This window comes from Pseudanabaena sp. PCC 9330 (assembly GCF_055795045.1).
In genome coordinates this window covers 1-229,178 of record NZ_JAYFES010000120.1, presented here as the reverse complement: position 1 = coordinate 229,178, position 229,178 = coordinate 1, and the positions used below count along the sequence as shown (strand labels likewise).

Sequence of the window (229,178 nt, the reverse complement as noted above, 5' to 3'; positions counted from 1 at the left end):
CCACCTCCTGGTAAGAGCGCAGCCGATAGCCAGGGTCACCGGTCAGACGCTGCGCCAGCGGATTCAGCTGCGCCTTCAAGCTCTGCCACCGCTTTAGCATAACGACCGCCACCTATTGCAAGCCCTACTTTTGCAAGCCCCACGTCCCCCTCTCCCCATCTCCCTAGGCCACTTGATCTAACAGCTGGCGGCGCTTTTGCTCAAACTCTAGTTCAGAAATCAGCCCCTCCTGACGCAGGGTATCTAGCTCCCTGAGGGCGGTACCCAAAGCGTTAATCTGGGCGGGGTTAACCGTATCAACACCAGTGCCGTAGCCCCCCCATCGCAGGGTAAAACTCTCCTTTGACTGGGTTAGCAGCATCACCCCTTCTACAGCAGAGGCCACGCGAGGAATTTGAGTCCAGCTGAGGAGCAAGTAGACAACCCCCCAGACCGGCTGACCCAGATAAAACTTGTGGAATCCTGAAATAGGGCTGATTACGCCAAGCCAGGCCAGCCCAGCCGCTAGCTGGCGATTGCGCTGTGCCGTCCCCTGGGGCTGCCTAACATCCATAGCGTCTGCTGAAGCGTAATAAGCTTAAGGTCAAATCTGTAAGACCAGTATAAGTGGGCCATAAAGAATCGACATGGCTGCGCCGATCGCGGTTTGCTCCGGCCCGTGGTTAGCGACAATTAGAATAGAGTTTGTCCCCCCGACCACATCCTGAATGTCTCACGCTGAGTTCTCTGCTGAATGGGTGCAACGTTTCACCGACCCCTACGCGCTGTTGGGGGTGTCGGTAGCAGCAGACGATCGCCGCATTCTCAAGCGCTACCGCACGGTGGCAAAGCAGCTTCACCCCGATGGCCTGAGCGATGTCTCCACCGCCGATCGGGAGTTTGCCACCCAGGTCTTCCCCAAACTGGTCAATCCGTCTTATCAGCGCATCAAGCAGGAGAAAGGGCGCAGTGAAGTGTTGGCTACCCTGCGCTTTAGAGTACGTCGACTGAGCCGCGAGCAACAGCTTACGCTCGTAGAACAGCAGAGTCAGGAGCTGCTAGCGGTACCCGAGCCCGAGGTCGATGTGTTTTACGAGCACGCGGTCGCTCAGCTCAGCGATCGCCAGTACGACTCCCTAGAAAGCTTTGAAACCTGTACTCGAGAGCTGAGCGAGCTGAACCTGGTCTACCTGCGCCGCAAAATGGGTGACCCGATCATCCGCGAAAAGCGCACCGGGCTGATAGCCACCGCCTCAATGCCCCTCAACGTAGAAACTGGCGTCGACTCGCCCGCCGACGGTAAATCTTCAGGGCTGATGTATGCCGAGCGACACTTTGGTCGCGCCCAGGAATATCTCAAGGGCAAAAACGTTCAAGCTGCCATTCAAGAGCTAAAAGATGCCCTTAAAATTGACCCACACAACAGCAGCTATCACTGCCTGATTGCTCAGGCCTATCTGCTGCAAAAGCTGCCTGGCATGGCAAAGGTACACTTTAAACAAGCTCTACGCCTCAACCCCAACAACGCCGTTGCCCTTAAATATGCCAAGCAGCTCAACGTGACCATGACCGATACGCCCCATTCGGCCCCTCAGTCGCAACCTGTACCCACTGCTGAGAAAACTTCACCCAAGCGATCGCTGTTTGGCGGCCTCTTTTCTAAAGGGCCAAACCGCTAACTCGGGCTCGATTGGCAACACAGCCTACAGCACAGCGGGGCAGCGAATGTAATAAAATCGCAACGCTACCTAATGATCCCCGTCGCGAACCGGAGAGCCCTCGCCCTGTGAATAGCTTTAACGCCAAAACCCACCTCACCGTAGGCGACACTACCTACACCATCTATAGCCTGCCCGCTGCCGCAGCTACCCTGGGCGACATCAGCCGTCTGCCCCTCAGCCTCAAGGTGTTGCTCGAAAACCTGCTGCGCCACGAAGACGGGCGATCGGTAACGGCCGGAGACATCCAGGCGATCGCCGACTGGCTAACAGACAAAACCTCCAATCGCGAGATCGCCTACCGTCCGGCTCGGGTGCTGATGCAAGACTTTACCGGTGTACCCGCCGTGGTCGACCTAGCCGCTATGCGTGACGCCATGGTCAGCCTAGGTGGCGACCCCAACCAGATCAACCCGCTCTCGCCGGTAGATCTGGTGATCGACCACTCGGTGATGGTTGACTCTTTCGGCAGCGCTGACGCCTTTGGCGAAAACGTCGAAAAAGAATTTCAGCGCAACTTTGAGCGCTACGCCTTTTTGCGCTGGGGCCAGAGTGCCTTTGACAACTTTCGCGTCGTACCCCCCGGCACCGGTATTTGCCACCAGGTCAATTTAGAATACCTGGCCCAGGTGGTGTGGACCAAGGATGAAAACGGCGAAACCACCGCCTACCCCGACACCCTAGTGGGCACCGACAGCCACACCACCATGATCAACGGCCTCTCAGTACTGGGCTGGGGGGTGGGCGGCATTGAGGCCGAGGCGGCGATGCTGGGCCAGCCGATCTCTATGCTGATTCCTGAGGTGGTGGGCTTTAAGCTCACCGGGGCGCTGCCCGAGGGGGCTACCGCCACCGACCTGGTGCTCACCGTGGTGCAGATGCTGCGGGCCAAGGGCGTAGTCGGTAAATTCGTTGAGTTTTACGGCGACGGCCTCGACCACCTGAGTCTGGCCGATCGCGCCACCCTTGCCAATATGGCCCCCGAGTACGGTGCCACCTGCGGCTTCTTCCCCATCGATGGCGAAACCATCCGCTATTTAGAGTTCTCAGGCCGTGAGCCAGAGCGCGTGGCCCTAGTCGAAGCCTACGCCAAGGCCCAGGGGCTCTGGCGCGAGGCCAACGCTCCCGATCCCGTTTTCACAGATTCCCTCAGCCTAGACCTGGCCACAGTAGAACCTTCCCTAGCTGGCCCTAAACGCCCCCAAGATCGCGTCACCCTGGCAGCTCTAGCCAACCAGTTCAAGACCTCCGACTTTCCCGGGTTTAGCGGCAAGCCCTACAGCGAAAAGCAGTCTGTGCCCGTAGTCGGTACCGACTACAGCCTCACCGACGGCGACGTGGTGATCGCCGCCATCACCAGCTGCACCAACACCTCCAACCCCTCGGTGATGATCGGGGCTGGCCTGGTAGCGCGCAAAGCCAGGGCCAAGGGCCTCACCGTCAAGCCCTGGGTAAAAACTTCTCTGGCTCCCGGCAGCCAGGTGGTATCTGACTATCTCGAAAAAGCCAACCTCCAGGAAGACCTGGATGCTCTGGGCTTTAATCTAGTGGGCTACGGTTGCACCACCTGCATTGGCAACTCGGGGCCGCTGGCAGCACCCATTGCTAGCGCGATCGAGCAGCACGACCTGGTGGTGGGTGCCGTGCTCTCTGGCAACCGCAACTTTGAGGGCCGGGTGAGCCCCCACACCAAGGCCAACTATCTGGCCTCGCCGCCGCTGGTGGTGGCCTATGCGATCGCCGGTAACCTCGCCATCGACCTCAAGACCGACCCCGTCGGCCAAGATGCTGAGGGTCGCCCCGTCTACCTCAAAGACATCTGGCCCACCAGCGCCGAAATTTTGGAGGTGATGACCGCTGCCCTCACCCCCGATATGTTTCGCAGCCGCTATAGCAACGTCTTTACCGGCACCGCCGACTGGCAAAAAATTGCCACTCCCGAGAGCCAGACCTACACCTGGAGCAACGACAGCACCTACGTGCAAAACCCGCCTTACTTCACCGATATGGCCCCCAGCGTTAACGGTCAGGCCTTTGCCGATGTGATCGGGGCTCGCCCCCTGGCTATTTTGGGCGACAGCATCACCACCGACCACATCTCCCCCGCCGGGGCGATTAAGTCCGACAGCCCGGCGGGCAGCTACCTGGTGGGCAACAATGTGGTCGCCGCCGACTTCAACTCCTACGGCTCTCGCCGGGGCAACCACGAGGTGATGATGCGCGGCACCTTCGCCAACATTCGCCTCAAGAATGAGATGGTGCCAGGTTCTTCGGGGGGCGTGACCAAGTACATGCCCGACGGCACCGACATGTCTATTTATGACGCCTCGATGCAGTACCAGGCTAGCGGCATTCCCCTGATAGTGATCGCAGGCAAAGAGTACGGTACCGGCTCGTCACGCGACTGGGCGGCAAAGGGCACCCGGCTGCTGGGGGTCAAGGCCGTAGTGGCCGAGAGCTTTGAGCGCATCCACCGCTCTAACCTGGTGGGTATGGGGGTGCTACCGCTGCAATTCAAAGATGGGGCGCACCGGGGCCTGCTCTCCCTTGACGGCAGTGAAACCTTTGACCTCACCGGCCTCAGCGGCGGCATTCAGCCCGGCATGACGGTCAACCTCGTCATTCACCGGGTCAGTGGTGACAGTACCACCCTGCCTCTGCTGTGCCGCATCGACACCCTCGATGAGGTAGAGTACTTCCGCAATGGGGGGATTTTGCCCTACGTGCTGCGGCAGTTGCTGGCCGCTTAGCGCTCATCCCCTCCTCGGAGGGGTAGGGGTGGGTCAATTTGGGAGGGGTAAAGGTGCTCCCCTTCTGGGCGGAGCAAGGGTGGGTTCACCCTTCTGGAAGCTTACTTTTCGTCGCTGTTTTGACCCACCCCGCCCTTTTCTACGAAACGCTTCGCGAACGGGCACCCCTCCGAGGAGGGGACAGGTTAGCTTTTCCGCTGCATGGGAGTTCACACGGTTCTATCGGTGTTGCTGGTAGGCGGCGTAGAGGGCTTCGAGAAACGTGTCGGTGGTCATTTCGGTGGGTAGCGTGGCTAGGGCGAGCTGATCTTTGTAGCGGCGGGCCAGCTGATCGCTGACTAGGGCTTTGGCCTTGGGGCTCATGGCCTGACGCCGCTGGAGAAACTCGCGCACGGTGGCAAAGTCGTCAGGCGATAGGCGATTGATATCCACCAGCCCCAGCAGATCAGTGCCGATCGCCTGCGATCGCTCAGACACCTGAATTTCACCGCTGGCTACCGAGTCAGCCTGCACCACCAGGGTACCCGCCAGCCAGTCGCCCAACCGCTTCTCAGTTTTGCTCAGCACAATGCAAAAAAAACCGACGAAGAGACTGTCATCGATGGGGCGCAGCAGCGATCGCAGGGTGGCCTGGGGCAGCCGCTCGGGCTGGCCATCGTCGCGAATGACGCGAATTTTGGCGTAGCGCTTGCCGGGGGTTTGGCCGTACCACCAGGTCTCGAACAGCACAAAGTAGCCAATGTAAAAAAAGAAGGCCAGAACGAGGGCGATCGCTGTCACCCAGAGCTGTATTGTCTCGCTGGGGATGGCCAGCACCGCATCGATCGCCAGCAGTCGCACCAGCAGAAAACTATAGACAATTGCCAACCCCACCAGGCCCGTGCTCAGGCAGAGGTAATCGACGATCAGCGCCACCGCCCGACTGCCCACCCCAGCGAGGACAAACTCTAGCTCTACGCTTTCGGGGGTGCGAATGGTGACGGTGTTGAAGAGGGGCATGGGGGATTGGGATGGAGATGGTGAAATAGTAGAGTGAATTACTCTACTATTTCACCATCTCCCTGGCGTAGCGACAGGTCTAACCCCTCCCGACGGCTGCACAGATCGTAGTAGAGCACGCCCTTGACGGCCTGCCACAGGGGCAGGACGACCGTGCTGCCCAGCAGGCCCAGCAAGACGCTCAGCACCGCAGTCACGGCGTAGACGACATCACCGCCGGGTAAAAACTCTAGCAAAATACTGGGAATGTAGTTGGTCACCGACACAATGGGCAGCTGAATTAAAAACGTGGCCAAAAAGATAACCTGAATGCGTACAATTGCCGCCTGGGTTAGCTCCCAGCTGCGGGTCATGCTGCTGCCAGCATCTCGCCCAGACTCAATCGCCAGCACCACCTCAGAGATAAACAGCCGCGACGCCACCCAAATTATGGCCACCAGCAAAATACCCAGGCCCACCACCGTGCCTAAAATGATGCCCACCACCGTGCCGACGGTCTGATTGATCAAAGCAGAAAAAATGCCCGCCGCCAGCAGACCGATGCCACCGCCCGCCACCAAAGCCCCGAGCGAACCAGCAATGTAGGCGGCTATATAGGCTAGCAGCAGCAAAAAGCCTAACAGCAAAAACTGCCCTAGCTGAGGGGCTACCTGACGGCGAGCTTCCAGAGAGGTCTCTGGCTGGTTGATCAAATCGCGAAACGACAGGCGACCGATCACCCCAGCGAGGACGTAATACTTGGCAGAACCATAGAGCAAGGCCCCAAACCCGATCAGCGCCCCGACTAGCCCCCCGGCGATCGCCCCAACGTCATTGCCAATGGCGGCTCCAGCCCCGGCCAAAAGCGCGATCGCCAAAACCATGCCAAGCACACCCGCGATTAGCCACAGGGTGGCCAACAGAGCCAGCTGCAAAAACGTCTTAAACCGATCTTTGTAAAGTCGCAGAGCCGCGCTGACGACATCACCGGGGTTGAGGGGGCCAAGCTGACTGCCCGGTTGCACAGATGGGTTCATCGTCGCCGACTCCTGGGTGGGTATAAACAAAACGGGGTGAAACCGAGACTCAATACGGTGGGCGTTCTCTTCGAGATTAGCCTACACTTCAGCGTAGAATGCCCATTTTTCGGTCGTCGCTTCATGAATGTTCAGCGTTGGATGGCCCGGCGAGAGGCCAGTTGGCGACAGCTCGAAGCCCTGGTCGCCCAGGCCGAGAAAAAAGGCCTCCGATCGCTCTCGGCTGGCCAGGTGCGACAGATGGCCAGCCTCTATCGCTCTGTCTCCGCCGATCTGGCCAGGGCCAAGGGCCAGGGTGTCGGCCCAGCGGTGCTCAAAGACCTCCAGGGGCTGACCAGCCGCAGCTACAGCCAGATCTACCAGGGCTCGCGCCGCCAGGAGTGGCAGGCCCTGGTGGAGTTTGTTCGCTATGGCTTTCCGGCGGCGGTGCAGCAGAGCTGGGTTTATATTGCGATCGCCACCGCTCTCTTTGCCCTGGGTGGCCTGGTCGGCTGGTGGTTTGCCTGGCGCGACCCCACCTTTCTCACCCTGGTGCTGGGGCAAGAGTTTGTCGAAACGGTCAAAACCAGTCAAGAGCTTTGGACGGTGTCGATCCTCGGGGTCGAACCCGTCGCCTCCAGCGGCATCATGATCAACAACATTGGGGTGGCGCTGCAGGCGCTGGTCGGTGGCGTCACCATGGTGGTGCCCCAGGGGCCAATGATTACGCCGCCGGGGGCATTTACAGTATTTGTGCTGCTGTTCAACGGTGTGATGATTGGTTGTGTGGGGGTGCTGGTAGCCCAGGCCAACCTGGCCTACGACCTGTGGGCCTTTGTCTCACCCCACGGGGCGCTAGAGCTGCCCGCCATTTTTATCGCCGGGGGGGCGGGGCTGCTGCTGGCCCGAGGCATTTTGCTGCCGGGGCCCTACCGCCGCCGCGATGCCCTACGACTCTACGGTCTGCGGGCGGTGCAGCTGCTCTACGGCATCATTCCCCTGCTGGTGATCGCCGGGCTGATCGAGGGGTTTTTCTCTCCCCAAACCTGGATTCCTAACGAGATGAAATACGCCGTGGGTGCGGCCCTGCTAATCGCCCTGGGACAGTACTGCCGCACCCAGCGTCCTGAGCCTCTGGGCACCCGGTCAACCCGATTGGGCTTAGGGCCTGGGCTTCGTTAGGATGTCAAGGTGAGCGGTGCCAGGCTTCCTATGCAACGATTTACCCAGCTTTTTTTAGAGATCGATGCCACTACGTCGCTGAATGAAAAGGTGCGATCGCTCCAAGCCTATTTTCAAACTGCCGACCCTGCCGACAAAGTCTGGGCGCTCTACCTGCTGCTGGGCAAAACCCGCCGCCGCACCGTGACCTCACGGGTGCTGCGAGAGGTCTTCTTACAAATTTCCGACATTCCAGAATGGCTGTTTAAAGACTGCTACGCCCAGGTCGGCGACTCGGCAGAGGTGATCGCCCTGCTGCTGCGAGATGTCGATCTATCGAATCACGTCCCTTGTGAGGGCGCACGGCGGTGCGCCCCTACCCACCCCATCCCCCTGCACCAGTGGATGGAAGCGATCATCCCCCTTTACAAGGCGGTGGAGACCGATGCTGAGCGCAAAGACCTGATCGTCTCCTGGTGGGCGGCGCTGGATAATACCGAGATCTTTGTACTCAACAAAATTCTCACCGGGGCCTTTCGAGTAGGCGCGTCAGAAAAGCTGGTGATCAAAGGGCTCGCCGCCGCCACGGGCCTTTCAGAACCGGTGCTGGCCCACCGGCTGATGGGCGATTTTATCCCCACGGTGGAGTTTTATACCAACCTCACCAGCGAAGTAGCCACGCAAAATGCCCCTAGCCAGCCCTATCCCTTCTTTCTCGCCACCTCCCTAGATGAGGCAAAATTTCAGGCCGAAGACTGCTCTCGTTGGCAGGCCGAGTGGAAGTGGGACGGCATTCGCGCCCAGGTGATCAAACGGGCTGACCAGGTGTTTATCTGGTCGCGGGGAGAAGACCTGGTGACGCCCCAATTTCCTGAAATTGAGGCAATGCTACAAGCCTTTCCCAATGGCATCGCGATGGATGGCGAAATTCTTTGCTGGCAAGATGGCAGACCGCTGTCGTTTAACCATTTGCAAAAACGTCTAGGCCGCAAGAAAGTCAGCAAAAAGGTGATGGAGGAAAGCCCAGTGCACTTCGTGGCCTACGACCTGCTAGAGCACGATGGAGTCGATCTCAGAGACAAGGAACTGGGCGATCGCACGGCCCGCCTCACCACTCTCCTCCAGGCCCATCCCAGCCCCAGTCTGCATCGATCTACTCCGCTCAGCTTCAACTCCTTTGCACAACTACAGCACCTGCGATCAGAGGCTCGCGAACACGGCGCCGAGGGGCTGGTGGTCAAAGCGATCGACAGCCCTTACCTAGTGGGCCGCAAGCGCGGCTACTGGTGGAAGTACAAAGTCGACCCCATGAGCCTCGATGCGGTGCTGATCTACGCCCAGGCAGGCAGCGGCAAGCGCGCCAACCTCTTCACCGACTACACCTTTGCCCTCTGGCAGGGCGACACCCTGGTGCCCTTTGCCAAGGCCTACAGCGGCCTAGACAATGGCGAAATCGACGCCCTAGATAAATGGATTCGCCGCCACACGACGGAGCGGTTTGGGCCAGTGCGATCGGTGGAGCCACTGCACGTCTTTGAAATTGGCTTTGAAGGCATTGCCGCCTCTAGCCGTCACAAATCGGGCATCTCGGTGCGCTTCCCCCGCATTTTGCGCTGGCGTCAAGATAAACCCGTCACCGAAGCTGACACTCTGGAGTCAGCCAAAGCCCTCTTGCTGAGCTTTCAATGATATTCAGTAGACCACCAAGTCCCCACAGCCCACCCTGCGGGAAGCAATCTACACCTCCAGCCCCTCTCCCATGATACTAACCCTTGGCCCGGCTCAGCATTTGACGAATATCGTCGTTGAGTTCGCGAAACACAAAGCGAGGGCTGACTTCGTCGAGCATGTCGACGATGCTCTGGGCCTGGGCCTCGGTCAGATCGCGGTTGCCCGTTATCTGTTCCAGCTTGACTTTGACCACGTGGCTGCGAATCTCGTCTTCTAGGGCACGATTGGCCACCAGATCAGCTACGACCTTGCTCGATCGCGCAAACTGAATAAAGTCCTTATTGATCAAATCGTAGGAAAGCTCGCCCTTTTTGTTGGTGTAGGCCTCGACCACGGCGGCGTACTCGGCACTGTCGACGGTGGCCTCGTCTTCGGGAGCATCGGCCTCTGCCTCTGCCTCAGGCGGTTTACCGCTGAGCTTTACCGCGCCTCGCTTGGAGTAGGGCATACCGTTGGTCAACTCTAGGGCTTCTTTAAAGGCTTCTAGCGGATAGAGCTCTAGGTTGATGTTGGCATTGGGGACAGGGTCGCCGGTACTGCGGCTAAAGGAGGCTAAACCGGGCTGATCGGTGTCGTAGCGCATGACCACCACGCCAGCCTTGCCACCCTTCAGCTTTTGACGATAGGCGGCGGCTTCGATGGTGGTTAGCTCGACAATTTTGGTTCTGATCATAATGCAGTTAGGAATTCAACAGGTGCGGCTAACATTTTGCGGCGTAAATTTGTTCATCGTCGCACAGACCTCTGGCTTACAGCAGGCGCGCCGCCAGCGCGACGACGGTCAAGAGATCTCTACTAGCAATTCAACGGTCTGTAGACTGTTTGCATCATAGACCCTGCCCGCCAATTCTCCTAGGCCTAAGCACGCTGGCCGCACATCAGCCTCTGTTCGGCGGTCACTTGGCCGTATAAGCACTCCAGGGCAGAGATATTGTTGCGCAGGGTGTAGCGCTCTAGCACCCGCTCGCGAGCTTTGCGGCCCAGCAGCTGGGTAATTTCGGGGTGGTCGCGCAAGATGGGCAAAATGGTTTGCAGCTGCGACGAAACCCGCTGGGTATCGAGCACAATGCCCGCCCCATCGGCTAGCACCTCGCCGTCGGCCCCGGCATCGGTAGCAATGCAGGCGGTGCCACAGGCCATGGCCTCTAATAATGACAGCGACAGCCCTTCGACAAAGGAGGGCAAAATAAACCCGTCTGCCCCGCGCAAAATATCGATACGGCGCTGCTCATTGGCTAAATAGCCCAGCCATAGGATATCGTCGTCGTCACCGTAAAACCGCTTGAGAGAAGACTTTAGGGGGCCGCTACCGACGATCGCCAGCTTGCAGTCTGGGCCCATATCGGCCTGGCGCCACCCCCGCAGCAGCGCTTCGACATTCTTCTCGGGTGAAATGCGCCCCTGGTAGACAAAGAGCCGCCGGGCGTAGAGTTCTGTCTTGATCGTCGAAGCACCGGGCGAGTAGCGGATAGTGTCTACCCCATTGGGTATGACCTCTAGGACCACGGGCGGAACCCCCAGCTTGATTAACAGATCGCGCTGCAGATCGGAGAAGACAATGACGCGATCGTAGTTGGCCAGGCAGGGCGCGTAGAGCTGATAGGTAAGATGCTGGGTACCCGAGGTCAGGCTGCGCACCCGGCGGTCAAAGGCGGGGTGAAACGTGGCCACCAGAGGCAGGTTCAACTCGGCGCAAATTTCTGGCAGGCGAAAGTCGAGGGGCGACAGGGTGAGCGAGGCGTGCACCACGTCAGGGCGCAGGCGATCTAAGGCCTCGGCTAAGAGTTTTCCCGATTTAAGAGAAGGAATGGTGAGAATTTGAGACTTGAAGAGGAACGGTAAAGGTACTTCCTCCGATCGCTCAAAATGGCTCTGCTCTGGCAGAGTATCGGGGGCCTGAGCAAAATGCAAAAACGTAACCCGATTGCCTCGCTCCAGAAGAGCGTTGGTGATTTCCCGACCGTAGGTAACATTGCCACAGAAGGGAGTTTTTTTGCCAAGCCACGCAATGTGCATGCTGTCTAGGGTTATCCATTAAACAACCAGAAGCTGCGGCAGCAGGGTGCCGCGATCGCCCAGGTCACAGCACCGGCGCACGCTCCTATTACAGGTAAAAAATAGAGTCTAGCCTGGGGCTTGGGTTTTTCGTAGTGCTGTATCGGCAATATACCAGGTTACAACTCCCCCGATGCCGACGAGTGCCCCCATACCGACAAAAACATTGGCCAAGCCCAGGCGCGCTTCGACCACGCTGGCCAAGGCTAGCGGCAGACTCAGGGCAATGTTAACCAGATTATTTTGTAGGCCAAATACCTTGCCACGCATGGCCTCTGGCGTTTTTTCTTGAATCAGAGTCTGCATCGGAATGCCCACAAAGGCCCCGCCCAGGCCCAACAGAGCAATGAGTGCCATCGAAGCCCACAACTGCTGAGTTGTCCAGGCGAGGGCAACCAGGCAACAGGCCATGCCCAGCGTCCCCCACAGACTCAAAAATCGCTTTGGAAAGCGAGGCCCAAAATTGCCCACTAGCACCGCACCCAGCCCCAGCCCCAGCCCCCCAGCCGCCAGCAAAAAGCCAAACTGCGACGCCTTAATCGCCGGAATCATTTCTGCTAAGCGCACCGCCAGCACCGCCAGGGCCGCAAACACCGACGACAGCAGCACCAGCTGAAGAATAGCGACCCGCACCTGAATCTGCTGACCCAGGTAGCTAAAGCCATCTTTGATATCGGCCCAAAAGTGAGAGAGATCTTCGTGGGGCCTGGACAGGTTTTCGTTGCCAGGGGCCATGGTCATGAGACATAGGCCTGCTACCAGATAGCTGAGCCCGACTAAAATAGCTGGGCCATTATTGGCGATACCCAGGGTCAGCATGAGGCGATCGGCTAGGGCTAGCAGTGGCTCACCCACCGCAAAGCCCACAATCACCGAGGCCATCATGGTGGTGGTATAGAGAGAGTTGGCCGACAGCAGGTCGCCCTCCTCCACAATGAGCGGAATAATTGACTGCTCTGCCGGAGCAAAGAACTGGGTCAGGGTAGAGATTAAAAACGTCACCGTTAGCAAAAGCCAAAAGGCCACCGGCAGCCCCAGCACCGAGCCCCAACCTGCCGTCAGCCAAATACCCAGGGGTAGGGCCATCACTAGGGCACCGCGCAGCAGGTTAGACCACACCAATACCAGACGCTTACGCCAGCGATCGACAAACACCCCGGCCAGCGCCCCAAACAGCACCGCCGGAATAGTAAACGCAATCATCACCATCGCCACCCAACTGCTAATGCTCTGGTCTGGGGTGTCAAACCGGGCGGCAATAATAGCGATCATCAGCACCAGGTAGACCTTATCGGCTAGCTGGGAGAACAGTTGCCCCGCCCACAAAATCAAAAAATTGCGATTTTTAAAGACCGATCCGAACCCGTTTTCTGGGCTGTTTTCTAGTCCGCTTTTTGGATTTGGGGCGGTGAGTGCTGGGTCAGTCTCCGCTCGGCTAGCTCTATCTCCAGGAGCAGCAGGTAAGACATCTAAGCGATTTTGGGTCGGGCTTACCCCAGGCAAGTCGTTTGCCTCAGCCCTAGCGATATCGGTTTCAGCATCAAACTCGCGCAGCATGGGTTAACCAACAGACCGGGGGCTTAATACTCAGCAGTTTAAACGGTAGCAAAACAGACATCAACTAAAGTTGCTGACCGGATGGGGCGTTCAAAATAGTCTTGGGTATATTCTCGCAGAAGTCGCTCAACTCGCGACCACAGTTGCTGGCTTTTGATCGCGACTTCCATTTCGGCAGGCTGCGCCAGGGCTCCCTTGGCCCCTAGCGTCGCCGTCGATAAAATATCAGGCTTGCTCAACTGCTGGAGCAGAGCTACGTCAGTGGCGGTGATCAGCACGGGCCGTTTTTTGCCGTACTGTCCTTGATTCTCATTTATGCGGTTTGCCCCTAGAGGGTTAATCTCAGCGGGCTGGATCAGCCCGCCCGCCTCGTGGCTAAACTCTACGCACCAGGCGGGGTCAAGTAGATCGGGCACTATGTCCAGGCGACTGCGGGTACATTGGTGCACTTCGGGAGCTACCCCAGCCAGGGCGAGTAGGTGGTACAGCCCATGGCATAGGGCAGCTAGCAGCGCTCCAGGAGGTGCCGTTTCGAGTCGCCCGAGGTGTTCTACAAGAACCTGAAAAAGCTCTGTCTGGGGGCTGTCGCTGAGGGCCATGAGCAGCACTACTTCGGCCAGATACTGACTGGCCGTCAGCCGCCCCAGATGCTGGCCCAGCCCCGGAAACCGGCGGACAGTCTCGGCCTGAACCAGCTTGTCGAGGCGCTTGCCTTTGACTACTAAGCAGTCGTTGATGACAAATAGATCGCTGCGCCCACCCAACCGTGACTGGTGCTTGCGCGACCCCGGTGCCACGGCCCGTACTAGACCCACATCGGGGGTGAGAATGGTCAGCAGGCGATCGGTCTCGCCCATGGGTATAGATTTGAGGTTGATGCCGATCGTTTTGTAGGTTTGGCTCATGGGCGCTCAAAAGGCTAGAGCCTTAGCATAGCGCTCTCACTTGCCTTACCCCCAGCCTACAAAATTTGGGAGAGGAATTTCTGGGTGCGATCTTCTTGAGGGTTGCTGAAAAACTCCTGAGGGGTGTTTTCTTCGATCAGGTAGCCGCCATCCATCAGCACCACGCGATCGGCCACCTCGCGGGCAAAGCCCACCTCGTGGGTGACGCACACCATGGTCATGCCCGAGTCAGCCAGACCGCGCATCACATCCAGCACCTCACGCACCATCTCGGGGTCAAGGGCCGAGGTGGGCTCATCAAACAGCATGACTTTGGGCTGCATGGCGAGGGAACGCGCGATCGCAACCCGCTGCTGCTGCCCCCCCGACAGCTGCCCCGGAAACTTGTGGGCCTGCTCTAAAATGCCCACCCGCTCCAGCAGCTGCATGGCCACTTCCTGGGCCTTGGCCTTGGGCCAGCGGCGCACCCAGATGGGGGCCAACGTCACATTTTGCAGCACCGTTAGGTGGGGAAACAGGTTGAACTGCTGAAACACCATACCCACCTCACGGCGGATGGCCTCAATATTTTTTAGGTCGTGGGAGATGGTGATGCCATCCACTTCAATAGAGCCCTTTTGGTAGGGTTCGAGGGCGTTAAAGGTGCGAATAAAGGTCGATTTGCCTGACCCAGACGGCCCCATCACCACCAGCACTTCACCCTTATAGACCGTCATGTTGACGCCCTTGAGCACGTGGAAACCGTTGTCGTACCACTTCTCCACGTCGCGGGCTACAATCACCGGCTCGGTGCTCATGTGGTGGGCAGAGGGTTGCTCCATCTGAAACTGTGTCATGAAAGGGTTCCTCTTAATCGCGCCCCAAGGGCGGCTAACAACTCATTGAATAGATAAAAACGGACAATTTCACCATAGCCAAGCCCGAAAGAGCGGGCCTGCTAGCGCACAGAATAGTGCTATTTTGCCTTAACCCTAGGAGGTTTCGAGATTCAAGACTGTTAACTGTTACACGTAGAGACACACCCCAGGCCATCCCTAATGGTCAGTATTGAGCTTTTCCTCAATTTTGCGGCTAGCCAACGACATGGCATAGCAAAAAAACCAAAAAATAACCGCTAAAAATAGATAGACTTCGGCATAGCGGCCTAGATAGGTCGGGTTGGCCAAAATCGATTTGCCAATTCCCAGCAGCTCCGCCAGACCCACAATTGACAGCAGCGTTGTGTCTTGAAACAGGCTAATAAACTGCCCCACGATCGCCGGAATAGCAATTTTGAGCGCCTGGGGCAGCACGATAAAGCCGAGAGTCATGGGGGTATTTAGCCCCAGGGAGGCAGCCGCCTCATTTTGGCCCCGAGGCACCGCCTGCAACCCTGCCCGCACGTTTTCGGCCAGATAGGCGGCGCTAAACAGAGCCAGGGCGATGATGGCCCGCAGGATGCGATCGGGCCGCGACCCCAGGGGCAAAAACAGCGGAATCATCACCTGGCCCATAAACAGCAGCGCCACCAGAGGCACTCCCCGCACCAGCTCAATATAGGCGGTAGACAGCCAGCGCACTATCGGCAGGGCACTACGACGCCCCAGAGCCAGCAGCAGCCCCAGGGGAAAGCACAGGGCAATACCGCTCACCGCCGTAAACAGGGTCAGCAGCAGACCACCCCATTCATTGGTGGAAACACGGGTCAGCCCTAAACCGCCGCCAATTAGCCACAGCGCCACAAAGTACGACAAAAACCACAGCAGCGACAATACTTTACCCGTGGCCGGAAATTTGCGCCCGATCTGTCGCCCAGCGGCCGCAGCGATCGCCACTAAGGCGACAATAGGCAGTAGCTTTAACGTGCTGGGTCGGGTCGGCGGAAACACCACGATGAAAGCACAAACCACCGCTAGCCCAATCAGCACGCTGCGGCTAAACAGGGTCGAGACATTGCGCCCCAGCACCCCCCACGACAGCCCAGCCAGGCCGCAAACAATCGCCAACAGCGCCCAAATACGCGAGTAGAGCGCTGAGGGAAAGGTGCCAGTCATAAACAGGCCAAAGTTGTTGGGAACCACCCCCCACTGAGCAGTGGTCAAGGCCCACGACATAAGGCGAAAGAGACCCCAGCCAAAGGTCGCCACAATCACTACGGTGAGCAAACTGTTGAACCAGTCGCTAAACAGGTTTTTTTTAGCCCAGGCCACGGGGCCAAGGGCGATCGCATCGGGGCGTGCAGAGGAAAAAGAATCAGGGGTTACCGAGGTCATGGCTTAGCGCTCCTTAAACTGCACAGTCTGGTTGAGCTGGTTCATCACCAGGGTGATAAGCAGACAGAGAATCAGGTAAGTGGCCATCAGCACCACAAACACCTCCACCGGGCGACCGGTCTGGTTGTAGGTGGTGGTTGCGACTGAATACATTTCGGGAAAGGCGATCGCAAAAGCCAGACTAGTATTCTTCGTCAGGTTCATGTACTCACTGTTCATCGGGGGAATGATCACCCGCATGGCCTGGGGAAACACCACCAGCCGCATCACCATGCCCGCATTGAGCCCCAGGGTACGGGCCGCTTCCCACTGCCCCTTAGATACCGACTGAATGCCCGCCCGCACAATCTCAGCCACAAAGGCTGAGGTGTAGAACACCAGAGCAGTCAGGGCCGCCACATACTCCCGTGACAGCCGCAGCCCCCCGGTGACGCCACCGCCCTCCATCCCCGCAGGCATGGTCCAGTTCATGCCGACGGTGATGATCGCCAGCCACACCAGCCCCAGCACCGCCAAAGCAATCGATTGGGCCTGACCACCGACGCCGGTTTCGATGCGAATTTTTGTGCGCCACTGCCAAAGCCAGAGAGCGGCAATCACCGCCCCCACCGTCGCCGCGATGCCCAGCACAGCCAGCACCGCACTGCCCGCCCAAGGAATGTAAACCCCTCGGTTATTTAAGAAAGCCAACCCCAGTACGCTGATCTGGCTTTCGGGGCGAGGCAGTGCACCGTAGATAGCGAAATACCAGAAAAAGAGCTGAAGCAGCAGGGGAATGTTGCGCACCAGCCCCACGTACAGCCGACTGAGCTTGTGCACTAGCCAATTCTTAGAAAAGCTAGCCACCCCGGCCACCACCCCCAGCACCGTAGTCAGGGCAATGCCGCCAGCTACCAGGGTCAGGGTATTGCCCAAGCCCACCATTAGCGCCCGCCAATAGGGATCATTGGGACGGTATTGAATGAGGCTCTCACCAATGCTAAACCCGGCTTGATTTCGCAAAAAATTAAAGCTAAAGGCCCGCCCCTGCTGAAGCAGATTGCGATTTAAGTTGCCGAGAAAAAAACTCAGCAGCGCCAGAACGACAATTAGCGTAATTACCTGAAAGGCAATCTTCCAGAAGCGTTCATCCCGCAGCATCGCCTTTAGCGCAAAGGATTTGCCGCCGCTGTCGTGGGCCATCTGTAGATACCTGGGTTAAGTCAGTGCAAAAGCTTTAAGCAAAATAATCTAAGAGGGATGTCAAGAAAAGTTCAATTTGTTACAAGGATTTATGAAAAAGGCGCAGCGTTGCTGCGCCTTTGCGATTTTAAAGAGCTGCCTAGAGCAGTTAGGTTAACCAACCCCAGTCAGCCACTCCCCTATCTAGCGGAAGGGGGGCGCATACATCAGGCCGCCCTCAGTCCACAGTGCGTTTTGGCCGCGCTCTAGAGCAAACTCAGAGTCAGCACCGACGTTGCGCTCGTAGACTTCGCCGTAGTTACCCACCTGGGTAATTACCTGCACCATAAAGTCATTGGGTAGCCCCATATCGGTACCCAGGGTGCCTTCTTGACCCAGAAAACGGGCAATGTCAGGGTTTTCAGTAGCCTCGAAGGTAGCAATATTCTCAGAGGTAATGCCAAACTCTTCGGCCTGAATCAACCCGTAGGTGACCCATTTGACAACGTCGTACCACGCCGAATCATTGTTGGTGGTTACAGGGCCCAGGGGCTCCTTCGACATCGTGACTTCGAGCAGGGTGTGCTCATCGGGGTTGGGCAGGGTGCTGCGGCGGGCCACGAGTTGCGACTTGTCAGAGGTCATGCCCTCGCAGCGGCCTTCATCGTAGGCGGCGTAGGCGGCATCAGCATCCTGAAACACTACCGGCTCAAAGTCGACGTTGAGCTGACGCATTTGGTCGGTCAGGTTGAGCTCAGTGGTGGTTCCGGTCTCTACACAGATGGCCTTACCGGCAAAATCTTCGAGGTCAACGATGCCGCTGTCTGCACGCACCAACATACCCTGACCGTCGAAGAATGTGGTAGGGGCAAACTCAAGGCCCACACTGGTGTCGCGGCTGATAGTCCAGGTGGTGTTGCGGGAGAGCATATCGACCTCACCCCCAGAAAGGGCGGTAAAGCGCTCGGTAGAGTCAAGACGGCGGTACTCTACAGCTTCAGCATCGCCCAGCACAGCGGCGGCTACAGCCTTGCACACATCTACATCCAGGCCAGAGTAGGTGCCACTCTCGTCTACAAAGCTAAAGCCCGGAATGCCACCATCGACACCACAGATTAGCTGACCACGACTTTTCACAACCTCAAGACGACTCCCGCTGGAGGGAGCAGCGCCGCCCTCCTCGGTAGTTGTGGTTGTGGTTCCGCCACCGCAGGCGGCTAGCGTCAGCCCCAGGGCAGCTGCGAGTAAACCCCACTTGCGCATAAATTAAATCCTCACTCACAAAAAAACATTGCGAAGCTTTGACACTCTAAACCAACCTAGAGTGTTGCACTTGCTTAACACTCCAATGGTTTGAGTTTTCATTTTGTATCACAAAGAACAATCTGTGAGGGGAACCCCTAAAGCCCAAAGGTAAAGACTTTTGTAAAATGGATCCGCTGTTTTTGTTTTTTGCAGGCTGGGCGATCGCAGGCATCTCAGTCATTGCCCGCCGCCGCCGGTTTACCCTCTTCCCCTAGAGCGGCATGGAGAAGAAAAAGCGTAGAGAGCAATCGCCTATTGTATCGATGGCCGAGTCGGCGGGATAGCCGGACTATCTCTCTTCAACCAGATCGCGAATGAGGGGAATCTTAGCGCGAATGTAGTGGTGCAGTTGATCGGTCTCGGCCTGGTTAATGATCTGCTGACCGGCAAATTGATCGAGCAGCCACGACACTAGGCTGTTGTCATCTAGGGTAAGGAGATGGCTGCTCTGGGAGCGTTCTACCAGAGTCCACAGATGCCGCAGAAGATTGGGATTCATAGCAACTGTTAACAATTTCTTTAGATTTATACTAATGCAATGCTTCCCTAGGGCAACTAGGCCGCAAGATTATTAACATTTTGATTGGTTTTAGGTCACTAGGTCACCTGTCTTCAGTGCACCAGAGCAATCTAGCCAGAGGCTGAGGTGCGAGCGGGGAGAATGGCCTCTTCGGAGTCTTTCCAGGCTACAGCCCGGGCTACAGTGCAGATGCCGCCAACGGCAACGCCGCTGCGTCGCAGGGTCTGGGCCGCTGAGTGGGCTGTTGCTCCGGTGGTGAAAATATCGTCAATGAGCCAGACGGTGGTACCTCGCAGGGGCGTGGCCTGGCTCGGATTTAGGGCAAAGGCCTGGGCCAGGTTGCGCTGGCGATCGGCTAGGCCGAGGCTGTGCTGGGCATGGGTGGCCTGCACTCGCTGCAAGCCATGGCTATAGAGCGGTAGCCCCGTGAGGCGGCAAAACCAGCGAGCGATCAGATCAGCCTGGTTAAAGCCTCGCTGTTGCAGTTTGCTCGGGTGCAGGGGAATGGGCACAACTGCCAACGGGCGCAGCGATCGCCTCAGATCTGGAGCCTGATCAAGCCAGATTTGCCCTAGATCAGAGCCCAGGATTTGGGCAATGTCGGTACGACCTTCATATTTGAGCTGGCCAATGAGCTGGCGCAGACTGCCCTCGTAGCGGCCCCAGCTGAGGATAGGTAGGCTCGGCTGACGGCGATCGCAGGGGTGAGTAGCCCGGCACTGACTTACCTGGCGGCGGCAGTTAGCGCAGGGTGCGGTGGGGCTAGATCGCTGGCAGAGGGGACAGCGATCTGCCAAAAACAGCTTGAGTAGCTGCTGCTGCCCCTGGTTGATCAGATGGGCCGGTGACCATTGATGCATGACTGATTGCCCAACTTGACTGCCCGACTCGACTGCCCGACTTGTGGATGACCCACTCGATCCTCCATGTTGCTCAGCTACCCCCTAGTCGCCCCTGTAGAAGGAGCTTGTGGGAGATTGGCCCTTTTGGCATCGGAATGCTGCGATGCAGATGTGGGATGCAACAGGCCCCTGCCCGCGCCACCGCTCGCCCAACTCAGGGGTAGCCTGACTGGGTCTATTGTTAGTCAGAAGACAGCGGTCAGGCGTGGGTAAATCTATCGAATCTAGAGGTTCTATATCGGGCAACCTCTACGGCTATCGTCGCGCAGAGGTTAGGGCCGGTGCCCGAACGGCTTATCGGTGGACGGATAGACGCCGTGGCCCACGAAGGCGAATTGCCACCGCTAAAATCCCCCATTGGATTAGAATTTGTAGGATTATTAAAATTGTGAATAAATTAAGGCCCGGCATTCGATCCGTCAGAGGCATAGCGCCTAGATGGCCAGAGAGAGTCGCTTGACACCAGTTCAGGGCCACAGAGCCGTGGGGCTCCGACATCTACCCCAGTTGGCTCCACCCGACTTTAGTAACAGCTATGTTAAACAACAGCGTAAAACAGCAGTTTAAGCAACGGTGATTTAGCCATCTCCTTCAGTCGTTTCCACCGGAGGGATCGTCCTCTCCTCGCTGCATGACCTGGCTTCAATCTCTGGATAGGCTGACCCTAGCGGATCTGCACACTGTTGGCCCAAAGGTCTATCACCTGGCCATGCTCAACCAGCGAGGGCTACCGGTGCCCCAGGGCTGGGTGCTAGGGGCGGCTGCTTGGCACCAATGTCTCGATCAGATGCCCTGGGCTGAACTGGGGGGCGATCGCCTAGCCGATCTCCAGCAGGGCGATTTTAGGCAATTGCAGCAGACCAGTCAGCAGTGGCAGCAGGCTCTGCAATCGCTGTCTGCCAAGGTGCCGATGGCAGCAGACTGGCAGGCTACCGTTGCCGACGTTGTGCCCACCGCCTGGATGCTGCGCGCCTCCCTGTGGGTCAAGCCATCGACAGCCCCTAGGGCTTGGGCCGGGGGCGGCGGGCTGCTGCCGGCTCTAGTAGAACCCGATCTCGATGCCCTGGCCGAGGTACTGCCGCAGTTTTGGAGCCAGGCGCTGACCGCCCGCTGTTTGAAGGTGTGGCTACCTCACTGCCAGCGCCTACAAGATCTGTGCCTAGCTACGCTGATCATGCCGGTCTACCCAGCGGTGTTGTCGGGCACCTTGACCTTGAGCAATGGCCACGGCACAGTCACCGCAGTGGCGGGCCTGGGTCAAGCCCTCACCCAGGGAGAAGCCATTCCGGCCCGCTGTCAGGTAGACCAGGGCCGGGTAGATGAAGCCGTCTGGCAAAGCGGGTTTCAGGAACGGCTGTACGAGCTGAGCCCTGCGGCCCAGTACCGCAGTCGACAGACCACTATGACGGCGGCGATTAAACTGGTGCAGCGCGATCGCCCAGAGCTGCATGCCCCCCTCGACAGCGCCCAGCTGACCCGATTGTTGACCCTGGGCGAAGCCGCCCGAAAAGCTTTGGCTGCCCCTGGGGTGCGCCTAGAGTGGTTGCTGTATCCGGGCACCAACCCTGCCCTGCCCACTCTGATCATCACCCAGGCTGAACCTTGGCAGCCCATCGCCCCAGATCTACCTGGGCCTGCCCCTGGCCGCAGTCAGCCCCCCCTAGTGCCGATGGTCAGCATCGTCGTCCAGGGCATAGGGGCCTCATCCGGGCGTACGCAAGGGCTGGCCGTAGTCGCGCGGCGGCCTCAAGACCTGCCCCTGCCTCTAGCGCCAGGCTGTATCGTGGTCTTACCCGATCTTCAGCCCGATACTTTTTTGCAGCTAGAGACAGTGGGGGGGCTGGTGATTGAGCAGGGTGGGGCCACCTGCCATGCCGCCATCTTGGCCAGAGAAATGGGCATTCCGGCGGTGGTGGGAGCACCCCAGGCCACTCAGCTCCTCGACAGCGGTATGGTGATCTGGCTCGACGGCGATCGCGGCTTGATCTACGGTCTGAGCCCAGAATCTGCCGCCCAGCCTCAAGTACAGAGGGCGATCGCCAGGCTACAGACCCCTTCAACGGTAGCTGAGCCCCCTTCACCTGAGCAGCGCGATCGCTATCAACGGCTGCGCACCAAGGTAATGGTCAACCTCAGCCAGACTCGACGCTTAGGGGCACTGCCGCTAGAGTCAGTCGCTGGAGTTGGGCTGCTGCGGTCGGAGTGGCTGCTGCTCGACGCCCTAGAGGGCCGCCACCCCTGGGACTGGGTCAACCGAGGCCAGGAGGCCGAACTCCAAGGACGCATTGTGCAACAGTTGGAGCCGATTTTGCAGGCGCTGGGGCCAAAGCCGCTGCGCTATCGAAGCCTAGATCTGCGATCGCACGAGTGGCAAGGGCTAGTCGGCAGCCCCCCGATAGAGCCCAACCCTATGCTGGGCCTGCGGGGCACCCTCAGCTACGACATCGACAGCCGCCTGTTTGAGGTTGAGCTGGCGGCCTTGGCCACCCTCCAGCGGTCGGGGTACACCAACCTACAGCTGATTTTGCCCTTTGTGCGCACCGTCGAAGAAGTGATTGCCTGCCAACCGCTGATTCAGCGGACGGGTCTCACCGACCATAGCGGCTTTGCCCTGTGGATTATGGCGGAGGTGCCCTCGGTGCTGTTTTTGCTGCCTGCCTACGCCCAGGCCGGGGTGCAGGGCATTGCGATCGGCTCTAACGACCTCACCCAGCTGCTGCTGGCGGTCGATCGCGACCAGTCGATCATCGCCAGTGCCTACGACGAGCGCCACCCGGTGGTGCACCTGGCCATGGGGCACCTGGTGCGGGAGGCTAGGCGCTGCGGCCTGCTGTGTTCGATCTGTGGTCAGGCTCCGGTGCGCCACCCGGAGCTGATTGCCGACCTGGTGGCCTGGGGCATCAACTCTATTTCTGTAGAGGCCGCTGCCCTTCCCTTTACCCTGGAGGCGGTGTGGCAGGCGGAGATGGAACAGGGAGGATAGGAAGGGCGCACGGCGGTGCACCCGTACGGGAAGAATTGGCCCCCAGGGGAAGCGGCGATGCCCGATAATAAAACCGTTGTGCAGACAGTTATTCAACCATGGCTCTTCCGACTAATCTCGCTACCCTCGACGGTGCTCCTCTAGAGGCTGAGGCGATCGCTGGCAAAGTTGTGCTCTTCGTCAATGTGGCCAGCAAGTGTGGCCTCACCCCCCAATACAGCGGGCTGGTGGAGCTAGACAAGGCCTACGGCGATCGCGGGCTGGTGATCGTAGGCGTGCCCTGCAACCAATTTGGCCAGCAAGAGCCCGGCAGCCCCGACGAGATCAAAGACTTCACCAAGACCAAGTACGACGTCGACTTTACTCTGCTTGAAAAGCAAGATGTCAACGGCCCCAACCGCAGCCCTCTTTACCAGTTTCTCGTCGGCAGCGGCCCCGACATTGCCTGGAACTTTGGCAAGTTTCTGGTTGGCCGTGATGGCGAAGTGATTGCTCGCTTTGAGCCCCAAACGGCTCCTGACGATGCAGCTCTCAAGGCCGCCATTGAGTCGGCCCTGGGCTAAACGGCCAACAGGTGCAATACGTCTCGCAGCAAGTCTCGATGCATAAGGGCACGGTCAACCCGCGAGGCGATCTGATCGGGGGATAGGGGGTCGCCGTTGGCATAGACTTCCAGCCAGGCTTTAGTGAGCAGCTCTGGGCTGTCTGGCCAACGCTGCCCCGCCCCCTGGGGGTTGAGATCGACCCAGGGCAGGTCGAGGTCGGTCATCAGGTAGCTGACTTTAGGATCGTAGCTCAGCCCAAAGCAGCGGCAGCCCTCGGCGGCGGCCATGATCAGCGCGTGCAGCCGCATACCAATGGTCATCTCCACCCCACGAAACAGCCCCTTGAGCTGACGCGGGTCGCTGAGGGTGTAGATGCGGCTTGGCCCCGGCAGGCGCGGCTGAATGTATTCGGCGATCGCCAGGTCTTTGACGGGCTGAAAGGGCACCAGCAAAAGACAGGTCTGCGTCGCTTTTTGAAAGTCAGCCAGCGCCTGGGTGCACTGGTCAAGGCGGGCTTCGCTGAGCCAGGCATGGGGCCGCAGCGCCACCGCCACCCGAGGCGCAGGCAGATCCCACAGTCCCTCTACGGGGGTGCTGTCTAGAGCCCATACGGGGTCAGGGGCCTGCATCCCCGGCACCTGCCAGCGGGCTAGCCAGGCGGCAGACCCATGATCGCGCACACTGACGCCGTCGCAGTGGCCCAAGGCGTAGCGTCCTAGCCCCTGGCTGAGAGGATGGCTGAGGGGGCCAATACCCTGGGCCCAGGCTATGGTCTTTAGGCCCAGCCACTGGGCGATCGCCAACAGCCCGCCATAGTAAAGCGGGTTTTGCAGGCTAGTGGCGTCTTGCAGCAGACTGCCCCCGCCTAAAATCAGCACATCGGCATTGCGGAGGGCGTTGATCACTGGCCCCAGCGCTTTGCGGGGCACGGCTTCGACGCCGTAGCGCTGGGTCGTTTCAGTCGGGTTGCCCGACAATACCACTGGCGTTACCGAGGCAGGCAGCATTTGCAACAGCGTGGCCAGCAGAGCCTCGTCACCGCCGTTGCCCATGCCGTAGTAGCCACATAAAACCGCCCGCATGCTTACCTACCTCAACCTTGATCACCGGTCTCACGGCTATCCGTATCTCACCGACCTCTCTACAATAGAGGCTGTTGCTCCCGGATGAACCCCATGCATGCCCTCTCCCTACCCACTTGGATGATTCATATCTCAAGCGTGCTGGAGTGGATGGTGGCGATGTGGTTTATCTGGCAGTTTGCGGCGGTTACCCAGCGCCCAGTTTGGCGGTGGCTGGCGATCGGCATGTTTCCTGCGCTGGTGAGCGCTATGGCCGCCTGCACCTGGCACCTGTTTGACAATGCTCCCGGTTTAGCCTGGCTGGTCACTCTGCAAGCCGCCATGACCGTAATTGGCAACGGCACGCTATGCCTAGCGGCCTGGTGGATCTGGCGACAGAGCAGCGCTTCGCCAGCAAACTCCAAATGAGTTTTGAATGTTGAGTCTTGAGTTTTTGCAGTACGCCAAGCATCTATAGCTGTAGCCAATCGGGTTGAGACATTTAGCCCACGCACGTTCACACGTGTGAACGTTCTGAGATCACCTGATGTCCTAACCCTTATGGCTCTGGCAATAACATTCAGAACTCAAAACTCAAAACTTCCTGCCGCCATCCGCCATCCCTTCCCATTCATCCCCCAACCCCATGCTCGATAAAAACACCCTCTTCGCGATGTCCTTGTTCCCCTACCTGGGGTTTTTGTGGTTTTTGACTCGCACCAAAGAGACCCCTCGGCTGGCGCTGATCGGCTTCTATGCGCTGCTGGTGTTTGTGGCGGTGACCATTCCAGCGGGCATCTACGCCAAGGTCGGTCTGCGCGAAGAACTGGCCAATGTGGACTGGCTCCATGGCAGTGCTGAGGCCTTTTTGACCCTGTCGAATATTTTGGTGGTGCTGGGGTTTCGTCAAGCGGTCGTGCAGCGGCAGGCCGGGGTGACCGCAGAGGACGCCGATTAGACAACCGGGTGGAAGGGTGTTTTGAATTCTAATTGTTTAGGTTTGAGGTTTGAATGGGGTCTGCAATTCAAACCTAAACAATCCCTCATGCCAGGGTTACAAACTCCTCAGCGATAGTGGGATGAATCGCGACGGTGGCGTTGAAGTCGGCTTTGGTTGCACCCATGGTGACGGCGATCGCCACTCCCTGCATGATCTCAGCGGCGTGGTCGCCCACCATGTGCGCGCCAAGCACGCGATCGCTCGATTTTTGCACCACCAGCTTGATCAGGGTGTGGGCCTCTCTCTCAGGCAGGCTGTAGTACAGGGGCCGAAAGCGGGTGCAGTAGGTTTGCACGTCATCGCCAAATTTGTTTCTGGCCTTGGCTTCGGTCAGACCCACGGTAGCCACTTCGGGGGTGGTAAACACGGCGGTGGGCACGGTGCTGTAGTCTATCGGGTTGGGGTCGCCACCAAATTCGGCATCGGCCACGGCCCGGCCTGCTCGAATGGCCACCGGAGTCAGACTGACGCGGTGAGTCACATCGCCTACGGCAAAAATATGGGGCACGGTGGTGCGGTAGTGGTTATCGACGGCGATCGCCCCCTGCTTGACCTCGACCCCAGTGTGCTCTAGCCCCAGCCCTTGTAGGTTGGGCGATCGCCCAGTAGCGGCCAGACTCACCCCGTCGCAGCCGATCTGCTCTGCCCCGGTTCGGGTGGTGACCGTAACTATTGGCCCAGCATCAGACTTGGCGATCGCCACCTGGTCAATGCTATCCACAATGCGAATACCCCGCCGCTGCATGGCTCCGTGCAATTCGGTGCGGAGGTCGTCATCAAACCCGTCCAATACTTTTTTGGAACGAATCAGCTGAATCACCTCGGTGCCCAACCCATTGAAGATGCAGGCAAACTCGCTGCCAATATAGCCACCGCCAATAATGACTAGGCGTTTGGGCTGTTGGGTAAGATGAAAAATATCGTCGGAGGTAATCGCCAGATCGATGCCGGAGATGTCGTCAGGCCGGACGGGTTTGCCGCCGACCGCAATGATAATTTTGGCGGCGGTGACGGTGCGATCGCCTACGGTGAGGGTGTGATCATCCACAAACTTGGCCCGGTGGCGAAACACCGCCACCCCCGATTGTTCGAGCATGGCAGCGTAGACGTCGTTGAGGCGACTGACCTCGGCATTGACGGCAGCCATTAGAGCAGACCAGGAAAACTGGCGATCGCCGCTGCCCCAGCCATAGCCCGCTGCGGCCTCAAACTGGTGAGAAAACTGAGCGGCGTAGACCATCAGCTTTTTGGGCACACAGCCCCGGTTGACGCAGGTGCCCCCCAGGCGGCTGGCTTCGGCTAGCCCCACCCGAGCCCCGTGCTCAGAGGCCCGCTTCGCTGCTGCGATTCCTCCAGAGCCACCACCAATTACAAACAGATCAAAGTCGTAGGCCATGCATTTATCCAGCGATTCACCCTCCTAGCATCAATTGGGGGCTACTCAACTGGCATCTTCAGATCGGTACAACCTCAAGGGGCAATCTCAAGGAACCACCGCAAAGGCCATTTGCCAAAACGCGACTTCTAGCTCGGCAACGCGCAGAAAGGCGGCTTCGGCCTGGCGATCAATAGAGGGGCTGGCCGTGGCAAGGGCCGCGTCAGCCTGGGCCGCCAGCAGGTGCACGTAGTCGGTAAAGCCGGGGTTGCCCCAGCGATCGGCAAATTCTGTGTAGGGCGGGGGCATAGGGCCGGGCCGCTGCCAGCCCTGGTTGTAGGCCAACTCGATCGCCCACAGAGCCGTAGCCTGCACCGCGTAGGGCTGTATGGCCAGGCTGGCCATAAACTCGCAGTAGCGCTGGCAGGTGGGCTGGGGCGGGGTAGAGAGCGAGAGCGATCGCTCAGTGGCCTTGACCTCAAACCACAGCAGCTCGTCTTTGAGCGCCCCCAGCCCGGCCAGCAGCCCGTCAATGTGCTCGTCGGGGGCAGCCCCCAGCACCCGCCCCACCATGCGGGTAAAGTCTTTGACAAAGAGATAGTCTTGCACGAGCCAGGTGTTGAACTGGGAGGGGTGCAGGCTACCGTCATGACACCCGGTCAAAAAGGGGTGGGTGGTAGCTTTTTCCCAGGCGATGGGGTGGGCTTGAAGGAGGGCTTGGCAGGTTAGAGACATGGCAGTCCTCTCAGAGGGAGCTAGGGCAGGGAGCGGGCGGTTGACAGTTCACGGCTGACGAATTGCGGTTTCGCCTGGTACCGAACCCCTAGTTGGGCACGATCTCGGTAACGACGCGGCCTCCATCGACCAGAATGGTTTGGTCATTGAGGCGGCCCACGGCGCGGTTGCCATTGAGGTTGACGCTGGGATTGACCTGGCGATAGTTGACTCGCCCTTCGGCGACTATGGTCTCGGTCTCAACGTTCCAGTTGAGGCGATCGCTGGTCAGGCGAGACTGATTAGTTTCCCCCGCCGCCACCACATCCTGGGAGAGAAACACCTCCTGCTGGGCCAGATCCATGCGGCCCTGACGAGCGGTAACGCGAATGTTGCGTTCGGGCTGCACCAGAGTGAGCGGCTGGTTGACGGTAACTTGGTCTTCGGCCACCTGCCAGTCTAGGGCCTCGCTGGTCATATTCAGCGGCAGTTCTAACATTTGCATGGCCACCTGGCCGCGCAGATTAACGATCTGGTCAGCCAGGTTGACGGTGCCCTGCTGGCCAGTGACCACATCGGTGATGGCGTTTTGCTTAAACTGCTCAACCCGCAGGGGCTGGGTGCTGTCGATACGCTCCTCCCGCCAAAACCAAACTAGTTCCTGGGCCTGAAGCTTGAGCCAGGGCTCGGTCTGGGAGTCGGCCACTACCGTATTGGCTACCACATCGCCCACCAGCTCCATGCGGTTTTCGCGGTTAAACACCCGCGCCTCTTGGGCGGCGGCGCGCAGCTGGGGATGGGTGCCGGTGATCTGGTCGCGCATGATCAGCACGTCCTCCTGGGGACGCCACTCCATTTCGTTGCCGCGTAAAATCGACCCATTTTCAACCCCCGTAGCGACGATATTGCCCCGCAGCAAAATCACGCTGCCGTTCTCGCGTACTTCTCCGGTGTCGGCAACGACTTCGTAGATAATCTCGCCATCTTGAAAGAGCTCGCCGTCGGGGCGGGTGATGTAGGCCACCTGCTGATTTGAGCTGTAGGTGACCGTAGCCCCTCGGACACGCCAGAGGGGCTGACCATCGTCGTCGGGCTGCTCTAGGGTGACATCGCGCAGGGTGAGGCCAGGTTCTGGCTCAGCACCCTCAGGAGTAGTGATCTCGCTGGGGCGAGGCCCCCACAGACTATAGCCCGCGATCGCCACCACTGCGATCGCCACACCGCCCACTACCAACCGCCGCCACTGCACCATCGTTACTAACCCCAAACAGCCCTGCGCCCAAACAGCCCTACTCGCTCAGGGCGATGCCTCCATCGGGGGCATCGTCGGCACTCAGGTTAGATAGGGGCCGGTAGGTATAGCTGTGGCTGGGGGTGCTGCTGACCGATCGCGGCAGTTTGCGAATGTCGTCTTTGACGCCTTCGAGATCAATGTAGCGATCGGCCACGTTGATCAGGCTGTCGCTGGTCATCGATCGCAGGCTGACCACCTCTACCCGCGCACCCCGGTAGCTGGCGGCATCGGCGGCATAGGCCAAGTCGCCGTCACCGCTGACGAGTACGGCAGTGTCGTAGTAGTCGACCAGGGCCACCAGATCCACAGCGATCTCCACATCCAGATTGGCCTTCTTCGAACCGTCGGGCAGCTGCACCAGGTCTTTGGCAATCACCCGGTAGCCATTGCGCCGCATCCACAGCAAAAAGCCCTGCTGTTTTTCGTTGGTGCGATCTACCCCAGTGTAGAAAAATGACCGAAACAGCCGCGAACCCGCCGTCAGCTTGACCAGCAGCTTGGTGTAATCGATCTCGATGCCCAGCTGTAGGGCCGCATAAAACAGGTTTGAACCATCGATAAAAATGGCCACCCGCCCGCGATTATCGAGCACCTGCTCGGGGGTAAAAATGGCATCGTCGCCGAGAAGAGAATGAGCGTGAATATCTAACATGGGTTTTTATCAGGGGTTTGAAAGAATTTAAGCTGAGTTTGAAACAGGTTTCAAAGGGGCAATTCAAGGGGACGATTGAAAGGGGCAATGCCGCAACGAAGCAGATCAGGGCGGCACGGCGGCGGTCTCGGGCAACTCCAGCCGCTGAAACACTGGAGCCGCTACCCCCAGAGCCTGACCAGGGGGGAGATAGCCCCAGGCAGACTGCTCGGGATAGCTGAGAACCAGGCCAATAGCCTTGTCGTTGAAATCGGCAGTGAAGCCTAGCTGGGTATAGATTTGGTTGCTAACGCCCGGAATAATCGGTGACAGTAGGTAGGCTGCCTGGCGCACCGACTCCAGCACGGCGTAGAGCACCGCCTCGGTCTCGGCCTGCTGACCCTGTTTATAGAGGCTCCAGGGCGCTTGGTCATCGATAAACTTATTGCTGGCCTGCACCAGGGCCAAAATAGCCTCGCAAGCTCGGCTAAAAGCCATCTGGGTATAGGCCTTGGCTACTGTCTCGGGCAGTGCAGCACCGATCGCCCGCAGAGGGTGGTCAGCCGCAATAGTCGCCGGATCAACCTCGGGCACGCGATCGCCGCAATAGCGCCCGGCCATCTTCAGGGTGCGGTTGAGCAGATTGCCCAGATCGTTGGCCAAATCGGCATTTAACCCATTGACAAAGCGGGTTTCATTAAAGTCGCCGTCTTTGCCAAACTCGATCTCGCGCATAAAGTAGTAGCGCACGGCATCGGAGCCGTACCGCTTGACCAGGGCCACCGGGTCGAGGGTGTTGCCCTGGCTCTTGCCCATTTTTTGCCCGTCTTTGGTCAAAAAGCCGTGGCCATAGACCCGCTCGGGCACCGGCAGCCCCGCCGACATCAGCATGGCCGGCCAGTACACCGCATGAAAGCGCAAAATGTCTTTGCCGATCAGATGGGTATTAACCGGCCACCACTGGGCCGTCGCCGCCTCTAGGCTCGGCGGTTCATCAGAGTCTTGCAGGGCGGTGATGTAGCCCAGCAGCGCGTCAAACCACACGTAGAGGGTATGGCTCGGGTCGGTGGGCACCGGAAAACCCCAGTCGAGGTTGATGCGCGAAATCGAAAAATCTTGCAGCCCCCGCCCTACAAAGCTCAGCACCTCATTGCGGCGCGACTCAGGCTGAATGAAATCGGGGCGATCGCTGTAGAGCTGCTCTAGCTTGCCTTGGTAATTCGACAACTTAAAAAAGTAGTTAGACTCGTCGCGCCACTCCACCGCTTTGTTGGTGTGAATGGGGCAGCGCTGGTCGGCCAGCAGATCGCGCTCTTCTTTAAACTCTTCGCAGGAGACACAGTACCAGCCCTGCTGCTGCCCCTGGTAGATATCGCCCTGATCCCACACCCGCTGAAAGAACTCATTGACGATCACCTGGTGGCGATCGCTGGTGGTGCGAATAAAGCGATCGCAGTCAATATTGAGCAGCTCCCACAAATGCACAAACCCAGCGGCAAACTCGTCGCAGTGGGCCTGGGGCGTTACGCCCCTCTCTTCGGCAGTACGCTGAATCTTTTGGCCATGCTCATCGGTGCCGGTAATCATCAGCACCGGATGGCCCATCAGCCGATAAAACCGGGCCACCACATCGGCGGCAATGGTCGTGTAGGCACTGCCAATGTGGGGCAAACCATTGACGTAGTAAAGGGGGGTCGTAATTGCAAAGCGCGGTTGATCCGCAGAATTTAAAACCATAGAATAAGCGAACTCGCACAGCCAATCTTAGCGGCTGGCCCATTACGTTGAATTACAGCAGACGGGTTGACCGGCCCTAAAGCTCGGCCCAAACTGCCCTTCGAGCACAGCAACGCTCAGAAATGGCCAGCCTAGCTCCACAGCATAGAGGTCTGATTAAACCCTAGGTGACTATATTAAGGTTCCCTGAATAAGCCCCAGAAGATTTAAGTATTCCTACCTTCCGCCTGTGTATAAGGCTTGGCTGTACGAGCTAGGTTTCTAACCTCCAGCCCCTGCAATTCTTGTTCGTACCGGAACTGATACGTCGTCCCCGGTCTCACTCGCTGATCAGTCCCAGCCGATCTGGGGGCCAAAACCGCACTACAGCGCGCCCAATGATATTTTCCTGGGGCACAAACCCCCAAGAATGGCTGTCATAGCTGCTGTTGCGATTGTCGCCCAGCACTAGATAAGACGCTGGAGGCACTTCTTCAGGCCCCCACTGGTAGTCGGGGGGAGCTTTGATATAGGGTTCGGTGAGCACTTCGCCGTTGCGAATGACCTCGCCATCGCGCACTTCGACCACATCGCCTGGCAGGCCGACGATGCGCTTGATAAAGGCATCGCGCCGCTGCCCCGGCGGGGTGAGGCTCTCAGGGGGCCAAAACACCACGATATCGCTGTGGTCAGGGGGGTTGAAGTTGTAGCTGATTTTTTCGATCACCAGGCGATCGTTAATTTGCAGAGTGGGCTCCATCGAGCCCGAGGGAATGTAGCGCGCCTCTGCCACAAAATGCCGAATGCCCAGGGCCAAAATCACGCTCAGCCCAATGGTTTGCAGACCTTCTACCCAGGGGTTAGGCTGGGGAGGTTGCTGTTTCGCTGCGCTCGACTGAAGCGCAGCATCGGCCGGTAGCGAAGACTTATCAGACTGGTCAGTCACAGGTGTATCCCCGGAAATAGAGATAAAAATGGGCTCAAAAGGCCCTGAGGGCGACGCCAAATCAGGATCATACCCGCTGGGTCTGTCCTAGTGTAATCGATCTGTTCTGCAACCATGCGCCTGGGGTAGACAGTTCCCTAGGCCTGGGAGAGAGCCTACCCTGGGCCAGATTTCTAAACTAGGGGGGCCAGTTCCTCAGACCAAAGATTCTTACTTTCGAGCCAGGATTGGCTATAAATGCGCGACTGGTAGCGCGAGCCACTGTCGCACAGCACCGTCGCAATGGTGTGGCCGGGGCCGAGCTGCTGGGCCAGCTTGACCGCCGCTGCCACGTTGATGCCCACCGACCCACCCATAAACAGACCATCTTTGTAGAGCATCTGGTAGATGGTGCGCAGGGCCTCGGGGTCGGCAATTTGAATGGCATCGTCAATGGGCACTCCTTCCATATTGGCGGTGATGCGGCTGTTGCCAATGCCCTCGGTGATGGAGTTGCCCTCAATGGTGACTTCACCAGTTTTGATGTAGCTGTAGAGGCCACTGCCCATGGGGTCGGCCACCACGCAGCGAATAGCAGGGTTTTTCTCTTTAAGAAACATCGCCACGCCAGCGTAGGTGCCGCCAGTGCCCGTTGCCGCCACCCAGCCGTCGACGGTGCCCTCGGTCTGAGCCCAGATCTCAGGGCCGGTGGTTTCGTAGTGGGCCAGACGGTTGGCCAGGTTGTCAAACTGGTTGGCCCAGATGGCGTTGTCGAGGTCAGCGGCAATGCGGCCCGAGAGCTTGACATAGTTGTTAGGGTCGCGGTAAGGCACGGCGGGTACGGTGCGCACCTCGGCCCCCAGGGTGCGCAGCAGGTCGATTTTCTCTTGGGACTGGGTGTCGGGAATGACGATCAGACAGCGGTAGCCCTTGGCATTGCAGATGTGGGCCAGGCCAATGCCGGTGTTGCCTGCGGTGCCCTCGACCACGGTGCCGCCGGGTTTGAGCAGCCCCCTGGCTTCGGCATCTTGAATGATGTAGAGGGCAGCACGGTCTTTGACGGAGCCGCCAGGGTTGAGAAACTCTGCCTTGCCGAGAATGTTGCAGCCGGTGGCCTCGCTCGCGCTGGGAATGCGAATCAGGGGCGTGTTGCCCACCGTGGCGACAAAACCGTTTTTGATATCCATGCCTTTCGTAACCGTTGACAACAGCCTGCTGCGCGGCACCCGGTTCCACTCGCCTAGCCCGCACAGAGCGCCTCTTCATCCTAAGGCGAAACGGCAGGCTTCTCGGCTAGAATCGTTGTGCTCTGGTTGTTTTTTGGTTGCCCTTGGGGAGGGTACTTGGCTGCGATCGCCCCCAATAGAGGATTCTACGCCCGCCCGAGGAAAACCCTTGAGGCGCTGATTTTTGATGTCGACGGCACTCTGGCTGAGACCGAGCGCGATGGCCACCGAGTCGCCTTTAACCAGGCCTTTACAGAATTTGGCCTGCCCTGGCACTGGCCGATAGGCCTCTACGGACAGCTGCTGCGGGTGGCCGGGGGAAAAGAGCGCATTCGCTACTATCTCAACCGCTATCAGGCCAAGTTTCAGGCCGAGGATGTGGATGGCTTGGTGGTCGCTCTACATCAGGCTAAGGCCAAGCACTTTCAAGCCTTGGTCGAGGGCAATGTGATTCCGCTGCGGCCTGGGGTGCGGCGGCTGATTGAGGCAGCTAGAAAAGAGGGCATTAGACTGGCGATCGCCACCACCAGCGCCAAAGACAGCGTCATCCCGCTCCTAGAGCAATTGCTGGGGCCAGGCTCGCCGGGCTGGTTTGAGGTGATCGCCGCTGGCGATATGGTGTCGGCCAAAAAGCCTGCCCCCGATATCTACGAACTGGTCATCCAGACCATGCAGCTCACCCCGGCCACCTGCCTAGTTCTCGAAGACAGTCAGCAGGGGCTAGAGGCCGCGATCGCCGCTGGGCTCCCCACCGTGGTCACCGTCAACGACTACACACGCGACCACAATTTCAAAGGTGCTTGCCTAGTGATCAATCACCTAGGCGAACCCAACCTGCCCTTCGAGGTCATTCAGGGCGATACGGCCCAGGCCTACTATTTCTCCCTCGATCTAGCCCAGGCGCTCCTGCCCTCTCGGCCATAACTTCCGTGGCCGCCCCGGTACGGGCGCACAGCAGTGCGCCCCTTCCCCAACCATTCCATTTACCCCCATTCCCCATGTCCCTCTCCCACCGTCTCTGGCAAGCTAACCAAGACCTCGCCAACGCCTGCCTCGATCATCCCTTTGTGCAGGGCATTGGCGACGGCACCCTACCCAGGGGCAAATTTGCCTACTACGTGGGCCAAGACGCCTTCTTTCTCGAAGCCTTTGCCCGCGCCTATAGCATCGCCGCCGCCAAAGCACCTACCTGGGAGGCATTTCAGGTGTTTCACCAGCTGGCTGACGGCGTGCTAGCCGAGCTCAACCTGCATGGCCGCTACGCTCAGGAGTGGGGGGTAGATTTGGCCCAGGTGGCCCCTGGTGCCGCCACCCGCCGCTACACCGACTTTTTACTCAGCACAGCCTGGAGCCAAACGCCAGGAGAAACGGCGGTAGCCATGGCCCCCTGCATGCGGCTCTACGCCTTTTTGGGCCAGGCCCTGGCCGCCAGCCCCACCCCACCCCATCCCTACAGCCCGTGGATTGAAACCTACAGCAGCGACCAGTTTGAGCCCCTGGCCGCCCAGCTAGAGGCTCTGCTCGATGCTCAGGCGACTGACGGCCCCCCTAGCCAGGCGGCCTACCGCTATGCCATGGACTGTGAGCTAGCTTTCTTTGAAGCGGCCTGGCAGGAGCCAGGAGACTGACCCAAAGGTTGGCGGCGTCGAGTTGAACCCAAAATGAGGATGCCGCTTTTAGACGCATCTTCCTTTAAACGCATCTTACTGGTGGGAGACTTGCTCTAGCGCTGCCCTTTTCTACAAAAGAGGTTGGTTTACGAATTCCTACCAGATCTATTCCTCAGGATAGTTGTGTAAGACAATCGTTCCTACTTTTGGATCGAGGCACCGGGGAATTTAACCTATGAAGCGTCGAGATTTAGTCAAAAACACTGCCTACGGTGCGGCTGGCACCGTTGCCGCCAGTTTAGCCGCCTGCGCCCAGGGGGGTGGCCCCACTGAGGATATCGCCAGCAGCGACGATCTACCCCGCATTGACTGGCAGATGGCCACCAGCTGGCCCGTTGCTCTCGACATCATTTTGGGCGGGGCCACCACCTTTGCCGATCGCATCCGCACCCTGAGCGGCGGCCGCTTCACCATTACCCCCCGCGCTGCTGGCGAGATCGCCCCCCCACTAGAGGTGCTCAACGTGGTCAGCCAGGGGGCGGTGCCCTGTGGCCACACGGCATCGTACTACTACGTGGGCCGCAGCCCGGTGATGGGCTTTGGCTGCGGTGTGCCCTTTGGCCTCACCCCCCAGCAGCAAAACGCCTGGCTCTACGAAGGGGGCGGCTTGGCCAAGCTGCAAGAGTTTTACGCCAGCAAATTTAACGTCATCCAGTTTCCGGCGGGCAATACTGGGGCGCAGATGGGGGGCTGGTTTCGCCGCGAGATCGCCAGCGTCAGCGACCTGGCCGGGCTGAAGATGCGCATACCGGGCCTGGGCGGCCAGGTGATGAGTAGACTCGGCGTCACGGTGCAGACGCTACCAGGGGGCGAAATCTTTCAGGCGCTGCAAACCGGGGCGATCGACGCCGCCGAGTGGGTCGGCCCCTACGACGACGAAAAGCTGGGGCTGAATAAAGTGGCCCAGTTCTACTACTACCCTGGCTGGTGGGAGCCCGGCAGCACCCTGGAGGTGCAGATCAACCTCGACGAGTGGAATAAGCTGCCGGAGGTGTATCAGCAGATGGTGCGCACCGCCGCCTTTGAGGCCAACCTGGAGATGCTGTCGCGCTACGAAACCCGCAACAATGAGGCGCTAGAGCGGCTGATTGCCAGTGGAGTGGAGCTGCGGGGCTTTAGCGATGAAATCATGACCGCTGCCCAGGAGGCCACCTTTGACCTCTACGACGAGTTTGCCGCCAGTGATGCCGACTTTAAGGCGATCTATGACGACTGGCGCGGCTTTCGCGATCGCGTCTACGCCTGGAACAATCTCAACCAAGGGGCCTTTGAGCGCTTCGTCTACAGCAACCTCAAGCCAGGTACCCCAACTGCCTAGGGTTCCCTGGCCCCTAGACTTCGCCCGCTGTGGCGTAGGCCGCTAGCTCCTGCTGGTAGATCTGCTTCTCGGTCTCGTTCAAAAACGAGGCCTTGAAGGAGTTTTCGGCCAGCTGCACCAGGTGGGCCGGGGTGAGCTCCAAGGCCGACTCTACTGCGGCAAAATTTTCGGCCAGGTAGCCGCCAAAATAGGCCGGGTCGTCGGAGTTGACGGTGACGCAGAGGCCCAGATCCATCAGCTGCTTGAGGTTGTGGTGGACCATGGTGTCAAACACGCAGAGCTTGACGTTAGACAGGGGGCACACCGTCAGCGGTATCTGGTGCTCCACCAGGTATTCCACCAGGGCTGGGTCTTCTACACAGCGCACGCCGTGGTCAATGCGCGCCACCTTGAGCAGGCGAATTGCCTCCCAGATGTATTCTGGTGGCCCCTCTTCGCCCGCGTGGGCCACGGTGAGCCAGCCCTCGGCCCGCGCCCGGTCAAACACCGCCTGAAACTTTGACGGCGGATGCCCCAGTTCAGACGAGTCTAGCCCTACGGCGAGAATACTGTCGCCGTAGGGCAGCGCCTGCTCTAGGGTGGCCATGGCGGCCTCGGCGCTGAGGTGGCGCAAAAAGCAGAGAATCAACCCCGCCGAAACCCCCAGCTGAGTCTTGGCATCCAGCAGCGCCTGGGTGATGCCGCTGTGCACGACCTCGAAGGCAATGCCTCGATCGGTGTGGGTCTGGGGGTCAAAGAAAATCTCGGTGTGGCACACCCCCTGGGCGGCGCACCGTTGCAGGTAGGCCCAGGTGAGGTCGTAGAAGTCTGGCTCGGTCTGCAAAACTTGAGCCCCAGCGTAGTAGAGATCTAGAAACGATTGCAGATCTTGGAACTGGTAGGCAGCCCGCACCGCCTCCACCGAGTCGTAGGGCAGGGCAATGCCGTTGCGCTGGGCCAGGGCAAACATCATCTCTGGCTCTAGGGATCCTTCGATGTGGATGTGGAGTTCGGCTTTGGGCAGGGTGACGAGGGGCGATCGCATAGGCTATCTGGGGCTTTAAGCGGTCATTATGGCCCAAGTGGCTGGGGAGGTCTACTGGGCCGATAGCTCTACCAGCCAGCTCACCGTTTCAGGGAACACAATCACCAGCACCAGCACCACCAGCTGAATGGCCATAAACGGCAGCGCCCCCCGGTGAATATCCTCTGTGCTCACCTCCTTAGGGGCCACGCTTTGCAGATAAAACAGTGAGAACCCCACGGGCGGTGAAATAAACGCCGTCTGCAAATTCAGCGCCATCACCACCCCAAACCACACCATGTCCAGCCCCAGGGCCTGGGCGGCGGGCACCAGCAGCGGCATAGCAATAAAGCAAATTTCAATAAATTCTAGAAACACCCCCAGCAAAAAGATAGTGATATTGGCCACCACGATAAAGGTGAGGTAGCCACCGGGCAGGCTCACTAGCAAGTTGGTGATTAGGGTTTTGCCCCCCAGGGCGTCGAACACCAGGCCAAAAAACGACGAGCAGATCAGAATGATCATCACCACCCCGGTGACGATCGCTGTCGAGTGGGCCGCATCCAGCAGCAGCCTGAGGGTGAGGCGACGGTTTAGGGCGGCCAGCCCGCAGGCCCCCACCGCCCCCACCGCCCCCGCCTCGGTGGGCGTAGCCAGACCAAAAAAAATGCTGCCCAGCACCAAGAAAATCAGCACCACGGGCGGCAAAATCGCCTTCACCGTGCGCCTGAGCAGCTCTAGCCCACTGAGCTGTCGCATTTCTAAGGGCAGGGCTGGAGCGGTGCTGGGCTTAACGAAGGCTACGACCAGAACGTACAGGGCATAGCCCCCCGCCAGCAGTAGCCCAGGAATTAACGCCCCCAGGAAGAGATCGCCCACCGATACCCCGATCTGATCGCTCAGCACCACCAGCACCAGACTGGGCGGTATCAGCTGAGCCAGGGTGCCCGAGGCCACGATCGCCCCTGCCGCCAGCTGTTTGTCGTAGCCGTAGCGCAGCATGATTGGCAGCGACAGCAGCCCCATCAAAATTACTGTTGCCGCCACCACCCCAGTGGCCGCAGCCAGCAGCGTGCCCACCAGCACCACCGCCAGAGCCATGCCCCCCCGCAGCGGGCCAAGAACAATGCCCACGGTTTCTAGCAGCTCCTCCGCCAGGCCCGATTTTTCGAGCACCGCCCCCAAAAACACAAAGAAGGGAATTGCCAGCAGGGTGAAGTTTGACATTGTGCCAAACCACAGATTGGGCAACAACAGCAGCCGGGCTGGCTCAAAGGCCCCCACCAGCCAGCCCAGCAGGCCAAACACCAGCCCCGTCCCGGCAAACGAAAAGGCCACCGGGTAGCCACTCAGCAGCAGCACCAAAAAGCCCGCAAACATTGCGATCGCCAACCACTCGTAGCCCATAGCGCTCCCTATTGCGAGACTTGCAGAATTTTGGGGCGAACTCACTCCACTGGCGGTAGCTCAACCTCGGCCACGGGCGACAGCGCCCCCAGGGAATACCCAAACCACACCGCCCAATACTTAATCGCCTGGGAAATGCCCTGCACCAGCAGCAGCCCAAAGGCCACCAGCACCATGCTCTTAATGGGGGCGCGGGGCAGCCCGTTGGCGTCGGGCGACACTTCCCAAGTGCCCCAGGTGCCGTCGGGCAGCAGCCCCCACGATTGCAGTACCGGGTTCACCGTCACCCACAGCCCCAGCACGCAGAAGGGAATCAGCAACAACACCGTGCCCCAGAAGCCAATCATGGCCTTGCGGCGATCGCTCCAGCGCACATCGAGAAAGTCAACCCGCACGTTGGCCCCCTGCTGAAGAATGTAGGGAAAGCTGAGCAAAAAGGTGATGGAAAACAGGTACCACTGCAGCTCGATCAGTCGGTTAGACGACAGCTGCATACCCACAAACCGGCCAATGTAGCGGGCGACAACGTTGTAAAAGCCAGTGGCAATGGTGGCCAGCACCAGCCAGTTCAAAACTGTGCCCAGGGGTCTGATAGCGGCATCAATGGCGATCGCCACCTTGAGTAATCGGCTGACAAAACCAGCATTGCGCACTGGGCAGGCTCCCTATTTAACTCATCAGTCAGGTTGAAATCATGGCTGCCTGATGATACCAAAACCCGTTTTGCTTCAAGGCTTTTATCACAATCTCTCCATTGACAAAATTCATGCCCAAATTCAGTGTGTTGAAATTTTGTGGATGAAGTAAGCTTATCGGCAGGCTACGGGTAACGGTGGCCACAAAACGCAGAATAGCTATACGGTAAGGCCCAATGCAGGCCAGCCCACCACACATGATTTGAAGGTTGAGGAGTAACTCCATGAAAAGCTTAGGGCGTTGGATGGGGAATTTGGCAGGGGCTTCGCTGTTGGCGCTGACGGCTACCGTCGCCGGGTCAGTCCTGGCTCCCGAAGCGGCTGAGGCCCAGGTAGCCTATGGTAGCTATGTGGGCATCGGAGCTGGTGTTGGCGTGACCAACGACGCGGCCACCGGTCAGGGCAGCGGCATGCAAGGGGTGATCGCTGGACGATACCGCCTGCTGCGCTATCCAGTGTCGCTACGGGCTCAGGGCTTTATTTTTGGTGGCGAGTTTGCCTTTGTCCCCACCATCTCCTACGACGTGCCCTTAAGCTGGAACACCGACGTCTATGTAGGGGCGGGTGCTTCCTTTGTGGGTGGCGGCGACAACCCCTCCATTGTGGGTGACAAAACGGCCTTTGTCATTCAGCCCGGTATTGACTATCTGTTCCCCAACAGCAATTTGGTGGCCTTTGGCAACGCTATTTTTGCCTTCGATGCCTACAGCCAGGGCGGCAACATGGCGATCTCCGTTCAGGGTGGCGTCGGCATTCAGTTCTAGAAACTGCGTCACGCTTCCAATCAAGCTCAAAAGCGCCCGTGCAACCCCTAGGTTCACGGGCGCTTTTGTGTAGGGAGGTGTCGAGGCAAAGCGGCAAACCGCAAACCATGAATCCAATACCCTGTTTTCAACCAGGACATATGTATTAAAATCAACTGAACTCACGCAGAGAATTGCCCCATGGAGATGAGTCAGCCGCTGGGATCGGTCATCCAGGGTTCGCTAAGCCAAGGATTGGAGGTGCGACTGCACCCCGATATCTCAGTGGAAGATATGCGGGTGGGCAAGTTTTTGGTGGTGCAGGGGCGGCGATCGCAGTTTTTTTGCATGCTCACCGATGTCACCCTGGGCACCGGCAGCCAGCGCATTTTGGCCAACCCGCCAGAGCCGTCAAACCTGTTTTTGCAGGAAGTTTTGGCCGGGAGCGGCACCTACGGCACGATCAACCTGACGCCAATGCTGATGTTTACGCAGCAGGAGGGGGTGGGGAGTGAGGGGGCAGGAGGGAGGGGAAAGGCCAAGAAGAAAGGGGCCGATAGCAGTTATGGATCGCTGGAGGTGCAGAGCAGTGTCGATGCAGAACTGCTGCCGGTGAAGACGATACCGGCCCACTTTAGCCAGGTGTACGACGCCAGCGATCGCGACTTTCGCATTATTTTCGGCTGGGAAGATGACCCCCATCGGCGCAACTTTGCGATCGGTCAGCCCATCGACATGGAGGTGCCGGTGTGCCTCGATCTCGATCGCTTTGTGGAGCGCAGCAACGGCATCTTTGGCAAGTCAGGCACCGGCAAGTCATTTCTCACCCGGCTGCTGCTAGCAGGGGTGATTCAGCGCCAGGCAGCGGTAAATTTGATTTTTGATATGCACTCCGAGTACGGCTGGGAGGCGGTCAGCGAGGGCAAGCAGTTCAGCACCGTCAAGGGGCTCAGGCAGCTGTTTCCGGGCCAGGTGCAGATGTTTACCCTCGACCCCGAGGCCACCCAGCGGCGGGGCGTGCGCGATGCCCAAGAGCTATTCATCAGCTTTGACCAGATCGATGTCGAAGACCTCAACCTGGTGCGGGGCGAGCTAAATCTATCGGAGGCCAGCCTAGAGAACGCGATCATTCTCCGCAACGAGTTTGGCAAGAGCTGGATCAACCGCCTGTTGACCATGACCAACGAGGAAATTCAAGAATTCTGCGAGACCAAGATGGGTAGCAAGTCTTCCATCATGGCCCTCCAGCGCAAGCTGACGCGGCTGGCCGACATTAAATATATGAAGGCCGCCAGCGGTACCAACTACATCACTCAGATTCTCGCCGCCATTGACGAGGGCAAGCATGTGGTGGTGGAGTTTGGCTCGCAGTCAAACATGCTGGCCTACATGCTGGCCACCAACGTGATCGCCCGGCGCATCCACGCCAGCTACGTCAAAAAAGCCGATCGCTACCTCCAGACCAAAAATGTAGTAGATAGACCTCGCCAGCTGATGATCACCATCGAAGAGGCCCACCGCTTTCTCGACCCAGCCACGGCCCGGCAGACCATCTTTGGCACCATCGCCCGCGAAATGCGGAAGTACTTTGTCACCCTGCTGGTGGTGGATCAGCGGCCCTCGGGCATCGACAACGAGGTGATGTCGCAGATTGGCACCCGCATCACCGCTCTACTTAACGACGAGAAGGACATTGACGCGATTTTCACTGGGGTGTCGGGGGGGCAGAGCCTGCGATCGGTGCTCGCCAAGCTCGACTCTAAGCAGCAGGCGCTGGTGCTGGGCCACGCGGTGCCCATGCCCGTGGTGGTGCGCACCCGTCCCTACGACAGCACCTTCTACGCCCAGGTGGGGGCCACCCCCTGGGAAGAACTCCCCGACGAAGCGGTGTTTAAAGCCTCAGAAATGGCTCGGGCCGATCTGGGCTTTTAGTGCGGGGCTAGCCCCCCTAGGAGCAGTAGAACAGCCCCCGCTATACTTTGGGAACGGCTGAAGTGGCGGACTACACAGTTTCCTCGCCAGAGTCTAGATAGGCTCGGTTATTAGGCAAGCTGGGCCAACCCTTGGGCTGGTGGCACCACTATTTTTTGGGGCGATCCCTATCCTGAGATAGACGTTAGCTTGATCGCCGAGGTGTATTTTTTGACCCTGATGGGCTGCCACCCGATAGGCTAGCGATTAAACTGGGGATAAGCATCTTCCCCTCTTTTGAGGTTAGGACAGATAGACACTATGGCCAATCCACCAGAGCAACCCCTCGATCGCGCGGCTAATTCAGAAATTATCAAGTATTACCAGTCGCACCAGTTGTTTCGCGATCGCTACCGGGTGATCAAAAAAATTGGTCAGGGGGGCTTTGGGGTTACCTACTTGGCCCAAAATGCAACTTTGCCCGGTGAGCCCTACTGCGTCATCAAGCAGCTTTGCCCCAAGTCCACCAACGACCTTTCCCTAGAGCGGGCTAAGGTGCGGTTTCGTCGAGAAGCTCGGGTGCTGGCTAATCTGGGCAGCCATTCCCAGATTCCTCAACTGCTCGACTACTTCACCTCCGGTGACGAGTTTTACCTGGTGCAAGACTACATCCACGGTGAAACCCTGGCCCAGGAGGTGCGGCGGGTGGGGCGTCTCACCGACGCCCAGGTCAGATATTTTCTCAAAGAAATTATTCCTGTAGTGCGGTTTATCCACCGTAACCGGGTGGTTCACCGCGATATCAAGCCGCCAAATATCATTCGCAGTGAGCGCGATCGCCGCCTAGTGCTGATCGACTTTGGGGCTGTACGCGAGTTTTTGTCCGATATTGACGACGAAGCTGGGGGGCAGTCGCCCGCCACTCAGTTTGTGGGCACTCCTGGCTTTGCTCCGCCAGAGCAGCTGGCCCTGCGCCCTTGCTACGCCAGCGACATCTACGCCCTGGGCATGACCTGTCTATACCTGCTCACGGGCCGTACCCCCATCGAGTTTGAGCAAGACCCCCAAACTGGTGTGATTCGCTGGCATCACACCGTCACCGTCAGCCCCCACCTCATGAAGGTGATCGACAAAATGCTGATGCCCGATGCCCAAGATCGCTACCTCTCAATCGACGAACTCGAGCGGGCGCTCGACCTAGAGGCCCACTTCGATACGCTCTCAGACTGCATGAATACTCAATATGCCTCGCCTCAGTCGGTCGAGGCCGAAGCACCACTGCCTCCAGATGGCTATCTGACCCCCATCCAACGAGAGGCCCGAGCGATTCGCAACTGGCGGCTAAAGCGATCGTTTCATCGTGGCCAGCCGGGCCACCGCCCCGCCGGGCCAGTGTCTCTACCCTAATATCCGCCGTATCTGCCTTGCTAGAGCATGATTCACCGGAGTTGCCCAGCCAAGGTATCTGGTTGGGATGATGGCGGGCTGACCTAGACAGGCGTCCTCGGCATTGGCCTGGGCAATAGAGTGAGATAATAGGCCTAGGTCAGGCCTGGAGGGCCATGGTGCCTGAAAGCCCAGCCCCTCGCCTGCCCCTAAACCTGATTGAGAAAGCCCCTATGACCCTAGCTGAGCAGCTCATTCGCATGGCAGAAGACGAGCTGACGGAGTACAGCACCGACGCCCGCAAAATAGAGAAGCTGCGCCGCAAGTTTAGCTTCGCTGTGCCCTATCCCAAGCAGGGGGCAGTGCGGGCAGAGGTGGCGGCCAGCATTCCCAACAATTTTCTCGCCAAGCTGATCGAAGAAAATCGCCAGACCGTGGCGCTCCCCTTTTGGGGCATTGGGGGGCTAGGGCTGCTGTTGGGTATTGCCGGACGGCAGCCGCTTGACTTGATTGCTACCGGTATCGGGTTTTACGTGGCCTTTCAAGTGCAAAAGTGGGGTTGGGAGCTTCAGGCCAAGCGCCTAGTGCTGCAAACCCTGGATGAAATTGACGCCAGCGTAAAAAATCCAGAGCCTGAGATCACGCCCTAGGCCAGCCCTTCGCAGCTATTCTGTCAGGGGCATCTGAAGATTGTCCCGGCAGAATAGCTGCGATCGCCTAGCGCTGCTGTCACCCAATCTGGTGCCCCTGACCAAACTCTGCCCTCCTACTCTTCACAGTTCTGACCGCCATGACCGTCTCGATCGCCAACCAAACCGTTCTCATCACCGGGGCTAGCAGCGGCATTGGTGCCGCCTGCGCACGCTACTTAGCCCCCACCGGAGCCAGGCTGATCTTAGCCGCCCGGCGGTCTGAGCCGCTCCAAGTCCTGGCCGAAACCCTCCAGCAACAGCACCCGGTGGAGGTGCTGCCCCTGGTGCTCGATGTGCGGCACCGAGAGGCGGTTGAGGCGGCGATCGCAGGTTTGCCCGACCCCTGGCAGGCGATCGACATTTTGATCAACAATGCCGGGCTGAGCCGAGGGCTAGACAAGCAGTACGAAGCGCCCATCGAAGACTGGGAAGCCATGATCGACACCAACATCAAGGGGCTGCTCTACGTCACCCGCGCCGTGGTGCCGGGCATGGTGCAGCGGCAGCACGGCCACGTGGTGAATATCGGGTCGATCGCCGGACGGCAGACCTACCCCGGCGGCAGCGTCTACTGCGCCACCAAGGCTGCGGTAAGGTCGCTCTCAGAAGGGCTCAAGCTCGACCTGGTAGGCACCCCAGTCCGCGTTACCAATATCGACCCTGGCCTGGTAGAGACCGAATTTAGCCTGGTGCGCTTTGGCGGCGATGGCGATCGCGCTAAGGGCGTCTACCAAGGCATGACACCACTTACCGGTGACGACATCGCCGACGTAATTTTATTTGCTCTCACCCGCCCGGCCCACGTCAACATCAGCGATCTGCTGCTCATGCCGACCGACCAGTCGTCGGTGTTTCACGTTCACCGCCGCCCCGAGGGCTAGGGGGGCGAGAACGCCCTATATAGCTAGCCTCAAGTAGGGGCATTACAGTGCAATGCCCCTACCAGGTATCGGTTTCAAACCGGGGTTGTGTCAGTCGGGTTGGGTATCAGTGCCAATCTCAGGCAAGCGAACTCTACAGAAAATGGTCGATGGCTACGGCTGAAACTGCTGCGAAGGCCGTGATGGCCAGCCCCGTCAGCGGATTTTGCCCCTGGGCAACAGCAAAGGATGTAATCACGCCAGCCCCAAGGGCCGCGATCGCCACGGAGCCAATCCAGTCTTTTTGTAGGTTATGCATTGGGTGTAAAGGCAGGATATGTAGAGCAATCAGGTCGCAGGGGCCGCAGTAACTGCGTACCCAACCCTAGGGACGGGTTACTTTTCAGACCTAACGCTATCACCCAGACCAAAGCCAAATGAGCAGGCCCCGAGGAACTGATACTAAGCTTAAGGGTCAGTTAAATTTGTTAACATTCGCCCGATCACTCGGTGCGGCGGGTGTTGCCTGCCTTTACCCAGCCCTCTTGGCCGTTAGACACTACCCGCACCTTGACCCAGGCCTGATCGGCGGGTTCTTCGAGCACTACAACAGCTTCATTGACATCCACCCCGCCCACCTGGGGAAACTCAACCCCTGGGCCTTCACGCATGACCAGGCCGATGGGTTGTGCCACCACAGCACTGTAGCTGCCGGGTTCTAGGGCAACGTCAGGGGGAGGCGGCTCAACGGTTGGTGCTGCCTCTGGGGGTGGAGCAACCTGGGCCGCTGGATCGGTCGCTGGCGAAGCCTCAGGCGGTGGGGCCGAAGGCATCTCGTCGCCGTAGAGCGGTATGGGCGGCAGCACCGAGAGGCGGCCCATGAAGTAGCGGGCCGTAGCCACCCCCGCCATCGAGAGCAGCACCAGGGCGATCGCAATGCCCAAAATCAACTTTGACAGGCCGATAAAAAATCCCTTCATGGACGGTAGCGGGCCGGATGATAGGTTTACAGCTTGCTAATGGTACAGCACCCCTGCCCGATCGGCATCGGGCCAGCTAATCGGTCTCGGGGAGCGAGGGGCGCAGCCGCCCGTCGAGGTCGCTGCGGGATGCCATGCGGGCTTTGCCCGCCGCCGCCCAGGCCTGGAGAGCCTCGATTTGATCCTGGGCGGTACGGGCCAGGGGCACCATTTCGCTGGCGGCGGCAAGAATGTCGTCGGTGGTAAAGTCACGGTTTTGGCTAAAGCCCAGGTGCATGGCTTCAACGATCGCCTGCTCGATCTCCGCCCCCGAAAACTCTGGGGTTTCGTAGGCCAGCCGGACAGTGTCAAAACTCTTGAGGGTGTGGGGCCGCAGCCGCGACAGGTGCACCTCAAAGATGGCCTGGCGATCGCCCTGGTTGGGCAAGCCCACAAAAAAGATCTCGTCAAAGCGGCCCCGGCGCAGCATCTCCGGTGGCAGAGTCTGAATGTTGTTGGCAGTAGCCACCACAAACACTGGCGAGGTCTTCTCCGCCATCCAGGTGATGAAGGTGCCAAAGACACGGCTGGCGGTGCCCGCGTCGCCCCGGCCATCGAGCCCACCAAAGGCTTTGTCGATTTCGTCAATCCACAGCACGCAGGGAGCCAGCGCCTCTGCCAGCTGAATCATCTGCCGGGTGCGGGCCTCAGACTCACCCACCAGGCCACCAAACAGCCGCCCCACGTCGAGGCGCAGCAGGGGCAGATGCCAGTGGTGGGCGATCGCCTTGGCGGTCAGCGATTTGCCAGTGCCCTGAATGCCGATCAGCAACAGCCCGCGAGGATGCGGTAGCCCGTACTGGCGAGCTTTTTCTGAAAATGCGGCCCCGCGCTTGAGCAGCCAGTCTTTGAGGTTGTCGAGGCCGCCGATATCGGCAATCTGCTCTCGGGCGGGGCAGTAGTCTAGAATCTGCGTTTGGCGAATACTCTGGCGCTTTTCGTCGAGAATCAGGTCTAGATCGGCGGGGGTAAAGCTGCCGTGATCGGCGATCGCCCGCGCCAGCACCCGTCTGATGCGCTCTAGGGAAAGCCCCTGGCAGGTGCGCACCACCTCATCGAGCATGGCCCCCGGCAGGTCAGCATTGGTGGCCGCCAGCAGTTGCCCCACCGCCTGGCGAATGGCAGCAGCGTTGGGCAGCGTAAACTCTAGCACCGTCACCGTTTCGCCCAGCTCGTCAGGAATCGTGATCTGGGGCGAAAGAATGATCAGGGTCTTGGGCTGGGCGCTGAGGCGACGGGCCAGGTTGCGCAGCTTGCGAGAGATGGCAATGTCGTCGAGAAACCGATGAAAGTCGCGCAGCACAAACACCGCCGGGGCCGTAGCGGGCAGTTTTTCCACTAGCTCTAGGGCCTGTAGGGGGTTGCGCTTGCCAAAGCCCGCGTCATTGAGGTTGCCCTGGTAGCCATCGACAAAATCCCAGGTGTAGAGGGCCCGGTTGCCCTGGGCGGCGGCACAGGCGGCAATGTCAGACTCGGCCCGGTCTTCTTCAGCCGTAGCGATGTAGATAATCGGGTAGCGGGCGCGAATCAGCAGGCCCAAGTCTTCGATAAAGCTCATATCAGCGCAACTCAGTAAGTCCCAAAGACAATTCTGGCAACAAAAATACCGAAGAATTTGGCTTTCTCCCCAGGACGCAGGCCCTGTGCCCTTACATGGGATGATCTTCTTGCCCAGAAATCTCCCAAAATCTCTCTGGCTCCAGCCTATCGGATCTTCTCCCCCTCTACTCTCTGAGCCGGCACCAAAACTGGCCTGCTCGCCCCCGGCTCGGTAGAGTTCTGTAGAATGACAAAGGTAGACACCAATACAGTTGGGGATCCTCTACAGATGGGCGCAGCGGTATCGATTCAAAACCTAAAAAAGTCCTACGGATCGGTGGCGGCGGTGCGCGATGTGTCGCTCACCATTGAGCCCGGCGAAATTTTTGGTCTGCTGGGGCCAAACGGGGCGGGCAAAACCACTACCATTCGCTGTCTCTGCACCCTGGCCACCCCCGACAGCGGCACCCTAGAGGTGATGGGCATCTCGGCGCTCGACCAGCCCCGGCTGGTGCGCCAGTATCTCGGCTATATCGCCCAGGAGGTAGCCCTAGACAAGGTGCTCACCGGGCGCGAACTGCTCCAGCTCCAGGCTGCTATTTACCACATGCCCAGGGCGGTCTCGGGTCGCCGCATTGACCAGATGATCGACCTGCTCGAGCTGGGCGACTGGGCCGACAAAAAGACGGGCACCTACTCGGGAGGCCTGAAAAAACGGCTGGATCTGGCCCTGGGGCTGCTGCACCAGCCCGACCTACTGGTGCTCGACGAGCCCACCGTGGGCCTCGATATTGAGACGCGATCGGCGGTGTGGACGTTTTTGCGGCAGCTGAAGGCGGCGGGCACCACCATTTTGATCACCAGCCACTACCTCGAAGAAGTCGACGCCCTGGCCGATCGCGTGGCCATCATCGACCAGGGCAGGGTCATCGCCTCGGGCACCCCGAGCGATCTAAAAGACAAAATTGGGGGCGATCGCATCACCCTGCGCCTCCGCGAATTTACCCCCGACGACGAAGCTGCCGCAGCTCAGCGCATGCTGGCAGAGCTGCCCTTTGTGCGCGAGGTGATCGTCAACGAGGCCCAGGGCAACTCGCTAAACCTGGTGGTCGATCGTCAGCCCGACGTGCTGCTGACCGTGCAGCAGGCCCTCAAGACTGCCGATCTGCCCGTGTTTGGCATTGCCCAGTCGCGCCCCAGCCTCGACGACGTGTACCTAGCCGCCACGGGCCGCACCCTGATGGATGCCGAACTGGCCGCCGTAGGCCAACGCGATTTAAAGCAAGAGAAAAAGCAAGCGATGAAGGGAGCCTAGACCACCATGAGTACTACCATTCCCACTGCACCCGCTAACGGGGCTGCCCCCAGCCTGCACAATGCCGATCTCAAAGCCTGGAAGGCCGACCTGGTGAAAACCCAGGGGCTGGTCTCGGGAGCCTTTTTGCAAGAGACCCTGGCCATGACCCGGCGGCTGTTTATTCAGCTTCAGCGCCGCCCCACAACGCTGGTGGCGGGGGTGATCCAGCCATTAATCTGGCTAGTGCTGTTTGGGGCGCTGTTTCAGAATGTGCCCGAGGGGTTGTTTGGCGAGAGCCGCAACTACGGCCAGTTTCTAGGGGCGGGCATCATTGTCTTTACGGCCTTTGGCGGGGCGCTGAATGCGGGTCTGCCGGTGATGTTCGATCGCGAGTTTGGCTTTTTGAACCGGTTTTTGGTGGCACCTCTGGCCTCGCGCTACTCGATTGTGGTGGCGTCGGCGCTGTTTATCGCGGCGCTGAGCCTGGTGCAGACGGCAGCGATTCTAGCGCTGAGTGCGGTGCTGGGGGCGGGTCTGCCCAGCCTGCCGGGGCTGCTGCTGGTGCTGTTTATTGTCATGACCCTGGTGCTGGGGGTGACGGCGCTGAGTTTGGGCCTCACCTTTGCTCTGCCGGGCCATATCGAGCTAATCGGCGTGATTTTTGTCACCAACCTGCCGCTGCTGTTCTCTAGCACCGCCCTGGTGCCGCTGGAGTTTATGCCCGGCTGGCTCCAGGTGGTGGCGAGTCTCAACCCGCTGACCTATGCGATCGAGCCCATTCGCTACGTCTATCTGCACCCAATTTGGAGCCTGGGCAGCACCGTGTTACAAACTCCCTTTGCGGCAGTGTCTCTCGGGGCTTGTCTCGGGGTGCTGGTAGTCTTTTGTGGGCTGGCCCTGGCGCTCATTCAGCCGCTGCTGCGTCGCCGGATTGCCTAGGCGTCTCTGATGTTCCACCTAGACAGCTGGCTGGGGCAACATCAGCGATCTCAAGGTTAGCCACTACAATGGATGTATAGAAAGTCTTCTAGGCTGGCTTTTTTGTTTTGTTTATGCCTTTGTTCTTTTGGTGTCAAGGAGTGCTCCGATGAGTTCCCCCCTTCAAATGGTTCGAACCGCAGCTGCTTTGGCTACCCTTGGGTTTCTAGCTCTTGCTCCAAGTGCCCAGGCCCAAACGGCAAGTACTGACCCCACTCAGGCTCCCCGCGTCAATGCCGCCGAGGGGTTTGGCAGTGCTGATACCAATCCCAACAGTTTTGGCGGCGGCATCAACCCCTTCGACTTGATTCACCGGGCCACTCTGCTCAACGGCACCAGCATGGAAGATTTTAACCGCCTACAGCGGGGGCATATCAACACTGAAGCCGCCAACTTTCGCCAGCTTCAGCAGGAGGCTCTACAGCGGCAGCAAGCCCAGCCCCTAGAGCCTGCCGGAGAAGCTGAATAGTTCGGCTAGATTTGCTTAGGTAGAGAGGGTTTCTAGTGCCGAGTATCAGCCTGATGCTCGGCACTAAAGCTTATTTTCTAAAACACATGGCAGCATAGATACTCTCGCCGTTTGGTGTCTGCCCGACGGAACCAATGCTAGGTGCTCAACTGGCTCAAGGCCGTGAGCTAGAATAGGAAGCGGCCTAATTTTCACTGGACATTTCTCATCTGGGGCTGTGGGTTGTGCGATCGCACGGCCTTTTATCTATTTATTTCTTTAGCAGTTCATTTTCTACAGGCGTAGGCACAGCAGTTTGGCCATGGCAAAAATTGTAGTCGGGCTCTCCGGCGGCGTAGACAGTTCAGTAGCGGCGGCCACCCTGCATCAGCAGGGCTATGATGTTGTGGGCCTCACCCTGTGGCTAATGAAAGGCAAGGGTCAGTGCTGTTCTGAGGGCATGGTCGATGCCGCCAAGCTCTGTGATGAGCTGGGCATTCCTTACCACGTGGTTGACAGCCGCGAGGTGTTTGAGCGCGAGATTATCAACTACCTGGTAGAGGGCTACGGCACTGGCATCACACCTTTGCCCTGCTCCCAGTGCAACCGGGCGGTCAAGTTTGGGCCGATGTTGCAGTATGCCAAGGCAGAATTGGGGTGCGATCGCATCGCCACTGGCCACTACGCCCGCATCACCCACAACGATGAAACAGGTCGGTACGAGCTGCGCCGCGCCGTTGACCCCAGCAAAGACCAGTCCTACTTTCTCTACGACCTCACCCAAGAGATTTTGGCCCACTGCGACTTTCCCCTAGGTCATCAGACCAAGGTCGAGACCCGCCGCATTGCCGCCGAGCTGGGTCTGCACACCGCTGCCAAACCCGATAGCCAAGACCTGTGCTTAATCGAGCATCACGGCTCGATGCAGACCTTTTTGGATAAATACCTAGCCCCCAAGCCCGGCGACATTGTCGATACGGCAGGCCGCATTCTCGGCCAGCATACCGGCATTCACCACTACACCATTGGCCAGCGCAAAGGCCTGGGCATTGCTGCCGCCAACCCCCTCTACGTGGTGGGCTTTGACCAGGGCAAAAACCACGTAATTGTGGCCGATCGCAGCGACGCCCATTGGCCCGACTGCACCGTACAGCGGGTCAATTGGGTCTCTATGGTCGCCCCAGCAGAGCCACTGCCCGTGTCAGTACAGATCCGCTACCGCAGCGAGGCGGTAGGCGCGACGCTGATCCCTCTGGAGCCGGAGAACCCGACGGGGCGGGTGAGGCTGGTGTTTGACGAGCCGCAGTTTGGTGTCACCCCCGGCCAGGCTGCCGTGTGGTACGACGGTGACCGAGTGCTGGGCGGCGGGCTGATCGAGACGGCAGTAGAACCCGAGCGGCCTGCTCCCATCCCGGCTATGGTTCATCTGAGCTAAGGAAATCTCTGGAAAAGAAGATACCCCCATGTAGGGGCGCAGGGCCTGCGCCCTTTAAAGGCAGCGAAATCCTTGGAGCTTTTCTTTGTCAGAATTGTCCTTATACGAAGTCCTATCTGTATACGCACAATTTGTAGGTGCATTGCAGTGCAATACGCCCTACCAGGCGATTTTGAATCGTAGGTATGTGATTTGGAATTAATACATCATCGGCAGATCGCCGACTACGTCTAGGCGAGTGAATTTGCCAAGTTCCATGTAGGTTTCGGCCAGGGTGTCAGCAACGGTGGGTGAGATCCAGCCGAGCTGGCGGAGGGTAAAGATGGCGGTGGCATACTTGGCCCGCCGCGCGCCGTCGACCACCTTAATCGAGACGCCCAGCCCCTCACCCACCCGGCCAATGCACTGAATGCCCTCGGCTCCCGACTTACTTACCAGGGCACCGTTGGTCAGCTCCATCAGGGTGGTGTCAAAGCTGTCGGGGCCACCCACCAGGTTGGGGTGGCTGGTCATGGCTCGCACAATGCGCTCCATATCGAGGTTGCTACCCGACGACAGCATGGCAAACAGCACCGCCATCTGGCTGAGTTGCATAAAGTAGGTGGGAGCACCGCAGTCGTCGTGGGCGCAGATAAACTCGTCGGGGGGCATGCCCAGCAGCTCTGAGACGCGGCCCAAAATCAGCTTTTGTACCGGGTGGTTGCGATCGAGATAGCTCTCTAGGGGCCAGTTGCGCTGCTGACAGATCGCCAGCATACCGGCATGTTTGCCCGAGCAGTTGTGCTCTAGAGGGCTTTTTTTGCCCGGTGGGATGGGGCAGCGCAGGGCCGTGGGGTCGAGGTCGGCCTGCCAGAGAATGTGAAACGCCTGACGGGTTTGCTCGATGGTTCCCTGGTGGGAGCCGCACATGATGGCCAGATCGCGATCGTCGAGCCGGTAGCGCTCTAGCGCCCCTGCCGCCGTCACCGCCAGCGCCTGAAAGGGCTTGAGGGCAGAGCGAATAAAGGTGCCCAACTCGCTATTGCCCGCCACCGATAGGGTGCGCCCCCGGTTGTCGCACACGGCCACGTGAGCCAGATGGTTAGACTCTACAATGCCTTCTCGCAGCAGCTGAATCTCTAGCTCTTTAGTTTGGTGCCGACTAACCCGACTGCTGGTCATAGGGAATGCTCTGGAAGGTGAATAGAGTGAGTGAGGCTGGTGAGCCCTCAGGCCCGAGGCCAGGCGATCAGGCCTAGGGCTAATAGCAGCGCAATCACCCCCAGGGTGCGGCGAATGCGGCGCAGCACCGGCTGCACCTGGTAGTCTACGATGAGGCGATCGCGGTTGGATACCTCTTCGGGCTTAACCCAGAGCTGGCCATCGTACCAGCCAGATTCTTCGTAGGGCACCGTGGTTTGTCGCAGCCGTCCACCCACGTGGGCCCAGCCTACATAGAGCTGTAGCAGGGTCAGCATGGGCAGCACGAGCGCCCCCATAGCAGCACTCAGGCCAAAGGTGACTGGATGTTTAGCAGGAACGAAGCTGGCTGCCGCCATTGGCCCTGCCACAGCCCAACCAACCAACCACAAAATGACGACTGGCTTGAGGTAACCGGTCAGATCACGACTGCCCCAGCCATAAAACCAGGACTCTCGCACATCTTGATATTCGTTGATAGGCTGTTGTTCAGCCGGTACCGGACATCGCTGAGGCATTGCCACCGACACTGCGAAAATCTAGCTCTAGCCTAAACGAATTGCCCACCAATAGGAATCATTTAGCAATTTTTGTGGGGCAATTGGGGGGCGATTGACGAGTCTGGAATGGGCTTTGACCTAGAACTGGGAGGGGCTAAAGTGCTGGCCTGAAGGCTGGTAGACAATCTGGTTAGCATGGCCCCAAAAGGCCTCTAGGTCGTAGAAATCTCGGGCTTCGGGCATAAAAATATGGGCAATCACCTCGCCGTAGTCCATGACGATCCAGGTGCCTTCACCCTGCCCCTCGACCCGCAGCGGACGGCGGTGCCAATCGGCTTCAAGGGTGGCTTCGATAGAGCGAGTGATGGCCCGTACCTGCACCGCCGAAAATCCTGTGGCCACTACGAAATAGTCAGCCAGATACGACACATCCCCCACCTGCAAAATTGTGATGTTGCCAGCTTTGCGTTCGTCGGCAGCGGCAGCAATGGCGTAGGCCAGATTGAGAGCGTCTTGGTCTACTGAGGCAGCAGGCGCGGCATCAATGGCATTGGTAACAGCAGCAGGCTGGAGGGGGAAGGACTGGGTCATAAGCAAGGCAGTAGGGGATAGCGGCAAAGTACGCCAGCGATCTCAAGTGAAGGTAGACTCCCTTCTTCGCTGTACATCTATTGTAGGGGATGACCCCGAGGGCATGCAGAGTCGAGATTGGCTCTGGTCATAAACTGTTTCATAGGCAACTCAGTTCATAGGCAGTCCAGTCAGGGCAAAGTTGCAGATCATAAACTGGGAGCAGCGTATATCATTAATCGTCGATTGCACTGTAAGGACTGCTGAGGCGAGGTAGCAGATGGGTTTCTGCCCCTCGGGCACAGATGCCGTATAGCTCGTCTTTTAGTTAGTTCTACCGGGGAATAAGTAACCATGCCTCAACTTACGCAAGGTCTGATTGTTGCTCTCTTAATTGGGCTGCTGCTAGCGGTGATCGTGGGTTATTACCTGCGCCAGGGACAGGTCAATGAGCTAACCGAGGCTCTGCAGCAAAGTCAGCGCCATCAAGACGATTTAGAAGACCAGCATGAGCAGCGGTTGCGCGAGGCCACCGAGCAGCTGCAACGGGACTACGAAGTCCTTCTGGCCGAAAAAATGGAGCAGTATCAGGCTCAGATGGATGCTCAGAGGAGCCAGCTTGAGGCCGAGTATCGATCTCGCCAGGGCCTTGTGGAGGAAGCTTCTCCGGCGGTGGTAGACGGCACGGTCGAGCAACGCATTCGCAAGCAGTACGAAGCCCGGCTCAAAGAGGTGGCGGCTAAGGTACAGCAGGCCTATGAGCAGCACTTGCAGGCCAAGCTGGTAGAGGTGCGATCGCAGATCCAACAAGAGTACGACCAACGTCTGGCCGAGGCACTTCGCGCAGCGATCCCTTCAGAAACCGCCTATTACCAAGACCAGGCCCAACTGACCCAAACGACCAGCAGCGTTGGCCTGGGAGCACTGATGCCCGAATTGTCCACCACCGATGAAAGCGTTGATCTAGCAGCATTAGAAGCTCGTCTTCAAGCGGAGTATGACCAGCGCCTAGCCGAACGCATTGCCGAGTATCAAGACGACATGGCCCAGCGCCTGGCTCAGATGGAGCAAGACTATGAAGCGCGGGTACAGCTCACCGCTACGGCGACCCCGTCCTCAGAGGCGGCATCGATCTCGGTCGAAGAGCTAGAGCTAAACCTGCGACGAGAGCTAGAGGAAGCTCTGCGAGCAGAGTATGAGCAAAAGCTAGCCGAGAAGATCGAGCACTACCAGGATGAGCTGACCCAGCGTACCCAGGAGCTAGCCCAGAGCTACGAAGCCCGTCTGGAGCTCATGCAGGCTAGCGCCCCCAGTGAGAGCCCTCTAGGGGTTGAACCTGAGGAGCTAGATTTAGATCAGGCGATCGCCGCCGCCAACGAGATCGCCCAAGCAGCTGGGGCCACCACGGGTTTGAGCAGCGATCTAGAGATCGACCAGCCCCTAGCACCCGCCCCGACAGACCCTGGCGATCTGGAGTTGGCCGCACTGCTAAATGACGAGCTAGCCAGTGACCCAGGTGATCTAGCCCTAGATGCGAGTTTTGATGCGAGTGCCCTAGACCCGAGTTTTGATGCGAGTGCCCTAGACCCGAGTTTTGATGCCGACCCCCTAGACTCAAGTTTTGGGGCTGGTGCCCTAGATTCGACTTTTGATGCTGACACCATCGATCTAGACGCCCTGCTCAATGCCACACCCCCTGAAGCCACCTCAGACGACCTGCTAGATAGCCTGGACGATATCAGCGACCTCAGCTAACTGCCAAGCCTAGGTGACTTGCCTGCGACGAGGTTTATTGTTTGCACCATAGAACGCAACTCCAGGGTCTTGTACCCAGTCCTGCTTAGAAACTCCCGATTCGGCAGAGTGCATGTCATGCGCCCCTAGAATTTGGCCTTTGGGGAACCAGGATTATGGGATTCAGCTAGCGGGGCAGTTGGATGACACGATAGGACTCTCGCAGGCCATAATGGGTTGAGTTTTGACGGGTTTCTAGCCAGCGACTATGCCCCCCATTGATGACATTCCTCAAGCTGCTCGCGATGTGCCTCTGTACGATGCAGCACCACCATTGTGGCTCCGTCGTACGCAGCGGCTGCGCCGCATTGTTGGATTAGCCCTGTTGGCTCTGGCGGCGGGGGGCATCGTGGCCTGGTACCAAACTGCCCAGTTTTCTTCGACAGAGTTTACTCGGCCCTTTGAGGCCATGGTCAATCGACCGTCTGAGGCAGTCGACGGCACTGGTACTACCCCCACAGATCTCGATCGCGCCGTGCAGCTAGCCCCCTCCAGCCGGGGTCTACTGCTGGGCCATCGCGCCTTTGCTGAGGCTCCAGAAGATGACCTAGTCGCCCTCAGCGCCAATAGCAGCATTCGCCTGCGTAGTGCCGCCGCCGCCGAGTATGAGGCTATGGCCCAAGCCGCTGCCCAGGAAGGCATTCGCCTAGCGCCGCTCTCAGGTTTTCGCTCCCAGGCCGAACAGGAGACGATTTTCTTCAATCTCAAAGCCCAGCGGGGCCAAGACGCCCAAACCCGCGCAGAGGTCAGTGCCCCCCCAGGCTACAGCGAGCACCATACGGGCTACGCCGTTGACGTGGGAGACGGCGACCAGTCGGGCACCCACCTCGATGAAGGCTTTGCTGATACCCGCGCCTACCAGTGGCTAGATGCCAACGCCGTGCGCTACGGCTATGAGCTGTCGTTTCCGCCCGACAACTTTCAGGGGGTGGCGTTTGAGCCCTGGCACTGGCGCTTTGTAGGCGATCGCACCAGCCTAGAGACCTTTTACAGCGAGTAGTCCTTTAGTGGTGGCCTTATCGCAGTGCCACAACTAAAGATTAGGGCTTACGTCGATTGGGTGGAACGAGGCAAAACCCAGCAGTAGTGAGTCTTGCTGGGTTATGCTGTCGCGCCACTCAGCCTATACATTTAGTCTTGGCAGACCACTCGAACAACGGGCGTGTCTCAGAGAAAATGGCCGGTGCTACTGCTGATTACAGGGCCACGACGTAATTTTGCTGGCATCGACCCAGCCAACGAGGCGATTAGTCGTAAAGCTGCTGCCAGGCAAGAAGACCTGAGCGACAGTAGGAATGGTGTCATCACCGTCCCCCCGAAGTACTCCAGTCAAACGCATGGTCGTGCCTGCGCGAATGGTGCCGATGCGGGTGGATGGGTTTTTGTCGAGGTCAGTGTTGTCATACACGGCGACTGAGCCGTTGGCAGGTATAACTCGTCGGCATTCACCAATATAGGCTTGTACCTCAGAGAGATCGTCGTGGGATGTCAACGGGTTTCTAGCGGCTAGAACCGCAAAGAGCGGAGAAAATCCTGTAGCGGCCAGAAAACCGGCAAGACAGCCTGCCGCCAAGTAGCTCGATTGCCTGGTGAAAGAAAGTTTCATGATTTACCTCAGTGTCAACCCTTGGCAGATGGAAAAAGTTCTCCAAATACCTGAAATGTCTAGAGAATTTCTTTGCTTTTAGGGAACAAACACTATGTTAATAATACATATTTTCTCTCTAGACAAAACCGTATTAGGCTCAGGAAGCGTTAATTTTTGAATCTTATGCCGGTGCGATCGCTTTTTAAGCTCTCAATACTTAAGAGTCGTCTTTGGCATCAAAATTCAAGGGACTACTTCTAGCTGCCACTGTCGTTACTGAATAAGGGCAGCAGAAGTTTGCTGTATTGATGTAACTTCAATCTTTAAGGCAAGGCTTCCCGCTTCATGCTTCAAGATTGGCGCTAACGGCCATAATCCAGTCTGGGCAAGAGTATAGCGACTTGAGCATGTCTCCTTAGAGCAAGCTATTCAGCATGGCTGAGGCTAAGCTCGCACCATACTTTCCTTAGCAAAACCAGGCTGCCGATGTAGACAGGTCATAACAAATAGGACTGCTATTTAGATTTACCTAGCAACAGTTCAAATAACTTTACGGAATTTCAAAGAGGTTATTGATACCCTTGTCGGCTGATCTTCCTGTGTCAGTTCTATGTCCCTTGCCTACCGTAATATTCCTCGCCGGCGATCGCTTAGACCGATCAAACTAATAAAGCAGGTTGCTATACCGGGAGCATTGGCTGGATTTGTACTAGGCAGCGTACTGGTTTTTCAATATGTTCACGGTAGGGTAGAACAGGCGATCGCAACAACTTTGAATCGATCGCTTCATCTGGGGCATTGGCGCGGCCTTTCGCATCGGGGGTTATGGTTGGGGCGCACCCACCTGCCCATGGCCGACGGTGAGAGCCTGGCAGGGCAGGTCGAGGCCGTGGTGGTGGGGTTAGACTGGTCGGCTCTGCGGCAGCGGCAGGGCCTGCGGGCGACGGTAACGCTGGTGCAGCCCGATTTTTGGGTAGCCCTTCCCAGCCCAGAGGATAGCCTGCTGACCGGAGACGATGGGCTGAGGGATGGACTGGCCTTCCCCCCCGCCCTCACCGCCCTCTCGACTCTTCAGATCGAAGACGGCAGCTTGACCCTGCGGCCCCGTCTCGCTGAGGACGGCACGATTCGCCCTGGCATTGTCCTAGCTGGGCTCCAGGCCCAGCTGCATCGCCCGACAGGCCAGGCTCCTCTCGCCCTAGATCTGACCGGGCAGATCCAGCAGGGGCGTTTTCAACTCAGCGGCGTGGTGGACTGGGAGGGGCGATCGCTACAGGTCAAGACCCACACCCAGCGCCTTCCCCTAGCCGCATTTAACCCGGTGTTGCCCACCACGATGGCGATCGCGGCGGGCAGTCTTGACAGCGCCCTGACCCTGAGTGCCCCGTTGACCAGCTTGCTGTCGCCCACTGACTGGCAGCTAACGGGGACGGCCATGGTGCGCGACGGCCAGGGGCAGATCAACCAGCTGTCAAAGCCCATTGACCACCTCCAGGGCACTCTCACCTTTGGCGGGCAGCGGGTGAGCCTGACCGACAGTCAGCTGCGCGTTGGCCCCCTGGCGATCGCGGCGACTGGCCGCTTCGATCGCCAAACCGGCTACGACTTTACCGCCCAGGTGGCCCCTATAGCCGGGGCCGATCTAAAGGCGCTGCTGGGCGATCGCATTCCCGTAGACCCGGCTCAGCCGTGGCAGGGTATGGCCCGCATCACCGGCTCAAACCGCGAGGCAATGGTAGATCTACAGCCCAACCCAGCCCTGGCCCCGCCGGGGCACCTGGTGGTGGATCTGGGTCTGCTGGCCTTGACCCTGGGACTGCAAGCTCAGGGGTTGCCCCCCCGCGACTGGGTTGGCCCGATCGAGGGGGCCACCTACCGGTTTGGCGGCGACGGGGCTTGGATCACCCTCACCGACGGCACCGTGGTGCCCCCCCTGTCGGAGGGGGCTTACTACAGCGCTCGCGCCCATCTGGGCACAGCCCTAGACCGCAAGTTTTTCTGGTTTTTGCAGACTAACCCTTACGTCACTGCGATCGCTGCCGATTTGGCCCAGGGCAAGCTCGCCTCCTACCGCCAGGGCGATCGCTTCAACACCGATCGCTTTTTTCGAGACTACTTTGCCCCGGTCTATGCCGAGTCGAGTCGGGTGGCGGGGCTAGACCCAGCAGAGTCGCTGTGGATGCTCGACCATTCCCTGCGCACCCTGCACGATCCGCTGCTGCGCCACCCCGACGCTCGCCCGATTACCAGCGGGGCGGGCCGAGTGGGGTCGTTTTGGGCTGACGAACAGCTGCTGTCGATGGTGCAGCTGCTGGCCCGCCCCCTGCTGGCCCAGCCAGGACTGGTGGGGCAGTGGGCGAGATGGGCAGTGCTGAGGCAGCTCGATGCCTCGACCTCGTTAGCCAGTCGGCAGCTGTCGAGCACGCCGGAGCTGATGTCAAAAATTCCCAATGTCACCGTGGGGGCTGAGGAGGGGGCGATCGCCCTGGCTCTGGGTATGGTGCAGATTCAGGGAGAGGGCATCTACCCCGAGCGGCTGCGATCGCTGGCGGTGGCCATTGAGCAAAACGAGCGCGAAAAACAGGCCCTGAGAGCCACAATTACCGAGCGCATGCAGACCCTGTCGGTGGAACATAAATCGGCCCTGGGCTTTGCCCTAATTGGCTTTAGCGATCGCGACTGGGCTGCCGTGGGCATGGGCCAGCGCCTGTTTCCGGGCGGGGCGGCTCACCTGACCGGCGGCAACAGCTTGTCAGTGATGGTCTCGCGTCAGGAGAAGGCGGGCTACAGTCTGGAGCAGGCCTACCAAAACAGCCGCCTGCTGCTGCTGGAGCTGCTGCACGGGTTTGAGGATGCTGAGGGCGATCGCATTGTGTTTGCCCTGCTCAAAGACCATGCCTTTAGCCCCCGCTTTTGGTCGCTGTTGGCGAAAAAAGAGCCCCGGCTCGCGGGGCAGATGGGGGCGATCGCCGCCGACATGACCGTCTACCGCCAGCTGGCCCAACAGGGGGCCGGTCTGCACGAAGCGTTCTACGCCGCCCTGATCACCGCTGGAGAAGATATCGGCGTCAGCGCCGCCATCAAGCAGGCAGTAGGGTTTCAGGCCCATCTGGCCGGGTTGATCGATCAGGCCTTTTCCCCAACCAACCCCGGCGACCCTCGGTACCAAACCTTTCGGCGCAGCCTGGCCATCTACCTGCGCGAAGCGCCCGATATCTCGGTCTACGGCGGCACCGAGGCATCGCTGCGGGCCTACGCTCAGGAGACCCTCAACGTGCAGGAGCTGATCGCCGTGGATGTCGCCGATGCGCCCCGCCTGCGCGCCCTCGAACGGCTCTACCGATCGGCCCTGACCCACGGGCTGATCACCGAGTGGGATGTGCCCGGCTTTCAGCGCATTTTGCTGACTGGGGCACTGCTGGCGGCGGGGGTAGAGCGGGCTCAGCTGCCTAGTTCGCTTCAGGGGGTAGGCTTTCCCAGCGATCAGTTCCGCCGCGACCTGCTGTTTGCGGTCGGGGTTGAGGGCGTACACCTCGAAGCAACGCGGCTGGGGGTGCAGGCCCACGACTATCGGGTTGGCTTTCAGCCGGTGGCGCTGCCGAGTCGGCGATCGCCTGCGCTCAATGGGGCCGACCCGGCTAGCTGCCCCAACCAAAACTACTTTCGAGCGATCGCCCTGGGGGCCGCCACCGCCTTTGTTTGGGACGATGCCACCCAGCGAGTGGTGCTGCGCCGGGGCAGCACCCGCTGCCCCCTGCCCGACAGCTGGGGCGAGCTATTTTTCCCAGCCCTGTTAGAAACCGTGCCGATTGTGCACTCTGAGGCGGGTCGCGACTACCTACAAACCAAGCTCCAGGAAGCAAAACGGCTAGAGGCAGGCATTTTCTAGCCGGGTACCAGGGCTAAACCCTGCCCTTGCATAAAACAGGACAAAAACCGGCCCTAGCGCACAGGGCCAAAGCGATCGAGGGGCCAAAACCGCCAGCGGGCGCGACCGATGATATTGCCCTGGGGCAGCCCACCCCACACATGGGAGTCGTTGCTGTCGTTGCGGTTGTCGCCCATGACAAACACCTGGCCCTCGGGCACCAGCACCGGGTTCATGGCGTAGGCGGGTGGCTCTAAAATATAGGGCTCTTCCAGGGGCGCGCCGTCGACCACTACCTGGCCCTGGCGCACCTGCACCACCTGGCCGGGCACGCCAATTACCCGCTTAATGAAAGCCTGGCCCGATTCGTAGCCCAGCTGGGTGAGCTGGGGCGGCGGCGCGAAGACGATGACATCGCCCCGCTGGGGCGACTGCCAACGGTAGCTGACCTTTTCTACCAGCAGGCGATCGCCAATATACAGGGTCGGATCCATCGAATTGGAGGGAATGTAGCGGGGCTCAGCGATGAAGACCCGCACGGTGAGGGCGACGATCAGGGCGATCGCCAGCACCCGCAGATTGCCCTGCTGATCAGCCCACAGCGATCGCCACCCCGCCTTAGTCCCCGCCGAGGCCGGGGACTCCCCAACCTCAGCAGGAGCGGGGGATGGAGACTGGGAAGGCTGAGATAACTTTGGATCCATAGAATTAGGCAGTTGGGTATCTGGTAGGAGTCAGGGCTGAGAAATCACTGCCTTTAACCTTACCCGATCGAGGCAGACGCCCCCAGTCCTGGCGATGCCGCCGCAATTCCCCAGACACAACACCCTAGAAGCCAAATTCCAAAACGGCCCCGGTGTTTTCGTTGAACTGCTCATAGCTGGTGACCGCCCGCAGGGTGAACTGGTCGTTGATGCGGTAGCGCACGCTAAACAACGCCGGGGTGACGTTGGTAAACACTTTCTGCACCGACACCGAGATATTGGGCGACAGATTGAACCCCACCTCACCGCCAATGTCAATGGCATTGCCCTGCTGCCCCCCTGGTGGCGAAGCCGAAAACAGCCTCAACTCGGTGCGATCGAGGCCGTTGCCCAGCAGGTTTTGCAGGTTGTTAATCAGGGCTGACCCGGCAAAGGCCAGCAGCCCCTGAAAACCATCGCCGCCGCCAGATACGCTGCCCACAGTAGACTCTAGAGCAGCGAGAAAGCCACCGCTGACTAGGGCAATAATTTCGCTATCCGATCGCGGCGGCGTGCTCGACAGCTCCACATCCTGGAGATTCACCACGCGGCTAGCCCGACCATTGACGCTGGCTCGAATACGCACGGTTTGCACCCCGCCCTGGGTCAGCCCCAGTTGGTCAATCACGGAAGCACTGATCTCATTGCGCGGAAAGGGCGTCGCCACCGCCAGGGTATTGCCCGCCGCCGCGCTGTCGGGCACGATCGCCGACAGGGTGGCCACCAGCAAGGGGTCGATTACCTCATCGAGATCGCTGAACTCAGCGTAGTTTTCGTTACCCGTGAGCCGAAACTCGGTGGTCAGCAAATTAATGCGCCCCGAGGGCAGATTGATACGACCATCGGGCTTGACCGCTGGCACCGTCCCCCGCAGATTGAGGCTGCCCTCAGCCCGCACATCGACGATGCCAGGAATGGCCAGACGAACGTTGTCTGCCAGCACCAGCTTAAAGTCGTTGAGGTCGAGGGGGTTGGGGCTATAGTCGCCCGTCTCTGGGGTAGGGGTAAAGGCAGCCGTGGTCGTGCCGTCTCTTTCGGGGGTTTCTGGCAGCGTCAGCAATCCATCCGACAGCTGAATAGCCCCATCGATGGTCAGGGGCGGCTCAAAAAAGACGCTGCCATCGGCCACCAAATTGCCGTTGACCTGGCCCCGGTAGGTACCCGCAGGGCTGCGCAAGTCGAGGGCAATGTTGTCAAGGCTAAGCCTAAAGCGATCGTCTTGGGGAGGAGAAGTGCCCTCCCCAAGCTCACCGTCAGCGTCGTCATTGGGCTCACCGTTGAGCCAGGGGGTGCTGCTGGGCAAAAACGGCGCGAGCAGCCGCAGTTTGCCCTCAGCCACGACCTCACCGTCGCTAAAGTCGCCACGCAGATCTTGAAAATCAAGCACCAGACCACTGTTGACCACCGTGCGATCGCCCACGGCAAAGTCTAGGTCTGCCACCTCGACCACGCCCCGCAGGTTGGTCAGCGGCTCGGGCAGGCTGCGAGCGCTGATAGTTACCCCCTCTAGGTTGGCAGCCCCGGTCACCGCCAGGGTAGAAACCGCTACCAGGGGCGAGGTATTTTGGGGCCACCGCCCCCGAACCGCCAGATCGAGGCTAGCCGGGCCAGACTCCCAGGCAATGCTCTGGGTAAATAGGTTGACCAAAGCAAAGCCCTCATCCCGCAGGCGCAGGTCGACATTGACCGTGTCGGTAGCTGGGGTTTGGGCGACGCCGGGCAAGATCAGGGGCACGCTGGCCACCAGCACCAGGGGATCGATCTGCTCCTGAATGGCCATGCGGCCCAGCAAATTGAGCCGGGCCTCTTGATAGCCAAAGCTGGCCGCCGCCAGGTCGATAGGGCGACGGTTGATGGTGGCCTCATTCACCGCCAGCTGACCGCGCACCTGAGGCTCGGCCCGGTTGCCGGTGAGGGTGGCCCCAATGTTGATGAGACCGTCGAGGTTGTCGGGCAGCCGCAGGGGCTGGCGGATCGCATTCATCGGCACATCGCTGACCTCAAGGCGCAGGGTGCGCGCTACAGAGTCATCGGGGTTGAGGCTAAACTCGCCGTTGAGGGTGGCCAGGGCCACACCGGCTTCAGTAGTGGACGAAAATTGAGAGAAGTCCGATCGCAGGCTGACCGGGTTGAGCTGGAGCACCGCATCTTGGTAGCTGCCCTGGGCAATGACCTCGTCGATGCGATAGCTATAGCTGTTAGCCTGGCGGGTCGGGTCGCCCCAGCGCCAGTTGTCTCCGGCCAGGTCAAAGGCAATGGCCAGCTCGCTAGAAAGGGGGCCGTTGGCGGTTACCCGACCCGAAAAACTGCCTTCAAACTCCTCCAGGGGTGGGAAGGCGGCGGTATCGGCTTGGGCCGCCAGCAAATCTTGCAGTTCGAGGACTTCGGCCAGGCGGCGCAGCTGGTCGAGCAGACTAGCATTGCGATCGCCCACCTGACTCACCTGCTCTAGAGAGGTCAGGTCTACTTCCCCACTGGGGAACCACGGCGGCGGCTGAAGTAAGTTGGCGCGAAAATCGGCCCGTTCAAAAATCAGCAGGGTTTTGAGAATGTCTTGAATCTGGCCATTTTCGACGGCCAGTTCGCCATTGAGCTGGGGCTCAGCGCCCAGGGTATAGGTACCACTGGCCAGGTAGCGACTCAGCCCCGAGGCCGACTCTAGGGCGACGCCCACCAGCCCCACCACTCCGTCGGCGTAGGTCACCGTGCCCTGCAGCTGGCCGTAGCGAGTTTCCATGGCAATGGGGCGATCGGGAGGCACCGCACCATCCAGCGGGGGAGTCAGGGTCGTGGTGTCAGCGGCGGCGGGTAGAGTAGCCGTCGGCAAACTCAGATACCCCAGGCCCGGATCTTCAATATCAAAGGTAGCTCTCAGGGTCGGCTGGCGCAGGTTGGCGACGACGGTGGCCGAGGTGACGGTGCCGCTGACGGTGCCGAGACCCTGCAAGCCGCTCTGGGGCAGGGTGAGACCTTGCAGCGGTAGGTTGCGGATGGTGGCCGTCAGATCGTCTCCCCGCAGGGAACCGGTGGCCAAAGCACTGGGCCGCCGGACATCGCCAAAATCGCTGACTACCTCGAAATCGAGATCGCGGCTGCCCCCGGCGGTCTCCACGTAGATGCGGTTGTCGCCACTGCCGGTGAGATCGACCGCTAGCGCCCCACCCTGGGCAAAGGTGACCGGGCCGCTGAGGGGCGAGGCAAAGGCCAAACCGCCCGCATTAAATTCCACTAGGGAGGCGTTGCCGTTGAGAGCGAGGGCACCGGGCTGCCCCCGCAGGCGACCATTAAAGAAAGCTAGCCCTGTCAAGGGGATGATCTCTGGCACCGGTAGCGCCGCCAGACTAAACCCATCCACGTTGAGGTTGAGGTCGAGATTGGCGATCGCCAGCCCCCCTGGGCCACCGAAGCTGGGCGTGACAAAGCCGTCGGCCTGCACACCGGCAGTGGTGGCACGCCGCACCAGCACCGACTGGCCATTCCAGGCTAGATCGGCGGTCAAGGGCGATCGCACCTGAGCCAGTTGCGGAGCGCGCCCAGCAGCGGTAGCTAATCCGTCAGACAGCACGGCCTGCCCTTCTCCTCGAATGCCCGCCAGGGTGAGATCGTCGGTGGTGCCTGTGAAGCGAAACTGGCCGCCAGCACTGCCCTGGAGATCGGGGGCAAAGGCCCGCAGTTGCAGGTCTTGCCCCCGCACATCAGCGTTCCACTGTCCCCCGTTAAGGGTGCCCCGGCCAGTGACCAGCCCCCCCGCCACCTGGGCCTGGGCCACGCCGCGCCCCTCGACCCCGCCTAGACCAGTGCCATCGAGTTGACCGGCAAACTGGGCCTCACCGTTGACCACCCCGCCTGCGGTAGCACCCAGCCGATCGAGCTGTAGCCCCACGGCTCGGGCGGTACCTTGCCAGCGGCGATCGCCCAGGGTCAGGGTACCGTCGCCGACCACAGTGCCCCCGGCCACCTGCACAAACGTATCGGTAAAGCGCAGGGCGTTGTCGGCCAGGGCAATGGTGCCCTGGGCCGGATAGGTGCCCATGGGGGCGCGCCAGCGGGCACTGCCGGTCAGCTGCCCCAGCGGGCCGTCGATAGCAACCTCGGTAGATACTGGCCCCAGTGCCAGGGTCTCGGGCAGGCCGTAGGGACGACCCAGAGCATCGGCAGGCAGTTGGTCACCGCGCAGCGACAGCGACAGCTGCCCCGGTTGGCCCAAGCTCAGCAGACCACTGCCGGCGATCGCTCCTCCGGCCTGGGGCAGCACCTGCACCCGGTCAATGGCTAGGTTGCGCCCGCGCAGCGTCGTGTTGGCTTCAACAGTGGCAAAGGCTACTCGATCGACCGTCACCGGCCCCTGGGAAATCAGGTCGGTAGCGATGATGGGCCGATTCAACGGCCCAGTCATGGTGACATTGGCTAAAAAGCTACCCGCCGTGGCTACCGGCAGCGCCACATCAAACAGCTCAGTCACCTGGGCAATGGTAAACGGCTTGACCTGGCCGCTGAAGTCATAGCCGGTGTCAAGGTCTAGGGTGCCGCCCGCCTCGGCGGTCAGCGCCCCAAGGCGAGCCGTAACCGCCTCAAACTCAATTGCCCGGCCCTGAAACCGCACGTCACCCTGAAGGTCTTCGAGGGGTTCGGGAAGCCCCTGGGTAATCAGCGAGGCCTCGTCAACGCGGGCGGTGCCCACAATGCGGGTGGGCACCCCACGGCCACTTTCAATATCAACCTGGCCGCTCACCACGCCCGTAGGAAACTGCACCGGCAGCGGACTGGGCAAGAAGGAGTCGACTAGGGGCAGGATGTCAGTGGCTCTGGCCGCCTCGGTGCGCAGATTAATGTTAGCTCTCAAGCCAGGCCCAGGCACCTCAGTGGCATCGGCACTGGCGCTGGGGGCATCTTGAGGCGGCGGCAACAGCACCGCCCCTTTGAGCTTGAGGCTGCCCCCCTGAATGGAGCTGCCGCTCAGGCTGAGGTCAAGCTGCTGGGCTTCTAGGGGTGCCTCTGGGGCCTCTGATACCTCAACCAGGGCATCGCTGAACTGGAGCTGCCCCTGAAGATCGGCGATCGCCACCTGCACTGGCTCTAGAGCCCCTTCCACGTAGGGCACCATGGTGAGCTGCCCATCGGTAACATAGATGGCGGCAATCCTAGCATCCACAAACGGGTCGCGATCCCGATCGCGATCGGGCAGGTCAATGTCTAGATCAAACCACTGCCGGTCGGCGTTTTGCTCTACGTAGAGGTTGCCCTGTTCGAGGGTGAGGCTGATCGGCAGTTCTCGTCGCCACAGATCTAGCAGACTAAAACGCACCTCGATCGCCTCTAGCGATAGCGTGTCTGGGTCTGTCGGCGTGGGCGGAATTGTCGACGGCCCCAGGCGTACCCCAGACAGACCGACTCGCTCCACCGGCCCTAGCTCTACCGGGCGGCTTAAGGTTTCAGACAGCTGTGCCGACAGCCAAGGGGCAAGGTGATTGCGGCTCCAAACCCAGCCGCCGAGAGCCACCGCTCCGCCCAGCACCAGCCCAGTACCCACCACCAGGCCAGCCGCCAGCCAGCGACGACTGCTGCCACTCCCCGGCTCTAGCTCTTCAGAAGGCTCTGGCTCTTGAGAAGGGGTCATACCCGTTTACCCACCGCTGAACACCAAACAATAGTAATGAACTCCCCCGTTTCTGCATACCACCTGCAAAGAAGCGATTTATTTTTTGCCGGTGGCGGATGGCTGCTCTGAGAGTATCGGTTACTTGACGATGACTGGCTGTAGTTTGTTCGCCCCAGGGTGGAAGTTGCCCGGTAGAGTAGACAGGTAGCGCTATTTACTGAGAATTGGCCATGGTGGTGTACGTGCTGCTATTTAATGCCCGCACCGAAAACGAAGGCATTCACACCCTGCACCTAGAGGGGCAAGACATCGTGCTGATGTTTGAGCACGAAGACGACGCGGTTCGCTACGCCCTGATGCTCGAAGCCCAAGACTTTCCTGAGGCCACGGCAGAGGGCATGGATCAGACCGAGATCGAAGAATTTTGCGAGTCTGCGGGCTACGGCTACCGGCTCGTCCCCGAGGGAGCGCTGGCGGTGCCCCCGGAGCAAAGCCTGGAACAAACTACCTGGGATCCTGACCAGCCTGCTCCAGAGGGTAGAGACGCCTCAGTGGCCAACAATGGGTTTTCCCAGGCGGAGCTCGATCGCATGCGCCAGCAGTTTGAGAAATTGCTCTAGATCACTATGCCTACCCCCCTTGACCCCGCCGATCGCGGCCACCTGCTGACCGAGCAGGCCAACCCCCGCAGCGCCCAGCTCGATCAGCTCAGCGCCCTTGAGCTAGTCGATCTGTTTAACCAAGAAGACCAGCGCACCCTGGCAGCGATCGCCGCTGCCCGAGCCCCCCTCGCCGCCGCCATTGAGGCCACCGCTACTGCCCTGCGCCAGGGCGGGCGGCTGTTTTATATCGGGGCTGGCACCAGCGGTCGCCTGGGGGTGCTCGACGCGGCAGAGTGCCCACCGACCTTTTGCACCCCCCCCGATCTGGTGCAGGGCATTCTCGCTGGGGGGGCGAGCGCCCTGGTCAAAAGCTCTGAGGGTTTAGAGGATATTGCTGAAGATGGGGCGGCGGCGATCGCCGATCGCGACCTGCAACCCCAAGATGTGGTGGTGGGCATTACCGCCGGAGGCACGACGCCCTACGTGCGGGGGGCGATCGCCGCCGCCCGCCAGCGCGGCGCCACCACCGTGTTTATCGCCTGTGTCCCCGCCGACCAGGCCCCCATTGAGGTCGACATCGACATTCGCCTGCCCGTGGGGCCAGAGCTGCTAGCGGGTTCCACCCGACTCAAGGCCGGCACCGTCACCAAAATGGCCCTGAATATTCTCTCAACTGGGGTGATGGTGCGCCTGGGCAAGGTCTACGGCAACCGCATGGTCGATGTGGCCGTAACCAATACCAAACTGCGCGATCGCGCCCTGCGCATGCTCGGCGACCTGACCGGCCTCGACCGCGAAGCCGCCGCTACACTGCTCGATCGCAGCCGTCAGCAGGTCAAAGTCGCTCTGATGATGCACCTGGGCCACCTCGACGTGGCAGCTGCCGAGGCGCGTCTAGCCGATCACCAGGGCCACCTGCGCAATGCCCTCGCCGCCGAAGCTCTACCTCTAGCAAGTCAGACCAAATCCGAGTCACAGGACCCCGATTCCCAAAAGGCCGAGCCGTAGGGGCAAACGGTTGTTTGCCCGGCTGAATCGAGGGTAGCCAAGGAGGATTGGTATCAGAATGTCGTAGACGACAGCTCTGGGTAGGGCGGCTCGCTCCCATCCAACCAGGCGCGATCGAGGCAGGCCCCAAACATCTGAGTGAGAGCAAGATTGGCACCGCACAAGTTGGCCCCCGTCAGGTCGGCACCGCGCAAGTCTGCGCCGCGCAAGTCTGCATGGCGCAGATCGGTATAGCTGAGGTTGGCATTCCTCAGGTTGACTTCGTTCAACAAGCCGCCCTGCAGGTTGGCCAACCGCAGATCGCTACAGCGCAGATCGGCCCCGGTCAGAGTCACCCGACTCAGATCGGCGCGAATGAGCACCGTGCGCGCCAGATCGGCCCCGGCCAAATTGGCCCCAGCCAAATTGGCTCGCCACAGGTTGCAGCCGCCCAGCCGTGCCGATGCCAGGTTGGCCCTGGCCAAATGGGCCGATGCCAGATTTGCCTGACTGAGGTCGATGCCGGGCAGCACCAGGTCGGGCATCCAAGCCTCGTGAAAGTCTAGATGGCGAAAGTCGCGCCGACCGCCGGAGTAGAGACCCAACACCTGGGCGATAGTTGTGATTGCAGCCTGAGTATCCATCAGCCCTATTTCACCCACCTATTACCACCCAACTCATACCTAGTCACCACACCCAAGTCAGCGCAACAGCTAAATTCAAAAACCTGTCGCTCACCGCAAAATTATTGCTTTATGTTGCGAACTTGTAAACAAATGTAACAACTTCTCATGCCGGTGACAACGTCGTGAAGCCATCGGAGCCATCTTGACCGCTAGAATTTTTGAAGTTTCCCGCCCGATTGGGATACAGTTCAGAGGCAGCTCGGCCATAGAACAGCTCGGCCATAGCGCAGTTCGACCATAGAGGGGTCGCCATGTTTTTTCGCCGTCGGTCTAGGGCATCGGGTTCGCGATCGCGCCAGGGGGGCACCCCCTCCAGCCTGCGGCCTCTCCTGCATGTGCTGGGGCCAGAGCAGCATGCCAAAGACTTTAAAGACCCCATTGAGTACAGCTTTCGCGATGCCGATGTGGTGATCTCGCGGGCCGAGCTCGATCTACGCCGGGCTGTCCAGGGGCTGATGGTGCACACCGGCTCGATGGTCAACTCCCTAGAGCTGCTGGCGGCCCTCCAGTTGCCCAGCCATACCGCCGCGCTGATTTGGGCGTCCCGGCTGCTGCTCAAAGAAGCTCTGATAGGCGATCTCTACGCCGACAATGCCGTACGCCGCACCAACCACGATGCCCGCCTGCTCTACCAGGCCATTGCCCAAATCGACCTCGACCCCTGGTACCGCACCATCGTCGAAACGGCCTCGATCACAGCTCTGCCGCCGGGGCGGCAATTTTTGCCGGGCCATCCGGTGGCAGGGCGCTACTATCGCCAGCACCCCCTGCCGGAGCGATCGCAGGTCTACCTGCCCGTAGCCACCTACTTTGCCGATCTCTTCTACGAACGCCGACAGGATCTGATTCGCCTGTTGGTCAACTTGGGAGCCACTCGCATTCAGTTTGAGTCTCTGGCCCAGCCCGGTGCCTGCGAGGTGCTCACCTACCCGCCCAGCCCGGCGATCGGGGGCATCAACCCCGCCGACTACCCCTGGCTGAGCTACGAACCCCAATGGCAGCGGCTAGCCAGCGATCGCCTCAACCATCGCCCCCCCACCCTCAGTTTTGACCTCACCATTGACGTCAACAACCTGATTGCGGCCCAGGTCGCCGCCCTAAAAAACCTGATGGCCCAGCTCGACTCGGTCAAAGTGGTGCACAACGACCAGGTCGATCGCGATTTTTTGCAGCCCCAGCGAGTAACGGCGGTGTTTGGGGAGTGAGGAAAGTGTTGAGCTTTAAGGTTTGAATCAAACGGGAAATTCAAAACTAAGCCATCACAACGCTCCTACTCTATCCCTGCACTCTCGGCGGCAATCTCTGTGTCTGACTGGCTAAACAGCCCAAACATCGGCCCTACCAGGGCCCCAATGGCAAACCCCCCGGCGTGGGCCCAATAGGCAATGCCGCCGCTCTCCATGCCGATCATGGCCGGGGCACCGAGGCTGGCGAAACCGTAAAACGCCTGCTGCACAAACCAAATACCCAGATAAAACAGCGCCGGAATTCTCAGCGGAAGGGGAATCGGCCCTAGGGGCACCAGGGTGAGAATGCGCACCTCAGGGAAGCGAAAAATATAGGCCCCCATCACCCCAGCGATCGCCCCACTGGCTCCCAGGGAAGGAATCTCAGACCCCATGGCAAAAAACCACTGGGCCAGGTTGGCCAGCACCCCGCACAGCAGATAAAACACCAAAAACCGCCCGTGGCCCATCTGATCTTCGACATTGTTGCCAAAGATCCAGAGGTAGAGCATGTTGCCCGCCACGTGCAAAAAGCCGCCGTGGAGAAACTGTCCCGTCACCAGAGTGAGCCATTCCTCGGCGTTGGGCACCGACACCCCCGTCGTCAGGCTGGTAGAAAACTCTTCGGGCACCACCGCCCAGGCGTGAAAAAAGGGGGTCAGCTCAGAGGCGGGCAGGCTAAGCTCATAAATAAACAGAGCGATATTCAGCACAATCAGCCCGTAGGTGACATAAGGGGTGCGCTGACCCGGATTGTAGTCTTTTAGGGGTACCACCGATGACCTCTCTAGCACTCAGGCTCAATCAAACAATGCAAAGCACAGACCTACTATCGCAGAGAGCCTCACAATTGCAAATCTTCCCTTTGATCGACCTTGCCACCGCAAAATAAACGGCCTCGGCCCAGGGCTCAATTTCTTAAACTGTAAGCAGGGTTGATGCTCAGGCAACTAGGGTTGCCCCCTGAGTACCCGCTGACCCGCCGCTGCGCTCTGCCATCACCATGTCTCAATGCTTCACCTCCCGCGCGGGGTTGACAACGTTCCTGGGGTTGGGCCTGGTGCTGACCTGCTGCGTCAACCGCCCGACCTCGACCACGGCTACGCCTTCCTATGGCGGTGTCGCCGATGCTGTGCCCCCGGCTGACCCCTGGTATCTAGCCATAGATGAAGCCAGCCAGGCCGCCCAGATGGCTGCCACCGCTACCACCGCCGCTCAGTGGCACCAGGTGGTCGGTGCCTGGGGGCGATCGGTAGCCCTGCTGCAAGATATTGCCCCCGATGACCCCCGTCAGGGGTTTAGCCAGCGCAAGGCGCGGGAGTACCAGCAAAATCTAGCCCAGGCCCAGCAAAGAGCTGAGCAACAGGGTTTGGCCAGGGTGTTTCCAGCCTTGGGCAGCGATGTGTTAGACGAGCAGGTCAGCTTATATCATGCCTACGTGGCCACCCTGGGGCCGCCGGATGTGTTGATTTTAGGCAGCTCCCGCGCCCTCCAGGGGATAGACCCCCAGGTGTTGCAGCAGGCGCTGGCGGTGCAGGGGTTCCCAGGCCTGCGGGTCTACAATTTCAGCGTCAACGGCGCTACGGCCCAGGTGGTGGGCTTTATCACCCGGCAGCTCTTGGCCCCTGACCTGCACCCCCGCCTGATCATCTGGGCCGAAGGCTCACGCGGCTTCAACAGCGGTCGATTTGACCGCACCTTTGCGGAGATTCTTGCTTCGCCTGGCTATGCGATCGTGCAGGAGGGGGCTAGACTCACCTTACCCCCCCCAGAGGCCGATGGGGCTGCCGAAACCCCTGCCGATGGCGAAACCCCTGCCGATGGCGAAACCCCTGCCGATGGCGAAAAAGCTGACTTTGGCACCGTTGCCCTCACCGCAATCAACTCCCAGGGATTTTTGGCCGTCAACGACCAGTTCAACCCCACCGTTTACTACCGCAGCTTTCCTCGGGTGCGCGGACAGTACGACAACGCCTACCGCCCCTTTCGTCTAGAGGGGGTGCAGACCGTCTCCTTCGAGGCCACCACTCAGTTTCTGCAAACCCAAGATATTCCTCTGGTGTTCGTCAATCTGCCCCTCAGCAACGACTACCTAGACAGCGTGCGCCTGGGCTATGAGCGGCAGTTTCAGCAGTTTTTGCAAACCTGGGCCAGCCAAGACCGGCTGATTCTGATCGATCTGCTCGAAGATTGGCGCTGGCGATCGCACCTGTTTGCCGACCCCAGCCACGTCAACCGCTATGGGGCCCGAGAAATTGCCAGTCAGATCGCCGCCGACCGCCGCATTCCTTGGCCCCAAGCTCCAGCCACCGAGTAGGAACCGTCTACACCGCCAGATGCTGGGTGACGGCCTGCACGATGTGCTGAGTCCAGCGATCGACTAAGCCCCCGTCGATCGCCTCTACCATGACGCGAATCACCGGCTCAGTGCCGGAGGGGCGCACCAGCACTCGGCCCTCGCTGCCCATGGCCCGTTCGGCGGCGTCGATGGCGCTGCGAACAGGGGCGCAGTCTTGCCAGTTGAGACGGCGATCGCGATCGACCACCCGCACATTCTGCAATTTCTGGGGATAGGTTGTGAAGCTGTCATCGACCAGGGCAGCCAGGGATCCACCCAGGCTCTGTACCAGGGTGGCCAGGTGCAGGGCGGTGAGAATGCCGTCACCCGTGAGGCTGTAGTGGTGGCAGAGAATGTGGCCCGACTGCTCGCCGCCGAGCTTTGCGCCCCGGCTCACCATTTCGCTGTAGACATGCTGATCGCCCACCTGGGTGCGTACCAGGGTGCCGCCCAGTTTTTCCCAGGCGCGCTCAAAGCCCAGGTTGGCCATCACCGTCGAGATCAGCGTGTGGTTAGGCAGACGGCCCTGTTCTTGCAGACGCTTGCCCCAGAGGTAGAGAATGTAGTCGCCATCGACCACGCGACCCTGAGCATCGACCGCCATGACGCGATCGGCATCGCCGTCGAAGGCAAAGCCCAAGTCGGCATTGTGAGCCTGGATTGCCGCTTTGATCGGCTCCAAATGAGTCGAGCCGCAGTCTACGTTGATGCGATCGCCATCCGGTGCGCTATGCAGGGCAATCACCTCAGCTCCGGCCTCCAAAAATACCTGTTCGGCCAGGCGCGTGGCCGAGCCCCAGGCCAGATCGAGCACAACTTTCATCCCGGCTAGATCGAGGCCGGGCATGAGGGGCTCATGCAAAAAGCTAGCGTAGCGGTTGACCAGCTCAGGCCGGTAGTAGCACTGGCCCCAGCTCCCCGCAGGGCTGCCGGGTAGATGGCCGCGCAGAGCTGCCTCTATATTCGTTTGCACAGCGCTGCTGAGCTTGGTGCCATCGCCGCCAAAAAACTTGATGCCGTTGTCGGCGGGGGGGTTGTGGCTGGCGGAGATCATAATGCCGCCGAGGGCATGGCATGACTCGGCCAGGTAGGCTACGGCGGGGGTGGGGCAGAGACCAATGTGCCAGACATCGATGCCGGCGGCGGTCAGCCCTGCCGACAGAGCGGTGGCCAGCATCGGCCCTGAGGTGCGCGAGTCTTGACCGAGAATCACCGGCCCATCGCTCAGCCCATCGGCCTGCATGACCTGCCCAGCCCAGTAGCCAATTTCCATTGCCAAGGGGGCAGTCAGCAGATCGCCCGCTTTGCCGCGAATACCGTCGGTGCCAAATAGAGGGCCAGCGGGCAGCGACCACCCGCCGAAGCCCGACGACGCCCGCTGGTGGTTAACGATAATACTCTGATGGCCTGCGGGGACAGTGCCCGGCGGCCTCACTGGAGAACTCACCATGTTAATTTTCCTCACACCTCACACTCACAGTGGAGGATAGCACCTCTGCCTTAGGATGGATCTATCCCTTTGGGCCAGTTCTGTCTACACCATGGCCATCAATCTCCCTAACGAAAGTGCTGATCCCCGCCTCGGGGAAGGCATTGATCTCTTTAACCGGGGCGACTACTACGCCTGCCACGACCAGCTCGAAGCGATCTGGATGGAGGCCAACACCTATGACAAGCCTTTCTACCAGGGGATCTTGCAGATTGCGGTGGGGCTCTATCACCTGGGCAACCACAACTGGCAGGGGGCCAGCATTCTTCTGGGCGAGGGGGTCAACCGGCTGCGCCCCTTTGAGCCCGCCTACGAAAATGTGGATGTAGAGCGGCTGGTGGACTGCGGCTGGGCCTGGCTGACGGCCCTGCACCAAACCGGTCGCGATCGCGTGGCTGAGGTGGCGGCGGCCATTCCCCAAGCCCAGGGCGCACCGACCCGTAAATCTGGCCAGGCAGCCGTGGCGATAGCCGGAGTAGATGGCCCCCTGGCGCTACCGACCCTCTATATATATGCACCAGAACTATATTCGCCAGACACGCATCCGCCGGACAAGCCATTGAGCGATCAGGGCTGAGCGCGATCGCTTAGGTGATCTACGTTAGGCGGGCTAGGTGGTAGGTGCTCTAGGTGGATGTTATGTACTGTCCAGCGTGACAGCCATAGCCACGGCAGAACTGTTGAGACATCCTAAATATCCGTCCCTCCGCTGTACTCTTCTCCCCCTGTATTGGTTACCCCTCAGGGTACCGCTCTAGGCGCGGGGGCTACATGCCATTTTGCCCTGCCAGTTCGCCGCCGGGCAGGGGCAAGTTTTCAGGCGCGATAGCGATCGCCCAGCGGTTTTCTTCGGGCAAAACTCTGCCTTGGGTCTTAGATCAGGTTTGACCGACGCCCAGGCCATCCCTGGTAGGATTGGGTTTGGGCTGCTGGAGTTTGCTTCTGGGAGCGCACTGTGTTTTGGTCTTTTTTTGTCAGTGCAAGCTATGCAAATCTATCTAGACTACAGCGCGACTACCCCACCCCGTCCCGAGGCGATCGCCGCCATGCAGGCCGCTATGGGCGAGCAGTGGGGCAACCCCTCTAGTCTGCACCAGTGGGGCAACCGGGCCGCGACGGTGCTAGAGCGGGCGCGATCGCAGGTAGCCAGCCTGATCAACGCCCCCCTCGATGCCCTGGTGTTTACCGCTGGGGGCACCGAGGCCGACAACCTGGCCCTGCTGGGGGTAGCCCAGCGCTACCGACTACCCCAGCACCTGATTATTTCGTCAGTCGAGCACTCGGCGGTAGAAAAACCCGCCCAACAGCTTGAGGCCCAGGGCTGGCAGGTGACCCGGCTGCCGGTCAATGCCCAAGGCCGGGTAAGCCCGAGCGATCTGCGCCTGGCCCTGCGGGACAATACCGTGCTGGTGTCGATTATCTATGGCCAGAGCGAGGTGGGCACCCTGCAACCGGTGGCAGCCCTGGGGCAGATCGCCCGCGACCACGGGGCGCTGTTTCACACCGACGCGGTGCAGGTGGCGGGGCGGCTGCCCCTCGATGTACAGGCTCTGCCGATAGATCTGCTGTCGATGTCGAGCCACAAGATCTATGGCCCCCAGGGGGCAGGGGCGCTGTACCTGCGCCCTGGTGTCGAGCTGCTGCCCCTGCTGGGGGGAGGCGGGCAAGAGTTTGGCCTGCGATCGGGCACCCAGGCGCTGCCCGCCCTGGCCGGGTTTGGCGTCGCTGCGGCCCTAGCCGCAGATGAAATGCCCGCTGAGACCCTGCGGCTGATCGCCCTGCGCGATCGCCTGTTTGACCAGCTCGCCGATGTACCTGGGCTAGAGCCCACGGGCGATCGCCGCCACCGATTGCCCCACCATGTCAGCTTTTGCGTCACCGCTGCCGACGGCGATCGGGTCAGCGGTCGCACCCTGGTACGCGAGATGAACCTGGCAGGCATTGGCATCAGCGCGGGCTCCGCCTGCCACAGCGGTCAGCTCAGCCCCAGCCCGGTGCTCAAGGCGATGGGCTACAGCGATCGCGCCGCCACCTGCGGCATTCGCCTCACCCTGGGCCACCACACCACCGCCGCCGACATCGACTGGACAGCCATGGTGCTGCGCCAAGTGCTCCACCGCACCCTAGCTCCCCTTGCCCTCACCCCCGTCTAGCCTGTCCCCTATTCCCTCCTCCTTTCCCCCTATGGATTCTGCTGTGACCACTGTTCCAGATAGTCTCGAAGCGGCGATCGCCCAAGCCCGCACCGCCACCCAGGCCGCCATCCAAGCCGGGGTGCCGCGCATGGTGGTAGAGCTGGTCTACTCAGAGCTCAAGGGCATGCCCGTAGCCGAGCAGTTTTACCCCGCCCTGCAAGAGCTGGGCCTCACCTTCAAAATCTACTTTCCCGATGCTGGGGCTGCCGCCCTGGCCCGCCGCGACTGGGGCAACCCCGACTTTGTGGTGCGCGGCATTGGCGAACTCCAGGCCGCCATGGCCCCCGAAGACCAGGCCTACCTGTTTGTCGAGCCTTCTTCTGTGGAGGTCAACCAGGTAGAAGAGATGTGCGCTGAGGCGGGCGATCGCTTTGTGATCATGCTCAACCCCAAGCTAGAAGACGTAGCCACCATTGGCATTGGCTATGCCGGGCGACAGCTGCGCGATCGCTTTCTCAGCACCCTAGAGCCAGTGTATTACCTGCGGCCCCGCGATGGAGCTGTGGTACTGCGCTGCTACCCCCACCCCTGGCAGGTGTGGCAGGAGGGCGAAACCGGCTACCAGCTATTAGCCGAAATGCCCGAAAAACCCTCCGGCGAAACCCTCGATCGCCTCTTGATGGGCGAAGCCGCCAGTGCCGACGGTGCCGCCCCCACCCAAGGTAAACGGGGCGGCTTTCTCAGTGAGCTCCAGAGCTTTTTGCGCGCCCTTACCCAGTAGAGACAACTCTTTCTACCGGTGGCCCAGGTTCATCCCTGGAGATACTGTCCTCGACCCTGGGCTAGGGTTATACTGCCTGCATTACTGAATCCTTCCAGGTTAATGTTGGGGCTACGCCTAGAGCTTTATGGATGAATTGTTGGGGTTTCATCACAAACCCAGGGCTTGGGCTTAAATGGTTCAGGCAGCCTCGTAAACTGGGGGACTAAGCCTTTGGGTCAGACCTCTAATTTTTTAGGTCAGCGACCTGCGGACTGTTTTGACGGAGACGGTAAAGTACAGCAAATCGGTATACAGTCTGAACCGTGAGCGATCGCCACTGACCTAGCCCCAAGCTGACATTGTTCCACGACCGGTGAGTCACCTAGCCCATGCGAATTCTTAAGACCCAGACTCTACGAGGGCCAAACTACTGGAGTATTCGATACCCCAACTTAATTTTGATGCGGCTCGATCTTGAAGATCTCGCCGATCGCCCCTCCGACCAAATTCCTGGGTTCTACGAAGCGCTGGCCGAAACTCTGCCCAGCTTAATCGAGCACTTTTGCTCGCCGGGGCACCGGGGCGGATTTCTCAGCCGCGTGCGCCAGGGCACCTACATGGGCCACATCGTTGAGCACGTGGCCCTAGAGTTGCAGACCATGGCGGGCATGCCCGTAGGCTTTGGCCGCACCCGGGGCGCAGCTGAGTCTGGTGTCTACCAGGTGGTGTTTGAGTACCAAAACGAGCAGGCCGGTCGCTACGCGGCCCGCGCAGCGGTGCGTCTGTGCAACAGCCTGGTCGAAACCGGCCACTATTCTAAAGAAGAGCTAGATCAAGACCTGGCCGACCTCACCGAGTTTCGCCTTGACGCCGCCCTCGGCCCCAGCACCGAGGCCATTGTGCGCGGTGCCGAAACCCAAGACATTCCCTGGATGCAGCTCTCTAGCCGAGCGATGATTCAGCTGGGCTATGGCCGCTACCAGCAGCGGGTACAGGCCACCCTGAGCAGCAAGACCAACATTCTCGCCGTAGAGCTGGCCTGCGACAAAGAGGGCACCAAGCAGATTTTGCGCAACGCTGGGGTGCCGGTGCCTCGGGGTACCGTGATCAACTACCTCGACGAGCTGGAGAATGCGATCGAAGATGTGGGCGGCTACCCCATTGTGATCAAGCCCCTAGATGGCAACCACGGGCGCGGCATCACCATCGACATCAACAACTATCAGACCGCCGAAGAGGCCTACGAGGCCGCTAGAGAGGTCTCTAAAGGCGTCATTGTCGAGCGCTTTTATCGCGGCTGTGACCACCGAGTGCTGGTGATCAACGGGCGGGTGATTGCGGTGGCCGAGCGGGTACCCGCCCACGTGGTCGGCGACGGCAAGTCAACCATCGAGCAGCTGATCGAGATCACCAACCAAGACCCCCGCCGGGGCGTGGGCCACGACAACCTGCTCACCCGCATTGAGGTCGATCGCACCACCTGGCAACTGCTCGACCGCAAGGGCTACACCCTTGAGACAGTGCTGCCTGAAGGCGAGATGTGCTACCTGCGGGCCACCGCCAACCTGAGCACGGGCGGCATCGCCATCGATCGCACCGACGACATTCACCCCGACAATATTTGGGTGGCCCAGCGCATTGCCAAAACCATCGGCCTCGACATCGCTGGCATCGACATCGTCACCACCGATATCTCTAAACCCCTGCGCGAGGTGGATGGCGTAGTGGTCGAGGTCAACGCCGCCCCAGGGCTGCGCATGCACGTGTGCCCCAGCGTGGGCATTGCCCGCAACGTGGCCGAGCCAATTCTCTCGATGCTGTTTCCCCCCGGTTCCCCAACCCGCATTCCGGTGCTGGCGATTACCGGCACCAACGGCAAAACCACCACATCTCGCCTAATTGCCCACATCTTTAAGCAGACCGGGCAGATCGTCGGCTTTACCACCACCGACGGCATCTACATCGGCGACAACATGGTCGAGCCTGGCGACACCACCGGCCCCCAGAGCGCCCAGGTAATTTTGCAAGACCCCACAGTGGAAGTGGCGGTGCTAGAGACGGCTCGGGGCGGCATTTTGCGATCGGGCCTGGCCTTTAAAGACTGTGACATCGGCGTGGTGCTAAATGTCGCCGCCGACCACATGGGCCTGGGCGACATCAACACCCTCGAAGACATGGCCCACCTCAAGAGCGTGGTGGCCGAGACCGTGCGACCCAGCGGCTACGCGGTGCTCAATGCCGACGACCCTCTGGTGGCAGCCATGGCCCAAAAGGTCAAGAGCCAGGTGGCCTACTTCTCGATGGATCCCCATAACGAGCTGGTGCGCAAGCATTCCCAGCAGGGGGGGCTGGCGGCGATCTACGAACAGGGCTACCTGTCGATTCTTAAGGGCGACTGGCTGCTGCGCATTGAGCAGGCCGAAAAGGTGCCCCTGACTATGGGCGGCAAGGCTCCTTTCCAGATTGCCAACTGTCTAGCCGCTAGCCTAGCGGCCTTTGCCCAAGGGGTTGACATGGGCTACATTCGCCAGGGGCTGCACACCTTTGAGGCTTCCAGCGACCAGACCCCTGGGCGCATGAACCTGTTTAACCTGGGCCGCTTTAGTGCCCTGGTAGACTATGCCCACAACCCCGCCAGCTACGAGGCCCTGGGTGGCTTTGTGAAAAACTGGCCAGGCCAGCGCATTGGTGTGGTGGGTGGCCCCGGCGATCGCCGCGACGAAGACTTCATCACCCTGGGCAAGCTGGCCGCCCAGATGTTTGACCAGATTGTAGTTAAAGAAGACGACGACACCCGGGGTCGGCAGCGGGGCGACGCCGCCAAGTGGATCGTCCACGGTCTTGAGGAGGTGCCCGGTGCCCCCAGCTACCAAACCATTCTCGATGAGACCGAGGCGATCAACACGGCCCTAGACAATGCCCCCGACGACAGCCTGGTGGTGATTTTGCCAGAGAGCGTGACCAGGGCGATCGCCCTGATCAAGGCCCGCAACCCCATACCCCAGAGCAAGCCGTCGCTCAACGGTGCCGCCTCTGTGCCCCAGCCCACCGATCAGCTGGCTGAGGTGCGCCCCTAGGGGCGAGGCTTTAGCAAGCTGCACTGGCCCCAGGTCAACCGGGCTCAAAGCGCCAGCGCTGGATAGTCTGTCACATCAAACTCAAAGCAGTGCCGCCCTTCAAGGTGCTGCCACCGGGCGGCGTCGGGGTTCGACGGTTGGTTGCCGAGCCGGTGGGTGCTGCTGTCGGTGTCAAAGGTGGCGCACAGCTCAAAGGTGCGATCGCCCAACCGCTCGTACTCGTAGGGCTGGTTGGTTAGCGGGTCGTTGCGCAGTTCGATCGCATCCAGGGTGGTGGGCAGATCAAAGCTGTCGGTGTCGGTCAGGTAGCGCTCGTGGAGCCGCTGGGCAATGCTGGCCACATCCTGCAATCGCTGGCGATCGGCGGCAATCTCTCGCTGCCGCCCCGGCGTGCCCAGCACCCAGAAGCCAGCGGCAATTGCCAACCCTACCGCCGCAGTGGCCACCGCCGCAAAGGCCCGATCAAAGGACTTGCTGCTAAAACGTTTGCTACTCATGGGCCAAATTTAGAACCTTAGGGGCAGGTTTGCGTCGAATCCAGTCGAAGTAGTACCACAGCACCCCACCGTCGAGTACCAGCACCACCAACACCTTGAGTAAAAAGCGTGGCGTCAGCTCGCCGCGCAAAAAGGAGGTCAAAAAGGCAATCACGGCACCGATGGCGATCAGGGCCGCCAGCAGCAAGGTCAGGTAGGTGAGCCACTTGCGTACCCCTGAAAAGTTTTTTTCTCGGTGAGTGGACAGGTCGCGGTTAATCTGCCGCATCAGCCCCAGGTAGACCGGGTAGGCCACCAGCAGCCGGGCGAGGGAAAAGGCCACCTGCCAGGAGGGATCGCCGTAGGAGTTGTAGTCTCGGCTGAGGCTGTCGGGAATCAGGTGGTCGATGAAGATAAAGGCCATTTCCCCCAGGGCTTGAATCCAAATGCCCAGGGTGACAAAGGCCAGCAGATAAAAGAAGGCATCGCGCGCTAGCTCGCTCGAGGCTCCTCGGGGGGTGGGCAGGGGGCGGCCCAGCAGCCCTTCGTAGACTTCAAAAAAGGCCCGCTCGACTTCCCGCGAGGGCCAGCCGTAGTCGCGCAGCAGTTTGCTGATGAATTCGTCTGATGTGCCGCGATCGCGGGCTAGCAGAATAAATTGCACTAGCTCGCTACGGCTGTCGGGGGGTGGGGGGCTGTCTGTACTCATGGCCCTACGGTAATGCGCTAGGAATAAACTGACTATACCTAGACATCCACCTGTTTAACTGGTCGGCAAAGCCAAAACCGGAGGGCGGTTCAACGGCGTATCCATTTGGTGAGGATGCGGATGGGCTGGTGATGGGGATGCAGCCTTCTGCATCATCATGGGTAACCATCATTGTAACAACAGGGTATTACGGCAATCGCCAGGGGTCCCCTCACCTGTATCCAGGAGTACAATTTAAGTAGATTCCCAGGCAAGCTTGATACATCTCGCTACAACCGTTGTCATGCCCTGCGGCAGGAGGTCGTTATGGCCAAGGCCCATTCCGCTATTCATCACCCGTCCGCTCCCGGCGATGCCGATCGCCCGATCGAGCCCACCGCTCCCCAGACCTTTCCAGCCAGGGTAGAGCACCTAGAGCGCTTTTACGCCGAGCAGCGCCACCGCATGGTCGCCGAGCAGATCAAACCCAGGGGCATTACCAGCCCCTGCGTACTCAACGCCCTGTTGACCGTGCCTCGCCATCGGTTTGTACCCAGCCAGGAGGTGTACCTGGCCTACGAGGACGAACCCCTCCCCCTCAGCCACGACCAGACGATTTCCCAACCCTACATTGTGGCGTTTATGGTCGATGCGGCCACCATCCCAAGCAATGGCAAGGTGCTAGAAATTGGCACAGGTTCTGGCTACCAGGCCGCTGTGTTGGCCCAGCTGGCCGACCAGGTTTACACCGTTGAAATTGTTGACTCTCTGGCCCACCAGGCCCACCAAACCCTGGGTGACCTGGGCTATAGCAATGTGCACGTTCGTCACGGCAATGGCTACTTTGGCTGGGCCGAGCATGCCCCCTACGATGCGATCGTGGTCAGCGCTGCCCCCACCCATGTGCCCTCTGCCCTGATCGATCAGCTGGCCCTGGGGGGCAAGCTGGTGATTCCGGTGGGGCGCTTTAGCCAAACAGTGCTGGTCATCACCAAGCACCTGACGGGCATCACGACGGAATACACCATTCCGGTGCAGTTTGTGCCGATGACCGGCGAAGAGCAGGAGAGGAAGACCTGACTAAGACACCTGAAAAAGCTTGAGGGTTCCCTCTGGCGTGGATTGCTCGCCTGGGCGTTACCGCCGACACGGATCTGCGCCTGGCCCGCTACTTTGATATGCCCCCCGGTTTTGGCTCAGTTTTCGGAGAGACTACAACCTGGATGTCGCCGAGGACGAGAGGGGCGATCACCACAATGTCCCTATACTCCGGTCTTTGGCAAGATGTCCTCGGGTTCAATTCCAACGGTTGTTCGTTCCTATAAATCAGCCACTACCAAACGTATCAACGCCCGGCGCGAGGCAGCGGGCATACCGGTTTGGCAGCGCAACTACTACGACCACATCATTCAAAACGAGCGATCGCTCCAGCACATTCGCCACTACACCACAAACAATCCTCTAACCTGGGCTGACGACCAGCTGCATCCATGCAACCCATCAAAATGGTGATGGGTACCTTAGCTATGGCAACAAACTGGGCCTTGATCGGGGTGATCGCGCACAGGGCAGGCTTTTGGCCCAACAGCACCCTATAGCTAGAGAAGCTTTAACCATCAGCCGATCAAGGCTTATGCTGACGCTGCTTCAAAAATTTGCGAAATCTAGCACCTCCGCGACCAGGTCATCTTCTACCAAACCTCAGTTCGGGATAACGCCGTCCCCTCCCTTGGAGGGGTGCCCGTAGGGCGGGGTGGGTCAAAACTGCTATACCGAGTCATTACCTGCATACGTTGATGTTCCGCCGCTACCCCCGACTGACCCACCCCCACCCCTCCCAGGAGGGGACAGCCTGCCTGCTTTTGCAGAGATTTTTTTATCCCGAACTCAAGTTACCAAATACACCGACGCCACAGGCTGCACACTGTAGGGCCGATCAACTTTTAGATGCAGACAGCTAGCGCTCCTGCTACATAGATCGCTAAGGCGATAAAATCGATCTCGCAGTCTACTCGTCTGTGAGGCATGGCAGGGCATAGTAAATGGGCTAACATCAAGCGCCAAAAAGCGCGAGTCGACGCCGTCAAGGGCAAAATCTTTGCCAAGATGTCGCGAGAAATCATTGTGTCAGCGCGTCTAGGTGGTGACCCGGCGGGCAACTTTCAACTGCGCACGGCGATCGACAAGGCCAAAGCTGCCGGGGTGCCCAACGACAATATCGATCGCGCGATCGCCAAAGGGTCTGGCAATCTCGGTGCCGACGACAACTACGAGGCCATTCGCTACGAGGGCTACGGCCCCGGCGGCATCGCCATCTTGATCGAAGCGCTCACCGACAACCGCAACCGCACCGCCGCCGACCTGCGTGCCGCCTTCAGCAAAAGCAACGGCAACCTGGGCGAAACCGGCTGCGTCGGCTGGATGTTTGACCAAAAAGGCGTGGTCACCATCGCCCACCCCGGCGACGAAGAAGCCCTGCTCGAAGCCGCCATGGAAGTCGGTGCCGAAACCTACGAACTCACCACAGTGCTGGGCCGCCGCGACGAAGAAATGCCCGCCGCCGAGCTATTTTGCGATCCCGCCGATCTAGAAACCCTCGACACTAGCCTCAAGGCCCAGGGGCTAACCGTCCACCAGGCCGAGCTGCGCTGGCTCCCTAGCAATACCGTCACCGTTGACGACCCCGACCAAGCCCGCCTGCTGGTCAAGCTGATGGATGCCCTAGAAGACTTAGACGATGTGCAGTCGGTGACGGCCAACTTTGACATGGCAGAAGAGCTGATGGATGCGATCGCCGCCTAGCCTAGATTATTCACCAACCTGTCAATCAGCCACTGTCACTCCCGTGAAAAATGGCGGGGTGGGTCTCTTATAGTTGTATGGTGTCTCGCAGGTAGCTGCTATGGTTCAAGTCGCACCCCTCACCATGGCCTTTGACGACTTTCTGGCCTGGAAGCCAGGCACGGGTCGTTATGAACTGCACAATGGAGTGGTCGTTGAGATGCAACCTACAGGGCCGCATGAACAGGTGGTAGGTTTGCTAAACCGTAAGCTCAACGCCCTGATCGATCGCGAAGATTTGGCTTACTTCATTCCTAATACTGCCCTGGTACGGCCCCTGGGCTACGATACGGGCTACAAGCCTGACGTGCTGATGTTAGACACAGCGGCTCTAGCCCAAGAGCCGCTTTGGGAGCGTGAGTCTGTGATTACCCTCGCTGACTCGGTCAAGCTCCTAGCTGAAGTGGTCTCGACCAACTGGCCCGACGACTATGCCCGCAAGTTTGAAGACTACGAGGCTATGGGCATCGCCGAATACTGGATCGTTGACTATAAGGGGCTGGGAGGTCGGCGTTACATTGGTACGCCCAAACAGCCCACCATTACCATTTGTACTTGGGTCAATGGTCTTTACGAAACCCGCTTGTTTCGCCGGGGCGAGGCTCTGGTATCTGCCAGTCTGCCTCATCTGGTACTCACGGCAGATGAGGTCTTTCAGGCGGGAGCGTAATACCAAATATTATCTGTATACCCCCGGTTTTTAGGGGCACTGCGCTGCTCCCTACGAGGTCGGTTTCGCATCGGGGTTGTGTAATTTAGGTCTGGTATAAGAGCTGGCTGAGCAAGAAGACACCACCTTTGATCGAGCGCCCATAGCCAATCTAGGGTGAGCACCGCCCACTATAAGAGCAACTATTTTGCAAAAATCGCGATGCGCTGGAGTAGAGCCGATCGCGCCACTCTCGGATCCGGCCCTGGCAGCCTTTGCGTGTGCCGACAGCTTGCTGACGTAAAAAATCACCTAAATTCGATTAAGTATCGAAAAAATACTCAGTACACACTATGAAGTTCTCACTAAGATAGAAGCCTAAGGAGCATATGACCAAAGGCTAGTCGGCTGTCTCTAGCAAGACTCACACTTGGCAAACAATTGTTTCGCAACCCACTGTTTCGCTAGCCAGAGCAGGGGTTAAGCCCCCAGGCTGTGGCTCTCGGCCAGCGATCTTTTGCAGTGTGATCGTTTGATCACATCAGTTGGGTAGCTTAAACATAAACCCTGCTGGCTACGTAGAAACACTCTTGCCTGTCCCAGCTTCTAAAATTGCTTCATAAATTGGCCCATGGAGCACCCCCGTATACCTGTGAGCAGGTCGGCCCTTAGGGGCCAACTGCCCCAGGTTGATTAAAATAGTTGTCGTTGTAAGGCTACTGCCCCCTTATCGAGCCCTACCCCACGCGAGTTTCCAGGTTTTGTAGTTTGGCAAATCGGTCTTAGAACTATGCATCGTCACCCACTGCGACAAGCTTTGCGGCTTCCTAAAGCAGCACTCAAGCGATTGATTACCGGGCTGCTACAGCTGGTGCTGTTGGCCAATCGACCGGCCCGGTTGGCTCGGTCGGGTTTTGTGCTGCCTACCACGGTGCTCATGGTGCTCATGGTGGTGCTCACCGCTACGGCGCTGACCTATCGCTCGTTTACCCGCAGCGATATGGCGATCTCGCAACGAGAGCAGCAGGTGATTTCTAATGCCACCACCCCGGCGATCGACCGCGCCAAAGCCAAACTCGAGTTCATGTTTCAGAACGATCGACGCTTTCCTAGCGGGGTGCCCGCCAGCGACATTCTGTCTGATCTCATGCTGGTGCGCAGAGGCCCCAACGCGTCTAATGGGGTCACCAACCGCGTTCCGCCCCTAGACGGAGCCAACGACCCCTACACGCTGCCTGGCGAAACTCGGGTTGACATCAACCGTGACGGTGTCTTAGACAATGCCTGGCAGTTTACGACCGATATCAACGGCGACGGCGTTGTCGCCCCAACCGAAATCATTGTCTATTCTATTTTGGTTGACGACGCTGGCCCCGGCACGGGCAACGCAGTTCGCGTTGAAGGCCCCGTCAGCCAGGCCAAGGCCAACGCCCTGGTTACCCGTACCGGCCCCTTGGCTACCACTGAGGCCAGCCCAGCCTGTGCTGGTGCCATCGCCGAAGGAGGCTGGCAGGTTGTGCAGCAGGGTACCAACTCCACCCTCCAAAAGAATTTTCAGGTCAATGCCTTTGTTGCGAATGCTAACAACGCCAATCGCACCTTTGAGACCTTAGAGTTTCAACAGTCTCGTACAGCGGCACGGGCCAACAAATGGGGTGCATGGTTTCGCTATGACCTCGATGTATCTCCCGGCCCAGAGTTTAACTGGAACGGTGCTATGCACACCGATGGCAGTCTATTTTCCTTTGCTGCTGGTGATGGCCTCAGATCGCACATGGTCAGCTCCCACAACTCCTGTCTTTACAGCGAAGAAGCCTCCGAAATTTCCGTTGGTGATGGTGTACCAGGGTTTCAGGGCCAGGCTGTCAGAGGCAGCATGCGCGATGACAACACTACCGGTGGTGGTGATACCACCTTCCACGTGTGGAATGGTCGCAACCAAGCCCCTATTATTAACCGCAATCTCACCAACACCACCGACTCGGTCAGAACCACTAACAGCAATAATGCTCGTCCCTCAGACATCGCCATCAACCCCCTGGTGCTGTTTACCCAAGACACCACTCAACACATCAACCCCGCAGCCTGGCAGCGCGACCCCGCTTGGGATAACCCAAATAACGACAACTTTAGACGCCGTGCCCGCATCATCAACGATGCCGTAGCCCGTCCCTTTGTTGACGACTTCTTTCGTGCTGACAACCGCTGGGGGCCAAAACCGCGCTACGACAGCCGCGACACCTCTCTAGACTTGGTGACCCAGCCCGCTGCGATTACCTCGGGTAGCCCCATTGTCGATATCGGCAAGCTAACCGACGAACAAAATGGCTTTGATGGCTATTGGGAGCGGCAGGCCATCAGGTCTGGGCTGCGCCTCATTATGGGTCAGCGCCTAGAACTCGGCAACGTCAACGGCTGGAACTCTAGCCCCGTTGGTGCCGCATTGACCGCCAACAACGGTGGCGACCCCCTTTACCCCGCCAAGGTCACACCCGCTACAGGACGCTACGGAGAATCTCACGAGTACTTACAGCGCAAAGCTCTGCGCGACAATCTAGCCGCCGTTCAGGGGCTCACTGTATATCACTACAGCCGAGATAATGGTCAGTTTCCCGCTGCCTGCATGGCGATGACGGCCCACCCCGGCACCACTCAAACCATTGTTAACAGCCGTACCTTTGGTACTTATGACACAATAGGGTCTCGCAGAGTTAGCTTTCTCACGGGTGAAGGTACCAACGGTTGGGAATTCCAGTTTCCGGCAGCGTTTGATACTGAAATCAAGTTTGCGACTGAAATTGGCAATAACCAACCCCTCGGTATTGCCCTTCGAAACTTGGCCCGTTTTGCTGGCGACCCTCTGGGTGGTTCACCTTCCTTCCAGCCGCCCCTAGATAACAACGTACACCCGGCCCCTTACCTCAACATGTGGGGCGATTTTTCACCCCTGCGGCGCATCTTTGTAGACTATCTTGATGCCTCTCCGGCTGTCACCTACGATGACCTTAGCCCAGCTGACAAAGCCACACTGCATAGTGCGGCCTGCACCGTCAGCCTATTAGCCTACAACATCGATCGCGAAATCGCCGAATACGAAGCCCTCTATGGCTCAAACTTCAGCTCAACCCTGACGAGCATTACTACCCGTACTGGTAACCTCATTCAGACTGTTATTGACTACATGAGTAGTCCTTCAGCTAGCTTGACCGGCCAAGACAGTGCAGCCATTTTGGCTACCCTTACCAGCCGCAACCTTCACCAAGCTGGATGGCTAGCTAAATGTCCTACTTACACTCCGGCTACTTTCACGTCAGCTAACGGTACATCCGCTTGTGGTGTGGCAGCATACTTTGCTTCCTATAGACGTGCAGACTGGGTAGCCATGCTGCCCTACGGCCCTGGAAATATTGACGTTGCCACAGCCACAACGGTGCTAGATGACGTCGCTACCCGAGTAAACCGGCTCAGCCGTCTCATCCGCGATCGCGACTTGGGCTTTAGAAGAGGCCTTGCCGTTAACGATGTCACCTTTACCGCTGCTAAGCGTGTTGATTGGTCGCCAGCGACAGGTTTAACTGAGCTGGTTGGGCCTCAAAGTAATGCCAACCAGTATCAATTTAAGATCGCATGCGACCCCAACATATTTCGCCAGGTTGGCCCTGCTGGTGCTGGGGGCGATCGCAACGTTGCTATTGCTGGTCTAATTGCTTGCAGCGACAGAGTGGACGAGTCTGTTCGCTACCCATCCCTATACTATCTTTTCCCCACGGTTGCCCACGACCACGACGGCACTGACTACCACCAGCAGCCCGATGGGGTGACGTTGCCAGCGGCTACTCAAGAGCCTGAAGAATACATTACCAACCCCTACGTGACGACTGTTAACCCCACAGCGGGCAACCCACCGACGTACCGGATTGTTGGTGCCAATGCTGTCACTGGTATCAGTGCTATTGCTGCTGTCCCACGACCAGCTACTCCTGCTGATTGGACAGTGCCAGCCTCAACCGGCACAGCGCTAACCACAGCCAATATTAACGCCCGTCGCTTTGACATCAATATTCCGGGCGGTGCCATTCAAGTGCCCTTCCTCGACAAGGGTGTCTACAACGGGCGCGAACAGCTCAATGCCCGCGTGCTAGATATCGATCTCGATGCCCTCAGTCAGCGCACTGTGCCTAGCCCTGGCAGCGATCGATGGCTTGCATTCAACCCAGACCGACAGGGCGAGGGCGTCGTCTACGCCTTTAGAGAAGACGCCGTGCGCGAAGACGAAATCGTTCGCCCCAAAAATGCCCTCGGCACTGTCACATCCGACTTCTGTGCCACCCTCAACACAGCAACCCCTAGACGATTTAATATCGAAACCGATGCCAACTGCCGCATGCAGGTAGCGCCAGGAACCACTCCTGTGTTCCAAGACCCACCTCTGACGGCCAAGCGCATCAGCCTCAAGCCCGTAGACTTTGTGGCTGACCCCCAGCGCCGGGTGCATGGCTTTAGGCTCCGTACCGCCAGCGGCAACCCCGCCGACTTGAGCGGCCCCGCCACCCCCAACGGTGCCCCAGGACCTCGCCTCACCGGCATGACCTTTATCAGCGACAACAGCGTCTACATACAGGGCGACTTCAATCTCCATAGCACCACTAACACCAGAGCCAATATTGTCGAAGAGTTCACCACGACTCTCTACAACCAAACCCTTGCCGCCGCCTTTGGCCTACCCTTCTACAACAACCGCACCGCAGCTCAGCTCAACCTCGACACCTTCGCTACCTTTACCCGAGACCACTGGCGACCGGCAGAGATTTTGGCCGATGCCATTACCATTCTCTCGGGCGACTTTAGAGACGGTGCCGTAGAAGATGGGTTTGTGCTAGCTACTCCTGGCGGCAACGGCGGTGGTACCTCTTCCTACATGAACCAAAACCGCCCTACCCTGGCGGCCAACCAGACTAACTGGGTGCGAGAGAGTAGTGGCACTGGTGCCCCTGTGTGGGTCGACCGCAATGGCACCTACTACCGTAGCGCTGCTGGCACTCCCGCCATTCAGCCCTTCTACAGCGTCTACAACACAGACGCCCTCTGGACCAGTTTTACAAGTAATGCATCGCGCGATCGCAATAAGCAAAGTGCGGCTCAAACCTTTGTCAATGCCACCTTCATTAGTGGTTTAGTGCCCCAACGACCCCAGCAAGGTTATGGCGGCCTGCACAACTTTGTCCGTTTCTTAGAAGACTGGGATGGCACACAGCTTCATATAGCCGGGTCGTTTATTCAGCTCAATTTCTCTACCAATGCCACCGGCCCCTTTGAGCACGACGCCTGGCACCCCACCCAAGATCCTGATGGCAACGAGCGGCTGGGCTACTATACCCCCCCGCTGCGCCGCTGGGGCTACGATGTAGCGCTGCTCTACGTGCCACCGGCCCCCGCTGCTCGCCGCTTCGTCAACATCGGTGCCCCCCGCAGCGAGTACTACCGCGAGCTGCCCGCCGATGACCCCTACATCGTCAACCTCCGCTGTGCTAACAGAGGAACTGCTACGGACTTCGTCTTTGACGCCAGTATCCGAGGCACCTGCCCTGCCTAGCAGCTAAGCGTCATGCACCCTCTACCTAGGGGTTGCATGACGCCCTCTCTGGCCCCACACTCCGGCACCTTAAGCTCACCAAGGCCTAGTTTTGACCAAGTATCGGCAACCTGGAGATCTCTAAACTGTGATTACCCATCGGCTCAAACAGTATCTACACACTTCCCCCAACAGCCATGGCCTCACCCTGATTGAGTGTCTGGTTGCCATCATCATGGTCGGGCTGGTGGGCAGCGCCATTGCCCCAGCCCTAGTGATCTCGGTTGCTACTCGGGTACAAAGCCAAAAAGCTGAGCAAGCCCTAGAGCTAGCTCAAACTGAAATCGATAGGGTGCGACTGCTGGTCGAGCGGGGCGAGGCCAACATCAATACCCTACCGGCATCTGTGCCCTTTACCGGTGCCTACAATGCCGACAACAGAGTAGCCCTGGCCCCTGGCCCCGTCTATGGTGCCCCCGTCGCCAGCCCCACCGCCACCCAGACCCGCCTTGCCTCGCTAAATGGCCACGATTTTGCCGTACAGGTTTACCGCACTCCAGGCAGTTTTGTGGGCAGTGTTCCGGTGAGCTTTCAAATGGGCGTGCGCGTGTACGATCGCAACGCGGTAACAACAGGTACCGGCAACCTGTCAGCTCAACCTGCTTCCCTAGGCATGTCGGGCGGCTTAGGAGAGCGCGCTAGTCGCCCTCTGGTGGCTCTCTACACCACCATTACACCTGGCGAAAGCGGTGACTCTTTATGTAGGTACATTCGATACCTCGACAACGCTGCTTCGGTGCCTATAGGCTGTGCCAATTAACTAACAGATTTTAAGTTACTCACCCCTTTGGGAAACCCCAATGTTTAAGAAAACTGTTCAAAACTTAGTCTCAAGGCGATCGCGACCAGCTACGGCAGCACGGCAGAGCGGGTTTACCCTGACTGAGTTACTGATCGCCATTGTGGTGGGGTCGTTGGTCATTGGTAGCCTGCTCTACATTGTTATAGAGCTACTCCAGATCAACCGGCGAGAAGAGGTGCTCACCCAAACCCAGCAAGACATGCGCCGAGCCATTGACTACATCACCCGCGATGCCAGCGAGGCCGTCTATATTTACTCCACCCCCAATGCTGTAGTCGACCAACTCGACAATTTTCCTCGCGACAACACCGAAGTGCCAGTCTTGGCTTTTTGGCGACTTGACCCCCTCGAACCCAATAGCGCCAGCGCCCAAGGATTCTTTCAAAATAACCCGGTTTGTTCTACTGCATTTGCTGGCAATGTGGCCAGAATTAGCGAGTGCAACACCCTAAAAGTGCGCCAGGGCTTCTACACTTTGGTGGTCTATGCTCAGCAGCCCAATGGTGCCAACGATTTTTGGCGCGGCCCCGCCAGAATTGTGCGCTACGAGCTACCAAAATACACTGCGGGCGGGCTGCCTACCATGACTGTCACCCAAGGATATAGAGACCCTACCAGCGCCACCAGCAGCTTTGAAAACTGGACAAAAATTGCTGGACAAACCACACCCCGCAACAGCAACGGTGTCAGTAATCTAGTCGTACTCACCGACTTTATTGATGCTACAGACGCTAGCTTGGGCGCTGAGTCTTGCCCAGCAGGCTACCTCAAAAGCCCTGCCGATGCCAATAACTTTTTTGCTTGCGTACTCACCAATACAACCGGCAGCAATCCTGCCGACCCTGGCTTGGTCTCTGGGCGCAATCAGACGTTAATTTTGTTTTTACGGGGCAATGCGAGCACCCGGGGCTCTGGCATTACTGCTTTATCAGATGCTGGACGCCTGCCGACGCTAAGGTCTGAGGTATTGATTCGAGGCGTCCTAGACAAACAGCCTGGTCTATAGTCTTAGGGGTGATGTTCTACAGGGTTAGCTTGGGTTGATTGTTTATTTTGGGCCACATCATGAAGCACCGACTTACACCAGTCAAAAGCACTGAAGCAGGATTCACCGCTATAGAACTCCTGGTCGTTATCATTATTATCGGTGTGCTGGCTGCGATCGCCGCCCCTAGCTGGCTGGGGTTTCTCAACCGGCAACGGGCCAGCGCCGTGCGCAGCGACCTGGTGGCAACCCTAAGAAACACCCAGCAAGACGCTATTCAGCGGCGACAGTCGCGGCAGGTAAGAGTTCTTACCAACACGGCGACTACCCCACCAACTGTAGAAACTGGCCCTGTAGGTTCTGCTGGTCTACCGCAAATCTTGGCTAATGATGTCAGTAACAGAGGTAGAGTCATTCTCGGGGCCTACAGGTTTCGACCCCAGGCAAACGGCACTCTGATTAGAGACACTACCCCTGTTGATACCATCGCCTTTGACTACCGGGGGCTACCCACTGACAGAGCGAATTTGCCCTTTGTCATCACTATTACCAGTGAGTCTGGTGCTACGCAGTGCGTCATCGTCGCCAGCCTGCTGGGTAGTATAAAAACTGCTGACGGTGCAACTTGCGACAACCCTGCTGTGACTCTCAACTAACAGCCTAAACCCTCAGAGTTGCACTGTCGGCCTATTAAGGTACCCATGATTGACCATTTCAGAGTGCGCGGTAGTCTTGGCTTTGCCCTGATTGCTGCGCACCTTTTTCTTCCTGCCTGTGGAGTTTTAGATCTATCTGGAGGGAGTTTTAACAACCGTGTTGCTGTCGAACCTACTAACGCTGTTGCACTTACTGATGATGGCGCTTGGTGCTGGTTTCAAGATCCTCGTGCTGTTTACATATCAGGAAATAAAAACAGAACCTACTCTGGCTGGATGACCAAAAACGGTCAGCTACAGGTCGGCGCTTACGATCACGATACTGGTCTCACAGAGATTGTCACCATCAAAGAAGACTGGGGCATCAATGACCACAACAACAACTCCTTTCTAGTACTGCCCGACAACCGCGTTATGATATTTTATACTCGCCATAACGAGAGGGGTTTGTTTAGCAAGACAACGCTAAAACCAGAAGATATTACTCAATGGTCTGACGAGGTCACCATTTCAAACGCCGACAGAATTACCTATAGCAATCCGGTCTATCTACGCCAAGAGCAGCGATTTTATGTTTTCTGGCGAGGCGAAAGCTGGAAACCAACATTCTCTACGTCTACCGATGGAGTCACCTGGAGTCCCCCGCAGATACTTGTGCAAGATGAAGGACGTGATGGCTTAGATATACGCCCATACTTAAAAGTAGTTTCCGATGGAGAGTCAGAGATTCATTTTACGTTTACTGATGGTCATCCTAGAGATGAACCAGAAAACTCTGTCTACTATGTCAAATATAGAGATGGAAATTTTCTGAGGGCAGACAACACGCTTGTTAGTACCATTGAAAACTTGCCAATTCGTCATAGTCAGAGTGACGTTGTGTTCGATGGCAATGCTCATGGAGTAAGAGGGTGGGTATGGGATATCGCATTAGATTCTAAGGGCAATCCTGTGATTGCTTATACGCGCCTACCCAAAACGACTGATCATCGCTATCACTATGCCTACTGGAACGGCAGTGCATGGCTCGACCACGAGATTACTCCAGGAGGGGGGTGGTTTCCTCAAACCCAGCTTTTCTCAACAGAAAAAGAACCCCATTATTCCGGGGGCATTGCAATTGACCATGCCAATCCTACCGAAATCTATCTATCAAGAGAAATTGACAAGGTTTTTGAAATTGAAAAATGGGTAACTGATGACTATGGTAAAACCTGGTCCTCGATAGCTGTAACCCAGCAATCTAGCCATAATAATGTGCGTCCAGTCGTACCCAGAGGTCAGACCGCAGACACTGACTATGTTCTCTGGATGAGTGGCAATTACATCCATTACACAGATTATTCCACCGGGATCTTTGTCAACACCTCAGAAAATAAGTAAGCAGACCAAAAACATATATTTTCTAGTGATCGTTGTCTTACTCCAGCATCACATCGAAGAGCAGTTATGAGTTCTCTGACTCTTTTGGGGGAGAAGTTTTAAGCATTATCTGCACTATCTCAATAATTTTATCAAATAGCTCAGGAGCCAGCAGGCGGATCGCAAGGCCATAGGTAATGGCACCTACTAGGGTACCTGCGACAATCAGCCCCAGTGGATGGAGGTAACTGCTTAAACCTTGCCTGACCAAGAAAACAGCGGCGGCCATAATCAGAGAACATACACCTGGGACAATAAAGACTCGAAAATACTTACCCAACTGATCGGGCATAAGTTTGCAAATGGCCCATTGGCCAATAGGAAAAAACAGATAAGCACGAATTACCGTCGCTAGGGCAACAGCAAAAATGCCCCACCGATAGGAAATGGCAAACGCTAAAAAACTCAGCAAAACCTCCAGACTGGTTAGCCAAAACAGCCAGTTAGCCTTGCCCATGGCAATTAAAACCGAGCCCTTAAAGAACGTAATCGAACGCAAAATACCCAGCAGCGCCAGCACCTGCATGAGCGGCACAACCGGGAGCCACTGCTCGCCAAATAAGACCTTCACCAGCTCTGGTGCCAGTACCGCCATGCCCAAAAACGTAGGGGTAGCCAAGGTAATGGTCAACTGAGTTGCCGAGTAAAAAGCGCGCCGAAAGCGCGCCGGGTCTTCTTGCAGACGAGAGAAAGTAGGCAAAGCAACATCCTGACTAGTCCTAATCAAAATTTGGGTCATGGCATTGAGCACCCCATAGGCCACCGTGAAATAGCCCAACTCTGTCGGACCAAAGACATACCCCACCAAAAAATCGTTGGCACGGGTGCTGAAAAAATTCAGGTAATTAACCCCCATGATGTGCATGCCAACCCCAAACAGATCGCGAAAATGCCGCATTGACACCCTCAAGGTCGGTCGCCAATCGCTGTAAAACCACAGCGTCAACATGCCGATAACTTCAGAGACCATCTGCTGACCGACCAAACTCCAGACGCCCCACCCCTGTAAGGCCATGGCAATGCCTACACCACCACCAGCAACGGTGGCAAACAACCATCGCGCCGCGATCAACTTGTACTCAAATCGACGCTCTAAGATCGATTGCTGCAGCTGCCCCAGAGCCGACACCACAAACAAAAGCGAGAAACACCGCAAAATCGGTGTCAACGCTGGCTCCCCAAACAGCTGAGCCACCGGCCCAGCGATACCGATGCCCACCAGAGTCAGACCCAGGCCAATAGCGAGGTTGAACCAAAAAGCAGTATCGAGGTGCTCAGGCTCCAACTCTTGCCGTTGGATGATCGCCTGACCAAACCCCTGGTCTAAAAACAGCCGCATAAAGACTAGAAAAACATTGGCCAGGGCCACTAACCCAAAAGCCTCTGGCGATAACAGCCGCGCCAGCATAAAAAAGATGAGCAATGACCCAATCTGGCTGCCCCAGTTTTGAATGGCAGACCAAACTATGCTGTTAATCGCCTTATGTTTAATGCTCATTAAATATCAAAGCAGTTGCCAGGTCGATAAAAAAGTGTGGCGCTACAGCTTTTCTTATCGATAACTTTTGCCCCTTCAAAGGTGAGCGCTTTAAAGCCATGGCTCTTGGCAAACGCGATCGCCTCTTGGTAGTAGTCTCTTTGTGAGTCATCGAGCAAAATGACGCCCCTAGCCGATAGGGCTGCGATGCTTTGCTTGACACAATTTACCCTATCTCTGCCATCCACTATAACCACATCGTATAAATTGCCAGTAGAGGCGATCGATCGACAGTATTTCCCGTCAACATCGTTTTCTTGAAAGATGAGCGTCACATTTTCGGGAAGCTGTGGCTTGAGAGTATCAAACCAATCTTTGTCAAACTCTACCGAGGCGATCGACTTGACTCGGGAAGCAAAAAATAGGGTGGAGTAACCGCTGCCAAACTCAAACAGCGTCAGGTCTGGGGTGAGGCGTTCTTCAAGCAACCTGGTAGTCGGCACATTCATCCAGGGCACCAAATTACCATCGGCGTCTAAAGGCTTATTTTCCCAAGTACTCCGCATCCAGCCCATGGAGTAAAGAAAAGAGTTTTTATTAGCGATCAATCGTGCGTAGGCCATGTAATACAGAAAAGGCCTTGGAAATAATCGCTTAATTAAATTCTCCATATCCACACTCTTATAATGCTTTTGTGATACTCCAGTCATGGTTGCACTCACCCGTGTATAAGGGTAACCTGACACCACCCGTTCTTACTCAATGCGGACTCTGGGCTCCTGACGATTTTGCGGTTAACTTCAGAGGTGTACAGCGACCCGTGCTACATCCATCTTCTAACAGCCCAGTGTGGGACGGTTTACCACACACTTATAAAGATACAGGGGTGAGCCACTCCCTAGCAGCACTATGCCTTTGTGGCAGAATGGAAATATGTGGGGGAAGGGTAAGTTCCTCAATCCCACTGCGAAAACCTCAACCTTGAAAGTGTACAGATCACTCAGCGTAGCTGACACTGGCTTCTAAAGCAGTAATCAACGGCTAAAACACTTATTAGGCAAAGATCTCAGTTGGCTTGAGCCAATAGGTCTAACGTACTTATCTAGCTTGGCATTCAGACTTTCATCTCCGGTTAACAATCCAGCAGTCTAGTCCATCATTTTTGATATGATACATAAGAATTTTCGGTAATTCATAAATCGGTAGTGAATAGCCAAAGGTGAGATGCCTGCACAATCGCCCAAACAACTCCACTTAAAATACCAAACCAGCCAATGTATTTGGGTTGGTATTGGTCATCACTATGCAAACTTAGTGACTTTGTTGGCAGAAGCAAATTTTTTAGGCAGAACTGCTATTATCCCAAAGTTCACACTGACTGGAATCCACAACAATGGGAAAAGCATAGTTGTTTGTCCTTCTAAATACTTCTCCTTTGCGTCACTGGAGTCAGAAATTCAATTTCTATTTGAAGAGGAATGGAATCAAAAGCTTAAGGATTTTACTCCGACGACAAACAAAGTAGATGAATTCTTTCCAACGCAAGCACTAATGAAGTTGAGCCATGATCTGATCATTCGGGAATCTAGAAATGATGGAGGAATTTTCTCCAGCACCAGAAAATTAAATCCAGAAATTTCGGACAATCTTGACAAAATTCATCTTCTATTGAAGCCTAGTGATGAGGTTTTATCTCTAGCACACCCTATTATTAATGAGTTAAAAAACTTTGATGCAATTCATATTAGAAGAGGTGATATGCTTAAATTCGCCCAAAAAAGATGGTGGATTTATCCGGACTTTGACTATAGAACTCGGCCAGAAGGAATACGGGGTCGAGTTGCCACTTGGATTAAAGATGGCAGGACTGTTTATATCATGACAGATGAGAAAGAGGTTGGTTTTTTCTCACCTCTTGAAGAGTTCTACAAAATTGTTTTTTTCAGTGACTTCCCATCTTTAAAAGCCTTGAAAGACCAAGATAACTATCTGTTATTTTCAGTGGAGAAACTTATCTTCTCTCATGCCAACGTGCAGGTTTCGATGTACAACAGTTTGGTGTCAGGATCAGTGACTTTGAAACACTCACTACTTGACTATGGTAGACATGGTTCAACTTTTTTCTTGTCTCGATTTCCGGACATTATTTGTGAAAACTTTAGAGCTTTAAAATCATGGATAAGGACACTGGTTTCTTAGACAGTGATGAGTGACTAAAGGTTTCTCCTGCGAGGATCTCAGCCGATTTGAACTGAGAAGTCTAGAACACTTATTTAGATTGTCTTTCAGACCTTCATCCTCGGTTACCAGTCCAGCATCCAGCCTCCAAAAAACTGTCTGGGGTATTGATCTGATGTTCTTATCCTTAAATCTTGCCTCCTCTAAAGAAATTAGATAGGCACTGACTCTGAGTATAGCAAATATAAATATTTTTAGACAGAAACTTAGCTTCTATTAGAATTTTTCCCTAAGTTGAGCCAGATTTTCTCTAAAATGCTCAGATAGCGCACATAAAGCACTAGAAAAATAAGTTTTAATCGGTGAGAAAACTTTATTTCCGATCGCCTGAACACGGTGACGATAAAGTCTATGGGTGGATTCAGATCATCAAACAATAGTCTGAAAAACATCTTTTGCCGCTGAATAAACCCACGCTTAGGTTGAACAAACCGGTCAAATACTCCTCCAGACAGCCTTACTGTTCGCATTTGGAGCTCATTTAAGAATCGGCGTGCCGGATGATCTACCTGTACGTCGGGTGCGTAGGTTTGAACAAATCCCGCTTTATATATGCGCTCACCCCATTCTATGTCGCCGGTAGACTTGAGGCTGACATCAAAATTGCCCACACGATCAATGATATGGCGCCATGTCAAAACGTTGGCCGTTGCTCCTCCATGTAAATTCTTTAGCAGATGATCTTGACGAAAAGCGGTTAGACTTTCGTAGAGTTCTACGGTTGTAGGATGATCTGGCTGAGCAAAAAATAAGTTTACTTTGCCAACAACATACCCACATTCAGGTATTTTACATAGGTGAGCAACGCCTAGCTCTAGCCAGTTTTGGTGAGGGATACAGTCTGCGTCTGTAAACGCAATGATCTCGCCCTTTGCCAACGCAATGCCTTTATTGCGTGCAGCGTAAGAGCTTGGCACTGCTTCGTGAGCCAAAACTACATTTTCATAATCTTCTACCAGCTTCCTAACCGCTTCCACGTCGCTAGAGCCATTGTCGACCACAATAACTTCAAACCTAGATCTGTCGTAGGTTTGAAGGTTTAAAGCTTGCAGACATTTTCCTAGCTTATCCCCATCATTGAGCACCGGAATAATGACCGAGGCAAAAGGATTTTTAGACGTTTGAGTCACAGTGAACATCCTAAATGCAGCGCCTTAGCCGTAGGGTGGGAAGTCCACACCATCTCTATATCTGTACCATTCGCTATCCCATTACACCTCTCGCACCTCCTCCGGCACTGGCAGCCGCACCATCACTGGGCTGGCTAGGGTCGGCCCCTCGGTTGACATCTCCAGGTTAGCCCTAGGGTTGGCCAATAGCACCGAGCCATCGGGTTTACCAATTTGCAGATCGGCGATCGCATCTTGGTAAACCCGCTTCTCAATCGCAACCCGATGGTGGGGGCGCAGCTGTGGCCCTAGCATCGGCGGTCGCCACCAGCAGCTGGTCATAAAGCTCCAGTGACTCTAAATACGGATCCATTTCAGGAAACGGCCACGGCATGATTTGCTTCTCCCAGCGATCGCCCCCCAGGGGCGCACAGGCTCCATCTATGCTATCGACAATTTACCTAGGGCAGACATATTGGTCTGCCCCACACATGCCGCCATCCCCACCTGCCCCCATTTTGTGCTACAAAAATTGGGCAAATTCTGCCGAGCGAGGTCACCCTATGAGCGCATCAACCCTACCCCTAGATGGCCAGGTAGCGGTAGTTACAGGGGCCTCGCGAGGCATTGGTCGGGCGATCGCGATCGCCCTGGCGGCTGCCGGTGCCCAGGTGGTGGTCAACTATGCCCAGTCGAGCACCGCCGCTGAGGAAGTGGTGGCCCAAATTGTGGCCGAGGGCGGCCATGCGATCGCACTCCAAGCCGATGTTTCTCAGGCTGACCAAGTCGATGCGTTGATCAACGGCACCGTAGAGCAACTGGGCCGGGTCGATATTTTGGTCAACAATGCTGGCATTACCCGCGACACCCTGCTGCTGCGCATGAAGCCCGAAGACTGGCAGGCGGTGATCGACCTCAACCTGACCGGTGTATTTCTCTGCACCCGCGCTGTGGCCAAGCTCATGCTCAAGCAGCGATCGGGCCGTATTATTAACATTGCCTCGGTGGCAGGGCAGATGGGCAACCCCGGCCAGGCCAACTACAGCGCCGCCAAAGCCGGGGTGATTGGCTTTACCAAAACCGTGGCCAAAGAGCTAGCCAGCCGGGGGGTGACCGCCAACGCCGTTGCCCCCGGCTTCATCGCCACCGACATGACTGGCGATCTGCCCAACACCGACGATATTCTCAAGTACATTCCCCTGGGGCGATTTGGCCAGCCCGAAGACATTGCCGGTATGGTTAGGTTTCTCGCCGCCGACCCAGCCGCAGCCTACATTACCGGCCAGGTGTTTAACGTCGATGGCGGCATGGTGATGGCCTAAACTCAAAATCCCCGCCTCGGAGGGGCAGGGGTGGGTCTACACCGTACAGCTTGCATCGTGCCCCTCCCCTACGCTCGATTCACCGTTCTTAACAACCATAGAGTCGCCGATAGCGAGACAAAGTGGGCCAGCAGAGTATTGGTGTTGGCCTGCACCACAAAAATATCAAACGCTTCGACATACTGATTGATGTTGCCGGGCACAAAGACGGTTCCCCCCTGGGGCTGAGCGAGAGCCTTGCCGAGCAGTGTGCCAATTAGGGCCTGGCTACCAAACAGAGTAATCAGCATACCCGCCATGCTAACGGCAATGCCCAGACGCAGGGCCTGGAGGGCATCTTTGGGGCTAGGCCGTTTGGCGCTATCGCGGCCGCGCAGCCGTCGCCCAATGCGGGTATAGCGAAAGGCCCAAAAGGCGCTAAAGTAAACGGCTATCAACCCCAGGCCAGCAAACAATAGCCCCACGCCAGTGCCAGGGTTGCCCCCCCCGGCCCCCGATCGCGCGGTTAGATTAATGCTGGCAAACAGCAGCACCAGGCTCGAAATAGCTGCTAGCACTATTTGCACCCAAAAGCTGACCCAGCCCACTACCCGAAAGGAGCCTGAAATTCGCCGCACGGCGGGGGGAAGGGTGTAGTCAAAATCTGTAGTCATATTTGTGTTTTAGCCTTGATTTTAACCTGGGGTCAGGGGCTTCTGAATGATACATTTGGGGAAACCGCAGGGGGCGCGAGCATGACAGAGGCGATCGAGCAGGCAAAGACCCGGCTGCAAGAGCTGTGCGATCGCTGGGGGCCAAGGGTTGACTATCTGGCGATTCGCCTAGAGCAGTCGGAGGGCACCGATATTTTGTTGCGGGGGGGTAAAGTCGAGACCCTGAGTGAGGCGATCGCCATCGGTGGCCATGTGCGGGCCTGCTACCGAGGCGGCTGGGGCTTTGCCAGCTTTAACGATCTAGAGAGCCTGGCTCCCTGTGTCGAAGCGGCGGTGCAGGCAGCTCGCCTGGTGGGTGACGATGAAACCGTGCTAGCCCCCATCGATGTGATCCAGGTGACTCGCCGTCTACCCTTCACCGGCAGTGATCCGCGATCGATTCCTTTGGCGCGCAAAAAGGCACTCTGTAGCCACTACGCCGATCTGTTGCAGGGGGGCGATCGCCGTATTGCCACCACCTCTGTGCGCTACGCCGACGTGGCCCAGCGGGTGTTGCTGGCCACCTCCGAAGGCACCCTGATCGACCAGGCCTGGTCAGATATGGAAATGCGCTTTGCCGCCACCGCCCGTAACGGCGACACGGTACAGACTGGCCGCGAGACCACCGGCTCTCGCCAGGCCTACGAAGACCTAGAAAACCTCGACAGCCACGTGCTGGGGGCGACCCAGCGGGCCGTTGATGCCCTCGATCTGCCCCCGGTGCGCGGCGGCACCTACGACGTGGTGATCGACCCCATTCTCACCGGGTTGTTTGTGCACGAGGCCTTTGGCCACCTGTCAGAGGCCGACATGGCCTACGAAAACCCCGACCTGCTGGAGTCGATGAGCATGGGGCGGCGGTTTGGCCCCGAGAGTCTGCAAATTTTCGATGGTGCCGCCCCCCAGGGCCACCGGGGCAGCTACTTCTATGATGACGAAGGCACCCCCGCCACCACCACTCAGCTGATTGAGAATGGGGTCTTAGTCGGGCGACTGCACTCCCGCGAGACGGCAGGCAAACTGGGCGAGCAGCCCACCGGCAATGCCCGCTGCCTCAACTACCACTACTCACCCCTGGTACGCATGACCAACACCTGGATTGAACGCGGCACCACCCCGGTTGGCGACCTGTTTGCCGATATCAAAGAAGGCGTCTACGCCCGCAACTGGCTAGAGGGCATGACCAACGGTGAAATGTTTACCTTTACCGCTGGTGAAGCCTGGATGATTCGCAACGGCAGGCTGGCGGAGCCGGTGCGCGATGTCACCCTGTCGGGCAATGTGTTTCGCACCCTGGCCGACATCGAGGCGATCGGCGACGATTTCTACTGGGATGAGTCGGGGGGCTGCGGCAAGGGCGGTCAAAACGGTCTGCCCGTAGGCTGCGGTGGCCCCAGTCTGCGCATTCGCAATGTAGTGGTGGGGGGCGAGGCCGACGAGGCATATGAGTGATAGCTCGGTAAACCAAAGCCGCATTTTGCGCAATCTGATGCGTCTGATGGATGTGACCTGCGGCTACAGCCTCTACGAAGTGCTGCCCAAGGGAGTGCAGGTGTGGCTACCCGACGAGCATCGAGGTATCTACCCCGACCTGATCGTGGTGGCTGGTGCGCCGCTGCTCTACGATGGCCGAGAAGATAAGGTCATCAACCCCTGCATAATCTTTGAAATTCTCTCAGAGCCGACTTCCGGCCACCCCCCCCAGGTCGATACGCTGCCCGATAGTCAAAGGCTGGCCAAAGGCCAACACAGCGGCATGTTTCGCCGTTGTCGAGGTATTCCCTACCTGCAAGAGTATGTGTTTGTGCACCAGACCGAGGCGCGGGTAGAGCAGTTTTACCGAACTGAGGCCGATCGTTGGGGGCTCACGACCCAGTCTGGCCTCGATCGGGTGGTAGAGCTCACCATCACCAATGCTCGCCTGCCGATGATGGATATCTATGAACGGGTTGACTTTAGCCTGCTGGTTTAACCACGTGGGTCTGCAAATACTGGGTAGCGGCCTCCAGCGGCAGGGGCTGGGCAAATATGTAGCCCTGGGCGGCCTCACAACCCAGCTGAAGCAGCTGATTGAGCTGCCAGTCGGTTTCAACCCCTTCGGCAATACAGTTCATCTCAAGATTGTGGGCGAGGTCAATGATGGCCTGCACGATACCCCTCTGGTTTTGACCCATCTGGTTGACAAAGGAGCGATCGATTTTGAGGGTCTGCACTGAAAATTGGCTGAGATACCGCAGGGAAGAGTAGCCGGTGCCAAAGTCATCAATGCTGAGCTGTATACCTCGGCGTCTAATCTCGGCTAGGGTATGGGCGATACTCTCAGACTGCTCTAACAAGATCCGCTCGGTGATCTCAAATTTGAGATAGTGCCCCTGCACGCCGGTTGCAGCTAGCACTTGATCGACCGTGGCGATAAACTCTGGGTCGCGAAACTGCCGACCTGACACATTTACACTCACCTGAAATGGGTTGGCCAGATGGTTGGCCTCCAGGTGGTGGGCGTCAATCCACTGGCGAATGGCCATGCAGACCTGCCTGAAAATTTGGCTGCCAATGGGTTTGATGAGCCCAGTATCTTCGGCAAGATCGATGAAGTGTCCGGGCATGATCAGCCCCTGCATGGGGTGCTGCCAGCGGGCTAGGGCCTCAAACCCCAGCAGCAACTTGCCGGCCAAAGAGACTATCGGCTGGTAGTAGACGATAAACTCCTGCTGTTGAATGGCCCGGCGCAAGTCGTTTTCGAGGTTGAGCAGGGCGATCGCCTCTTGGTACATCTCTAGGCCAAAAATTTCGTAGCGGTTGCGTCCGGCATCTTTAGCGCGGTAGAGGGCGATATCGACATCTCTAAACACCTCGTCGCTGGTGGTGTAGTGGCTATCGCCCATCAAAATGCCAATGCTGGCAGCGGTAAAGATAATTTTGCCATCGATGGTGATGGGGGTTTCTAGGACAGCTCTGATGCGATCGGCCACCTGAATAATTTCTTTAATGTCGTGAATGCGATCGAGAAAAATGACAAATTCATCGCCACCCCAGCGCGACACCATATCAATATCGCGGATGCAGGTATTTAACAAATTGGCGACCGCTTGCAGCAGTTTGTCGCCGACTAAATGGCCCAGGCTGTCATTAACTGCTTTAAATCGATCTAGGTCGATCATCAGCATGCCAAATTGGTGGGTGCCGTAGCGGTTGCACTGTAGCAGCTCCAGCTCTAGACGCTTGCTTAACCACTCCCGGTTGGGCAGGTCAGTGAGGGGATCGTGCAAGGCATCATGGCGGAGCTTGCTCTCAATTTCAACCCGACGGCTCACATCTCGGGAGCTAGTCACCATGCCAGTGATCTCGTTCGCCTCGTTGATGACGGGTCTGGCTACGGTTTCGACCCAGATGTAGTGATCGTCCTGGCACTTAAACCGATAGCAGCTAGTGATTGACTCTGTTGTTTTAACAGGTGCTTGAAAGCATAGCTGAACACCCTGAATATCGTCGGGGTGGCAGAAGTCTTCTAGCTGTTTGCCAATCAGATCGTCGGGGGAATAACCCAACATCGCCTGGGCCGAGGGGCTGACGTACAAAAGCTGCCCCTGGGTATTGTGAAAGCAGACCAAATCACCCATATTTTCGGTGATCAGGCGATAGCGAATTTCACTGTTGCGCAGGTCTTGCTCGACCCGCTGGCGCACTTGCATCTCGGCCTGAAGTGATTTATTGGTGGCGTCTAGGGCATTGGTGCGCTCTAGCACCTGCTGTTCAAGATCTTGGTTAAACTTTTGCAGCTGCTGCTGAGCCTGGCGGAGGCTAATTTGGGTGTTTACCCGAGCCATGACTTCTACCAGCTTAAAGGGCTTAGTGATGTAGTCAACTCCGCCACTGGAAAAAGCTTTGACCTTGTCTAGGGTCTCGTCTAAGGCACTAATAAAAATAACGGGAATGTCGCGGGTGGCGGCATCTGCCTTGAGGGTCTGGCAAATGGTGTAGCCATCCATGTCGGGCAGCATGATGTCGAGCAAAATCAGATCGATTGGGGTAGATCGGGCGACCGTTAAGGCCATCATGCCAGTCAAAACACCTCGGGTTTCGTAGCCTTGCCCTACTAGCTCCCGCGTCAAGAGATGTACATTGTCGGGAATATCATCGACCACTAGGATCGTCGGTGGCGGGACATGACGTTCACTCATCGTCGCGGCAGGTGAGAAGAATAACTTTGTCAAACTGGAAGTTGACTACCCAGCTTTGTAGAATTTGACGAAGGTCGGCTTGGTCGGGCGGCAGTGCCTCTAACAGATGGAGGAGGGTGGTTTGGTCGGCCTGGGTGGCCGACTTGTGTAGGCGATCGCGCCATGCCTGAGGCATCATATCTAGGCTACCCGCTGGCAACTCTACCGCGACAGGGGCTACAGGCGGGCTCAGCGGCTCAGCATAGATAAACTCTACCCCCAGATGCTGCACTAGTTTGTCTACAATGACGGATTGCTGAAACGGTTTGCGAATAAAGTCGTCGCAGCCGGCGGAGAGCACCAGCGATTTTTCTTCGTCAAAGACGCTGGCGGTGAGGGCAATGATGGCGGTGGCCTGGCCCTGCATCTGGGTCTTGATCTGGCGGGTGGCCTCGTAACCATCCATCACTGGCATGCGCATATCCATCCAGATCAGGTGGGGCTGCCAGGTCTGCCACAGGGCGATCGCCTCTCGACCATTGCAGGCTTCGCGCACCTCAAACCCTAGACTGGTCAAAAACTGTGTCAGCAGCAGCCGATTGCTGGGCTGGTCATCCACCACCAACAGCCGATAGGCGGGCTGGTCGGCAGCCAACCCGAGGGCATGACGGGCCTGGATGAGCGGAGCCAACTGCTCAACCGTGGCCTCTTGCACGGGCACTACCACGCTAAAGGTAGCCCCCTGCCCCAGCTGGCTGCTGACCTCAATGGTGCCACCCATTAGCTTGACAAACTGATCGCTAATGCGCAGCCCCAGCCCAGTGCCCTCATGGCTCGCCCGCCCCGCCTCGGTTTGCAAAAACGCCTGAAATAGCAGCCCTAGCTCCTCAGGGGCAATACCGGGGCCAGAGTCTACCACCTCAAACCATAGCCAGTGGCCCCGATCGGCAGGGTCACCCCGCCTCACCCGCAGGGTGACATGCCCCACCTCGGTAAATTTAATCGCGTTGTTAAGCAGATTCATCAGCACCTGGCGCAGCTTGCGCTCATCGGCCTGAATGAACGGCGGCAGACTGGCCCCTCGCTCCACGGTAAACTTGAGCCCCTTACCGATCGCTCGCGGCGCAAACAGTCCCTCTAGACCAGTCAAAAAGTCGGAGAGGCTAAAGGCCGTTTTGTTGAGCGTCATGCGCCCAGCCTCAATCTTGGCCAAGTCGAGCACATCGTTAATCAGCTCTAGCAGGTGCTCGCCGCTGCTTTTGATCAGATCGAGCTCGGACTGATGGGGCACCAGGGTCGGGTCGCGACGCAGCAGTTCGGTAAAGCCCAAGATGGCGCTGAGGGGCGTGCGTAGCTCGTGGCTCATGTTGGCCAAAAAATCACTCTTAGCCTGGTTGGCCACCTCAGCCTTTTGCTTGGCCTGCTGGAGTTCTTGAAACTTTTGGGTCAGGATGGTGGCCATCTGCTGAAAGTTTTGCACCAGCGATCGCAGCTCCAGCACCGGGCTACTGGGCCATTGGATAACCTGCTGCTCTTGCACCTGGGTGGGCAGGTTGGTGGTCATCACCCCCAGATCTACCAGCGGCCTGACAAACCGGCGGCTAAGCCAGGCGGCGATCGCCAGCGCCAGCCCGGTTACCACCATCAAAATCAGCAAATCTCGGGTGTGCTCTTGCTGCACCTTATGGACCTGGGGCTGGGCCGCCGCCTCAACCACCAGCCGCCACTCTGGGATAGCAGACAGGGGCAACTCTTGCACAAAGCGTGAATTGCGCCAGCGCACGGCGTACACAGGGCTACCGGTGCTCGGCAGCCAGTGGTAAGAGGTTTCGCCCAAAGGCACCATCTGACCGGTTTGGCGCAGGTCAAAGGCTGTGTTCACGGCTCGCTCTGGATCAGTACTGATCACCACCTGGTGGTTTTGGTCAATTAGAGTCACCCGAAAGTTGAGTGCTGTGGCAGTGTCAGTGAGCAGCCTCTGTAACGGAACCAGATCGATTTCACCCCATACTCGGCCCAGCATTTGACCCTGGCTGAGAATGGGCTGGCTCAGCAGAATGCTGCTGCCTGCCTGGGTAGCATCCCCTAAGCGATCGCGCGATACCGAAGGATTGAAACTGTCAGCAGCATTGGCTAAGGGCAGTTGAAAAGGATGATCGGCTCCATGGCCACTGGCGGCCTGGGCGACGATCTCGTTGGCACCGTTGGTCACTGCCAAATGCTGAAAATCAGGAGTCAGCGCTTGAATAGTGGCGATCTGGGCCTGCAGCTGAGTCTGGTTTTGGATAGACAGCGGAGAGCCTGTATTCGCTGCAATCGTCGCCAGAGTTTCTATGGCTCGCCCATGGCGGGCATACCAGATCTCCAGACGGGTAGCCAGGGGCTGAGAAAATAGGTTGAGGTGAACTTGCTCCTCGGTAACGATATCGGCCACTACCCCATGGCTGGCCTGGGCCATCAAAATCAGCGTGGGGAAAAAGGCCGCTGCCACCAGCAGGTTAAACAACGTCTGCTGTAGCGACAGTGCACTGGCGGCCTGGGGCCGCCCCAACCAGCGGTAGATGGGCGTATAGGCGATCAGCAGGCTGGCCACCAACGCATTAAAGATGCCGTTGACCCCCTGCTTAAGCATGATGATCTGGGTTTGATTGGGGTCTACCCCCAGCATCTGCTGGTAAAACAGCCACCCTAGCGGCATGCCGATCAGCACCCAGTAAAGGGCATTAATCAACACCAGGTTGCGTCGATGATGACGAGCATAAAAGCCCGCCACAAACAAAAACTCGGCAGCAAAGATCACAATGGCGTAGGCATGGTTCCAGAGAAAGTAAGTAACACTAGCAGACACGATCGCCGCCGCTGCACCCCACCGTACCCCATAAAAGCTAAGCACAATCCACACGGCGATCGTGCCAAAGAGAAAGTCAATGTGAAAAAAGAATGACCAGCGAAAATAGTTACCCAAAACGCCCAACATCAGTAGGACAATTAATCCCAGGAGACTCTGGCGGTTAACGAGTGATCGAGACTGGGGCGATCGACCATCTAAAGTGTTGTTCATCATCCCTAATTGTTCAAACCGATTATGGGTAGGGGCTCTACCAGTCTTCGCCTAATCATCTACATTCTGCACTCTTAATGCACAAATTTTAGGCAATGCTTACCCTTTGGCCAGTCGAACGTAGCCATCTTATAGACCTAGGGTTCCCAGGCGTGGGTAAAACCCCCATCAACAAAAGAACTTAACCTGCCTACACCGATAAACATCTTCAAGTGAATATTGCTTGAGCCTTAAAAGCATATACCATTACATTTCTCAACCTGTTCGGCCCGTTCCTGCACTCAGGCAATCATTCAAATGTCATAAAAATTATCTCGACAAAGTTCTTATGGCCTCCCAATTATCTAGGCCATAAGCCCTAAGAATAGCGAATGTCTAACGCGACTAAACCCGGCCTAAAACAGATGTTTAAACTGTAAAAAATAATCTTCATTACGCCTATTCGACTTCATTATTTTAACAATTTAAATAGCCAAATTTGGCAGTGCGGGGGCATCTAGAATTACACTTAACACCTTCCCTGAGGTGTTAAGGTCAGTTGTGCCACTGCGGCATGGCAGCAGGGCAATCGGCAGTGCCTCACCCTAATGTGACGCGACTGCTAAGCAGTGGGTAGCAGTCCAAACTTGATCACTTGCCTACCCAGGCAGTAGGGTCAACCGAACCTGTCGGTACAGAAATCGCCGCTTGTGGATTTCGCCTTCTGCGTTGAGAATTGCATAAAATCACTAGCTGAATCACCACTGCACCGCCATGACGACGATTCTGGAACAGGGCAATATCTCGATCCATACCGAGAATATTTTTCCAATCATTAAAAAAGCGCTCTACTCTGAGCACGAGATCTTTCTGCGCGAGCTGGTCTCCAACGCCGTTGACGCTATCAAAAAGCTCTCCATGGTGGCGCGATCGGGCGAATACTCCGGCGATACCAGTAACCCCGAAATCGAAATCAAGTTCGACAAAGACAAGAAAACCCTCAGCATTGCCGACACCGGCATCGGCATGACCGCTGACGAGGTGAAGCAGTACATCAACCAGGTGGCCTTCTCTAGCGCCGAAGAATTTATCACTAAGTACAAAGACAGCGCTGCCGCCGACCCGATCATCGGCCACTTTGGTTTGGGCTTTTACTCATCGTTCATGGTGGCCAGCATCGTTGAGATCGACACCCTCTCCTATAAAGAGGGGGCCGAAGCGGTGCACTGGAGCTGCGACGGCTCGACCCAGTTTGAGCTGAGCGCCTCGGAGCGCAGCACCGTCGGCACCACCATCACCCTCACCCTGATGGAGGGCGAAGAAGAATACCTGGAACCGGCCCGCATTCGGCAGTTGATCAAAACCTACTGCGACTTCATGCCGGTGCCGATCAAGATCGACGGCGAGGTGATCAACAAGCACGAAGCCCCCTGGAAGCAGTCGCCCAGCAGCCTCACCGACGAAGACTATCTAGAGTTCTACCGCTACCTGTATCCCTTCCAGGAAGACCCGCTGCTGTGGATTCACCTGAATACCGACTACCCCTTTGTGGTCAACGGCATTCTCTACTTCCCCAAGCTCAAGCCCGACATCGACATCACTAAGAGCAGCATTAAGCTCTACTGCAACCAGGTCTTCGTCACCGACAACTGCGAAGAGGTGGTGCCCCGCTTTCTGCTGCCCCTGCGCGGCGTGATCGACAGCACCGACATTCCGCTGAACGTCAGCCGGAGCTTTTTGCAGGGCGATCGCACCGTGCGCCGCATCGCCGACTATATCGCCAAGAAAGTCGGCGACAGCCTCAAAGCGCTGTATCGCGACGACCCTGCCAAGTACATCGCCAGCTGGCAAGATCTGGGCAACTTCGTCAAGTTTGGCTCTCTCAACGACGATAAGTTCAAAGAGCAGGTCAAAGACATCCTGATCTTCCGCACCACCGCTAAGCTGGGCGCAGCGGAAGCGCCCAAAGTGGAAGTGCAAACCGACGAAGGCGACGCCTGGTCGGAAGTGTCTGACGCCGCCAAGCCCGCCACCGACGCCAAGGGCAATTTCTACACCACCCTGAGTGAGTACCTGGAGCGCAACAAAGACAAGCACGAAAACCGTGTTTTCTACGCCACTGACGAAGTCTCCCAGGCCACCTACATCGAGCTGTTTAAGAGCCAGGGCCTCGAAGTGCTGTCCATGGATTCGTTCATCGATACCCACTTCATTCCCACCCTAGAGCGGGAGTATTCGGACGTTAAGTTTGTGCGGGTGGATGCCGACCTCGACGACACCCTGCTGGACAAAGAGCAGCAGAGCGAAATCGTCGACCCCGCCACCAACAAAACCCGCGACGACCAGATCAAGGAGATGTTTGAGCAGGCGATCGCCCGCCCCCGCGTCAACGTCAAACCCCAGGCGCTCAAGGGCGAGGGCGCGCCCCCGGCCATGGTGCTGCTGCCCGAAGAAGCCCGCCGCATGCAGGAAACCATGGCAATGATTCAGCAGCAGGAGATGACGTTCCCCGATGACCACGTGCTGATGGTGAACACGGCCCACCCGCTGATTCAAAACCTGTTGGGTCTGAGTCAGAGCACGATCATTGGGGCCGACGGCGGCAGCTCACCCGCTGGCGATATGGCGACGATGATCTGTAACCAGATCTACGACACGGCGCTGATGGCTCAAAAGGGCTTTGATGCCGATGGCATGAAGACCTTTGTGGAGCGGTCTAATACGCTTCTGACCAAATTAACGGAGCGGTAGAACACTCCTTCTGTAGCTAGATCCCAGGGTTCTTGAAGAACCCTGGGATCTCTTTTTTATGAGGAATTTCACTTTGAAAAAAGCTGATCAATCACCTCTTCGCGGCTGGTATCAAAGTGTTCTGCAACATCTCTCAGGATGGCGTTGAGCGTACCAATTTTGATCGGGCTATGGTTGGGTACCGTGATGTGGTGCACTCCGTTTTCCTCAGTAGTCAGGCGCAGATGACTACCGGTTTGGCGATCGATACGGTAACCGAGCTTTGCCAGGGCCTTGGCAAGTTGCTGCCCGGTCAAGTCTCGGGGCAGTCTCATGAGGCAATGACTTCTTCTTTGACAATGTGCAAGCGAATTAGTTTAGGCCGAACGCCTTCGTCAAAGTGGCACTGCACGGCATCTCTTACCATTGCCCGCAGTTCTATGAGATCTTCGGCCTGGGTAAATATAGACTCACCTAAAGCCTGAGCACTATAGCCGCCTTCAGGATCTTCTTCTACAAGAAAAATGATTTCGGTCATTGTCTATGCTTTCTCAAGGTTTGTCAGTGGGTGGGGCTGGGTAAGGTGGAGTGCTTCTTGCTATTAGTGTAGCCGGAGGCCAGGAAACAGAGCCTACCCAGGTTTTTTGGTGGCACTGACTTAGCCGTAGTCAGATAGGCAGTAGCTAGATCCCAGGATTCTTGAAGAATCCTGAGATCTTTTAGCATTTGCAGGCTAGACCTCGGCCATTCTCACTCTTGCTCGAACAGGGTCATGCGTTTGGTTAGTATGCGCATGACTTCGTTGGGGTTTACGGTGGGCAACGATCGCGACCACTCTTCGGGGCGGGCATAGCCCATGCGATACAGGGTAATCACACAACCGTTGACCACAGGGGGAGATCCGATCGCGAGCAGTCGCAAAATGTCGGGTAAGGGCTGGTCTCGCAGATCGATCAGGGGCTGCTGAGGGGCGGGGCCGGGCAGAAAGGCGGCTAGATCTGGGATAAGTAGGCGATCGCTTTGTCTTGTCTCTGGCATCATGGGTTTTAGCTCCATAGTGAGTTGCCCAGTCCTGAAGTTTTCGAGGCCGAAGGACTGGGCTTTAAGTTTGGCAAGGGCGGTACACCAGATAGCGAACCACCACGCCACCACTATCATCGCACGATAGCAATCATCCAGTGAAAGTATCTGCTCCGTGAGGGTGATACTTTCATGGCATGGGCATAGTCAACACCATCGCCGAATTTGCAAAGGCTCAGGGCTGCAAGAATGCTTATGAGTTCTGGAAGATCACAGGTTTGTCGCAGCCAACTGTTTATCGGCTCTATAACAACCCAAATGCTTTTCCCTCTAAGGAAACCCAGGATGCGATCTGTAAGGCCTTTAATGCCCAGCCTGGGGACTTCTTACGTTATGTTCCAGATGGTAATGAGGAGGAATAGAGCTAATGTTAACAGGGTAACACTGCCTTAATTAGAAGGCATGCCAATACTTAGGGATATAGTGGGCACGAGTTGGCACCGTTTGCCCATCATATGGGTGGTGAAGGTGGGGGTCTAAGTTAGACTCCTACTTAAAAAAGAAAAGATATGCTTACTCTTCATTTTCTTAAGAAGTCAACTAAACAATAGTCTCAACGATGCTATGGAACCCACTTTTCAATGGCCTATTCAGTGGCTATTCGGACCAAATACAGAGAAATTAGACGCCATTGATCTAGATGAAAATGGTGAACTTGATGACGCGATGAAAAAATTAGATTGGAAGAAATTATATTATCTTAGAGGATGGGAAAATTCATGCTGGCAAAATTTAGAATACAATATTCCTAATGAGCCTGGAATATATGTTGTAGCTCATGAAGAGGAAAAACCCCCTTTATATGTAGGGATGTCAGAAAATCTAAGGACAAGAATTCTTAACCCAAAGCATCATAAAATTCCAAAAATCTTAGAAATTTATTCTCGAGAGACAGGATTTCCCATACACTATGATCCAAGTCGTGTCGAATACGAAATTATCGTTTTCTGGAAAGTAGTTGAAAAGCCTTATTACAATAGATCCTTAATCAAAACGTTAATTTGGTATGAGGCACTAGCTATTGGTATGCTGTGCCCACTCATGCAAGGCAACATAGAAGATGTAGACCGTCAAGAGTGGTCTATTGGGACAAAATACTTTACCTAACTTCTTGGCTAGAGCCCGTTTTAGATGAGTAATAGTCTGGGTAAAACAAGGTTCAACCTAACGTTTCAAAGCTCCAAAAAAAGTTTTTTAGTCATGCCAAAGTGCCGTTCAGCCTGCGTTTTTCTGCTAAATTATAGGCCTTGATCGCGAATGAAATTTTGATATAGAACTTTCTTATCAATAAAATGTGTAGTCGCCATGGCTCTTGTATTAATACCTGTAGAGCTTAATATAATTACCGATTCTTCTGGATTAAGATATCTTATCAACGACAGAAAAGACAATATCTTTGCTAGCTCTTCAAAGTCCGGATCGGTGTTAGGTTGCTTTGGTATAACAAGATAAAAAGAGAAAGCATTGATGAACACAAATCTAACAATATAGCTTTTAAGCAGTAATCTCGGTATATTTATACGGCCACAGCGTAACATTGCAGGAAAAAGCTGACTTAATATTTTGCCTTGATCTATATTGCCTTCATGTTCAGGCGATGGCTCAGTTATATCTACAAAAATAGCTATATCAATTGGCTCTTGATTGACCCCTAAAATTACTCCAGAAAATTTTTGCAGAACCTCATCTTGATCGCCAGAACATCGAGAAGAATTATAGGAAATCTTTAAGAGCCAACGCGCCAAGAGTCTCCAATCATAGTTGAATTTTATGATTTCATTTTTGTCCGGAAAGTGACAAAAATATGTGTCGTACAGCTTGCAGATATAGTTGTCAAGTAAGGACAATCCTCCATTATTGCAGAAGGTGCAAACATCAGATATCATCAGTTCTCCAGGAAACACCTTCTTGGCTTTTTCAGAGTATCTTGCAACATAGGATGGAGTTTTTTTGATAAGGCACTTTGGCCATATGTGTTCCTTGGTAAGCTTCTTTCTCTTTTCTCCACAATAAGCACAATTTCTTGTCATTATTTAGCTGATATTTTCTAAGGAAAAGAGTTGACTCGAACAAAAACGAAAATCTACTTTAAATGATAAGAAATTAGTAGGTAGTAGGTTGGGCATAAAAGGTGAAGGCCAATACGAAAATCAATTTTGTTGGGCTCTGTGATCGCCTCACCTCACTTAGGGCTACTCATTCTCATGTCAGCTTAATAGGATAGAAACGGCTTCCATGGTCGTGGCTTGTTATACCTGCAAACATTATGGCACTGTTGATTCAGAGGGGCATCTTTCGGCCTCAACCGTGGGTTAAGAGGGTAAGCAACACGTTGCCATCGGGCCAAATCTACCTTTGCGCCGCTGTGGTGCGATCGCACCCATGGGCGATCGCTCAAAAACTTTGAGATAATCACTATATCTCTGGTAAACCCTAGCTGCAGCAAGTTCTCCAACCTGTTCTTCAAGATGACCGATCGCACTTGGCAGAAGGTTACCGGCACCGTAGAGCGCGGTCACGGGGTAGCCTCTGGGACTGCTTTAGATAGCCCGTATTCGGCTAGCACCATTGCAATGCAAACGCCTTTCTTCAAGGCTTTAGGCTTAGATCTGTCAGGCTACTTTACAGGAACCCTCAACATTTCCATTAGTCCCAGCACCTTTCAACTCACCAATCCTGAACTCACCTTTCACCAGGTCGAGTGGACCGATCGCCACCCTCCCGAAGACTTCTCATTCTCTCGCTGCCGAGTTTTATTTCAAGGCTCAACCTACAACAGCTGGATATATTATCCTCACCCAGAGACCAAAAAACGAAATTTTCAGGCTCCATCTACCGTTGAAATTATTGCGCCCAAAATATCCAGAATAGATTACAGCGATCGCGTCGAGCTTGAGTACAATCCCAGGGAAGTCGCCGTCCATTAGCAGCTGCTTTTAATCGTTTCCAGACAGAGAGTAGAAACGCCCCAGCAGCGCTCCGGCACTGGTCTCTTAAGAGGAGATAGCTATCTACAACCCCTGCTGAACAAGGGCTGTAGACAATTAGCCCTAAACCTCTGAACGTGCTTGCTAGGCAAGGCTTCAGCCATCTACCACCTGTTAGCAGACCAGTGCCAATTCACCGGGTCGCCTCTGCTCGTTATAGATCTAAAAGAGAATCGCCGGGTTCTGACAGAACCCGGCGACCTTAAAGCGTTTTCAGAAGACTGTAAGCAGGGAGAGTGCAGCCTCTCATCTACGGAGATTATTTGGGAGACCGCTTACCCCTTGGCTGACACAAGCTGAAAACTCATGCCTGGCGCACCAGACTCAATCTAGCCTCGGGCTTCGGCCCGACGGGGAGCCCGAGGGCTATCACCAGTGCGTCGTCGGGGGCGTTGACGGCGGGCTTTGGTAGGTGCGCCGACGGTTCGCACTCTCGTGGTATCGGACGAAAAAGAGGGCTCGTAGCCCGCTACTACATCCTGGGTGATCGGTTGCTTCAGCATCCGTTCAATGCTGATGAGCAGTGGCAGCTCGTCGTCGCTAATCAGCGAGATGGCGCGGCCTTCATTGCCGGCGCGACCGGTGCGGCCAATGCGGTGTACGTAGTCTTCGGGCACATTGGGCAGCTCAAAGTTGACTACGTAGGGCAGTTGATCAATGTCAATGCCTCGGGAGGCGACATCGGTGGCCACCAGCACCCGCACGCGGCCCTGTTTGAAGTCTTTGAGGGCACGGGCGCGAGCAGCCTGGGTCTTGTTGCCGTGGATGGCGGCAGTTTTGAGGCCATCCTTGGCCAATTGCTCAGCTAGGCGGTTAGCGCCGTGCTTGGTGCGGGTAAACACCAGCACCTGCTGCCAGTTGTGAAAGCCAATGATGTGGGACAGCAATTCCCGCTTGCGGTGGCGATCAACGGGGTGCACCACCTGCTCTACCCGCTCGGCGGTGGTGTTGCGGGGGGCCACCTCGATCTGCACGGGCGACTTTAGCAGGGTGTGGGCCAACTGCTGAATGGGCTTGGAGAAGGTGGCCGAGAACATCAAGGTCTGGCGCTCGTCGGGTAGACGGCCCATGATTTTGCGGATGTCGTGGATGAAGCCCATGTCGAGCATGCGATCGCACTCATCGAGCACCAAAATCTCAACGGCGCTCAGGTCAACGGTGCCCTGGCTAACGTGGTCGAGCAGTCGCCCCGGCGTAGCAATGAGAATATCGACACCCTGGCGCAGTTGACGAGCCTGACCGCCAAAGCTGACGCCGCCGTAGACCATCGCCGCGCGAAAAGGCATGTGCTTGCCATAGGTGATCACACTCTCGCCCACCTGAGCCGCCAGCTCGCGGGTGGGGGTGAGCACTAGGGCACGAGGAATACGCTTGCCCGTGGTTTTAGTCTCTGCCAACCGCTGGAGCAGGGGCAGGGTAAAGCCAGCGGTTTTACCGGTGCCCGTCTGGGCGCTAGCCAAAATATCTTGACCCTGAAGAATCGCAGGGATCGCCTGCGCCTGAATGGGCGTAGGCTCAGTGTAGCCCTGGTCAGAAACAGCGCGAAGTAAACCGGCCGTGAGACCGAGTTGATCAAATGTCATGAAGTTGTAGCTCCGAGTGGTGCCCCTACCCCAAATCAAGTACCTGGGCCCAGTCTAAGAGCAGTGAATGGTTTCAAAAGAATGGCTGGTAAGCAAATTCCGTTGGTCAGCACAGACCGGATGGCCGACGAAACTACATCGTAACAGATAAAATCGACAAGTCTTAGTTTGGCCCTTGGGGCAGCTCATCCCAACGGCGTTTTGTAGTCATCTTTATAGATGCGCCAGTTTATAGATGCGCCAGTGGCAGGGCTAAGCGACCATGTCCCGGAGGTCAGAACTGTCACGGGGCTATCTTGGCCGAGTTCCGTGGCCTCACTCAGCTTTCTAAGGCTACTATCTTTTAGGCTGTAGGGGGGTTTACATTAGTTGATAATTGGTGTGCAGTGTAAGCATTAAGTGCTCTCTGGCAGCTTGTACGTCTCTTCTGTGTGTTTTTGTCTCTAAGTCTGGCTCCAGACAAATAACGAGTTGAGGCATGCCTCCGCCGTGAGGGCTGACACAGCTTTGTCAATAAAGCTAGTACCAACACATATCTCTATAGCTGTCTGAGGTATGACGCGTAAATCCTCTCCACAACCAGACATCAGTCAGACGCAGATCTTAGAGGCGGTAGCCGCAGTCTGCGATGCGGCGGCTCTTGCCCAAGACTTGGAGACCTTTCTACAGCGAGTCGTTGATACCCTACGGCACCTGCTCAAAACCGATCGGGTGGTAATTTACCGCTTTTTGCCTAACGACGACGGGGTGATTGCTGCCGAGTCGGTAGGGGCTCCATGGCAACTCCTGCGAGGTGAGCTGATCTACGATCCCTGCTTTGCTGGCGGTTGGGGCGATCGCTATCGACAAGGGCACGTGGGCATGATCGCAGACGTTGGACAGAGCGATCTAGAACCCTGCTACGCCGACCTGCTCACTCGGCTCCAGGTGCAGGCCAATCTCGTCGTGCCAGTTTTCTCTGGTGCCAATCTCTGGGCACTGCTGATCGCCCACCACTGCGGCAGCCCGCGCCCATGGCACCGCTCAAACCTGAGTTTGCTCCAGCATGTGGCCCGTCAGCTGGGCCAGGGGGTTTATCAAAATGAGCTGCAAGCCCAGATACTAGAGCTGAGGCGGCAGGTAGCCCAGAGGCCGACCGACCATCAGCCGGCACCACTGGTTCAGCTGTTTACCGAGCATGTCGAGCAAATCCTTTTCGTTCGCGACGCTGTTTCAGGGCAGTTTCTCTATATCAGTGCGGCCTACGATCGCATCTGGGGCGAGTCTCGATCGGCTCTCTACGACGATCCGGGTCGATGGCTTGAGCACATCCATCCTGACGATCTAGCTGCGGTGCAAAGCTCTGTGACGCAGCAGTTTGACGGGCAGCCAGTGCAGCGCCAATATCGCATTGTGCGCCCCGACGGCGAGGTGCGTTGGATTCAGGCCCAGGTGCGACCCGTCGAAGATGACCACCAGCAGATCCGCTACCTGGTAGGCTGGGCCGAAGACTGCACCGATCGCAAACAGCTCCAGCTCGATCTTCAGAATGCCGAAGTGACCCTGAGCAACCGGGTCGATCAAGAACAACTGCTGCGCACCCTCACGGCGCGAGTGCGTGAAAGTCTAGATTTAAACACCATCCTAAACGCCACTGTCGCAGGTATTAAAACGGTCTTTAAGGCCGATCGCGCTGTGATCTTTCAAATTTTATCCAACGGCGATCGGCGTATTGTGCAGCAGGCGACTGGGGCAGGCTATAGCTCTATTGTCGAGACCAGCATTCCCCCTGGGCCACTGCCAGACCGCTACCTACAGCAGCTTCGGGCCGGGCAGCCGCTCATCCTCAACAGCATTGCTGCTGACATGTGGCCCCCGACGATCGCCACCTTTTTAGCCGGTTTGCAGGTCAAGTCGGCCCTAGTGGCCCCCATTGTGCATCCCTTCGGGACTGATGAGCCACCAGTGTGGGGCATTTTGGTGGTGCATGCCTGTGGCGCACACCGCCGATGGCAGCCCTTTGAGGCCAACATGCTGCAACACTTTGCCGATCAGCTCACCACAGCCTTACACCAGGCCGAGCTCTACCGTCAGCTGCAAGCTGTCAACCAGGAGCTAGACCGCATCGCCAAAATAGACAGCCTGACCCAGTTGGCCAACCGTCGCTGGCTTGATAACTATCTCGCTCAGGAGTGGCAGCGACTAGCCCGGCAGCGCCAGCCCCTCAGCGTGCTTTTGGCTGATGTTGATTTTTTTAAGCCCTACAACGATACCTACGGCCACGCCGCTGGCGATCAGTGCCTGGCTCAGATTGCCAGCGCCATTCGCGCAGGGGTGCGTCGCCCCGCTGACTTGGCCGCTCGCTACGGCGGCGAAGAGTTTGCCTTGGTACTGCCCAACACCGACGAAGCTGGAGCTATTCGCGTCGTGCAGATGGTGCAGCATCAGCTCAGCCGCTTTGCCATCCCCCACGGAGCGAGCCCCAGTGGGCCGATATTGACCCTCAGCTTTGGCATCGCGACGGCGATACCCACCCCAGTACGCTTGCCAGAGAGTCTGCTCCAGGCCGCCGACCAGGCTCTCTACGCAGCCAAAGCCGATGGCCGCAATCAGTATCGAGTGTTTAGGGGTGAGCTATAAAGTTCTCTGCGGTACTGCCTGTAGAATCGGTTAGGCCATGGGCAGCAACCGGCGCAGCCCAGCCAGATTAAAAAACAAGTGACTGGGGAGAGGCACAGGGCATGGGATACCGGCCAATTTATCTAGACTGCCAGGCCACCACCCCAGTCGACCCACGGGTGGTCGAGGCGATGGTGCCCTTTTTCACCGACCACTTTGGCAACCCTGGCAGCCTTACCCACGCCTACGGCTGGGAGGCCGAGGCGGCGGTGACCCAGTCGCGAGCAGCCCTGGCCGCCGCCATCAACGCCAGCCCTGAAGAGATTATCTTTACCAGCGGGGCCACCGAGGCCAACAACCTGGCGATTAAGGGCGTTGCCGAAGCTTGTTTTAGCCGGGGGCGGCACCTGATCACGGTGCAGACTGAGCACAGCGCCGTGCTCGCCCCCTGCCGGTATCTAGAGTCGCTGGGGTTTGAGGTCACCTATCTGCCGGTGCAGCCCGATGGCCTCATCGATCTAGATCAGCTAGAAAAAGCCTTTCGTGACGATACCGTGCTGGTGTCGGTAATGGCAGCTAACAATGAAATTGGTGTGCTGCAACCCCTAGCCGAGATCGGGGCACGATGCCGCGATCGCAGAGTCTTTTTTCACAGCGACGCCGCCCAGGCGATCGGCAAAATACTCCTCGATGTCGAGGCCATGCCGATCGATCTGCTGTCGCTGACCGCCCACAAGGTCTATGGCCCCAAGGGCATTGGGGCGCTCTACGTGCGACGCCGACCAAGGGTACCATTGGCGGCTCAGATCCACGGCGGTGGGCAAGAGCGGGGGCTGCGATCGGGCACCCTGTATCCGCCGCAGATCGTCGGCTTTGCCAAGGCAGTAGATCTGGGCCTAGGGGAAATGACAGCGGAGGGCGATCGCCTGACAGCCCTCCGACAGCGGCTGTGGCAGGGTTTGCACCCCCTGGGCGGCTTGCACCTCAATGGCCACCCCACCCAGCGCTTACCCGGCAACCTCAATCTCAGCGTCGAAGGCGTCGATGGTCAGGCGTTGCTGCTGGGGCTGCGGAGCACGGTGGCCCTTTCGTCGGGGTCGGCTTGTAGCGCGGCTAGCACTGCACCATCCTTTGTGCTCAAGGCGCTGGGTCGATCAGACGAGCTAGCCTATGCCTCGCTGCGCTTTGGACTGGGGCGCTTCACCACCGAGACTGAGATCGATCAGGTAGTGGACGCGGTGACCGCGACAGTGCAGGCCCTACGCCAGAGGTGATCGGGAGTCTGTTGCCCCTGGGGTCCTAGATGGCTGCCCGATTGCCCCTAGCCCTGGCCTGCGACTAAGGAAAAATAAATCGTGCATAATAGTAGAACTTTGGGGTTAAAAGCACCGGCGATTGACGTGAGTGTTACCAGTGCCTAGTTGCTGTACAACTAGTTCCTGCGCAAGCAGTGTCCTGTATGGTTTCCCCCGCAAACCAATGACAATTGAAAGTTTTCAACTGGGTGACCTGCTGAGGTCGGGCATTGAGCAAGCTCGTCTGGGCTACTTTCAGGCGGCGGCGGAGCAGTTTTCTCGGGCGATCGCCCTCGATCCAACCTGCGCCAAAGCATTTTACAACCGTGGCTGTGCCCACCGCGACCTCGGCAACCTGAGCGCGGCCTTTGATGACTTTTCAACGGCAATAGACCTCGATTCAGCCTTTGTCAACGCCTACATCAATCGAGGCAGTCTAGCTCGAACGCTGGGGCAGCTAACGGCAGCCCTGGGCGATCTCAACCGGGCTATTGCCTTAGCTCCCCATGCGCCTAAGGCCTACGGCAACCGCGGTCGGATCAGGCTTGACCTAGAAGACTATGGTGGTGCGATCGCCGATTTTTCGGTGGCGCTGACTGCTCAGCCCAGCTTTGCCAAGGTTTTGCTGTGGCGCGGGCTGGCCTACCTAAAACAGGGAGCCCATGCTGTTTTGGCCGAGCATCGCCGGGAAGCCTACCAGTTTGCCATCGCCGACTTTACCCAACTGTTGCAGGGTCATCCCCACCATGCCGAGGCCTGCAACTACCGAGCGGTAGCTTACTTTCAGCTGCGCAACTACTACCAGGCCACCCTCGATATCAACCAGGCTCTGATCTGCCAGCCCGACTACGCTGAGGCCTATATTAATCGCGGTATGCTGCGCCACGAGCTGGGCGACTTTCAGGGAGCGATTGACGACTACACCACCGTGCTAGAGCTCAACCCGGCCCTGCAAGATCGATCCTACAATCAGACTCTGGTGGGGCTGGCCCTCGACAGCCCCGATGCCACCCTCAGCGAAGATACGCCGCTCAACCTGCGCTTTCGCCTGGCCGATCTCTACGACAGTCGAGGGCTGCTGCGGGCCCAAGTGGGCGATCAGGAAGGTGCGATCGCTGACTACACCCTGGCCCTGCGATTTAACCCCAGCAGCGGCCGCATTTTGGCCAACCGGGGGCGGGTGTTGAGCCGTCAAGAAGACTACCGGGCGGCAATTGCCGACTTTGACCGCGCCCTCGCCCTCAACCCCGAAGATGCCCTCGCCCACTGCGATCGCGGCTATGCCCTCTATTTTCTCGACGAGTGGGATCTGGCCTTTCACAACTTCAACCGGGCCATTGACCTCAGCCCCGCCCTAGCCGAAGCCTACATTGGTCGAGGCCACACCAGCATTCGCCTAGGACACAGTGCCACCCTGGCCATGGATGATTTTCGCAAGGCTCTAGAGCTGTCTTGGGATGGGCGCAAAGTAGAGCGCCCGCGTCCGCTGTAAGGGCAGACGCAAGTTCTAAACCCAGATTTCCTGGGGCTGTCTTCCCTGAGCTGAGCTACCCCAGGCCTGCCTGCCCAAAATCAGCCTTGGATTGTGCCCTAGCGCTGGTAGCCATCGCGCTAGTCTGGGTACCAAAACATGCCCTTAATGCCCTCAGGGTCAGGCATAAACCCTAACCCCTTGTAAAACTCCACCACCTGAGGGTCGGCAAACAGCGTGACATTGCTAATGTCTTCGCTGCGCAGCTTTTTAATGAGCTGGCGCATGAGCTCTTTGCCCAAGCCCCGGCCCTGAAAATCGGGGTGCACCACCACATCCCAAATGGTGGCGTTAAAGGCATGGTCAGAGGTCGCCCGAGAAAAACCCACCAGACGACGACGAGCGCCCCGCTGCTCCCACATAGTGACGACCAGATAGCTGTGCTGAATCGCCTTTTTGACTTTGCGGATGGGTCGCCTTGCCCAGCCCACAGCATTGCAGAGCTCTTCTAGCTCGTAGAGGTCGAGGTCGCGATCGGTGCTAAACACGATGGTTGCCCCCTCACCTTGCTCCGGTAGGGCCTCTAAAACAGTACCACCCGACATTGCCTCCCCAGATGAGATGCCATCGGATCCGATGAAAAGACTTTTCCAAAAACCCATGCAGGCCCTGTCTGATAACGAAGTGGCACGACGTTCAGGGGGTTAAGCTAGCGTGCTGCAATCCGCGAACAGTCTGCGGTAGCTAGGGCTAAGCTTAGATCTGAACTATATTTCTCTATAGTATATCCCCATAAAAACCCCCTGCCTCTGGCTAACTTCAGATTTGTGCTGGCGGTTCTCACCTGGGGTGGATCACGGCCCTGCCGGGGCGATCGCCTCGAACTGAGAAGCTTTTGGGTGATAATAGATCAGCTTCACCCAAGTCCCAGGAGTAGAGTTTTGCCTGTGGAAAAGCTACAGACCCCGAGCTGAACTGGGGGTATCTTGCTTTAGGGTGTTTCAAGTCGATGCCAGTTCTGAGTACTGTGGCACCAGGCCCTGGGGCAGATATCCCATCCTGGATTAAGACGCCGTTGAGATGCAAACGTCTTAACCAGAGCTCAAGTTGCCGGCAAAAGCTCTCCTCATGTTCGTTTTGGGAATTTTCCCTGACGACAACGATCGCTAAAACCGTTAGGACAGAAGTATATGCCTGACCTTAGGTTTCCCAATGCGGTCAATGCTAACGTTACCTCCATGGAGTTCCACCTTTCCCACCATGGCCGCCGGCTTAAACCCCTCTATGGTTGAGCTGCTTAAACGCTTCAACCGAGCCTTTCCGCAGTTTTATGAGCAGTTTGTCAGCAGCGAAATTCAGCTGCAAAATCTGCGTTTGGCTTACCAACTCTATAAACAAAAAAAAGCCGTTCTCGACATTCGGCCCGAGGGCAGCAAAAGCGTTCTGTACTTTGTCTATCGCAATCAGTCCTTTTTGCTGAGCGATATTTTTGGTGTGCTGGCCGCCTACGGGCTGACCATCCACAACCTCAGTCTCTACGGACAAATTCACCCCCCCATGCTGGTGTTTATCAAGCTGGTGGTATCGCGGGGTGGCAAAACGCTTACCCCCAAGACGACAGAAAATGTCTGTCGGGCTTTGCAAGAAACCCTGGCTGGACGGTTTGAAGTCGAGGAAATGCTAACCGTTGAATTTAATCTCGACGCCGGTCTAGAGCGAGTTGAGACTGAGTTCTACATCGATCCGGTGTTTCACCTACCGGCCCTACTGATCGAAGCCGACAACCAGCCGGGGTTATTTTATAAAGTCATGTACGCCATCTGGCAGGAAGATCTGCTGGTGGTCAATGCGAATCTGTTGGTGTGGCGAGGCCGCACCCGACTTATTCTTTACCTGCTTGGCCCCAACGAAAGCCTAATTCCTGAGTATTTGGGGCAAAAAATTGCCGACGGCATGCGCCATCGCCTGATGAGCTAGGCAGCGGTGCAGTGCCCCTTAACCGATTACCTCTAAGGCGGCTCTGGAGACGCCCTGGGCACCCTGCTGGAGTTGACTGAGACCGAGTGCACCTGGTGCCCTGCTCTGCTCTGGCCACCTACCCGCATCAGATGCTCTAGGCCGTGGTGCCGATGGGAAAAGGCGTCAAGAATGAGAAACCTTTGGGAGAACCTACAAAACAAAAGAGATGCCGACGACTGGCCGTGTTTCGTCTCGGCATCTCTTCTGGTTCGCTCCTCACACAATTTGAATTATAGGATCACCATGGGGGAATGTCACCCCCCAGCAGCCAATTGAATGAACAGTTTTTCTTATGGGTTTTTGTATCGTTGAAAACGGGAGCGCAGCGATCGCCTCAGAATAACCGCCATAGTCAGGATATGGTGCCGTCGACAGTCCGGCAAAGTTTTAGGGTAGACCTGCGATAGACCGGTTGGATAGTCTCCCCAGACGACGACAGCACACAATCGCTAGCAGGGCTACGGGAAATTACGGGTTCTCTGTATTAGTATTGGATGGCCTATGACGGCTTTGGCACCTCTGTTCACTGGAAGTAGCCTGAGCGATCGCGTCCTAGCCTCGGGTCTTGTCCATTGGTCGTGGTCTGTACCGTTTCATCCAGCTGCTGGCTATGCAATCATCTCTTCCCTCTGATAACGCCCGACCATTTTTGACTTGGCAGCGCATTACTGACTGGGCCCACGCCCACTACCGGACAAGGACATTTAACCAAAACGAGCGCATTCCTACCCGTTCTGGGCTGCTCTACCTGGTAGAGCGCGGCGCGGTGCGGTTGGTGGGCTCGGCCCAAGCAGCCGGTGACCAGGAGGCCAGTGAAGCAGATCTAGAGCTTGAGCCAGGCGACGAAGAGACGACCTCCCCCCTATCCATGGGCCTCAGTGAAGAGGCTTTTCTTGGCTTTGTTGGGGCTGGACAACCCTTTGAGATTGTGGCCCAGGCTCCCTTTATGTTGCAGAGTTTTGCCCACGTCGATCAGACCACTGTGATCTGGCTCTACTGGAACGACCTAGACAACTGGCCTCACTTTCGACGCGAGGTGCTCGATGCCTTTCGCTATCAGCACCAGCGCAAGCTGCTGTGGCTCAGCACCCTGGGGCAGCGGCGCACCATCGATCGCCTCCTCGGCTTTCTCACCCTGCTGATCGAGGAGTTTGGCGAGCCCTGCGAGTCAGGGTACTACCTGCCCTGGTCACTGACCCACGCTCAGATTGGCAGCGCCATTGGTTCGACTCGGGTCACGGTCACCCGACTCATGGGCAAGCTACGCCAGCGCCAACTGATCCATATCCACAAAGATGGGCTGATTGCGATTCCCAGCAATCCATCGGCAGTTCAAGATGCCTAGAGCATTGCTCAGGGGGCGCTGAGGTTAAGGGGCTCTGGGGGTGATGAGGCTGGCTTAGCGCCATTTTTCTCGGCAATATTTTTCTCTGAACCCGTGGCCTTAAAGTTAAGGGGCAAGTTTGTAAACTGGGGCAAAATTTCGGTGGTAAACGCAGCGGCTGCCTTAGAGCGGTAGCGGCTGGGGTTAAAAATGACCGACAGGGTGCGGTTGACCACCACCGAATCGATTTTGGCTCGGTGCAGTACGCCCATCTGAAGCTCTTTTTCAATGGCAGAGTTTGATACAAAGGCCACCCCTAGCCCTGACTGTACTGCGGTTTTGATCGCCTCGATGGAGTTGAGCTCCATTTCGATCTTGAGGCGGCGGGTTTCAATTCCGCAGCGGGTGAGCACCTGATCAATCACCTTGCGAATGGTAGATTGCGAGTCTAGGGCAATAAAGTGCAGCTTGTAGAGGTCTTCTCGCTGTACTACGGCCTGACTGGCCAGAGGATGATACATCGGCATAATCAGTGCGAGTTCGTCCTCGGCGTAGGGCACTCTTTCTAAAGAGTCCTGTAATTCGGGAGGAATTTCACCCCCAATAATGGCTAGATCAACTTGGCCATTGGCCACACTCCAGGCAGTTCGACGGGTGGAGTGGACATGCAGCTGCACCGCTACGTCCGCATACTTTTGCCGAAATAGGCCGATCATTCGCGGCAGCAGATAGGTGCCAGTGGTCTGGCTAGCGCCGATAATCAAGGTGCCGCCCTGCAAATTTTGGAGATCTTCGATGGCACGGCAGGTCTCTTGGCACAGGCTGAGAATGCGATCGCCGTAACTCAACAACAAATGCCCAGCCTCAGTGAGCTGAGCTCGCCGCCCGCCCCGGTCAAACAGCGGTACATCTAGCTGGCGCTCTAGGTTTTGTACCTGAAGGCTAACTGCCGGCTGAGAGACATATAGGCTGTCTGCCGCTCGTTTAAAGCTGCCCTCCGCTGCGATGGCCTTGAGAATGCGCAGCTGATCGAGGGTAAAGGGAAGGTCAGACATGGGCATTAACCCTAACGTACGATAATCCTGGGATGCCAACAAACCATGATAGTAATACAGGCCACTCTATACTGATACTGCCGCTCTGATCCTAGGTGGACTAATTGTCCTAGGCCCGGTACTGGACGCAGTCTGTCATCCCTAGATTACTTGGTTCGGGACACTCAACACCAAAATTTAGAACGGAACCCCGCAGGATTTATGAAACGTCAGGTAATCCAGACTGTCCTGAATTTACCCGGCATCTCTGGGATGGCTCTGATTGACGGGCGCAATCGTCCTTTCTTTTTGGGCTCAGACATTAGCCTCAACACCCAGCAGCAAGATGCCCTGGCCCAGGGTATTCAGCAGGTGGTCGAAACGACTCCTGCCCAATTTGAGACCTTTACGTTTCGATTTAGCACCCAGTTGGCCTATATCTATAAGCTCGACCAGGGGTTGATTTTGCTGGTGCTGATCAGAGACCAGATGGCTTTGACCGAGTATCGGGCCGCTATTAACGCGCTCAAGGAAACCCTGGTGGAAGCGCCCCATAACGCAGTGCCAACCTTTCGGCTGCTGGCGGGCTGCGTCACCCTGGGTAGTGCGTCTCTGTCGGTTGAGGCCACAGCGCCAGGAACCGCACCAGGAATCGCACCAGATCGGCCGGGGCCACCGGAAGCAGAGTTGGCTCCGAGCCAGGCTAAGGCTCAGCCCGATGTCGAGGGGGCGATCGCAGCGCTCAACCATCTGAGCGATGGGGCCAGCCAGTACCTGGGCAAAATTATAGTGATCAATACCTGGAAGCAGTCTCGCCCCCCCCACCCCTGGCTAGAGCAGTTTGAGGTGCAAAAAGACGGCCATTTTATTGCCAGGCTCGATGGTCAGACTCTGCTCACTCCAGATCAACACCAAGGGCTTAAAGACTGGGTGGCGGCATTCCTCAGTCGCGGCGGCAAAACCATCCGCAGTTTTCAATCGCTGGTGTGTGAGCAAGCCCTCACGCCCGAGGAGCATACTCTGCTGTTGGGCACTCCCCCGGACTAACCTCCTGACCCGATCTCCCTGGGTCTAAGCTAGCTGGGGAAAATCTGGGGCGATCGCTAGAACTATGGGTCTATGGCTGACCCAGCTTGCTACTATCTTGACTTACACCGATTCCACCTCCACGCACCTAACTATGGCTAAAACTGTTCGTCTAGAGCCCATCGCCCAAGAGACATCTGTTGAGACCAACGGCAATTTACTGTCGGTCTTATTGAACAAAGACCTAGACGTGCTGAGAGAGTGTGGGGGGCGCGGCATGTGCGCCACCTGCCACATCTATGTAGAGTCAGGGATGGAGGCACTGACCCCGATCAACCGCCGAGAGCAACGTACGCTGGAGGTGATTACCTCCTGCAAGCCCAACTCGCGCCTAGCTTGCCAGGCCAGGGTGATTGCTGACGGTGTGGTAGTTGAGCTACCGCCGGGGATGTATGTCAACTCGCTGCAAGACATTGAGGCGCTGATTGGTCGCCGGGCCGATCAAGACCTACTGCACCCAATCACCGGCGAGGTGCTGGTGGAGCAGGGTAAGCTGATCACGCGATCGACCATGGCTCAGCTTGAACGCACCGCCAGCTTTAAAGTGGGCGAGTTCTTTAGCCAGAGCAAAGACCTGTAACCCGGGGCTCGACGAACCCCAGAAAACATCTGTTATGGTAAGGCAAAGCCGTAGTTGCATGTCTTGCTCTCCTATGGACTCTGCCTTTTCCCTCAGTGTGCGCCATCAGCAGGTGCTGCAGGCCACGATTCGTCACTACATTGCCACCGCAGAGCCCGTTGGGTCGCGCGCCCTAGCCCAGGAATATGGCCTCAAGGTGAGTCCGGCTACGGTGCGGAACACCATGGGGCTGCTTGAGAAGTACGGACTGCTGTACCAGCCCCACACCTCAGCGGGGCGCGTGCCTTCTGACTTTGGCTATCGCCTCTACGTCGATCGCCTGATGTCGCCAGCGACTCAGGTGGGGCGGCGGGTCGATGCAGCTCTGTCAGAAGAACTAGACTGGATGGGCCGCAGCCTGGAGTCTTTACTGCGATCGGCCACCCAAATTTTGGCTCAGATCAGCGGCTATTTGACCCTGGTGACGGTGCCCCAATTTAACACCGTGCTGATTCGCCATGTGCAGCTGGTGGCTGTAGAGGGAGGGCAGGTGCTGATGGTGGTGCTGCTTGACTCCTTGGCTACCCAGTCGGTGGTGGTGCAGCTCCCGGCAATGCTGGGAGCCTCTGAGCCGGGGGGTGCCGGTGAACCGGGTCGCCGGGGGTTAGAAATTTTGTCAAACTTTTTGACCCAGCACCTGCGCGGGCGCTCTCTGAGCGATGTGACGACCCTCTGCTGGGACGATCTAGATGCAGAGTTTCAGGACTATGGAGCGCTGTTGGGTAGGGCGCTGGGAGACTTAGCTCAGCGATCGCAGGTGACGGAGACCCCCCAATTTGTGGTCAGCGGGTTAGCAGAGGTGTTGCGCCAGCCCGAGTTTTCTGATGCCCAGCGCATTCAGGCCATTGTAAGGCTGCTGGAGGAAGATCAGTCACAGCTGTGGCCGCTGTTCTATGAAGCGCCATCCGCTGGCGGGGCGGGGCTGAGCGGCGTCGATGTCAAAGTGTGGATTGGCGCTGAGAACCCTCTGGAGCCCATGCAGGGCTGCGCTCTAGTGGTCTCAAATTACACTCGGGGCGACCGAGCAGTTGGCAGCGTAGGGGTGCTGGGGCCAACTCGCATGGTCTATGAGAATGCCGTGGCGGTGGTGCAGGCTGCCGCTGACTACCTCTCCACCGCCCTCAGCGAATAGAGCCGTATCTCTTGGCTACTACCCTTAATTGGGTTTATAAATCCATCGTGATTATCACTGAGCTATTGGCAATTCTCTCGATCGCAGCAGCGACAGGCCTGCGACTGGCTCTGCCGCTGCTGCTGATTGGTCTCATGTCTGGCTCTCAGCTGTGGGCCAACGTGCCACTGCTGTGTCGTCTGCCGCCAACCCTAGTCCTGGGGGTGTTGGCAACCTGGTCGATAGCTGAGCTGATGCTATCTAAGAACCGCTATAGCCAGCGGTTTTTCCAGATTTTGGAGCTGGTGCTCAGCCCCGGAGTTGGAGCGCTGGCGGGCATTGGTGTCGCCAGAACGCTGGGCCTAGATAGCTGGCTTAACTTAGTGGCGGGGATGACTAGCGCCCTGCTGGCTTTGGTGATCCAGCTGTTGCAGGTGGGGCTATTTTTTCGCCCCCAGCGCCCGCCCCTGTGGCTCTTTTTTGTGGTGGACGGGCTGTGCATTGTGCTGGCGGTGTTCGCCTTTGACTCGCCCAATCAGGGGGGTGTGATCGCCCTACTGTTGCTGTGGCTAGGAATTCGCACTTCTTACCTGTGGCGTCGCTGGCCTGGGCGATCGCGCCCTGAGCCCTAGGGTAAACTCATCTTGCTCAGGTTGAGCAAGATGGTTGCTAATTCCTTGCTTTTTGGGCATGGCTGCACGTCCGTCAAATCGCGATTGAGCGACATAGCTCTGTAGCGATCAACACTACCGATACAGTAAATCTAAACGCAAGTTAAGCGCAGATCCCTATGGGCTTTGGGCTGAAGATCTTAAAGAATACCAACAAAGTGAAGGGGGCCACGACCGCTGACCAGCTCTAGCAGCAGAGCCAAGAACCCAACCATAGCCAGCCGCCCATTCCACACCTCGGCCACCGGGGTGAGCCCCCAGGCCGATCGATCTTGGGGGTAAATTTTGACTTTCTTATCGGGGTGCACCACGTCGGAAAAAAGCTGGCGTGGTGCTTCTAGGGCTTCGGTAACCATGTCGGCCATATCGGCGATGAACCGGGGGTGGGTGTTGAGGGCAGGCACCCGGTGGAAGCCATGAATACCGGCGGCTTCGGCGATTTCGCGGTACTCGATGTCGATCTCTTGCAGGGTTTCGATGTGCTCAGAGACAAAGCTGATGGGCACCACTACCAGGTCTTTGACCCCCTGCTGGGCCAGCTGCTCGATCGCATCTTCGGTGTAGGGCTGTAGCCACTCTACCGGGCCGACGCGGCTTTGGTAGGCCAGGGTGTGGGGGTTGGGGCGGTTGAGCGCCTTCATAATCAGCTCGGTACAGTGCTCGATCTCGCGCTGGTAGGGGTCACCGGCTTCTTCGACGTAGCTGACGGGCACCCCGTGGGCGCTAAAGAAAATGTGGGCTTGGTCGGGATGTTCGAGTTTATCAAGCTCCTGGGCAATCAGATCGGCCATGGCCTCACTGTAGCCAGGGCGATCGTACCAGGAGGGCACGGCGGTATAGACAATACGCTGCAGGGCAGGGTCTTCGAGCCAGATGCGCTCTAGGAGCCGAAAGCTGGAGCCACTGGTGCTGATGGAAAACTGCGGATACAGGGGCAGCACAACTAGCTGCTCAATGCCGTCGCGCTTGATCTGGGCCACTGCTTCTTCGGTGAAGGGGTACCAGTAGCGCATGCCGATGTAGATACTGGCTTCGGTGCCTTTGTCGGCCAAGACCTGCTTGAGAGCGGCGCCTTGTTCTTCGGTAATGCGGCGCAGGGGCGAGCCACCGCCAATCTGCCGGTAGTTTTCTTGGGACTGCTTGGCCCGAGAGCTAGAGATTAGCCAGGCCAAAGGGCGCTGCAAGAAGGGAAAGGGCAGGCGAATAATTTCTGGATCGGCAAACAGGTTGAACAGAAAGGGGCGGACATCGTCGGGCTGTTCTGGCCCCCCCAGATTTAGCAATAAGACCCCAACACGACCCATGGCACTGTAGTGGCTCTAAAGTATGTACTTAGTATCTCAATTATTCTACAAGCTGGACGAACGGTTTCCGAAGGTGATGGTTGCTCCTGCTGCTTTAGATGCCGCGATCGCTAAGCTCAATGCCCGCCTCAAGGCGGCCCGTCTTGGGTTGCAGGTAGAGCGACGGGGCGATCGCCTCAGCCTGCGGGGCACCCTGCCCCCTCGCCTCGGCAGCGGCAAAACCCGCCCCCACCAGCAGCGCATTCCCCTCAAGCTACCGGCCACCAACGCCGGGCTCAAGCAGATTGAGCAAGAGGCCAAGGTAATTGCCGCTCAGCTAATCGAGCGGCGGTTTAACTGGGCCGACTATCTGTCTCCAGCAGAGGACACCCCGCCTGAGGAGCCACCCCTAGCCGATCGCATAGCCCGGTTTGAGGCCCACCTGATGGCTCAGCATGGCCCCGATATCGCCGCCTTAGCCAGCCGCAAAACTACCTGGGACAAAGCCTACGCCCCCTACCTGAAACAGCTAGCGGCCCAGGTCGATCGGCAGCCTGGTCAGCCCCTGGCGGCGGCCATCGTGGCCACCCTAGAGGCGCTGCCCCCCCACGCCCGCAGCCGTCAGGTGGCCTGCACAGCGCTAAAGGCCCTTGCCGACTTTGAGGGAGTGGCGCTGCCCGCAAGCATAGAAAAACTGGGGGGCACCTACGGCAGCGGCAAAACCCAGCGGCGGCTGTTGCCCTCCAACGAAGTGATTGTGGAGTGGCACGATCGCATTCCCAACCCGGCCTGGCGCTACGTTTACGGCATCATGGCCACCTACGGTCTGCGCAACCACGAGGTGTTTTTTTGCGACTACCAGGGGCTGCGCAGCGGCGATCCTGAGCATCGCATCACCGTGCTAGAAACCACCAAAACTGGCCTGCATGACGTCTGGCCCTTTTACCCAGAGTGGGTCGATCGCTTTTCCCTGGGCCAGGGCAAACTACCCCCGATCAACACTGACTTAGCAACCACGACCCTGCAGCGGGTAGGTCAGCAGGTGGCAATTCAGTTTAAGCGCTACGGAGTGCCCTTTTCGCCCTACGATCTGCGCCATGCCTGGGCGGTGCGCACCATTCACTTTGGCCTACCCGACACCGTAGCGGCGCGCATGATGGGGCACTCGGTGGCCATGCACACCCGCACCTATCACCGCTGGATTACCCACCGCGATCAGCGCCAGGCGGTGCAATCGGCTCTCGATCGCGGCAGTTGGCAGGCTCCGCTCTAGCTGCTGCCTCTATAACGCTGGTCAGCTATCTGAGGACCCGGATGATCGATTGACCGCTCAGCCGGGGACGGCTAGCTGGCTCGCCATCGCCCCAAAGCTCCTATCAAAACCTCCTCATCTCCGTGGCAATTGCCATGTCACCACCCCGCATAACCTTGGCCCAGGGTGCTAGAGAAACCTTCAACTTAGCGATATGCTAAAAAACGTAACTATAAAGTTCTGACTAAGTTGTTTGGCTGGGTTGAGTGACTGGCTCTGATCGGTTGGGCGATCGCTCTGGGATTGGCCAGGGTCAACCTCGACACCCAAGAATACTATGGCATTGAGGATGGTCGTCACCGATGAAGCTACTCCTTGTCGAAGATGACCTAGCCACTCGAGAACTGCTGGTTTTTCACCTCACAGCGGCTCGCTACACCGTAGAGCAAGCGGCTGACGGCATCATTGCTCAGGAGCTAGCCGCCCTGTGGAACTACGATCTGATCGTGCTAGACGTCAATATTCCCCGGCTAGACGGCCTGAGTCTATGTCGTCAGCTGCGCAGTAAGGGGGTCTCTACCCCGATCTTGATGCTTACCGCCCAGGCCGACGATGAGGACGTGATCACCGGTCTAGATGCGGGGGCCGACGACTACGTCACCAAGCCCTTTGAAGTCTCCCAGGTGCTGGCGCGAATTCGAGCCTTACTGCGACGGGGGGCGCGGGCGACGACGATTCCTTCCTTGGGGTGGGGTCAGCTTTGCCTAGACCCTACCCTGGCCCAGGTCACCTACCGGGGCCAGGTAGTATCGCTGACGCCCAAAGAGTACAGCCTGCTAGAGCTATTTTTGCGCCATCCCCAGCGGGTGTTTAGCCGCAGCACCATTCTGGATCACCTGTGGACTATTGACGACTCGCCCACGGAAGGGGCAGTCACCAACTTAGTGAAGGATCTGCGCAATCGGCTCAAGCGCAGTGGCGTGGTCGAGAACGTGATTCAAACTGTCTATGGGCTGGGCTATCGCCTGAGGGATATCCCCCCTGGCTATGACGGAGCCCAACCCGATGCCCAGTTGCGGTCGATCGCGGCGAGGTCAGACAGTGACGCGATCGCCATCGAGGGCTCAGTGGGTCTGCGGCCTGAGACAGCCTCCTCCCTAGCGGCTCCCTCGGCGGCCCGATCCCTAGAGACCATTGCAGCCCGATTTCAGGCGTCGATTCAGCGACGGCTGGAGGTAGTAGAAGGAGCGGTGCGATCGCTGCAAGCGGGCAATCTGCCCGCTGAGCAGCGGTGCCTCGCCCAGGAGGAAGCCCACCGCCTAGCGGGGGGACTAGGCACCTTTGGCTACGAGGAGGGCTCATCCCTGGCCCGCCAGATTGAACTGTTGCTTGGCGATCGCCCCTTGGCAGTGCACGAGGTCGACCAGCTCTCCCGCTGTTTGCTCGCGCTCAAACAAGCCCTAGCCCTGCCACCGAAAATTCTTGAGCGGCCCGAAACTAGGGCTGAAGCTACCCTGCCGCCACGCCATCGGGGGGTGGCTCTGGCCCTAGAGCCCGATTTGATGACAGGCTTGCAGGGCGTGGCAATTAAGCGGAATTGGCAATTAGACGGCGTCTCCAACCTGCCGACAATGCTACAAAGTTTAGCCCAGGGTGGCTTTGAGGCCGCCGTGCTGACCCTCAACCAGGAAGTATCTCTGGTGGAGAAGCTGGCCCCCCTGCGGGAAATCAAGCATCGCTATCCGCAGCTGCCAGTGCTGGTGCTCACCGGCCATGACAGCCTGGAAGAGCGGGTGCAGGTGGCACGGCTTCAGGGCGATCGCTATCTGGTAGCCCCAGTCACTCCCCAGCAGATATTAGACAGTCTCGACCAGCTGCTGCCCGCCTCCCAAAAGCCAGACTCGCGGGTGATGGTCGTCGATACCGACCCGGTCACCCGCAGTGTCATTACCGATCTCTTAACTCCCTGGGGGCTCCAGGTAGAAGAACTGGGCGACCCTAGCCAGTTTTGGGAAATGCTGCGTCAAACCCAGCCCGACCTGCTGCTGCTAGCTCTGGAGATGCCCACCTTTAGCGGCATTGATCTCTGCCAGGTCGTGCGCCAAGATTCGCGGTTTGGCAACCTGCCGATTTTGATGGTTGCGGCCCACCCCGACACCGTCACCGTGCGCCAGGTGTTTGAGGTCGGTGGCGACGATCTGATCGGCAAGCCCATTGTGGGCCCAGAGCTGGTGACACGGGTGCTGAGCCGCATCGAGCGATCGCGGCTGCGGCAGCAGATCGAGCACATGCGCCACCGCCAGGCCCTGTTTTGGGATCAGCAAGATGCCACCGATCCCCTCACCCAGGTGGCTAACAGTCTGCACTTCGATGCCTTTTTGCAGCAGCAGTGGGAGCGCCACTGCCAAGACCACGCCCCCATTTCTTTGATTTTGTGCGCCCCCGACAACCTGCGTGACTACTACCAGGTCTATGGCCAGCAGGCAGGCGATACCGCCCTGCGCCGCATTGCCCGCACCCTGCACCGCACCGTCAACCCCAACATCGATCTGGTGGCCCGCTGCGGCGACGATAAGTTTGCCATTGTGCTACCCAACACCAACCTCGACGGAGCGCTACGGGTAGTGGCCCGCATACAGCAGGCGGTTACCGACCTGAAGATTCCTCACCCCTCTTCTGAGTCGAGCGACTGTGTTACGCTCAGCCTGGGTATTGGCGGCACCACCCCCACCGTATTAATGGCTAGCGATCACCTCCTCAAGACGGCCGACCAGGCCCTGCAAGATGCCAGAGGGCGGGGTGGCAATACCTTTTGTCTGTATCCCATGTGTAGCTAGCCAGGGCACCAGGGATGAAGTTCTCGCTGCGCAATCTGCTGATCGTGCCGTTCCTGATTCAGGTCATTGGGCTCACAGGAATTGTGGGCTATCTGTCTTACCGCAGTGGAGAGCAAGCGGTCACGGAGATGATCCAGCGCCTGCTAGCCGAAATCAGTCAGCAGACGAATGCTCGGCTGGAGGGCTATCTCCAGGAGGCTCAGTTTGTCACAGACAGCACGGTCTATCTCCTGGAGGCGGGCTATCTATCGAGCGCCGACCTGGTGCCCATGGAGCAATATTTCGCCAAATATTTGCAGCAGTTTCCAGATCTGACCGATCTGGCGATCGCCAACGAGGCGGGGGCTTTTCTCCATGTCATCCGCCAGGCTGACCAGGGTTTTGCCCTACGCGAGCGCTACGTCCGCCAGTCGGATAGCTGGCTGTATCACTACCGCCTGGATGCCGAGGGGCGAAATCCTGTTCCCAGCGACCTGCCTCGCCGTCAGTATGCCCCCCACAGGGCCCCACCAGAAGACCCCTGGTATGCCGCTGCCAAGGCCAATCCTGACGGGCTCTGGCGGCTGGTGGTCAGTCTGGGGCGGGGGTATAACACCCCCGAACTGGTGATGGTACGCTTCAGGCCCTTTTATGCGGCGAACGGGGAAATTGGCGGCGTGACGAGTGCCGGTACTCAATTGGTGACCCTGGGAACCCTGCTACAGGAGTTGGCCGTAGGGGATGGGGGCCAGCTGCTGTTGATCGAACCCAACGGCAATCTGGTGGCGACCTCCACCGGCGAGCAGCCCTTTGACGCCCAGGCCCAATCTGACTATGCCCAAAACGTGTCGGTGCAGCCCCGGCGGTTGACCATTACCCAGAGTCATGATGGCCTGACGCGGGCCGTCGACGCCGCCCTCCAGGCTACCTCCCCTGAGGCTTATGACCTGCGGCAGCCGATTTTTCTGTCGCTGCGCTACGAGACTCAGCAATACTTTGTCAACCTCATTCCCTTAGAAGGCGATCTGGACTGGCGGCTGATTACCGTGGTGCCCGCCGCCGAATTTATGACGGCAATCTATCTGAATCTGGGGCGCACGGCGCTGCTCTGTGCCCTGGCCCTGATGGGTGCGATCGGGCTAGGGCTGTGGACGGCGGAGTACATCACCAGGCCAATTTTTTCGCTGCAGCGGGCAACCCAGGCGTTTACCGATGGCATGGGCGTAGTGCCCCCGACTCAGCCCACCAGAATTGAAGAGGTAGAAGCACTGCGCCAGGGGTTTGACCGCATGGTCGGCCAGCTAGTGGGGTCGTTCCAAAGCCTGAAGGATCGGGAAAATACCCTGGCTACGTTTCTCAACGGGGTGCCGGTGGCCCTCAGCGTTCACGATCAGACTGGTCAGATGCTGTTTCTCAACGCTAAGGGTAAAGAACTGCTGGTCAACGGTATTGCCCTGGCCAATGTCGAGCAGTTGGCGGAGACCTATCGGCTCTATCGAGCCGGTAGCGATGAGCTATACCCCACCGAAGACCTACCGGTGGTACGGGGGCTGCGGGGAGAGACCGCCTACACTGACGACATTGAGGTGGACACGGGCGATCGCCGCATTCCCCTAGAGGTGCACACCATTCCGGTCTTTAATGGCCAGGGCCAGGTGCTCTACTCGATCAACACCTTTCAAGACATTAGCGAACGTCGCCAAACCGAGCGCCTGCGGACTAACTATCAGCAGGAACTCGAACGCCAGGTGGCGACCCAGACCGCTTCCCTGGTGGCCAGTGAGGCGACCAAGCAGGCGTTGATCAACGCTATCCCTGACCTGCTGATGCGGCTGGGGCGTAACGGTCGCCCCAAGGAAGTCTACAACCTGGGAGCGGTCAACTGGATTGGCAATGCCAGCCGCATTCTTGAAACTAGCATGTATGAAAACTTGCCTGAGGCCCTGGCCCAGGAGCGCCAACGCTGTGTCGAGGTGGCCCTGGCCACCGGCACCATTCAACGGCAGGAATACGAGCTGCGTTGGGCTGGCGAGGCGTTCTACGAAGAGGCGCGAATTATTCCAGTGACTGAGGATGAGGTGCTGGTGGTGGTGCGCGACATCAGCGATCGCTACAAGGTCGATCGCCTCAAAGATGAGTTTATCTCTATTGTCAGCCATGAGCTGCGCACCCCCCTCACGGCCATTCGTGGCGGCTTGGGCATTTTGGCGGCTGGGGTGCTCAGCGATCGCCCTGAGAAGGCCCAGCAGATGCTGCACATGGCTCTCGACAACACCGAACGGCTGATTCGCCTGGTCAACGATATTCTTGACCTAGAGCGGCTGACCACGGGCCGAGTCGATCTAGCGCTCAAACCCTGTGCGATTGCGCAGCTGTTTAACCTGGCGGTCAGCGGCGTTGAGGCGCTGGCTCTCGAGGCCAACATTACCATTCAGGTAGATGAGGTGTCGGCCACGGTGTTGGCGGCCCCAGACGCGATCGTGCAAACCCTGGTCAATCTGCTGGGCAACGCCATCAAATTTTCTGACCCCGGTAGTAAAATCTGGCTAACGGCAGCGATCGCCCCCGATCGCCCGAGCAGTGCTGACCACCCCGCCCCCTCGTTCCTGCAAGTGGTGGTCAAAGACCAGGGCCGGGGCATACCCGCCGATCGCCTAGAGCTGATCTTTGAGCGGTTTCAGCAGGTGGATGTGTCTGACTCACGACAAAAAGGCGGTACAGGCCTGGGTCTAGCCATCTGCAAACGTATCGTTGAGCAGCACGGCGGGGAAATCTGGGTAGAGAGCCAGCTGGGCCAGGGCAGCACCTTTTTCTTTACGCTGCCCCTGAAGGACGCATGATCAAGCGCATTTTGGTGATTGATGACGAGCTGGATATTCGCGATGTGGTCTGCCTATCGCTGGAGGAGTTTGGTGGTTGGCAAACCGCCGCAGCGGCATCGGGCCGCGACGGTCTGGCCCAGGCAGTGACGGGCACCTGGGATGCCATTTTGCTCGATGTTTCCATGCCGGATATGGACGGCTTTGCGGTCTATGCTCAGCTCCAGGCTAACCCTATAACTCAAGCAATACCGGTGGTGCTGCTGACGGCAAAGGTGTTGCCCAGCGATCGCGATCGCTTTGCCGACCTGGGGGTGGCCGGAGTGATTGCTAAACCCTTTAACCCTGTCACAGTGTGGCAGCAGGTAGCTCAAATGTTAGGTTGGCCCCATCTATAGGTAAGGTAGCTGGGGTTGCCAAACATGGGTATAGATGAAATATCTAATGGCTCTCGTAGGGGCAAACAGGCGTTTACCCCTACTGGGGATAGGTGGCGATTATTAGGCCTAGGCCGGGGTAATCATCAGCACCAGGGCTTTGCGATCGAGGGCCTGCACCTTGCCAGCATCGCCAATATCTTTCACGATCCGCTCTAGCAGCTCTGCGGCGCGATCGCGGTGCTGGTGCTCGCGCCCCCGCAGGCGCACCAAAAACTTGACCGAGTCTCCCTTCGACAGCCACTCTACCGAGCGCTTGATGCGAAGCTGGTAGTCAGACTCACCCACGTTGGGGCGTAGCTTGACCTCTTTCAAAGACGGCTTAGAGCTCTGCTTTTGCCGCTTACTCTGCTGGTACTGGAGCTTGCCGTAGTCCAAAATTTTGGCCACAGGAGCGTCTTTGCCGTTAGAGACCACCACCAGATCAAGGCCTGCATCCTCGGCTAGGCTGAGCGCTTCGCGAGTATCCATGAGCCCTCGGTTTTGGTTCTCATGGTCGATTAAGAACACCTGAGGCGAGCGAATTTGCCGGTTTACCAGTTGCGTCTTAGAAATAGGTCTTTCCTCTCGTAATTCAACAGTGGGGCCAGACAGCCATCGGCGGAACCGCCGCACTCTGCGCTGGTGAATGCGCTCTCCTAGGCTTACCCTAAACCTGGGTTTGCTCTAAATTGAGAGTGTCGTATTCATAAGGATACCAATAGAATAGCCTAGCTTCCAAGGGTGATATGTGTCGAAATATCCGGTCTTAACAAAACGGTAAATCACCGGGGAAGTAGGGGTTTGATGCCGCTTGGGCATCGCTGTAGATGTTTTAGAAGGAGGCCCATGGCCGCTTATTTTGCTACCGTTGCCCGTGGTCTCGAAGCCCTGGCAGCCACAGAGCTGGAGAGCCTGGGTGCCCAGCGGCTAGAGCCGGGCTTTTGCGGCGTTGCCTTTGAGGGCGACCTGGCCCTGCTGTACCGGGTCAACCTATGGTCGCGGCTGGTCTTTCGGGTGCTGGTGAAGTTAGCTGAGGTGCCCTGCCCCGATGCTGAGGCCCTGTACCAGGGCATTCAAAGTATCGACTGGCGGCCCCACCTCACCCCCGATCGCACCTTTGCAGTAGATGTCACAGGCAAAAACCCCAGCCTTAACCACACCCACTTCACCGCCCTCCAGGTCAAAAATGCCGTGGTTGACCAGCAGCGGCAGCACTGGGGCGATCGCTCCACCATCGACACCCAGCACCCCGAAGTGCGCTTAAATGTCCATGTTCACGACGACAGCGCCACCGTTAGCCTCGATAGCTCTGGGTCAAGTCTGCATCGGCGCGGCTATCGCCCGGCGGTGGGGGCGGCCCCGCTGAAAGAATCCCTGGCGGCAGCCCTGGTCACCCTGACGGGCTGGACGGGAGATGTGCCCTTGATCGACCCTCTGTGTGGATCAGGCACGTTGCCCCTAGAGGCCACCATGATGGCGCTGAAGATCGCCCCAGGGATCTTTCGCGAGGAGTTTGGCTTTCAGACTTGGCCCGACTTTGACAGCGATCTGTGGGATCAGCTGTGGCAAGAGGCAGAAGCCAGCCGTAGGCCAGACCTTGGGGTCTGGGTGGGGGGGTGCGATCGCGACCCCACCATCATTGACCAGGCTCGGCTCAATGCCCAGCGCTGCGACCTGGCTGAGCAGGTCAAATTTTGGGCGGCCGATCTGGCCGATCTAGAGGCCCCCGCCGACAGCGGCTACCTGCTGTGCAACCCCCCCTACGGCGAACGACTGGGGGCTGACGAAGACCTCGGTGCGTTCTACAAATTATTGGGCAATGTGCTGAAGCAGCGCTTTAAGGGCTGGACGGCCTTTGTGCTCAGCGGCAACAAGGAGTTGTCTCGCCACATTGGGCTTAAATCTGCCCAGCGGGTAGCGGTGTCTAACGGTGGCATTCCCTGCCAATGGATGAAGTATGAACTGTACTGAACAAGTGATCGGGCGGCCCGATTACCTATCTAATGCTGCCGTTTTTCAATGCCTTGGCCTGGTTGATCCACAAACTGACCTGGTCGGCGCTGGGGCAGAGATCATTGCGTTGCAGCGTAGCCACGTGCAGCCGCCGCAGCCGCGTGTAAAGGTTCTGGGCCGAGCAATCGGCTAGCTGCTGCACCGACATGATGCCGGCATGGAGCAACAGCCCGTTAGCCTGACACCCGACGGCAGGCACCCGCGCCAGTTCTGACAAAATGACCCACTTGGTGACGTAGCGTAGGGGCACCTGTAGCCGTTTGGCTAGAGCCTGTTGCCGATCAGCAGAGCGCCCATAGCGATAGAGCTGGTCGGTACTGGTCAACCCTAGCTGGGCCAGCCCCTGGGCATGGGCCGAGCTCAGCCCAGGTAATTTGTCTAAAGCGTAGACCGGAGTAGTCATCGGCATGGTTCAGAGGGTTTCACTTACTAAGGTAGCTCGATTGGTCAACATAGCTGCCCTGGGGTGGGGTGCGCAGGGGCCAGAGGCCCTCTGAAGCCGCCAACTTACCCCAGACTTAAGAGTGAGTCAGTACCTCTCTGGCGCAGTCAAACCGAGGCCAAGCCAAGAGCTGTGCCAGTTGAGCAAGAAAGCAGGCTATACTAGTGACGGCCAACAAGCCACGGGATGTAGCGCAGCTTGGTAGCGCGCCTGCTTTGGGAGCAGGATGTCGCAGGTTCAAATCCTGTCATCCCGATTGATGCCGTTGCGGGCAAGGTTTGCCCAGCTCATATTGTTTAGTACCAGACGATTGGTGCTAAGTTTTTGGGTGCCAAATTAAAGTGCTGGCCCTAATTTTTTATGATCAAATTACTGGCACAGTGGCCAGTAATTTAGAGTGTGTGGCTCTGTAATATTGATGGCTAATTACTCCATATTATTGGGGTTATGGCTGCACAGTAGCCATAACCTTATCCACGTCCCTATCCCTGTCCAGTAACCAAATGCCCTATGCTTCCTAGACTCTCTCGTCTGATTCGGCCATTGCCTCTGCTTGCAGCCTTGGTGAGTGGTAGCTTGCTCGGTAGTGGCCTGGCGGTGCCTATGCCTGCCGAGGCCCTCGACGAAGCGGTAATCGTTGACAAGCTGGAGCAGGTGCCGGTCTTTATCATTCTCAATTCTGATGGCCAGCCTCTGACCGCTGCCGCCGAGGTCAACAGTGAGGAGGTGAAGGTGCCAGTGGTGTTTTTAGACGGGGAGGCAGCGACTTCCTTTCTGACCCGAGCGCAGGAAGAAGATCCTAGTGCGGCGATCGCCCTAGTTGACCTCGGCACCCTCTTCCAGGAGACCGTCTTGGATGATGCAGAGCAGACGCCCTTGCTCTATTTGCCCATCGACCAAGAGCGAGAGGCCGCTCTGAGCATTGAGTCAGATTTCCAGGGTGTGCCTCTGTTTATCGCTCGTCAGGGAGAAGATGGCCCCTACTTGACCATCACTCAGGACGGCGAAACTGCACTACCTATGTTTTTCTCCCGCAATGACCTGCAAATTTTGCTAGACCGCTACCGCGAAACCAACGCTGCGGCGAGCAACAACATTGTGGTGCAGGTGCTCTCGCTGGAGTGGCTGCTGGCGGTGATGGCGAGCAACGATGACCCGGCCCTCGATGCCCAGCTGCAACAAGTCCGGCTGTTTCCATCTACTGATGTGCTCGACTACATTCGATCGCAGCAGCCCGCCGAGGGCAACTAGATCTGAGCATAGCTCAGGTCTACAAAGGTCATGGTTCATATAAGGATCAAGATCATCAGAGTCGGGCAAAGGTAACACTACCTTTGCCCGACTCTGCTTTGATACCGAATCTAAATTCCATACCCCCGATTTCCAACCGGCCCACCTGTAGGGGCGAACGACTGTTCGCCCTGCCAAGTATCGGGTTCAAATCGGGGTTTTGTGAGTCGGAGTTGAGATTAAACCGACGGCGTCAGAACGCCCAATCCCTAGGCTAGCAGCGCCTTGGCACGGGCCACAAAGTTGCTGGCCGTCAGCCCATTGATTGCCATAATCTGTCCAGCGCTGGCGGTGGTTTCGCCCCGCTTCCAGGCGAAGGTGTCGCGGGGGGCGGTGCTGCGCAGCATCACCGGCTCCAGCATGGCGCTAGAGCCACCGGTAACGCCAATCACCACGTCGCCGCCAAACAGGCGATCAAAACCAGCATCGTCGAGAAATTTACCGTCAGGCTCGGAGCACAGATCCCAGGCGACATCGGTGGGGCGATAGAGCTGGCGGGGGTTGACCACCGAGACAATGCGGCTGCCAATGCCGTCGCTAGCCAGTTGTTCTGCGGCCTCAAAGACAGGGATCAGCGTCATGTCGCCAATAACAGCGAACACCACGGTTTTGTCGCCGGGGGTGGCAGCTAGCTCGATCGCCCCCTCTGCGATCGCCCGCCTAGTCTGCTCGAAGGTGGTGCGGATGGGCAGGGGCGACTTGCTGGCGGTGATGGTGACTCCCTTGTTGCGGGTGGTCAGCGCCCAGTCGTAGCAAGCCTGAATGCCGTTGGCATCGGTGGGGAACAGGGCGTAGACATTGCCGTTGCGCAGCATGCCAGCAAAGTAGTTTTCGACCTCGGGGCGCTGGTGAGTCCAGCCGTTGCGGCCCTGCTCTAAAGCCCCTGCCGTAAATAGACAGATGGTGGAGGGGGTAAGGCGACGCAGCTCGGCCATAGCCTGGGTGACGGTCTGCCAGATGGGCAGGCCGTTGATGGCAAAGGATTCGTAGGAGCACCAGAGGGTGCGGGCTCCAAACAGCGCCTGGGCTGCCGCTAGACCGGCGCAGGCATCTTCGCTCAGGGGCTCGTACACCTGGCCCTGGGGCTGCTGAAAGTAGGTGGGGTCGGCGGTGGGGTGAATGATTTTCAGCGCCTGGTTGATGTTGTTGATGCCCGAGGCGGCGTTGCCGTCGGCATTGGTCACCACAAAGGCGGAGTCTTTTTGGCCCACATAGCCCACCAGGGCACCCATGGCGGTGGTGGCCACCTGCTTGTCGCCCCCCACGGCGAACTCGTTTAGGGGCAGGGGGCCCAGGTCGGCCAGGGGCAGCTCGCGCTCGGTGACGGCCACCTGGGCGGCGGGGCCACCGCCCGCCCGTTCGTAGTTGGCCCGCACCAAGGCCCAGGCATCGGGATGTAGGGCGCGGGTAGTGAGGGCGCTGACAATATAGTCGCGGGTGAGGGAGTCACCCGGATACAGGTTGTGGGACTGCGCACCGCGCTTGTGAACCCCAGCCCCCTTCAGCTGCTTGACGATCAGCACCGTCAGGGTGCCACCCAGGGCCAGCTTGGCGGCCTTATCGGTGGCTTCTAGCACCGCCTGGGTAAAGGCGAAGCGCTGGGGGAAGGAAAAGGCGGTGCTATCCACGTAGTCGCCGGGCTGGCTGGCGTCGTCGAAGTCCTTGGCGTCTACCAGGATCACCTCCTGGAAGCCGTTGCCGCGCCAGTAGTCGATCATGGCCTGGTTGCTCTTGGTGGAGACCATGCTGTGGTGCTCTTGGCTGTAGCCGTTCCACACCAAAATGGGGAGAAAGTTGGTGACGGTGGGGTAGGCGGTGGTGAAGTGGCCAAAGCTACTCATGATGTAGGGTTCGCCCAGGCCGCCGTCGCCGATGGTGACGGGAAAGAGCACACCGGGGTGCAGCTTAGCGCCCGCCATGGCGAAGTGCTGCCCCTGGCCGAGGGGGCCAGCAGGGGCCAGCAGCCCAGGGATCTGGCCCGACAGGTGGCCCAGCAGGCCGTGGGTTTCGCGGAAGCGATCGCACAGTTCCTGCACCGTGCCAATGCCCATGGCCTCTAGGGAACCGTCGAGAAACACGTTGCTATAGAAGCCGGGGGCGTGGTGACCCACCTCGGTGACGATGTTTTTGTGGCCCAGCATGACCAACGAGGCGATCGCCTCGGCGATGCTGGCAAAGCCGCCGGGGTGGCCCGACTCTTTGCTGGCGGTCACCTGCAGGGTGAGGTAGCGCAGAGCGTCGGCGGCAAGCAGGGTCTGGTAGACGGCGGCGGGGTCGCCGGGGTCAGCAATGGCGGTTTGATCGGGGGCGATCGCCGCTGCCTGGCCGTAGAGCGCAAACTCGGAGAGCTGCTCCCCAAAGTGCTGAATGCCCTGGCAAAAGGCCGGAAGTGATTGTGTGGTGGCCACCGTCATAGTCAAACCCCTAACTAGCGTCAACAGATATCGTTATGCCCCACCGCTGGGCGATCGCGCCCAGCCGAGTCATTGTATACAATCGGCAGAGTCTATTTACCATCCTACACAGCCATGGGGTACCCAACCGCCCGAGTCCATTGGGATTCCTATCGGTTGGGGATTGTGCTCTGTCGAGGGGAAAGGGGCGTGATCGAGGGTGCCATTGGGGCTCAACCCGAGATTCCCGAGGCAGAGATCATGGCTATCAGCCTGGGAATCCAGCTCAATGCCATGCCGAACAGCGACAGTAGAGATAGCAAAATAAACGCCAGGCTGTCGTTGTACCCAGCAATTAGCTTGTCGATCCGGGCCAGCAGCGAGACCGCCAACAGCATTACCAGATAGGAAAACCGCTGAAACTGCGTCACTGCGGCCACAGACAGCGAGGCAATGGTCAGCGCCATGACAAAGTAGCCCAGGTCAGACTGAAATCCTATCAGCAACAGCCGCCGCATCTGCGGCCATCCCAGGGTAATCGCCCACGATCCCCAAACGGCCAAAAATATGCTCGCACTCCACACTCCCGGCGTCGACTCGAGGTTGTGCAAAAAACTGCCGTAGGTGGCGTAGGCCATCACCACCAGCAGCCACGAGAGCCAGTGTTTGCTTAGTACAGTGTGCAGAGATCGGTCTTGCTTCATGGCGATCGCCTCGGGATGGGGAGCCAGACGATTAGGGCAGCGGGCAGCGTCTGTAGGCAGATTTAGCAGGCAGCGTCTAAAGCATAGGAACTGGTTAGAGATTGGTCGAAATTGCCTGGGTGGGGCAGGTCGGCACACACTGCTCACAGACAATGCAGCGCGACTGGGTAAACGTGAGTCGAAAGGTCTGGGGGTCGAGGGTGAGCGCGCGGGTGGGGCACACCCCCGTACAGAGACCGCAGTGAACGCAGAGACTGTCGTCGATCATAATTTCACCACTGGCGCTCGACACTTCAATGCCCTGCACCTCTAGCCAGTCGATCGCATCGTTGAGCTGGTCGATATCTCCCGACAGCTCTACCACCAGGGTGCCCACCTGGTTGGGGGCCACCTGGGCACGAATGATGTTGGCAGCAATATTAAAGTCCTTCGCTAGGCGGTAGGTGATCGGCATGTGCACCGACCGCTTCGGAAAAATCAGCTTGACCCGTTTCTTCATGGTCGTCTCAATGTATCGCCTACCGCCTACCGCTCCTGATTCTTCTACACTAAAAAGAGCAGCAAGCTGCCTTTATCCTAGCCGGAGTCCGGCTGGCCGTCGTCTATCCAGTCCTCAAACCCAAAGCATTCTATCGTTACTATGGCTGACAACCTCTCCACCACGTCTGACCTACCCCCCAGCCCGATTCGCAACCTGGTGGTGGCGCTGGTTGCCGTTGTCTTATCGGTGCTGGTCTTTGTGGGGTTTCGCACCCAGTCGACGACCCCATCGCTGACTGAGCTAGCCGCCACGGCGGTGCCCTACGACCAGGCCCAAACCAACGGCAAACCAACCCTGCTGGAGTTTTACGCTAACTGGTGCACCACCTGCCAGGCGATGGCAGGCGATATGGCTGAGCTACGCGGGAAATACGGCGATCGCGTCAATTTTGTCATGCTCAACATCGACAACAACACCTGGCTACCCGAGATGCTGGCCCACCGGGTAGAGGGCATTCCCCACTTTGTCTATATGGGCACCGATGCTGCCCCCATCGCCACCGCCATCGGTGAGCAGCCCCGACAGATTCTCAGCGACAATTTAGACGCCCTGATCGCCCAGGCACCCCTGCCCCACCAGCAAACCCTGGGCCGCACTTCAGAGCTAGATGGTAATGCGTTTGCCCCCCAGGCGGTAGTTAACGATGACCCTCGCAGTGTTCGCCTCAACCGGGCTTTGTAAATTAGGTTTAATTTGCCCTGATTGCGGGATCAGAACAATCCTTGGAAAAGCAGGATCGCTTCACGTGAAATGGCACGGACAAATGGTTGGTGGGCAATGCTCACCCTACGGCCTGGGGAATGGGACGGTCAAAAATACGATTCTTTTTTCAGGCGGTGCTGGGGCTGGCTGTAGTGCTCTAGAGCTAGTAGCAGCCCGTTAATCACCAGCGCCAGCACCGCCACTGCGATTGACCCGGCGACAATTTTGTCGTAGCGGTTGGTCTGAATGCCGTCGAACAGAAGTTTGCCTAGGCCCCCAGCATTGAACTTGGCTCCAATGGTGGCGATCGCGATCGCCACTATCGCCGCGATCCGCACCCCGGCCAAAAACACTGGCAGCACCAACGGCACCTGCACCCGCCACCACCGCTGGGCCACGCTCATACCCATGCCCCTGGCCGCCTCCAGCACGGCGGGGTTGATGCCCGCCAGGCCCACGGTCAGGTTGCGCACCAAAATCACCTGGGTATAGAGCACCATGGCCACAATCACCGAGGTGGCGTTGAGGCCAAACAGCGGCACCAAAAAGATAATCAGCGCCAGGCTAGGGATCGTGTAGAGAATGCCCAGCCCGCCCAGCACAGGGACGGCCAGCCAGCGCAGGCGGGTGACCAGCAGAGCCAGGGGGATGGCGAGGGCGATCGCAATCCCCAGCGCCATCCCTGTCATGCGCAGGTGTTGCAGCAGCAGCGTCAGCACATCGCCTGGGTTGCTGAGTAGATAGCTCATTGCCCAGGCCTCGCCGACTCGCGAATGTGGTCGAGGGTGAGCAGCCCCACTGGGCTGCCCTCCTTGAGCACCGTCAGAGCCGGTGCCCCGGTCTTGAGCATCAGCGACAGGGCGTCACGCAGGCTGTCGTGGTGGGCCAGGGTAGGGTTGTGGCCGTAGCTGTGCGGCAGCGCCATCATCGCCGAGCTGACCCGCAGCAGACCCAGCTGGCGCACCATATCGTCGGCCCCCAGCAGGTTGTAAACAAACTCATTGGCGGGCTGGGTGAGCAGGTTAAAGGGGGTGTCAAACTGCACCACCTCGCCCTGGCGCATGATCAAAATGCGATCGGCCAGACGCAGGGCCTCTTCTACATCGTGGGAGACAAACAAAATAGTCTTTTTGAGCTGCCCCTGGAGGCGAAGAATCTCGTCCTGCAGGGCGGTGCGGGTAATCGCGTCGATCGCCCCAAAGGGCTCATCCATCAGCATAATGCCGGGGTTGCCCGCCAGCGCCCGAGCAATGCCCACCCGCTGCTGCTGCCCGCCCGAGAGCTGAGTGGGGTAGCGATGGCGAAATTCTGCTGGTGGCAGCTTGACCAGGTCTAACAGCTCGTCAATGCGCGCCTGAATCTGGGGTTTGGGCCAGCCCAGCAGCTTGGGCACCACCGCCACATTACCCGCCACCGTCATGTGGGGAAACAGCCCCGACTGCTGAATCACGTAACCGATCCGCTGGCGCAGTTTGGTAGCCTTGATCTGGCGAATATTCACCCCGTCGAGAAAGATGTTGCCCCCGGTGGGCTCATAGAGGCGGTTGACCATCTTGAGCAGGGTAGTTTTGCCGCAGCCCGACGGCCCCAAAATCACCACGATTTCCCCCGCATTGACCTGGCAGGTGACCCGGCTCACCGCCGGGCGCCCTCCACCGGCAAACCGCAGCGATACATCGTCAAACTGAATGGCACCCATGGCTTTTTCTCGGGACAGGGCTCGGAGGAGATGTCGCTGAGGGCTACTCGGCAATCAGGCCCGCATTCACCAAAAACTCGCGGGCCACATCGGCGGGCTCACGCTGGTTGCCGCTGACCTCATAGTTCAGCTCGCGCATTACCCCGTCGTCGAGCAGGGGCGATAGCTGGTTGAGGGCATCGGCAATGCCGGGGTTGGCCTCTAAGGCCGCCTGACTAACAATCGGGGCCACCTGGTAGGGCGGAAACAGCCCCTCGTCATCTTCTAGCACCACCAGGTTAAAGGCGTTGATTTCGCCGTCGGTGCCAAAGGCCACCGCCACGTCGGCCTCGCCATCGACCAGCCCCCTGTAGCGCAGGCCCGCATCCACAGCCTTATAGTCTTTGAGCGAGAAATTGCCGTAGGCCGCCTGCAACCCTGGCAAGCCATCTTCGCGTACTTCAAACTCTGGGGGGCCAATTAGGGTGAGGGCGTTGGCCTGGGCGACAAAGTCAGAAATAGTGCGAATATTGAGGGCGTCGGCCTGCTCTGCGGTCATGGCCAGGGCCTGGGTGTTGTTCATCGGCGACGGGTCAAGCCACACCAGGCCAAAGCGCTCTAGATACTCCTGCTTGACGGTGTCAAAGACGGCCTGCCGGTCACTGCTGGCGGGCAGATTGAGCACGGTGAGCAGAGCGGTGCCAGTATATTCGGGATAGAGGTCAATTTCGCCGCTCTCGATCGCCGCTTGAGCGACGGGGGTACCGCCGAGGTTGAGTTTGCGATCGACGGTAAAGCCGTTTTCTTCGAGCACCAGGGCATACATCTCGCCAATGATCAGCTGCTCGGTAAAGTCTTTAGAGCCCACGCTTACGACATCGTCACCGCCGCCGCTGCCACAGCCCACTGCCACGAGGGCGGCTACCACCCCCAGACAAGCTTGGTTAAACCACCGTCGAGAAAATGTCATAGGGGTAACTTTAAAGCCTGAAACTCAGCAAGGCAGCCTTGCCACCGTTCTCCTGAGAATATCATAGGACTTTTGGCTCTGGGTTCCTGCCCCTGGGTTTTGCCTCGCTAGGCGGGGATCGCTCATTAGCAGCGCTGATTACAGGGGTGATTCCAGCAAGTGATGCCCTAAAACTGGGACGCCGTTCTATGCTCAAGCAAATTCTTCAGTAAAACCCATGGATCCTACTCGATACAGTCGCGGGCAAGCGGCCCTCGCTCGAATTCACGGCCACATTGGCGAAGGCGTCATGGCAGCCCTGGGCGATATTGCCCCCGACTTTGCCCGCTTGATCATCGAGTTTCCCTATGGCGATATCTACTCTCGGGAGGGGCTATCACCCAAGGAGCGGCAGATTGCCACGATCGCATCCCTCGTCACCCTGGGCAATGCCCCTACAGAGCTAAAAGCCCACATTCAGGGCAGTCTCAACGTCGGCTGCACTAAGGACGAAATTGTGGAGGTGATCATGCAAATGGCGGTGTACGCCGGGTTTCCGGCGGCCCTGAACGCGCTACTGGTCGCCAAAGATCTGTTTGCCGAATTGGATGCCGCCGCCGATCAGCCCTAAGGACTCTGACTGAGCGTCAGCCGGAGGGTATCAAGCTACATTTTTACAGTCCCGAAGGGGTGGTCTCGTGATGACAATGATGCAACCGGTTGTGATCGTGACTGGCGGCAGTCGCGGCATTGGGGCGGCCACCGCCCGGCTAGCGGCAGAACGCGGGTATGCGGTGTGCATCAACTATCGGCACCATCAAGCAGCAGCCCAGGAGGGAGTGGAGGCGATCGTCGCAACCGGAGGAAAGGCGATCGCCGTCTGCGCCGATATTGCCGTTGAGAGCGATGTCATGGGTCTCTTTCAAACTGTCGATGAGCAGTTAGGCCCGATTACCGCCTTGGTGAATAACGCAGGCATTTTAGAGCCGCAGCAACCGGTAGCGCAGATCAATGCGGCCCGGCTCAGCCGCGTCTTTGCAACCAACGTGATCGGTAGCTTTTTGTGCGCACGCGAAGCGATCAAGCGCATGTCAACCCAACAGGGCGGAGGCGGGGGGGCAATTGTGAATGTGTCATCGGTGGCCGCCCGGCTGGGTGCCCCTGGCGAGTATGTCGACTATGCGGCGTCAAAGGGGGCGATCGATACGTTGACCATAGGCCTCGCCCAGGAGGTCGCCCAGGAGGGTATTCGCGTCAATGCTGTGCGTCCGGGGTTTATCGATACCGACATTCACGCTAGCGGCGGCGAACCCCAGCGCCTAGAACGGGTGAAAGAGTCTATTCCCTTAGGACGCGGGGGCGAGGCCATGGAAGTGGCAAGGGCCATTGTATGGCTGCTCTCGGCGGAGGCCTCCTACATCACCGGTGCCTTGATTGATGTGGCCGGGGGTAAATAGCCCTGGGTTGGGCAGCAGTGCCGAGGATGTTCATTTTTTTAGTATTAGCTCAGCCAAGCTGTCATCAAACTCCTCTACCCCCTGCGCAAAGGTGAGAAGGATAGGGTAAGTTTATGCCTGTGGTTAGCCCCGAGTCGGTCATGGGTCACAAGCGTTTTTTAACCGGGCTGTGCCTGGGTATGGTGCTCAGTATCTGCATCGCCTGCTCCCAGCGGGTGCTGCTCTCTAATGGAGCGGTGCCAGCACCTGCCGATGCCACAGTTGCGGCGGTGGCCCCCGCCGATGCCAGGGAGGGCATTGCCGCCGCCGAGGCTCCCGTGGCCCTCTCCGCTGCGGCCCAGGCCTGGGTGGATGGTGTGCCCGGCGGCATGGCCAACCCGCCCCGACACGATGTGCGCCTGGTGGTGATCAGCGACCTCAACAGCGCCTATGGTTCTACCACCTACGATCCTGAAATAGATCAGGCGATCGCCCTTCTACCCTTTTGGCAGCCCGACCTGGTGGTGTGCAGCGGCGACATGGTAGCCGGTCAAGACCGGTCTCTCACTCCAGACCAGATCAACGCCATGTGGCAGGCCTTTGACGACCACGTGGCCGCCCCCCTGCGCCAGCAAAGGGTGCCCTTTGGGTTTACCATCGGCAACCACGACGCATCTAGCGCCACGGGGGCAAACAACGCCTTTCTCTTTCAGCAGGAGCGCGACCTAGCCACCAGCTACTGGGCCGCCCCGCAGCACAACCCTGGGGTCAATTTCATCGATCGCGACGACTTTCCCTTCTTCTACACCTTTGAGCAAGACGGTATTTTCTTCATGGCATGGGATGGGTCGTCAAGCCGCATTCCCGCCAACAGGCTGGCCTGGGTCGAGAGCACCCTAGCCAGTGATATAGCCCAGCAGGCCAAGGCAAGAATTTTGATCAGCCATCTGCCTCTCTACGGGGTAGCGGTGGGGCGCGACAAACCCGGCGAAGTCATGGGCAATGCCGACCAACTGCGGGCCATGCTCGAGCGCTACAACGTACATACCTATATCAGCGGGCACCAACACGCCTACTACCCAGGCCACCGAGGCCAGCTCCAGATGCTGCACATGGGCATTTTAGGTTCCGGGCCACGCCCATTGATTGACAGCCAGCTGCCTCCCTGGAAGGCGCTGACCGTAGTGGATATTGACTTTAACGCGCCCGACCTCACCACCTATACCACCTACGATATTCAAACCCTGCGCACCATTGACTTTGAGGAACTGCCCCGGTTTGTAGCCGGGCACAACGGTATCGTGCTGCGGCGCGATGTCAGCTACGACGATCTCGCCCCTGATGAAAAATCCTTCTGTGAGCAGCGCCTGGGCCAGGCTCTCTGTACAGGCACACTGCCTTTCCCTCGTCCCAAGACCTACGCGGCTTAGCCCCGTCCAGTTCCCCCTCAAACACCAGGGCGGCAACTTGATTCGCCCAGGCTCGACCCGGTGCGTGCCACCCTCAGTAGGGTGGGTGCCCCTTGGCAGCGATAAATTCTGTGCTAGTCTGGTAAGAATGAAAAAGGCACATCTGCCTAAATTCTGCTGTCTATAGGGGCTATGGCCTCGACAAGGCTTGTTTAGACAGGCTGGCAGATAGCAATACAACCATGACGACTCTGCCTGGAGCAATGGGAGGTGGCTCGACCGCTCCAGGGCACCTGACCAGCATTTTGTGGGTTTAGCGCCCACCGATCGACCGTTCAGCAATTTATCCCTCTGTTCATCCCTAAGGAGTAAAGAAGCGGTTTCGTATGACTCAAGTCGTTGTCGGTGAAAACGAAGGCATTGAATCGGCCCTGCGTCGCTTTAAGCGGCAGGTGTCTAAAGCCGGGGTTTTTTCGGAAGTTAAGCGTCGTCGCCACTTCGAGACGCCCCAAGAAAAGCGCAAGCGTAAGGCCGTCGCCCGTCGCAAGAAGCGCTTCCGTTAAAGCTCTAGTCAAAAAAGGGCTCTAGTCAAAAAAGGGGGATGTTGCTGAGCAACATCCCCCTTTTTTGGATCTTGATTGGGGGGTGGAGAAACTATTCTGGGGCGTTGGTGGTCACCAGGGTGAGTAGCGGCCCCATCTGCTCTTGACCGCTGACCGCCAGGTCGCTGTGGCACAGCACTACCCGCTCTGTCACCCGACCCAGCAGATCGCGGAGAATGCGCTCGGGGCGATCGCGGTGCAGCGTTTCCACATCCTCCGTTTTCCACGGTCGACCGGGGTAACTGCCTAAAAACAGTGGGTAGCCAAACAGCAGGCTTTCGGTGCCAGCCAGCCAGCGGGGGGAACCGGCGTCGATCCAAAAGTGCCAGCGGTGGCGCAGCCGCTGGAGGCGGTATTGGTACACCGTGGCAATGGTGATCACCCGATCTGACTCGACCGGGTAGGGGTTGGCGGTGACGGTGCCCTGGCGCAGCAGCAAAATAAATCGCTCCAGAGAGGCTTTCATCGACCCGGTGGCGGGGTTGCCCAACACGGGCTCCACCTGGCGCAGGCGATCTTCCACCGCCCAGTAGTGCTGGGTGGTCTCCATCAGCTCCCGCAGGGCAGCGAGCTGGTCGGGGGGCAGGTGGCTGCCGCCCCAAAAAAAGGCCTGAATGGCGCGATCGAGCACGCTGATCACCCCTGGAGTGAGCCGCTGCTGGCGCTGCTGGCGCTGTTGGTCGATCCAATGGCGCAGGCGACCGTAGGCCTCGGTGGCCTTATAGCCCAGGCGATCCCACCGGTCGAAGCGCTCGACGGGCAGCAGCTCGGGCTGATCTAGGCTGGGCTCAAAGCAGTGATCGACCAGCAGCTCGGCCCGCACTGGGTCAATGTGTACCGCCTCAAACCAGGGGCCGACCTCCGGGGCCTGGGGTATTTGGCTCAGCACCACCAGCATTTCGGCCACATCCTCGGCGTTGGCTAGTCGCCCCAGGCCGGGGTACACAAAGGTCAGCAGGGTCAGCAGGGCCCGCACCAGGGGCGAGTGAATCACGGGCCGCTGGTCGCTGAGGGAGGCCACCGGCAACCCCCGATTGCTGAGAATTTCGGCCAGGGTGTAGCGGGCAATCGCATCTAGCCCCGGCCCGATAATCGCAATCTCCTGGGGGGCCACCTGCCCCGCCTCTACCGCCGCCGTCACCCGGTCTGCGGTCTGGCGCAGCAGCTGCCCCCGCGACACCGTTTGCAAAGTTTGAAAGCAATCCAACGGCTCCGGCAACGCCATCGGGTTCATCACCCACTCCACTACCGCATCGCCCCATTGGTAAGCCAGAGAGTCGGTGGCGGGAGTGGTCTGGTCGATCACCTGGCACTGATCCCGCAGCTGTTCTAGGGCGTCGGGGTCGGCCCCTAGGCCCATGCGCACCTTGCCGCAGGGGTTCCAGGTCAGAGCCACGGGGCGATCGCGATCGATAAAGAGCTGAATCAGGTGAGCGGCGATCGCCGGGTACTCATCTAGATCGTCGGCAAACAGACCGCCGTAGCGGGTCAGCAGCTTTTCCTGGTACAGCGGGTGGGGCAGCAAATGCCGCCAGTACAGCTCCGTCATCACCCCGTAGGTCAGCAGCCCCCGGGCCAGGCACCAGTCGCGCCACTCTACTAGGGTTTCTCCCACCGATCGCCACAGGCTCTCTGGGGCGTACCCCGCCGGTATGCCCTCGGGCAGCCGCTCCGGCAAATCGTCGATCGGAATGCCCCCCGCCGCCGCCTGCTGCAAAAAATCTAAAAACCGTCGCACCGCCTGGGCTTCGAGCCAGCCCTCCACCGTCAGGGTGCCGTCGAGTAGCTGCGATCGCCAGCGCTCCGTGGCCAAATCCTGCTCATTCTCAGGCCGCAGCCGCAGAGGAAACTGCGGCGACAGCCCCAGCTTTTCGACAATCAGCGGCCAAAACAGGGTCACCTCATCCTGAATGAACCCGTTGGGCGTAGTGGTCACCGCCGCTACCCCAGGGGCAACATCGCCCAGTCTGGCCGCAAGCCGCAAACGATTGTCACCATTGGCAGAAATTATCAGATGACTCTGGCCTGGCGCTAAGAGCTGCCCAGCGACAAGTTGATCGAGCAACCAAGCTGTCTTACCACTGCCCGTTGCACCCTCCAGCCATTGGGGTCGATTGGACATGGTGCTCAACAATAACTACCTTGGCTACTCTACCCTGGGGCATCCTCGTCTCCCTATGAAACGTCCCCCTAGCAAATTGTTTTAAATCAAAAGGGCCTGGGCAGCTCAGCTACTCCAGCCCCCCTAAAGCTGAAGCTATCTCGAACTTGCCTTACGAAACCCCGGTTCAAAATAGGAATGCCGTAGGGGCATTACAGTGAAATGCCCCTACAAACCGGGCGTAACCCAATAGAATTCGGTATTATCTGAGCTCTAGGACTGGGAAATTTGAGACCTCAGAATCTTGGGCGAGGAACTCGAGGATAAACCTAGAGCGCCGCTAAGATACCGATACAGCGACGACCATCAGCCCTACCACCAATACCAGCGCCAAACCGCCTAAGATCAGATAGTTGCGCTTTTGAGACGCGGTAGGGGGCTCAGCCTCATACATCTTTGGCTCGTTGGCAAAGTTGTTGAGGCGACCGCCCTCTTCGGTGGTGTAAGGCATCGCAAAACTCCTTCTTAAAAGTTAATAACCTTAAAAGCAGGTTACCTGAATACCGCTCGCCTGAATAGCCCACCGCGATCCCCGGCGGTTGTGAGATTATGCTCAAACCTTTTCTGGCAATGGCTTGCGAGAGATCAATTCCAGTGTCATGACCTGGCCCACCACTGGGGCCATCACCTGGGTATGGCCTCCCCTGGCGTCAATGGCGGCTTGTAGGTCTTGGGAACTACCGATCGCCTTGAGCCAGTTGATCAGCACACCGCTGTAGGTCACCTCACCAGCATCGGCAGTGGGCAGCACCACCTGGGGCTGCAGCCAATCCACCAGTTCTAGCGCGCCTTTTTGACCACGAATAATGGGGCCGATCAGGGGCAGCGCCAGGTCAAGCACCGGGGTGATCACCACATCCACAGGCCCCTCCTGCTTCAGCTCAGCCCGATGAAACCCGTGGGGTTCGTAAAACAGCGAAGCTCCGGAGATCTCATCGCGCAGAATATAGCCATTTTCAACCAGGGTGGGGCCGACTGGCGCTCCTGGTACCGCCTGAATGGTGAGCGACCCGAGAATATAGGTCTCGCCGTGGTTAAGGGCGGTCACCTGGCGGTAGCCCATGTCCGTTACCACCTTGGCGGCATTAGGCGATCCCACTACCGGAATGGCATGGTCTAAGGCCTCTAGCGTGGGTGGATGGGCATGGTCTTCTAGCCCCTGGCTGAGCAAGATCAGGTCAATATTTTTGGGCATGGGTTGGGGGTGAGGATGCTCGCCCCTAAATAGCCAGGATTGCTGGCCAAACACCAGGTCTCCCACCAGCCAGGGGTCAAGCAAGATGCGCTGCCCGCCGACGGCGATTAGCCAAGAGTTGCTGTCTAGCCAGGTTACTTCCATGGGCTTAAGTCCCTACAGAGCGGTTTAACTGGACGCGGTTTAACTGGACATGATAATGAGACAATTGTAACGGATTCTTTACGAGACTTGGAGATGACAGACTGGGCGATCGTTCCAAATCTAGCTCCCAGCCAGCTCTCTATAGTGCTTTCAGCAATGTGGGCACCCCTGCAAACCTGCCCTGAAATTGTGCAAACGCGCTGATCCCCGTATAATCCTTTCTCGTCTGATGGTTTGTGTTTGGTGATCTTTCCGCCGCTAGTTTTGCCATGGCCCGCTTCCAGCTTAAGCCCTACACCGTTCTGATTACGGCAACCGGCAAGTCTTCCATTACCCTCACCCTGCGGCCATTGCCGCTGCTGGTGGCAATGGCGGTGCTGGTGGGTGCTCCCCTCACGTGGATTGGTCTGCTGCTCTACCAAAACGTACAGCTGGCCCAGCGCAACCAAAACCTGTCTGAGACCGCCAGCGAAGTGCTCACCGAGCTAAACGCCATCGACAGCGAAATTGAGGTGCTCAAAAACCGGGCTGGGCTACCCGATGAGGTCATCGATGGTCGGTCAGAGAGCCGTCTCATCCCTGACGTTGAGAGCGAGATTCCTCCCCGAGGTGGGGTGGCCGTTGCCGCCCCCGCCGAGATCATGTTTGACGAAGCCCGTCGCCAGCTCCCCAATCTGGAGGCGCTGCTGTCTCGGGCGATCAAACCGGCCCTAGAGCAAACCCTGGAGGACGAAGCCGAGGAAGCTGCCGCCTTTCCCAATGGCAAGCCCGTGGCTGGGGATCTGCCGATTTCCTCGGAGTTTGGTTTGCGATCTAACCCCTTTGGCGGACGTGGCTACGAAATGCACGAGGGCATTGATTTTGCCGGGCCGGTGGGTAAGCCGGTTCTGGCCACCGCTGAAGGCGTCGTGGTGGCGGCGGAGTACAGCGGCGGCTACGGCAACCACGTCAAGGTCGACCACGGTTTCAGCTACGAGACCCTCTATGCCCACCTATCCTCGCTGGAGGTCAAAATCGGCGATCGCGTCAAACGAGGCGATGTATTGGGCCACTTGGGGAGCACAGGACGGTCTTCTGGCCCTCACCTGCACTACAGCATCTACCGCAATGGCCAGGCGGTGAACCCCCGCTACTATTTGAAGCTAGCGGAGACTAAGGCGATTTCTGAAAAATAGTTTTCCGCAGCAGGCTTTGTCGATTGATGTTGATCGTAAGAAGCTTTCCGATCAACCGCTGAACTTGCCATTGGAACTGGCCATAGTAGGATCGATAAGTCTTACCTATCTAGGCCAGCAGCGGCCACACCAAATCTATGGGCAATACCTTTGGGCATTTGTTTCGCATTACCACCTTTGGGGAATCCCACGGCGGTGGGGTGGGCGTGGTCATCGATGGCTGTCCGCCCCGTCTAGAGATCACCGCTGAAGAAATTCAGGCTGAGCTCGATCGCCGTCGCCCTGGCCAGAGCAAGATTACCACCCCGCGCAAGGAGAGCGATCGCTGCGAGATTCTCTCCGGCGTCTTCGAGGGCAAAACCCTGGGCACTCCCATCGCCATTTTGGTGCGCAACGAAAACACTCGGCCCCAAGACTACAGCGAGATGGTCACCGCCTATCGCCCCTCCCACGCCGATGCCACCTACGACGCCAAGTACGGCCTGCGCAACTACCAGGGCGGCGGGAGATCGTCAGCCCGAGAAACCATCGGTCGGGTGGCCGCTGGGGCGATCGCCAAAAAAATCCTCTACCAAGTCACCGGGTCTGAAGTGATCGGCTACGTCAAGCGCATTCAAGACATCGAAGGCACCATCGACCCAGACCTCGTTACCCTAGAGCAGGTAGAAAGCAATATCGTTCGCTGCCCTGACGCCGACGCCGCCCAGCAAATGATCGATCGCATTGAGGCCATTCGCGACCAGGGCGACTCCATCGGTGGTGTAGTAGAGTGCATCGCCCGAGGTGTGCCCATGGGGCTAGGCTCACCTGTGTTTGACAAGCTAGAGGCCGATCTGGCCAAGGGCGTCATGTCGCTGCCCGCCAGCAAGGGCTTTGAGCTAGGATCCGGATTTGCCGGTACCCTGCTCACCGGCAGTGAACACAACGACGAGTTCTACACCGACGAACAGGGCATCTTGCGCACCCGCACCAACCGTTCTGGCGGCACCCAAGGGGGCATTACCAATGGTGAAAACGTCATCATTCGCGTCGCCTTTAAGCCCACGGCCACCATCCGCAAAGAGCAAAACACCGTCACGAATACCGGCGAGGCCACCGTCCTTGCCGCTCGCGGTCGTCATGACCCCTGTGTACTGCCTCGCGCCGTGCCCATGGTCGAGGCCATGATGGCTCTGGTGCTGTGCGATCACCTGCTGCGCCACCACGGCCAGTGTGAGCTGTTCTAGCCATGAAAATTACCGCCCTGCATCAGCTTCCTGACGCTGCCGTCTCCCACAATTCGGCCATCAAAAAGCGAGTCATGCTGGGGCGAGATGATCTACCCCACCTGACCAACTTCTCCCAAGCCTGCTTTACCCCAGGCCAAGTGGCCCCCGGCCACAGCCACCCCGACATGGCCGAGGTCTTCTTTGTCGAATCTGGCCAGGGCACCATCACGATCGATGGCCAGCCCTACCCCCTCGGCCCCGGCACCTGCATCGCTGTAGCCCCCCACGAGCACCACGAAGTCGCCAATACCGGCAGCACAGACCTCATTCTCATCTACTTTGGCCTGCGGGTTGAGCCGCCACAGCCCGCCACTATCGCCTGACGCGGGGCGCAACGGCAGCGACAGATCTACTCTGAATCAGCATCCCCGCAGGGCATCTACAGCTCACACTAGGGATCGGTTTCACGGTACGGATCGATAGTCTACCGGCCCCATCAGCACCTTCTAGGCACGGTAGACTGGCAGCGTGAAATAAAAAGAGCTGCCCTCCCCAGGAGCGGAGTCAACCCAAATTTGGCCGTAGTGGGCGCGAATGATGCGCTGACAAAGGGCCAGCCCCAGCCCGTAGCCCTCCTGGGTAACATCGCGCTGGAGTCGATAGCTCTCCTCAAAAACTTTGTCGCGGTTTTCGACGGGGATGCCTGGGCCGGTGTCGGTGATAGCCACCTGCACTTTTTGGGTGGTGCGGTGCAAGGCGATGATAGACACCTCTCCCCCATTGGGGGTGTATTTAATGGCGTTGTCGAGCAAGTTAGTCACCACCCGATTGACCTGGGTGCCGTCGGCATAGACTGCGGGCAGGTCTTGGGGTATTTCAACGGTGAGATGCTGATGCTTTTCGTGCAGGCGATTTTGAAACGTGTCGATCACATCTAAGCAGAGGGCAGCGAGGTCTAGCTCCTGGGGCACAATTTGTAGCTCCATAGAGGCCCCTCGGGCCGCTTTGAGAATGTCAGTAATCATGCGGTTGATGGCCCGGATCTGGGTCTTGGCATGCTTTAGCAATTGACCGGTCAGCTCAGGGCTCAGGGTAAGGTGGCGGGTCTGGTTGGGGGCGTAGCCCAACTCCAAGGTTTCTACGGCAATGGAGGCAGCGGTCAGGGGATTGCGCAGATCGTGGGCCATCATGGCGATGATGCGGTCTTTAAAGCGCAGCTGGGCTTCTAGCTCCTCGCGGGTTTGATTGAGGCGAAAGATCTCATCAGAGAGTTTCATCAGCTCAGCCGAATAGCTGAGGGAGTTATCGTCATTGACCGGCGGAACAATGGGGGCATCGAGCCCCCCCTCAAAGGTGAGGGTATCTAGATGCTCCTGCTGCCACTTGGGCCACCATCGCTCTAGCTGATTGACAATGTTGCTACCCGCCAGCATCTGCTGGGGAGCGGGGGAAATTTTGATTAGAGCTGGGCTGGCCACCAGCTTGTAGTACTCGGCTAGATAGGGCTGCTCGCCGATATCTACCACATCTAGGTTGAACTCAAAATGGGCTTCAAGGGTTTTCAGGTATTGCTTGATCTGGCGCACCTGCCGGGCCAGACTGGGCCGCTTATCGATGAATAGCAGCAGCTTGAGGGGCACCCGAACATCGTCAAAGGAAGTGGAGGAATCCTCCATTGCCATCTTTTAAACCTCTGAAAGCCAGTTTCACCCATAATTTTACCCTGACTCTCAGGCTCTCTACGGCTCAATCTGGGCAGGGTGAGAGGTAACCGTCGAGGCCAGAGCTGATCAACCAATTCTCAATCTGGCCTATGGACAGATGCGGCCCAACGAACTTTGCCTGACACTAAGGTCAACGGCAACGATAGTTATGAGTTTAGAAATAACCCCTGCGGTTAGGTAAAAACTCATGCCAGCTCTGCTCAATTACAGGACTGACTTCTTTAGTAATAAGAGACTAACAAGAGTTGTTACGGTTCGTGGCTGAAGGGTGAGCCTAGCGCGCTGATTCCCTTACATTGACATTGAGGGCGTAGAGCCTGAAAAGGCCGCAGCGCAGACCCAAGGGCACCCCGCAACAGGCCCAGCCGATTGGCCACAGGCGATCGCAGGTGGGCAATCGCCGGATTCAAAAATTCAATCAAAGGGGGTAAATAGAGTGGGTATTCAAAAAGTTCAATCCAAGCTGTTTTCTGCCCTGGTGAAGCCAGTTTTGCGCCAGGGATTAAGACGCGATCGCAGCTTCTTATCTTCCTTGGTACTGTTTGCCGCAGTTTTTGGTGCCGTTGGTGCTGCCGCCCCGGCTCAGTCCCAGAGCAGTTTGCAGAGTGATACAGCCTTGGCCGTTGCCCAGGCTACCTCTGAAGCAGCTACGGGTCACTACCTATTTGGTCAAACCCCTCAGCCCGACCAGATTGGCCAAGGCTATGTCGTGCTTGAGCGCAATGGCGATCAGGTCTACGGCGCGCTCTACTATCCCAGCTCTTCGTTCGACTGCTTTACCGGTCAGGTGCAGGGTAGCCAGTTGGCTATGAACATCTTTAGCACCTATGACCAAGAGGCCTATCCCTACAGTTTGGCTTTGGCAGAGGGGCCTGCGATCGCCGCTGGTGAGACCGTCTCTGAGTCAGTACCTTTTAACCTCAGTGGTTTCTACGCCATCGATAGCCTCAGCGACAATGACCACCGCATTTTGGCCATGTGCCGCAGCTCTTTAAACATTCAACCCTAGAGCACCGAGAGCCAGGGCTCTAGGGGGCAGCCGTTACCCAGTTAACTGTTACACCAGGGGCATTGGGCTATGCTGCTTACAGCTCCTTTAGTGTTACTCGGGTCGCGTGAACGCAGCAGAACAAGCGAACAGCATTGAGTTTGCCAGCAAAATTGCCGCCGTGGTAGGCCTCTTTAGGGCAGAGTTTCCTGACCTGCGGGCCGATCTAAAGCCCTGGGCCAACGACCCTGACACTCGCGATCTAGTCGACCCAGACTCTATTGATGTGGGGTTTCACTTTCCAGGAGTCAGTCGGCTGTTTCAGTGTCGCAGTCTGCTGGTGCAAATTCGCCTGTACAGCGACCCAGACTCTGGCGATCGCCGAGTGATTGGCCTTGATTTGGCTGGGTTTGATCACCGAGGCAAGCGCTGGAGTCTCTCGACTATAGACAACTGGTCATTCGCTGGGGAGATCGTCCCTGACCCCACCTGCCGCGAACGCCTGCGCCGCTGCTGCCGTCAGGTGATGACGCTGTTTAACCCACCCCCTGCGACCCAGCCGCCGGTCTTTTAGGGAGGCATTGATTCGTACCGGTTGGAGGATCCCCCCTTCTCAAAGGGGATTGCTGGTTTGGGCCGGTAGTTCCGCTCAATCTTTAGAGGCACCCAACCAAACAGCCTCGTGACCCGACAGCACCGCGATCAAACCGCTGCTACCCGTCGATCTCGGCAAGCTCAATCACCTGGTTGTCGGAGTCTTTGACGAGAAAGTTGAGGGGCTTTTCGCGCCGAATTTTGTGCTGCACACCGCTGAGCTGCACTCGCATAAGAATGTACTCCAGACAGGTGTGGTCGAAGCAGACGTGACGCTCTTGGTTGCGATCGCCCAAACTAGCCCCCGCCACCACATGCAGCTGAGTATTTTTGCGCAGCTGATACCACAGTCCTTCAGGACTGGCTGCACCAGCTCGGCTGGCTAAGCTGCTGGTCGCACCGCCGAGATACAGGGGGTCGAGGCCAGCGGTGCCCAGGGTTTGTTCGTAGTTGTAGTAGTAGTGCAGGGGCACCTCTGCCGCTGGCAGGGTGAGCATGCCTTCGTAAAAGCGCCGGGCCACCTCCAAGTCAGACACCATCACCGTGTAGACCTTAGGGGCACTCTTTAGAAACATCCACATGGCCCCGGCGTAGGCCACCAGCAGCATGACCATAATCCCCTGGGTCGACATGATGCTGTCGAGGGGTAGCCCCAACAGCGCCAGTGGTAGCGCGGTTGGGATGGAGTGAGGCAGCAATAGGTTAAACAACATAGGCCTGCTCTGGAAGTCAAAACACGGTGGCGGAGACTGCTCTGATGACCCTTAGACGATGCCTTTGGGTAGTCTGCTCTTGGAATCAATAATCACCTGTCTAGTGTATCAAGTCTGCAATAAACGCTGCCGCTTTATCGAAGGCTGACTAAACTGTCTAGCTACTTATAGGCAGCATCAATTTGACTTCAGGTCAGCAGCAGCGTTTTGTCTTGGGGAAACGTCCCACTTCGATGCGCCGGCGAAATAGTAGGTTGCAGACCGGTACGCTAAAAAATAAGTCGCCAAAATCACTGCGGTAGGTATATTAAAGGCTGATTGGTTTGCATATCTACCTCGCCCCAGGATGAACGGGTTAGCGGCCCATCGGGGTGACTCCGATTCCATGTTTCTCACGGCTCCACCCATGTCTAGTACCGCGTATATTCCCAACTTTCCTGAGTGTGACCACCGGCTGGTGCAGTCGCTACATCACCTAAGCGATCGCGAGCTGGTGCAGCAGTTTCAGCGCCATGGCGAGTCGGGGCGCTACTTTACGGCGATCTTTTGTCGCTACAGCCCTATGGTCTATAGCCTGATTCGCCACTCGGCGCGATCGCCCGTGCAGGCCGAATACCTGTTTGCCCTCACCTGGAGGCACATTCTCCACGAGCTGGGCGGGGTTGAGTGCCCCGCCGACATGATTGGGGAGGAGCCAGGAGCCTTTACCCTACAAAACTGGCTGATCAACATCACTGCCCTGTGCATTAATCAGGCGGCGGTGCCCGAGGTCGAAGCGATTCACTATTCTCTCGACCAGGCGACGCCGCCCCTGTGGTGCTACGTTGAACAGGCTCTCGATCGCCTGCCACCGGTAGATCGGCTGGTGACGGTGATGGCGCTTACCTTCCGCTGGAGCGAAAACCGCATTGCCGCCTATCTCCAGGCCGAGGGAGAGGCCCTGACGGCGGCAGATGTGCGCCAGAAGCTGGGTCAGGCTTTTCAGCGGCTGGAGGCCTCGCTGCCGGCAGACATTCGCCAGATCTATCTAGGGGGCGGGGCGCTGCGGCCTGAGCCCTTACCTGATGACCTCGACGGTCTGCTCACGGTGCCCGACCTCGAAGGGGCTGAGCTGCTGGAGGTTGACCTGGTAGGCAGCCGAGGAGAACCTGGCCACGAATGGGCAAACTGATCGCAAGCAAACCACGACGGGCAGGGGCCATAGCCATGAACTATAGACATCACTTGGGTTTTGGCATGCTGGCCCTGGCCCTCTTGCTGGGCTCGGCAGCGCCGACCCTGGCTCAAAATCTAGAAGAACAGCTCGACCTGCGCCCCAGTGGTGCCAGCCAAGGGCAGTCGCGAGATGTGGCCGACGGGTGGATGCAGCTGGGCAATCAACAGCTAACCGAGGGCGATCTAACCCAGGCGATCGCCTCTTGGGCTGAGGCTGCTGAGATCTATCGTCTGCTAGCCGACACCCAATCGGCAGGGCGCGCCTACGGATCGATGGGGGCGGCCTTGGCCACCCTGGGGCGCTACCCCGAGGCCGAGCAAGCCTTTATACTGCGCATCGGCACCGCCAACGACAGCAACGACCCCCTCGGCCAAGTCTATGGCCTCAACAACCTGGGCAACCTCTACGTCAACCGAGGCCGACTGGCCGAAGGGCAAGCCTACTTTGAGGAAGCGCTACAAATTGCCCGCACCACGGGCGACTCGCGGGCGATCGGTGTCTCTCTGAGCAATCTAGGGCAGGTAGCTACCCAGCGGGGCGATTTTGATGGGGCGGTGCGCCTGCTAGAGGCGGCAACCAACTACCGCATTTTGGCCAGCGACTACGTGGGTGAGGCCCACTCATCCAACAGTCTGGGCGATGTCTATGTGGCCCTGGGGCGCGAGTCAAACGCCATCGGAGCCTATCGCCTGGGTCTGCGGTCTGGGGTAGAGGCGGGCGACCTCACGCTCCAAATCCGTGCCCTTGACGGCCTGCTGGGCATCTATCTAGAACGGGGCGACCTGGTACTGGTGAAAGAATACCTCGATCAGCGCAGTGCCCTCACCCTGGGCACCATCCCACCAGATTTTCAAACTGCCCTTACCTACCGCTGGCTGGGCGACTACTACTTGCAAACTGGAGACCTAGATTTAGCCGATCGCGCCTTTGCCTCGGGTCTAGCGATCGCCCGCCGCCTCACAGAAAAATCCTTGGAAGCAGAATTTGTCAACCGCCTGTTGGCGCTGGGGCGTTAGCCATCGAGCAACCGTCTACGATCTCAGCTCGATTTCGCCTCGACCTTGGCTACCCAAAATAGCACTGGTGCTCTGCTGAGACTAAATCCTCCTTGGCTACCCCCGGTTCAGCAGGGCAAACAACCGTTTGCCCCTACGGTTCGGCCTTTTGGGAATCGGGGTTATGTGACTCGGGTTTGGTACGAGGCCCGCCAGTGGGCGCTGGCAGGCTCGATTTGGGTAACGATGGGTCTGTCTAACGGCCCGAGGCGACCTGCACTGCCAAGATCTTCCCCCAGCCCTAGACCGCTGCCGCCTTGAGAGCAGCGCCGATCAGCCCCACCTGAGGGTTGAGCACAATATGTACGGGCACGCGATCGAGCAGGGGGCTGACTCGACCCTTGTGGGCAAAGGCGCTAAGAAATTCGCCGCCGGTAATCAGGGGCAGGTTTTTGGCGGCAATGCCGCCCGCAACGTACAACCCGCCGTAGGGCAGCAGCTTGAGGGCGAGGTTGCCCGCCTCAGCTCCGTAGGCAGAGATAAAGATTTCCATGGCCTTTTGACAGAGGCGATCGCCATTCTCTGCTGCTGCCCTAGCGATCACCGCAGCCGGGTCGATGGTCTTAGTGCTAAAGCCAGTCTGGCGCTCCCAGGCGGTAATGGCGTCGGCAACCTCGGGGGTCTCGTGGCAAAATTCGCGATCGCGCAAAAACTGATAGATGCTGACAATGCCCTGGCCCGACACCACCCGCTCTACCGACACGCGGGAGATCTGGTGCTTGTCGAGCAGGTAGTGCATCAGCTGAAACTCTAGCTCAGAGCGGGGAGCAAAGTCGGCGTGCCCCCCCTCGGAGGGAAACACCAGGGGTCGCCCGGCAGTAGAGAGGGCAAACCCCTGGCCCAGGCCGGTGCCCGCCCCAATAATCGCCACCGGGGCGTTGCCGTCGGGCTCACCGGTTTGCAGCGTGTGAATGTCGTCGGGAGCCAGGCCAAAGACGCCGTAGCCGACCGCCTCAAAGTCGTTGATGAGCTCTACCCGGTCTAGGGTGAGCTCTTCGCCTAGGCGATCGCCCTCTAGCGACCAGGCCAGGTTGGTCAGGCTGGAGGTATTGTCTACCACAGGGCCAGCGATGGCAAAGCAGGCGCGCTCGGGCGGGTCGGCTTTGCCAGAGTCTGCTTTAGCCTGGTGGAGAAACTCTTTCACCATGGGCACCAAGTCAGGGTAGGCCTGGCTAGAGTAGGTGTGCTCAAACTTGGTCTTCAGGATGAGGGTACCTGAGGCCTTCGCTTCGCTGGCCTGGACCAGGCGCAGAATGGTTTTGGTGCCGCCAATGTCACCGGCAAGCAGATAGGTCATGACTGGAGAGTTCTGAAGGGCGAGAATCGGGGGGGGCAAACACAGTAGTGGGCAGCTCCTGGTTTAGCTTACCGCTGCGAAAACCCTCCAGATCTAGGGTGACGTAGGTAAAACCATAGTTTTGCAGCGCCTTCACTAGCGATTTAAGATCGGTGGAGGCTACAAATTGTTTAATATTCTCTGCCGGAATTTCAATGCGGGCAGTATCAGACTGGGAGCGCACCCGCAGATTCCGCAGGCCTAGCTGCCGTAGATACAGCTCCGCCTGGCCCACCCGCCGCAGTTTCTCCAGGGTGATTTCTTCACCGTAGGGGAAGCGCGAGCTGAGGCAGGGCTGAGCGGGCTTATCCCACCAGGGCAGGCCCAGGTGGCGGGAGATCTCGCGCACCTCCAGTTTGGTGATGCCAACTTCGGCCAGGGGCGACCTGGCTCCTCGCTCTTGCGCCGCCTGAATGCCGGGGCGGTAGTCGCCCAGGTCGTCGGCATTCACCCCATCGACCACGTAGGGGTAGCCGCGCCCCAGGGCCAGAGGCTTGAGGGTGTCGTGCAGCTCACTCTTGCAAAAGTAGCAGCGGTTGACAGGGTTGGCGGCGTAGTTGGGGTTCTCTAGCTCGTGGGTGGCGACAATCTCGTGGGCAATGCCGATCGCCGCTGCCTGCACCTGGGCTTCTTCTAAATCGGCGGGCAGCAGGGAGGGAGAGTTGGCGGTGATAGCCAGGGCGCGATCGCCCAGCACGTCGTAGGCCACCTTGGCCACCAAAGTGCTGTCGATGCCGCCAGAGTAGGCGATCAACGCTCGATCCATCTGGGCAAAGAGAGTTTTGAGCTGGTCTAGTTTTTGCATTACTGTCGAGTCTGGCATCGGTTGTGGGGCATGAGGAGATTGCTGGAAAAGACAATTCCCCCTGTAGGGGCGCAGGGCCTGCGCCCTTGAGAGAAAGCCAAATTCTTCCGTATTTTTATGGCCAGAATTGTCCTGAATCGGTCCTGAGCGGAACAGGGAAGGCAGTTGTTCCATCCTAACCGGCATTTTGCTGTTCCATGGCCCTCAGCCACTGCCGCAGCAGCCCCACCACCACAGCCGGGTGCTCCAGATGGGGTAGCACCCCCGAGTCAGGAATTTCTACCACCCGCTGAATGGGTTTGGGATTTAAGCTGGCCAGACGTTTGACCATGGCCGGGGCCGAAAACCGAGAGCCAGCGCCGAGAACGATCGTCGTTGGCGTTTGCAGATGGCCAATATAGTGAGATAGATCAAAGCTGATGTCACCATTGAGAGAGGCCAGGGCCGAGTACTCAGCGTTGGGCTGCTGGGTGCAGGTGAGGTAGGCCTGGACAATGTCGGGGGTAATGCGGCGGGGGTCGGCAAACAAAAAGGTCGAGAGAAACGATCGCACCGCCAGTTCATTCGCCGCCCCCAACTGATAGAGCACCTTGTCGACCCCAGGGGTGCTGGCCAGCAAGGCGGGCAGGCTGGCTCTGTAGTCGCGGCCAAAGTCGCTATTGCCCGAGGGCGACACAAAAAACAGCCCCTTGAACAGGTCGGGCCGCATCCCGGCCAGGCGAATGACTACCCCAGCGGTGAGGGAGGTGGCCACCACCAGCGCCGGGGGGTGGGCCACCGACTCCAGCAGGTGGGTGATCATATCAAAGTAGTCTTCCACCCTATAAGAGCGGGCAGGATGGGTCGACTGGCCCCAGCCGATCAAGTCGGGAGCGATTACCCGGTGGGTGCCCCCAAAGGTGGCGTAGACCTTAGACCACTCAAAGGCCGACGACCCACCGCCGAGGCTGTGGAGAAACACCAGGGGAGGACGATCGTCGCCAACCTCTAACCCATGGCCAGGGGTGTAGTAGGCCATCACCCCCAGGTTGGTGGGCAGCGCTTTTTGAATGAACCCAGGCGGCTGGAAGTTGAGCATAGGGCTGTGATTGACTACGGTTCAATCCTAGACGGTTCAATCCTAGGCCGCCTATTGTTCGCAGGGGCGAAGAGCCTAGAAAACAGAATTAAACTGGAAATAGCTTGAAACTATCTAAATTAGAGCTTCCGAATTAGGGCTATGGCCACCATGCCTACTCTGGAGCTACCAGACGCTGGTCCAATTGGGAGGTGGGCGCTACGTTACCCAGTGATTTGTTGATCTATCGGTATCAGGGGGAGGCGATCGCACCCAAACGGCTGGCGCTAGATGGGGCTAATGGGGCGATCGCCGCCGACCTGATTACCATCTTTCAGCAGCAGGTGGGCCATACCCAGGGCGACCTCAACCGCCAGCTTCAGGATTTAGAGGGCGAAGACACCAACTACCGCATTAAGCGGGGGCTGGCCCACATTTTGCGCAACAGCTTTGCTACCTTTGAGGCGGTCAGCCCGCTAGAACCGATTGAGCTACGGCAGCGGGTGTTTGCCCTGGCGGCTCAGAGCACCCCTTCTCCCACGGCTGCTGAGGCACATCTGACCACCCTGGGGCAGCAGCTCTCTGAGGAACTCGATCGCGAGGTCTCCGTCGCCGACCTGCGCCAGGGGCTCTACGCCGATCGCCCCGACAACCACATTCTGATCGAGTTTGAAGCCCCGACCCCCGAGGCGCTGATCCACCGCTACAACCTGTCTCAGACCCAGGGAGTGTTTTACAAGGCCAGCGACCTGGTCATGCACTTATACCGCAACGACCCCAGCGAGTACAAGCTGATGTTTCGCTACCTGAAGCTGTTTCGGCTGATGACCTACATCGAGGGCGATGCCGACCAGGGGTTTACCATCACCATCGATGGCCCGTCCAGTTTATTCAAGCCCAGCACCCGCTACGGGGTCGATATCGCCAAGCTCATCCCCGCCATTTTGCACGTCAGCAAGTGGCGGCTGACCGCTACCCTGCAAATGAAAGACAGCTACAGCCAGCAGGTAAAAGCGCGCCAGTTTACCCTCGACAGCACCTGCGGCCTAGTCACCCACTACCCCCCCGGCAAACCCTACGACAGCATGATCGAAGAATCTTTCGTCAGCCGCTGGCCCGCTAACACCCCCTGGCGACTAGAGCGCGAGGTCGATCTGGTGCCCCTGCCGGGTAGCGTCATGATCCCTGACTTTCGCCTGGTACACCCCGACGGCAGGGAATATCTGCTGGAGATCGTCGGCTACTGGCGGCCTGAGTACCTGCGCAAAAAGTTTGCCCAGGTGCGCAAGTCAGGCCGCGACAACCTAATTTTGGCGGTCTCAGAGCGGCTCAACCTAGAGAAAGCCGGGGTAGATATCGCCAACGTACCGGCCCAGGTGGTGTGGTTTAAGACCAAGCTTCAGCCCAAGGTGGTGTTGGATGTTGTGGGGGAGTAGGGAGTAAGGGAATAACGCTGTCCCCTCCTTTGGAGGGGTGCCCGGAGGGCGGGGTGGGTCAAAACTTCCCCAGCATTAAGCTGCTAGATAGCAGGGATCGACTTAGCTGGATTTGAATCGACCCACCCCTGCCCCTCCCAGGAGGGGAAAGCGCGCCTGCTTTGGTAGTAAATTTCCCTCTACTGCCCTCAGATTGCCACCTAGCGCAGGGCAGACTCTAGCTGGTGCTGGTTCCACAGGTCGCGGTAGAGGCCGGGGCGGGCCACGAGATCGCGGTGGCGGCCCTGCTGCACAATGCGGCCTTTGTCCATCACAAAGATGCGATCGGCGGTGGCGGCGGCAGACATCTGATGGGAGATAAACAGCACGGTCTTTTGCTGGGTACCCTCGGCGAGCTCTTTGAGAATGGCGGTGGCGGTGCGGTTATCGACGCTGGAGAGGGCGTCGTCGAGCACCAAAATGGGGGCATCGACCACCAGTGCTCGGGCTAGGGCGGTGCGCTGGCGCTGTCCCCCCGAGAGGGTAATGCCCCGCTCGCCGACAATGGTGTCGTACTGCTGGGGAAAGTTTTGAATTTCTGCATCCATCTGAGCCTGCTTGGCGGCCTGCTGCACCTCAGGAAACTCCATCAGCGGGGTGCCGTAGCGAATATTGTTGTTGATGCTGGTGCTGAAGAGAAAGCTGTCTTGGGGCACGTAGGCGATCGCCCGTCTGAGATCGGCCAACGGCAGCTCGGTCACATCGCGACCATCTAAAAACAACTGGCCAGGGCCAATATCGAGCAGGCGGGGCAGGGCGTTAGCCAGGGTCGACTTGCCCGAGCCAATGGGGCCGACGATGGCAATTTGCTCACCGGGGGCGATCGCAAAACTGACTTCGTCCAGAGCCGCCGTTTTGCTGTCGGGGTAGGCGTAGTTGAGGTGGCGGGCCTCTAGCCGACCCTGCACCTGATCGAGCGGCAGGGGCAGCGCCGTGGGCGAGGTCTCAACCTCGGGCTGGGCATCGAGAATCTCTTCGACCCGGTTGATGCTGACCTCACCCCGCTGGTAGGCAGTAATCGTAAAGCCCAGCAGCGCCGTGGGGAAAACCAGCCGCTCGACGTAGAGCAAGAGCGCCACAAAGTCACCCACGGTGAGCAGGCCGTCGGCGATCGCCCCTGCCCCAGTGGCCAAGATCACCAGCAGGCTAATGCTGGCCAGTCCCCCCAGCAGCGGAAACAAGGTATTGCGAGTACGGGCTAGGGTCAAGTTGGCGTCGAGCAGGTTGGTGTTGAGGCGGTTAAAGGCGCGGCGCTCGTTATCTTCTTGGGCATAGATTTTGATCAGAGCAATGCCGCTCATATCTTCTTGGATCAGATCGCTGAGGTCACTCAGGCGCTCTTGCACATGGAGCTGCTGGGTGCGCAGGCGGTGGCTAAAGCTCTGCACCAGCACCAGCATAAACGGGTACACCAGCAGCGAGATCAAGGTCAGCCGCACGCTGATCGACAGCATCACCGGCACGGTCAGGGCGTAGGCAAACAGGGTATTGGCAATACTGAGAATGGCAAACCCCAGCAGGCGGCGAATATTGTCCACATCGCTGGTGGCGCGACTGATCAGCTCCCCGGCGGTGTTGCGACCAAAGTAGGCAGGCTCCATGCGCAGCAGATGCTCAAAGATGCGCTGCTTAATGTCGAACTCGACCTGACGGCCCACCCCAAACAAGGTGATGCGCGACACCATGCGAATCACCCACATCACCGAAGCCAGCACCAGCACCAGCAGCGAGTAGTACATCACCCGGTTGAAGCTAAAGGTGACCTGCAACTCGTCAATGCCGTTGCGAATTAGCAGCGGAATCCACACCCCCACTAGATTCACAACCAAGAGAGCAACAACCCCCAGGGCAGCCTGCCGCCAGTGGGGGTTGAGGTAGGTACCGAGTTTTTGTAGCTGCGATCGCGCCATTGATTTTGCCTGGGGGTCGCCCCTGACTGCCTTCCTATCCTAGACGAATTTGTCTAGACGAATTTGGCAGACACTTTTGAGCCCGAGAAAACCTACAGCGTTTCTACCACCTGGTTCCACTGCATGGTGAAGGGCGGCAGCCAACCCCGCAAATAGTAATAAACCGAGCTGAGCAGCTCTTGCCAGTAGCGGGTAGTCACCGCCAGGGCGCTCACGCTGGGCACCAGGTCGGCCAAACTCGCCAGGCGCGATCGGTCTTCAGACTGAGGAGAGCTAAACAGCTCCGTCGGGGCCGCCACAATCTGCACCCCATCGCCCTCAAAGGCCAGGGCCGCTCGCCGCATGGTTAGAGCCGGAGCCACCAGCACTACCCGGTTGGCGTCGCGGTTGTTGCGATCGCCATTGCGCTGGCCATTGCGGGGGGGGTCAGTAAACAGTCCCTGCTCCCGCAGAAAGTTCTTTTGCTCTTCTACGGTGGCGCGAATATCGGTACCGGTCTGCACAATGCGAATGCTTTCCCCAGGCACCCCCCGATTGATTAGCTGCTGCCGAATCAACTCGTTGAGCTGCCCGCCCGCCTCAGCACTGCTAAATCTAGACCCCGCTGTCACCGTGACGAAGGGCCGAGCCGCACTGATGCGACCGTAAAAATTGGCGGCACTGTTGAGCCGCGCCACCAGCACCGGGTCTAAGGAGTTGTCAGCATCAATGCGGCTGGTGATGGTGTTGGTCATGCGGTAGGCGTCGGCGGTTTCCCCCACCACGACAATTGACACCGCCCGGTCGACAGGCACCTCATCAATGGCCGGGCAGATATCACTACAGAGTCGCCGCTGATTTTGGTAGGCCATTTGCACAGCATTTTCTGAACGATCGACCAGGGCTCGCGCCACCAATGGCATACTGCTAAACAACAAAATCAACAGCGCCGTCACCACCATGCGCCCGTTAGTTTTCTTGATGCCGCTGCCCAACGACATCACCAGTAGGGTGATCGCCCCGCCCAGAGGCGTCAGCGGAAAGGCCAAAAACTGCCAAAAAACCCCCAGGGTGCTGTCTGTCGGGAACAAAAATGCCCCAGCTACCAGAGCCAAAATGATGGCTCCGCCAAACCAGGTCAAAAAGTTGACCGGGATGAATTTCTTTAAAATCCACCACAAAAAGTAGCCAATCCCAAGCCATAACAGCAGGCGGGTGAGCAGATTGAGAATATCCATAGGCGGTCTGCAAGGGGCGATCGAGCACCGTTTGGCCGAGGAGAACCTCAGCAGGAGTCAAGGGCTTGGCCACGGTGGCCAAGCCCCTGTGCAAAGGATACTTCAGTCCTGAAAACTCGGCCCACTGCGTCCCCAGCTAGACAACGCCCCGCTGGGTAGCTTCTAAAGCTGTGATAAAATCAACTTCACCACTTACGCGGGTGTAGTTTAGTGGTAAAACCTTAGCCTTCCAAGCTAATGATGGGGGTTCGATTCCCCCCACCCGCTTAGACAGTTGTACAGTTCCTAGACCTATGGCCCGGTAGGTTGCCCATAGAAGTCGCGGCAGGTAGCTACTTTACCAGGGCGTTGAGGCCCTTAAGTTAGCTGGGGTCAGCCATGCGATCGCCCGCTTCATCAAATTAGGTGGTGCACCCCTTACCGCACCGCCGCCGCTCAAAACCGGAGCGATCATTCCCACATAGACCGCACCAGCCGAGCAATCCGCCTGGGCCAATTGCTCAACTATCACCGAGAAAAATGCCAACTCAGAGTAATGATGGCAAGTCGTGCGTTATCAGAGTTGATGGAGTTGGGCACTCTAAATCCATCTTTTGTCAACTACCAAAATGTTTATTCAACGCGAAAAAAATCGCTTGCTATGGGCAGTTACTGTGGTGCTCGGAGCCGGTATTCTCTTGGGCGGTGGCGCGGCGCGGGTTGAGAGCCAAGCTTGCAACACATTAACAGCACTACCTGAATACTGCCTCACCGCAACGCCCAAGGTGCGGGTGGCCCATGGTATGCTCGGTGGCGCTTTCGCCAGCAGCGGCGCTCTGCTGATGATTGAGCTGTTGGGAAAAATTTCAAACGCTGATTAACCGTCTCAGGGCTGCGGCTAATGCTAGCCTCTAGGGCCAGCGGCCTAACAGTCTGCATCTTTGACCGCAGAGGGGTTTCACCGGAGAACCGTTATCCTAGCCTTTGTAAGATGCGGCGCTGTGAGATTGATCATTGCCCTCAGTATGAACGAAGCGTAGAAAGTTTGGCATCAAGTGAAGGCGATCGCCCGATAGCTAATCTAGGTAATGGTCAATAGTCTGCTGCAAGAGCGTCCGGTTAATACTGGGTTCTAGGGTCTCATACCAAATCCTGCTCGCCTACACCCGATCCGGCAGGGCTTACTGCTCTGCCTCCCTATAGGTTTGCCGGTTGGGAATCGGAGGTATGGAATTTAGATTCGGCATCACACTTTGGCAGCTCCAATGGGGAACCTATCGGCTGTGGCAAGCCGCGATCGCCCATCTTTCAGTCAGCTGCTGCCGCAGTTAGTGCAGTCTCAGCGGGGGTGATGGTGTAGGTCAGGGGCTGCCCCCGGCGCTCAACGGTGATTGAGATCGGGCCGCTGTAGCGATCGCTCACGGGTGAGAGCACAAAGGCACAGGCCTGCTCATCGCCCAATGCCGTGTAGGTGTCGTTGTCAATGGCCAAAATGCGATCGCCCATCTGCAACCCCGCCCTGGCCGCCGGGGAAGGATACTGTAGCCCAGCAACCAGCAGATGCCCACCATGCACTATCGCCTGGAAGCCGTAGTCAGCCTCCTTGGGATACATCTGGCTGAAGGGCGATACTGGTTTGAGGTAGAGCCGATGGGTTGACCAATCTAGGGTGACGATAAAGTGCTCTAAAAACTCATTGCCGATCAGCGAATAGGGCTGCGCATTGGTGCCGTAGCTGACTAAAATTGGAAAATTTTCTAGGGTGAGATCGCCCAGAGAAAGCGTCGGGGCTTGGATCACGTTCTGGTTGACAATGGCGAGCCCCCGCAGGGTTTCGACTAGGCTCTTAGCGGTCGATGTGGCCTCAAGCTGCGCTGCATCTAGGGTCAAAAAATCTGAGTAGGCCAGGTGAATGCTGCCGCCCCAGCCAGTGTCGATCAGCACTTGAATGGGCAGGTTGTCGCCGATGTGAAGGGCGATCGCCGGGCTGAAGTTAACCACCGTAAAGGGAAGTGCGATCGCATCGGTCACGTGGTCTAACTCTTCAGCCGACTGCGCCACGGTGATTGTGCGAGCTTGATAATCAATTTGCCAGGTGGCATGGCGCATCAGACTGGCCCCAATCACACCGCTGTCAGACAGACAGTAGAGGGGTTGGCCAGGGGCGCTAAAGTCAGTGACAACCGCACTCACATCGTGAAAGCTGGCCTGCGCCAGGTGCACCTGATCAACTAGACCGTAGGTCACCGCCGGATCAACTTGAAACGCTGCGGTCAGAGGCACCGCCAAATCTCGGTCTAACAACGTTGAGCGCATACCAGAATCGACCAGCAGCGTTTTCTGAAGGCCCAAGGGCTCAATCTCTGCTGCAATCAAAATATGCCCGCCCACATAGTCAAACGGCAGCGTGACGGGGGCGGTTAATCTATCTAGCCCTCCCAGTGTTTCTAACTGCTGTACCCAATGCAAAAGTATCTGCCCTTGCATCTGTTCTAGCTCGGCACCTTGGTCAGCCAAAATGTGCTCAAGATCGCTCGTCATGACAAAATCAGGCCGCAAATCGCTGGTGAGATTTTTGGCTAAGGTAGCAATCCCCGCTGACGCGATCGCCAAAATCAGCACCGACTGACTCAACCACCGGGCAACCATAGCGCCACCTGAATTTATCGATGAGCTCAGCGTCTCTGCTTTAACAATGATTGCTTTGGCCAAGCAAAATAGCGGTCAGCAATATAAAACAATATTGCTTAAATCTGCGTTAAGTGGTGCAGGCTAAAGAGCTGTTGGTCATCGGTCCACACCTGCACCGGCTGAAAGCCAGCTTCCATAGCTAAGAGCTGAAACTCATCGATGGTGTATTTATAAGAGTGCTCGGTGCGCAGGGTTTCGCCCGCTTTAAAGGCAATTTTGGCCTCGCCCAGATGGACAGTTTGATCGCAGAGGCTAGCGATCGCCATTTCGATCCGCCCTGCTATCTCGTTATAGTACGCCCGATACTCAAACTGGCTGAGGTCAAAGTCGGCCCCTAGCTCGCGATTGATGCGCACCAGCAGATTGAGGGCAAAGGCGGCCGATACCCCCTGGGCATCGTCGTAGGCGGGTTCAAGAATGGTGGGAGACTTTTTCAGATCTACTCCCACGATCAGATCTCCCAGCACTGTAACGGTTTTGAGAAAGCTGATGACCTCCGCAGGCTCTAAGTTGCCGATAGAAGAACCAGGAAAAAAGCCAATGGTGGGGCGATTTTGCAGTTCTGGAATGGCGGCTATGGGTAGGGGTTTTGTATAGTCGGCGCAGACTGCGATCGCATCCAATCGCTCAAAATCGGCCATCAGCGCCGCACAGGCTTCTTGCAGATGCTGCCGCGAAATATCGACCCCCACGTAGGTGGTCACCTGGGGCGCTGCCTTGAGCAAAATGCGAATCTTTTGACTGCTGCCGCTGCCCAGTTCTACCAGCACCCGGTGATCCAGTACCGCCGCAATGTCCCCGGCATTGTCCCGCAAAATTTTCATCTCCGTACGGGTAAGGTAGTACTCCGGCAGTTGGCAGATGGCGTCAAACAGCTCTGAGCCGCGCTTGTCGTAGAGAAACCAGGGCGACAACGCCTTCTGCGGCAGGCTCAGCCCCCGCAGCACCGCGCTGTGAAAGTCTTCTATCGGCGGGTGAAAGTCGTAAAGCTTGACCGGAGAGGGCTTAGTTTGGGAAGTGAGGGGCATGGGGAGATGGGGAGAATGGGAAAGGTGGGGCAGTTTTGCAGCTTGAGTTTTGAGTTGAAATTTAAAACTCAGAATTCAAAACTCTCTAGCCAGCCGCAGACCGCTAAACTGCCAGCGGGCGCTGGGCGGAAAGAAATTGCGATAGCTGGGGCGAATGTGGCCTGAGGGCGTGACGCAAGAGCCGCCGCGCAGCACCATTTGGTTGCACATAAACTTGCCGTTGTATTCTCCCACGGCACCAGGCGCGGGGCGAAAGCCGGGATAGGGCAGGTATGCGCTCTGGGTCCATTCCCAAACGTCGCCGTAGAGCTGCTGGAGTGTTTGAGACTCAGATGCAGGTTGGGGATGCAGATGGTCAGCGGCGAGGAGGTTGCCTTGGATGGGCACTCCGGCAGCGGCGACTTCCCACTCGGCTTCGGTGGGCAGGCGGCAGCCCCGCCAGGTGGCAAAGGCGTCGGCTTCAAAGTAGCTGAGGTGGCTCACAGGCTCCATCGGGTTGATGGGCTTGAGGCCGCCCAGGGTAAACCCCCACCACTGGCCGTCACGCTGCTCCCAATACAGGGGGGCCTGCCAGCCTGCGCTCTGTAGGGTGGCCCAGCCCTCCGCCAGCCAGTGGGCAGCGGTCTGGTAGCCCTTGTCGGCCATAAATTCTAAGTATTCGCCGTTGGTGACAAGGCGGTTGGCCAGGGCAAAGTCTTGCAGGTAGACCGGGTGGGTGGGGCTTTCATTGTCGAAGGCAAAGCCGGTGCCTTGGTGACCAATGGTATAGAGGCCAGCACCAAAGCCCACAAACTCTAGGGGCGGTGGGCAGGCGCATTCTCTAACGGCGACATCTTGGCGATAGGCGGGGCGCAGGGGGTTGATCGCCAGGTTGTATTTGAGGTCGGTGAGCAGCAGCTCTTGATGCTGCTGTTCGTGGTGCAGCCCCAGGGTGGTGAGTGCTGCCACCGTTGGATGACCGGCCTTTTGCAGCAAAAGCTTTTCCATTGCCTCATCTACATGGGCGCGGTACTGGTAGACCTCAGCTACCGTAGGGCGCGACAGCAGGCCGCGCTGGGGCCGGGGGTGGCGATCGCCCACCGCCTCATAGTACGAGTTAAACAAATACCCATAGCCAGGGTGAAATTCTCGATAGCCGGGCTGGTAGGGCCGCAGCAAAAAGGTTTCAAAAAACCAGGTGGTGTGGGCCAGGTGCCATTTGGGCGGGCTGACATCGGCCATGGCCTGCACGCCGTAGTCCTCGATTTCGAGTGGTTGGCAGAGGGCTGCGCTCAGGTGTCGTACAGCCCGGTACTGTGCGCTATCCACACTGCGGGCCTCAGCAGCGGGGGCAGTGGGAGAAGAAAGGGTCATTGTGGGGTTTTTAAGGACATAATTGACAATTGTGACAGAAAGGCCCCTTTTTAAGATGATGACAGGCTTAAACTGTCTAAACCTTGCTTGAGTGGGGCCGGTTTTGCCGCCTTAGCCAGAGCAAAAACTGGCGGTTTACCAACGGTGCTCTACCCGATCTGAGCTAGGCTTGATACAGCTTCACCCGTTAACTCTCGGTTAACATCTATCCATAGGGCAACTTCTCTACGACGGTGGCGGGGCAAAACCCCTCCATAGTCAGTACGGTTCTACTTACCCAGAGATGAAACGGAGCTTGTTAACTTAACTACATGGGTTTACGGAATGGCTGCCCGTACCAATGTAGATAGATAAGAGCGATCTAGATAAAAGTGATCTAGACAACAAAACGTAGAGTTCCAGTCCCAACGGGGAATACTACTGATATCCAGCTCAATCTGATAAACCCAGGCCGCAAACACTGCCAGCCAAGCGAGGTATCCACTGTGAGCAATTCTTCCGGCAAAGCCCAAGACCTATTCAACGGTTTCAAAAATTCCTCTGAGCAGCCCAGCTCGCTCATGCAGTACGTCCACAGCATGAGCCCAGAGACTATTGCCCAGCTCTCTAATCCGGCTTCTACCGACGTGCAGCAGATGATGGAGCACAACATCATTGGCCTGCTCGGCGGTCTGCCCTCCCAGCACTTTGACGTAGAAATCACCACCAACCGCGAAAACTTGGGTCGACTGCTGGCCTCTGCTATGATGAGCGGGTATTTTCTGCGGGGTGCCGAGCAGCGTATGGCCTTTGAGTCTTCGCTGATGTCGGCTGAGTCTATTAACGAGCCTGAGTGAGTCCAAGACTTCCCAATTCCTCCAGCCCCCTTGACCGCAGCGGTACCGCGCACGATATCGAGGGAGCCTACACAACGAGTACAACGAGGGTTCTAAACCAGTCCCTTCTTTCCCCCAATCCGGCCCCGGCGACCTTGCTCGGGCCGGATTTTCCTGTTGAGGGGTTGCGGGGGGCGCTGCTGGCCTGGTACGCCGACCAGGGGCGCAGTTTGCCCTGGCGAAATATTGCCAATCCCTACGCGATCTGGATCTCGGAGATCATGCTCCAGCAGACCCAGGTAAAGACGGTGCTGCCCTACTACCAGCGCTGGCTAGAGCAGTTCCCAACGGTAGAAGCGCTGGCCGTCGCTGACCAGCAGACCGTGCTCAAAGCCTGGGAAGGACTGGGTTACTACAGCCGTGCCCGCAACCTGCACCGGGCGGCTCAGTGCCTTGTGGCCGACCACAACGGCAAAATTCCTCAGGATTTAGAGACCATCACTGCTCTGCCCGGTATTGGCAAAACCACCGCTGGGGGCATTCTCAGCTCGGCCTTTAACCTGCCCTACGCTATTCTCGATGGCAATGTGAAGCGGGTGCTGGCTCGACTGGTAGCGCTGCCGGTGCCGCCGGCGAGGGCTTTGAGAGATCTCTGGGCGCTCTCAGAAGGCCTGTTGGATCCTCAAAATCCTCGCGATTTTAATCAGGCGTTCATGGATCTGGGGGCGACGCTCTGTACGCGGCGCAGCCCGGCCTGCGATCGCTGTCCCTGGCAGGCCCACTGTCGTGCTTATAATCGCAATATTCAATCGGAGCTGCCCATGTCAGAAGCCAAAGGCCCCCTGCCCCACAAGCAAATCGGCGTCGCCGTGATTTGGAATGACCAAGGGGAGATTTTGATCGATCGCCGCAAGCAGGAGGGCCTCTTGGGCGGGCTGTGGGAGTTTCCCGGTGGCAAGATTGAGACGGGCGAAACCATTGAAGCCTGCATTTCTCGGGAGATTCAAGAAGAGTTGGGGATTGAGATTGCGGTGGGCGATCGCCTCTGCACTGTCACCCATGCCTACTCCCACTTCAAGGTCACCCTCAATGTGCACCACTGCACCCACGTGAGCGGCATTCCCCAGCCGATCGAGTGCGACGAGGTGCGCTGGGTCACTTTGGATGCGATCGAGGAGTTCCCCTTTCCCAAGGCCAATATCCACATCATCAACGCTTTACGAGCCTACGCGGCGGGTCAAAACCCGGTGGACACCGAGGTGACGTCCTAGAGCTTGGGGCAGAAGATTCCCAGAGCACCTGAGTTCAACGGCTAAAAAGCGGCTTTTGGCCAGGCCTCACCGCGTCTCGGGGAACTGGCGCTCCCACCCTTGAGCCATTAGGGCGTCATAGGTCGTAGGCACATTGAGAAGACTCCGATTTCGTCAGATTTATTCTAAATCTTGCTTGGATACCCCAGAGACCTATGGGCTAATGGCATTCGCCCATAAAGTTTGACCTTTTGGAAATCGGGGATATGTGATTTGGATTTGGGCTTAGAGGGCTTGGCGACTATGCTCATCCAACACTTACAACAAAAGGTCAGTCTCTCCCATACCGGAGCCGCCGATCGCAGCCATATAGTGAAAATTTCCGGATCCAACGTTGGCTTCTAGGGTTTTTATCACTTTGTCAACATTGTCATAGGGGCCGCTGACGAAAAAGGGTTTGCCCTTATCACCAAACTCGATCGGTATCAGCGCCTCTGGCCGCAGGCCCAGGTGAATTTGGGCCTTGGTATTAAAGTCCTTGTGGGACTCGAAGCCTAAACTGCGGGCATAGTCTACGGCACCGTAGACGATCGACTGGGCCTGCTCAAGGGTAATCTCGACAAAGGGCTCATCAAACCGCTCTTCGCAGAACTCAAGCAATTTCTGATGCTCGCTGTGGCTTATTGTGCGGGGCAGCATGGCATCTTTAACGCCCAGGCACCAGTAGTCGACCAGGTAGCTGCCCACCAAAAGGCGGCTGCGCTCTTGACGAGCCACAATTACTTGGCACATACCCTCAACGCCCTGGCTAGTCTGAGGACGAAGCTTAGACAAAAGGGACTGTTTTGGGGGGAACAGCTTTTGAACGGCACACCGGTTTACCAGGCAAGCATGAAGTGGTTGCAGATCGTCCGATCGAGCCTTTTCCAAGTACAGATCTTCGGCGCGATCGCGAATAAAGGCAGTCACCTCCGCTGGCCTGAGGTTGAGCTGACGGGCAATCTGCTTTGGGGCCACCTTGGCCTCTTTAAGGCGAAGAATTTCAGCGGCTTGCTCAGGGGTCATCGGCATCAGGGGGTGTTCGGCAAGATCTAGACCTTAAACTAATCGTGAACATCACCCAAGGGCATCGTTGCCCCGGTCAGTACGCACTCGCTAGTGTCAGCGGCATCTAGGTTGGCGTCACACAGGTTAGCCTCGCAGAGATTGACATCAGACAAGTCAGCCCCCTGGAGGTTAGCCTCACAGAGATTGGCCTTCCAGAGCCTGGCTCCACACATTTTTGCCCCGGTCAAATTGGCCCCCTGCAAGTTGGCATCCGATAGACAGGTTAAATGCAACAAGGTGTCTTCTAAATCGGACTGAACCAGTAGCGCACCACTTAGATCGGCCTCGGTCAAATTAGCGGCCCGCAGCGTTGTCTGGCTCAAATTTGCGCCGCTTAAAAAAGCGCCAAACAAATTGGCCTGGGCTAAATTAGCACCCACTAAATTGGCCTCGCTGAGATTGGCGTTTTGTAGAGCAGCCTGGGATAAATCGATACCCGTCAGCTCGGCGCGGCTCAGATCAATTCCCCCTAAAGCAGCCCCATTCAGATCAGCGCCTGCTAGTTTAATGCCTTTAAAGTCTCGCTCCCCTGCGGCATAGCGAGCCAGCAGATCGGCGACGCTGATAGACTCATGGCCTGGGTTGATAGTCGGTTCATAGCTGGGCATAACGGTTCCTGGGTAACGGCAAGCCCGATTCGAGATGGTGAGGTTTTTCTCTAGAACATCTCCATCTCAAAACCGGACTTAGACTGAGATTGCGGCTAGATTACTCCAGGCCCTTTGTGGTGCCAATCGTGGGATTCAACCATGGCTTTGCGGTCACGAGCCCGCTGCTCAGCGTTGGCTTTTTCCACCTCGGCTAGGTCTCCGGGGGTGTGGATATACATAGGCGGCTCAACGGCATAGTTATTAATTAACCCTTCTTGGTCAACCGTGTAACCGTCGCGAGTATGAAGTTGCTCAGGCCCTTGGGAATCGTGATCGACATGGCCAAAGGCTTGGCCTTCGCGCTCAGCCCGAGCGGCGGTCTCTGCCGGTACGAGGTGAGGATCGTAGTGAGAGGGGGTTGGGGTGAGATTTTTGTCGGTAGCCATTGTTTTGACCTCCTAGAAGGACTGGAAGCGCAGAATGGACTGTAGGTTTGGCCCTGGACTAACGCAGCGATAGACCTTGAGCTGTCTTCATTGTAGGACTGCCCTGGAGGGTAGCAATCTTCGGGCAAATTAACTTTTTACTTTGTTGCATTTGTTGCTGTCGTCAAGAGGGTAAACACTGCTGCTCACCAGAAAACCACCCAGCAACCCTTAAACTCGTCCCCAGGCCCAGCCAAAAGCGGGGCAGACATTATTACAATAGGTAACGTGAGACGGGCTCACCATCTCCGCTCTCACATCCCCTAGCTGCAAAGTTTAGGGGTGTTTTGCATACTGTTTTTGCGTGCCTAGGCTTCGGCCCCTTTTTCCCTGGGTTGCTTTTATGGCTTTCTCTTCAATTACCCGTGCCCTGCAGCGATCGCCCCTCACGGCTGAACTGTTAGGAAAGCTCGATCAGCAAGGCCATCTAACGCTCAATGGCGTAGCTCGCTTACCCAAGGGGTTGGTCTCCTCAACCTTAGCCCTGGCACAGGATCGCCCCCTGCTGGTGATCACCGCCACGCTCGAAGAGGCCGGGCGCTGGGCCACCCAGCTCGAAGCCATGGGCTGGGACACGGTGCACTTCTACCCCACCTCCGAAGCCTCGCCCTACGACCCGTTTGACCAAGAGTCAGAGATGACCTGGGGCCAGCTCCAGGTGCTGGCAGATTTGCTGGCGCTGCGGGCGGCGGGCGAGGATGGAGCATCTCGCAAGCTGGCTGTCGTTGCCACGGAACGCGCCCTGCAGCCCCACCTGCCGCCGGTCTCAGCCCTCGAACCCTACTGCCTGCGACTAGAGCTGAAGCAGGAGATTAATTTCAAAGCGCTGGGGCAAAAGCTAGCGACTCTGGGCTACGAGCGAGTCATGGTGGTCGAAACCGAGGGCCAGTGGGCGCAGCGGGGCGACATTATCGACGTGTACCCGGTGGCCAGTGAGCTGCCGGTGCGATTAGAACTCTTTGGCGACGAGCTAGAGCGCCTGCGGGAGTTTGACCCGGCGACGCAGAGATCTCTGGATGCGATCGACCACCTGGTGCTCACCCCCACCCAGTACGGCCCGGTGATCATTGAGAAATTGAGAGAACAGGGTCTGCTGGATGATCTGCTTTCGGCAGCCGCTCAAGAAGGGCTGGAAAGCGGCATTCTGCCCGAGGGCACCCGCCGCTGGCTAGGGTTGGCTTTTTCAAACCCCGCCTCGCTGCTAGACTATTTGCCCGAAAATACCCTGATGGCGGTGGATGAGGTCGATCAGTGCCAGGCTCATAGCGATCGCTGGCTAGAGCACGTCGAAGACCACTGGCAGGAGGTAAAGGAAGAGAGTTTTGAGTTCTCAGTTTTGAATTCTGAGTTAGAAGAAATTCAAAATCCAAAACTCAAAACTCAAAACTTTTCTCTCCCGAAGATCCACCGCCCCTTCACCGACACCCTCAGCGACGCCGAGGTTTTCCCCCGGCTGTTTCTCTCGGAGCTGACGGAGGTGAACCACGGCGGGCTGAACCTGGCCAGTCGCCCCGTTCCTGCGATTCCGCACCAGTTTGGCAAGCTGGCGGAGACGATCAGAAAGGAGTGCGATCGCAAGTATTCGGTCTGGCTAGCCTCGGCCCAGCCGTCGCGCTCAGTATCCCTGCTGCAAGAGCACGACTGTCCGGCCCAGTTCATTCCCAACCCTCGGGATTTTAATGCGATCGACAAGCTGCAAACCCAGCATGTGCCCGTGGCGGTGAAGTATTCGGGCCTGGCGGAGCTGGAGGGCTTTGTGCTGCCCACCTTCCGCATTGTGGTGGTGACGGACCGCGAGTTTTTTGGCCAGCACACCCTGGCCACCGGGGGCTACGTGCGCAAGCGTCGCCGCGCCGCTTCCAAACAAGTCGACCCCAACAAGATGAAGCCGGGGGATTTTGTCGTCCACCGCAGCCACGGCATCGGCAAATTCATCAAGCTAGAAAGTCTCACCGTCAACCATGAAACCCGCGACTACTTGGTGATTCAGTACGCCGACGGGCTGCTGCGGGTGGCAGCAGATTCGGTGGGTTCCCTCTCCCGCTACCGGGCGGCCAGCGGTCAGGCTCCGGTGCTTAACAAAATGACCAGCACCGCCTGGGAAAAGACCAAGGGCCGGGCCAAAAAAGCCATTCAAAAAGTCGCGGTCGATCTGCTCAAGCTCTATGCCCAGCGGGCCAAAATGGAGGGCTTTTCTTTCCCTCCCGACATGCCCTGGCAGCAGGAGTTGGAGGATTCGTTCCCCTACCAGGCCACCCCCGACCAGCTCAAGGCTGTGCAGGATGTGAAGCGCGACATGGAGAGCGATCGCCCCATGGATCGCCTAGTCTGCGGCGACGTGGGCTTTGGCAAAACCGAGGTGGCGCTGCGGGCGATCTTCAAAGCCGTCACCGCCGGGCAGCAGGTGGCCCTGCTGGCCCCGACCACCATCCTCACCCAGCAGCACTACCACACGCTGAAGGAGCGCTTCGCCCCCTACCCGATTCAGGTGGGGCTGCTCAACCGCTTCCGCACCGCCACCGAACGCAAAGACATTCTGCAGCGGCTCAAGACCGGGGAACTGGATGTGGTCGTAGGCACCCACCAGCTCCTCGGCAAAGGCGTCACCTTCAAGGGCCTGGGCCTGCTGGTGGTGGATGAAGAACAGCGCTTCGGCGTCAACCAAAAAGAGCGGATCAAATCCCTCAAAACCCAGGTGGATGTGCTCACCCTCAGCGCCACGCCAATCCCCCGCACCTTATATATGGCCCTCTCTGGGGTGCGCGAAATGAGCCTGATCACCACGCCACCCCCCTCGCGCCGCCCGATTAAAACCCACCTGTCGCCCCACGACCCGGAGGCGATCCGCACCGCCATTCGCCAAGAGCTGGATCGAGGCGGCCAGGTGTTCTACGTGGTGCCCAGGGTGGAGGGCATTGAAGAAACCTCCGCTAAGATCCGCGAGATGGTGCCAGCGGCCAGAATTGCGATCGCCCACGGCCAGATGGACGAAGGGGAGTTGGAATCGACCATGCTCACCTTTAGCAACGGCGAGGCGGAGGTGCTGCTCTGCACCACCATCATCGAGTCGGGCCTCGACATCCCCCGCGTCAACACGATCTTGATCGAAGACGCCCACCGCTTTGGCCTCTCCCAGCTCTACCAGCTCAGGGGAAGAGTCGGGCGGGCGGGCATTCAGGCCCACGCCTGGCTGTTTTATCCCAAAAAATCCCTCACCGACAAAGCTCGCCAGCGCCTCCGCGCCATTCAGGAGTTCACCCAGCTCGGCTCCGGCTATCAGCTGGCCATGCGCGATATGGAAATTCGCGGCGTCGGCAATCTGCTGGGGGCCGAGCAGTCGGGTCAGATGGATGCGATCGGCTTTGACCTCTACATGGACATGCTCGAAGAAGAAATCGCCGAAATTCGCGGCCAGGATATTCCCAAGGTCGAAGACACCCAGGTGGATCTCAACGTCACCGCCTTTGTGCCCAACGACTACATCCCCGACCTGGAGCAAAAGATGGGCGCTTACCGCAGTCTCGCGGCAGCTAACAGCAAGGTGGAGCTGATGCAGATTGCCGCAGATTTGAGCGATCGCTACGGCCCCATCCCCTACTCCACCGCCCAGCTCGTCCGCATGCTAGAACTCAAGCTAGTCGCCAAGGCGGCAGGCTTCTCGCGCATCAAGCCCGAGGGCAAGCAGCACGTGGTAATGGAAACCCCGATGGAAGAACCGGCCTGGAAGAAGCTCAGCGAAAATCTGCCCAACCATCTGAAGGCGCGCTTTGTCTACAGCGGCGGCAAGGTGGTGGTGCGCGGCCTAGGCGTGCTCAAGCCCGAAAAACAGCTGGAAAGCCTGACCGAATGGCTGGGGCATTTGCAGGGTGCGGTGCCAGAGCCAGTATTGGGGTAGGGTCGTTGGCACAGTTCCCACAAGCTAATTCATGAGTGGCATTGAACGTGAGATTACCCTCGACACCAGACACGTTGCCAAGCACCTGCCTGATACGCCCCAGGTGCAGCGACTACTCCGACGAGGCAGGGCTGCTCATATTTTTAAGAATGCCGCCACAATGGAAAGAGTTGCCCAAGCCATTATTGCCAGGGGCGAGTTTACAGGCAGCCTTCGAGGGTATGAGCGTTACGGCTTGTTTTTTGCCGAAGCTATTGGTTATCGCGTCAGCCCCACAGATGGTTCAAGCACTCCGTTATTTTATGGAGAGGTGAAAATTGATGCAGAAGATCGATACCACGTCATCCCCCGCACTCGACCCAGCCAAGACTGACTGGGATTTTGTTGAGGTGTGGATTGATCCCTTGCTGTCTCCGCCCTACCTTTTGTTGTTGATGGGTGAGCCCTCTGGCAGTTGCCGTGTACATGACCCAGCCGATGGATACAAGGTTGTGTTTACCAGCGCCACCTACAACGAGGCTCAAACCTGGCTGTTAGAAGATGAATACGAACCTGTTGAAGGACGACTGTCTGAATCAGAGTTATAGACATTACATTTTTTGAGATGATGACATGACATCAGAATCGAATTTTTCATCGGTTAATGCTCATGTAGAAGAATATTTAAATTACTACTGTGGCTTATCTAATCCACCTGGATTCGCCGTCTTACTAAAAGGCACATGGGGTTCCGGGAAAACATGGTTCATAGAACAATATCAAAGGGGCTTAGAGGCCAAGGGCATTCAAGTCTTGTATATAAGTCTCTATGGAATGAATAACACTATTGACATAGAGGATAAGTTTTTTCAGCTACTTCACCCAATAATGTCATCAAGAGGAATGGCCGTTGCCGGAATTGTTCTTAAAGGTTTATTGAAAGGAGCGATAAAGATTGACTTAACTGGAGATGGGCAAGACGATGGAACCTGGAATATTCAAATCCCAAACATTGATCTTCCGAATAAGTTAGGCAATATAGATAAAAGTATTTTGATATTCGACGATCTCGAACGTTGCAAAATAGATCTTGGCAGCCTATTAGGCTATATAAATTTCTTCGTAGAGCACAATGACATGAAAGTCATTCTTATTGCGCATGAAGATAAGCTTTTAGAGAATGCTAGCTATCCATCCATCAAAGAAAAACTAGTTGGCAAGACCCTCAATATATTGCCAATCTTTGAAGATGCATTAAAATCGTTTGCCCACAGGGTTGAAGACATAAAGATCAGAGATTTTTTGCTAAAAAATTGCGACATTATCCAGGATTTATATCAACGAGCTAATTACAAGAATCTTAGAAGTCTGAATAATATTTTATTAGAGTTTTCCAGGATTTTTCACAAGCTTCCAAAGCCAGTCCAGACACATCCTGAAGCCTTGGCGAATATATTAAAAGTTCTAACAGCATTGTCAATTGAGATTCACCAAGGGAATATATCCCCTGAAGACATAGGCGAACTGACAACACAATACGCAAGCTTCTTGAACAAGAGAAATCCTTCCTTTTCAGGCGAAAGCGAGCAAAGCCAGAACAATAAATGCCAAAACCATTTCAATGAAATCCTCGACAACTATCCTTTTCTTGACATGTATCAGGCTTTTCCTAGCTTGGCTTGGTGGAAGAGTTTTTTCGCTCAAGGCCTAATAGATCTAAAGGAATTGGATTTATCCATATCAAGCAGCAAGTATTTTCAGGATGAAAATACGCCCAACTGGGTAAAGCTTTGGCATTTTTCGGAATTGTCTGATGACAAATTTGAAGCATTAATAAAAGAAGTTGAGATGGAGTTTAGCAATAGAGTATATTCTAATTCTGGGGTTGTAACCCATGTAGTGGGCTTATTTTTAATGTTTTCCGATGCAGGTATTTATAGAAGAGCTAAGAAAGATATTCTTGAAGACTCAAAAAAATATGTTGACGATCTTAGGCATTCTAATCGACTAGAACCTTTGTCTTTATATATCGCCCTGCCTGAAGCTATTGGCAGTATGTTTGGAGGTTATCAGAACCTTGCTTTCCAAGGAAAGGAAACCGAAGAATTTAAGGAGTTTCTTGATTACTTCAGGAACGCAAGAAAGGAGGTCTATGCTGAAGAGATGCCTCGAAAAGCTCAAGAGTTGATTGAAGTTATGTGTAACGACATTTTCGGGTTTCACGAGGCAATCTGCTTGGATGCTCCCTTCAATGAAAATGGGCGTCCAAAATATCATGAATCGCCGATATTAAGCTACGTCGAAGCTAGTGTTTTTACTGAAAAAGTGATGGCTATGAAAGGCGAAGATGCTCAATATATTTTTTGGGCACTATCTGAAAGATATAAGTATGAAAACACAAATGAAAAGCTGACTGAGGAATTGAATTGGCTCAAGTCCGTTCAAAATATTTTATCGAACGAGGCTTTCAATAGGCAGGGTAAACTTAGTGGTTATCTTTTGAATTTGCTGAATCAGCACTATCTTGTAAATTCAATTGAAAGACTATCTTCTAAAAAGCAAAACATATAGGAGTAACGTTTTGCATCCTTTCTGTCAGAACCATAAGGATTACGATCGCAAGTATTTGCCGTGTCAACTCTAGAGGCTGAATACAAAACTGATCTATGAAGATTAAGGTTCTTATCTGGCAGGAAGATGGTGTTTGATGCGGCTCTGTGCCTGCTTTACCTGGTTACCACACCTGGAGAGAAAGCTACGAGCATCTGCTAGTTATGCTGGAAGATGCTGTGCAAGGGTGGCTTGATGTTGCCAGTCTGCAAGGAGATATCGGGCCAGAAAAGCAGCTTATTGAGCTATCTTTATGAAGCCTGCTTCAGGTAAAGCTCTTTGCAAAATTCTCGAGCACAAAGGTTGGGATCTGAAAAGAATTACTGGCAGCCATCATATTTACACAAAAGCAGGATTCGATAGCATTTTGTCTATCCCGGTTTATGGCAGTCGAGATTTACCAACTGGTCTATTGAGAAAACTCCTAAAAGATGCTGGATTAACTGAGCAGGATCTCTAAACATTTGACGATCCCTCAGGAAGGTCATTTACGATGCTGAAGATTCATGCCACGTCATCCCCCGTACGCGACCTAGCCAAGCCTGACTGTGATTTCGCTCTCTATCGACAATGTGCCAAGGTCTACACCTATTTCTGGGAGGCCTACGTCACGGCCATTCTCTGCAAACGACATCAGGCCGTCGGTAAGGACAGCGGCTTAACGAGTTGCACTGAGCGCCCGAACAACACGCTGAGGCAGCGGATTTCCTGACTGGTGAGGAAGACCCTGTCGTTCTCCAAGAAGCTAGATAATCACATCGGTGCGATCTAGATGTTCATCCCTGACTACAATCGCCAAGTCAGAAAGAAGCTGTCAGCAAGAGAAGAGCCCCTCTTTTCCTCTGTCCTTTACTAAAATGTGCTGCTGCCAAAGCAATTATTGTTAAAGCAATCAGGGTGCGATCGCGGCTGACCACAGCCTATAGGTTTCCCGTTGGAGCTTCCAAAGTGTGAGACCCTAGAATCCAGTGTTAACTGGACTCGCGCCCCTATGCAGGTTGACTGGCAAGATGTTAAGCCCTACGAAGACATCATTTATCAAAAGGCCGATGGCATCGCCAAAATCACCATCAACCGGCCCCACAAGCGCAACGCCTTTCGCCCCAAAACCATCGTCGAACTGTACGAGGCTTTCTCCAACGCTCGGGAAGACAGCCGCATCGGCGTGGTGCTGCTCACCGGCGCTGGACCCCACACCGACGGTAAATATGCTTTTTGCTCGGGCGGCGACCAGAGCGTGCGCGGCCACGGCGGCTATGTCGATGAGGGCGGCGTGCCCCGGCTCAATGTACTCGACTTGCAGCGGCTGATTCGCTCGATGCCCAAGGTGGTGATTGCCCTAGTGGCGGGCTATGCGATCGGTGGCGGGCACGTGCTGCACGTGGTGTGCGACCTCACCATTGCCGCTGACAACGCCATTTTTGGCCAAACTGGGCCTAAAGTGGGCAGTTTTGATGGCGGCTTTGGGGCCAGTTACCTATCACGCATGGTGGGGCAAAAGAAAGCCCGCGAAATTTGGTATCTCTGTCGCCAGTACAGCGCCCAGGAGGCGCTAGATATGGGCATGGTCAACTGCGTAGTGCCCGTAGACCAGCTCGAAGCCGAGGGGGTGCAGTGGGCACAAGAGATTCTGCAAAAAAGCCCGATCGCCATTCGCTGCCTTAAAGCGGCTTTTAACGCCGACTGCGACGGCCAGGCGGGGCTGCAAGAGTTAGCGGGCAACGCCACCCTGCTCTACTACATGACCGAAGAAGGATCCGAGGGTAGGCAGGCGTTTCTAGAGAAACGAGCGCCCGATTTTCGACAGTATCCCTGGCTGCCGTAGGGCAATGCTGCCAGTAGGCACCGAGTTCTCTATTAGAGGGTGAGTCATGCTGAGAGGAATTGCTCAGGATCTTTGGGTGGCGGAGCAACCCCTGCGATACTTTGGGTTGAGCATAGGCACCCGCATGACCGTAATTCGACTGGCGAGTGATGATCTCGTCGTCCTATCACCCATTCAGGTGAGTGATGGGCTGGTAGGCGAACTTAACGAACTGGGAAAAGTCGCCCATATCGTCGCGCCTAATCTGTATCACTACCGCTTTGCCGCTGAATTTAAAGCAGCCTACCCAGGGGCAACGTTTTGGGCTACGGCGGGGCTAAGGGCAAAGAGACCAGAGTTAGCGATTGACCAAGCTATAGAAGGCGCTGCAAACAGCCCATGGCATGGCATTGAGCACCGGTTCTTCGACGGATTCAAAACTCTTACCCCCAGCGGCCCAGATCCTCTGGAGGAGTGGGTGTTCTTCCATGTCGCCAGCCGCACGCTGATTTTGACGGATACGGCTTTCTGTTTTGACCAGAGTTTTCCTTGGCTGACCCAGCTAGTGACCAAGGTTGGCGGCGGCTACAAAACCCTGAGCCCATCCCTGCTAGAACGCCTTGCAACCACAGACAAAGCAGCGGCTAGAGCAGCAGCTCAGCAGGTTCTCCGCTGGGATTTTGATCGGGTGATCATGGCCCATGGCAGTATTGTCGAACAGGGCGGCAAAGAGCAGTTCAGACGGGGATACGAGCAATTTCTAGGATGCTCTCTCTAGACCCGCTCTAGTCACCAGGCTCTCTATCCCTCAGAATTCATAGCCTCTGGGGCTGGCAGTAAGCGGCTCAGCACCACGTAGAGCACCAGCGCCGACAGTACGCCATTGATGGGCACAATACCCCAGCCTGCTTGACCGGTTAGATAAGCGATCGCCGAAGCCACCACGTAGGCAATCACCCCGGCCCAGTTAAAGGCTGGCTGCGGCACCGCCAGATCTGGAAACTGCCCCCGCCGATGCACCCAGTAGTCGGCCATGATGATGCCGCCGATGGGCGGGATAAAGGTGCCCAGCAAGATCAGGTACTGCACCAGCCCTTCGTAAATGCCACCCCAGGCCATAAATAGGGCGATGGTCGCGCCCCCCAGCACAAACAGCGTGCGGCGGCTCGATCGAAACATGCTGGCCCCGGCGATAGAAAAGGCGTAGATAGTGTTGTCTTGGGTGGTCCACATATTCAAAAAGAACAAAATGAGGCCGCCCACCAACAGCCCCTGCTGGGCCATGACCTGAACAATATCGGGCTCGCCGTAGACCTTGGCGCAAAACGCCCCCGAGAAAATCAGCAGGCCATTGCCCAAAAAGAAGGCCAACAGGGTGGCAATAAAGCCTACCCGGCCATTTTTAGCAAACCGGCTCCAGTTGGTGGCCTGGGTGCCCCCCGACACAAAGGTGCCCACGATGATCGTGATGGCCGCCCCCAGAGGCAGCGGGTCTGCGATCGCAGCCGCCTGCAACCCCGCAAAACCGCCTATATCGCGCGCAGCCACGGTCAGACTCATGGCCATCAAGAGCACCATGGCGGGCACGGCCACCCGGCTCAGCCAGTCCATCGCCTGGTAGCCAAAGTAAGCGGTCGAGCAAAATGCGTAGGTGAAAAATAAAATAATCAGCCAGTTCCATGACTCGGGCACCCCGGCCAGACTGTTGAGCAGCTGGGCCATCAGCGCCGAACCCCAGGCATACCAGCCAATCTGGGTAAAGCCAAGAATAAAGTCTACCCAGCGAGAGCCCACATTGCCAAAGCTAAACCGGGCCATCAGCACCGTGGTTAGCCCTGTTTCTCCGGCGATATAGCCCAAAAAGGCGGCGTAGAGGCCCAAAACTAGGTTGCCGACTACGATCAGCGCCACCAGGTTGGGCCAAAACTGAAACGAGGGGCCAATAATGCCGCCAGCAAACAGGGTGCCCGAGTAGAGGGTGAAGCCAATCAGAATGGGGGCGAGAGAGAACAGCGATCGCCGCGAGGTCTCGGGCACTGGGCTCAGGGGATAGTCTTCGGCCTCCCGGCTCGACTGACCAGTGGGAGATTCGGTGGTGGTAGCCATAAAACACCAATCGCGCGGTTCAGATCACTGTAAGGATAGAACGACGAGCAAGCAGTATTCCACCCAACACTATTCCCTGAAACGCTGGGCCAGAGAAACCTCCCCAGCCGATTTTTCTGGGCAAGCCCCATCGTTGGCGTCACGGGAGAGTATGCCCGTCCCCTTAGCCCTCAAGGATCTTCGGCACCTTAAAGAAGTCATCTTCGCGATCGGGGGCGCAGTCGAGCATGGTGGCGCGATCGCCAAAGCTTTCTAGCCGATCGGTGCGGGTAATGTTGCTGAGTTCGATCGCCCGAGTGGTCGGCTCCACGTCGTCGGTGTTGAGTTCTTTGAGCTGCTCAACGTAGTCGAGAATGCCGCTGAGCTGCCCGGTAAACTGGTCTTCTTCGGCGGGGGACAGCTCTAGGCGGGCCAGCAGAGCAACTTTGCGAACCTGTTCGAGATCAATCATGGGAAGGGCATCTAGAGCTAAAGAACTGAGGCTTGGCAACCGTAGGTTGGGGGCAACACAGAGGAACCCAACGCACCGTCAATGGAACGGAGAAAGCGAGGAGGAAAGCGATCGCACAGAGCGAAAAGTGGGTGGTGGGCAGTGCCCACCCTACAGCCCGTTTTTTTACGGCCTAGAAGAAGATATCGTTCTTCATGCGACCGGTGTTTTTCATCCAGTTTTGGGCTTCGATATAGTTGTTGGGGGCGATGGTAACGGCCTCTAGCCAGTAGCGGGCCGCTTCGTCAAAGTAGTTTTCAGCCGCTTCGGTGTCGCCGCTGGCCTCGGCCTGCTCACCTTTGTAGTGGTAGATCACCGCGATGTTGTTGAGGGCCTGGCACAGACGGGGGTTAAGGTCGAGGGCTTCCTGATATTTTTCTAGGGCGATCTCGTGCTCGCCGTTGCTGGCGTGGATCAGGCCAATATTGTAGAGAATGAAGCTTTTGTCGTAGGGATCGTCTTCGAGAGTGAGAGCTTCGCGGTAGTTCTCCATCGCCTCGGCGTATTCTCCATCGGCCTGGGCCGACATGCCGTCGCGGTAGTAGGCAAAGGCTTCCTTCGCACGCTGCTTGGTCGGCATCATCTTCAAGATCATGTCGGCCATGACGGTGAAAGATTTGTCGATGAAGTTGTCGTTGCGTTGGGTTCTGGGCATGGGTGGCGACGCGCAAATGAGGGACTCTACCCTTTGCCTGAGCCTCCCAGAGGCATTGCCCCAACGGAACCCCAGGTCAAGGATCAAGCAAAGCTAACCCTAAGCCTAGCAAACCCTGGGAATTTAATGGGAGTAGTGCCCCTCTGGGGTTCCCCAACGTTAAGAACTCTTACACCAGCCTTTATCTCATTGCTCCTCGCTTCTCGCTGTCTTCAAAACTATTGCGACACCGCTTGTTTATGCTAGAAGAGGACTGCGCTAAACCGCTGTCACCCTCGGTGGTGAAACCAGGGTGGGGTGACTTCCCGCAGCAATTCCTCTGGGAAGGCCTCAATGGTGGAGGCCCACAACCGCAATTCACCAGGTTTAACCCCTTGTTTCGACCCACTGATGGATCTATCTCTACTGCTGGCGATCGCCCTCATCGTAGCTCTGGTCATCTGGCTCAAGCGCCGCCAGACTGGCCGTCGTCTCGGCGGGGGCTACCGCCTTAATACCCCAGAACCCAGCACCGCCCCCACTCGCCCTGTCCACAACCGTACTAAGAAAGAACTGCTGCGCCTAGTGGGGGGCAACCGCGCCGTCGCCGAGCGCCTGGTAGAGCAGGTGCAGCTGCGCAACCCCCACCACAGCCAGCAATGGTGCTGGGAAAAGGCCATCTACGACATTCAGCGCGATCGCCATAGGTCTTAGGCCCGGCCCCCAGCAATGGAGTACGATTGCAGCGGCTTTTTATGACTACTCTTTATCCTTAACTATTGGTATCACTATGACCGCCCGCATTGAGCTCACCGCCCAGCCCCCCCACCAAACCCTCACCCTTGAGTTTCCTGGCGATGGAGTCGCGCTCCGGGGTCGGGTGCGCATTCCGGGCGATAAGTCGATCTCGCACCGAGCGCTGATGCTGGGGGCGATCGCCCAGGGCGAAACTCGCATTCAGGGCCTGCTGCTGGGCGAAGATCCGCGCAGCACCGCCGCCTGCTTCCAGGCGATGGGGGTGACCATGTCATCGCTTGAAGACGATTGGGTGGTGGTGCAGGGGGTAGGGCTGGGCAATTTGCAGGAGCCAGCCGATGTGCTCAATGCGGGCAACTCGGGCACCACCCTGCGGCTGATGCTGGGCCTGCTGGCCAGCCACCCCGATCGCTACTTTGCGGTCACCGGCGATAGCTCGCTGCGATCGCGCCCCATGGATCGCGTGATCAAACCCCTCGGCCAGATGGGCGCCGAGATCTGGGGTCGCCAAAACAATCGCCTTGCTCCCCTAGCGGTGCGAGGCAAAGCCCTTCAGCCGATCCACTACCCGTCGCCCGTCGCCTCTGCCCAGGTCAAATCTTGCCTGCTGCTGGCGGGGCTCATGACCGAAGGCAAAACTACCGTCAGCGAACCCAGCCTGTCGCGCGACCACAGCGAGCGCATGCTGCGGGCCTTTGGGGCCGATATTGCCGTCGACCCCGATAGCTGTAGCGTCACCATCCATGGCCCCGCCACCCTGGTCGGGCAGACCGTGGTGGTGCCCGGCGACATTAGCTCCGCCGCCTTTTGGCTAGTGGCCGGGGCGATCACCCCCGGCTCTGACCTGGTGGTCGAGAATGTGGGCATCAACCCAACTCGCACCGGCATTCTCGACGCCCTGGCGGCCATGGAAGCCGACATCACCCTAGAAAACCTCCGCGAGGTGACCGGCGAGCCGGTGGCCGATCTACGGGTGCGCCACAGCCGCCTCAAAGCCGCCCACTTTAGCGGCGACCTCATTCCCCGCATGATCGACGAGATTCCGGTCTTGGCGGTGGCAGCGCTATTTGCCGAGGGCACTACAACGATTGTCGATGCCGCCGAGCTACGGGTCAAAGAGTGCGATCGCATCAGCGTCATGGCCAGCCAGCTCAGCCATCTGGGTGCTCGGGTCAACGAGCTGCCCGACGGCCTTGAGATCTATGGTGGCACCCCAATTACCGGCGGCACTGTCGATAGCCACAATGACCACCGGGTGGCGATGGGCTTGGCGATCGCCGCCCTGCGGGCCAGCGGCGTTGTACAGGTGCAGCGGGCCGAAGCCGCCGCCGTCTCATACCCCAGCTTTACCGCCACCCTGACCCACCTCTGCGGCTTAGACTAATTCATCCCTAAACCATGACTTAGGACAATATCTTGGGCACACTCTAACCAAGCCCTAAGGGCGCAGCCCAGCGGCTTGACGTTGTAAACACTCAATGTGGCAACCTTGAGAAACCTTGTCCATAGCCTCACTACCTACATGGCCCTCAGCCCTGACATGGTCGCGCGGGGACGGGTCAACCAGTGGCTGCGATCGCGCCCCAACCTCTCCTGTGACCAGTGGTTTTATCGCTACTGGTCACCCCCAGCTCATCCCCAGACCCTGCCCAAACCCCTGATTGACTTTGTCTATGCCCAGCTCCAAGACTACTCGGGGCTAGACATCGGTCGGGTGCAGCCCACCGACCACTTAGTCGACGATCTGGCTTTCCCAGCCGTGTGCTGGTTTGACTGGGGGCTGACCCTGTGCGAAGACTTTTACGAAACCTTTGGCCTCGACATCAGCGAACATTTTGACGAGACCCAGTTTTTTACCTTTGCCGATCTGATTGGTTTTCTCAGTCAGCAGCTAGAGAGTTTTGACAGCGGCGAAGTGGCGGGTTAGCCGATTTTAAGACATTCCTTCCTCTCTCCTAGGCAGTGCCACCGCACAGTTAGGAGGTTTAACTTTGCGGTAGTGCCCGCCCACGGAGCTGCTCCAGGATCTAAAGTAAGCATCTAAAGTAGAAGCCGTACCCTCAGACCTGAAGCACCCCCATGAGCCTGAAAGATCGCATTAGCGACGATATTAAAACCGCCATGAAGGCCCGAGACAAATTGCGCCTGGAAACGGTTCGTAGCATTAAAAAAGTCATTCTCGAAAAAGAGACCCTGGTGCGCCCCAGCGGCCAAGATGCCCTCACCCCCGACCAAGAGCTAGAGGTGCTCACCCAGCTCGCCAAGCAGCGCAAAGACTCGTTTGAACAGTACACCAAGGCTGGCCGCGACGACCTCGCTGCCCAAGAGGCCCAAGAGCTGGCCATCATCGAAGAATATTTGCCCCAGCAGCTCAGCGACGCCGAGGTCGAAGCCGTCATTGACGAGCTGATTGCCAAGACCGGAGCCGCCTCGCCCAAAGACATGGGTAAGGTGATGGGGCCAGCTATGCAGCAGCTCAAGGGCCGAGCCGACGGAGGCAAGGTGCAGGCCCTGGTCAAGGCCAAGCTGGGAGGCTAGGTCTCTAGCTTTAGAAGATTTCTGCGAAATGAAGATATGCCCATGTAGGGGCGCAGAGCCTGCCCCCTTGGAAAGCAGCAAAAATCCTGGGTATTTTTGCTGCAAGAATGATTTTGAACTCTAGATCAGCCGCTGCCGAGATCGCGTTAATACCCACTCACGACATACACCTATCGGTTTCTATCGTAGCCGCCATGAAAGCCGTTGCCCTCACCCACTACTTGCCCATCAGCGATCGCAATGCCCTCATTGACATCGATCTGCCCCAGCCCACCCCCACCGGGCACGACCTGCTGGTGCGGGTTGAAGCCGTCTCAGTAAACCCGGTCGACACCAAAGTGCGCGCCCCCAAAGACAAGGTAGAGCCCAACCCCAAAGTGCTCGGCTATGACGCCGCCGGGGTAGTCGAGGCCGTGGGCAACGCCGTCACCCGCTTTCAGCCTGGTGACGCGGTTTACTATGCAGGCGATATCACCCGCCCAGGCACCAACGCCGAGTTTCATCTGGTCGACAATCGCATTGTCGGTCACCGCCCCGCGGCCCTCTCCTGGGCGGAGGCTGCGGCCCTGCCCCTGACCACCATTACCGCCTGGGAAGCGCTCTTTACCCGCCTCGGCATCAATCGAGCCGGGGGCAACCGAGGCCAGTCAATTCTCATCATCGGCGGGGCCGGGGGGGTTGGATCGATCGCCATTCAGCTGGCTAAGCTGGCCGGGCTGACGGTGATTGCCACCGCGTCGCGGCCCCAGTCCCAGGCCTGGGTAAAGCATCTGGGGGCAGACCACGCCATCGACTATAGCGAAGCGCTGATCGAAGAGATGGATCGCCTCGGCCATCGCGAGGTCGACTTTATCGCCAACTTTAGCGATACCGATGCCTACTGGGCCGTCATGGCCGAACTCATTCGCCCCCAGGGCAAGATCGTCGGCATCGTCGGCAACCGCGACCCCCTCGATTTAAACTTGCTCAAAAACAAGAGCGCCACCTTTGTGTGGGAGTTTATGTTTACCCGATCGATGTACCAGACCGCCGACCTAGCCGACCAGGGCCACCTGCTCGACGAGGTCGCTGCCCTGGTGGCAGCGGGCAAGCTGCGCACCACCCTAGGGCAAACCCTTTCCCCCATCAACGCCGCCAACCTGCGCCAGGCCCACGCCCAGATCGAGTCGGGGCGCACCATTGGCAAGCTGGTGTTAGCGGGGTGGAGTGGGCCGGTTTGAGCAGTTCGGGTAGGGCGTCAAGCCGATCGAGCAGAGCTTGAATTTCGTCCAGCCCCCTGCCCATGGGCCTGGTTATATCGTCGCTGCACCTAAATCTCGGGAATCTTCTCGGCCATCAGCGATCGCCCTTACCCCAAGCCCAGCCCCTGCAATCTATTGTTTGACAGCCCTACTAACCTCCTGAAGCTGGCTCCTAGGGCGTTTCCGCCGTCAGCACCGGGGCTGGAGCGGCCACATTCAGCACCGGGTTTTGGGGAAAGAACCCGTGGGACATGATCTTGAACCCGGCCTTGTGGACGGTCATGATCGGCCACTCTTCAGGGCGGGGAATGTGGGTGACACCTTGGGTGTACCAGACGACAACATCTTTGCCCACCAGAGGTTCGTCATCGGCCACCATCTCTGGCAGACCTTCTTTCGGGCCGCTCTGGTTGGGGTAGTCGCCCGCTGCGTACAGCTCGTTGGGTTTGTACTGAGTTGCCCAAAAGTGGTGGCCGGCAAACTCGCCGCGCTGCCGCACATTCGATACTTCGTCGGGGTAGAAAGCAGAGTTGCTGCCGGGCATCAGCATGTAGCCCGCAGGCACGCCCAGGTCATTCTGGCGGGTTCCTGAAACCACCCAGGTGCGGCTGCTGGCCATGCTCATATCGCGCACGGCGCTGGCTTCCGAAGTCAGCGCCGTCGCCTCCATGGCAAAGGCGTTGCCGTAGGGGTTGTTGGCGCCCTGGGGCAGGGCCTTCACATTCATTTCAGCGACGCTGTTGGTAGGGCCATCGATATCAAAGTCGAGGCGAAAGTTGAGGAAGTGCTGGTGGTTGACGGCGACCACGTGGGGGGCGACCAGATGGCCAAAGTGGTCGCTGTGGTGGCCGTTCTCGGTCACATCCTTGGAAGCTTTGACCAGCATGATACCCGTCAGGTCGGTCTGCTCTTCGAGCATGCCGTCTTCGTGGAAGATCCAGCTGATGGCGTAGTCGTAGTTGCCGATCGCCGCCACGGTGGTCATCACCAGTTCTCGGCTGCGTCGTCCCTCGTGGGTTTCGTTATTGAAGTCGTAGTGCCGCCAGAGAATGCCGCCGTCGCGCTCGTAGAGGGCGATGACATCTTCCATAACGGTCGGTTCGCCCAGGTCGTCGGCCATGACTGCATCGAGCAGCACGGCGTTTTGGGGCACTTCATTACCCAGGTACATGGGGGTCGAGAGCCAGCCAAAGCGGTACTCGCCCACGTCAAAGGCGCTCTTCACCGCCCAGGTGGGGCCAGTTTCGGCGTAGGGCACCACCATTTCTGACAGACCAGCCCGGTAGAGAATCGGGCGCTCGACGCCATCTTCGGTGTAGGTCACCTGGTAGAGGGTGAGCCCATCGCGGGGGTGCAAAATGTAGCGAAACTTCCAGTTTTGCCAGGTGACGGCATTGCCCTCCAGGCCAAAGGTCGTGCCCTGGGGCTGCTGAATCGTCAGCGTCTTGGGGGAGGGCTGCAGCGGGGCGGTGGTCTCTTCGTCGTAGTCGAAATTGGCCTGGGAGAAGGTCACCGGGCCGGTATCGATCACGTCCATTACCTCGCGATCGCTGAGGTTGACCACCACCATCAGCCCCTCGATGGGGGCACCATAGTAGTTGACATAGTTGGGCTGGTAGTAGGTATAGCCGCGCATGAGTCGCTTGCCGCTGGCCCGTTCAGAGGCGCTCAGCAGGCCCGGTGCCCAGCCGTCTACCACGGCATTTTCGTAGTCGGTGATGCCGCGCTTGGCCATGGCGGCCTGCCAGCGGGGGTCGGCCTTGGCCAGTTCGCTGAGCACCTCAAAGTCTTCGTCGAGGATGGCGGGCTGTACGCCAGGCTTCTCTTGCCACGACGTGACCTCGGCGGTGGTGAGATCGACCACCGCCTCGTAGGTAGCATTTTTCAAGGGCTCTAGCACCACCACAAAGGCGGCACGGGGCACGGCATCCCCCGGTTTGAAGCCCCAGACGAGGGTTTTGTCGGGCTCTTGCAGCGAAATATTGGGGAAGCGGGCCGACTCAGTGAGCGGGTGGGCCGCCTTGACCGCCGCCACCGCTGTCTCAATTTCGGCAGCGGTCAGGGGATCGAGGGGATGAGGGGGCACCTGGGCCGGGGCCGGGCGTAGGGTGAGGGTGGCGATGAACAGGAGGGCGATCGCACTCACCCACGCGTACCGCAGCCATTTGAGCCGCAACCAGTTTGGCAACCTCTTCATGACCTTGACCTCTGCCCCTTGGGCACTACAGAAAACCCCGCCGGTTGTCGACACAACCCCGCTGAGAGCTGACTGTAGCCCACTTACTTTGGCCAAATTGCCGTATAAACTACAGCTCAGTCATTTTTTGGGGATCCCTGCGCTTGAAGCCCAGCCGGTGTTGGAGCACGCGCCAGCGGTGGCGGTGGGTGGGCAGCCGCAGCCAGTAGGCCCAGCGCCGCGAAAAAGCTCCCAGCCGTCCGGTAATGCACAGGCCAAAGCCGCACACCACCGCTTCCCCCCGGCCCAGGGTGAGCATGTCGCCCAGGTGGTGATAGACAAAGGGTTTGAGGGGGCGATTGGCGATCAGGGCGGTGATGTTGCGGGCGACGGCGGGGGCCGCCTGGTAGGCAGCCTGGGCGGTGAGGGGAGCGCGGTCTCGCCCGGGTGCGGGCATGGCTGCCATGTCGCCTAGGGCAAACACATTGCTGTGGTCGACCAGTTGCAGGGTGGGCCGCACCGGGCATTGGCCAAAGGGGGTGGGCTTGGGGGCGTCGCTGCCCAACCAGCGGTGAGGTATGGTGCCCACCGTCCACAGGGTCAGGTCGGCTGGGCTATGGCGGGTTTGGCCCTGGTGGCCAAAAGTGAGGCCGGTGGCATCGACCGAGTCAATGGCGGCATCGAGATAGACGGCAATGCCGCGCTTAGCCATGGCCCGAGCCGCCGCCCGCTGCACCCGTGCCGGGTACGATCGCAAGATTTCTCCCCGCCGATCGACCACGGTGACCTGACCGCGCTGCCCGAGGCGATCGCTCAGTTTGCAGGCCAGCTCAACGCCGCTGGGGCCAGCCCCGGCCACGACTACTCTCACCTTGGGCAGGTGTTCTAGCTCACCCAATCGGCGCTCTAGCTGCTCGGCCTCGGCCAGGGTGGTAAAAGGCAGGGTATGGGTATCGCTGCCGGCGATCGCCGGCGGGCGCATCTGACTCCCCAGAGCTACCACCAGGTAGTCGTAGGCGAGGGGGTCTCCGTGGCGCAGGCTGACGGTTTGCTGGGCTAGGTCAATGTGCTCGACCCAGTCGGGGCGCAGATCAACAGTAGTGGGCCGCAGCAGATCGCTGTAGGCGGGGCCAATTTCCCAGGGGGCTAGCTCTTGGGTGAGTAGCTCGTAAAGCATGGGGGTAAAGTTGAAGCGATCGCGCGGTTCGACCAGGGTAATGTGCAGCGGTCGGGGGCAAGCGTGCGATCGCCGGTGGAGGTCTAGGGCGCAGTAGAGCCCCCCAAAGCCGCCGCCTAAAATACAGATTCGCACTGCCTCTGCGGGGGCAGCGGAGGCAGATCTATGACCGACAGATCGCTTCAGTGGCATAGCATAAAGAATGCAGGGGGCTATGGCAAGGGTGCCCAGGTTACTGCACAATAGCGCTAGGTTGTCCTACCTCAAAAGCACCCATCCTTACCCCATGCACGAGTTTTGCCAGGGGCCGTCACCCAACCCTTCGCCGGTCATAGACCTCTGGCTGCTGGCCACCGAGACCGCTGACTCTGCTGACCTGGCTCGGCTCAGCGCCTGTCTAGAGCCTGCCGAGCAACACAAGCTCCAGACCCTAGCCAGACCCCAGGCTCGACAGCAGTTTATTCTGAGCCGGGGCTGCCTGCGGGTTTTGCTGAGCCACTATACGGGTCAGCCGCCAGCAGCCCTGCGCTTGGTCTATGGCCCCCAAGGCAAGCCAGCCCTAGATTTTGCCGATGAGAATGGCATTGCCCCCCGGTTTAACCTGTCCCACAGTGGCGAGCGGATCTTGATTGGTGTGAGTGTGGCCCACAGTGTCGGGGCGATCGGCGTCGATATCGAGGCGGTGCGATCGATGCGGTATCTGCCAGAGCTGTGCCATCGCTGTTTCACCCCTGCCGAGACCCAGTCAATTTTGGCCCTCAACGGCCACGAGGCTGACTACCATTTTCTGCGCCACTGGACGGGCAAAGAAGCCTGCCTCAAGGCTCTGGGCATAGGCATTGCCGAATCGCTGCAAAAACTAGAGCTGACCCTACCACCCCTAGATCTAGGCCTAGAGCTAACCCAAATTGCTCTGTCTGCCCCCGACCTACCCCAGCACCCCAAACAGCTTTACCAGTGGCAACCAGAGCCAGGCTATCTGGCCGCAGTAGCCGTGCAGGCCCCTAGCCAAATCAAGGAATATTTTCGTCTGCACCAGACGACTCCCCAGGCGCTGGTGACCGGCGCAGCATTTACCTCTCGCGACAACTAGCGGGTCAAGCACACCAGTAGCCCCAGCGATCAGCACAGAGAGATGGCTGGGGAGAAACCCCGCAATCAGTGGGGTCATCCATCCTCAGGCTGCGAGGGATGTCGCCTAGAGCACCATACGCCTAGAGCACCATTCGTTTCGCAAGTCAGTCTGGGGAGGGAGGCTACGACCTCGATCGCCATTGCATAGTAGAGATAAGACAGAGAGTTTCTGCCCCAGGCCGGGGCTTTTAGCTGAGGGCCGATTAGGCGCTCTCTAGTTAGGGGAACAATGTCATGGCATTGGAGTCTTGTAACTTATAAGACAAGTTTGTCCCACATCTCAGTGCATTTACCACCTTGCCAAGCTAATCGCTAAAGCCCTCAACCCAGCGGTCAGCTACTGGTCTTATCGTATTTCACCCCACTCAGCTCTCTCTGGTGAATTGGGCTAATCTCCTAGCTGCCGCCTCCGACTTGCTCTGAGGCTATTTTTGTCGGGCAGTTTTATAGGAGTAATGACTAAAAATGGTCATTTTCACCTTGGCATCACGCTTTTTTTTCAGGAAATCATCGCTTATGAGCACTCTACTAAATCTATCTGCCAAAGCCACGGGTCTGGTTGCCCTGGGCACCGTGGTCGTAGGTGGGCTAGCACTACCTGCCTCAGCTCAAACTGCCGAGTTTGTCGATGTGGGCGCTAGCTATTGGGCGCGCCCCTTTATCGAAAGTCTGGCTGCTGAGCAGATCATTGCCGGGTTCCCTGACGGTAGTTTTCGACCCGACCAGCCGGTGACCCGGGCGCAGTTTGCCGCCATTGTGCGCAACGCCTTTAACGAGCCTCGCACCCGCACCGCCCCCCGCTTTGCCGATGTGGCCAACAGCTACTGGGCCAGAGAGGCGATCGCCGATGCCTACGGCCAAGGCTTTATGTCGGGCTATCCCAACGGGGCTTTTCAGCCTGAGCAGCAAATTCCTCGAGTGCAGGCGCTGGTGGCCCTGGCCAACGGCCTCAGCTACAGCCCCCAGGGCTCTGTCAACGAAGCCCTGAGCGTCTATCGCGACGCGGGCCAGATTCCTGGCTATGGCGAAAGCCCCGTGGCCGCCGCCACCGAAAACCGTATGGTGGTCAACTATCCTAACGTCGATACGCTACAGCCTCAGCGCACTGCTACCCGTGCCGATGTAGCCGCCTTTATCTATCAGGCGCTGGTAGCTCAGGGCCGCATGCCTGCCCTCCAAGCCGGGCTGAGCGCCAGCAACTATGTGGTCGGCTACACCCCTGGCAACACCGCCACCGGCAACACCACGAGCTCTCCCCGGTTGGTGGCCAACGGCACCCAATTAGACGTGCGCTACCCTGGCACCAGCGATGTAGACATTGTGGTCGCCCCCGGCCAGACCGTGGCCACCAGTCTGCAAACCACCCAGGCCATTCTCAACGGTCAGAGCCAGGTGCTGATTCCGGTGGGTAGTATGGTGCAGGGCCGCATTGTGCCGGTCGAAATTCGCGGATCTTCGGTGACAGCGGCTAAGTTTGTGGCTGACAGCCTCACCATCAACGGTCGCACTTATAGCATCAATGCCGAGTCGAGTGCGATCGCCGCTACCAACAGCGTCAATAACGGCACCCTGCAAGGGGCATTGGTTACCGGCGCAGCCGAGTCAATTTTGACCTCGATCACGGGCAACCGCACCTTAGGTAGCCTGGTGGGCGCGGTGATTACCGGCGACAGCCAGGTCACCTCCAACAGCGCTGTGGTGGTGATTCGCCCTAGCGACCTCGACCTCACCCTGCGCTCTGATTTAACCGTGAATGCGATCGCCTCGAACTAGGCATAGAGAGAAACCGGGCTTCTAAGTTGCTAACCCCAAGGGGTCGTTTTAGCAAACCAGGAGCCCGGTTTCTCTACAGCGGCGCTCAGGCAGACCAGCGCCTAGCCCACAGCACAGCCGTCTTGATCGCAGGTCACGATAGCTGACAACGCACTCTCGGGCACTACGGTAAACCCGCCGACGCTGACGCCCGCAATGCCATACTGCTCTTTGAGCACTTGGTTAAAACTGGCAATAATCTGCGGCAGCTGCTGCTCTAGCACCGATCGCACGCGATCGGCCTCAGGGGGCGGGTTACCAACGGTTTCTACAGACATAGGGTTTGGGCCACATAGAGTATTGACCCATTGTAAGGTGGCCCCAAAGCCAAAAATATTTTTACTTCATGGCTCTACATAAGAACGACCGAGGGGCTGGGGCATAGCCAACCTAGCGCTGGTGGTCGTCGTCGAGATCGATCTTGAGCGTCAGCCGCAGAGGCAAAAATAACTGCCAGCGAATAGCGATCGCCCGCAGGCCAAAAATCATGCCCATGGCCAACAGCCGACACAGGGGGCTGACCATGAGCTGAAGCAGCACCACGTAAAGCGTGCCGCCCAGCACAATGGGCGTGGCGTATAGCTCTCGCGACAGCAGCAGCGTGGGCCGATGGGTTACCACATCGCGAATGATGCCCCCGGCAATACTGGTCACCAGCCCCATCACCACCGCCACCGCCGCCGGATAGCCAAGGGCCAGGGTCTTGTCGATCGCCTGAATGGCAAACAGGGCCACCCCCATGGCATCGAGGTACGACAGCAGTCGCAGCGGCAGCTTCAAAATCAGGCGAACGCCAACAAACGCGGCAAACGACGCCCCCAGCGCCACCCAAAAGGCGGTCAGATCTTGCAGCCAAAACACCGGCACATTGAGAATTACATCCCGCAGGGTGCCGCCGCCGATGGCGGTCAGCAGCCCTACCACCACAATGCTAAAAATATCGAGCCGCTGCCGAGCTGCCGACAGCACCCCCGAGATGGCAAACACGGCCACCCCCACCTGGGCAAACAGATACTCCATGGGTTGCCTCCAGCGAGGTCGGCCCAAGCGGCCTAGATACCTGCCAATTATCCCCTACTGCCGCGATCGGGCTCGGCCCCGATGGAGTGGTGAATGAACAGCCGCCCCGCTGCGATCGCCCCCTCGCTGCTAGGGTAGACCTCGCCGTCGTTGAGCACCGCCATCTCAGGGTTGATCACCCAGCAGCGATAGCCAGCACCCTGGTGGTAGGTCACCCCCGCCACCCAACCCGGAAACACCGCAACGTGAATCAAACGACTCATATCCATTGGTATCGGCTCCCTTAGCCCTGTGACTCAATGCCTACCCAAACTCCTGCGGCCTAGCCCCTATGGCCATCACCGCCAATCAGGGTGTCCAATAATTTGGTTCAAGTGTACTATAGTGATTAAGCAAAGGCAATGGCTCCCTCTGGGGCAGGCGTCAGCTCTAAAGCGCGTCGGCTTTTTCCTCAGAGCCACTACACTTCTAGGTTGAAGTGGGGTTTACTAAGGTCATCGCTGGGCTTTGGCCCATGGCTGATCCCATATCACTCATTTTTGCTCACGGCTCGTTTTCGCTCCCTTTTGATAACTCCCCAGGCAGCTATGGCATCTAAAAACAACGAAGTCACCGAAAAACAAAAAGCCCTTTCCCTGGTGCTGGGCCAAATTGAGCGCAACTTTGGCAAGGGCTCAATCATGCGCCTGGGCGAAGCCAGCCGCATGACCGTTGAGACGATTCCTACGGGGGCGCTAACCCTCGATTTGGCCCTGGGGGGTGGCCTGCCCAAGGGCCGAGTGATCGAAATCTACGGCCCCGAGAGCTCGGGTAAAACCACCGTTGCCCTCCATGCCCTGGCAGAGGTGCAAAAATCGGGAGGGGTCGCCGCCTTTGTCGATGCCGAGCACGCCCTCGACCCGGTCTACGCCAAAGCCCTAGGGGTGAATATTGACGAGCTGCTGGTCTCCCAGCCCGACACTGGCGAGATGGGCCTCGAGGTGGTCGATCAGCTGGTGCGATCGTCGGCGGTCGATGTGGTGGTGATTGACTCGGTGGCGGCTCTGGTGCCCAGGGCTGAGATTGAGGGCGAAATGGGCGATACCCACGTGGGTCTCCAGGCTCGCCTGATGAGCCAGGCGCTGCGCAAAATCACCGGCAGTATCGGCAAGTCAAACTGCACCGTGATCTTTCTCAACCAGCTGCGCCAAAAAATTGGTATTTCCTACGGCAACCCCGAGGTGACTACCGGCGGCAACGCCCTCAAGTTCTATGCCTCGGTGCGCCTCGATATTCGCCGCATTCAGACCCTCAAAAAAGGGACCGAAGAGTACGGCATTCGCGCCAAGGTCAAGGTGGCCAAAAATAAGGTGGCTCCGCCCTTCCGCATCGCTGAGTTTGATATTCTCTTTGGCCAGGGCATTTCGACCATGGGCTGCTTGGTCGATCTGGCTGAGCAAACCGGCGTTATTGTGCGCAAGGGAGCCTGGTACAGCTACGACGGCGACAACATTGGCCAGGGCCGCGACAATACCGTGCAGCGTCTGATCGAAGATTCTGCCTTTGCGGCCAAGGTCGAAGCCCAGGTGCGCGAAAAGCTGGCGATCAACGGTGCCCCGGTTACCGTCGAAGAGCCCGACGACGACGATGAAGTGCTCGACGATGAGGATATCTAAGGGAGCCAGCATCGCCAGGGAGTACTCTAGGGTGGCGCTGCCCACCACATCTCACCGGAGATAGTGGCGCTTTGGCATCGCTCAAGGGAGGATGGGTCTACAATCCTACCCGTTGATCTATGGATACTCCCCCCAACCGTTCTAATGCTGGCCTAGGTTTGGCGATCGCCGTTGCGATCGCCATTGTTGCTGCCGTCATCTTCAACACCCTCTTCAACCGCTTTCCGCCCGGCGGCCAGAACGTAGGGGAGATCGCCAATACTATTCTCTCGGGGGTGCTGATTACCCCGGCCAACTATGCCTTCGCCATCTGGGGCATCATCTACCTGGGGGTGTTTGCCTACGGGTTTTACCAGTTCCACCGCGATCGCCGCAGTGATCCCCAAATTCAGCGGGTAAATTGGCTTTTGATTGGGGCCTGCGTTGCCCAGACAGTGTGGATTTTGCTGTTTACGACACAGCTGTTTGCCTGGTCGATCTTGGCTATGGTTGCTCTACTGGCCTGCCTGATCGGCATTTATCTGACGCTCAATATTGGTCGCGAACGGGTGTCGCGCCAGCGACGGTGGATGGCCCACATTCCCTTTAGCCTCTACCTAGGGTGGATCTCGGTGGCCACCATCGTCAACGTGGCTTCGGCACTCTATGCCTCCAGCTGGGGCGGCTGGGGCATCTCATCGGTGACATGGACGGTGGGCATGATGGCGATCGCCGCAGCGCTAGGCCTAGCGGTGATCTACAAACGGCAGGATTTGGCGTTTACGCTGGTGTTTGTGTGGGCACTGACGGCGATCGCCCAGCGCCAGAGCGATATTCCCGCCATTCGTTGGCTGGCGCTGATCGCGGCTGGGGTGCTGCTGGTTGGGCTGGCGATCGTGCGGCTGGGGCCTCCGAGGTTGGAGCAATAGCTAACGTTAGGCATCTTTGGCGATCGCAGTGGCTTGCTCCCGCAGCACCATCTCGCGGTGGCGAATGCTGTTATTGGCAATCTCCCAGGGGAAGGTAAACGACTCAAAGGATTCGCTGGTAATGCGATCGACATCTAGGTCTGTCACCACCCGCTTGAGAATGTCGAAAAGAGTTTCCCGCAGGGTCTTGAGTTCATCTAAGGTCTGGGCAGTGTCGATGTCGTCAATCAGAGCCAAGATTTCCAGGTTGTAGGTGTCAGCCCGGTTTTTTTGCTTGCCCAGCAGCCACGATCGCAGTTGCCACATACCTGAGATGCCCAGCACCAACAGCGACAACAAAAACCCCATGGCCTCGGCATACTCCACCAAAAACTCAGGCTCTCCCTGACGGTAAAAGGCCTCAGCCCCTGGGTGCATCGGCAACCCCAGATCGTCTGACGCATCGAGGCGAATCATGGCGGCGCGAGGATAGATCGCCACTAGCTCGTTGCGGTGTTGGTGCAGGGTACTGGTCAGAGCATTGACCACCTTGTCGGGCAGATCTTCATGGGCTACTAGCAGGGCATTCACCGCCACCACCGGCAGGTCAGCAGGGGGAATCGGCTGTCTCCCGTTGTAGGTACCCTTAGGAATCACCTGGGCGTTGAGGTAGGGCAATGACAGCCGCAGAGCATCGACCTGATCGATGGGCACCAGGCGAAGGTTGGGGGTTTGTAGCAGGTCAGCCACCGCCGAATTGCCCAGGGTAATCACCCGAAATAGCGCGTCTACCTCCCCGCGGGCCAGGGCAGCGTGGGCCTCGGCAGCGGGCAGGGGCAGGGGGGTTATGGTCTCGGCGGTGAGGCCATAGTGCTGGGCCAGGGGCCAGAACAGGGCATAGGAACCGCTGCCCTCAGGTAGCAGGGCCACCCGCTTGCCGCGCAGGTCGCCGACCCCGTTGATATTGGCCTCGGTGCGCGCCAGCAGATGAAACATTTCGGGAAACAGCAGGGCCACCGCCTGTACTGGGGGCTGCACCGGAGTATCGCTCTGTACCAGGGCAAGCTGGGCCTGCTGGCTCTCCAACAGAGCCATATTTTCTACCGAGCCATCGGTTTCACGCACCTCGATCGCAATGCTGGGATGGTTGCGGGCAACCACCGTGGCAAAGGCCTGGCTAAAGGCGTAATATTCGCCCGTGCTGCCGCCCGAGGCCATCACCAGGCGGTAGGTGCGGGTCTGTTCTCGCACCAAGACCACAACCGAAGCCACCACCCCTAGCAGACTGATCGCCACCACGGGCCAGACAACCTTTCCCTGCATAGTTCTCTAGGTAGATATAGAATGGGGACTGGCTAATTTTGCCGCGAGGGCTAGGTTAAGTCCAGATCACACGTTCAGATCGAGGGACGCGGCTGATGGTGGGCCGGGCCAATGCCTAGATAATGCTCTGGGCCTGGGCTATTGACCTAGATACGAAGCTAATCTGGCATACCTCCTCGGGCAAGACTCCATCTCTGGACGTGGGTAAGACGGCTATGGCTCTGCTCCAAAATTTACCTCAAGCACCGGATACCCTGCGGGGCCGCACCGTAGGCCGCAGTTTTCAGGCGGTGGTGCTGCTGGGGTTGGTGTCGACGCTGTTGCTGGGAGCCTTTGGGCTGCGGCTGTTTCAGCTCCAGGTGGTGGAGGGCGATCGCAACCGCCAGCTAGCCGACAGCAACCGCATTCGTCTGGTGCCCAAACGCCCAGCTCGGGGCACCATCTACGATCGCAACGGCAAAATCTTGGCGGGTAGCCGTCTGTCGCACACCATCTCGATTTGGCCCATTGCCCTACCCCGCGACCAGTGGCCCACGGTGATCAACCGGCTTTCTAAGGTGCTGGGGGTACCCCCAGAAGAAATTCAGCAGCGGCTGGCGCAAGCGGGCTACGAGTCGATCGAGTCGATCACCATTGCCCGGGGCATTAGCCCAGCCCAGGCGACCGCCCTAGCTGAGTACACCAATGAGCTGCCCGGCGTGCGGCTAGAAGCTGAGGCCGTGCGCAACTACCCCAACGGCGACCTAGCTGCCCATGTCTTGGGCTACACGGGCGAGCTCACTGACCAGCAGCTAACCGCTCGGCGAGACAAGGGCTACCGCCTGGGCGACGTGGTCGGCCAGATGGGGGCCGAGTCAGCTTTTGAGAGCACCCTCCACGGCGCTTGGGGGGGCCAACAGGTAGAGGTTGACAGCGCTGGGCGCATCATCAGCATTTTGGGCGACAAACCCGCCGTAGCTGGGCAAGACATTCAGCTCACCATCGACATTGAATTGCAGCGGGCGGCAGAGGCGGCCCTGGGCGATCGCCAGGGGGCGATCGTCGCGATGGATCCTCGCAACGGGGCTATTTTGGCCATGGCCAGCTGGCCCACCTACGACCCCAACATCTTTACCACCCGCATCACCGAGGCCCAGTGGGCCCAGCTCCAGGGGGCCAACCACCCGTTTCTAAACCGAGCACTCCAGGCGTTTCCACCAGCTAGCACCTTCAAAATTGTCACCACGGCGGCGGCGATTGAGTCGGGGCAGTATGCCCCTGGTACAGTACTGCCCACCTACCCCTACCTACAGGTGGGAGGCGTTCAGTTTGGTGAGTGGAACCGGGCCGGCTTTGGCCCCCTGGGCTTTGTCGGGGCCATGGCCTGGAGTGCCGATACCTTTTATTACCAAATTGCCATGCGCATTGGTGGCCCTACCCTTATTGAGATGACCCGGCGGTTTGGCTTTGGTCGCAAGACTGGTCTTGAGCTAGGAGCCGAAGAAAGCGCTGGTCTCGTGCCCGATGAGGCCTGGAAGCGCGAAGCCCTCGATACCCCCTGGGTGATTGGCGACGCGATTAACATGTCAATCGGTCAGGGGTTTTTGCAGGCTACCCCGATACAGGTGGCGGGCATGTTTGCGATCGCCGCCAACGATGGCTACAAAGTCACCCCCCACCTACTCAAAGACAACGAAGAGCACCGCAACTGGAAAGAATCTCTCGAACTGAGTGATGTCACCGTAGATGTGATCCAGCAGGGGCTGCGGCGGGTGATCACTGGCGGCACAGCCCAAGCCTTAAATGTGCCTCACATTCCCCCCTTTGCCGGTAAGACCGGCACCGCCGAAGCCCCCCCCGGCCTCTCCCACGCCTGGTTTGGTGCCTACGCCCCCATGGATAACCCCGAGGTCGTCATTGTGGCCTTTGCCGAGCACTCCGGCGGCGGCGGCGGCAAGGTGGCGGCCCCCATGGTGCTACAGGTGCTAGAAGCCTATTTTGGCGAAGAAACCCAGGATGCCACCACCGCTACCCGGTAGCGGTAACCCATCAGCCTCTCGTCCGGGGACACCGGCGCCAGCCCCTCGGCCCTGGCGCAGCCGATGTTTAGCACTTTCCTACCGCCAGCGTTGCATGCTGCAATATTTGATTCGGGGGTTCTTTTATTAGTACGATGCAAGTCTGTATAACTAGCCTCTAACCTCAAAACACCGTGCGAAAAATTGTTATTGCTGGCAACTGGAAAATGTACAAGACCCAGGGCGAGACCCTGGATTTTTTGCGGCATTTCCTGGGGCAACTGACCGAGACCCCAGACGACCGCGAAGTGGTGCTGTGCGCGCCATTTACCGCCCTGGGGGCATTGTCTAAGAGCCTGCACGGGGCTCGTATCAAGGTGGGTGCCCAAAATATTCACTGGATGCCAGAGGGGGCCTTTACCGGTGAGATCTCAGGTGACATGCTGCGAGAACTGGGAGTGCGCTACGTGGTGGTAGGCCACAGCGAGCGTCGGCAATACTTTGCCGACACCGATGAAACCGTGAACCTGCGCCTGCAAGCGGCCCAAAAGTGCGGCCTTATCCCTATTCTTTGCGTGGGCGAGACCAAAAGCCAGCGCGATGCGGGCGAAACCGAGTCGGTGATTACCACTCAAATTGATAAAGGCTTAGTAGATGTCGATCAGAACAACTTGATCATTGCCTATGAACCGATTTGGGCGATCGGCACCGGCGACACCTGTGAAGCCGCCGATGCCAACCGCGTCATTGGGGGCATTCGCAAGCTGCTAAAAAACCCTGATGTCACGATTCAGTACGGTGGCTCGGTCAAGCCCAACAATGTCGATGAGCTGATGGCCCAGCCTGAGATCGACGGGGCTCTAGTGGGTGGCGCTAGCCTAGAACCTGACAGTTTTGCCCGCATTGTCAACTTTCGATAACGGCTCCGTCGGCCAATAGTCCGTTGGCTTTCTAAAGTCATCCTGGTAAACCTGGGGTGTTTGATGTTCTCGCCCTAAGATCAGCCCAGCGCCTTGTCGTCTCAGGCGCTGGGTTGCGCTTTTATGGGTGGACTATGAATGTACTGGCAATAGACATCGGCGGCAGTAATGTCAAAATTCTGGCCACAGGGCAGACCGAAGCCCGCAAGTTTCCCTCTGGCCCGCTGATGACCCCCGAGGCCATGGTCGCTGGCGTCAAGGATCTGGCTCAAGATTGGGCCTACGATCGAGTAGCGATCGGGTATCCAGGGTTAGTGAAAAAAGGAGATGTAGTTCAAGACCCTAAAAACTTAGCTCCAGGCTGGGTGGGGTTTGACTTTGAGGTGGCCTTTGGTTGCCCAGTGCGGCTGATCAACGATGCCGCGATGCAGGCCCTGGGTAGCTACGAGAGCGGCACCATGCTGTTTTTGGGGCTTGGTACAGGGCTGGGGTCAGCGATGGTAATCGAAGGGGTGGTGGTGCCGATGGAGCTGGCCCACTTACCCTACAAGAAAGGTACCTATGAGTACTACCTGGGCAAGCCCGGCTTAGAACGTCTGGGCAAAAAGAAATGGCGCTTCTACGTCGAAACCTGTGTAGGCCACTTTATTACGGCGCTGGAGCTTGACGATGTCGTAATCGGCGGGGGCCAGGTAAAGCTGCTCAAGGAACTGCCGACAGGCTGCCGTCCCGGCCACAACCGCAATGCTTTTACCGGCGGGTTTCGCCTTTGGCAGCCAAATATGGAGCGCTTTTCTGCAGCACCTTAGGGTAACCCCGGTCGCGACTCTAGCCTAGCGATCGGGCAGAGCCGCGACGGGATCACACCCCTGGGAGGGGTTGATGGGCTGAATGTAGCCCTGGTTGTAAGTACTGCCGTCGGGCATGGTGGCAAACTCTAGTCTAGCCCCAGCCAGGTTGGCATCGGTGAGGTCGGCATCGGTGAGGTCGGCGTAGCGCAGATCGGCCCCGCGCAGGTCGGCCTTGGTCAAATTGGCCTGACGCAAAATAGCACCGTAGAGACTGGCTTCGGATAGGTCTGCCCCCTGGAGCTGAGCGGAGCACAGCTCGGCATCGCGCAGCTCTGCTTGGGTGAGCGAGGCTTGGGTAAGGTCAGCCATACCCAGGCTAGCGTGAAGCATTTGGGCCTGGCTGAGGTCAGCCTGGCTGAGATGGGCTCGGGTGAGGTCGGCCCCCTGAAGGTTGGCCTGGTGTAAGGTCGCCTGCCGAAGGTTGGCCTGGTAGAGTACGGCGTTGATCAGCTGGGTGCCGATGAGGTTGGCCGCCGATAGATCGGCCTCACGCAGGTTTTTGCGGTTGAGATCTTGGCCACTGAGATCGGCACCGGCAAAGTCACACTGCTGGCAGCGACGGTCTGCGGCGGGCACCGGCGATCGCTCTGTAGCCAAGACCTCACTAGTGGAGGGAGGCGGGTAGCGGGTCAGCTGCTCTCGCGCCACCCGCAGGGCGGCGGGGGCGATCGCTGTAATCAGCACCATCAAGCTGATGAGAATATTCAACCGCATGACCAGGCTGGGCTTTACCCGGAGAAGGAACGTTGCTTTTCACTACTCAGTGTTTGTCTCCTGCTTCCGGAGATTTCTTGTCAAGAAACGGTAGGGGCCGGAGGATTTCTGTGAAGGTTTTACCAGAAGGGCTCAGCCACGGCCCAAACACTCCGTAAAACTACGTACAACGCTCTGAGAATTTATCAAAGTATTACAGAGTCCCATCCGTGAATTCGCAGATTCTTGCCGGTCTTTTGCTTATTCTTGGAGAGGTTCTCTAGAGAGTGAGCTAGTTGGCTTACTGTTTCCCTGTTATGGATGACTCTCCCTTTCGCCGAATTGTTTTACCCGCGCTGCTGGCTGCCAGTGCCGGATTCGCGGCGCTCACTTGGCCTCTGGCCTCTGACAACAGCACCCGATTATCTCAGCAACTGCCCGACCCTTTTGAACGCTGGATAGACTCAGCGTTGATGACCCATCAGCACAAAGAGTTTTCGATTCGCTACATTGGCTTTGCCATTTTATCGAGTGTGACCATTGGCGTGGGCACAGCCGGGGTAATGCGGCGGCAACAGTCGCGAATGCAGCGACACCAAGATCTGCTCGATCAAGTGCTGACAGTCGAGAGGAACAATCTACCCTCGGCCTTAGAGAGTGACTCGCCAGCTAATGTCGTCCGCGCGCCTGAGCCTGCTGCTACTAACGGTGGCAGCCTAGACTGGTCGCGTCTGCTAGGGGAAACGACGGCTGCGACGCTTGGACAAGTCCCGAATCTCAGTGCAGCAGTGCTGTCTACGCCCCTAGAAAGCCACGAAATCTACCAGATTCAAAGCAGCAGAGACTCTCACTATCTGGCGATCAAGATGGGAGAAGAGTACTACTGTTTTTATCGTCAGCGCCCTAGCTTCGACAAAACCCAAACCCTGGTACAGCAGCTACAACGGCGGGGACAACGGGCGATCGCCACCCGCGACGGCAGCGGCTATGTCGTCTGGGTGCACCAGCCTGACCCCGCCGACCCCGCCATCCCCTGGCTGGAGTGGGCTAAGGGGTGAGAGCCCGGTAGGCAAAACATGACCCATGACTAACGATACTGATCAGCAACTTTGAGTAAAACAGGTATGACTCTCAAAACGCTAGAAAACCTCTGGACAGCCTTTGTCGATGGGGAGCGAGACTTTACTGGCATCGATCTGGCCGGGGCTGACCTCAACCACTGGAGCCTGGCTCGAGTTGACTTCTGGGGTGCCGACTTTAGCGGTGCCGACCTGACCAAAGCCAATTTTCGCCGGGCCAATCTCAAAGAAGCGGTGTTTAGTCACGCCAACCTGGCCGGAGCTGACCTGCGCTGGACTGACCTGCGCGAGGCTGTTTTGACCGGAGCTGACCTCAAAGAAGCCCGCCTGGAAGGCGCACTATATAACCCTAAAACCCTCTTCCCCCAAGAGTTTTGCCCGGTGGAGGCACGCATGGTGAGCCTCAAACCAGGGGCACCCCTAGCGACCCAAGATCTGCGCGATCGCGACCTGGGCGGCACTGATTTGAGCGGCGCTGACCTGAGCGGGGCGCTGTTGGTCAACAGCCAACTGTTTGGGGCGGTGCTAAGGCAGGCCAATCTGCTCAGCGCCCTGCTGAGCGACAGCGACCTGCGCTACGCCGACCTGCGCCAGGCCACTCTCATGCTAGCCGACCTGCGAGGGGCTGACCTGCGCCAGGCCGATCTGCGCCGGGCCAATTTGGTCGGGGCCAACCTGCGCAACTGTCAGCTAGCTGGTGCCTATCTCGACGGGGCACTCTATTCTGACAGCACCCAGTTTCCGCGCGGGTTTGAGCTACCCACATCGCTGCATCGCCTGGCCCCTGGGGTCTCACTGTGGGGGGTCGACTTGAGCGGTGCCAGGCTGACTGGGGTTGACCTGCGGGGGGCCAATTTGGCCGGGGCCAACCTGATGCAGGCCGACCTCTGGGGAGCCTGCTTGGCCGATGCCGACTTGTCTGGGGCCAATCTGCTGGGCACTAACCTGCTGGGCACCGACCTATCTGGCGCCAACCTCAACCAGACCAATCTGATGCAGGCCATCATCGACTTGCCAGGAGACGCGGCAGCGATCGCGACCTTAAATAGTCAGATCGCCTAAGGATGGGCGATCGCGTGGATGGACGCCCAACTTCTCCTACTAATCACAGCAGGGGAAGTTGGCTGCCATCTTCGGCAGTTGCCTCGTAGCCTAGATGGCGGCGGGCAGCAGGGGTGACCATGCGACCTCGGGGGGTGCGTTGCAGATAGCCAATCTGCAATAGGTAGGGCTCGTAAACTTCTTCGATGGTTTGTGGGTCTTCGCCGGTGGCAGCGGCCATGGTATCGAGTCCTACGGGGCCACCGCCAAAGTTTTCGATCATCACCGACAGCAAACGGCGATCGGTCCAGTCGAGACCGCAGGGGTCGACGTTAAAAAGCTCTAGCGCTTCGGCGGCCAGGGCGGCGGTGATGGGGCCAGCAGCTTTGACCTGGGCGTAGTCGCGCACCCGGCGCAGCAGCCGGTTGGCAATGCGGGGGGTGCCCCGAGCACGGCGGGCAATGGCTTCAGCCCCGTCGGGCTCGACCGGAGTTTTGAGCACATCAGCGGTACGCAGCACGATGGGGGTAAGCTCGTCAATTTCGTAGAAGCGCAACCGCTGGATCAGGCCAAAGCGATCGCGCAGAGGCGAACTCAAGGCCCCCACCCGAGTAGTTGCCCCCACCAAAGTAAACGGGCAGAGGGGAATGCTGCGGGTGCGGGCCGACTGCCCCTTGCCAATGGTGATATCTAAGCGCGAGTCCTCCATGGCTGGGTAGAGAATTTCTTCGGTAACCCGAGGCAAGCGGTGAATCTCATCGATGAACAGCACGTCGCCGGGCTTGAGGTTGACCAGCAGCCCGGCAATGTCGCGGGGGCGCTCTAGGGCAGGAGCAGTGGTAATTTTGCAGACTACGCCCATCTCTTGGGCCAAAATCAGGGCCATGGTGGTTTTGCCCAGACCAGGCGGCCCGTAGAGCAGCAGGTGATCAAGGGGCTCTTTGCGCGACTGAGCAGCTTTAATGGCAATGTCGAGCACTTCCTTCAGTGCCGCCTGGCCGATATAGTCTTGCAGCCGCTGGGGGCGCAGGCTGTCTTCTACGGCCAAAACCCCAGATGTGGCAGACAGCTCTGCGTCGATATCGTCGGGCTGAGCATCGCCACCCTTGACCAAAGAGAGCAATGGCTCTGCCGCAGTCTCTACTGGGGCGATCGGGGTCGACGGTTTCGCCTTAGCCTGCTTAGCCTTGGCAGCCTGCATCTGGCCTGAGTCGTCGGACGTGTGGGAAGAAACAATCGCCATAGGGGAGCCTTAGGGGCAGCCCCCCTATGATACTGTGGTGCATTTGCACTATCAAGCCTACAGCAGTACCAGCATAATGCCCAAGCCAGACAGCAGGCCTAGGATGACTGACCCCAGCCCTAGATCGTCTGGCGGGGATACGCTGAGGTCTTTTTCAAAGTCGCACTTGAGGCAGTGATAGACCGTGGGCTTATACTCAACGATGCTATGGCTGCCGCACTGAGGACACTGCACACTGGGCGGGGTGAGGGTAGATACAGTCATGGCTACGCACCTGTAGATAAATGGGCAACCAGGGACACACCTAGCAGCATGAAACATATGTCCGGTCTGCACGAGGGGGAAAACTTCTGAAAAGCTCTGGTCTCAGTTCAGGATTTAGACCACAGCTTTGACCCAGGTGGGTCAAATTCCGGGCTTTGCTCCGCATTTATTTCCGTTGATACCCTCGGCCAAGCCGGTGAAAGGCTCAGACCTCATCCGTAATACAACATACTACAAGCAGGCGGCTGTTGTCTATAAGACAGGGGGAAGGCGCTTACCTTCAAGGGGTACTAGCTCTCAGTGAGGTTTTTGGTCAGGCAAATTTCCTCTGAAAGGTATAGATGAGGGTCGTACTGCTGATAGACGTGGGCAACAAGAGGGGCGTCTATGGTTGTGTTAAGCACTAGCGGACTGCATATTTGCACCACGCCTGAGGCTATTCACTATTCTCAATGGAGGCACTATGGCTAACTCCCGAGTTGAAAGCGACAATTACGATCCTCATATGGTTCCCGCTGAAACTGCCGCGCGCAAAGAGCGTGAGGAATCTGGATACAAGCAGGTAAACGAAAAAGATCTAGGAGATTCGATCGACACCGCTGCCGGTGCTACCGTAGACCAAGAAGGGCTAGCAAATAACTACCCCGTTGAGCCTGAGATGTACATCAATGAACCCGGCGACCTGCGAGAAGAAATGGAGGCAGAAAAGGCGCAGCGCAAAGCTGATTTGCAGGAAATCAACCAAACCGACGAAAGCGGCAAGGTGACGAGCGGGTCTGATCAACGCGGCAAAGGCGTTGGGCAGATTTAAGCAGAGCAGCGTCGGCATTCGTTTGAGGCGCGATCGCATTTACCAAGTAAGTGCAATCCAATAGACAGTTGCAAAATAGGGCCAGGAGTTATTCCTGGCCCTATTTTGCAATGGAGCTGACTTTGATTGCTTTTTATAGGCGCAGGCGATCGATGCGTTGAATTAGGCGATTTTTTCAGCACTCATAGCTGTCTCGGCCTGACTTTTCTTTAGCTTAACTTTCAGGGCAATGGGGCATAGTACGAGTGCCACAAAACAAAACTCCCCGGAGCAATGCACCGAGGAGTTTTGAAGGATTTACCTAACTAGCCCAACCTAGCCAAAGCGGCTTGACGTCGAAGCTATCAGGAAGGCCGCATAGGTGAGGATGTAACCCACAGTGAAGTGAGCCAGACCCACCACCCGAGCCTGCACAATCGACAGGGCAACGGGCTTGTCCTTCCAGCGAACCAGGTTCGCCAGAGGAGTGCGCTCGTGCGCCCAAACGATGGTCTCGATCAGCTCTTGCCAGTAACCCCGCCAGGAGATCAAGAACATAAAGCCGGTGGCCCAAACCAGGTGCCCAAAGAGGAACATCCAGGCCCAGACGGCGAGATTGTTCATGCCGTAGGGGTTGTAGCCGTTGATTAGCTGAGAGCTGTTGAGCCACAGGTAGTCGCGCAGCCAGCCCATCAGGTAGTTCGACGACTCATTGAACTGAGCCACGTTCCCAGACCAGATAGCGAGATGCTTCCAGTGCCAGTAGAAGGTAGTCCAGCCGATGGTGTTCAGCATCCAGAACATTGCCAGGTAGAACGAATCCCACGCGGAGATGTCACAGGTGCCGCCACGGCCAGGGCCGTCGCAGGGGAAGCTGTAGCCAAAGTCCTTTTTGTCGGGCATCAGCTTAGAGCCGCGCGCATCCAGAGCACCCTTGACCAAGATCAGGGTGGTGGTGTGCAGACCCAGGGCGATCGCATGGTGAACCAGGAAGTCGCCAGGGCCAATGGTCAGAAACAGCGAGTTAGCGTTGCTGTTAATGGCCTCAAACCAGCCGGGCAGCCAGACGGCGTTGGCGGTCTGAGTCACGCTGTCGGGGTTCGACAGCAACGTGTCAAAGCCGTAGAGCAGCTTGCCCGAGGCAGCTTGCACCCACTGGGCAAACACGGGCTCGACCAGAATCTGCTTTTCGGGGGTGCCAAAGGCCACCACCACGTCGTTGTGGACGTACAGACCCAGGGTGTGGAAGCCCAGGAACAGCGACACCCAGCTCAGGTGCGAGATGATCGCTTCTTTGTGTTGCAGAACGCGGTCGAGGACGTTGTTCTTGTTGGCAACGGGGTCGTAGTCGCGGATCAAGAAGATCGCGCCGTGGGCAAAGGCCCCCACCATGATGAACCCAGCGATGTACTGGTGGTGGGTGTAGAGCGCCGCCTGGGTGGTGTAATCCTTCGCGATGAAGGCGTAGGAGGGCAGCGCATACATGTGCTGCGCTACCAGGGAGGTGACCACACCGAGGCTAGCCAGGGCCAGCGCCAGCTGGAAGTGGAGGGAGTTGTTCAAGGTGTCGTAGAGACCCTTGTGCCCTTCACCCAGACCGCCTGCAGGAGGCTTGTGAGCATTCAAGATTTCCTTGATGCTGTGGCCAATGCCGAAGTTGGTGCGGTACATGTGCCCGGCGATGATAAAGATCACCGCGATCGCCAGGTGGTGGTGGGCAATGTCCGTCAGCCAGAGGGCTTCGGTTTGGGGATGAAACCCACCCAGGAAGGTGAGAATCGCCGTCCCAGACCCGGTCGCCGTACCAAAGATATGGCTAGAGGTGTCGGGGTTTTGGGCGTAGACACCCCAGTTACCGGTGAAGAAAGGCATCAAGCCTTCGGGGTGGGGCTTCACAGAGAGGAAGTTGTCCCAACCGACGTGAACGCCGCGAGCTTCGGGAATCGCCACGTGCACCAGGTGCCCGGTCCAGGCCAGAGAGCTGACGCCAAACAGACCAGCCAGGTGGTGGTTGAGGCGAGACTCGGCGTTTTTAAACCAGGAGAGGCTGGGGCGAAACTTGGGCTGAAGGTGCAGCCAGCCTGCAAACAGGAGAATGGCCGACACAATCAGCAGAAACACGGCACCAGCATAGAGCTCGCTGTTGGTGCGCATACCGATGGTGTACCACCAGTGGTAAACACCGGAGAATGCCACGTTAACCGGGGTCGAGGAACCAGCTTGGGAGAAAGCATCTACCGCAGGCTGGCCAAAGTGAGGATCCCAAATCGCGTGGGCGATGGGTTTGACGTTGAGCGGATCTTTGATCCACTGTTCAAAGTTGCCTTGCCAGGCGACGTGGAACAGGTTGCCCGAAGTCCACAGAAAGATGATTGCCAGGTGGCCAAAGTGGGAGGCGAAAATCTTCTGGTAAAGATTCTCCTCCGTCATGCCGTCGTGGCTTTCAAAGTCGTGGGCGGTGGCAATCCCGTACCAGATCCGCCGTGTGGTCGGATCTTGGGCCAAGTCCTGGCTAAATTTGGGGAATTTAGTTGCCATGAATCAAAAAGGATTCTAGTACGACATTTGAGTCATGAGTGCGGTATGTAGGGGCGTAGGGGTGCACTGCTGTGCGCCCTGCGCCCCCAGGAGATTCCATGACGAGAAACCTAGCCCACCGCGATAATTCGAGCCAGGAAGAAGGCCCAGGTGGTGGCGATACCCCCGAGGAGGTAGTGGGCCACACCCACAGCCCGACCCTGAGTAATGCTCAGAGCGCGAGGCTGAATAGCGGGAGCCACCTTCAGCTTGCTGTGAGCCCAAACGATGGACTCAATCAGCTCTTGCCAGTAGCCGCGGCCACTGAACAGGAACATCAGGCTAAAGGCCCAAACAAAGTGGGCACCCAAGAACAGCAGACCGTAGGCCGACAGAGCCGAACCGTAGGAGCCGATCACCTGAGAGGCCTGAGCCCACAGGAAGTCGCGCAGCCAGCCGTTAATGGTGATCGCACTTTGGGCGAAGTTACCGCCGGTGATGTGACTCACCGTGCCATCGGGGCTCACTGTGCCCCAAATGTCGGACTGCATCTTCCAGCTGAAGTGGAAAATTACAATCGAGATCGAGTTGTACATCCAGAACAGGCCCAGGAACACGTGGTCCCAACCGGAAACCTGACAGGTGCCGCCCCGACCAGGCCCGTCGCAGGGGAACCGGAAGCCCAGTTCGCCTTTGTCGGGTACAAGCCGAGAGCTGCGGGCGTACAGCACGCCTTTGAGCAGAATTAGCGCGGTCACGTGGATGGTGAAGGCGTGGATGTGGTGCACCATGAAGTCGGCGGTGCCGAGGGTCATGGGCATCATCGCCACCTTGCCAGCCACAGCGACGACATCGCCACCAAAGATGGGGCTAACCCCAGCCAGGGCGTTGGGTGCAGTGCCCCCTGCCGCCGCTGCATGGAACCCTTGCACCCACTGGGCAAAGACCGGTTGCAGGTTAATGGCGGTGTCAGAGAACATGTCCTGGGGGCGGCCCAGGGCGCGCATGGTGTCGTTGTGAATGTACAGACCAAAGCTGTGGAAGCCGAGGAAAATACACACCCAGTTGAGGTGAGAAATGATGGCATCGCGGGAACGCAGCATGCGATCGAGCGCGTTGTCGACATTCACCGCCGGATCGTAGTCACGCACCATAAAGATGGAGGCGTGGGCACCGGCCCCCACGATCAAGAAGGCGCCAATCCACATGTGGTGGGTAAACAGCGACAGCTGAGTGGGGTAATCCGTCGCGATGTACGGATAGGGCGGCATGGCGTACATGTGCTGCGCCACGATGATGGTGATGGAACCGAGGATGGCCAGGTTAACCGCCAGCTGGGCATGCCAGGAGGTGGTCAGGTTCTCGTACAGGCCATCGTGGCCCTTGCCACCAAAGAGCAGAGGATCGCCTTTGTGGCCTTCCAAAATCTCCTTCATGCTGTGGCCGATGCCCCAGTTGGTGCGGTACATATGACCCGCAACAATGAAGAGCACGGCTAGCGCTAGGTGGTGGTGAGCCGTGTCAGACAGCCAGAGGCCGCCAGTCACAGGATTGATACCACCCTTGAAGGTGAGGAAGTCGGCGTACACACCCCAGTTGAGGGTAAAGAAGGGCTTCAGGCCCTCAGCAAAGCTGGGGTACAGATCAGCCATCAGGCTTTTATTCAGGATGAACTCGTGGGGCAGGGGGATATCCTGCGGAGCCACGCCAGCATCCAGCAGCTTATTAACGGGCAGCGCCACGTGAATTTGGTGACCGGCCCAGCTGAGGCAGCCCAGACCGAGCAGGCCAGCCAGGTGGTGGTTCATCATCGATTCCACGTTTTGGAACCACTCCAGCTTGGGAGCGGCCTTGTGGTAGTGGAACCAGCCAGCAAACAGCATCAGGCCCGCCATTACCAGTGCGCCAATAGCGGTGCAGTAGAGCTGGAAGCCATTGGTAAAGCCAGAGGCGCGCCACATCTGGAACAGGCCAGAGGTGATTTGAATACCCTGGAAACCACCACCCACATCGGCGTTGAGGATCTCTTGACCGAAGATCGGCCAGACCACCTGGGCGCTGGGCTTGATGCCCGTGGGGTTGGTCATCCAGGCTTCGAAGTTGGAAAACTTAGCGCCATGGAAATACATGCCGCTAAGCCAGATAAAGACGACGGCTAGGTGACCGAAGTGCGCACTAAAGATTTTGCGCGAGATGTCTTCTAGGTCACTGGTATGACTATCGAAATCGTGAGCGTCGGCGTGAAGGTTCCAAATCCAAGTGGTGGTTTTGGGGCCCTTAGCCAAAGTGCGATCAAAGTGACCGGGCTTGCCCCACTTCTCAAATGAAGTAGGAACCGGATCCTTATCAACAACAACTTTAGCTTTCGCCTCCCGCTCGCGCGGGGTAGTTGTCATGGAGACTCTCCTCTCTCTAGACAAAGCAATACAAGAATCAATCGCTTTAGCTGAACTGTACCCGTGGTCACAATGGCCCGCAGGCACAACCGATACTAAGACGGTGATTGCTCTTGAGCATTATAGTCTCGCAATTTGACGCTTTTTGACGGAGGTTAACAATAATTCAATCTGCGGAATCCCTTGATCTGCGGGCTTTCTGGAAATACTCCGATCGCAAAATTGATCTCTAACAGGGCGTTCTATTAACAAAACTCAATAAACAATCGGCTCGGCATCTCCAAATTGGCAGTTAAGCCATCTTTTTGTTAATTGATGTTAACAATCAAGGCTCGTTGCTTGATCTTTGGCGGGTTTCAGAGGATCTAAAGCTTCCGAAATTAGAGAATCTGCTGCTGTAGTTAGGGGCATGACCAATCAGGAGGCATCAATCATGGCCAGAGCTATTTGCATCTACAGCGGCAGTGGGGTGGGTAAGTTCAATGGATTTGCCGAGCCTTACGAAGGGCGAGGATCGGGGCGGTAGGGAGAAGGGGCGATCGCCTACCCGTATCTAGCCGTACAGTAGCGTTACTCTTTAAAAAATTCTCTAAAAGGCTAAATTCTCTAAAAGGCTACGTAGCCTTTTACTAAGTAGTCTATGGCGTATCACCCCTACCCTTCGCGCAAAAAATTTTCGGCCAGCTGCGTTTTGATCAGCTTGCCGAGGGTTTGCATGGCCTGCTCGACGGTATCTGACCAGGGCACGGCGGTGTTGAGCCGAAAGCAGTTGCCGTAACACTGGCCCGAGGCGGAGAACATGATCCCTGGGGCGATCGCAATGCCCTGCCCCAGCGCCTCTTTATATAGGCGCATCGAGTCAAAGCCCTCGGGCATTTCGAGCCAGAGCACATGGCCACCGCTGGGACGGGTCATGCAGGTTTCGGCTGGAAAGTGGTCGCGCACGGCCTGCTGCATACGCAGCATTTGCTCGTGGTAGGTGCGGCGCAGGTGGCGCAGGTGGCGATCGTAGCCGCCGTTGGCTAAAAAGGCCGCCACCGTGAGCTGGGGGGCCATGGCCGTGTTTTGGTTCAAAATCGACTTCATGCGGGCAATGTCGGCGTGGTAGCGCCCACCAGCGCACCAGCCCACCCGCAACCCCGGTGACAGAGTTTTGCTCACCGAGGCGCAGTAGAGCACCCGGTTTTCGGTATCAAAGGCCTTGATGGCCTTGGGGCGAGTGCCTTCAAAGCACAGATCGCCGTAGACATCGTCTTCGACTAAGGGGGTGTGGTAACGGTTAAGCAGATCGACTAAGCATTTTTTCTTGGCATCGTCCATGCAGCTGCCCAGGGGGTTGCTGAAGTTAGACACCAGCAGTACCACCTTAACTTGGCCGGTTTGCAGCGCCTCTTCTAGGTGAGGCAGGCTGAGGCCGTCGCGGGGGTGGGTGGGCAGGGTGAGCGCCTTGAGCCCCAGACATTTCAGCGCCTCTAGGGAGGCAAAGTAGGTGGGTGACTCGATCGCCACCGTATCTCCGGGCTGGGTCAGAGCCTGGAGACAAAAGTAGATGGCCTCGTTGGCCCCGTTGGTGATCACCAGCTGGTCGGGATGTACCGAGCAGCCCGCGTCGAGCATACGCTTGGCCAGCTCAGCCCGCAGCTCTGACACCCCCAGGGGTGTGCCGTAGGCATGGGCCAGGAGAGAGTTGTCTCGCAGCACTTTACCCATCAGCCGGTTGAGCTGGGCCAGGGGCAGATGCTCTAGGGCCGGCAGCGCCGCTCCCAGCTGAATCAGCCCTGGATCGCGCATCAGGCTGATGACCTCGAAAGCCAGAGAGATGTCAATATTGGTGGCCTGGCGGGGCGGCGCGGTGGGGGCAGGCTCCTGGGGCAGCGGTAGAACCCCCTGTTTGACGTAGTAGCCCGACTGGGGCCGTACCACAATCAGCCCCCGGTCTTCGAGCAGGCGATAGGCTTCCATCACGGTGGAGGTGCTGACCGAGAGCTGCGATCGCAGTTTGCGCACCGACGGCAGCCGATCGCCCGGTTGGAGGGTGCCGTCGGTAATGAGGGTCTGTAGGCGATCGGCTACCTGCTCGTAGAGCACCTGGTTGGGGGAGAGGGCGATGGGGGAGAGGGCCATAGGTGAGGAATGGGGCGGTGAGGGGGATAGGGCAGTGAAGGAGATGGAAGGCTTGGAGACTGAGCGGCAATCGGAACAGTTTTGGGAGGCAACGACCGGAACAGTCTGGAAAAATTGAACTGTTACCAAAACAATTTACGCTAACTGCCTCTGTTCCGGTAGGGGCAGAGGCCCGAAACTTGAGCTATGCCGAATCGATTCGTGCTGTTCCCTTTGGCAAATGCCGTTTACATGCAGGACAGCCCCCATGAAACCCAACAGTTTGTACGCTCATCTTGAGCTCATTCAAGATCTGCCCGCTCAACCCACCCAGACCGATTACTCTCTGGGTCGGGCTTGGGCGGTGGCCAAGGCCCGTCTTGGCCCAGTAGCCAGTGGTCTACTGACTTACCTTTGCGGATCTACCGATCTGCGGGTGACCGTCAGGCGCGATCGCAGCGGTCACCCCCGGCTGGTCGCCTACGACCCAGTCACCCAGCAGCGCCGCACCTTTGGCACCGAACAGGAGCTACGGGCGTGGATTGACCAGCGCTACTACCAGTAGCCCTATGCCAATAGCGCCAGGCGATCGAGCTAACCCGCTGAGCTAGAGCGCCAGTGCTCTAGCTCTAATCTATATCGATGGGCGAAGCTGGTAGGGTCAACGGCTTTTATCGCAATTACCCCTATGACCACAAAACCTGAGGTGGCGATCGCCATTCTCTACCAAGGCGATCGCTTCTTGCTCCAGCTTCGCGACGACATTCCCACCATTGCCTGGCCTGGCCATTGGGGCTTCTTTGGCGGTCATCTAGACCCAGGCGAAACCCCCGATACCGCTGTCTACCGAGAGCTGCGCGAAGAGATCGGCTACGACGCACCGCAGTTAAGTCTATTTAAACGATCAGAATCAGAGACCGTCGTTCGCCATGTGTACCACGGGCCGCTGGTGGTGCCAGTAGAGAGCTTGGTGCTGACGGAGGGTTTAGACCTAGGGCTGTGGACTGTAGACGAGATTCACCAAGGCAAACGCTTCTCTGATCGCGCTGGGGAGGACCGCCCCATGGGCACACCCCATCAGGAACTTTTGCTCTCTTTTCTGGAGAGCCGTAGGATAGAACAAGCCATACCAAATCCGGCTCAGGAGTTGTAGTTTACCCACGGGCACAGCTTCCTTGTGGGCCTTGGCCCGGTTGGGTTTGGATGACCTCTATCTATATAGTGCGTTCTTGCCGCTCCATGGCTGAATCGTCTGAACAGCTCCAGCTTTTTGCCTCCGCCCCGGCGGATCTGCCTGAATACCGCATTCGAGAAAGCGCCCGCGCCCGCCACGTCTCGCTGAAGGTGCACCTCAACGGTGAGATCGAGGTGGTGGTGCCCCCCGGCTTTGACCACGGTCAGGTGCCCGATCTGCTGCATCGACGGCGGGACTGGCTGTGGCGATCGCGCCAGCGCCTAGCCCACCAAACCGCCACCCTAGCCGACGAGCACTTTGAAGAAAAGCCGGGGCAGATCGAGGTGCGATCGCGTCACCAAACCTGGCAGGTTAACTACCAGACCGCCTCTACCCGCAGCCTGTCGCTAACCCAGAGCGCCCCCCAAACCCTGCTGCTGCGCGGCCCCATAGACGACAGCGCCGCCTGCGCCGCTCTGCTGCGCCAGTGGCTCAGCCGCAAGGCCCGAGCCGAGTTTGCCCCCTGGCTGCGGGAGCTGAGCTTTGTGGTCAAGCTGCCCTTTGGCCGAGTGTCGATTCGCGGTCAAAAGACCCGCTGGGCCAGCTGCTCTAGCAACAAAGACATCAGTCTCAACTACAAGCTGCTGTTTTTGCCGCCAGAGCTGGTGCACTATGTGTTTGTCCACGAGCTGTGCCACACCATGCACATGAACCACTCCAAGGCGTTTTGGCAGCTGGTAGAGAAAAAGCTGTCGGGGCACCAGCGCTACCGCGACGAAATCCGCGATAGCTGGCAGTACGTTCCTCGCTGGGTCGAGGAATAACCCATGCTTCACCCCCTCCAAACTCCCCACAGCGGCTACCACTGGAATGACAGTGCCGGACGCTTCTTTGAAGGCTGGTACTTTCGGGTCACAATCCCCGATATTGGGCAGACCTTTGCCTTCATGTACTCCATCGAAGACCCCGGCGGGGGCTATGCCCACAGCGGCGGCTCAGCCCAGATTCTTGGCCCAGAGGATGGGTACGTTTGCCGGTCGTTCCCTGATGTGGAGCTGTTCTGGGCGTGGCGGGAGGGGCTAGGCCTCGGGCACTGGCGGGGGCAATCCCCTAGGGCAGGCAAAAATGCCGGGGCCCAGCATGCTGGGCCCCGACGACAGCAACCCCGGCTGCTGTCATCGTCAGAATTTCAGGGCACCGTTGCTGAGGGCTACCAGGTTACTGCCACCTGGCATCAGGGCTATTTAAACGACCCCGCATTTGGCCCGGTGGCTTGGGAATACCATACTGAGCCGATCTACGGCTGGGCCAGCAGGGGCAACCCCCAGCAATCTACCGCTGGGCTGCTCTCTAGTCTGCAAATTTTTGAGCCGGGCTGGCAGATTCTGATGGCCCATGGCCACGCCACCGGGTGGGTCGAGTGGCGGGGCCAGCGCTACGAATTTGCCCATGCGCCTGCCTACAGCGAGAAAAACTGGGGGCGATCGTTCCCTCAAAAGTGGTTTTGGCTCAACTGCAATGCCTTTGAGGGTGTGCCCGACCTCGCCTTTACCGCCGTGGGTGCGCGCCGCCAGGTGCTGACTTGGCTGGAGTCGGTGGCCATGGTGGGCATCCACTATCGAGATCAGTTCTACGAATTTGTGCCGTGGAATGCGCGGGTGAGCTGGCAGGTAGAGCCGTGGGGCTACTGGCACATGCGCAGTGAAACTCTCAATTACGTGGTTGAAGTCACTGGCACCACCGCTCACTCGGGTACACTAGTGCGCGTGCCGAGCCACGAGGGCATGGTCTTTCGCTGTCGCGATACGACCCAGGGCAACCTCAACCTCAACCTGTGGCAAAAGCGGGAAGGCAAGCTGGAGTTAGTGGTAGCGGCTAGCAGTACCCAGGCCGGGCTAGAAGTCGGTGGTAGCCCTTGGGATACTCCCTGGGTGAACAAGTGATACCAAATCCTCCTTGTATGCCCCCGATTCGGCAGGGCAAACGGTTGTTTGCCTTGCCGAATCGGGGTTTTGTGAGCGTCTTAAGCTACCAGGGCAGCACTTCGCCGTT

Annotated in this window: 199 protein-coding genes, 2 tRNA genes and 2 pseudogenes (1 of these 203 running past the window's edge); 109 read left to right on the top strand and 94 right to left on the bottom strand. The window is 57.9% G+C overall.

Annotated features, from left to right (window positions below; genetic code table 11):
• Together AC0QKW_RS25875 and AC0QKW_RS25870 are read right to left on the bottom strand one after the other, a co-directional pair.
• Positions 1–100 carry the beginning of a ComEA family DNA-binding protein gene (locus AC0QKW_RS25875; RefSeq protein WP_473154003.1) on the bottom strand. The gene continues 431 nt to the left of window position 1, outside the view, so only the first 100 of its 531 coding nucleotides appear in the window; its start codon is at positions 98–100; the stop codon falls past the left edge of the window.
• Positions 101–163: 63 nt separating this feature from the next.
• The gene (locus AC0QKW_RS25870; RefSeq protein ID WP_473154002.1) at positions 164–553 is read right to left on the bottom strand and encodes an NINE protein; all 390 of its coding nucleotides are present in this window, start codon (positions 551–553) and stop codon (positions 164–166) included.
• A gap of 154 nt (positions 554–707) precedes the next feature.
• Between AC0QKW_RS25870 and AC0QKW_RS25865 the strand changes: the two genes are divergently transcribed.
• Positions 708–1,658 carry a J domain-containing protein gene (locus AC0QKW_RS25865; protein WP_473154001.1) on the top strand — a complete coding sequence of 317 codons (951 nt, stop codon included), beginning with the start codon at positions 708–710 and terminating at the stop codon, positions 1,656–1,658.
• 107 nt (positions 1,659–1,765) lie between these two features.
• Positions 1,766–4,447 carry an aconitate hydratase AcnA gene (acnA, locus tag AC0QKW_RS25860; RefSeq protein ID WP_473154000.1) on the top strand — a complete coding sequence of 894 codons (2,682 nt, stop codon included), beginning with the start codon at positions 1,766–1,768 and terminating at the stop codon, positions 4,445–4,447.
• A 219-nt stretch (positions 4,448–4,666) separates the two neighbouring features.
• Here the strand turns inward: acnA and AC0QKW_RS25855 are convergent, their stop codons facing one another.
• Together AC0QKW_RS25855 and AC0QKW_RS25850 are read right to left on the bottom strand one after the other, a co-directional pair.
• The gene (locus AC0QKW_RS25855; protein WP_473153999.1) at positions 4,667–5,446 is read right to left on the bottom strand and encodes an RDD family protein; all 780 of its coding nucleotides are present in this window, start codon (positions 5,444–5,446) and stop codon (positions 4,667–4,669) included.
• Between the two features lie 38 nt (positions 5,447–5,484).
• The gene (locus AC0QKW_RS25850; RefSeq protein ID WP_473153998.1) at positions 5,485–6,462 is read right to left on the bottom strand and encodes a hypothetical protein; all 978 of its coding nucleotides are present in this window, start codon (positions 6,460–6,462) and stop codon (positions 5,485–5,487) included.
• Between the two features lie 123 nt (positions 6,463–6,585).
• Between AC0QKW_RS25850 and AC0QKW_RS25845 the strand changes: the two genes are divergently transcribed.
• Both AC0QKW_RS25845 and AC0QKW_RS25840 read left to right on the top strand, forming a co-directional pair.
• Positions 6,586–7,623, top strand: coding sequence for a stage II sporulation protein M (locus AC0QKW_RS25845; RefSeq protein ID WP_473153997.1), 1,038 nt, complete (start codon positions 6,586–6,588; stop codon positions 7,621–7,623).
• A 30-nt stretch (positions 7,624–7,653) separates the two neighbouring features.
• Positions 7,654–9,291, top strand: coding sequence for an ATP-dependent DNA ligase (locus AC0QKW_RS25840; RefSeq protein WP_473153996.1), 1,638 nt, complete (start codon positions 7,654–7,656; stop codon positions 9,289–9,291).
• A gap of 76 nt (positions 9,292–9,367) precedes the next feature.
• On the opposite strand, the gene AC0QKW_RS25835 is transcribed toward AC0QKW_RS25840, so the two are convergent.
• The 10 genes from AC0QKW_RS25835 to AC0QKW_RS25790 form a co-directional block, all read right to left on the bottom strand.
• Positions 9,368–10,006 (bottom strand): hypothetical protein, encoded by a 639-nt coding sequence (locus AC0QKW_RS25835; RefSeq protein WP_473153995.1) that lies wholly within the window; start codon positions 10,004–10,006, stop codon positions 9,368–9,370.
• 185 nt (positions 10,007–10,191) lie between these two features.
• Complete coding sequence (locus tag AC0QKW_RS25830; protein WP_473153994.1) at positions 10,192–11,349, bottom strand: glycosyltransferase family 4 protein; 1,158 nt, start codon at positions 11,347–11,349, stop codon at positions 10,192–10,194.
• 108 nt (positions 11,350–11,457) lie between these two features.
• A complete protein-coding gene (locus AC0QKW_RS25825) occupies positions 11,458–12,945 on the bottom strand; it encodes an MFS transporter (protein ID WP_473153993.1) in 1,488 nt (495 codons plus the stop codon).
• A gap of 38 nt (positions 12,946–12,983) precedes the next feature.
• A complete protein-coding gene (gene recO, locus AC0QKW_RS25820) occupies positions 12,984–13,850 on the bottom strand; it encodes a DNA repair protein RecO (RefSeq protein WP_473153992.1) in 867 nt (288 codons plus the stop codon).
• Between the two features lie 56 nt (positions 13,851–13,906).
• On the bottom strand, positions 13,907–14,686 hold the full coding sequence (locus tag AC0QKW_RS25815) for an amino acid ABC transporter ATP-binding protein (protein WP_473153991.1): 780 nt from the start codon (positions 14,684–14,686) through the stop codon (positions 13,907–13,909).
• 198 nt (positions 14,687–14,884) lie between these two features.
• On the bottom strand, positions 14,885–16,102 hold the full coding sequence (locus AC0QKW_RS25810) for an amino acid ABC transporter permease (RefSeq protein WP_473153990.1): 1,218 nt from the start codon (positions 16,100–16,102) through the stop codon (positions 14,885–14,887).
• Positions 16,103–16,105: 3 nt separating this feature from the next.
• The gene (locus AC0QKW_RS25805; protein ID WP_473153989.1) at positions 16,106–17,284 is read right to left on the bottom strand and encodes an amino acid ABC transporter permease; all 1,179 of its coding nucleotides are present in this window, start codon (positions 17,282–17,284) and stop codon (positions 16,106–16,108) included.
• Between the two features lie 183 nt (positions 17,285–17,467).
• The gene (locus AC0QKW_RS25800) at positions 17,468–18,526 is read right to left on the bottom strand and encodes an amino acid ABC transporter substrate-binding protein (RefSeq protein WP_473153988.1); all 1,059 of its coding nucleotides are present in this window, start codon (positions 18,524–18,526) and stop codon (positions 17,468–17,470) included.
• 331 nt (positions 18,527–18,857) lie between these two features.
• Positions 18,858–19,067 carry a hypothetical protein gene (locus tag AC0QKW_RS25795; RefSeq protein ID WP_473153987.1) on the bottom strand — a complete coding sequence of 70 codons (210 nt, stop codon included), beginning with the start codon at positions 19,065–19,067 and terminating at the stop codon, positions 18,858–18,860.
• A 131-nt stretch (positions 19,068–19,198) separates the two neighbouring features.
• On the bottom strand, positions 19,199–19,948 hold the full coding sequence (locus AC0QKW_RS25790) for a ComF family protein (protein WP_473153986.1): 750 nt from the start codon (positions 19,946–19,948) through the stop codon (positions 19,199–19,201).
• Between the two features lie 673 nt (positions 19,949–20,621).
• Here AC0QKW_RS25790 and AC0QKW_RS25785 point away from each other — a divergent pair.
• Positions 20,622–22,973: a putative PEP-binding protein gene (locus tag AC0QKW_RS25785; protein ID WP_473153985.1), complete on the top strand. Its 2,352-nt coding sequence runs from the start codon at positions 20,622–20,624 to the stop codon at positions 22,971–22,973.
• Between the two features lie 98 nt (positions 22,974–23,071).
• Entirely contained in the window at positions 23,072–23,536 is a 465-nt protein-coding gene (locus AC0QKW_RS25780) for a glutathione peroxidase (protein ID WP_473153984.1), read from the top strand.
• Here the strand turns inward: AC0QKW_RS25780 and csaB are convergent.
• Positions 23,533–24,600 (bottom strand): polysaccharide pyruvyl transferase CsaB, encoded by a 1,068-nt coding sequence (gene csaB, locus AC0QKW_RS25775; RefSeq protein ID WP_473153983.1) that lies wholly within the window; start codon positions 24,598–24,600, stop codon positions 23,533–23,535. The two genes, AC0QKW_RS25780 and csaB, sit on opposite strands and share 4 nt — an antisense overlap.
• A gap of 93 nt (positions 24,601–24,693) precedes the next feature.
• Between csaB and AC0QKW_RS25770 the strand changes: the two genes are divergently transcribed.
• Positions 24,694–25,008 (top strand): DUF2499 domain-containing protein, encoded by a 315-nt coding sequence (locus AC0QKW_RS25770; RefSeq protein WP_473153982.1) that lies wholly within the window; start codon positions 24,694–24,696, stop codon positions 25,006–25,008.
• A 217-nt stretch (positions 25,009–25,225) separates the two neighbouring features.
• A complete protein-coding gene (locus tag AC0QKW_RS25765) occupies positions 25,226–25,537 on the top strand; it encodes a DUF3593 domain-containing protein (RefSeq protein WP_473153981.1) in 312 nt (103 codons plus the stop codon).
• Between the two features lie 85 nt (positions 25,538–25,622).
• Here AC0QKW_RS25765 and gorA read toward each other — a convergent pair whose 3' ends face one another.
• From gorA to AC0QKW_RS25730, 7 genes are all read right to left on the bottom strand, one after another.
• Complete coding sequence (gorA, locus tag AC0QKW_RS25760) at positions 25,623–26,975, bottom strand: glutathione-disulfide reductase (RefSeq protein WP_473153980.1); 1,353 nt, start codon at positions 26,973–26,975, stop codon at positions 25,623–25,625.
• Positions 26,976–27,062: 87 nt separating this feature from the next.
• Positions 27,063–27,689, bottom strand: coding sequence for a thiaminase II/PqqC family protein (locus tag AC0QKW_RS25755; protein WP_473153979.1), 627 nt, complete (start codon positions 27,687–27,689; stop codon positions 27,063–27,065).
• A gap of 88 nt (positions 27,690–27,777) precedes the next feature.
• The gene (gene lptC, locus AC0QKW_RS25750; RefSeq protein WP_473153978.1) at positions 27,778–28,920 is read right to left on the bottom strand and encodes an LPS export ABC transporter periplasmic protein LptC; all 1,143 of its coding nucleotides are present in this window, start codon (positions 28,918–28,920) and stop codon (positions 27,778–27,780) included.
• 37 nt (positions 28,921–28,957) lie between these two features.
• On the bottom strand, positions 28,958–29,614 hold the full coding sequence (locus AC0QKW_RS25745) for a LabA-like NYN domain-containing protein (RefSeq protein ID WP_473153977.1): 657 nt from the start codon (positions 29,612–29,614) through the stop codon (positions 28,958–28,960).
• Positions 29,615–29,719: 105 nt separating this feature from the next.
• Positions 29,720–31,330, bottom strand: coding sequence for a methionine--tRNA ligase (gene metG, locus AC0QKW_RS25740; protein ID WP_473153976.1), 1,611 nt, complete (start codon positions 31,328–31,330; stop codon positions 29,720–29,722).
• A 319-nt stretch (positions 31,331–31,649) separates the two neighbouring features.
• Positions 31,650–32,255, bottom strand: coding sequence for a signal peptidase I (gene lepB, locus AC0QKW_RS25735; protein WP_473153975.1), 606 nt, complete (start codon positions 32,253–32,255; stop codon positions 31,650–31,652).
• Between the two features lie 173 nt (positions 32,256–32,428).
• Complete coding sequence (locus tag AC0QKW_RS25730; RefSeq protein ID WP_473153974.1) at positions 32,429–33,421, bottom strand: cysteine synthase A; 993 nt, start codon at positions 33,419–33,421, stop codon at positions 32,429–32,431.
• A 156-nt stretch (positions 33,422–33,577) separates the two neighbouring features.
• Here AC0QKW_RS25730 and AC0QKW_RS25725 point away from each other — a divergent pair, with 156 nt between their 5' ends.
• The 3 genes from AC0QKW_RS25725 (at position 33,578) to AC0QKW_RS25715 (ending at position 36,448) form a co-directional block, all read left to right on the top strand.
• Positions 33,578–34,384, top strand: a complete 807-nt coding sequence (locus tag AC0QKW_RS25725) for an HAD-IA family hydrolase (RefSeq protein ID WP_473153973.1) — start codon at positions 33,578–33,580, stop codon at positions 34,382–34,384.
• 74 nt (positions 34,385–34,458) lie between these two features.
• On the top strand, positions 34,459–35,088 hold the full coding sequence (locus tag AC0QKW_RS25720; RefSeq protein ID WP_473153972.1) for a TenA family protein: 630 nt from the start codon (positions 34,459–34,461) through the stop codon (positions 35,086–35,088).
• A 217-nt stretch (positions 35,089–35,305) separates the two neighbouring features.
• A complete protein-coding gene (locus AC0QKW_RS25715; RefSeq protein ID WP_473153971.1) occupies positions 35,306–36,448 on the top strand; it encodes a TRAP transporter substrate-binding protein in 1,143 nt (380 codons plus the stop codon).
• Positions 36,449–36,461: 13 nt separating this feature from the next.
• Here AC0QKW_RS25715 and AC0QKW_RS25710 read toward each other — a convergent pair whose 3' ends face one another.
• The 4 genes from AC0QKW_RS25710 to AC0QKW_RS25695 are packed head-to-tail and all read right to left on the bottom strand — an operon-like array spanning position 36,462 to position 39,779.
• Positions 36,462–37,472 carry an adenosine deaminase gene (locus tag AC0QKW_RS25710; RefSeq protein ID WP_473153970.1) on the bottom strand — a complete coding sequence of 337 codons (1,011 nt, stop codon included), beginning with the start codon at positions 37,470–37,472 and terminating at the stop codon, positions 36,462–36,464.
• A 51-nt stretch (positions 37,473–37,523) separates the two neighbouring features.
• Positions 37,524–38,858 carry a TRAP transporter large permease gene (locus tag AC0QKW_RS25705; RefSeq protein WP_473153969.1) on the bottom strand — a complete coding sequence of 445 codons (1,335 nt, stop codon included), beginning with the start codon at positions 38,856–38,858 and terminating at the stop codon, positions 37,524–37,526.
• A gap of 41 nt (positions 38,859–38,899) precedes the next feature.
• On the bottom strand, positions 38,900–39,511 hold the full coding sequence (locus AC0QKW_RS25700; protein WP_473153968.1) for a TRAP transporter small permease subunit: 612 nt from the start codon (positions 39,509–39,511) through the stop codon (positions 38,900–38,902).
• A gap of 28 nt (positions 39,512–39,539) precedes the next feature.
• The gene (locus AC0QKW_RS25695; RefSeq protein ID WP_473153967.1) at positions 39,540–39,779 is read right to left on the bottom strand and encodes a hypothetical protein; all 240 of its coding nucleotides are present in this window, start codon (positions 39,777–39,779) and stop codon (positions 39,540–39,542) included.
• On the opposite strand from AC0QKW_RS25695, the gene AC0QKW_RS25690 reads away from it, so the two are divergent.
• The 5 genes from AC0QKW_RS25690 to AC0QKW_RS25670 all read left to right on the top strand — a co-directional run bounded on the left by AC0QKW_RS25690 (position 39,778) and on the right by AC0QKW_RS25670 (position 45,166).
• Complete coding sequence (locus tag AC0QKW_RS25690) at positions 39,778–40,317, top strand: hypothetical protein (protein WP_473153966.1); 540 nt, start codon at positions 39,778–39,780, stop codon at positions 40,315–40,317. The two genes, AC0QKW_RS25695 and AC0QKW_RS25690, sit on opposite strands and share 2 nt — an antisense overlap.
• Before the next feature lie 180 nt (positions 40,318–40,497).
• Positions 40,498–42,228, top strand: a complete 1,731-nt coding sequence (locus tag AC0QKW_RS25685; RefSeq protein WP_473153965.1) for a helicase HerA domain-containing protein — start codon at positions 40,498–40,500, stop codon at positions 42,226–42,228.
• Positions 42,229–42,528: 300 nt separating this feature from the next.
• The gene (locus AC0QKW_RS25680; RefSeq protein ID WP_473153964.1) at positions 42,529–43,614 is read left to right on the top strand and encodes a protein kinase domain-containing protein; all 1,086 of its coding nucleotides are present in this window, start codon (positions 42,529–42,531) and stop codon (positions 43,612–43,614) included.
• Between the two features lie 212 nt (positions 43,615–43,826).
• On the top strand, positions 43,827–44,243 hold the full coding sequence (locus AC0QKW_RS25675) for a hypothetical protein (protein ID WP_473154027.1): 417 nt from the start codon (positions 43,827–43,829) through the stop codon (positions 44,241–44,243).
• 140 nt (positions 44,244–44,383) lie between these two features.
• A complete protein-coding gene (locus AC0QKW_RS25670) occupies positions 44,384–45,166 on the top strand; it encodes an SDR family oxidoreductase (RefSeq protein WP_473153963.1) in 783 nt (260 codons plus the stop codon).
• Between the two features lie 133 nt (positions 45,167–45,299).
• Here the strand turns inward: AC0QKW_RS25670 and AC0QKW_RS25665 are convergent, their stop codons facing one another.
• The 3 genes from AC0QKW_RS25665 to AC0QKW_RS25655 form a co-directional block, all read right to left on the bottom strand.
• The gene (locus tag AC0QKW_RS25665; protein WP_317035591.1) at positions 45,300–45,464 is read right to left on the bottom strand and encodes a hypothetical protein; all 165 of its coding nucleotides are present in this window, start codon (positions 45,462–45,464) and stop codon (positions 45,300–45,302) included.
• Positions 45,465–45,648: 184 nt separating this feature from the next.
• Positions 45,649–46,125 (bottom strand): SH3 domain-containing protein, encoded by a 477-nt coding sequence (locus tag AC0QKW_RS25660; RefSeq protein WP_473153962.1) that lies wholly within the window; start codon positions 46,123–46,125, stop codon positions 45,649–45,651.
• Positions 46,126–46,201: 76 nt separating this feature from the next.
• Positions 46,202–47,722: an AAA family ATPase gene (locus AC0QKW_RS25655; RefSeq protein ID WP_473153961.1), complete on the bottom strand. Its 1,521-nt coding sequence runs from the start codon at positions 47,720–47,722 to the stop codon at positions 46,202–46,204.
• A gap of 270 nt (positions 47,723–47,992) precedes the next feature.
• On the opposite strand from AC0QKW_RS25655, the gene AC0QKW_RS25650 reads away from it, so the two are divergent.
• From AC0QKW_RS25650 to mnmA, 4 genes are all read left to right on the top strand, one after another.
• Positions 47,993–49,018 (top strand): ABC transporter ATP-binding protein, encoded by a 1,026-nt coding sequence (locus tag AC0QKW_RS25650; RefSeq protein WP_473154026.1) that lies wholly within the window; start codon positions 47,993–47,995, stop codon positions 49,016–49,018.
• Between the two features lie 6 nt (positions 49,019–49,024).
• On the top strand, positions 49,025–49,939 hold the full coding sequence (locus AC0QKW_RS25645) for an ABC transporter permease (RefSeq protein WP_473153960.1): 915 nt from the start codon (positions 49,025–49,027) through the stop codon (positions 49,937–49,939).
• Positions 49,940–50,087: 148 nt separating this feature from the next.
• Entirely contained in the window at positions 50,088–50,447 is a 360-nt protein-coding gene (locus tag AC0QKW_RS25640; protein ID WP_473153959.1) for a hypothetical protein, read from the top strand.
• Between the two features lie 301 nt (positions 50,448–50,748).
• A complete protein-coding gene (gene mnmA / locus AC0QKW_RS25635; RefSeq protein ID WP_473153958.1) occupies positions 50,749–51,861 on the top strand; it encodes a tRNA 2-thiouridine(34) synthase MnmA in 1,113 nt (370 codons plus the stop codon).
• Between the two features lie 198 nt (positions 51,862–52,059).
• Here the strand turns inward: mnmA and AC0QKW_RS25630 are convergent, their stop codons facing one another.
• The 3 genes from AC0QKW_RS25630 to rsfS form a co-directional block, all read right to left on the bottom strand.
• Positions 52,060–53,022: an asparaginase gene (locus tag AC0QKW_RS25630; protein WP_473153957.1), complete on the bottom strand. Its 963-nt coding sequence runs from the start codon at positions 53,020–53,022 to the stop codon at positions 52,060–52,062.
• Positions 53,023–53,069: 47 nt separating this feature from the next.
• A complete protein-coding gene (locus AC0QKW_RS25625) occupies positions 53,070–53,558 on the bottom strand; it encodes a CGLD27 family protein (RefSeq protein WP_473153956.1) in 489 nt (162 codons plus the stop codon).
• Between the two features lie 120 nt (positions 53,559–53,678).
• Complete coding sequence (rsfS, locus tag AC0QKW_RS25620) at positions 53,679–54,131, bottom strand: ribosome silencing factor (RefSeq protein ID WP_473153955.1); 453 nt, start codon at positions 54,129–54,131, stop codon at positions 53,679–53,681.
• 333 nt (positions 54,132–54,464) lie between these two features.
• Between rsfS and AC0QKW_RS25615 the strand changes: the two genes are divergently transcribed.
• Together AC0QKW_RS25615 and AC0QKW_RS25610 are read left to right on the top strand one after the other, a co-directional pair.
• Positions 54,465–55,865, top strand: coding sequence for a coiled-coil domain-containing protein (locus AC0QKW_RS25615; RefSeq protein ID WP_473153954.1), 1,401 nt, complete (start codon positions 54,465–54,467; stop codon positions 55,863–55,865).
• A 247-nt stretch (positions 55,866–56,112) separates the two neighbouring features.
• Complete coding sequence (locus AC0QKW_RS25610) at positions 56,113–56,904, top strand: M15 family metallopeptidase (RefSeq protein WP_473153953.1); 792 nt, start codon at positions 56,113–56,115, stop codon at positions 56,902–56,904.
• Between the two features lie 186 nt (positions 56,905–57,090).
• Here AC0QKW_RS25610 and AC0QKW_RS25605 read toward each other — a convergent pair whose 3' ends face one another.
• Complete coding sequence (locus AC0QKW_RS25605) at positions 57,091–57,510, bottom strand: hypothetical protein (protein WP_473153952.1); 420 nt, start codon at positions 57,508–57,510, stop codon at positions 57,091–57,093.
• A gap of 832 nt (positions 57,511–58,342) precedes the next feature.
• Between AC0QKW_RS25605 and AC0QKW_RS25600 the strand changes: the two genes are divergently transcribed.
• On the top strand, positions 58,343–61,381 hold the full coding sequence (locus AC0QKW_RS25600; RefSeq protein ID WP_473153951.1) for a hypothetical protein: 3,039 nt from the start codon (positions 58,343–58,345) through the stop codon (positions 61,379–61,381).
• Between the two features lie 53 nt (positions 61,382–61,434).
• Here the strand turns inward: AC0QKW_RS25600 and lepB (AC0QKW_RS25595) are convergent, their stop codons facing one another.
• Both lepB (AC0QKW_RS25595) and AC0QKW_RS25590 read right to left on the bottom strand, forming a co-directional pair.
• Positions 61,435–62,064 (bottom strand): signal peptidase I, encoded by a 630-nt coding sequence (gene lepB, locus AC0QKW_RS25595; protein ID WP_473153950.1) that lies wholly within the window; start codon positions 62,062–62,064, stop codon positions 61,435–61,437.
• A gap of 124 nt (positions 62,065–62,188) precedes the next feature.
• A complete protein-coding gene (locus AC0QKW_RS25590; RefSeq protein WP_473153949.1) occupies positions 62,189–67,720 on the bottom strand; it encodes a translocation/assembly module TamB domain-containing protein in 5,532 nt (1,843 codons plus the stop codon).
• Between the two features lie 212 nt (positions 67,721–67,932).
• Between AC0QKW_RS25590 and AC0QKW_RS25585 the strand changes: the two genes are divergently transcribed.
• Both AC0QKW_RS25585 and murQ read left to right on the top strand, forming a co-directional pair.
• Positions 67,933–68,322 carry a DUF3110 domain-containing protein gene (locus AC0QKW_RS25585; RefSeq protein WP_473153948.1) on the top strand — a complete coding sequence of 130 codons (390 nt, stop codon included), beginning with the start codon at positions 67,933–67,935 and terminating at the stop codon, positions 68,320–68,322.
• Positions 68,323–68,328: 6 nt separating this feature from the next.
• Entirely contained in the window at positions 68,329–69,312 is a 984-nt protein-coding gene (gene murQ / locus AC0QKW_RS25580) for an N-acetylmuramic acid 6-phosphate etherase (protein ID WP_473153947.1), read from the top strand.
• Between the two features lie 53 nt (positions 69,313–69,365).
• Here murQ and AC0QKW_RS25575 read toward each other — a convergent pair whose 3' ends face one another.
• Positions 69,366–69,935 carry a pentapeptide repeat-containing protein gene (locus tag AC0QKW_RS25575; protein WP_473153946.1) on the bottom strand — a complete coding sequence of 190 codons (570 nt, stop codon included), beginning with the start codon at positions 69,933–69,935 and terminating at the stop codon, positions 69,366–69,368.
• Positions 69,936–70,228: 293 nt separating this feature from the next.
• On the opposite strand from AC0QKW_RS25575, the gene AC0QKW_RS25570 reads away from it, so the two are divergent.
• The gene (locus AC0QKW_RS25570) at positions 70,229–71,182 is read left to right on the top strand and encodes a hypothetical protein (RefSeq protein ID WP_473153945.1); all 954 of its coding nucleotides are present in this window, start codon (positions 70,229–70,231) and stop codon (positions 71,180–71,182) included.
• Between the two features lie 65 nt (positions 71,183–71,247).
• Here AC0QKW_RS25570 and AC0QKW_RS25565 read toward each other — a convergent pair whose 3' ends face one another.
• On the bottom strand, positions 71,248–71,979 hold the full coding sequence (locus AC0QKW_RS25565) for a rhomboid family intramembrane serine protease (protein ID WP_473153944.1): 732 nt from the start codon (positions 71,977–71,979) through the stop codon (positions 71,248–71,250).
• A 227-nt stretch (positions 71,980–72,206) separates the two neighbouring features.
• On the opposite strand from AC0QKW_RS25565, the gene AC0QKW_RS25560 reads away from it, so the two are divergent.
• Positions 72,207–73,520: a hypothetical protein gene (locus tag AC0QKW_RS25560; RefSeq protein ID WP_473153943.1), complete on the top strand. Its 1,314-nt coding sequence runs from the start codon at positions 72,207–72,209 to the stop codon at positions 73,518–73,520.
• Between the two features lie 7 nt (positions 73,521–73,527).
• Here AC0QKW_RS25560 and glmM read toward each other — a convergent pair whose 3' ends face one another.
• Positions 73,528–74,991 carry a phosphoglucosamine mutase gene (gene glmM, locus AC0QKW_RS25555; RefSeq protein ID WP_473153942.1) on the bottom strand — a complete coding sequence of 488 codons (1,464 nt, stop codon included), beginning with the start codon at positions 74,989–74,991 and terminating at the stop codon, positions 73,528–73,530.
• 55 nt (positions 74,992–75,046) lie between these two features.
• Here glmM and AC0QKW_RS25550 point away from each other — a divergent pair, with 55 nt between their 5' ends.
• The 4 genes from AC0QKW_RS25550 (at position 75,047) to cphA (ending at position 81,005) form a co-directional block, all read left to right on the top strand.
• Positions 75,047–75,607, top strand: coding sequence for a DUF309 domain-containing protein (locus tag AC0QKW_RS25550; RefSeq protein ID WP_473153941.1), 561 nt, complete (start codon positions 75,047–75,049; stop codon positions 75,605–75,607).
• Between the two features lie 409 nt (positions 75,608–76,016).
• Positions 76,017–77,183 (top strand): cysteine desulfurase family protein, encoded by a 1,167-nt coding sequence (locus AC0QKW_RS25545; protein ID WP_473153940.1) that lies wholly within the window; start codon positions 76,017–76,019, stop codon positions 77,181–77,183.
• A gap of 43 nt (positions 77,184–77,226) precedes the next feature.
• Positions 77,227–77,946: a DUF1995 family protein gene (locus tag AC0QKW_RS25540; protein WP_473153939.1), complete on the top strand. Its 720-nt coding sequence runs from the start codon at positions 77,227–77,229 to the stop codon at positions 77,944–77,946.
• A gap of 371 nt (positions 77,947–78,317) precedes the next feature.
• Complete coding sequence (gene cphA, locus AC0QKW_RS25535) at positions 78,318–81,005, top strand: cyanophycin synthetase (RefSeq protein ID WP_473153938.1); 2,688 nt, start codon at positions 78,318–78,320, stop codon at positions 81,003–81,005.
• A gap of 44 nt (positions 81,006–81,049) precedes the next feature.
• On the opposite strand, the gene AC0QKW_RS25530 is transcribed toward cphA, so the two are convergent.
• Together AC0QKW_RS25530 and AC0QKW_RS25525 are read right to left on the bottom strand one after the other, a co-directional pair.
• On the bottom strand, positions 81,050–81,502 hold the full coding sequence (locus tag AC0QKW_RS25530; protein WP_473153937.1) for a hypothetical protein: 453 nt from the start codon (positions 81,500–81,502) through the stop codon (positions 81,050–81,052).
• Positions 81,495–82,190 carry a DUF5671 domain-containing protein gene (locus AC0QKW_RS25525; protein ID WP_473153936.1) on the bottom strand — a complete coding sequence of 232 codons (696 nt, stop codon included), beginning with the start codon at positions 82,188–82,190 and terminating at the stop codon, positions 81,495–81,497. The genes AC0QKW_RS25530 and AC0QKW_RS25525 overlap by 8 nt, the downstream gene beginning before the upstream one ends.
• A gap of 306 nt (positions 82,191–82,496) precedes the next feature.
• Between AC0QKW_RS25525 and AC0QKW_RS25520 the strand changes: the two genes are divergently transcribed.
• The 9 genes from AC0QKW_RS25520 to AC0QKW_RS25480 all read left to right on the top strand — a co-directional run bounded on the left by AC0QKW_RS25520 (position 82,497) and on the right by AC0QKW_RS25480 (position 95,117).
• A complete protein-coding gene (locus AC0QKW_RS25520) occupies positions 82,497–83,249 on the top strand; it encodes a protein-L-isoaspartate(D-aspartate) O-methyltransferase (RefSeq protein ID WP_473153935.1) in 753 nt (250 codons plus the stop codon).
• Positions 83,250–83,453: 204 nt separating this feature from the next.
• Complete coding sequence (locus AC0QKW_RS25515; protein WP_473153934.1) at positions 83,454–83,681, top strand: transposase; 228 nt, start codon at positions 83,454–83,456, stop codon at positions 83,679–83,681.
• Between the two features lie 513 nt (positions 83,682–84,194).
• Positions 84,195–84,971: a YebC/PmpR family DNA-binding transcriptional regulator gene (locus AC0QKW_RS25510; RefSeq protein ID WP_473153933.1), complete on the top strand. Its 777-nt coding sequence runs from the start codon at positions 84,195–84,197 to the stop codon at positions 84,969–84,971.
• Positions 84,972–85,071: 100 nt separating this feature from the next.
• The gene (locus AC0QKW_RS25505) at positions 85,072–85,680 is read left to right on the top strand and encodes a Uma2 family endonuclease (protein ID WP_473153932.1); all 609 of its coding nucleotides are present in this window, start codon (positions 85,072–85,074) and stop codon (positions 85,678–85,680) included.
• Between the two features lie 796 nt (positions 85,681–86,476).
• The gene (gene hpsA, locus AC0QKW_RS25500) at positions 86,477–91,252 is read left to right on the top strand and encodes a hormogonium polysaccharide biosynthesis protein HpsA (RefSeq protein ID WP_473153931.1); all 4,776 of its coding nucleotides are present in this window, start codon (positions 86,477–86,479) and stop codon (positions 91,250–91,252) included.
• Between the two features lie 127 nt (positions 91,253–91,379).
• Positions 91,380–92,051, top strand: a complete 672-nt coding sequence (locus AC0QKW_RS25495; protein ID WP_473153930.1) for a prepilin-type N-terminal cleavage/methylation domain-containing protein — start codon at positions 91,380–91,382, stop codon at positions 92,049–92,051.
• 40 nt (positions 92,052–92,091) lie between these two features.
• On the top strand, positions 92,092–93,099 hold the full coding sequence (locus tag AC0QKW_RS25490) for a prepilin-type N-terminal cleavage/methylation domain-containing protein (protein ID WP_473153929.1): 1,008 nt from the start codon (positions 92,092–92,094) through the stop codon (positions 93,097–93,099).
• 59 nt (positions 93,100–93,158) lie between these two features.
• Entirely contained in the window at positions 93,159–93,734 is a 576-nt protein-coding gene (locus tag AC0QKW_RS25485) for a pilus assembly FimT family protein (RefSeq protein ID WP_473153928.1), read from the top strand.
• A gap of 45 nt (positions 93,735–93,779) precedes the next feature.
• Positions 93,780–95,117 (top strand): BNR-4 repeat-containing protein, encoded by a 1,338-nt coding sequence (locus AC0QKW_RS25480; protein WP_473153927.1) that lies wholly within the window; start codon positions 93,780–93,782, stop codon positions 95,115–95,117.
• 64 nt (positions 95,118–95,181) lie between these two features.
• On the opposite strand, the gene AC0QKW_RS25475 is transcribed toward AC0QKW_RS25480, so the two are convergent.
• Entirely contained in the window at positions 95,182–96,654 is a 1,473-nt protein-coding gene (locus tag AC0QKW_RS25475; protein ID WP_473153926.1) for a lipopolysaccharide biosynthesis protein, read from the bottom strand.
• The gene (locus AC0QKW_RS25470; protein WP_473153925.1) at positions 96,654–97,343 is read right to left on the bottom strand and encodes an FkbM family methyltransferase; all 690 of its coding nucleotides are present in this window, start codon (positions 97,341–97,343) and stop codon (positions 96,654–96,656) included. Before AC0QKW_RS25470 ends, AC0QKW_RS25475 begins: the two co-directional genes overlap by 1 nt.
• A gap of 514 nt (positions 97,344–97,857) precedes the next feature.
• On the opposite strand from AC0QKW_RS25470, the gene AC0QKW_RS25465 reads away from it, so the two are divergent.
• Positions 97,858–98,832 (top strand): O-fucosyltransferase family protein, encoded by a 975-nt coding sequence (locus AC0QKW_RS25465; protein WP_473153924.1) that lies wholly within the window; start codon positions 97,858–97,860, stop codon positions 98,830–98,832.
• Between the two features lie 245 nt (positions 98,833–99,077).
• Here AC0QKW_RS25465 and AC0QKW_RS25460 read toward each other — a convergent pair whose 3' ends face one another.
• Both AC0QKW_RS25460 and AC0QKW_RS25455 read right to left on the bottom strand, forming a co-directional pair.
• Positions 99,078–100,001, bottom strand: coding sequence for a glycosyltransferase family 2 protein (locus AC0QKW_RS25460; protein WP_473153923.1), 924 nt, complete (start codon positions 99,999–100,001; stop codon positions 99,078–99,080).
• Positions 100,002–100,082: 81 nt separating this feature from the next.
• The gene (locus AC0QKW_RS25455; RefSeq protein ID WP_473153922.1) at positions 100,083–100,322 is read right to left on the bottom strand and encodes a hypothetical protein; all 240 of its coding nucleotides are present in this window, start codon (positions 100,320–100,322) and stop codon (positions 100,083–100,085) included.
• Between the two features lie 221 nt (positions 100,323–100,543).
• Here AC0QKW_RS25455 and fabG point away from each other — a divergent pair, with 221 nt between their 5' ends.
• Entirely contained in the window at positions 100,544–101,302 is a 759-nt protein-coding gene (gene fabG, locus AC0QKW_RS25450; protein WP_473153921.1) for a 3-oxoacyl-[acyl-carrier-protein] reductase, read from the top strand.
• A gap of 68 nt (positions 101,303–101,370) precedes the next feature.
• Here the strand turns inward: fabG and AC0QKW_RS25445 are convergent, their stop codons facing one another.
• A complete protein-coding gene (locus AC0QKW_RS25445; RefSeq protein WP_473153920.1) occupies positions 101,371–101,955 on the bottom strand; it encodes a DUF3611 family protein in 585 nt (194 codons plus the stop codon).
• 81 nt (positions 101,956–102,036) lie between these two features.
• Between AC0QKW_RS25445 and AC0QKW_RS25440 the strand changes: the two genes are divergently transcribed.
• Together AC0QKW_RS25440 and AC0QKW_RS25435 are read left to right on the top strand one after the other, a co-directional pair.
• Complete coding sequence (locus tag AC0QKW_RS25440) at positions 102,037–103,446, top strand: TldD/PmbA family protein (protein WP_473153919.1); 1,410 nt, start codon at positions 102,037–102,039, stop codon at positions 103,444–103,446.
• Positions 103,439–103,966, top strand: a complete 528-nt coding sequence (locus AC0QKW_RS25435) for a Uma2 family endonuclease (RefSeq protein WP_473153918.1) — start codon at positions 103,439–103,441, stop codon at positions 103,964–103,966. Before AC0QKW_RS25440 ends, AC0QKW_RS25435 begins: the two co-directional genes overlap by 8 nt.
• Here AC0QKW_RS25435 and AC0QKW_RS25430 read toward each other — a convergent pair.
• Entirely contained in the window at positions 103,950–106,175 is a 2,226-nt protein-coding gene (locus AC0QKW_RS25430; protein ID WP_473153917.1) for a two-component system response regulator, read from the bottom strand. The two genes, AC0QKW_RS25435 and AC0QKW_RS25430, sit on opposite strands and share 17 nt — an antisense overlap.
• Entirely contained in the window at positions 106,168–109,218 is a 3,051-nt protein-coding gene (locus AC0QKW_RS25425; RefSeq protein ID WP_473153916.1) for an ATP-binding protein, read from the bottom strand. Before AC0QKW_RS25425 ends, AC0QKW_RS25430 begins: the two co-directional genes overlap by 8 nt.
• A gap of 750 nt (positions 109,219–109,968) precedes the next feature.
• Between AC0QKW_RS25425 and htpG the strand changes: the two genes are divergently transcribed.
• Positions 109,969–111,945 (top strand): molecular chaperone HtpG, encoded by a 1,977-nt coding sequence (gene htpG / locus AC0QKW_RS25420; protein WP_473153915.1) that lies wholly within the window; start codon positions 109,969–109,971, stop codon positions 111,943–111,945.
• A 68-nt stretch (positions 111,946–112,013) separates the two neighbouring features.
• On the opposite strand, the gene AC0QKW_RS25415 is transcribed toward htpG, so the two are convergent.
• From AC0QKW_RS25415 to AC0QKW_RS25405, 3 genes are all read right to left on the bottom strand, one after another.
• Positions 112,014–112,259, bottom strand: coding sequence for a type II toxin-antitoxin system HicA family toxin (locus AC0QKW_RS25415; RefSeq protein WP_473153914.1), 246 nt, complete (start codon positions 112,257–112,259; stop codon positions 112,014–112,016).
• On the bottom strand, positions 112,256–112,462 hold the full coding sequence (locus AC0QKW_RS25410) for a 2-oxoisovalerate dehydrogenase (protein WP_473153913.1): 207 nt from the start codon (positions 112,460–112,462) through the stop codon (positions 112,256–112,258). The genes AC0QKW_RS25415 and AC0QKW_RS25410 overlap by 4 nt, the downstream gene beginning before the upstream one ends.
• A 212-nt stretch (positions 112,463–112,674) precedes the next feature.
• Positions 112,675–112,980 carry a hypothetical protein gene (locus tag AC0QKW_RS25405; RefSeq protein ID WP_473153912.1) on the bottom strand — a complete coding sequence of 102 codons (306 nt, stop codon included), beginning with the start codon at positions 112,978–112,980 and terminating at the stop codon, positions 112,675–112,677.
• Between the two features lie 161 nt (positions 112,981–113,141).
• On the opposite strand from AC0QKW_RS25405, the gene AC0QKW_RS25400 reads away from it, so the two are divergent.
• Together AC0QKW_RS25400 and AC0QKW_RS25395 are read left to right on the top strand one after the other, a co-directional pair.
• Positions 113,142–113,366, top strand: a complete 225-nt coding sequence (locus tag AC0QKW_RS25400) for a helix-turn-helix domain-containing protein (protein ID WP_473153911.1) — start codon at positions 113,142–113,144, stop codon at positions 113,364–113,366.
• A gap of 202 nt (positions 113,367–113,568) precedes the next feature.
• Positions 113,569–114,111: a hypothetical protein gene (locus AC0QKW_RS25395; RefSeq protein ID WP_473153910.1), complete on the top strand. Its 543-nt coding sequence runs from the start codon at positions 113,569–113,571 to the stop codon at positions 114,109–114,111.
• Positions 114,112–114,242: 131 nt separating this feature from the next.
• Here the strand turns inward: AC0QKW_RS25395 and AC0QKW_RS25390 are convergent, their stop codons facing one another.
• Complete coding sequence (locus AC0QKW_RS25390) at positions 114,243–114,749, bottom strand: hypothetical protein (protein WP_473153909.1); 507 nt, start codon at positions 114,747–114,749, stop codon at positions 114,243–114,245.
• Between the two features lie 723 nt (positions 114,750–115,472).
• On the opposite strand from AC0QKW_RS25390, the gene AC0QKW_RS25385 reads away from it, so the two are divergent.
• Positions 115,473–115,931 (top strand): hypothetical protein, encoded by a 459-nt coding sequence (locus AC0QKW_RS25385; protein ID WP_473153908.1) that lies wholly within the window; start codon positions 115,473–115,475, stop codon positions 115,929–115,931.
• A 389-nt stretch (positions 115,932–116,320) separates the two neighbouring features.
• Here the strand turns inward: AC0QKW_RS25385 and AC0QKW_RS25380 are convergent, their stop codons facing one another.
• Positions 116,321–117,574, bottom strand: coding sequence for a DEAD/DEAH box helicase (locus AC0QKW_RS25380; protein WP_473153907.1), 1,254 nt, complete (start codon positions 117,572–117,574; stop codon positions 116,321–116,323).
• 555 nt (positions 117,575–118,129) lie between these two features.
• Here AC0QKW_RS25380 and AC0QKW_RS25375 point away from each other — a divergent pair.
• From AC0QKW_RS25375 to AC0QKW_RS25365, 3 genes are all read left to right on the top strand, one after another.
• Complete coding sequence (locus AC0QKW_RS25375) at positions 118,130–120,193, top strand: diguanylate cyclase domain-containing protein (protein WP_473153906.1); 2,064 nt, start codon at positions 118,130–118,132, stop codon at positions 120,191–120,193.
• Between the two features lie 101 nt (positions 120,194–120,294).
• The gene (locus AC0QKW_RS25370) at positions 120,295–121,446 is read left to right on the top strand and encodes a cysteine desulfurase family protein (protein WP_473153905.1); all 1,152 of its coding nucleotides are present in this window, start codon (positions 120,295–120,297) and stop codon (positions 121,444–121,446) included.
• Positions 121,447–121,651: 205 nt separating this feature from the next.
• Complete coding sequence (locus AC0QKW_RS25365; protein ID WP_473153904.1) at positions 121,652–122,959, top strand: tetratricopeptide repeat protein; 1,308 nt, start codon at positions 121,652–121,654, stop codon at positions 122,957–122,959.
• A 119-nt stretch (positions 122,960–123,078) separates the two neighbouring features.
• Here the strand turns inward: AC0QKW_RS25365 and AC0QKW_RS25360 are convergent, their stop codons facing one another.
• The gene (locus tag AC0QKW_RS25360) at positions 123,079–123,543 is read right to left on the bottom strand and encodes a GNAT family N-acetyltransferase (protein ID WP_473153903.1); all 465 of its coding nucleotides are present in this window, start codon (positions 123,541–123,543) and stop codon (positions 123,079–123,081) included.
• Positions 123,544–124,198: 655 nt separating this feature from the next.
• Here AC0QKW_RS25360 and AC0QKW_RS25355 point away from each other — a divergent pair.
• Both AC0QKW_RS25355 and AC0QKW_RS25350 read left to right on the top strand, forming a co-directional pair.
• Positions 124,199–124,915, top strand: a complete 717-nt coding sequence (locus AC0QKW_RS25355) for a hypothetical protein (protein WP_473153902.1) — start codon at positions 124,199–124,201, stop codon at positions 124,913–124,915.
• 652 nt (positions 124,916–125,567) lie between these two features.
• Positions 125,568–126,302: a Crp/Fnr family transcriptional regulator gene (locus tag AC0QKW_RS25350; protein WP_473153901.1), complete on the top strand. Its 735-nt coding sequence runs from the start codon at positions 125,568–125,570 to the stop codon at positions 126,300–126,302.
• Positions 126,303–126,310: 8 nt separating this feature from the next.
• Here AC0QKW_RS25350 and AC0QKW_RS25345 read toward each other — a convergent pair whose 3' ends face one another.
• On the bottom strand, positions 126,311–127,336 hold the full coding sequence (locus AC0QKW_RS25345) for a LysR substrate-binding domain-containing protein (RefSeq protein ID WP_473153900.1): 1,026 nt from the start codon (positions 127,334–127,336) through the stop codon (positions 126,311–126,313).
• 201 nt (positions 127,337–127,537) lie between these two features.
• Between AC0QKW_RS25345 and AC0QKW_RS25340 the strand changes: the two genes are divergently transcribed.
• The 4 genes from AC0QKW_RS25340 to AC0QKW_RS25325 all read left to right on the top strand — a co-directional run bounded on the left by AC0QKW_RS25340 (position 127,538) and on the right by AC0QKW_RS25325 (position 130,763).
• Complete coding sequence (locus AC0QKW_RS25340) at positions 127,538–128,362, top strand: hypothetical protein (protein WP_473153899.1); 825 nt, start codon at positions 127,538–127,540, stop codon at positions 128,360–128,362.
• A 133-nt stretch (positions 128,363–128,495) separates the two neighbouring features.
• Positions 128,496–128,981, top strand: a complete 486-nt coding sequence (locus tag AC0QKW_RS25335) for a 2Fe-2S iron-sulfur cluster-binding protein (RefSeq protein WP_473153898.1) — start codon at positions 128,496–128,498, stop codon at positions 128,979–128,981.
• A gap of 73 nt (positions 128,982–129,054) precedes the next feature.
• Positions 129,055–130,152, top strand: a complete 1,098-nt coding sequence (hrcA, locus tag AC0QKW_RS25330; protein WP_473153897.1) for a heat-inducible transcriptional repressor HrcA — start codon at positions 129,055–129,057, stop codon at positions 130,150–130,152.
• Positions 130,153–130,163: 11 nt separating this feature from the next.
• Positions 130,164–130,763 carry a DUF4126 domain-containing protein gene (locus tag AC0QKW_RS25325; protein ID WP_473153896.1) on the top strand — a complete coding sequence of 200 codons (600 nt, stop codon included), beginning with the start codon at positions 130,164–130,166 and terminating at the stop codon, positions 130,761–130,763.
• Between the two features lie 179 nt (positions 130,764–130,942).
• Here AC0QKW_RS25325 and hemH read toward each other — a convergent pair whose 3' ends face one another.
• Positions 130,943–132,106, bottom strand: coding sequence for a ferrochelatase (gene hemH, locus AC0QKW_RS25320; RefSeq protein ID WP_473153895.1), 1,164 nt, complete (start codon positions 132,104–132,106; stop codon positions 130,943–130,945).
• A 22-nt stretch (positions 132,107–132,128) separates the two neighbouring features.
• Here hemH and AC0QKW_RS25315 point away from each other — a divergent pair, with 22 nt between their 5' ends.
• The 4 genes from AC0QKW_RS25315 (at position 132,129) to AC0QKW_RS25300 (ending at position 139,370) form a co-directional block, all read left to right on the top strand.
• Entirely contained in the window at positions 132,129–133,358 is a 1,230-nt protein-coding gene (locus AC0QKW_RS25315) for a site-specific integrase (RefSeq protein WP_473153894.1), read from the top strand.
• Between the two features lie 341 nt (positions 133,359–133,699).
• Entirely contained in the window at positions 133,700–136,174 is a 2,475-nt protein-coding gene (locus AC0QKW_RS25310; RefSeq protein ID WP_473153893.1) for a response regulator, read from the top strand.
• 14 nt (positions 136,175–136,188) lie between these two features.
• Positions 136,189–138,993 carry an ATP-binding protein gene (locus AC0QKW_RS25305; RefSeq protein WP_473153892.1) on the top strand — a complete coding sequence of 935 codons (2,805 nt, stop codon included), beginning with the start codon at positions 136,189–136,191 and terminating at the stop codon, positions 138,991–138,993.
• Complete coding sequence (locus tag AC0QKW_RS25300) at positions 138,990–139,370, top strand: response regulator (RefSeq protein ID WP_473153891.1); 381 nt, start codon at positions 138,990–138,992, stop codon at positions 139,368–139,370. The genes AC0QKW_RS25305 and AC0QKW_RS25300 overlap by 4 nt, the downstream gene beginning before the upstream one ends.
• A gap of 108 nt (positions 139,371–139,478) precedes the next feature.
• On the opposite strand, the gene infC is transcribed toward AC0QKW_RS25300, so the two are convergent.
• The gene (infC, locus tag AC0QKW_RS25295) at positions 139,479–140,024 is read right to left on the bottom strand and encodes a translation initiation factor IF-3 (RefSeq protein WP_473153890.1); all 546 of its coding nucleotides are present in this window, start codon (positions 140,022–140,024) and stop codon (positions 139,479–139,481) included.
• 213 nt (positions 140,025–140,237) lie between these two features.
• Here infC and AC0QKW_RS25290 point away from each other — a divergent pair, with 213 nt between their 5' ends.
• Positions 140,238–141,362 carry a THUMP domain-containing class I SAM-dependent RNA methyltransferase gene (locus AC0QKW_RS25290; protein ID WP_473153889.1) on the top strand — a complete coding sequence of 375 codons (1,125 nt, stop codon included), beginning with the start codon at positions 140,238–140,240 and terminating at the stop codon, positions 141,360–141,362.
• A 25-nt stretch (positions 141,363–141,387) separates the two neighbouring features.
• Here AC0QKW_RS25290 and AC0QKW_RS25285 read toward each other — a convergent pair whose 3' ends face one another.
• A complete protein-coding gene (locus tag AC0QKW_RS25285; RefSeq protein WP_473153888.1) occupies positions 141,388–141,813 on the bottom strand; it encodes a DUF4332 domain-containing protein in 426 nt (141 codons plus the stop codon).
• A 215-nt stretch (positions 141,814–142,028) separates the two neighbouring features.
• On the opposite strand from AC0QKW_RS25285, the gene AC0QKW_RS25280 reads away from it, so the two are divergent.
• A tRNA-Pro gene (locus AC0QKW_RS25280) sits at positions 142,029–142,102 on the top strand.
• A gap of 254 nt (positions 142,103–142,356) precedes the next feature.
• Entirely contained in the window at positions 142,357–143,097 is a 741-nt protein-coding gene (locus AC0QKW_RS25275; RefSeq protein ID WP_473153887.1) for a Tic22 family protein, read from the top strand.
• A gap of 248 nt (positions 143,098–143,345) precedes the next feature.
• Here AC0QKW_RS25275 and AC0QKW_RS25270 read toward each other — a convergent pair whose 3' ends face one another.
• The 3 genes from AC0QKW_RS25270 to AC0QKW_RS25260 form a co-directional block, all read right to left on the bottom strand.
• Positions 143,346–145,550: a phosphoketolase family protein gene (locus tag AC0QKW_RS25270; protein ID WP_473153886.1), complete on the bottom strand. Its 2,205-nt coding sequence runs from the start codon at positions 145,548–145,550 to the stop codon at positions 143,346–143,348.
• Positions 145,551–145,762: 212 nt separating this feature from the next.
• Positions 145,763–146,233: a hypothetical protein gene (locus tag AC0QKW_RS25265; RefSeq protein ID WP_473153885.1), complete on the bottom strand. Its 471-nt coding sequence runs from the start codon at positions 146,231–146,233 to the stop codon at positions 145,763–145,765.
• A 94-nt stretch (positions 146,234–146,327) separates the two neighbouring features.
• A complete protein-coding gene (locus AC0QKW_RS25260; protein WP_473153884.1) occupies positions 146,328–146,732 on the bottom strand; it encodes an NIL domain-containing protein in 405 nt (134 codons plus the stop codon).
• Positions 146,733–146,873: 141 nt separating this feature from the next.
• Here AC0QKW_RS25260 and AC0QKW_RS25255 point away from each other — a divergent pair, with 141 nt between their 5' ends.
• Positions 146,874–147,455 (top strand): thioredoxin domain-containing protein, encoded by a 582-nt coding sequence (locus AC0QKW_RS25255; protein WP_473153883.1) that lies wholly within the window; start codon positions 146,874–146,876, stop codon positions 147,453–147,455.
• A gap of 128 nt (positions 147,456–147,583) precedes the next feature.
• On the opposite strand, the gene AC0QKW_RS25250 is transcribed toward AC0QKW_RS25255, so the two are convergent.
• From AC0QKW_RS25250 to AC0QKW_RS25240, 3 genes are read right to left on the bottom strand one after another with little or no spacing between them, the layout of a single operon-like run.
• A complete protein-coding gene (locus AC0QKW_RS25250; protein WP_473153882.1) occupies positions 147,584–148,225 on the bottom strand; it encodes an ABC transporter permease in 642 nt (213 codons plus the stop codon).
• A complete protein-coding gene (locus tag AC0QKW_RS25245) occupies positions 148,222–149,175 on the bottom strand; it encodes an ABC transporter ATP-binding protein (protein WP_473153881.1) in 954 nt (317 codons plus the stop codon). The genes AC0QKW_RS25250 and AC0QKW_RS25245 overlap by 4 nt, the downstream gene beginning before the upstream one ends.
• Before the next feature lie 43 nt (positions 149,176–149,218).
• The gene (locus AC0QKW_RS25240; protein WP_473153880.1) at positions 149,219–150,124 is read right to left on the bottom strand and encodes a glycine betaine ABC transporter substrate-binding protein; all 906 of its coding nucleotides are present in this window, start codon (positions 150,122–150,124) and stop codon (positions 149,219–149,221) included.
• Positions 150,125–150,341: 217 nt separating this feature from the next.
• Between AC0QKW_RS25240 and AC0QKW_RS25235 the strand changes: the two genes are divergently transcribed.
• From AC0QKW_RS25235 to rpsU, 4 genes are all read left to right on the top strand, one after another.
• Positions 150,342–150,734, top strand: a complete 393-nt coding sequence (locus tag AC0QKW_RS25235; protein ID WP_473153879.1) for a carboxymuconolactone decarboxylase family protein — start codon at positions 150,342–150,344, stop codon at positions 150,732–150,734.
• Positions 150,735–150,813: 79 nt separating this feature from the next.
• A complete protein-coding gene (locus tag AC0QKW_RS25230; RefSeq protein WP_473154025.1) occupies positions 150,814–151,560 on the top strand; it encodes an SDR family oxidoreductase in 747 nt (248 codons plus the stop codon).
• Positions 151,561–151,673: 113 nt separating this feature from the next.
• A complete protein-coding gene (locus AC0QKW_RS25225) occupies positions 151,674–152,969 on the top strand; it encodes a metallophosphoesterase family protein (RefSeq protein ID WP_473153878.1) in 1,296 nt (431 codons plus the stop codon).
• Positions 152,970–153,334: 365 nt separating this feature from the next.
• Positions 153,335–153,511, top strand: a complete 177-nt coding sequence (gene rpsU / locus AC0QKW_RS25220; RefSeq protein ID WP_194052138.1) for a 30S ribosomal protein S21 — start codon at positions 153,335–153,337, stop codon at positions 153,509–153,511.
• A gap of 91 nt (positions 153,512–153,602) precedes the next feature.
• On the opposite strand, the gene AC0QKW_RS25215 is transcribed toward rpsU, so the two are convergent.
• The 3 genes from AC0QKW_RS25215 to AC0QKW_RS25205 form a co-directional block, all read right to left on the bottom strand.
• Positions 153,603–155,672, bottom strand: coding sequence for a hypothetical protein (locus AC0QKW_RS25215; RefSeq protein ID WP_473153877.1), 2,070 nt, complete (start codon positions 155,670–155,672; stop codon positions 153,603–153,605).
• 319 nt (positions 155,673–155,991) lie between these two features.
• Complete coding sequence (gene psb34, locus AC0QKW_RS25210) at positions 155,992–156,162, bottom strand: photosystem II assembly protein Psb34 (RefSeq protein WP_473153876.1); 171 nt, start codon at positions 156,160–156,162, stop codon at positions 155,992–155,994.
• 102 nt (positions 156,163–156,264) lie between these two features.
• Positions 156,265–157,050, bottom strand: a complete 786-nt coding sequence (locus tag AC0QKW_RS25205; RefSeq protein WP_473153875.1) for an MBL fold metallo-hydrolase — start codon at positions 157,048–157,050, stop codon at positions 156,265–156,267.
• Positions 157,051–157,319: 269 nt separating this feature from the next.
• On the opposite strand from AC0QKW_RS25205, the gene AC0QKW_RS25200 reads away from it, so the two are divergent.
• From AC0QKW_RS25200 to AC0QKW_RS25190, 3 genes are all read left to right on the top strand, one after another.
• Positions 157,320–158,225 (top strand): M23 family metallopeptidase, encoded by a 906-nt coding sequence (locus tag AC0QKW_RS25200; RefSeq protein ID WP_473153874.1) that lies wholly within the window; start codon positions 157,320–157,322, stop codon positions 158,223–158,225.
• Positions 158,226–158,362: 137 nt separating this feature from the next.
• Entirely contained in the window at positions 158,363–159,451 is a 1,089-nt protein-coding gene (gene aroC, locus AC0QKW_RS25195; protein WP_473153873.1) for a chorismate synthase, read from the top strand.
• Between the two features lie 2 nt (positions 159,452–159,453).
• Positions 159,454–159,816 (top strand): cupin domain-containing protein, encoded by a 363-nt coding sequence (locus tag AC0QKW_RS25190; protein WP_473153872.1) that lies wholly within the window; start codon positions 159,454–159,456, stop codon positions 159,814–159,816.
• Between the two features lie 123 nt (positions 159,817–159,939).
• On the opposite strand, the gene AC0QKW_RS25185 is transcribed toward AC0QKW_RS25190, so the two are convergent.
• Positions 159,940–161,109: a histidine kinase gene (locus AC0QKW_RS25185; RefSeq protein ID WP_473153871.1), complete on the bottom strand. Its 1,170-nt coding sequence runs from the start codon at positions 161,107–161,109 to the stop codon at positions 159,940–159,942.
• Positions 161,110–161,593: 484 nt separating this feature from the next.
• Here AC0QKW_RS25185 and AC0QKW_RS25180 point away from each other — a divergent pair, with 484 nt between their 5' ends.
• The gene (locus AC0QKW_RS25180) at positions 161,594–162,166 is read left to right on the top strand and encodes a hypothetical protein (RefSeq protein ID WP_473153870.1); all 573 of its coding nucleotides are present in this window, start codon (positions 161,594–161,596) and stop codon (positions 162,164–162,166) included.
• Positions 162,167–162,272: 106 nt separating this feature from the next.
• Positions 162,273–162,719, top strand: coding sequence for a hypothetical protein (locus AC0QKW_RS25175; RefSeq protein ID WP_473153869.1), 447 nt, complete (start codon positions 162,273–162,275; stop codon positions 162,717–162,719).
• 139 nt (positions 162,720–162,858) lie between these two features.
• Here the strand turns inward: AC0QKW_RS25175 and AC0QKW_RS25170 are convergent, their stop codons facing one another.
• Positions 162,859–163,452: a glyoxalase-like domain protein gene (locus tag AC0QKW_RS25170; RefSeq protein WP_473153868.1), complete on the bottom strand. Its 594-nt coding sequence runs from the start codon at positions 163,450–163,452 to the stop codon at positions 162,859–162,861.
• Between the two features lie 406 nt (positions 163,453–163,858).
• Here AC0QKW_RS25170 and AC0QKW_RS25165 point away from each other — a divergent pair, with 406 nt between their 5' ends.
• Both AC0QKW_RS25165 and AC0QKW_RS25160 read left to right on the top strand, forming a co-directional pair.
• Positions 163,859–164,623, top strand: a complete 765-nt coding sequence (locus AC0QKW_RS25165; RefSeq protein WP_473153867.1) for an RNA polymerase sigma factor — start codon at positions 163,859–163,861, stop codon at positions 164,621–164,623.
• A gap of 35 nt (positions 164,624–164,658) precedes the next feature.
• Entirely contained in the window at positions 164,659–165,684 is a 1,026-nt protein-coding gene (locus tag AC0QKW_RS25160; RefSeq protein WP_473153866.1) for a tetratricopeptide repeat protein, read from the top strand.
• Between the two features lie 280 nt (positions 165,685–165,964).
• On the opposite strand, the gene AC0QKW_RS25155 is transcribed toward AC0QKW_RS25160, so the two are convergent.
• From AC0QKW_RS25155 to AC0QKW_RS25145, 3 genes are all read right to left on the bottom strand, one after another.
• A complete protein-coding gene (locus AC0QKW_RS25155) occupies positions 165,965–167,020 on the bottom strand; it encodes a glucokinase (protein ID WP_473153865.1) in 1,056 nt (351 codons plus the stop codon).
• Positions 166,998–167,864, bottom strand: coding sequence for an ATP-dependent sacrificial sulfur transferase LarE (gene larE / locus AC0QKW_RS25150; RefSeq protein WP_473153864.1), 867 nt, complete (start codon positions 167,862–167,864; stop codon positions 166,998–167,000). Before larE ends, AC0QKW_RS25155 begins: the two co-directional genes overlap by 23 nt.
• Before the next feature lie 175 nt (positions 167,865–168,039).
• Positions 168,040–168,942, bottom strand: coding sequence for an alpha/beta fold hydrolase (locus tag AC0QKW_RS25145; protein ID WP_473153863.1), 903 nt, complete (start codon positions 168,940–168,942; stop codon positions 168,040–168,042).
• A gap of 191 nt (positions 168,943–169,133) precedes the next feature.
• Between AC0QKW_RS25145 and AC0QKW_RS25140 the strand changes: the two genes are divergently transcribed.
• Positions 169,134–170,357 carry a DUF790 family protein gene (locus AC0QKW_RS25140; protein WP_473153862.1) on the top strand — a complete coding sequence of 408 codons (1,224 nt, stop codon included), beginning with the start codon at positions 169,134–169,136 and terminating at the stop codon, positions 170,355–170,357.
• 200 nt (positions 170,358–170,557) lie between these two features.
• Here the strand turns inward: AC0QKW_RS25140 and AC0QKW_RS25135 are convergent, their stop codons facing one another.
• Both AC0QKW_RS25135 and AC0QKW_RS25130 read right to left on the bottom strand, forming a co-directional pair.
• Complete coding sequence (locus tag AC0QKW_RS25135) at positions 170,558–172,306, bottom strand: ABC transporter ATP-binding protein (protein ID WP_473153861.1); 1,749 nt, start codon at positions 172,304–172,306, stop codon at positions 170,558–170,560.
• A 92-nt stretch (positions 172,307–172,398) separates the two neighbouring features.
• Positions 172,399–173,523, bottom strand: a complete 1,125-nt coding sequence (locus AC0QKW_RS25130; protein WP_473153860.1) for a YdcF family protein — start codon at positions 173,521–173,523, stop codon at positions 172,399–172,401.
• Between the two features lie 196 nt (positions 173,524–173,719).
• Between AC0QKW_RS25130 and AC0QKW_RS25125 the strand changes: the two genes are divergently transcribed.
• Together AC0QKW_RS25125 and AC0QKW_RS25120 are read left to right on the top strand one after the other, a co-directional pair.
• A tRNA-Gly gene (locus tag AC0QKW_RS25125) sits at positions 173,720–173,790 on the top strand.
• Between the two features lie 341 nt (positions 173,791–174,131).
• The gene (locus AC0QKW_RS25120) at positions 174,132–174,383 is read left to right on the top strand and encodes a hypothetical protein (RefSeq protein WP_473153859.1); all 252 of its coding nucleotides are present in this window, start codon (positions 174,132–174,134) and stop codon (positions 174,381–174,383) included.
• Between the two features lie 427 nt (positions 174,384–174,810).
• On the opposite strand, the gene AC0QKW_RS25115 is transcribed toward AC0QKW_RS25120, so the two are convergent.
• The 3 genes from AC0QKW_RS25115 to egtB all read right to left on the bottom strand — a co-directional run bounded on the left by AC0QKW_RS25115 (position 174,811) and on the right by egtB (position 178,574).
• Positions 174,811–176,151 carry a PDZ domain-containing protein gene (locus AC0QKW_RS25115; RefSeq protein WP_473153858.1) on the bottom strand — a complete coding sequence of 447 codons (1,341 nt, stop codon included), beginning with the start codon at positions 176,149–176,151 and terminating at the stop codon, positions 174,811–174,813.
• A gap of 98 nt (positions 176,152–176,249) precedes the next feature.
• Positions 176,250–177,221: an L-histidine N(alpha)-methyltransferase gene (gene egtD, locus AC0QKW_RS25110; RefSeq protein ID WP_473153857.1), complete on the bottom strand. Its 972-nt coding sequence runs from the start codon at positions 177,219–177,221 to the stop codon at positions 176,250–176,252.
• A 75-nt stretch (positions 177,222–177,296) separates the two neighbouring features.
• The gene (egtB, locus tag AC0QKW_RS25105) at positions 177,297–178,574 is read right to left on the bottom strand and encodes an ergothioneine biosynthesis protein EgtB (RefSeq protein ID WP_473153856.1); all 1,278 of its coding nucleotides are present in this window, start codon (positions 178,572–178,574) and stop codon (positions 177,297–177,299) included.
• Between the two features lie 485 nt (positions 178,575–179,059).
• On the opposite strand from egtB, the gene AC0QKW_RS25100 reads away from it, so the two are divergent.
• On the top strand, positions 179,060–179,410 hold the full coding sequence (locus AC0QKW_RS25100; protein ID WP_473153855.1) for a DUF760 domain-containing protein: 351 nt from the start codon (positions 179,060–179,062) through the stop codon (positions 179,408–179,410).
• A 134-nt stretch (positions 179,411–179,544) separates the two neighbouring features.
• Positions 179,545–180,660, top strand: a complete 1,116-nt coding sequence (gene mutY, locus AC0QKW_RS25095) for an A/G-specific adenine glycosylase (protein WP_473153854.1) — start codon at positions 179,545–179,547, stop codon at positions 180,658–180,660.
• Between the two features lie 297 nt (positions 180,661–180,957).
• Here mutY and AC0QKW_RS25090 read toward each other — a convergent pair whose 3' ends face one another.
• The 3 genes from AC0QKW_RS25090 to AC0QKW_RS25080 form a co-directional block, all read right to left on the bottom strand.
• The gene (locus AC0QKW_RS25090) at positions 180,958–181,704 is read right to left on the bottom strand and encodes a DNA-binding response regulator (RefSeq protein WP_473153853.1); all 747 of its coding nucleotides are present in this window, start codon (positions 181,702–181,704) and stop codon (positions 180,958–180,960) included.
• Positions 181,705–181,742: 38 nt separating this feature from the next.
• Positions 181,743–182,354, bottom strand: coding sequence for a pentapeptide repeat-containing protein (locus AC0QKW_RS25085; protein ID WP_473153852.1), 612 nt, complete (start codon positions 182,352–182,354; stop codon positions 181,743–181,745).
• Between the two features lie 95 nt (positions 182,355–182,449).
• Complete coding sequence (locus AC0QKW_RS25080; protein WP_473153851.1) at positions 182,450–182,782, bottom strand: hypothetical protein; 333 nt, start codon at positions 182,780–182,782, stop codon at positions 182,450–182,452.
• A gap of 382 nt (positions 182,783–183,164) precedes the next feature.
• On the opposite strand from AC0QKW_RS25080, the gene mfd reads away from it, so the two are divergent.
• The 9 genes and pseudogenes from mfd (at position 183,165) to AC0QKW_RS25035 (ending at position 191,887) form a co-directional block, all read left to right on the top strand.
• Positions 183,165–186,716: a transcription-repair coupling factor gene (mfd, locus tag AC0QKW_RS25075; RefSeq protein WP_473153850.1), complete on the top strand. Its 3,552-nt coding sequence runs from the start codon at positions 183,165–183,167 to the stop codon at positions 186,714–186,716.
• 31 nt (positions 186,717–186,747) lie between these two features.
• Positions 186,748–187,089, top strand: coding sequence for a DUF6972 family protein (locus AC0QKW_RS25070; protein WP_473153849.1), 342 nt, complete (start codon positions 186,748–186,750; stop codon positions 187,087–187,089).
• Entirely contained in the window at positions 187,037–187,303 is a 267-nt protein-coding gene (locus tag AC0QKW_RS25065) for a hypothetical protein (protein WP_473153848.1), read from the top strand. Before AC0QKW_RS25070 ends, AC0QKW_RS25065 begins: the two co-directional genes overlap by 53 nt.
• A 25-nt stretch (positions 187,304–187,328) precedes the next feature.
• Positions 187,329–189,266 carry a P-loop NTPase fold protein gene (locus tag AC0QKW_RS25060; protein WP_473153847.1) on the top strand — a complete coding sequence of 646 codons (1,938 nt, stop codon included), beginning with the start codon at positions 187,329–187,331 and terminating at the stop codon, positions 189,264–189,266.
• Positions 189,267–189,412: 146 nt separating this feature from the next.
• Positions 189,413–189,562 carry a type II toxin-antitoxin system HicB family antitoxin gene (locus tag AC0QKW_RS25055; protein ID WP_473153846.1) on the top strand — a complete coding sequence of 50 codons (150 nt, stop codon included), beginning with the start codon at positions 189,413–189,415 and terminating at the stop codon, positions 189,560–189,562.
• The gene (locus AC0QKW_RS25050) at positions 189,559–189,765 is read left to right on the top strand and encodes a type II toxin-antitoxin system HicA family toxin (RefSeq protein WP_473153845.1); all 207 of its coding nucleotides are present in this window, start codon (positions 189,559–189,561) and stop codon (positions 189,763–189,765) included. The genes AC0QKW_RS25055 and AC0QKW_RS25050 overlap by 4 nt, the downstream gene beginning before the upstream one ends.
• 99 nt (positions 189,766–189,864) lie before the next feature.
• A pseudogene (locus tag AC0QKW_RS25045) lies at positions 189,865–190,077 on the top strand (IS1 family transposase); the annotation flags it as partial.
• A 219-nt stretch (positions 190,078–190,296) separates the two neighbouring features.
• Positions 190,297–191,130, top strand: a complete 834-nt coding sequence (gene menB, locus AC0QKW_RS25040; RefSeq protein WP_473153844.1) for a 1,4-dihydroxy-2-naphthoyl-CoA synthase — start codon at positions 190,297–190,299, stop codon at positions 191,128–191,130.
• Between the two features lie 46 nt (positions 191,131–191,176).
• Positions 191,177–191,887 carry a DUF4336 domain-containing protein gene (locus tag AC0QKW_RS25035; RefSeq protein ID WP_473153843.1) on the top strand — a complete coding sequence of 237 codons (711 nt, stop codon included), beginning with the start codon at positions 191,177–191,179 and terminating at the stop codon, positions 191,885–191,887.
• Positions 191,888–191,910: 23 nt separating this feature from the next.
• Here the strand turns inward: AC0QKW_RS25035 and codB are convergent, their stop codons facing one another.
• From codB to AC0QKW_RS25020, 3 genes are all read right to left on the bottom strand, one after another.
• The gene (gene codB, locus AC0QKW_RS25030; RefSeq protein ID WP_473153842.1) at positions 191,911–193,215 is read right to left on the bottom strand and encodes a cytosine permease; all 1,305 of its coding nucleotides are present in this window, start codon (positions 193,213–193,215) and stop codon (positions 191,911–191,913) included.
• A gap of 163 nt (positions 193,216–193,378) precedes the next feature.
• Positions 193,379–193,666 (bottom strand): Asp-tRNA(Asn)/Glu-tRNA(Gln) amidotransferase subunit GatC, encoded by a 288-nt coding sequence (gene gatC / locus AC0QKW_RS25025; protein ID WP_473153841.1) that lies wholly within the window; start codon positions 193,664–193,666, stop codon positions 193,379–193,381.
• 172 nt (positions 193,667–193,838) lie between these two features.
• Positions 193,839–194,360, bottom strand: coding sequence for a photosystem I assembly protein Ycf3 (locus AC0QKW_RS25020; protein WP_473153840.1), 522 nt, complete (start codon positions 194,358–194,360; stop codon positions 193,839–193,841).
• Between the two features lie 390 nt (positions 194,361–194,750).
• Between AC0QKW_RS25020 and AC0QKW_RS25015 the strand changes: the two genes are divergently transcribed.
• The 5 genes from AC0QKW_RS25015 (at position 194,751) to AC0QKW_RS24995 (ending at position 198,853) form a co-directional block, all read left to right on the top strand.
• Complete coding sequence (locus AC0QKW_RS25015; protein ID WP_473153839.1) at positions 194,751–195,053, top strand: hypothetical protein; 303 nt, start codon at positions 194,751–194,753, stop codon at positions 195,051–195,053.
• A gap of 76 nt (positions 195,054–195,129) precedes the next feature.
• Complete coding sequence (gene aroA / locus AC0QKW_RS25010) at positions 195,130–196,479, top strand: 3-phosphoshikimate 1-carboxyvinyltransferase (protein ID WP_473153838.1); 1,350 nt, start codon at positions 195,130–195,132, stop codon at positions 196,477–196,479.
• A 96-nt stretch (positions 196,480–196,575) separates the two neighbouring features.
• Positions 196,576–197,022, top strand: a complete 447-nt coding sequence (locus tag AC0QKW_RS25005) for a hypothetical protein (RefSeq protein ID WP_473153837.1) — start codon at positions 196,576–196,578, stop codon at positions 197,020–197,022.
• A gap of 152 nt (positions 197,023–197,174) precedes the next feature.
• A complete protein-coding gene (locus AC0QKW_RS25000; protein ID WP_473153836.1) occupies positions 197,175–197,633 on the top strand; it encodes a GatB/YqeY domain-containing protein in 459 nt (152 codons plus the stop codon).
• 194 nt (positions 197,634–197,827) lie between these two features.
• Positions 197,828–198,853: a zinc-binding alcohol dehydrogenase family protein gene (locus AC0QKW_RS24995; RefSeq protein WP_473153835.1), complete on the top strand. Its 1,026-nt coding sequence runs from the start codon at positions 197,828–197,830 to the stop codon at positions 198,851–198,853.
• A 193-nt stretch (positions 198,854–199,046) separates the two neighbouring features.
• On the opposite strand, the gene AC0QKW_RS24990 is transcribed toward AC0QKW_RS24995, so the two are convergent.
• On the bottom strand, positions 199,047–201,071 hold the full coding sequence (locus AC0QKW_RS24990; RefSeq protein ID WP_473153834.1) for a primary-amine oxidase: 2,025 nt from the start codon (positions 201,069–201,071) through the stop codon (positions 199,047–199,049).
• 109 nt (positions 201,072–201,180) lie between these two features.
• Entirely contained in the window at positions 201,181–202,419 is a 1,239-nt protein-coding gene (locus tag AC0QKW_RS24985; RefSeq protein ID WP_473153833.1) for an NAD(P)/FAD-dependent oxidoreductase, read from the bottom strand.
• Positions 202,420–202,513: 94 nt separating this feature from the next.
• On the opposite strand from AC0QKW_RS24985, the gene AC0QKW_RS24980 reads away from it, so the two are divergent.
• The gene (locus AC0QKW_RS24980; protein WP_473153832.1) at positions 202,514–203,320 is read left to right on the top strand and encodes a 4'-phosphopantetheinyl transferase family protein; all 807 of its coding nucleotides are present in this window, start codon (positions 202,514–202,516) and stop codon (positions 203,318–203,320) included.
• 557 nt (positions 203,321–203,877) lie between these two features.
• Positions 203,878–205,134 (top strand): S-layer homology domain-containing protein, encoded by a 1,257-nt coding sequence (locus AC0QKW_RS24975; RefSeq protein ID WP_473153831.1) that lies wholly within the window; start codon positions 203,878–203,880, stop codon positions 205,132–205,134.
• A gap of 101 nt (positions 205,135–205,235) precedes the next feature.
• Here AC0QKW_RS24975 and AC0QKW_RS24970 read toward each other — a convergent pair whose 3' ends face one another.
• From AC0QKW_RS24970 to AC0QKW_RS24960, 3 genes are all read right to left on the bottom strand, one after another.
• A complete protein-coding gene (locus AC0QKW_RS24970; protein WP_473153830.1) occupies positions 205,236–205,451 on the bottom strand; it encodes a hypothetical protein in 216 nt (71 codons plus the stop codon).
• Between the two features lie 112 nt (positions 205,452–205,563).
• Positions 205,564–206,193, bottom strand: coding sequence for a trimeric intracellular cation channel family protein (locus AC0QKW_RS24965; RefSeq protein WP_473153829.1), 630 nt, complete (start codon positions 206,191–206,193; stop codon positions 205,564–205,566).
• Between the two features lie 47 nt (positions 206,194–206,240).
• Positions 206,241–206,462: a hypothetical protein gene (locus AC0QKW_RS24960; RefSeq protein ID WP_473153828.1), complete on the bottom strand. Its 222-nt coding sequence runs from the start codon at positions 206,460–206,462 to the stop codon at positions 206,241–206,243.
• 318 nt (positions 206,463–206,780) lie between these two features.
• Between AC0QKW_RS24960 and recA the strand changes: the two genes are divergently transcribed.
• Together recA and AC0QKW_RS24950 are read left to right on the top strand one after the other, a co-directional pair.
• A complete protein-coding gene (gene recA, locus AC0QKW_RS24955; protein ID WP_473153827.1) occupies positions 206,781–207,848 on the top strand; it encodes a recombinase RecA in 1,068 nt (355 codons plus the stop codon).
• Positions 207,849–207,967: 119 nt separating this feature from the next.
• Positions 207,968–208,756 (top strand): tryptophan-rich sensory protein, encoded by a 789-nt coding sequence (locus AC0QKW_RS24950; RefSeq protein WP_473153826.1) that lies wholly within the window; start codon positions 207,968–207,970, stop codon positions 208,754–208,756.
• Positions 208,757–208,762: 6 nt separating this feature from the next.
• Here AC0QKW_RS24950 and AC0QKW_RS24945 read toward each other — a convergent pair whose 3' ends face one another.
• Positions 208,763–210,058 (bottom strand): TAXI family TRAP transporter solute-binding subunit, encoded by a 1,296-nt coding sequence (locus AC0QKW_RS24945; RefSeq protein ID WP_473153825.1) that lies wholly within the window; start codon positions 210,056–210,058, stop codon positions 208,763–208,765.
• Between the two features lie 215 nt (positions 210,059–210,273).
• Between AC0QKW_RS24945 and mrdA the strand changes: the two genes are divergently transcribed.
• The 3 genes from mrdA to AC0QKW_RS24930 all read left to right on the top strand — a co-directional run bounded on the left by mrdA (position 210,274) and on the right by AC0QKW_RS24930 (position 213,784).
• Positions 210,274–212,076, top strand: coding sequence for a penicillin-binding protein 2 (mrdA, locus tag AC0QKW_RS24940; protein ID WP_473153824.1), 1,803 nt, complete (start codon positions 210,274–210,276; stop codon positions 212,074–212,076).
• Between the two features lie 173 nt (positions 212,077–212,249).
• Complete coding sequence (tpiA, locus tag AC0QKW_RS24935) at positions 212,250–212,975, top strand: triose-phosphate isomerase (RefSeq protein WP_473153823.1); 726 nt, start codon at positions 212,250–212,252, stop codon at positions 212,973–212,975.
• Between the two features lie 134 nt (positions 212,976–213,109).
• Entirely contained in the window at positions 213,110–213,784 is a 675-nt protein-coding gene (locus tag AC0QKW_RS24930; RefSeq protein ID WP_473153822.1) for an ROK family protein, read from the top strand.
• Positions 213,785–213,808: 24 nt separating this feature from the next.
• Here the strand turns inward: AC0QKW_RS24930 and AC0QKW_RS24925 are convergent, their stop codons facing one another.
• Positions 213,809–214,534, bottom strand: coding sequence for a pentapeptide repeat-containing protein (locus AC0QKW_RS24925; protein WP_473153821.1), 726 nt, complete (start codon positions 214,532–214,534; stop codon positions 213,809–213,811).
• 302 nt (positions 214,535–214,836) lie between these two features.
• Between AC0QKW_RS24925 and AC0QKW_RS24920 the strand changes: the two genes are divergently transcribed.
• Positions 214,837–215,577, top strand: a complete 741-nt coding sequence (locus tag AC0QKW_RS24920; RefSeq protein ID WP_473153820.1) for a hypothetical protein — start codon at positions 214,837–214,839, stop codon at positions 215,575–215,577.
• A gap of 66 nt (positions 215,578–215,643) precedes the next feature.
• Entirely contained in the window at positions 215,644–216,660 is a 1,017-nt protein-coding gene (locus AC0QKW_RS24915; protein WP_473153819.1) for a pentapeptide repeat-containing protein, read from the top strand.
• 43 nt (positions 216,661–216,703) lie between these two features.
• Here AC0QKW_RS24915 and ruvB read toward each other — a convergent pair.
• Both ruvB and AC0QKW_RS24905 read right to left on the bottom strand, forming a co-directional pair.
• Positions 216,704–217,678: pseudogene (gene ruvB / locus AC0QKW_RS24910) on the bottom strand (Holliday junction branch migration DNA helicase RuvB); the annotation flags it as partial.
• Between the two features lie 261 nt (positions 217,679–217,939).
• Positions 217,940–218,146, bottom strand: coding sequence for a hypothetical protein (locus AC0QKW_RS24905; protein WP_473153818.1), 207 nt, complete (start codon positions 218,144–218,146; stop codon positions 217,940–217,942).
• Positions 218,147–218,609: 463 nt separating this feature from the next.
• Between AC0QKW_RS24905 and AC0QKW_RS24900 the strand changes: the two genes are divergently transcribed.
• A complete protein-coding gene (locus tag AC0QKW_RS24900; protein ID WP_473153817.1) occupies positions 218,610–218,957 on the top strand; it encodes a hypothetical protein in 348 nt (115 codons plus the stop codon).
• Between the two features lie 315 nt (positions 218,958–219,272).
• Here the strand turns inward: AC0QKW_RS24900 and psaB are convergent, their stop codons facing one another.
• From psaB to AC0QKW_RS24885, 3 genes are all read right to left on the bottom strand, one after another.
• Positions 219,273–221,474: a photosystem I core protein PsaB gene (psaB, locus tag AC0QKW_RS24895; RefSeq protein ID WP_473153816.1), complete on the bottom strand. Its 2,202-nt coding sequence runs from the start codon at positions 221,472–221,474 to the stop codon at positions 219,273–219,275.
• A gap of 110 nt (positions 221,475–221,584) precedes the next feature.
• Positions 221,585–223,849: a photosystem I core protein PsaA gene (gene psaA / locus AC0QKW_RS24890; RefSeq protein WP_473153815.1), complete on the bottom strand. Its 2,265-nt coding sequence runs from the start codon at positions 223,847–223,849 to the stop codon at positions 221,585–221,587.
• A 654-nt stretch (positions 223,850–224,503) separates the two neighbouring features.
• Positions 224,504–225,973, bottom strand: a complete 1,470-nt coding sequence (locus AC0QKW_RS24885; RefSeq protein ID WP_473153814.1) for an aminotransferase-like domain-containing protein — start codon at positions 225,971–225,973, stop codon at positions 224,504–224,506.
• A gap of 247 nt (positions 225,974–226,220) precedes the next feature.
• On the opposite strand from AC0QKW_RS24885, the gene AC0QKW_RS24880 reads away from it, so the two are divergent.
• From AC0QKW_RS24880 to AC0QKW_RS24865, 4 genes are all read left to right on the top strand, one after another.
• Entirely contained in the window at positions 226,221–226,517 is a 297-nt protein-coding gene (locus tag AC0QKW_RS24880) for a hypothetical protein (protein WP_473153813.1), read from the top strand.
• 123 nt (positions 226,518–226,640) lie between these two features.
• Positions 226,641–227,105, top strand: a complete 465-nt coding sequence (locus AC0QKW_RS24875; RefSeq protein ID WP_473153812.1) for an NUDIX hydrolase — start codon at positions 226,641–226,643, stop codon at positions 227,103–227,105.
• 86 nt (positions 227,106–227,191) lie between these two features.
• Positions 227,192–227,950 (top strand): M48 family metallopeptidase, encoded by a 759-nt coding sequence (locus AC0QKW_RS24870; RefSeq protein WP_473153811.1) that lies wholly within the window; start codon positions 227,192–227,194, stop codon positions 227,948–227,950.
• Positions 227,951–227,953: 3 nt separating this feature from the next.
• On the top strand, positions 227,954–229,069 hold the full coding sequence (locus AC0QKW_RS24865; protein WP_473153810.1) for a tocopherol cyclase family protein: 1,116 nt from the start codon (positions 227,954–227,956) through the stop codon (positions 229,067–229,069).
• Positions 229,070–229,178: the final 109 nt, after the last annotated feature.

What these genes read in the sequence shown, in the direction of transcription:
- AC0QKW_RS25870 (WP_473154002.1), bottom strand. Translation starts at nt 553, where the DNA reads ATGGATGTTAGGCAGCCCCAGGGGACGGCACAGCGCAATCGCCAGCTA.
- AC0QKW_RS25865 (WP_473154001.1), top strand. Translation starts at nt 708, where the DNA reads ATGTCTCACGCTGAGTTCTCTGCTGAATGGGTGCAACGTTTCACCGAC.
- AC0QKW_RS25855 (WP_473153999.1), bottom strand. Translation starts at nt 5,446, where the DNA reads ATGCCCCTCTTCAACACCGTCACCATTCGCACCCCCGAAAGCGTAGAG.
- AC0QKW_RS25850 (WP_473153998.1), bottom strand. Translation starts at nt 6,462, where the DNA reads ATGAACCCATCTGTGCAACCGGGCAGTCAGCTTGGCCCCCTCAACCCC.
- AC0QKW_RS25845 (WP_473153997.1), top strand. Translation starts at nt 6,586, where the DNA reads ATGAATGTTCAGCGTTGGATGGCCCGGCGAGAGGCCAGTTGGCGACAG.
- AC0QKW_RS25840 (WP_473153996.1), top strand. Translation starts at nt 7,654, where the DNA reads ATGCAACGATTTACCCAGCTTTTTTTAGAGATCGATGCCACTACGTCG.
- AC0QKW_RS25835 (WP_473153995.1), bottom strand. Translation starts at nt 10,006, where the DNA reads ATGATCAGAACCAAAATTGTCGAGCTAACCACCATCGAAGCCGCCGCC.
- AC0QKW_RS25830 (WP_473153994.1), bottom strand. Translation starts at nt 11,349, where the DNA reads ATGCACATTGCGTGGCTTGGCAAAAAAACTCCCTTCTGTGGCAATGTT.
- AC0QKW_RS25825 (WP_473153993.1), bottom strand. Translation starts at nt 12,945, where the DNA reads ATGCTGCGCGAGTTTGATGCTGAAACCGATATCGCTAGGGCTGAGGCA.
- recO (WP_473153992.1), bottom strand. Translation starts at nt 13,850, where the DNA reads ATGAGCCAAACCTACAAAACGATCGGCATCAACCTCAAATCTATACCC.
- AC0QKW_RS25815 (WP_473153991.1), bottom strand. Translation starts at nt 14,686, where the DNA reads ATGACACAGTTTCAGATGGAGCAACCCTCTGCCCACCACATGAGCACC.
- AC0QKW_RS25810 (WP_473153990.1), bottom strand. Translation starts at nt 16,102, where the DNA reads ATGACCTCGGTAACCCCTGATTCTTTTTCCTCTGCACGCCCCGATGCG.
- AC0QKW_RS25805 (WP_473153989.1), bottom strand. Translation starts at nt 17,284, where the DNA reads ATGGCCCACGACAGCGGCGGCAAATCCTTTGCGCTAAAGGCGATGCTG.
- AC0QKW_RS25800 (WP_473153988.1), bottom strand. Translation starts at nt 18,526, where the DNA reads ATGCGCAAGTGGGGTTTACTCGCAGCTGCCCTGGGGCTGACGCTAGCC.
- AC0QKW_RS25795 (WP_473153987.1), bottom strand. Translation starts at nt 19,067, where the DNA reads ATGAATCCCAATCTTCTGCGGCATCTGTGGACTCTGGTAGAACGCTCC.
- AC0QKW_RS25790 (WP_473153986.1), bottom strand. Translation starts at nt 19,948, where the DNA reads ATGCATCAATGGTCACCGGCCCATCTGATCAACCAGGGGCAGCAGCAG.
- AC0QKW_RS25785 (WP_473153985.1), top strand. Translation starts at nt 20,622, where the DNA reads ATGACCTGGCTTCAATCTCTGGATAGGCTGACCCTAGCGGATCTGCAC.
- AC0QKW_RS25780 (WP_473153984.1), top strand. Translation starts at nt 23,072, where the DNA reads ATGGCTCTTCCGACTAATCTCGCTACCCTCGACGGTGCTCCTCTAGAG.
- csaB (WP_473153983.1), bottom strand. Translation starts at nt 24,600, where the DNA reads ATGCGGGCGGTTTTATGTGGCTACTACGGCATGGGCAACGGCGGTGAC.
- AC0QKW_RS25770 (WP_473153982.1), top strand. Translation starts at nt 24,694, where the DNA reads ATGCATGCCCTCTCCCTACCCACTTGGATGATTCATATCTCAAGCGTG.
- AC0QKW_RS25765 (WP_473153981.1), top strand. Translation starts at nt 25,226, where the DNA reads ATGCTCGATAAAAACACCCTCTTCGCGATGTCCTTGTTCCCCTACCTG.
- gorA (WP_473153980.1), bottom strand. Translation starts at nt 26,975, where the DNA reads ATGGCCTACGACTTTGATCTGTTTGTAATTGGTGGTGGCTCTGGAGGA.
- AC0QKW_RS25755 (WP_473153979.1), bottom strand. Translation starts at nt 27,689, where the DNA reads ATGTCTCTAACCTGCCAAGCCCTCCTTCAAGCCCACCCCATCGCCTGG.
- lptC (WP_473153978.1), bottom strand. Translation starts at nt 28,920, where the DNA reads ATGGTGCAGTGGCGGCGGTTGGTAGTGGGCGGTGTGGCGATCGCAGTG.
- AC0QKW_RS25745 (WP_473153977.1), bottom strand. Translation starts at nt 29,614, where the DNA reads ATGTTAGATATTCACGCTCATTCTCTTCTCGGCGACGATGCCATTTTT.
- metG (WP_473153976.1), bottom strand. Translation starts at nt 31,330, where the DNA reads ATGGTTTTAAATTCTGCGGATCAACCGCGCTTTGCAATTACGACCCCC.
- AC0QKW_RS25730 (WP_473153974.1), bottom strand. Translation starts at nt 33,421, where the DNA reads ATGGATATCAAAAACGGTTTTGTCGCCACGGTGGGCAACACGCCCCTG.
- AC0QKW_RS25720 (WP_473153972.1), top strand. Translation starts at nt 34,459, where the DNA reads ATGTCCCTCTCCCACCGTCTCTGGCAAGCTAACCAAGACCTCGCCAAC.
- AC0QKW_RS25715 (WP_473153971.1), top strand. Translation starts at nt 35,306, where the DNA reads ATGAAGCGTCGAGATTTAGTCAAAAACACTGCCTACGGTGCGGCTGGC.
- AC0QKW_RS25710 (WP_473153970.1), bottom strand. Translation starts at nt 37,472, where the DNA reads ATGCGATCGCCCCTCGTCACCCTGCCCAAAGCCGAACTCCACATCCAC.
- AC0QKW_RS25705 (WP_473153969.1), bottom strand. Translation starts at nt 38,858, where the DNA reads ATGGGCTACGAGTGGTTGGCGATCGCAATGTTTGCGGGCTTTTTGGTG.
- AC0QKW_RS25690 (WP_473153966.1), top strand. Translation starts at nt 39,778, where the DNA reads ATGAAAAGCTTAGGGCGTTGGATGGGGAATTTGGCAGGGGCTTCGCTG.
- AC0QKW_RS25695 (WP_473153967.1), bottom strand. Translation starts at nt 39,779, where the DNA reads ATGGAGTTACTCCTCAACCTTCAAATCATGTGTGGTGGGCTGGCCTGC.
- AC0QKW_RS25685 (WP_473153965.1), top strand. Translation starts at nt 40,498, where the DNA reads ATGGAGATGAGTCAGCCGCTGGGATCGGTCATCCAGGGTTCGCTAAGC.
- AC0QKW_RS25680 (WP_473153964.1), top strand. Translation starts at nt 42,529, where the DNA reads ATGGCCAATCCACCAGAGCAACCCCTCGATCGCGCGGCTAATTCAGAA.
- AC0QKW_RS25675 (WP_473154027.1), top strand. Translation starts at nt 43,827, where the DNA reads ATGACCCTAGCTGAGCAGCTCATTCGCATGGCAGAAGACGAGCTGACG.
- AC0QKW_RS25670 (WP_473153963.1), top strand. Translation starts at nt 44,384, where the DNA reads ATGACCGTCTCGATCGCCAACCAAACCGTTCTCATCACCGGGGCTAGC.
- AC0QKW_RS25665 (WP_317035591.1), bottom strand. Translation starts at nt 45,464, where the DNA reads ATGCATAACCTACAAAAAGACTGGATTGGCTCCGTGGCGATCGCGGCC.
- AC0QKW_RS25660 (WP_473153962.1), bottom strand. Translation starts at nt 46,125, where the DNA reads ATGAAGGGATTTTTTATCGGCCTGTCAAAGTTGATTTTGGGCATTGCG.
- AC0QKW_RS25655 (WP_473153961.1), bottom strand. Translation starts at nt 47,722, where the DNA reads ATGAGCTTTATCGAAGACTTGGGCCTGCTGATTCGCGCCCGCTACCCG.
- AC0QKW_RS25650 (WP_473154026.1), top strand. Translation starts at nt 47,993, where the DNA reads ATGGGCGCAGCGGTATCGATTCAAAACCTAAAAAAGTCCTACGGATCG.
- AC0QKW_RS25645 (WP_473153960.1), top strand. Translation starts at nt 49,025, where the DNA reads ATGAGTACTACCATTCCCACTGCACCCGCTAACGGGGCTGCCCCCAGC.
- AC0QKW_RS25640 (WP_473153959.1), top strand. Translation starts at nt 50,088, where the DNA reads ATGAGTTCCCCCCTTCAAATGGTTCGAACCGCAGCTGCTTTGGCTACC.
- mnmA (WP_473153958.1), top strand. Translation starts at nt 50,749, where the DNA reads ATGGCAAAAATTGTAGTCGGGCTCTCCGGCGGCGTAGACAGTTCAGTA.
- AC0QKW_RS25630 (WP_473153957.1), bottom strand. Translation starts at nt 53,022, where the DNA reads ATGACCAGCAGTCGGGTTAGTCGGCACCAAACTAAAGAGCTAGAGATT.
- AC0QKW_RS25625 (WP_473153956.1), bottom strand. Translation starts at nt 53,558, where the DNA reads ATGCCTCAGCGATGTCCGGTACCGGCTGAACAACAGCCTATCAACGAA.
- rsfS (WP_473153955.1), bottom strand. Translation starts at nt 54,131, where the DNA reads ATGACCCAGTCCTTCCCCCTCCAGCCTGCTGCTGTTACCAATGCCATT.
- AC0QKW_RS25615 (WP_473153954.1), top strand. Translation starts at nt 54,465, where the DNA reads ATGCCTCAACTTACGCAAGGTCTGATTGTTGCTCTCTTAATTGGGCTG.
- AC0QKW_RS25610 (WP_473153953.1), top strand. Translation starts at nt 56,113, where the DNA reads ATGCCCCCCATTGATGACATTCCTCAAGCTGCTCGCGATGTGCCTCTG.
- AC0QKW_RS25605 (WP_473153952.1), bottom strand. Translation starts at nt 57,510, where the DNA reads ATGAAACTTTCTTTCACCAGGCAATCGAGCTACTTGGCGGCAGGCTGT.
- AC0QKW_RS25600 (WP_473153951.1), top strand. Translation starts at nt 58,343, where the DNA reads ATGGCCGACGGTGAGAGCCTGGCAGGGCAGGTCGAGGCCGTGGTGGTG.
- lepB (WP_473153950.1), bottom strand. Translation starts at nt 62,064, where the DNA reads ATGGATCCAAAGTTATCTCAGCCTTCCCAGTCTCCATCCCCCGCTCCT.
- AC0QKW_RS25590 (WP_473153949.1), bottom strand. Translation starts at nt 67,720, where the DNA reads ATGACCCCTTCTCAAGAGCCAGAGCCTTCTGAAGAGCTAGAGCCGGGG.
- AC0QKW_RS25585 (WP_473153948.1), top strand. Translation starts at nt 67,933, where the DNA reads ATGGTGGTGTACGTGCTGCTATTTAATGCCCGCACCGAAAACGAAGGC.
- murQ (WP_473153947.1), top strand. Translation starts at nt 68,329, where the DNA reads ATGCCTACCCCCCTTGACCCCGCCGATCGCGGCCACCTGCTGACCGAG.
- AC0QKW_RS25575 (WP_473153946.1), bottom strand. Translation starts at nt 69,935, where the DNA reads ATGGATACTCAGGCTGCAATCACAACTATCGCCCAGGTGTTGGGTCTC.
- AC0QKW_RS25570 (WP_473153945.1), top strand. Translation starts at nt 70,229, where the DNA reads ATGTTTTTTCGCCGTCGGTCTAGGGCATCGGGTTCGCGATCGCGCCAG.
- AC0QKW_RS25560 (WP_473153943.1), top strand. Translation starts at nt 72,207, where the DNA reads ATGTCTCAATGCTTCACCTCCCGCGCGGGGTTGACAACGTTCCTGGGG.
- glmM (WP_473153942.1), bottom strand. Translation starts at nt 74,991, where the DNA reads ATGGTGAGTTCTCCAGTGAGGCCGCCGGGCACTGTCCCCGCAGGCCAT.
- AC0QKW_RS25550 (WP_473153941.1), top strand. Translation starts at nt 75,047, where the DNA reads ATGGATCTATCCCTTTGGGCCAGTTCTGTCTACACCATGGCCATCAAT.
- AC0QKW_RS25545 (WP_473153940.1), top strand. Translation starts at nt 76,017, where the DNA reads ATGCAAATCTATCTAGACTACAGCGCGACTACCCCACCCCGTCCCGAG.
- cphA (WP_473153938.1), top strand. Translation starts at nt 78,318, where the DNA reads ATGCGAATTCTTAAGACCCAGACTCTACGAGGGCCAAACTACTGGAGT.
- AC0QKW_RS25530 (WP_473153937.1), bottom strand. Translation starts at nt 81,502, where the DNA reads ATGAGTAGCAAACGTTTTAGCAGCAAGTCCTTTGATCGGGCCTTTGCG.
- AC0QKW_RS25525 (WP_473153936.1), bottom strand. Translation starts at nt 82,190, where the DNA reads ATGAGTACAGACAGCCCCCCACCCCCCGACAGCCGTAGCGAGCTAGTG.
- AC0QKW_RS25520 (WP_473153935.1), top strand. Translation starts at nt 82,497, where the DNA reads ATGGCCAAGGCCCATTCCGCTATTCATCACCCGTCCGCTCCCGGCGAT.
- AC0QKW_RS25515 (WP_473153934.1), top strand. Translation starts at nt 83,454, where the DNA reads ATGTCCTCGGGTTCAATTCCAACGGTTGTTCGTTCCTATAAATCAGCC.
- AC0QKW_RS25510 (WP_473153933.1), top strand. Translation starts at nt 84,195, where the DNA reads ATGGCAGGGCATAGTAAATGGGCTAACATCAAGCGCCAAAAAGCGCGA.
- AC0QKW_RS25505 (WP_473153932.1), top strand. Translation starts at nt 85,072, where the DNA reads ATGGTTCAAGTCGCACCCCTCACCATGGCCTTTGACGACTTTCTGGCC.
- AC0QKW_RS25490 (WP_473153929.1), top strand. Translation starts at nt 92,092, where the DNA reads ATGTTTAAGAAAACTGTTCAAAACTTAGTCTCAAGGCGATCGCGACCA.
- AC0QKW_RS25485 (WP_473153928.1), top strand. Translation starts at nt 93,159, where the DNA reads ATGAAGCACCGACTTACACCAGTCAAAAGCACTGAAGCAGGATTCACC.
- AC0QKW_RS25480 (WP_473153927.1), top strand. Translation starts at nt 93,780, where the DNA reads ATGATTGACCATTTCAGAGTGCGCGGTAGTCTTGGCTTTGCCCTGATT.
- AC0QKW_RS25475 (WP_473153926.1), bottom strand. Translation starts at nt 96,654, where the DNA reads ATGAGCATTAAACATAAGGCGATTAACAGCATAGTTTGGTCTGCCATT.
- AC0QKW_RS25470 (WP_473153925.1), bottom strand. Translation starts at nt 97,343, where the DNA reads ATGACTGGAGTATCACAAAAGCATTATAAGAGTGTGGATATGGAGAAT.
- AC0QKW_RS25465 (WP_473153924.1), top strand. Translation starts at nt 97,858, where the DNA reads ATGCCTGCACAATCGCCCAAACAACTCCACTTAAAATACCAAACCAGC.
- AC0QKW_RS25455 (WP_473153922.1), bottom strand. Translation starts at nt 100,322, where the DNA reads ATGACCAGCTGCTGGTGGCGACCGCCGATGCTAGGGCCACAGCTGCGC.
- fabG (WP_473153921.1), top strand. Translation starts at nt 100,544, where the DNA reads ATGAGCGCATCAACCCTACCCCTAGATGGCCAGGTAGCGGTAGTTACA.
- AC0QKW_RS25445 (WP_473153920.1), bottom strand. Translation starts at nt 101,955, where the DNA reads ATGACTACAGATTTTGACTACACCCTTCCCCCCGCCGTGCGGCGAATT.
- AC0QKW_RS25440 (WP_473153919.1), top strand. Translation starts at nt 102,037, where the DNA reads ATGACAGAGGCGATCGAGCAGGCAAAGACCCGGCTGCAAGAGCTGTGC.
- AC0QKW_RS25435 (WP_473153918.1), top strand. Translation starts at nt 103,439, where the DNA reads ATGAGTGATAGCTCGGTAAACCAAAGCCGCATTTTGCGCAATCTGATG.
- AC0QKW_RS25430 (WP_473153917.1), bottom strand. Translation starts at nt 106,175, where the DNA reads ATGAGTGAACGTCATGTCCCGCCACCGACGATCCTAGTGGTCGATGAT.
- AC0QKW_RS25425 (WP_473153916.1), bottom strand. Translation starts at nt 109,218, where the DNA reads ATGATGAACAACACTTTAGATGGTCGATCGCCCCAGTCTCGATCACTC.
- htpG (WP_473153915.1), top strand. Translation starts at nt 109,969, where the DNA reads ATGACGACGATTCTGGAACAGGGCAATATCTCGATCCATACCGAGAAT.
- AC0QKW_RS25415 (WP_473153914.1), bottom strand. Translation starts at nt 112,259, where the DNA reads ATGAGACTGCCCCGAGACTTGACCGGGCAGCAACTTGCCAAGGCCCTG.
- AC0QKW_RS25410 (WP_473153913.1), bottom strand. Translation starts at nt 112,462, where the DNA reads ATGACCGAAATCATTTTTCTTGTAGAAGAAGATCCTGAAGGCGGCTAT.
- AC0QKW_RS25405 (WP_473153912.1), bottom strand. Translation starts at nt 112,980, where the DNA reads ATGGAGCTAAAACCCATGATGCCAGAGACAAGACAAAGCGATCGCCTA.
- AC0QKW_RS25400 (WP_473153911.1), top strand. Translation starts at nt 113,142, where the DNA reads ATGGGCATAGTCAACACCATCGCCGAATTTGCAAAGGCTCAGGGCTGC.
- AC0QKW_RS25395 (WP_473153910.1), top strand. Translation starts at nt 113,569, where the DNA reads ATGGAACCCACTTTTCAATGGCCTATTCAGTGGCTATTCGGACCAAAT.
- AC0QKW_RS25385 (WP_473153908.1), top strand. Translation starts at nt 115,473, where the DNA reads ATGACCGATCGCACTTGGCAGAAGGTTACCGGCACCGTAGAGCGCGGT.
- AC0QKW_RS25380 (WP_473153907.1), bottom strand. Translation starts at nt 117,574, where the DNA reads ATGACATTTGATCAACTCGGTCTCACGGCCGGTTTACTTCGCGCTGTT.
- AC0QKW_RS25375 (WP_473153906.1), top strand. Translation starts at nt 118,130, where the DNA reads ATGACGCGTAAATCCTCTCCACAACCAGACATCAGTCAGACGCAGATC.
- AC0QKW_RS25370 (WP_473153905.1), top strand. Translation starts at nt 120,295, where the DNA reads ATGGGATACCGGCCAATTTATCTAGACTGCCAGGCCACCACCCCAGTC.
- AC0QKW_RS25365 (WP_473153904.1), top strand. Translation starts at nt 121,652, where the DNA reads ATGACAATTGAAAGTTTTCAACTGGGTGACCTGCTGAGGTCGGGCATT.
- AC0QKW_RS25360 (WP_473153903.1), bottom strand. Translation starts at nt 123,543, where the DNA reads ATGTCGGGTGGTACTGTTTTAGAGGCCCTACCGGAGCAAGGTGAGGGG.
- AC0QKW_RS25355 (WP_473153902.1), top strand. Translation starts at nt 124,199, where the DNA reads ATGGCCGCCGGCTTAAACCCCTCTATGGTTGAGCTGCTTAAACGCTTC.
- AC0QKW_RS25350 (WP_473153901.1), top strand. Translation starts at nt 125,568, where the DNA reads ATGCAATCATCTCTTCCCTCTGATAACGCCCGACCATTTTTGACTTGG.
- AC0QKW_RS25345 (WP_473153900.1), bottom strand. Translation starts at nt 127,336, where the DNA reads ATGTCTGACCTTCCCTTTACCCTCGATCAGCTGCGCATTCTCAAGGCC.
- AC0QKW_RS25340 (WP_473153899.1), top strand. Translation starts at nt 127,538, where the DNA reads ATGAAACGTCAGGTAATCCAGACTGTCCTGAATTTACCCGGCATCTCT.
- AC0QKW_RS25335 (WP_473153898.1), top strand. Translation starts at nt 128,496, where the DNA reads ATGGCTAAAACTGTTCGTCTAGAGCCCATCGCCCAAGAGACATCTGTT.
- hrcA (WP_473153897.1), top strand. Translation starts at nt 129,055, where the DNA reads ATGGACTCTGCCTTTTCCCTCAGTGTGCGCCATCAGCAGGTGCTGCAG.
- hemH (WP_473153895.1), bottom strand. Translation starts at nt 132,106, where the DNA reads ATGGGTCGTGTTGGGGTCTTATTGCTAAATCTGGGGGGGCCAGAACAG.
- AC0QKW_RS25315 (WP_473153894.1), top strand. Translation starts at nt 132,129, where the DNA reads ATGTACTTAGTATCTCAATTATTCTACAAGCTGGACGAACGGTTTCCG.
- AC0QKW_RS25310 (WP_473153893.1), top strand. Translation starts at nt 133,700, where the DNA reads ATGAAGCTACTCCTTGTCGAAGATGACCTAGCCACTCGAGAACTGCTG.
- AC0QKW_RS25305 (WP_473153892.1), top strand. Translation starts at nt 136,189, where the DNA reads ATGAAGTTCTCGCTGCGCAATCTGCTGATCGTGCCGTTCCTGATTCAG.
- AC0QKW_RS25300 (WP_473153891.1), top strand. Translation starts at nt 138,990, where the DNA reads ATGATCAAGCGCATTTTGGTGATTGATGACGAGCTGGATATTCGCGAT.
- AC0QKW_RS25290 (WP_473153889.1), top strand. Translation starts at nt 140,238, where the DNA reads ATGGCCGCTTATTTTGCTACCGTTGCCCGTGGTCTCGAAGCCCTGGCA.
- AC0QKW_RS25285 (WP_473153888.1), bottom strand. Translation starts at nt 141,813, where the DNA reads ATGCCGATGACTACTCCGGTCTACGCTTTAGACAAATTACCTGGGCTG.
- AC0QKW_RS25275 (WP_473153887.1), top strand. Translation starts at nt 142,357, where the DNA reads ATGCTTCCTAGACTCTCTCGTCTGATTCGGCCATTGCCTCTGCTTGCA.
- AC0QKW_RS25270 (WP_473153886.1), bottom strand. Translation starts at nt 145,550, where the DNA reads ATGACGGTGGCCACCACACAATCACTTCCGGCCTTTTGCCAGGGCATT.
- AC0QKW_RS25265 (WP_473153885.1), bottom strand. Translation starts at nt 146,233, where the DNA reads ATGAAGCAAGACCGATCTCTGCACACTGTACTAAGCAAACACTGGCTC.
- AC0QKW_RS25260 (WP_473153884.1), bottom strand. Translation starts at nt 146,732, where the DNA reads ATGAAGAAACGGGTCAAGCTGATTTTTCCGAAGCGGTCGGTGCACATG.
- AC0QKW_RS25255 (WP_473153883.1), top strand. Translation starts at nt 146,874, where the DNA reads ATGGCTGACAACCTCTCCACCACGTCTGACCTACCCCCCAGCCCGATT.
- AC0QKW_RS25250 (WP_473153882.1), bottom strand. Translation starts at nt 148,225, where the DNA reads ATGAGCTATCTACTCAGCAACCCAGGCGATGTGCTGACGCTGCTGCTG.
- AC0QKW_RS25245 (WP_473153881.1), bottom strand. Translation starts at nt 149,175, where the DNA reads ATGGGTGCCATTCAGTTTGACGATGTATCGCTGCGGTTTGCCGGTGGA.
- AC0QKW_RS25240 (WP_473153880.1), bottom strand. Translation starts at nt 150,124, where the DNA reads ATGACATTTTCTCGACGGTGGTTTAACCAAGCTTGTCTGGGGGTGGTA.
- AC0QKW_RS25235 (WP_473153879.1), top strand. Translation starts at nt 150,342, where the DNA reads ATGGATCCTACTCGATACAGTCGCGGGCAAGCGGCCCTCGCTCGAATT.
- AC0QKW_RS25230 (WP_473154025.1), top strand. Translation starts at nt 150,814, where the DNA reads ATGCAACCGGTTGTGATCGTGACTGGCGGCAGTCGCGGCATTGGGGCG.
- AC0QKW_RS25225 (WP_473153878.1), top strand. Translation starts at nt 151,674, where the DNA reads ATGCCTGTGGTTAGCCCCGAGTCGGTCATGGGTCACAAGCGTTTTTTA.
- rpsU (WP_194052138.1), top strand. Translation starts at nt 153,335, where the DNA reads ATGACTCAAGTCGTTGTCGGTGAAAACGAAGGCATTGAATCGGCCCTG.
- AC0QKW_RS25215 (WP_473153877.1), bottom strand. Translation starts at nt 155,672, where the DNA reads ATGTCCAATCGACCCCAATGGCTGGAGGGTGCAACGGGCAGTGGTAAG.
- psb34 (WP_473153876.1), bottom strand. Translation starts at nt 156,162, where the DNA reads ATGCCTTACACCACCGAAGAGGGCGGTCGCCTCAACAACTTTGCCAAC.
- AC0QKW_RS25205 (WP_473153875.1), bottom strand. Translation starts at nt 157,050, where the DNA reads ATGGAAGTAACCTGGCTAGACAGCAACTCTTGGCTAATCGCCGTCGGC.
- AC0QKW_RS25200 (WP_473153874.1), top strand. Translation starts at nt 157,320, where the DNA reads ATGGCCCGCTTCCAGCTTAAGCCCTACACCGTTCTGATTACGGCAACC.
- aroC (WP_473153873.1), top strand. Translation starts at nt 158,363, where the DNA reads ATGGGCAATACCTTTGGGCATTTGTTTCGCATTACCACCTTTGGGGAA.
- AC0QKW_RS25190 (WP_473153872.1), top strand. Translation starts at nt 159,454, where the DNA reads ATGAAAATTACCGCCCTGCATCAGCTTCCTGACGCTGCCGTCTCCCAC.
- AC0QKW_RS25185 (WP_473153871.1), bottom strand. Translation starts at nt 161,109, where the DNA reads ATGGAGGATTCCTCCACTTCCTTTGACGATGTTCGGGTGCCCCTCAAG.
- AC0QKW_RS25170 (WP_473153868.1), bottom strand. Translation starts at nt 163,452, where the DNA reads ATGTTGTTTAACCTATTGCTGCCTCACTCCATCCCAACCGCGCTACCA.
- AC0QKW_RS25165 (WP_473153867.1), top strand. Translation starts at nt 163,859, where the DNA reads ATGTCTAGTACCGCGTATATTCCCAACTTTCCTGAGTGTGACCACCGG.
- AC0QKW_RS25160 (WP_473153866.1), top strand. Translation starts at nt 164,659, where the DNA reads ATGAACTATAGACATCACTTGGGTTTTGGCATGCTGGCCCTGGCCCTC.
- AC0QKW_RS25155 (WP_473153865.1), bottom strand. Translation starts at nt 167,020, where the DNA reads ATGACCTATCTGCTTGCCGGTGACATTGGCGGCACCAAAACCATTCTG.
- larE (WP_473153864.1), bottom strand. Translation starts at nt 167,864, where the DNA reads ATGCAAAAACTAGACCAGCTCAAAACTCTCTTTGCCCAGATGGATCGA.
- AC0QKW_RS25145 (WP_473153863.1), bottom strand. Translation starts at nt 168,942, where the DNA reads ATGCTCAACTTCCAGCCGCCTGGGTTCATTCAAAAAGCGCTGCCCACC.
- AC0QKW_RS25135 (WP_473153861.1), bottom strand. Translation starts at nt 172,306, where the DNA reads ATGGCGCGATCGCAGCTACAAAAACTCGGTACCTACCTCAACCCCCAC.
- AC0QKW_RS25130 (WP_473153860.1), bottom strand. Translation starts at nt 173,523, where the DNA reads ATGGATATTCTCAATCTGCTCACCCGCCTGCTGTTATGGCTTGGGATT.
- AC0QKW_RS25120 (WP_473153859.1), top strand. Translation starts at nt 174,132, where the DNA reads ATGTTTATTCAACGCGAAAAAAATCGCTTGCTATGGGCAGTTACTGTG.
- AC0QKW_RS25115 (WP_473153858.1), bottom strand. Translation starts at nt 176,151, where the DNA reads ATGGTTGCCCGGTGGTTGAGTCAGTCGGTGCTGATTTTGGCGATCGCG.
- egtD (WP_473153857.1), bottom strand. Translation starts at nt 177,221, where the DNA reads ATGCCCCTCACTTCCCAAACTAAGCCCTCTCCGGTCAAGCTTTACGAC.
- egtB (WP_473153856.1), bottom strand. Translation starts at nt 178,574, where the DNA reads ATGACCCTTTCTTCTCCCACTGCCCCCGCTGCTGAGGCCCGCAGTGTG.
- AC0QKW_RS25090 (WP_473153853.1), bottom strand. Translation starts at nt 181,704, where the DNA reads ATGACCCCTGAGCAAGCCGCTGAAATTCTTCGCCTTAAAGAGGCCAAG.
- AC0QKW_RS25085 (WP_473153852.1), bottom strand. Translation starts at nt 182,354, where the DNA reads ATGCCCAGCTATGAACCGACTATCAACCCAGGCCATGAGTCTATCAGC.
- AC0QKW_RS25080 (WP_473153851.1), bottom strand. Translation starts at nt 182,782, where the DNA reads ATGGCTACCGACAAAAATCTCACCCCAACCCCCTCTCACTACGATCCT.
- mfd (WP_473153850.1), top strand. Translation starts at nt 183,165, where the DNA reads ATGGCTTTCTCTTCAATTACCCGTGCCCTGCAGCGATCGCCCCTCACG.
- AC0QKW_RS25070 (WP_473153849.1), top strand. Translation starts at nt 186,748, where the DNA reads ATGAGTGGCATTGAACGTGAGATTACCCTCGACACCAGACACGTTGCC.
- AC0QKW_RS25065 (WP_473153848.1), top strand. Translation starts at nt 187,037, where the DNA reads ATGCAGAAGATCGATACCACGTCATCCCCCGCACTCGACCCAGCCAAG.
- AC0QKW_RS25060 (WP_473153847.1), top strand. Translation starts at nt 187,329, where the DNA reads ATGACATCAGAATCGAATTTTTCATCGGTTAATGCTCATGTAGAAGAA.
- AC0QKW_RS25050 (WP_473153845.1), top strand. Translation starts at nt 189,559, where the DNA reads ATGAAGCCTGCTTCAGGTAAAGCTCTTTGCAAAATTCTCGAGCACAAA.
- menB (WP_473153844.1), top strand. Translation starts at nt 190,297, where the DNA reads ATGCAGGTTGACTGGCAAGATGTTAAGCCCTACGAAGACATCATTTAT.
- AC0QKW_RS25035 (WP_473153843.1), top strand. Translation starts at nt 191,177, where the DNA reads ATGCTGAGAGGAATTGCTCAGGATCTTTGGGTGGCGGAGCAACCCCTG.
- codB (WP_473153842.1), bottom strand. Translation starts at nt 193,215, where the DNA reads ATGGCTACCACCACCGAATCTCCCACTGGTCAGTCGAGCCGGGAGGCC.
- gatC (WP_473153841.1), bottom strand. Translation starts at nt 193,666, where the DNA reads ATGATTGATCTCGAACAGGTTCGCAAAGTTGCTCTGCTGGCCCGCCTA.
- AC0QKW_RS25020 (WP_473153840.1), bottom strand. Translation starts at nt 194,360, where the DNA reads ATGCCCAGAACCCAACGCAACGACAACTTCATCGACAAATCTTTCACC.
- AC0QKW_RS25015 (WP_473153839.1), top strand. Translation starts at nt 194,751, where the DNA reads ATGGATCTATCTCTACTGCTGGCGATCGCCCTCATCGTAGCTCTGGTC.
- aroA (WP_473153838.1), top strand. Translation starts at nt 195,130, where the DNA reads ATGACCGCCCGCATTGAGCTCACCGCCCAGCCCCCCCACCAAACCCTC.
- AC0QKW_RS25000 (WP_473153836.1), top strand. Translation starts at nt 197,175, where the DNA reads ATGAGCCTGAAAGATCGCATTAGCGACGATATTAAAACCGCCATGAAG.
- AC0QKW_RS24995 (WP_473153835.1), top strand. Translation starts at nt 197,828, where the DNA reads ATGAAAGCCGTTGCCCTCACCCACTACTTGCCCATCAGCGATCGCAAT.
- AC0QKW_RS24990 (WP_473153834.1), bottom strand. Translation starts at nt 201,071, where the DNA reads ATGAAGAGGTTGCCAAACTGGTTGCGGCTCAAATGGCTGCGGTACGCG.
- AC0QKW_RS24985 (WP_473153833.1), bottom strand. Translation starts at nt 202,419, where the DNA reads ATGCCACTGAAGCGATCTGTCGGTCATAGATCTGCCTCCGCTGCCCCC.
- AC0QKW_RS24980 (WP_473153832.1), top strand. Translation starts at nt 202,514, where the DNA reads ATGCACGAGTTTTGCCAGGGGCCGTCACCCAACCCTTCGCCGGTCATA.
- AC0QKW_RS24975 (WP_473153831.1), top strand. Translation starts at nt 203,878, where the DNA reads ATGAGCACTCTACTAAATCTATCTGCCAAAGCCACGGGTCTGGTTGCC.
- AC0QKW_RS24970 (WP_473153830.1), bottom strand. Translation starts at nt 205,451, where the DNA reads ATGTCTGTAGAAACCGTTGGTAACCCGCCCCCTGAGGCCGATCGCGTG.
- AC0QKW_RS24965 (WP_473153829.1), bottom strand. Translation starts at nt 206,193, where the DNA reads ATGGAGTATCTGTTTGCCCAGGTGGGGGTGGCCGTGTTTGCCATCTCG.
- AC0QKW_RS24960 (WP_473153828.1), bottom strand. Translation starts at nt 206,462, where the DNA reads ATGGATATGAGTCGTTTGATTCACGTTGCGGTGTTTCCGGGTTGGGTG.
- recA (WP_473153827.1), top strand. Translation starts at nt 206,781, where the DNA reads ATGGCATCTAAAAACAACGAAGTCACCGAAAAACAAAAAGCCCTTTCC.
- AC0QKW_RS24950 (WP_473153826.1), top strand. Translation starts at nt 207,968, where the DNA reads ATGGATACTCCCCCCAACCGTTCTAATGCTGGCCTAGGTTTGGCGATC.
- AC0QKW_RS24945 (WP_473153825.1), bottom strand. Translation starts at nt 210,058, where the DNA reads ATGCAGGGAAAGGTTGTCTGGCCCGTGGTGGCGATCAGTCTGCTAGGG.
- mrdA (WP_473153824.1), top strand. Translation starts at nt 210,274, where the DNA reads ATGGCTCTGCTCCAAAATTTACCTCAAGCACCGGATACCCTGCGGGGC.
- AC0QKW_RS24930 (WP_473153822.1), top strand. Translation starts at nt 213,110, where the DNA reads ATGAATGTACTGGCAATAGACATCGGCGGCAGTAATGTCAAAATTCTG.
- AC0QKW_RS24920 (WP_473153820.1), top strand. Translation starts at nt 214,837, where the DNA reads ATGGATGACTCTCCCTTTCGCCGAATTGTTTTACCCGCGCTGCTGGCT.
- AC0QKW_RS24915 (WP_473153819.1), top strand. Translation starts at nt 215,644, where the DNA reads ATGACTCTCAAAACGCTAGAAAACCTCTGGACAGCCTTTGTCGATGGG.
- AC0QKW_RS24905 (WP_473153818.1), bottom strand. Translation starts at nt 218,146, where the DNA reads ATGACTGTATCTACCCTCACCCCGCCCAGTGTGCAGTGTCCTCAGTGC.
- AC0QKW_RS24900 (WP_473153817.1), top strand. Translation starts at nt 218,610, where the DNA reads ATGGCTAACTCCCGAGTTGAAAGCGACAATTACGATCCTCATATGGTT.
- psaB (WP_473153816.1), bottom strand. Translation starts at nt 221,474, where the DNA reads ATGGCAACTAAATTCCCCAAATTTAGCCAGGACTTGGCCCAAGATCCG.
- psaA (WP_473153815.1), bottom strand. Translation starts at nt 223,849, where the DNA reads ATGACAACTACCCCGCGCGAGCGGGAGGCGAAAGCTAAAGTTGTTGTT.
- AC0QKW_RS24885 (WP_473153814.1), bottom strand. Translation starts at nt 225,973, where the DNA reads ATGGCCCTCTCCCCCATCGCCCTCTCCCCCAACCAGGTGCTCTACGAG.
- AC0QKW_RS24880 (WP_473153813.1), top strand. Translation starts at nt 226,221, where the DNA reads ATGAAACCCAACAGTTTGTACGCTCATCTTGAGCTCATTCAAGATCTG.
- AC0QKW_RS24875 (WP_473153812.1), top strand. Translation starts at nt 226,641, where the DNA reads ATGACCACAAAACCTGAGGTGGCGATCGCCATTCTCTACCAAGGCGAT.
- AC0QKW_RS24870 (WP_473153811.1), top strand. Translation starts at nt 227,192, where the DNA reads ATGGCTGAATCGTCTGAACAGCTCCAGCTTTTTGCCTCCGCCCCGGCG.
- AC0QKW_RS24865 (WP_473153810.1), top strand. Translation starts at nt 227,954, where the DNA reads ATGCTTCACCCCCTCCAAACTCCCCACAGCGGCTACCACTGGAATGAC.